Genomic DNA, 230,686 nt, shown 5'->3' with positions numbered 1-230,686 from the left:
TTAACATGGGGTTTCCCTATGGATGAGCTGAACCGTCTCGAGTTTGGTTTTGGTTATACGCATAACAAGATCGGTAACGTTCCTACCTATATTCAAGTTGAACAGTTTGCGAGAAGTATTGACCAATACGGTGACGAACACATCTTAACCGATGACTTCGATATCAATATCTCTTGGACGCGCAACAACCTTAACCGTGGCTTCTTCCCTACTGAAGGTAACCACCAACGTGCTTTCGCGAAAATGACAGTACCCGGTTCGGATGCTAAATACTTCAAAGCGCAATACGATGTAAAACATTACATTCCGTTGACTAAAAAGCATGAGTTCACACTATTGATGCGTGGTCGATTAGGCTATGGTAACGGTTATGGCCAAACGGATGGTAATGATAACTTGTTCCCATTCTACGAAAACTACTACGCGGGTGGTTTTACAACACTACGTGGTTTTGGTTCTAACTCAGCGGGTCCAAAAGCTGTTTACGGAAATAGCACGGGCAACAACCCTACGTACAATTCTGCAACCGATGATTCGGTTGGTGGTAATGCGGTTGCTTTGGCTAGCGTAGAGTTAATCGTACCAACACCGTTTGCTTCTGATGAAGCTCGCAGTCAGATTCGAACTAGTGTGTTCTTCGATATGGCAAGTGTATGGGATACCGAATTCGTAGACCGTGGCGCACCGAATAGCGGTCAACAGTACTACTACGATTACTCTGACCCAACAAATTACCGTTCATCTTATGGTGCCGCTCTTCAGTGGATGTCACCGATGGGACCATTGGTTTTCTCTCTAGCGAAACCAATTAAAATCTACGAAGGCGATGACGAAGAATTCTTCACATTCACCATTGGTAGAACTTTCTAATCTTTAAAGGACAATATTTTGAAAAATATGATTAAAGCAGCAGGTTTAGGCCTTGTAGTTCTTAGCTCTTCTTTCTTTGCAACAGCGGCTGAAGCTGCGCAAAAAGTGGGCTATGTAAATACTGCACAAGTATTCCAGGCTCTACCTCAGCGTGAAGTTGTTCTTCAAAAAATGCAGGAAGAGTTCAAAGATAAAGCTGCTGAGCTTCAAAGTATCCAAGCGGAAGCTAAGACTAAGATTGAAAAGCTTAAGCGTGATGGTGAGCTATTAGGGCCTGATGAAGTAGAGAAACTTCGTATTGAAGTCGGCCAACTAGACAGCAAATACAAAATCAAAGCTCAAGCACTAGAAAAAGCAAGCCAACGTCGTGAAGCACAAGAGAAGCAGAAGCTATTCAAAGTAATTCAAGATGCTGTAACTAAAGTTGCAGAGAAAGAAGGCTACGACATGATCGTTGATATTCAAGCTCTGCAGTACGGCAAGCCAGAATACAACATCTCTGAAAAAGTAATTAAATCACTGAAATAAGTTTTATGAAGAATCTGACCTTAGCCGAATTGGCAACGATTACCGGTGGAGAGCTACACGGAGACGGTACAGTTACCGTTTCAGCAGTCGCTCCTATGGATAAAGCGCAAGAAGGAAATATTACGTTCCTTTCTAACGTGAAGTACAGCAAGCACCTTGGTGACTGTAAAGCATCCGCTATTATGGTTAAAGAGAGCGAGCGAGAACTGTGTAAGACCAACGTTATTGTGGTCAGCGACCCTTATGTTGCTTTTGCTAAGGTTGCTCAAGCGCTTGATATTACGCCAGCACCAGCTGCGGCTATTGCTGATTCTGCTTCAATCTCTGGTGATGCAACCATTGGACAAAATGTGTCTATTGGTGCCAATGCTGTGATTGAAACTGGCGTAGTACTTGGTGATGATGTTGTTATCGGTGCTGGTTGTTTTATTGGTAAAAATGCAAAAATTGGCGCAGGTACTAAGCTTTGGGCTAACGTAAGTGTTTACCATGAAGTGGTGATTGGCGAAGCATGTTTGATTCAATCTAGTACAGTGATTGGATCCGATGGTTTTGGTTATGCGAATGAGAAAGGCGAGTGGGTTAAGATCCCGCAAGTCGGTTCAGTTCGTGTTGGTAACCGCGTAGAAATCGGCGCGTGTACTACCGTTGACCGTGGCGCATTAGATGACACTATTATTGAAGATAACGTTATCTTAGATAACCAACTTCAGATAGCTCATAATGTTCACATCGGATATGGTTCTGCTATTGCAGGTGGTACTATCATCGCCGGCAGCACAACGATAGGTAAGTACTGTATTATTGGTGGCGGTTGTGTGATTAATGGTCATATAGAAATCGTTGACGGCGTTACAATCACCGGTATGGGGATGGTAATGCGTAGTATCACCGAAAAAGGCATGTACTCTTCAGGTATTCCTTTGCAGCCAAATAAAGATTGGCGTAAAACAGCAACGCGAGTTCATCGTATTGATGAAATGAACAAGCGTTTGAAAACCGTTGAAAAACTTATCGAGAACAGCGCGGAATCATAATTCCAGCATTTCTAATAAAAGGCTCGCGTACAGCGAGTCTTTTTCGTTTATAATCCTTCTCATTAAATAAAGAATATACATAGGAATACGACTTTGACTACTGAACAGACAACGATGAACATTACTGAAATTCAGGAACTATTACCTCATCGCTACCCATTCTTAATGGTTGATCGTGTGACTAGCTTTGAAAAAGAAAAAACACTGACTGCGATTAAGAATGTTTCTGTTAACGAACCTCAGTTCACAGGCCACTTCCCACAACTTCCTGTATTCCCAGGCGTGTTGATCTTAGAAGCAATGGCGCAAGCAACAGGTCTTCTAGCATTTAAATCTTTTGGTGCTCCTTCTGGTAATGAGCTTTACTACTTTGCTAGCGTAGATAAAGCGAAGTTCCGTAAGCCAGTAGTGCCAGGTGACCAATTGGTTATCGAAGTTGAGTTCTTAAAAGAACGTCGTGGCATTGCATCGTTCAACGGTGTAGCGAAAGTTGACGGCGTAGTTGTATGTTCAGCTGAACTTAAATGTGCTCGTAGAGAGTTTTAATATGATTCATGAAACAGCGAAAATTCACCCGGCAGCAGTAATCGAAGGTGATGTAACTATCGGTGCTAACGTGACGGTTGGTCCTTTCACTTACATTGCTGGTAACGTGACAATTGGTGACGACACTGAAGTGATGTCGCATGTTGTGATCAAAGGTCACACAACCATTGGTAAAGAAAACCGAATCTTCCCACACGCAGTGATTGGAGAAGAAAACCAAGATAAGAAATACGGTGGTGAAGACACGACTGTTGTGATCGGTGACCGTAATGTGATTCGTGAAGCAGTTCAGATCCACCGTGGTACAACTCAAGACAAAGCAACCACAGTGATTGGTGACGACAACTTACTTTGTGTAAATGCTCACGTAGCGCATGATGTAATCGTTGGAAACCACACTCACATTGGTAACAACGCTATCCTTGGCGGTCACGTGACGGTTGGCGATTATGCTGGTGTTATGGCGCTTTCTGCTATTCACCCATTTTGTTCAATTGGTGCTTACGCTTACATTGGCGGCTGTTCTGCGGTTGTTCAAGATGTACTGCCGTACGTGCTTGCACAGGGTAATCATGCCGCTCCATTCGGCCTCAACCTAGTGGGCTTGAAGCGTAACGGATTTGAGAAACCAGAAATTCGAGCATTACAGAAAGCGTACAAAGAGTTATACCGTTCAGGCAAAACACTTGAAGAAGCGAAAGCCGCTTTAGTTGAAATGGCGAAAGAGTTTGCTTCGGTAACTCCTATGTTAGAAATGCTAGAGAGCTCTGAGCGCGGTATTATTCGTTAATACTTGATGTGGTTATGTACCAATCAACACGAGTATGACAATAATTACTTTATTAGATTGGTATAACAAAAAGATCGCTACTCGTTAGGCGATCTTTTTTGTTTTAGGCAAGAAGGGAATTGGAAAACTATGGCACAGCAAGAAGCAGCAACCAATAGCTCGGACTTTGTTTCGAATGAACCTCTACGCGTAGGTATCGTTGTCGGAGAACTCTCTGGTGACACGCTTGGCGAAGGCTTTATCAAGGCCATTAAACGACAGTACCCGAATGCTGAATTCGTGGGTATTGGCGGACCAAAAATGAAGGCGTTGGGTTGTGAGTCTCTTTTTGAGATGGAAGAGCTTGCCGTAATGGGACTTGTAGAAGTGCTTGGCCGTTTACCTCGCTTGCTAAAAGTGAAAGCGGGACTGGTTAAATATTTCACTCAAAACCCGCCAGATGTTTTTGTGGGTATTGATGCGCCTGACTTCAACCTAAGACTTGAATTGGATCTTAAGAACGCGGGCATTAAGACTGTTCATTATGTCAGCCCTTCAGTATGGGCATGGCGTCCGAAGCGTATCTTTAAAATCGATAAAGCAACCGACTTGGTACTGGCTTTCTTACCATTCGAAAAGGCGTTCTACGACAAATACAATGTTGCCTGTGAATTTGTTGGTCATACCTTGGCCGACGCTATCCCTCTAGACCCAAATAAGCAGGAAGCTCGCGATCTTTTAGGTTTAGAACAAGATAAACAGTGGCTAGCGGTATTGCCGGGTAGCCGTGGTGGTGAGATGAGTTTGATTGCTCAACCATTTATCGAAACGTGCCAGCGCATTAAGCAGAAATACCCTGATATCAATTTTGTCGTTGCGCTGGTTAATGAACAGCGTAAGAAACAGTTTACCGAGATCTGGCAATCGACTGCGCCTGAACTTGAATTTACTTTGGTGGAAGATACAGCTACTAACGTGATTACCGCTGCTGATTCAGTTTTGTTAGCTTCTGGTACTGTTGCTCTCGAATGTATGTTGCTTAAGCGCCCGATGGTTGTAGGCTACAAGGTCAACAAGCTCACCGGTTATATCGTGAAGAAATTGTCGATTACCGAATTCGTTTCGTTACCGAATATCCTAGCGGGTGAAGAAATCGTAAAAGAACACATTCTTGAAGAGTGTCACCCAGATTACCTTTTCCCATCAGTCGATAAAATGCTCTCAGCGGACAATACAGCGTTGATCGAACGCTTTACTGAAATGCATCACTGGATCCGTAAAGGCGCAGATAAACAAGCAGCTAACGCGGTATTGAAACTGATTAATCGACCATTTGTTGAGTCATAAAGCGTTTTTACTAGGTAATGGTTTACTACTTAATGGCTTGCTAAGTAATTGTTTATTAGTTACTTGTTTTAAAGGTTACAAAGAGAATTGTCATGGCTGTAAAAGAGAAAAAAGAACTTCCTCCTTTTGAGTATCCTCAAGGCTACCAGTTATTTGCCGGTGTTGATGAAGTGGGGCGTGGGCCGTTGGTTGGTGATGTTGTTACCGCTGCGGTTATCCTCGATCCTAATAACCCAATCGAAGGCTTGAACGATTCAAAAAAACTGTCTGAGAAAAAGCGCCTTGCTCTGCTTCCTGAAATAAAAGAGAAAGCCTTGGCATGGTCTGTGGGTCGTTGTTCCCCACAAGAAATTGATGAGTTGAATATCTTACAAGCGACTATGGTCGCGATGCAGCGTGCAATTGCCGGGCTGAGTGTTCAACCTGATATGGCGCTAATAGATGGAAACCGTGTTCCTGAACTACCGATGGCCGGTCTGGCGATTGTGAAAGGGGATTTGCGAGTGGCTGAAATCAGTGCAGCGTCTATCATCGCTAAAGTGGTTCGTGACCAAGAGATGGAAGAACTTGATAAGATCCATCCCGAATTTGGTTTCGCTAAACATAAAGGTTACCCGACCAAAGCGCATTTTGAAGCGATTGAAAAACATGGCGTAACCGAGCATTACCGTAAAAGCTTTAAGCCAGTAAAACGTATTCTTGGCATAGATTAGAGCGAATTGAATAAGCTCTATATAGATTAGAGCTTTACGTAAACTAGAGCTTAGCATCGAATAAAGTTGCTTAGTGACGCTAGAAAAAAATAGAATACACACAGTTGTAATCCTAGGCTTAAACCTAGAACTCAGGAAAAATAATGTCAGATCCAAAATTTGTTCACCTACGCGTACACAGTGACTTTTCGATGGTGGATGGTCTATCCAAGGTGCCACCATTAGTTAAAAAAGTCGCTGAAATGGGTATGCCTGCTCTAGCATTGACCGACTTTACCAACCTGTGCGGTTTGGTGAAATTCTACGGTACTGCCCATGGGTGTGGGGTTAAACCAATTATTGGTGCTGACTTCTTGGTGCAGTCTCCTGATTTTGGCGATGAATTGACCAAACTCACGGTTATTGCAACAAGTAATAAAGGCTACAACAACCTAACGTTATTAATTTCAAAAGCTTATCTTCGTGGCCATGTGCAGCATCAGCCTGTTATTGATAAAGAGTGGCTGATTGAACATGCGGAAGGCCTGATTCTTTTATCGGGTGCAAAAGAGGGTGAGATTGGTAAAGCGTTGCTGAAAGGCAATCGAGAGTTGGTTGCAAGTTGCGTTGAGTTTTACAAAACACATTTCGCAGACCGTTTTTATCTGGAGCTCATTCGAACTGGACGTACGGACGAAGAGTCTTATCTGCACTTTGCGCTGGAATTAGCCGAGCAAGAAGACCTGCCAGTTGTTGCGACCAACGAAGTGGTGTTCATTTCTGAAGACTTGTTTGACGCTCATGAAATCCGTGTGGCGATTCATGATGGCTTCACTATGGTCGATCCACGTCGACCGAAAAACTACAGCCCACAACAATATCTGCGTAGTGAAGAAGAGATGTGTGAGTTGTTCTCAGATATCCCTGAAGCATTAGAGAACAGTGTTGAGATCGCCAAGCGTTGTAACGTGACTGTACGTTTAGGGGAGTACTTCTTACCTAACTTCCCAACGGAAGGTTTAGCGATTGAAGACTTCCTGATCAAAAAATCAGAAGAAGGTCTTGAGCGACGTTTAGCATTTCTGTTTCCAGATGAAAAAGTCAGAGCTGAACGCAGGCCTGAATACGATGAGCGACTTAAAATCGAGCTAGAAGTAGTTAATAACATGGGTTTCCCAGGTTACTTCTTGATCGTAATGGAGTTCATCCAGTGGTCAAAAGATAACGATGTACCAGTAGGCCCAGGTCGTGGTTCTGGTGCTGGTTCTTTGGTGGCTTACGCGCTTGATATCACCGATCTTGATCCACTTGAATATGACTTGCTGTTCGAACGTTTCTTGAACCCAGAACGTGTATCGATGCCCGATTTCGATATCGATTTCTGTATGGATAAACGTGACCAAGTTATTGACCACGTAGCTGAAATGTACGGCCGTGATGCCGTTTCTCAGATCATCACCTTCGGTACTATGGCGGCAAAAGCGGTAATCCGTGACGTTGGCCGTGTATTAGGCCACCCATTTGGCTTTGTTGACCGAATTTCTAAGCTGGTTCCGCCTGATCCGGGCATGACGCTAGAGAAAGCATTCCTAGCTGAGCCCGCCTTGCCAGAGCTCTACGACGGCGATGAAGAAGTACGCGAGCTGATAGATAAGTGTCGCATCTTAGAAGGCTGTACGCGAAACGCAGGTAAGCACGCGGGTGGTGTTGTAATCTCACCGACCACGATCACTGATTTTGCGCCTATCTATGCCGATGCGGAAGGTAACTTCCCAGTAACGCAGTTCGATAAGAATGACGTTGAAACCGCCGGTTTGGTTAAGTTTGACTTCTTGGGTCTACGTACCCTGACCATCATCGATTGGGCGCTAGGCCTCGTAAACCCACGCTTGAAGAAAGAGGGTAAAGAGCCGGTTCGTATTGAATCGATTCCTCTGGATGACCAAGCGTCATTTAACCTATTACAAAATTCTGAAACGACGGCGGTATTCCAACTGGAATCACGCGGTATGAAAGATCTGATCAAGCGTCTGCAACCCGACTCTTTTGAAGATATCATCGCATTGGTAGCTTTGTTCCGTCCGGGCCCTCTGCAATCAGGCATGGTAGATAACTTTATCGACCGTAAACACGGCCGAGAAGCGGTATCTTACCCTGATGAAACGTGGCAACACGAATCGCTTAAAGAGACGCTTGAACCTACGTACGGCATCATCCTGTATCAAGAACAGGTAATGCAAATCGCACAGATCCTTGCGGGCTATACGCTCGGCGGAGCAGATATGTTGCGTCGTGCAATGGGTAAGAAAAAGCCAGAAGAGATGGCAAAACAGCGTGGTACCTTCAAAGAAGGTGCCGAAGCCAATGGTGTTGATGGCGAACTGTCCATGAAGATCTTTGACTTGGTAGAGAAGTTTGCGGGCTACGGCTTCAACAAATCTCACTCTGCAGCATACGCACTGGTTTCTTATCAAACGCTGTGGCTTAAAACCCACTACCCAGCGGAATTTATGGCGGCAGTAATGACCGCAGATATGGATAACACCGAAAAGGTTATTGGCCTTGTTGATGAGTGTTTCCGTATGAAGCTCAAGCTCCTTCCACCCGATATTAATTCCGGCTTATACCGCTTTAATGTCGATGAAGATGGCGCAATAGTTTATGGCATTGGTGCGATTAAAGGGGTGGGTGAAGGCCCTATTGAAGCCATCATTGAAGCGCGAAATAAAGGCGGTTACTTTAAAGATTTATTCGACTTCTGTGCTCGTCTTGATCTGAAGAAGGTCAACAAACGTGTTATCGAAAAGTTGATTCTATCCGGAGCCTTAGATAGATTAGGTCCTCACCGAGCGGCAATGATGGCATCTTTGAAAGATGCGGTTAAGGCAGCAAGCCAACATCACCATGCTGAGTCGTTTGGTCAATCTGATATGTTTGGTGTGTTGACCGACGCTCCGGAAGAGGTTGAACACAAGTATACTCAAGTGCCTAAATGGCCGGAAAAGGTTTGGCTTGAAGGTGAACGCGAAACGCTTGGTTTGTATTTAACGGGTCACCCGGTGAATGCTTACATTAAAGAACTTGCGAAATACACCAGCTGTCGTTTGAAAGATGCCACGCCAACGCGTCGTGACCAGTCATTAACGATTGCAGGCTTGGTGATTGCGGCTAGGGTGATGACCACGAAGCGCGGTACACGAATCGGTTTGATGACACTTGACGACCGATCGGGCCGAATGGAAGTGATGTTGTTCTCAGATGCGCTCGATCGCTACGCAGAATTGCTCGAAAAAGACAAAATTGTGGTTGTTTCTGGACAGGTCAGCTTTGATGATTTCAATGGTGGGCTTAAAATGTCCGCGCGCGAGGTCATGGACTTAGGAAGCGCTCGTGAGAAATATGCTCGTGGGGTGTCGATATCTATCGAGCAATCCCAAATTAACGGTCAATTTTTTGAACGCTTTGGTCAAATCTTAGAACCTTATAGAGCCGGAACGGTCCCAGTCAATGTATACTACCAACGTGCCGACGCTAGAGCGCGGTTAACATTGGGCACAGAATGGCGTGTGACGCCAAGTGATACATTACTAGACGAATTAAAACAGCTGCTTGGAAATAGCCAAGTAGAACTCGAATTTAACTAAAATTTAGCTCCGTAACTGCGGTGCTGAATCAACAAGGATTCATAGATGAGCCTGAACTTTCTAGAATTTGAAAAGCCTATCGCTGAACTTGAAGCAAAAATCGAAGCGCTACGTGACGTTTCGCGTCACGGTGGTGACACAGCGGTAGATCTAGACAAAGAAATTGAACAACTAGAGAAAAAAAGCTTAGAGCTTAAACAGAAAATCTTTAGTGACTTAGGTGCATGGCAGGTAGCTCAACTTGCTCGTCACCCTCAACGTCCGTACACCAAAGATTACCTGGAGCATGCCTTCACAGAATTTGAAGAGATGGCGGGCGATCGCGCTTTCGCTGACGACAAAGCAATTGTGGGTGGTATGGCTCGTCTAAATGGTCGTCCTGTTATGGTTATTGGTCACCAGAAAGGTCGTGAGACTAAAGAAAAAGTGATTCGTAACTTTGGTATGCCAAAGCCAGAAGGTTACCGTAAGGCACTTCGCCTAATGGAAACGGCTGAGCGTTTCAACATGCCAATCATTACTTTCATCGACACAGCGGGTGCATACCCAGGTGTTGGTGCTGAAGAACGTGGTCAATCTGAAGCGATCGCTAAAAACCTAAAAGTGATGGCTGGCCTTTCAGTTCCAGTTATTTGTAACGTTGTCGGTGAAGGCGGTTCAGGTGGTGCACTAGCGATTGGTGTTGGCGACTACGTGAACATGCTTCAGTACTCTACGTACTCAGTAATCTCTCCAGAAGGTTGTGCTTCAATCTTGTGGCGTGATTCAGATAAAGCACCACAAGCTGCTGAAGCTATGGGCCTAGTTGCTCCTCGTCTGAAAGATCTTGAGCTTATCGACGAAATCATTCCTGAGCCTCTAGGTGGTGCGCATCGCGATCCAGTACAAACGGCTCAGAACATGAAAGACATACTAGTTAAACAGCTAGAAGAGCTAGAGCAGTTTGATAACGAAGCACTACTTGAGCGTCGTTATCAACGCCTAATGAGCTACGGTTACTGCTGATAAGCGTGCCTTGAAATGAGGCAGCTTCAAGTAACAAGATGATGAAAGGGTTGGACTCAGTGCCAACCCTTTTTTATTATTAGAACATTCCCTCTTCAAACCTACTCTCATGGTTCTCCGCTCATGACTCACTTAATCGAAACCTTCACATCGGTACTTCATAAAAGCGCACTCAAGCCTAGTCGATTGATCGTGGCTTTCAGTGGCGGTGTTGATTCACGAGTGTTGTTGGAATTGGCTGCGCAATACGCTAAATCCCATCACATTGAGTGCTGTGCGGTACACGTTCATCACGGTCTCAGTAAGAATGCTGATCTTTGGGCTGAGCAATGCCAAACATGGTGTGATGCGTCGTCGGTTCCTTTAGCCATCGAGCGAGTATCTCTAGATATTACCAGCGGAGAAAGCGTTGAAAAGCTGGCTCGAGATGCTCGTTATGATTCACTTCAGAAGCACCTTAGTTTTGGTGATATTCTAATTACAGGCCAACATATTGATGACCAACTTGAAACTTTTTTGTTGGCGTTAAAACGTGGCAGTGGTCCGAAAGGACTTTCTTCAATGGCGAAAGTGATGCTGTTTGGTGAAGCGTTTATTGTGAGACCTCTGCTGTCAGTGACTCGATCAGACATCGAAGCGTCAGCTCACGACATGGGCTTAGCTTGGGTTGAAGATGAGAGTAATCAGGATCTGCGTTTTGACCGAAACTTTATTCGTCATCAAGTCGCGCCAACATTAACAGCTCGCTGGCCTAGCTTTCGGGAATCGGTCAGTCGCAGTGCTCAGCTTTGCGCAGAGCAAGAGTTACTGCTCGATGAGTTGCTTGAATCACATTTCCAGCAAGCTTTGGGGGACAGTAAGAGCCAGAGCTTAAGCATAGAAGTCTTATCTCAGCATTCTGATTTACTGCGCGCACGCTTGCTAAGAATGTGGTTGAGCCATTGCAATCAACCGATGCCGAGCCAAAAGCAGCTAAAACTTATATGGGTTGAGGTAGCCTGCGCTCAGGCAGATGCCAATCCTAAGTTTGTGTTGAATGAGGTTGAGATTAGGCGCTTTAATCATCAGCTCTATTTGGTACAAGACACCAAAGACTTGTCGAACTGGCAAAGTGATATCTCAATGGAAGATAGCTTAGTTCTGCCTGATAGTTTAGGGGAACTACACTTAACTTCAGCGGTGAGTGATGGTGTATCTAACCACCGTGAGGCGCAACGTTTTAGTCTCAACAAAACGAGCGGAACACTGCGAGTGACCTTTAACCCTGAGGGATTGTCGGCTCACCCGGTTGGTCGTGGTCATAGTCGAAAACTCAAAAAGCTTTTTCAGGAATACCAAGTACCCAGTTGGTTAAGACGTAGAACGCCGATATTAATGGATGGCGATCGAGTGATCGCTGTTCTAGGCTTATTCGTAGATAAAAACTACGAAGGTCAAGATTGTGAAGCGCTTTGGAGCAAGTAGAAAAAGTTTGTGTCACAATTCTACGTCACTTAAATAAAAATAATTAATGGAATATGCAATGAAGAAAATCACACTAGGGTTAGTTCTTGGACTTGGGTTATTGAGTGGTAACGCTCTGGCGGGTGATGTTGCTGCAGGTCAAGCAAAAGCGGCAATCTGTGCGGCTTGTCATGGCGCAGACGGTATCGCAATGATCCCAGGATATCCAAACCTTAAAGGCCAAAACGAGCAATACATCGCTTCATCAATTAAGGCCTATAAGAGCGGCCAGCGCACCGGCGGTTTGGCCGCTGTAATGCAGGCTCAAGCTTCTATGCTGAGTGATGAAGACATCGCAAATCTAGCCGCTTACTACGCAAGCCTTAAGTAATACCTTCTCAAAGCGCTGATTAAACAAGATGATAAATTTCGAGCCAGAGCTTTAATGCTCTGGCTTTTTTCATTGAATGTTTACTATAGCTAGCCGATAATGAGCCATTCGCACAGTTTAAGGGATGAACATGAAAAAGATTGAAGCCATTATCAAGCCATTCAAACTTGATGATGTACGTGAAGCACTTGCAGAAGTGGGTATTACGGGTATGACAGTATCTGAAGTTAAAGGCTTTGGACGTCAGAAAGGTCATACTGAGCTATACCGCGGCGCAGAGTACATGGTCGATTTTTTACCTAAAGTGAAATTGGAAATTGTTGTGACCGACGAAGTGGCTGACCAATGTGTTGATACCATTATCGAAACGGCTCAAACCGGTAAAATTGGTGACGGTAAGATCTTCATTACTGAAGTTGAACGTGTGGTACGTATTCGTACCGGCGAAGAAGACGAAGACGCCGTATAAAAAAACTATTACCCTAAAAGGAGCGTTTATCGCTCCTTTTTCATTTCTGGGAGGGTGCTGTATGTTTAAGAAAACCATCATTGTTATCTCGCTATTGATAACGCTTGCTGTCGTTAGTTTTCATTTTATCTTCGTGATCCCGAATAAACCCAACTTGATCACTTCTTCTGGAAATACGAGCAACGATATTTACAGCTGCTACCAAAACTCTGCCCCGAAAGCGATTGATGTGTCTGATGGCCTAGATATTACGGTGTGGAATATCTATAAGCAAAACCGAAATAATTGGCAAAGTGAGTTAAATAAGCTGTCAGCCGATAGCGATTTAGTTTTGCTGCAAGAAGCGAGTATGACAGAAGGGCTTCGCCAATGGGTAACGAGTGGTCAATGGGGAAGTACTCGTGTGAATGCATTTGAAGCCTTTGAGCAAAGTGCGGGTGTACTCAACTTAGCCACCCATTTACCGATTGAAGCTTGTGCTTTTACTCATGAAGAACCTTGGTTTCAATTGCCTAAATCCGCACTTTGGTCACGCTACCTGCTAAGTAATGGCGAAGAACTGGCTGTGATTAATATCCATGCGGTGAACTTCACCTTTGGTACGGAAGATTACGAGGCTCAGCTAAAGAGCTTAACCGACAATCTCCAAAAGTATCGTGGACCTGTTATTTTTGCTGGGGATTTTAATAGCTGGAGTGAAGCTCGCTTTGCTGTATTGAAAGATGCGTTGGAACAGGTAGGTTTGACGGAAGTTACTTTTGAGCCTGATAACCGAACTCAGTTCATTACAGGGCTGGTGCTCGACCATGTGTTCTATCGAGGGTTAGATGTAGAAAAAGCAAAAGCGCCCATTACGGACGCTTCTGATCATAACCCTATGCGAGTGACCTTTAAGGCTAGATAGTAACAAGCCAATGGCAATTAACTATTCGCACAGTGGTTACTTTTAATAATTAGCTAATGAAAAAAATAGGCTAGTGAGTATTCCCTAGCCTTTATTTTATCGACTCAAGCTTAGAATATTAAAATATAGAGCGCCCAGATTAGGTAGTAACCAACCCATGGCAAGCCAGAGATGACCAGTGCTTGCCCACGTTCAAACTCAGTCCACGTTAATACCGCGGCATAACCTAGTACGATGTACCAAGGTAACAACAGTGGTAATGAGCTCGCAAACTGCGACCACTCATTGGTAAGTGGTAACTTGATTAAGCCATTTATGCTGTTCAAATCAGCAGCGTAGTTCATCACATGTCCATGCTTGAGAATTAGGCTTGCGTAGCTTGCAACATCACCTAAAACAGCAGGGAATATCACAACCGATGCGGCTGCAAACCATCGCCAAAAGCTATGTTGGTGTTGGCTTGGTTTTGTTGCTAAGTTAAACCAAAATGCCAACAGAATGATGGTTAACGTACGGCCGAATATATCACTGATGATTTCACTCGCGAGTAGGGTATTGCTGTCAAGTAACGCCAATTGATCTGGGTTTGTTTGAGCCAGTTGTTGTGACAACTCTGCGCTTAACCATGCAAAATCTACATTCGAAAAATAGGCTCCCCAAAATAAGAATGGGCTGAGCATTAATACGACGTAGGGTTGCCATCCCCAAGTACTTCTTTGATAAAGCGCTAAGAAACAAGCTGTTGGTGAACGGAATATATCCAACAGCATGACGAGTGGGTTACTTGACGGGTTCATACACTTACCTTAGTTACATCAACATACAGCTTCAGTTTTTGTCCTGGCTGTAGGTATTTCTTGTTCTGCAAAGCGTTCCATTTTACAACATCTGTGCTTTTTACTTTGAACTTTGATGCAATACCGCTGACTGTGTCACCTGATCTTACGTTATAAAAGACAGTTCGGATGATGGCACCATCTGAACTATTCTTCCAAATGACCAGTTCTTGACCAATTCTAAGCGTGTCGCGTGGTCCCATGCCATTCCACTTAGCCAGTGATTGGTGAGACACCTTATTTGCACGCGCAATCGTCCATAGGCTGTCACCACTTTTTACGGTATGGCTAAGCTTATATTGACCTCGACTCTTTGACTGTGTGCTTGCTAGGCGATTTGAAGCGCTTAGTGCGTATGTCTTGTCGTCTTTTGTTGATGTTGGAATAAATAGGTGCTGACCAACACGAATATTATTGTTGCTCAAACCGTTTGCTGAGCGGATCACTTTACTGGTGGTGTTATATTTGCTTGCGAGTACGCTAATGCTGTCACCAGACTGAACCTTGTAACGCACCAACTTCATGCCTTTGCCTTTATTGGCTGCCACTTCTTTGTTGAACTTCTCAACAGAGCCTAAAGGAAGCAATAATTGTTGGTGTTTCTCTGGTGCCGTTGCCCACTGGTTATAAGCCGGGTTGTGGCCTTGCAGTTCTTTGACAGGAATGCCGGCGTAGCTTGCGGCAATGGCTAAATCAAGTTGTTCACTTGGGTTAACCAGAGTCAGTACTGGCTTGTTCGGGATCGCAGGGATATCGATGCCATACTTCTCTTGGTTAGCAATCACGTCAGCCAGTGCAAGTAGCTTAGGTACATAGCTGCTGGTCTCTTTTGGTAAGTCGAGAGAGAAGAAGTCGATTGGCTTACCCAGCTTCTTGTTCTTACGGATTGCGCTGTTCACACGACCACCGCCACTGTTGTAGGCAGCGATTGCGTGTTGCCAGTTCCCATCAAAACGTTTGTTTAGGTCGGTTAAGAAATCCAATGCGGCGTCGGTTGAAGCGGCTACGTCACGGCGGCCATCGTACCAGAAGTTTTGTTCTAGTCCGTAAGCTTTGCCGGTACCTGAAATGAACTGCCATAGTCCAGCAGCACTACCATGAGAATAAGCAAATGCATCAAACGAGCTTTCAACAACGGGCAATAGGGCCAGCTCTAAAGGCAAGTCTCTTTCTTCAATCTTAGTTGTGATCAAATAAAGGAAAGGTTCCGCGCGTTTTGATACGGTTTTTAGATGACCAGGGTGCTTGAGGTACCAAGTGCGGTAGTAGTCGACTTTCTTTTGGTCTGGCACTTCCATTTCAAGTTGCATCGCAATACGTTTCCAAACATCTTGTTGTGTCTGTGGAGTAACGACGGGTGTTTCAACTTTTGGTTCTTCTAGGGTCGTTCCCGATGAAACGTTCGCTTGAGAAACTTCTTTAGTAGGGGAGGTGTTGGTTTGCTCGGAAGCTTGGTCTGGATTCTCTGACTGAGTTAATTGGCAACCAGAAAGTAGTAGTACCAAAGCCCAGCTGTACTTAACTCGCATGTTACAGCCTTTTTAATAAACGGCCGATGATAATACTTGCCACTCCCTATGAGTGACAAGCCTGTATTTGTTAAAATTCGTTCTTCCACGCACGTAAAGCGGTAAAAACCGATAAAGGATCGGTCTGCTCGGTACGATTAGATACTGATTTCACTACACTTGGTTCTGTATAGCGTAAGAAAGGGTTAACAAACTTCTCTTGTCTCAAATTTGTGGGGATGGTCGACTTATTTTGAGCGCGCAGTCGATTCACTTGGTCACGATATTGCTTTAGGTGTTGGTTATTCGGCTCAACTGCAAGTGCGAAAGCGATATTGGCTGCCGTGTATTCATGAGCACAGTAAACCTCGGTTTCTTGTGGGAGTGCCGTTATCTTATTCAATGCATCAAACATCTGCAGTGGGGTGCCTTCCATGATTCGCCCACAACCAGCTGAAAACAGCACATCGCCACAAAACAGTTTGGCATCACCCACATAACCAATGTGTCCTGCGGTGTGACCACTGAGCCCAAGCACAAGGAATACTTCGCCAAACAGCTCCAATTGGTCACCGTCATCAACGGGATGAGTTAAAGTCGGGATAGGTTCATTTTTGGGACCGACGACATCCACGCCAGGAAATTGTCTTACCAGCTCTGGCACGCCACCAATGTGATCGTGGTGGTGGTGTGTAATCAAGATTGCATCTAAAGTTAGCTCATGATGTGCCAAGTACTCTAATACTGGAGCCGCATCACCAGGGTCGACGACAGCACAACGGCGATCGCTATTTTCAATCAGCCAGATGTAATTATCGTTAAATGCAGGTATGCTTTTGATATGTAACATTATTGGATCTCCAGTCACTTTTAGTGAGACAGAATAAGTGAGATAGATTATTGATGAAGCCAGCGCGTAGCAGAAAGAAGTTTGAGCGTCCTTACACTTGGGCACAGTTGCACAATGGGGACTGGTTGAGAGAATCAATTCAAACTCGACTCGATGAGTGGTGTCCAAAGCTTTTTGGTTACCACATGCTCAAGCTCGGCGGCCTCAGTAGTGAGATTTCTAGCTGCACATGCAACATTCAACATCAAGTAAACCTAGATATCCAGAACCCATTACATAATGTGATAGCAGATGGCTATAATTTGCCCTTTTTAGAGAAAAGCTTTGATGTTGTGGTGCTGAGTCATCAGTTAGATTATAGCAACGACCCACACCGACTATTGAGAGAAGTCGATCGAGTGATGATGGATGATGGCTATATCATTATCACCGGTTTTAACCCAATCAGTGTCACTGGGCTTGCCAGTTTGATGCCTTGGCGAAAGAACAGCTTGCCATGGAGTGGGCGTATGTATACGCCAAACCGAATTAAAGATTGGCTAGGCGTACTGAATTATGAAGTCATTCATTGTGACACCTACGCACTGTTCCCGATGAGTAAATACCAAGCGATGTGGACGTGGCTGGAGAACAGCTTAGGCAGCTGCGCATCTTTCGCTGGTAGCCAATACTTTATTGTTGCTCGTAAACGTACTTATCCACTTAAGCCTATCAAGCCACATTGGCACCTTAAGCGACGTTTTTCTCCTGTAGGAGCCAGTTTTAGAACCAATACGCGTCGCACCTTGGACTCCGCTAAAACTTCGTATCCGTTAAAAACAGAAAAAGCCGACTCGTAGTCGGCTTTTCATCTATTTATTTATCTATCCATCTATCTGTTTGTCTGTCTGTCTGTTTAAGAAACTATAAATCTGTTTCTGAAATCTACATCTCATTTCAAAAGGTGATTAGCTTGGTTGATAGCCTGTATCTTCTTGAGTTGGGTTTTCAGCCGCGGTGCGCGCTAAATCATCACACATTTCATTTTCTCGGTGCCCAGCGTGTCCTTTAACCCAGCGCCAATCAACGCTATGACGTGCCGTCTCTTTGTCGAGCCTTTGCCACAAGTCTGCGTTTTTAACCGGTTTCTTATCGGCTGTTTTCCAGTCGCGCTTTTTCCAGTTATGAATCCACTGGGTGATACCTTGACGCACGTATTGGCTATCTGTGGTCAGAATGACAGAGCAAGGCTCTTTGAGGGCTTGGAGAGCCACAACAGCGGCGAGCATTTCCATACGGTTATTGGTGGTCAGGGTGAAACCTTCGGCTAACGTCTTCTCGACTTTTTTGTAGCGAAGTACGATGCCGTAGCCACCAGGACCTGGGTTGCCTAAACAAGAACCATCAGTGAAAATTTCAACTTGTTTCGTCATGATTTGATACTATTACCTCAAGCACATTATCGGCATAGTCTGACACAGTTATCCTTATGAATACCAGTAGCACTCCAGAACAAAGCACGAACGAAAAAAACAGTTCGAATGAAAATAAACGCATCGTTGTACTCGATACCGAAACCACCGGTATGAATACAGAGGGTGGCCCTCACTATATGGGGCATCGCATCGTTGAGATTGGTGCAGTAGAGATCATCAACCGTAGGCTGACGGGGCGTCACTTTCACGTCTATATCAAGCCCGATCGTGCCATTCAAGAAGAGGCAATTGGCGTTCACGGTATTACCGATGAATTCTTGATTGATAAACCAGAATACCAAGACATACATAAAGAGTTTCTCGACTTTATTAAAGGTGCGGAGCTGGTGGCTCATAACGCGCCCTTCGATACGGGCTTTATGGATTATGAGTTTGAGAAGCTTAATCCCGCGATAGGTAAAACGGATGACTACTGTAAAGTTACCGATACCTTGGCTATGGCGAAGAAGATATTCCCAGGGAAAAGAAACAACCTAGATATCTTATGTGATCGTTATGGTATTGATAACTCGCATCGTACTCTTCACGGCGCATTGCTCGATGCGGAGATTCTAGCTGACGTCTATTTATTGATGACGGGTGGGCAAACTTCGCTGCAATTTAACGCTGGCCAACAAGAAGGCGAAGGCGAAAGCATACGAAGAGCAGAAAGTGGTCGAAAATCCCTAAAGGTTTTGCGAGCTACGGCCGATGAAGTAGAAGCGCATCAAAGTCGTTTAGACCTCGTCGAGAAAAGCGGAAGCTGTCTCTGGCGTCAGTAGGGAGAAAGTATGTTAAGGGTATTGGCTACCGGTTGTTTATTGCTGTTGAGCTTTGGCTTACACGCAGCAACAGAATCCGTAATGAGTTTATTGGATAATCGCTTTCGAGTTGATCCCACTATCGAACAAGTTACTTTTGTGATCTATCGAGCCGATAATTCTAAACCCGTCGTCTTGGTTCGTCCTGATGGCAAGAAGTATCACGCTTTGCGTCATGCTGATAATGTCCGTTGGTACCAAGAATCGTCAATGGATATTATCTCTATCGACAATCCGATGCCGGGTCCTTGGCAAGCGGTAGGTAAGGTCTCACCTAAAAATAATATCAAACTCTTATCTCATCTGGTTTTAGACGCCAATGAATTTCCAGATAAGTTGTATCAAACCGAACGTATCAAATTTACTGCCCGTTTGACTTCAGACGGTAAGCCGCTTGTGCTGCGTGACTTTCTTGACCGAGTGAAACTTAAAGTAACATTCACTAAATTCGTCGAAAACGAAGAGTCCTTAGTGAGAGAAGCGCGGCCAATTCCAGTTGTCATGGGTGAGTTTGCCGATGATGGCGTTGATCTTGACGAAAAATCTGGAGATGGTGTGTTCACTGTGTCGTTACCAATGGATATTGAGCCTGGTAAATATCGAGCTCGAATTACTTCTGGTAATGGTGTATTCCTGCGAGCGCAAGAGCAAGAGGTCTTGGTCTACCCAACGCCAATCACGACCACCTTCATTCAGTCTCGTAAAGAAGGCTTATCTCATACCGTCGTGGCGTCTGGCGAGCCAGGTATGATTGCACCGAGCTCGTTAGCAGCTCACGTTGAGTACAAAGCCCCTGATGGGTATGTGGTGTATGAGCAAGGCCAAGCTGAAGCTGATGCGATGAAAGTGTCTTTAGCGTTGCCTTACAATGATGATTTAGGAATTTATACTTGGTCGGGGATGATATACGCCACCGATGCTTCAAGCCAGCGTCCACTTATCTTCCCGATTACCGAGCAATCGTACAGCGTTGTTCAAGAGATAGATCTAGCAGAATCTCGACGTCTTCAAGAAGAGGCACTTGCTGAGCAGAAGCGTATTGCTGAGAAATTAATGATTCTTCAAAAAAGAGAAGATGATAGGCAGCGCAGCATAATGATTATAGCGGTAGGTAATGTGGCTGCGATTTTATTAGGCTTACTGATTTGGTTTGTAATACGTAAAATCAAAGCGAAGAAGAGAGCGCTGCCTGAGATGCAACTCAAGGCGCCTAAGTAACTCGTCTGGATCCCTAGAGTTGTCTTGAGATTGTTGTCTTGAGTGAGTAAACGTCGGGACAACAAACCTCGAGAGACTAAACTTAGGTTCATCGCGGCTTTCCGGGGAAAGCCGCTTTTATCTTTAAGAAGAAGTAGTCTGTATCTCGATATCCATACCCCATTCGCTTGATTAACTTTATCTTGTTGTTTATCCCTTCAAGTGTGCAGGTGTTTAATGGATAACTTGCCGATGCGATAATACCGTGAAGATAGGAGCTCAGTTTTCGTGCGAACTCTTTCAATGGCTTAATTCCACTCTCTTGTACCTGTTCATACCACGCATCCCAGAGCCCCTTAGCGTGCCTTTCTGACTCACAATACCAAAGCTCTTTGAGTTGGGCTCCGAGTATATAAGTGGTCATCAAGTCCTTATTGATATTCAATATTTCAGTCAGATAGCTATCTTGTCGTGCATTTAAGTTACCTCTGTTTTTCAACAGTACCCAGCGTGAGCGCTTGACCCATTGCCTCGCTTTTTTATCTTGCTTGAGTTTGTTGGCTTGGTCGACTCTGACTCTATCCATCACCTCTCGACCGAACTTAGCGACAACATGGAACAAATCGTAAACGATTTTTGCATTCGGACAGTGCGCTTGAACTTCAAGGTCAAAAGCCGTATTCATGTCCATCGCGACCGCCTCGATATTGTTGCCATGCTTGCCTAACTGCTCGAAGAACGGTCGTATGTCCTTGCGGCTACGGCCTAACCCTACCCAAATGACTTGGTGAGTCTTAGCGTCAGCGATGACTGTGGCATATCGATGTCCTTTAAAGATGGCGAACTCGTCCATGACGAGTTGCCTTAGTCCCTCCCATTTCACTGGCGGTACCACTTCTCTAAGTCGGCGTTTATCTATCTCTTTAATGGTATGCCAATGAACGTTCGTTAACTGGGAGATATGCTTAATGGGAAGAAGAGGTAGTAGCTGCTCTATATAGCTTTTTAGGCGCTTCGTTATACGAGCATAAGGCTCCAACCAAGGTAGAGACTCTGTTTTTATGCCGCAGTCACGACACTTAATTCTTCGTGTTTGAACAGAAAGTTCAACAGGAACCCCGAGCAACATGGCCTCTTTCACATGACGCCATTGATACTCGTGGATAGCTTCGGCTTCAAGACCACAAAGGCACTTAGCCTCAGAGTTAGGTTTAAGAGTAAGGGTAATAAGTGTTGCTGTCTGGTGAGACTTTACTATTTGAAAGCCTTCCCAGAATGAAGATAGGAAAGTATGATTCTGCATGGAAACGGTAGTTTGTGTATGATTTTTGTTTGGCGACTAAACCATATCACTTACTACCGTTTTTGTTTTCAATTCCCGCTAATCCGCGATGAACCTAAACTTAGATAGAACAAGCCTCGAGAGAGTAAGCAATAAATTTTGTGACAACGAAGTGATGAATAAAAAAACGGGACTCATAGGAGTCCCGTTTTTGTTTCTTTCTCTGACCTTAAGCGACGTTATCAATCGATTGGTCTGGGTACTGAGTCTTTGCTTCAAGTTCCTCTGGTGAGAAGTCATCAACGTTAATTGTGTACAGTCTATGTTCCTCTGCACTTTCCAATAACGCGGCTTCTTTCTCCGTTAAGATACCTTTCTCGAGCCCCAACTGAGCAACAAGATCGAGTCGTAAGAAAGCTCGTTTTTGATGCGTTTCTTTGCAGACTTTATCGAACAGAGGTTCAGCTTGAAGAATCACTTCTAACGCTTTTTCAATCTTGCCTACTGGATTGTATTCCGTCGCTTCCAAGTATTGGCCACGGCCGATACGAGAGCGTGTTTCACTTGGTGTTTGTAGAATATGCGCGACTTGGCTATCCAGCTTGTCGTTTGGTGCACGACGGATACGGCCAAATGGCATTAACACAACACGAAGTAGACGACCAATCACAGGGTTAGGGAAGTTCGCTAAGAACTCATCAATCGCGACTTCAGTTTGACGTAAGCTATCTTGCATACCCCAATGGACTAATGGGAGATCTTCAGCATGGCTACCTTCGCTTTCAAAGCGCTTAAGTGTTGCTGACCCTAAGTAGAGTTGGCTCAGGATATCACCCAGCCTTGCAGATAGGCGCTCTCTGCGTTTCAGTGAACCGCCTAATACAGCCATTGAAATATCAGACAGCAGCGCTAAGTTAGCACTGTAGCGGTTCAGCTGTTGGTAGTAACGCTGTGTCTGCTTATCCGTTTTATTGGATGGTGTTGGTGCATCTGAACCACGACCGTCGGTTAAACCAAACCACAAGCTGCGGACTAGATTACTCATAGTAAAGCTAACGTGCCCAGCTAATGCTGAATCAAATTTATCAAGTGCATCGCTACTTTCAGAATAAGCCGCTTCCATTTCGCTTAGAACATAAGGATGGCAGCGAATAGCACCTTGACCATAGATGATCATTGAACGAGTCAGGATGTTTGCGCCTTCAACTGTAATCGCAATTGGTGACCCTTGGTAAGCACGAGCGAGGAAGTTTGATGGACCTAAGCAGATGCCCTTACCGCCGACGATATCCATCGCATCGATGATGCTGCGTTGGCCACGGTGGGTACAGTGGTACTTTACGATGGCTGAGATAACCGAAGGCTTTTCACCGAGATCGATACCCGCAACGGTTAGGTTACTTGCTGCATCCATTACATAGGCATTACCTGCTAGACGTGCAAGTGGCTCTTCAACTCCTTCCATACGACCAATTGGTTGTTTGAATTGACGACGAATACGAGCGTAAGCACCGGTTGCTAATGCTGCAGATTTAATGCCGCCGGTTGAGTTTGAAGGCAGTGTGATACCACGACCAACCGATAGACACTCAACCAGCATACGCCAGCCTTGTCCTGCCATCTTTTGGCCTCCAATGATGAAATCGATAGGCACGAAGATGTCATCACCTTGAGTCGGACCATTTTGGAAAGGCACGTTAAGTGGGAAGTGACGGTTGCCAATCTCTACGCCTTTTAAATCGGTAGGGATAAGGGCACAGGTGATGCCAAGATCTTGTTTGTCACCAAGCAGACCTTCTGGGTCTCTCAGTTTAAAGGCCAAGCCTAAAACGGTCGCGACAGGCGCTAGAGTGATGTAACGTTTGTTCCAAGTTAGGCGCATGCCCAATACTTCTTCGCCTTGCCATTGTCCTTTACACACCACACCGTAATCTGGAATTGAGCCAGCATCTGAGCCTGCTTCTGGGCTCGTTAGGGCAAAACAAGGGATCTCTTTACCTTCGGCTAGGCGTGGCAGGTAATGGTTTCTTTGATCTTCTGTGCCGTAGTGCTGCAATAGCTCACCAGGACCTAGTGAGTTAGGTACGCCAACCGTCGATGATAATACGCTCGAAACACCCGTTAGCTTCTGTAGAACTAAAGACTGAGCGTAGGCGGAGAATTCTAAACCGCCGTATTTTTTCTTGATGATCATGGCGAAGAATTTATGGTCTTTCAGGTACTGCCAAACTTCTGGTGGCAAATCGGCAAGTTCATGTGTCACTTGATAATCGTTGACCATCTCACACACTGTATTTACTGGGCCATCTAAAAACGCTTGTTCCGCCTCAGAAAGTTTCGGATCCGCAATGTTTTGAAGCTTCTTCCACTCAGGCTTGCCTTTGAACAGCTCTGCCTCCCACCATACTGTGCCTGCTTCTAATGCCTCTTTTTCCGTCTGAGACATGGCAGGTAAAACCTTCTTAAACAAAGAAAGTGCTTTTTGGCTAATGAGGGTTTGACGAATTGTTGGTATAGCAAAGATCGCAATGGCCAATAGATAACAAAGCCAGCCAGTGACTGCCACGCTGCCAAACAGGGTTAATGCTACCATTGCGCCAGTTAACACGATTAACGCACGGACCAGACTAACTCTATGGTAAAGACAGACGCCTAAGATGGCTGTCATGCCGAGTAGGGAGAGCAATATGTTCATGATCGATTTCCTTTTCAGAGATCACTTATTGTTATTAAGTTTAGGTAAGAGGTCTAACCAGTCAAGTGTAAACAAAATATTAAATATTTGTAAAACTGCAAAGTGAATAAAAAGTGATCTCAATAGAGTTAAAGTTCTAATTGTGAGAGGTTGGTGGTGAATATTTGGACGGATCTGCAATGAGAGGTTAGGGTCTGTTGATCTTTCGTGGTTCAATTTTGTTGGAGATAAAATCGTTTTAGGCGCGGCGAAGAGTATGTAGCCTAGTCATTCTAAGCAAATATTCTTCAACAAAGTATAAAACGATTTTAGCCAAACCCTTCGGGCAGCCTTTGTGGTTCATTTCTACTGCGTTATTGGCTTTTCATGTAGGCTAGCTACACGTCAAAGCCTCTGCCTTGTATAAATTTCCCACAAAGAGCTGCAAAAATTAGCTCGAAAGGTCAACAGACCCTAATAAAGGTGGCAATCTTTGGGCTTAAGTGTCGACACTATTTCATGTTTGTGGGTAAACTCAGTATAAAGAGGGGAAAACCCTCAATTCTCATTTCACGCACTTTAAGTTGCGTTAAAAAACATAAGAGATAAGCCAAATGTACCAAGACCTAATCAAAAGTGAATTGAACGAAGCTGCTGACGTTCTGAACAAGTTCTTGAGTGATGACCATAACATTGCTCAAATTGAAGCTGCTGCAAAAATGATTGCAGATTCATTCAAGCAAGAGGGCAAAGTGCTTTCTTGTGGTAACGGTGGTTCACACTGTGATGCAATGCATTTCGCGGAAGAGCTAACAGGCCGATACCGTGAAAATCGTCCAGGCTTTGCTGGTATTGCGATTTCAGATCCGAGTCATCTGTCTTGCGTGAGTAACGACTTTGGCTACGACCACGTATTTTCTCGTTATGTAGAAGCCGTAGGTCGTAAAGGCGATGTGTTGTTTGGTTTGTCGACTTCAGGTAACTCTGCCAACATTCTAAAAGCGATTGAAGCTGCTCAAGCGAAAGGCATGAAAACCATTGCCCTAACAGGTAAAGATGGCGGCAAAATGGCAGGTTGTGCTGATATCGAAATCCGAGTACCACACTTTGGCTACGCTGACCGCATCCAAGAGATTCACATTAAGATCATCCACATTGTGATTCAGCTTGTTGAAAAAGAAATGGAATAATAGTTTTACAGACATTTGGAGCCTAGGTTTGTGGCTCCATTGGTTTTAATAGGGAGTAGATTAAACCATGTGTGAATTGCTCGGTATGAGCGCGAATGTGCCAACTGATATTTGTTTTAGCTTTACTGGCCTTATGCAACGTGGAGGCAACACAGGTCCACATCGTGATGGTTGGGGTATTACTTTCTATGAGGGAAAGGGCTTTCGTACATTTAAAGATCCTAATCCTAGCTGTGAATCTAAGATCGCTGAGCTGGTTCAAAACTACCCAATTAAGAGCCAAGCTGTTGTCAGTCATATCCGTCAAGCCAACCGTGGTGGCGTTAATCTAGAAAATACTCACCCTTTCACTCGTGAGCTTTGGGGACGATACTGGACCTTTGCTCACAATGGTCAACTAACGGATTATGATGATCTGATTAGTGGTCGATTCAGACCGGTCGGTGAGACGGACAGCGAACTCTCTTTCTGTTGGTTGTTGAAACAACTTGAAGACCGTTTTCCTGAACCTCCTCAAGATATGGAAGGTATGTTTCGCTTTGTCGCTGAGTGCTGTGACCAGTTACGAGAGAAAGGTGTTTTCAATATGTTGCTCAGTGACGGTGAGTACGTGATGAACTATTGTACGAACCATTTATACTGGATAACAAGACGCGCTCCTTTTGGTAACGCGAGCCTGATTGATGAAGATGTTGAGATTAACTTCCAAGAAGAAACTACGCCCAACGATGTGGTAACCGTCGTCGCAACTCAGCCCCTAACAGACAATGAAGAGTGGTTTAGAATGAAGCCGGGTGAATACGCGCTGTTTCATTTTGGAGAGTTAATTGGCAACAACCACCAAGCGTTGGAAGATGTCGCTTATGCTCCGAAGAAGGTGGCAAGCCAAGCGCCTACTGAACCATTGAGCTAATCTAGTCGATACTATTATTTGTCCTGATTAAAAAAGGCCGCTTACTGTACTAATAAGTCAGTGAGCGGCCTTTTTGTTTTCTGTTTTTTAAGGCTTATTCTTCCGTGATTTACTCTGGGAGAACAACCTTATTAATTACTCTTCTGCGTAACCGTGTGTACCTAATGTTTCACCGTCTAAGACAGCCTTCCCGTTTACCATCGATAAACGATCTTCAGCAAACCATTTACAAACCATCGGGTAAATACAGTGCTCTTGAGTCAGTACTCGGCTTGCTAACATGTCAGCATCATCATCTTCAAATACCGGCACCTTAGCTTGCAAGATTACAGGGCCACCATCAAGTTCTTCGGTAACAAAGTGGACGCTTGTACCGTGCTCTTTGTCTTGTGCATCAATGGCACGCTGGTGGGTGTGTAGGCCTGGGTATTTAGGTAACAGGGAAGGGTGGATGTTGACCATTTTACCGGCATAGTGACGAACAAATTCTGAACTCAAGATACGCATGTATCCCGCAAGTACGATTAAATCGGGCTGGTAAGCATCGATCTGAATCATCAATTCATGATCGAACTCTTCACGTGAACCATAGTTTTTTGGGTTCACAGAATGTGCGTCAACACCTGCGGTTTTCGCTCGCTCTAAACCAAAAGCTTCTGCTTTATTTGAGAAGACAGCTTTAACTGAAGCATCAATCATATTGCTCTCGCAGGCGTCCAAAATTGCTTGCAAGTTACTTCCGCTTCCTGAGACTAAAACGACGATGTTTTTCTTAGAGTGACTGTTATTCATAGAATGGCTGTTTTTCATAGAGTGGGTCATGCGATTGATTAACTGAACTGTTTACAATGTACCTACATAAACCAAGGTTTTCTGTGGGCTTAATAGCAAAATGAGGACCATTAGGTCCTCATCTATTAACTAAATAAGCGAATGCATCACTTATTTGATTTCTACTTGCTCTTCACCAGCTTCAGCGTTTGCGATCTCACCGATAACCCAAGCGTTTTCGCCTTCGGCTTTCAGCAGTTCAACAGCAGCGTCTGCTTGATCTTTAGGTAGAGCAACAACTAGGCCTACACCACAGTTGAAAGTGCGGTACATTTCAAATGTCTCCACGTTACCTTTCTCTTGTAGCCAGTTGAAGATAGCAGGCCATTCCCAGCTCTTTCCGTCAATCACTGCTTTAGTGCCTTCCGGAAGTACGCGAGGGATGTTTTCCCAGAAACCACCACCTGTGATGTGCGAGATAGCATGAATGTCATGCTCAGCAATCATCTTAAGCGCTGATTTAATGTAAATCTTAGTTGGTTCTAGTAGGTGCTCACCGATAGTGCGACCTTCTAGTTCTTCACTCTTATCAGCACCAGAAACTTCTAGAACTTTACGAATTAAAGAGTAACCGTTTGAGTGTGGACCACTTGAGCCAACAGCGATAAGTGCGTCGCCTGCTGCTACTTTAGTGCCGTCAATGATGTCAGCTTTTTCTACAACACCAACACAGAAGCCAGCTACATCGTAGTCATCACCTTCGTACATACCTGGCATTTCAGCCGTTTCACCGCCGATCAGTGCACAACCAGCTTGAACACAGCCTTCAGCAATACCAGAAACAACATCTGCTGCTGTATCTACATCTAGCTTACCTGTTGCGTAGTAGTCTAGGAAGAATAGCGGCTCACCACCTTGAACGATTAAGTCGTTCACACACATTGCCACTAGGTCGATACCAATGGTGTCGTGTTTTTTCAGATCCAAAGCAAGGCGAAGTTTAGTACCAACACCATCAGTACCTGAAACAAGTACTGGCTCTTTGTATTTCGTTGGAAGTTCACATAGGGCGCCAAAGCCACCAATACCGCCCATTACTTCAGGGCGACGAGTGCGTTTAACAGCACCTTTAATACGGTCTACTAGTGCATTACCTGCGTCGATATCAACACCAGCGTCTTTGTAGCTTAGAGAAGAAGTATTACCACTCACGGGATAGTCCTCGAACTTAAGTTGGATGTGAAAACGGCGCTATTCTAACAGGGCTTGATTACCAAGAGCAAACGTTTGCGCGGTTTTTTTTATTAGAATAAAGATTCTGAAATAACCCCACAGTTCGTGTATAATCTACAGGTTTGTTTAAATATTGCCGGAGTTGGAAATGAAAGTTGTTGAAGTGAAACACCCGCTAGTAAAACATAAAATTGGCCTGATGCGTGAAGGTGACATTAGTACTAAACGTTTTCGTGAGCTAGCGACAGAAGTGGGTAGCCTTCTAACATACGAAGCGACATCAGACTTTGAAACTGAACGTGTAACTATTGATGGTTGGAACGGCCCAGTAGAAGTTGACCAAATTAAAGGTAAAAAGGTAACAGTAGTGCCAATCCTACGTGCAGGTCTAGGCATGATGGATGGTGTTTTAGAGCATATGCCAAGTGCTCGAATCAGTGTCGTGGGTATCTACCGTGACGAAGAAACATTAGAGCCTGTACCATACTTCAACAAGCTGGCATCTAACATTGATGAGCGTATTGCTCTAGTGGTTGATCCAATGTTAGCAACTGGCGGTTCTATGATTGCAACTCTTGACCTTCTAAAAGAGCAAGGCTGTAAAGTATTTAAAGTACTGGTACTTGTTGCTGCCCCTGAAGGCATCGCTGCACTAGAAAAAGCGCACCCAGATGTTGAGCTTTACACTGCTGCAATCGATGAGAAGCTAAACGACAAGGGCTACATTGTTCCTGGTCTTGGCGATGCTGGTGATAAGATCTTCGGTACTAAGTAATTCGGCTTCAGCTTAAGTGACTTTAAACAGTCCTTTAACTCGCTGAATTAACCGTATTAATAAAAAAGGAGAGCATTCGATGCTCTCCTTTTTTGATCTTGTTAGGTTGTGATTCTTTTGAATCTCCCCTTACCGATTTATTAATCGATTTGAGCTTTATCTACTACAGTGTTATCGCCTAACTCTTCTGGAAGAACTAGGTTAAGCAGAATTGCCACGATGCCGCATAAGCTTACACCTTGTAGACTAAAGTCACCGATGCCAAATGCCATGCCGCCAATACCGAAGACTAAAGTAATGCCGACAATCACAAGGTTGCGTGATTTGTGTAGGTCAACTTTGTTCTGAATTAGAGTGTTTAGGCCAACTGTTGCGATTGAACCAAACAGTAGAATCATGATGCCGCCCATCACAGGAACTGGGATCGTTTGTAATAGAGCGCCTAGCTTACCTACTAATGCTAGAACAATCGCTGTTACTGCAGCCCAAGTCATGATCACTGGATTGAATGCTTTGGTCAGCATTACAGCTCCCGTTACTTCACTGTAGGTTGTATTTGGTGGAGCACCTAACATAGAAGCAGCAATCGTTGCCACGCCGTCACCAGTAATTGTGCGGTGTAAGCCTGGCTTCTTAAGGTAGTCTTTACCGGTTACGTTCGAGATAGCAAGCATGTCGCCCACGTGCTCAACGGCTGGCGCAATTGCCACAAACACCATAAAGAAGATAGCGTTGATGTTGAACTCTGGCGCTGTGAAGTTTGGTAGTGCTAACCAAGCTGCTTGAGCGACAGGGGTAAAATCAACGACGCCGTATACCAAGCTCGTTACGTAACCTGCAACAATACCACCGAAGATCGGCAGTAGCTTAAGAAAGCCTTTCGAGAACACACTGATGACAATCGTTACCAGTAATGAAATAGAAGAAATCCATAACGCGGCGTCTGCATCAATAAGTTGAACAGCGCCATCACCCGTTTTACCTAGCGCCATATTTACCGCAACAGGTGCAAGACCTAAGCCGATCACCATGATTACAGGGCCAACTACGACTGGGGGAAGCAGTTTGTGGATAAAGGCTACACCACGTACCTTAATTAAGGCACCCATTAATACATACACAACACCTGCCGCCATAAGGCCGCCCATGGTTGCACCTACACCCCAAGTTTGAATGCCAAACATGATAGGTGCGATGAATGCAAAAGAAGACGCAAGGAAAATAGGTACTGAACGGCGTGTAATAAGTTGGAATAAAAGGGTACCGATACCTGCACCAAAGAGCGCTACGTTGGGATCAAGGCCTGTCAGCAGGGGCACCAGTACAAGTGCACCAAAAGCGACAAATAGCATTTGCGCACCTTGCAGAGCATTTTTCATGTTATGTCCTTAAAAATGGTCGTTATATGAAAAGCGAAAAATAAAATTCGCGGGATTCTATCACTTGGCAATCGGTTGCTATGTCAGATAGATCAAATTTATTTATATTAGTTATGTTTATCTCTATCAAAATAAGAAAAATTCAGTTTACAAGTGAACGATTTATCATGGTCAGGTGATATTTTGTGGTTATTAAACACAGTGGGTGCTAACGACCTTGCCCCTCAATCCATAGTTGCTTATCATCAAGGCACAAGCTTTGAATATTAGGATCAATATGCGCTACATAGCATTGTTGTTGATGGGACTATTAGCCTCTCCGAGTTATGCCCTAACTCAAGTAGATATCTTTAGTGCTGAAGTTGCGATTAACGCTGAAGACAAACAACCAGAACAAGTGGCAAGAAATACTGGCATGGAGCAGGTATTGATACGTGCGACGGGCCAAACGGATGTAGCTTCGAATGAGACGATTCAAAAGGCGATGCGTAAGAGTGCGCAGTACATGTCTCAAATGAGTTTTGGCGAAAGCAATGACCAATCAACATTGCGCATGCGTTTTAACGGTGCCCAAATCCGTTCACTACTGACTCAAGCACAATTACCGTATTGGCCTGATACTCGCTCAAATATCCTTGTTTGGCTGGTGGAAGAGCAGAACTACGACAAGAATATTGTGTGGGAACACTCCAACTCACAATTAGCGGCAGGTTTACAAACCAATGCGAAAGAGCGCGGTTTGCCTTTGATGTTTCCTGTTGGTGATTTTGACGATGTTACGGGAGTGGCTACCTCGGATTTGTGGGGCAGCTTTGTCACACCGATTAGCAACGCGAGTCAACGTTACCCTGTTGATGCTGTTTTGGTGATTAAGGCACAGTCTTCTGGATTACGCTGGACTTTGTATGATCAAAAACCAAACCAACTGACGAGCGCACCAACATCACCGGTAAGTGGTTCGGTATCGGGTAACAGTGCGACGACTTCTAAGAAATTGGTTGATCAAATCAGTAACTACTACGCAGGCAAAAGTGCTGTTGTTGTAGCAAGTGAATCATCAGAGTCGATTTTAACTCAGTTTATCAGTTTGAATAATGCTCAAGACTTCTTCCAATTGGAGAATGCACTGAAGCGTCTAAACTCGGTGGCAAGCTTAGATATTCTACAAATTCAAAACAATGAAGTGACGTTCCGAATTCATTTGTTATCGACCCAACAAGAGTTTGAACAAGAAGTTGAAAGCATTCGCCAAGTCGCGAAGGTTGAAGAGTCTTATATCGAACCTGAAGTGAGCCCAGAATTTGAAGCGCAAGATAACATTATGTCTGTAGGCGATGATTCTGCTGTTGTTACTGATGCGATGGGCAATGAAACTACGCCAAGCGTTCAAGTGATTAAAGGCAGTGAGTTATCTACAGATGCTGAGCTAACAAATACAGCAGAGGTGACGCTAGGTGAATCTGATGAGGAAGCGCTACCAGTCACAGCACCAGTACACGCTAAGCCAAGCTTAGTATACGAATGGGTTCGCTCGTAATCGTCTACCGACATGACAGACAGATCGATATGAAATCATGAAAAAACCCCTGCAAGATAAGTCTCGCAGGGTTTTTTGTTTATAAGCGGTCAGTTTAAAAGCCTTTCAGTTTAAAAACATCGAATCAATATTATTGCTCGAATTTAGCTTTCTCTTTCTTTTCTACTTCGGAAAGGCGCTTCAACTTGATGCCTAACTCTTTGGCTCTAAAACGGGTAAATAATATATTGCCTGCGAAGCCTAGAGTCGTCAAAAGCAGTTCTACAGCGGCTAACAAGCGCTCTCCACCGTCTACATACATAATAGTTAACGCGTGTAGGAAGTAGAGCATTAAAACAAAGTTCGCCCAAGCATGCGTATAAGGCTTACCTGCCAAAATTCCCGGTAATGGTAGTAACAGCGGTATAGCCCAAGCAATCGCCAGTGTTACATTGCTTAGATGCGGGTGTGGTGAAAGTGTCATTTGCCAAGCAACGACCCAGAATAAAAGCGACAAGTTGCCCGCTAAAGCAAGGTAGCGAAATAGCTTGGTTTTGGGAGACATAGCCTTATCTGGCATATACATCATTGAGAAATTCCCTTCTGGTTTAACGCGATGCGCGCTAGGCGTTTACCTAGATTTTGCGCTAACTCCATCTCTTCTTTGCTAAGCGAAGCGCTTTCTCCGGTACTGCTTGCACCGTAAGGTGTGCCACCGGTTTGAGTTGTGTGCAGTGCAGGCTCTGAGTAGGGGATGCCCACGACTAACATGCCGTGATGAAGCAGGGGTAACATCATGCTTTGCTGTGTGGTCTCTTGTCCGCCATGCAATGATGAAGAAGAGGTAAAGACACAAGCTGGCTTATCGATCAGATCGCCATTAATCCACAGTGATGTCGTGCTGTCCCAAAAGTGCTTCATAGGCCCAGCCATGTTACCAAACCATACTGGGCTACCTAGTGTTAAACCATCGCAAGAACGGAGCTCTTGTAAGGTCGCAATAGGGTCAGCTGGTTGATAGCGCGAATCAGGCTGCTCTTCTATCGTGTACACGTCGTTCACTGTTCTTAGCATGGCTTCGCAGTTCGGGATGGACTCCACCCCTCGCGCAATCTGCCTTGCTAATGCTTGGGTGTTGCCGTGTCGACTATAGTAGAGAACAAGAATGTTGATGCTCATATTGAATTACAGAATCTCTAGTACTTGTTCTGGTGGACGACCAATTTTTGCTTTGTTGTTCGCAACTACCACTGGGCGTTCAAACAGTTTTGGATTCGTTGCCATCGCAGTGAAAAGATCTTCATCAGTCACTGATGCATCGCCAAGATTTGCTTCTTTGTAATCCGCTTCTTTGGTACGCATCATCTCGCGAACACTCTCAAAACCAAGCTGAGTGAAAAGCACTTTCAGCTGTTCAACAGTCAAAGGCGTATCTAGGTATTTGATCACCTCTGGTTGTACGCCGTTTGCTTCAAGCAGTTCGAGAGTTTGACGGCTCTTTGAGCAGCGTGGGTTATGATAAATCACGACAGACATGGTTCTTCCTCATTATTATTTTTGATTTAATCGTTCAGTCGAAGCCAACTGAGTGGCTTCTTATTGTGTAACGTTGAGCTTTCTTTGTATTTTGGCAATGAACTTCGCTGCCAGTCAATATACTTATTGCAACGATAAGAAGCGTTCGCGCTGTATCATTAGTTGGTCGATTCGAGCGTCATAACGTGCTTGTTTTAGGCTGCCTAGTTCCGCGATTTGGCTTGCCTGCGTGTAGTACTGAATCGCTTTGTTCCAGTTGGCTTGCAGTGCCAAAATTTCTGCCCTAGCAGCCAGTTCTTCGTCGCTGTTACCAAGGTTTGTATTTGCCTTTGAAAGCAGGTACCACCCATTGGTGTCGTTCGGGTTATCGTGCGTGTAACGTTGCAATACGCGGACTGCTTCCTGTAGGTCTTCATTTTCAATCAGTGCATTGGCGTAGTTAATGGTTAGAACTGAGTTGTTTGGTTGACGCTCAAGTGCTGACTTCAATTCTTTAATCGCAATCTCAGGCTTTTTCTGTTCAATGTGCAGATCTGAAATAGCATCCAGATAAAACAAGTTGGTTGGATCGCTATTCATCAGTTTGGTCAGAATCGGTTCTGCTTTATCCAGTTTTTTTGAATCTAGGTAAACCAGTGCTTGCCCATATTCTAATGATGGAACCAAGGCTTTGGGGGCTTTCTTCAGCTTGCGCTCAAACCAATCAAGAGCTGCATCGTTATTAATACCCGCATAGCGTGCAACAATCCGGGCTCTAGCTAAATGGTAATCCAGTGATGGAGCCAGCTTTAGTGGTGTATAGCTACGAGCACGAGCGCGTGAGTCTGTGATTCGATCTTCAGGCAACGGGTGAGTTAATAGCATTGGTGGCGGTGTGCTCGCATAGCGGTATTCATCAGCTAAGCGGCCAAAGAAACGTGGCATAGCGTTTACATCGAACCCTGCTTTTGCAAGCGTGTTGATGCCAAAGCGGTCGGCTTCTTTTTCATTACTACGGGTGTAGTTTATTTGGCTTTGCATGTTACCAGCAGTTGTTGCAGTGATGGCTGCGATACCGGCTTCTGGTGCTGCAATCGCTAATAATACAGAAGCGGCTAGTGCTGCGATGGTTGCAGGAGAGCGGCGAGCTTGATCTTCCATGCTACGGGCTAAGTGACGTTGGGTAACGTGCGCGATTTCGTGCGCTAATACAGAAGCCAATTCACTTTCAGATTGTGCATGCAGGAACAAGCCTGAGTGCAAAGCAACATAGCCACCAAAGAAAGCGAAGGCGTTGATGTTGCGGTCGCGGATCATAAAAAACTGGAAAGGTGTCTTTACATCATTTGCGTTAGCGACAAGGCGATGACCAAGCGTATCAATATACTGGTTTAGAACAGGGTCGTTTACGATAGGCTGGCTGCTTCTGATGATGCGCATGTAGGCATCACCATAGATAAGTTCTTGATCGATAGTGAGTGTGCCGCCAGCAGCGGTGCCGATATCGGGTAGCTCCAAACCATTGGTATTTGCCAACGTTGGGGTGCTTAATGTAGCTGCGATGCATAAGCAAGCAATTGAGCGAGCGCGTTTAAACATATTAGTCAGTAATACTCCGTTTCTTCTGACAGTAAGACAAGTGCAATGCAAATTGGTTCTTTATCTGATGTAACCTTTGCCGAGTACGTGCGCTATCATGAAGGAAGGTGAATGAATGATGGCGCGTTTTTAAAAACAGATTACAATACGACCCTTATAATAAGCATCGAGCTCAAGAATGACACCTAATATTCTAGATTTAAGCCAAGAGCGCTGTCCAATGGCACTATTATTAGCCAAGCGTCACAGTGTAAAGTTAGAAGTAGGGCAATCATTGTCAATTTATGTCTCTGATAATAGCTCGATGAAAGATATTGTTACTTTTTTGTCTCTGCAAGCCTATGACGTCATCACTGAGGTTTGCTCTAATTACTATCATCTCCTCGTCACTAAAAAGGAATTGCAGTCAGATGCTTGAAATGGTCAATCGTTGGTATAAACGACGTTTCTCTGATCCCCATGCTGTCAGCTTGGTTGCCATCATTCTCTTTGGCTTTATTACGATCTACTTCTTTGGTCACCTTATTGCTCCACTTTTGGTGGCTATTGTGTTGGCTTACCTGCTTGAGTGGCCGGTTACTCAACTTCAAAGACTCGGTGTTCCAAGAACGCCCTCGGTGATGTTGGTGATCATGATGTTCTTCAGCGTGATGCTATTGGCGTTGTTTGGTCTAGTACCAACGATTTGGGAGCAAGTGGGGAATCTCATTAATGATATCCCGAGCATGTACGGAAGCTTGCAAAAGTTTATTGCGACCATTCCCGACCGTTACCCAGAATTAGCTAACTTACAGATTGTTGAATCCGTCATGTCGAATGCGAAGAATAAAGCATTAGGCTTTGGCGAAAGCGTTGTGAAAGGCTCTTTAGCGTCTCTTGTTAGTTTGGCGACGCTTGCGGTTTACCTGATTCTTGTACCGCTGCTGATCTTCTTCCTTTTGAAAGACAAAGAAGAGATGATCAGAATGGCAAGTGGTGTTCTGCCTAAGAACCGTCGTCTAGCGACCAAGGTTTGGGTTGAAATGAACCAACAAATCTCAAACTACATTCGCGGTAAGGTGCTCGAAATCCTGATTGTTGGTGGTGTGAGCTACGTAACTTTTGCGATTCTGGATTTACGTTATTCAGCACTGCTGGCTGTCGCGGTTGGTTTCTCGGTATTGATTCCTTACATCGGTGCGGCGGCTGTGACCGTTCCAGTCGCGATTGTTGGCCTGTTCCAGTGGGGCTTAGAACCTCAGTTTTATTGGTTGCTTCTTGCTTACGGTATTATCCAAGCGTTAGATGGTAACGTGCTGGTACCGGTTCTTTTCTCGGAAGCGGTAAACCTACACCCAGTAGCGATTATTGTAGCGGTCTTGGTGTTTGGCGGACTGTGGGGGTTCTGGGGCGTGTTCTTTGCTATCCCGCTTGCTACGTTGGTGAAAGCGGTTTGGAATGCCTTACCGAGTCATGCTCTCGACGATGATCCTGAACATCAATCGTAATTGAAGAGCAATACAGTTGAGTAAGTACTAGAAAGGCCGAATATCCATGATATTCGGCCTTTTTGCATTTGGCTTAGTAGTGTATTTAGATTCGCTAGGTGTGAATTTAGAGAATCAACTCACTAAAATCGACATTAAGCTTCTGGGTTGAAGTAATCTAAAACCACTTCGTGGTGAGTCTTGGTTTTGAATTTGTTGAAGACGTGTTCAATCTGACCTTCTTCATCAATTAGGAAGCTAATACGGTGCAGACCGTCGTACACTTTACCCATAAATTTCTTCTCGCCCCAAACACCAAACTGTTCAGCAACGCTGTGGTCTTCATCTGATAACAGTGTGAAGTTAAGAGATTTCTTCGCAACGAAATTTGGTAGGCGTTTTACTGGGTCAACACTCACACCTAGAACAACCACATTCAGGTCATCAAGCTGTGCTTTGATATCACGCAGGCCTTCAGCTTGCACAATACAACCTGGAGTCATTGCTTTTGGGTAAAAATAGAAAAGGACTTTTTTACCTTTGAAGTCACCAAGAGATACGATATTGCCATCTTGATCTGGAAGAGAAAAAGCAGGTGCTGGAACACCAGCCGTTAGCGTATTCATGATATTTCCTTTTTAAAAACTGTTTTTGATAAAGTTGAGCGAGCCTTGTACGGATAGGCTCTGACACAGCGCGTCGAATTCTTCTTGTAGCTGCATCAAATTACATTCTGATTGCACAGAAGCGGTAATAGAGATATGGAATTGGTCGTTGTCGAGCTGAACTTTAGATTTATTGATGGTTCGTGCACTTAACGAATCGAGGCCGATGTTTCGGTCTGCGAAGAACTGGGTAAACTGCTCGGTAAGGCCGATTTTATCGTCTGACTCAACGAACACCTCTACTGTGTAAGAGTTCTCAATAACATCATGAGTTGAGGTTCGCTTCATAATCGTAATCAAGTCGTGCTCTTGTCCAAGCAAGGGCAGGGTGGTTTCAACGCGGGTGATGTTGTTTGCCTTTCCAGACAGTAGCATGATAAGCGTAAATTCTTCGCCAAATTGAGCGATACGGCTATCAATAATGTTACAGCCTGATTGGGTGACTAAATGAACCACTTGGTTGCATACACCTGGGCGATCTGTGCCCACAGCTGTGATTACTAGATGTTGAGTCATAAAATCACGTCTCTTATATTCCATTGATTCATGCATGTTAGCACAGTTAGCTAGAGGAATAAGTGTGTGCTTGGGGCTTTTAGAGGCACTTTGCTTCTAATATGTAACAAGTAATAGGAATATTTAGAGTGTTCAAAATTCAAAGAGTGGTGTGAGAGCATTGCTTACTTGTTACTGACATCGTGTGCCGAGCTATTCGCTAGATTGAGTGTAGGTTACCCAAATTCTAGGTCGAACGCCGTTATAAGCTGTTTTACCTCAAACATACGACAATATTTACTGCAGATGTTGCTGGTAAGCCACTTTAATGTCTTGTGTTTATTGATTGGCTTACAGTAACATGCAAAAAGAATAAATTAAGGGAGATAGACATGTTTTCAGGAAGTATCGTTGCGCTAGTTACACCATTTAATACAGATGGTGAAGTGGATTTCGACAGCCTTAAAAAGTTAGTTGATCACCATGTTGCAGCAGGTAGTGATGGTCTGGTTGCGGTTGGCACAACAGGTGAGTCTTCAACACTCACTATTGAAGAGCATGTCAAAGTCGTCAATAAGGTCGTTGAATTTGCTGATGGCCGTATTCCTGTTATCGCTGGTACGGGTGCAAACGCAACTCACGAGTCTGTACTATTCAGCCGTTTGCTCAATGGTTCTGGTATTGCGGGTTGCCTGAGTGTAACGCCTTACTACAACAAACCGACTCAAGAAGGTTTGTACCAACATTACAAAGCAATTGCTGAAGTCAGTGACGTTCCACAGATCCTTTACAATGTACCTGGTCGCACTGCGGTAGACTTATTACCAGAAACGGTTGCTCGCCTTGCCGAGATCGAAAACATCGTTGCACTGAAAGATGCGACGGGTGATCTCGAAAGAATTGCAATTCACCGTGAACTTTGTGGCGAAGACTTTATCTTACTAAGTGGTGATGACTTAACCGGTCTTGAATTTGTTAAGCGTGGTGGCGATGGCGTGATCTCTGTAACGAACAATGTTGCAGCCGCTGATATGGCGACTATGTTCAAGCTAGCAAAAGAAGGCAAGTTTGAAGAAGCAGAAGCGATCAATGAGCGTTTGATGCCTCTACATAAGAATTTGTTCGTTGAGTCTAACCCTATTCCCGTAAAATGGGCGGTTCACAAAATGGGTCTGATTGCTGAAGGTGGCTTACGTCTACCACTGACTGAACTGTCAAAACCAGCTCAACCTGTTGTTGCTCAAGCAATGACTGAAGCGTGCATTTACTAAAAACGTATAAAGCAATGCCGAAGCGAACCTTCGGCATTTAGGAGTATAAATGAAGTATTCTCACCAGCTAGTGATCGGTTCACTGGCTGTTTTCGTTCTTACAGCATGTTCTGGCAGCCCGACTCAACGTCGCCAAGCCAAAGATGATTTTGAATACTTAGAAACACCTGAGTTTTCACAATGGCAATTGCCTGAAGATGCTCAGCCTCAGTTTTACCCAAACTTTGATATCCCAAGCGGTGAATTCAGTGGTGGTACCGGTCGTCAAGTGGATATTCGTCCTCCTCAACAGGTTCTTGAACTGATCCCAGGTGCTCGTACTGAGCGTCAAAATGGTGAAGTGACGTTATGGCTCCTTCGTGCTGAAGAGGCTGATCGAGTGTGGCAAACGGCTTTAGATATGCTGACCCAACGTAATATCAGCATTCGTGAACAGTCAGAAAATGACATTGAGACTGATTGGGTTACTTGGGTTTCTGAAGATGAAGAAGTCGAGATTGGCAGTCGTTATTCTATCTCTCGTTTCCAAGCGAACAACCGCTATGGTTTCAAGATTAATTTGATAGATTGGCGTGAAGGCTCAGAAGAGAAGCCAGTATCGGCAACCAATAAAGAGCGTTACAACGCGTTCTTAACGAACCTAGTGATGGCGAGATACGATGCAGATCTTCGTGCTGAAGCTGCAGTGAAAGCGCAAGAGTTGGTGAAACGTATTCCTATCTCAATGGGAACTGACCGTAGTGGTTTCCCTGTGATTATCGCGCGTACGCCTTACAACGTATTGTGGCAACGACTACCTACCTTACTACCGACGATGGGTTTCGAACTTGAAGAGCGTAATCAGTCTCAAGGTACAGTGAAAGCTAAGTATGCAGCGCCAGATGATGAATTCTGGGAAGAGATTGGCCTACAGCCTATTGACTTAGCGCCAGGTACTTACACCTTCTTGTTTGGTGATCTTGGTAACCGTACGTCGATTAACGTAACGGATGCATCAGGTAAGCCAGTAGAAGAAGAGCTACTGAAGTCAATGGTTCCGGTATTGGCACACGTTGCTGATCAAACCAAAGATAAGAAAGAAGCAAAAGCTGAATAAGCCCTGAGCTGATTTTGACAAATAACAAGAGGACACACTGTGTCCTCTTTTTTATGTCTGTTTGTCAGCGTTTTATCTATCTGTTGTCTATTTGTGTTGTTTATTTGCTAACAAGGGATAACAACACAACTGACTTGTTGGAGCGAGCGCATCAAAGGCATTAGGTTAAGTGTCTTTGCTCTCTGTGGACTTATCTTCTTGAGCTTTCTCTTGGTTCTGTTTATCCAATTGATTGAGCTTGTCTAAGTCTTTCTCTGTTTTGTTACGACCTGTCAGATCCATATTGGCGGTCTGTTTAAGCGCAGCAATATTACCCACCACAACGCTAACCACGATGATGATGATAACCCAAGGGTTTGTAAGCCACTCCAACATAAGCGCTCCTAATGACTGATATTCGCCACGAAGCGCGCATAGATCTCGTCTAGCTGCTCCATAATTATCTCATACCCTAATATTGGCTTAGATTGGAGTTGCTTGCCAAGTAAAGTGGGAGATAACTGTGATAAACACAACTGTGAAACTTTACGGTGGCTAATATGCCAAGGTTCTATCGCCACACCGCCGAGGTCTTGGCTGTAAGGAAAGAAGAACCCATATTGAGATGCATTGGCAACAAGCCATTGGTAAAACGCTTGCTGGTGGCCAGTAAGGTATTCCCATGGTTCCAGTTGTAGCTGCGCGCCTTCAGGTAAGTGATTACGAGCAAAGACATCAAAGTCACAACCCCAATGGTGACGACTCGCTCCGGGAAGCGCAGACCATCTTAGGATCGCCGACAACTTTTGATGTTCACTGAGTGTTGAAGCATCCAGTGGTTGGCTTTCGGAATCTAATATAGGTGCTTGACCAGAAAACTTGCGGTTCCAAATCAGAGATTGCCTTTCATAGTCGCGAAAGCCACTGGCAATCTCCATTTTAAAACCAGCGAGTTGAGCAGCTTCAATCAAGTTGTTCAGATCATCTTTGACGTCACTGTGGACCAAGAAGGTCTTGGTGCCAATCAGGCTAGGTTCCAGATGAGAATCTGATTGTCCGGTAAGCTGCTCTGGTGTCATAAGGCGTCTCTCAATAATTAGATACTATCAATCGCTGATGAAAGAGCTATTTAGCGAACAGGTTCACTAGTGTTCTTTCGTACATGTCAGTTAGTTTCTCTAAATCAGCCACTTTCACGCACTCGTTAACCTTGTGAATGGTTGCATTAACAGGGCCTAGTTCGACCACTTGTCCTTTCATGCGCGCAATAAAGCGTCCGTCAGAAGTACCACCTGTGGTAAGCAGTGCCGGCTTAACATCATTCACGTGACCTACTGCATCGACAATAGCATCAAGCAACGAGCCTGCGTCGGTTAAGAACGGGTCGCCATTGAATGTCCATTTCAAATCGTATTCGAAATCGTATTTGTTGAGTGTATTCGTGATTCGTTCAACGATGATGTCGTTGTTTAACTCTGTGCTAAAGCGAAGATTAAACTGAACATTAAATTCACCAGGAATGACGTTTGATGCGCCCGTGCCCGCACTCACATTTGGGATCTGGAAGCTGGTTGGTGGGAAGTAGTCATTACCTTTATCCCACTCGGTCGTAGCCAATTCATTGATCGCAAGTAGAGAGCTGTGTACCGGGTTGTTCGCAAGGTGAGGGTAGGCTACATGACCTTGTGTACCTTTAATCGTTAGGTCGCCAGTGATAGAACCACGACGGCCGTTCTTCACGACATCACCAACGTACTCAGTACTTGATGGTTCGCCAACAATACACATGTCGATGTTCTCGCCACGAGCCATTAGCGCTTCAACAACACGTACCGTACCGTTGATGAAAGGACCTTCTTCATCTGATGTGATAAGGAAACCGATTGAGCCTGTGTGATCAGGGTGCTTAGCGATGAATTGTTCTACCGCAACGATCATTGAAGCCAGAGAACCTTTCATATCTGCCGCGCCGCGACCGTGTAGGAAACCATCTACGATAGTCGGTTCGAATGGCTTAGTGTTCCACTGCTCAATTGGGCCTGCAGGTACAACATCAGTGTGACCTGCAAAAGCAAATAGGGGGGCTCCGGTACCGCGGCGAGCCCAGAAGTTAGTCGTATCTTCAAATACCATCACTTCGATTTCAAAACCTAGCGCTTTTAAGCGTTCAATCATCAGGTCTTGGCAGCCTGCATCTTCTGGTGTTACCGATTGACGGCTGATTAGGTCTTTTGCCAGAGCCAAAGTTGGGCTGTCTGTCATCCTTGAATTCCTTGTTTAAATAAAACGTCTAGTCATTAATTGTTGAGCGCTGAATAGGGGAGGTTCAACGCTTTGTTATTTATTCTAATACTGCTAATTACGCAAAAATAGCGGCATATTGATCAGCTTTAAAGCCGATATGAAGCTTGCCATCAACGTTCAAAATTGGGCGCTTGATCATTGCCGGTTGTTCAACAAGCAGAGCCACGGCTTTTTCTTCCGTTAGCGTGTCTTTTTGCTCTTGAGAAAGTTGGCGGTAAGTCGTACCACGTTTGTTCAATACAAGTTCCCAGCCAAGCTCTGAACAGAAGGTTGTAACCAACTCTTCAGTGATGCCTTGTTTGCGATAATCGTGAAATTCGAACTCGATACCTTCAGCTTCAAGCCATTTCTTTGCTTTTTTGATGGTGTCGCAGTTCGGAATGCCAAACATAGTGATAGTCATTATTCTTCCTTTGGGTGATTTTATTTCGTTGTTATGAGTTGAATCCTATCAGGAAGCTGCAATTCAGACAAAATAGAGTGAGGAATATTTCATAGAGTGAAAAAAAACAGTAAGAAAATGTCACTATTGGAGACTTATTGATCAGCCTCAACATGTTGTCAGCAAAAAAAGAAATAATTGAGTTGCACATATATAGGAGGTGTCAATGGAGTTGAGTCCTGTTTTTGCAAGGCGGCTATATTTAGCATTGTTAGTGGAAAGCCTTGATAGGCCAAATGTGCCTAAACTCATCGAAAAAACGGGGTGGCCTCGTCGTACTATTCAAGATGTACTCAAGGCGTTACCGGGGATCGGTATTGAACTTATGTTTGTTCAAGATGGGCGACGTCATAATGATGGCTATTACCAATTATCCGACTGGGGGCCATTTGACAGTCAATGGGTTATCCAGCGTAAAGGCGATATAGCAACAAGCCTTGGATTTAGTGCATAAGCCAGCGAAAGCTGGCTTTCTTCTTTCTAACGATCAGTGATAAGTCGAATTAGCGACACCGATAAGCGGTGCCTAACATGGTTACGGAAGTCGCAAAATCTTGGGGCAGTGTAAATATCACGGTGTCGGCACCTAGCTCAATCGCATTGGATTTAAGCTCATTCATTGCGCCTTGAATTAAGATGTCATTCGGGTAAAACAGGTAACTATACCAGTGGCCTTCGCTACCGGTGATTTCCCCTTTATATTCGCACTTGTTGATATCAATCAGGCCGTGGTAATCCATTTGTACTTGGTCAGATTCGCTATGCGGTACTGATGTCGGTGTCGTGCACCCGACTAACATTCCAGTCATAGCCAAAGCGACTAATTCCTTTTTCATACACTTACCCTGCTATTTCATCAAATAAATCGCGAAACCAACCCAGCTTGCGATCAATAGTAACCACGGTAATTTACTGGCGTGATTTGATGTTGTTTCAATACTTGCGTCTACATTGTTCTCTTCGTCTAGATTCGCTTGTTGAGTCTGCTTCTCTTTCTGTACGCGTTTTCTTGCTTTATCGGCTTGGCGGCTGCGTTCTTTTTGCTGCTTTTTATAGAGTGCGATGCCTTTCTCGATACCTTGAGCAATTAATTTTGTTTGTTCTTTGGTTTGAGCTGGCTTTTGCGTCGCTTTGGCTATCTTCAGTGCTTCTTGTTGAGATTCAACAGATGGTGTATTAGTTTTCTTTTTCATACTGAGTTCGACAATTAAAACGGATTAACCAATAAGATAACGCAAACCTAGTTAAGTATGAATGATTTGCGTTAAAGTGTTGGTTTGAAAACAAGTGAAAGTGAGAGTTGTGCGGTACTCCATAGAACAATACGATAAACACGGCTTTTTGAAAGCCCCAATCTTATTATGGTTAGGTTGGCTATTTCTTGCGAAAGCTTTGGTCGTTTTCATTGTTGCGGGCGCAAGCCGAGAGTCGGGAACGGATATTCTTGAAACCATCTATCCAGACCACCAGATGTTTTATGTCGGAATTGCGTTGAGCATTCCTAGTTTGTTATTGATGTGGTTGTTTGGACTCAGAACGCCAGAGAGAAAGCGCCTTAACAAAGTCGTGTCATGGGGACGTTGGGTTACCATAATGGCTATCTTGGCACAGGGCTCCCACACAATTTATTTAATCTATTTGGATAACGGATGGTTCCGTTGGTCAAATGCTATCACTCTATTATTGCTCCTCTGGTTAGCGCTTTATTTAACCAATAGTCATGCCGCTAGGGATTGCTTTAAAGTGGTTGAGCTCGAAGACTGATTCTCATCAAAACATTTGTACCATTCACAATTATACTTAGAAGCTAAAACTGGAAGGAATAATCTATGCTTAATGTTTCAAATGAGCAGCCTAACGTTCAAAGTGCTATTTTGCCTGAAGCTGGGCCTTTCGCTCTTTACGTTCAACTTAAAGTGAACGCTAACGCTGCTAGCGTATTAGCGGAAATTCAAAAGCTTCCGACTCTAATCGACGAGCTTAATCAAACTCAACCAGATGCGAACTTAACGGCGTCGGTTGCATTCTCAAAGGCTTTTTGGGATAAGTTAGAGCAAGCTGCTCCCTCTGATCTAATTGATTTTCCTGCGCTTGGTGAAGGTGATATCACAGCACCGAGCACACTGTCTGATGTTCTGATTCACTGTCATTCAAACCGACATGACCTGCACTTCTTCATCCTACGCAAATTGCTAGCTGAAGTCGCAGCAGACGTTGAAGTGGTTGATGAAACTTACGGTTACCGCTTCTTAGATTCTCGTGACATGACCGATTTCGTGGATGGCACTGAAAACCCGAAAGACTCACAGCGCGCTGAAGTCGCGATTGTTCCTGAAGGTGAATTTGCTGGTGGTAGTTATGTGATGGTACAGCGTTTTGTGCACAACCTACCAGCTTGGAATCGATTGAACGTGTCAGCACAAGAGAAAGTGGTTGGTCGTACTAAACCTGATTCTATCGAGCTAGATGATGTGCCAGCGGCGTCTCACGTTGGCCGTGTGGATATCAAAGAAGAAGGCAAGGGCCTTAAAATTGTTCGTCACAGCTTACCTTACGGCACAGCAACAGGCGATCACGGCTTACTGTTCATTGCTTACTGTAATGTTCGCCATAACTTCGATGCGATGTTAGAGAGCATGTACGGCGCAACTGATGGTAAAACAGACCAACTGCTTCGCTTTACTAGAGCAGTGACAGGCGCTTACTACTTTGCGCCTTCGACTGATATGTTGAGTGCATTAACGATTAAGTAAATCGCCTCATCAGCAATAAAGAAAGGGAGCCTCGAGGCTCCCTTTCTTTATTAAAGCTCTATATGAATTGGTCGATACAAGAGTAATCGTGAGTTTTATTCATTTTTTGCAAGTGAAGGTCTATGGCTATAACAGTTAATACGAATGTCTCGGCGTTAGTGGCACAGAGGAATATCTCTAATGCTAATAACATGCTGAACCAATCTTTGGAGCGCTTAGCTTCAGGGAGTCGTATTAATAGTGCTAAAGATGACGCGGCTGGTTTACAAATTTCGAATCGATTAGAAACTCAGATGAGTGGTATTGATGTTGCCGTTCGAAATGCTAACGACGGTATTTCCATTATGCAGACTGCAGAAGGGGCGATGAACGAAACCACCAATATCATGCAACGCATGCGAGATCTGTCACTGCAAGCGACTAATGGTTCGAATAGCCAATCGGAAAGGGCAGCTATTCAAGAAGAAGTCACCGCCTTAAATGATGAGTTGAATCGAATTGCTGAAACTACTTCATTTGGCGGTAAAAAACTCCTTAACGGTAGTTTTGGTAGTTCGTCATTTCAAATTGGTGGCAGTTCAGGTGAGGCTGTGCAGATCGGCTTAAAAAGCATGCGTACTGACGACATCAACATGGGTGGTTTTAGCTATGTTGCCAACGGCATGGCAAATGACACGTGGGAAGTGAAGCCCGATCAGAATGATATGACAATGTCGTTTACTGACCGTTTTGGTCAGCCACAAGAGATCACGATTAACGCGAAAACGGGCGATGATATCGAAGAGTTGGCGACTTACATTAATGGTCAAACGGATCTCGTGTCCGCTTCTGTGAATGATGAGGGGCAGCTTCAGATCTACATGTCTGGCGAAGATACTGCAGGCACGATTTCTTTCTCAGGCTCTTTAGCTGATGAGTTGTCGATGTCAGCGGGCTCTTACGAGTCAGTCGATGATATTAATGTCACTGATGTTGGTGGAGCACAGCGCGCCGTGTCTATTTTGGATACAGCGATGAAGTATGTTGATAGTCACCGTTCTGAACTCGGGGCGATGCAAAACCGCTTTGATCATGCGATTAATAACCTTGAAAATGTTCATGAGAACTTGGGGGCATCAAACAGTCGAATCAAAGATACAGACTACGCCAAAGAAACCACTCAAATGCTCAAACAACAAATACTGCAGCAAGTCAGTACCACTATTTTAGCTCAAGCTAAGCAAGCGCCGAACTTAGCTTTAACGCTGCTAGGCTAATAAATTAGGTTAATTCTTATAAAGGTATTCTCGGTTAACTAAAGTCCTTTGGTTAATTAAAATACAATATTTCCCCCGGCTGACTTTTCGACAACTTTAGCCTTTTTCTCATCTTTTTTTGATAATTTCACTGCCAGTCACGCTTTCTTATCCTTTCTCGCTATTTCTTTAATTTTGTTGCTTTTTTTCTAAAGGTTTCAGCATTCACGCCGTTATTAAAAGTAACTTAGAGATAACTACTTGGTTTTCCGAGACGTCGGAAGCCGCTATACCGGAAAATCAATTGGAGAAATCACCATGGCAGTGAATGTAAATACCAACGTATCAGCAATGACAGCACAACGTTACCTAAACAGTGCAAACAGCGCTCAACAAACATCAATGGAACGCCTATCTTCAGGTTCTAAAATCAACAGCGCAAAAGATGACGCTGCTGGCCTACAAATCTCGAACCGTTTGAATGTTCAGAGCCGCGGTCTTGATGTTGCTGTACGTAACGCGAACGATGGTATCTCTATCGCTCAAACGGCAGAAGGTGCGATGAATGAAACATCAAACATTCTACAACGTATGCGTGACTTGTCTCTGCAATCAACAAACGGTTCAAATACCAAATCTGATCGTGTAGCAATTCAAGAAGAAGTAACGGCGCTTAACGATGAACTAAATCGTATCGCTGAAACTACATCTTTTGGTGGTAACAAACTGCTTAACGGTACTCATGGTACTAAATCATTCCAAATTGGTGCGGATAATGGTGAGGCAGTAATGCTTCAACTGAAAGATATGCGTTCTGATAACGACCAAATGGGCGGCAACAGCTACCAATTTACAGAAGCTAAAGGTAAAGATTGGGGTGTAGCAGCTGGTGCTAATGACTTAACCATGTCATTAAAAGACAGCTTCGGTGACCAACGAGAAATCAACATCTCTGCTAAAGCAGGCGACGATATCGAAGAGCTAGCGACTTACATTAACGGTCAACAAGACTTAGTAAAAGCGTCAATCGATGAAGAAGGTAAACTTCAAATCTTCGCTGGTAACAACAAAGTTGAAGGGGAAATTGCATTTTCTGGTGCTTTATCAGATGAACTAGGCATGACAGCAGGTGCGAAACCTGAGGACCCAAAAACGCTAGAGGCTAAGCAAGTAACGGTTGATACTATCGACGTAACGTCTGTTGGTGGTGCTCAAGAATCTGTAGCTGTTATCGATGCGGCACTGAAATATGTAGATAGCCACCGTTCTGAGCTTGGTGCTTTCCAAAACCGTTTCGACCACGCAATTAACAACTTAGATAACATCAACGAAAACGTTAATGCATCTAAGAGCCGTATCAAAGATACCGATTTCGCGAAAGAAACGACGAATATGACTAAGTCTCAAATTCTTTCTCAAGCTTCAAGCTCGATTCTTGCTCAAGCGAAGCAAGCTCCGAACTCGGCACTTAGCCTACTAGGTTAATCGGTTGAAAGGCCACGTTGACCAAAGCGTCAATGTTAGGCTTCCACAAATTAGCTCGTGGTGAGAGATGAGCGCTAAATAAACCCAGCTTCGGCTGGGTTTTTTATTGCCTAGTATCTATCGAAAGGTGTGTTGGGATAAATAGTAGTGTTGGTGGTTCGGGTAAAACCAGATTCCCTATCACGCTCGTGCCTCGCTGTAGGGAATGACGGGATCGGGAAATGATACTTCCATCATCTATTGCATTGAAGCAGCCTTTCGTCATTCCAGAATCGAGCAGAGCGAGGTATCAGAAATCTGCTTTTGGTCGAGGCTTGATTCGGATTAGACGTCAGGCTCTTGTTGTGGTCGAAAGATAATAAACGAGATAGCGCTAACTGCCTTTCATATAGGTGAATAATCAGGAATAAGTAATGCGGTCAACATTCGTCATCTCAAAATCGAGCTGAGCGAGATATCAGAGATCTGTTGTCTACCTGAAGTCATACCGCATGATCTAACATGCAGGTTCAGCGCCTAGGAAGGCGTTTAACTTGGCTTAATAACAAAGTAGGGCGGTTATTGGTAATTAAGGATTGGTATTGCTGTGGCTTATTGAGGGGCTGTTTACAATGAGGTGAAGAGCGGCAGTCAGAACCGTCGGTTAAGGAACTCGAACAAATATAGCAGGCACAAAAAACGCCACCCTTAGGTATAATGCCGATCGTTTAAGAAGACTTGAACGATCTTGCAGTTAGCAGATAATCCCCATCAACAACGTTGATGGGGATTTTTTATGCTTGAACAAGAATTAGCAATGGCACACGAGACCATTGAAGATGCCGACAATTATGAATCTGTCGTCGACGCCATTCAGATTGAGTGGATAGAACAAGCTCTTCTTGAAACCAATAAAGCGAGCATAAGACGACGCCGACTTCCCGCTCAGCAAGCTGTCTGGTTAGTTATTTGGATGGGGCTGCAACGCAACATGTCTATCAAAGAGGTATGCAGTTCATTAGACATTGCACTTCAGCCTAAACCTGAAGATAGCTGGTCTCGTGTTGCACCCAGTGTCCTAACTGATTCACGCCGACGTCTAGATGAGAGTCCGTTAGCGGCTCTGTTTCACACAACGGTAAAGGCTTGGAACGGAGATATCCTTCAACAAGACAAAGACTTAGAGCTTAATGTTCTTGCTGTCGATGGAACAACATTTCGGTGTCAGGATTCCCCAGAGAACGCTGAACAATTTGGGTTCATCTCCAAAAAATTGAAACCTTACCCTCAACTTCGTTTAGTCGCTTTGATGTCAACAGAAACTCGAATGATTATGGGGGCGGCTTTTGATGGTTGTCATGTCGGTGAAACGACCTTAGCTAAGCGCCTATTCAATGACATCCCCGCACACTCATTGACCTTATTTGATCGTTGTTATTTCTCGGCAGACCTTTTGCTGTCCTGGCAAGAGAGTGCGGAAAATGCGCACTGGTTAATGCCTGCAAAACGTAAACTACGCTATGAAGTGTTGGAGAAATATGCGGAGAACGACATGCTTATCTCAATGCCTATCTCTCCTCAAGCTCAACGGCAGAATCCGAATTTACCCGCACGTTGGGAAGCCAGATTAGTCCTATATCAAGAGCCAAAAGGTGAGATAAAAGGTTTTATTACTTCACTTACAGACCCTAGTAAATACTCGCTAGAAAGCCTGCTGCGTATTTATTGGCAACGCTGGGAGATAGAAGAAGGTTATGGTGAAATTAAACAGACTCAACTGCAAAGTCACGTCACTTTACGAAGTCGTTTTTCTGCCGGTGTGAAGCAAGAGCTTTGGGGCGTATTACTTGCCTATAACTTAGTGCGATTAGAGATGGTTAAGATAGCTTCAGAAGCCGGGGTTCGAGCGACTAGGGTCAGTTTTACCGCCGCAATTAACCTTATTGATGCGCAATTACGTTGGTTAGCTTTAAGTCCAGACGGAACTCTACCTGTAAAACTGAAAAGGATGAGAGAAAGTTTGAGTCACTTCATTCTTCCAGATAAAAGAAAGGACCGAACGTTTCCACGTTCAGTCCTCTTTGTCCCAGCCAAATATCCGTTCAGATTCAAGCAGTAATGCTTATCCGAACGGCATTAACCCTTAGGTAGCGTTTTAATTAAAGTAGATAAGTAATCGGGATTACTTAGTTACTTTAAGAACTGGAGTTTCGCCAACAGTTACAGAACCAGAAAGCTTGTTCAGCTCCTTGATTTCGTCCATGTTAGAGATAACAACTGGAGTAAGCGTAGATTTCGCTTTCTCTTCTAGAAGCGCTAGGTCGAAAGTGATGATAGTGTCACCAGCTTTAACAGATTGACCTTCTTCAGCTACACGAGTGAAGCCTTCGCCTTTAAGTTCAACAGTATCGATACCGAAGTGAACGAAAAGCTCAATACCGTCGTCAGACTCGATAGAGAATGCGTGGTTAGTTTCGAAGATCTTACCGATAGTACCGTTAACTGGAGCTACCATTTTATCGCCAGCTGGTTTGATAGCGATGCCATCACCAACGATTTTTTCAGCGAAAACTACATCTGGCACGTCTTCGATATTTACGATTTCACCAGAAAGAGGTGCGATGATTTCGATTGCACCAGCATCAGCGCTGTCATCAGATACAAGCTTTTTCAGTTTGTCAAACAGACCCATTGTGTCATGCTCCTAACGTTTAGTTTTATTCTGTAGAATATACTATACCAATCTAACAAATTAGACGACTATTTTTAGCCGTCTAACTTCATTAAGCTCTTGGTGATTACTGAGTTTTCTCAGCGATGAACTTTTCTACACAAGCTTCAATTTCTGCAGCTGTAGGTAGAGATAGTGCTTCGTCAGCCATAGCTTTAACTTCAGCGAAGTTAGAGTTACGGATTACTTTCTTAACTTTAGGGATAGAGATACCGCTCATAGAGAACTCATCTAGACCCATACCAAGAAGAAGTAGAGTTGCACGCTCATCACCTGCTAGTTCGCCACACATACCTGTCCATTTACCTTCTTTGTGAGAAGCATCGATTACTTGCTTGATAACAAGAAGAACCGCTGGAGATAGTGGGTTGTATAGGTGAGAAATCATTTCGTTACCACGGTCTACCGCAAGAGTATATTGCGTTAGGTCGTTAGTACCGATAGAGAAGAAAGATACTTCTTTCGCTAGGTGGTGTGCGATTGCAGCAGCTGCTGGAGTCTCAACCATTACGCCGATTTCGATTTCTTCATCGAAAGCTAGGCCTTCAGCGCGAAGTTCAACTTTGTACTCTTCGATTGCTTTTTTCAGTTCACGGATCTCTTCAATAGAAATGATCATTGGGAACATGATACGTAGCTTACCGTGTGCAGATGCACGAAGAATGCCGCGTAGTTGGTCACGTAGAATTTCACGACGATCCAAGCTGATACGTACTGCACGCCAGCCTAGGAATGGGTTCATTTCTTCTGGAAGATCCATGTATGGAAGATCTTTATCGCCACCGATATCCATAGTACGGATAATCACTGACTCGCCTTCCATTGCTTCCGCTACTTCTTTGTAAGCAACGTATTGCTCTTCTTCAGTAGGAAGTGCTGTACGGTCCATGAATAGGAATTCAGTACGGTACAGACCAACACCTTCACCGCCGTTACGCAGGATACCGTCACAGTCTTTTACTGTACCGATGTTGCCACAAACTTCTACACGGTGACCGTCTAGAGTTTCAGCATGTAAATCTTTTAGTTTTGCTAGTTCAACTGCTTCTGCTTCGAAATCAGATTTGATTTTCTTAGCTTCTGCTAATTCAGCGTCAGAAGGGTTGATGATGATCTTGTTGTTCATCGCGTCTAGCACAAGCATGTCGCCGTTCTTAACTTGCTTAGTAATATCGTTAGTACCAACGATAGCTGGAAGCTCAAGTGAACGTGCCATGATTGAAGTATGAGATGTACGACCGCCGATGTCACAAGCAAAACCAAGAACGTAGTCTAGGTTGATTTGTGCCGTTTCAGATGGCGTTAAATCGTAAGCAACTAGGATAACTTCTTCATTGATATCTGCTAGAGATACAATGTTGATGCCTAGTGCATTTTTAACGAAGCGAGTACCGATATCACGGATATCAGTCGCACGTTCTTTTAGGTACTCATCATCAAGCGACTCAAGTGCAACAGCTTGCTCTTCGATCACTGTGTAGATCGCGTTGTCTGCGTGCATTTTGTCTTTCTTGATGAGTGCTAAAATCTCTTCTTCTAGCTCTTCATCTTCAAGCAGCATGATGTGGCCTTCAAAGATTGCTTCTTTTTCTTCGCCAAAAGTTTCAAGTGCTTTTTGCTTTACAACTTCAAGTTGTTGAGAAGATTTGCTACGAGCGTCAAAAAAACGCTGAACTTCTGCTTCAACTTGATCGTCTGAGATAGATTGAGTGTTTAGGACAATTTCATCTTCTTGAAGTAGTAGTGCTTTACCGAAAGCAATACCAGGAGATGCTAGGATGCCTGAAATCATAGCCTTACCTTAGTTGTTCAACTGTAAACGGGAGAATGTGTGACTTTAAGTCGTCGACTAATGTCGCGCTTATTGCTATCTATTTCGAGTTGCTATCTATTTCGAACAAAGCCACTTTGCTGTGCAAAATGGCTTTGAAAGAAGGAGACCGTATTAGTGTAGTTGATCCATAAGAGCAACTAGGTGGTCTACAGCTTGCTGAGCTTGAGGGCCTTCAGCTGAAATAGTAACGTTAGTACCTTTTACTAGGCCTAAAGTTTGTAGTTTGAACAGGCTTTTCGCGCTAGCGCTTTTGCCGTTAGAAGTCACTGTGATGTCAGCGTCGAAAGATTTTGCTTCTTTAACAAACTGTGCAGCTGGACGAGTGTGAAGACCGTTTTCTGCTGTGATTTCTACTTGCTTCTCGTACATTTTATATACCCCAATTAATTTATTTTTTGTAAGTTTGTAACCAGATTTAGCTTAACTGCTTTAGCTCAAATGCGCTAGAGGCTAGTACGCCATGTTCGTGTTAGAACTTAGACTGGTTATAAATTTTTATCCAGCCATGGTCGTCTTTTGTTGAGTACTCATGACTTTCAGAATTTGTTTATTGCTTCTTTTATTTTGAAGCGAAAAATAAAACAGACCCGATATTACCAAAGGTGAGGCAGGGATCAACAAAAAAGCCCCTAAATGGGGCTTTTTTGGACGAAAAATTGATTTGACCACATATTATTGTTGGTTCTCTTTTTCCGTAAAGATACCAGCAAATAGGGCCGTACTAAGGTAACGCTCGCCCGAGCTTGGTAGTACAGTAACGATGGTTTTCCCTGCAAATTCAGGCAGTTCCGAAATTCTGTTTGCTGCTACTACTGCTGCACCAGATGAGATGCCCGCTAGGATACCTTCTTCTTTCATTAGGCGTTGAGCCATCTCAATAGCTTCTTCAGAAGTTACTGACTCTACACGGTCAATAATGTCTAAATCTAGGTTGCCAGGAATGAAACCTGCGCCAATACCTTGGATTTTGTGTGGTGCTGGTTTGATTTCTTCACCTGCAAGTGCCTGTGCAATCACTGGAGATTCTGCTGGTTCAACAGCTACAGAAGTGATGGCTTTGCCTTTTTCACCTTTAATGTAACGACTTGTTCCAGTGATAGTGCCACCTGTACCTACACCGGCTACAAACACATCGATCTCACCATCCGTTGCTTCCCAAATTTCAGGGCCAGTTGTCTGTTCGTGAATTTGTGGGTTCGCTGGGTTATTGAATTGCTGTAGTAGTAGGTATTTGTCTGGGTCTGAAGCAACAATCTCTTCAGCTTTAGCAATCGCGCCGTTCATACCTTTTGGTGCTTCAGTTAGCACTAGGTTTGCGCCAAGAGCTTTAAGCAGCTTACGACGTTCTAGGCTCATTGATTCAGGCATTGTTAGTGTTAGCTTGTAACCGCGCGCTGCTGCTACGAATGCAAGAGCAACACCTGTATTACCACTGGTAGGCTCAACAAGCTCAATACCTGGCTTAAGCGTACCTGCTTTTTCTGCTTCCCAGATCATGTTTGAACCGATACGACACTTAACGCTGAAGCTTGGGTTACGAGCTTCGATCTTAGCTAGGACGTTACCTTTGCTTACTTTGTTTAGGCGGACTAGAGGTGTGTTACCAATCGTTAGGGTGTTGTCTTCGTAGATCTTGCTCATGCGATATTCCTTCATTTAATGACAGAACTAAACGTAGTATATCTACCAATTTACCGTCTAGTGTCTTTCGATGTTTGTTTAGCTTGAATTTAGATTAAACAAGTTGAAAAAAAGGTAAAAGGATTAAAAAGTTATATCATATAGAGATGTCGCAGGATTCACGCCTATTTTTATTGAAATCAGAACTTCAAAAAGATAGGCGTTGTTAGAGCTGGCTGTAGAACTATAGGCGATAGCTATAGACGAGAGCGTAGGGCTTGGTCTTTAAACTCTGCAACCCACATTGCAGTGGCGCCGCAGACGGCAACTGGCATCACAATCAGGTTTAAAACTGGAATGGTAGTAAACACGGAAACAAGTGCGCCGAAGCTGTAGCTCTTACCTTGCTTTTGTTTCAAATTATTTCTCATGTCATCGAACTTGATTTTATGGTTGTCGAATGGGTAGTCAGCGTACTGAATAGCTAACATCCATGCAGTGAAAATGAACCATAAAAACGGTGCAACAGTTTGTCCTAGCGCTGGAATTAACAAAAGTAGGAACAAACCGATCGCTTTTGGCAGGATATAGACAAGCTTGCGCCATTCTCTTGCTAAAATACGAGGAGTGTCTTTAAGCACATCCAGTAAACCATCATCATTGACTTTTTTACCACTCAGCAGTTCTTCGACTTTTTCCGCGAGTAATCCGTTGAAAGGTGCGGCAATAAAGTTAGCGAGTGTACTGAAGAAATACGAAAACGTGGCCAAAACGGTTAACACAAGTAGTGGCCATAGGATATATGACAACCACGACAAGAAACTTGGCAATGCACCAATCCAGCCTTCAATCCAAGTGTTTAAGTTGGAGAAAATATAAAATAAAGCACCGCCCACAAGTAACACGTTAGCGATAAGAGGAAGCAGTACAAACTTACGGATACTCGGCGATAAGGCAATTTTTATTCCGAAAATAAAATAGCCAAAGCCAGAGCGAGGAACAGATTCAATAGTCATATTTAAATTGGGTCACATGTGAATTTGGTTAAATAGCAAACATCTCTAGTGTACTCGACCGAAATTAAGAAAAAAAGCGTGGTGAAAATCACACCAAGTAATGAACTAATTGTATTAAGTGGTTCTAAAACAGTGGCTACTTTTGATAGAGTAGTGAGATTAGCCAAATTAACCTAACTTAGTGACAGCGTGTTTATAGCTAGTTGACTAAGAAAGCTGAGAGCGAAAAATGCAGGAATTGCGATTTGTACTCATTATTGTTGGCGCATTAGCTATCGCCGCATTATTGTTCCATGGTCTATGGACGAGTAAGAAAGAAGGGAAAGCAAAGTTTGGAGATAAGCCGCTTGGTAAGCTTGATAACGACAGCTTAGATGAAGCTGAAACGATCCCAAACCGTTCATTCGCTCCTGAGGATGATTTTGAGATAATCCGAAAAGAGCGTAAAGAACCGGATTTTGCTGTCTCACCGTCTGCAACTGATCCGCTGATTGACTCAGATCCATTGTCAGCGCCACAGCAAAAAGAAGCTCACGAAGACGAAATAGAATTGAATGATCTTCCTTCTTTCAGTGTTGAAGACCCGATCGAAGTTAAAGGTGAGCTTGAACAGGTTGAGGAAGAGAAGGTTGTTGAACCTGAAGTTCCGAACTTTGAATTGACTGACGAGCAAAAACAAAATCACGCAGGCTTTAAAGAGCAGTACGGTTCGTTTGAAGAAGCCTCTGATGCGGTTGCTGACCCACTACTTTCTAGCGAAGACTTAACGCCAAGCGAACCATTTATTGGGAAAGAAGTGGTTGCTGCACAAAGTGTTACTTCGGTTGAAGAAACTAAGTTAGATAAAGATGTTAACTTAGCTGGGGAAGCTCAGTTGGGTGACGAAGTTAATTTAGCTGACGAAAGTAAGTTAGATGAAAAAGCTCATTCAAATGAAGATCTTGGCCTTGAAGTCATTGTTCTAAATGTTCACTGTGCCGGGGAGATCCCATTTGTGGGTACTGAACTTTTCCGTAGCATGGAGAACAACGGCTTAGCTTATGGTGAAATGTCTATTTACCACTGCTTTGCACAAGCGAGCGATGAGCCAAAAGTTATTTTCAGCGTAGCAAATATGATGCAGCCAGGAACACTAGAACATGACGATCCTGCTGACTTTACCACCAAAGGTATTTCGTTCTTTATGACGCTGCCTTGTTATGGTCAAGCTGATCAAAACTTCAATGTGATGCTGAGTGCTGCACAGAAAATTGCCGACGATATGGGCGGAAACGTATTGGATGAGTCACGTAACTTAATGACGCCAAACCGTTTGTCTGACTACCGCAAGCAAATCCGAGACTTTATGACGGCAGCTAACGCCTAGCCTTGTAAATAATCTATATTTATAGAAAAGGGCTCCTAAGGGAGCCCTTTTTGATATTTCAATCACGACAGAGAATGATATGAAAGAATCGATTCAAGTTACCTTAGAGCAGTTAAGAGAAACTCTGCACTATCATGCCGTTCGTTATTACGTAGAAGATAGCCCTGAGATCCCTGATGTCGAGTACGATCGATTAATGCAACAGCTGCTAAAGATCGAGGAAGAGAATCCAGAACTTGTGACGGTGGACTCTCCGAGCCAACGTGTCGGTGGTCAGCCTCTAGATGGCTTCACTCAAGTGACCCATGAGATCCCGATGCTTTCTTTAGATAATGCTTTCTCTGATGAAGATTTGGATGCGTTTAATAAGCGTATGTCTGATAGAGCGCCAATGGCCAATCTTAAGACATTCTGTTGTGAGCCGAAACTTGACGGCTTAGCCGTGAGTTTACTTTATGTGAATGGCACTTTAGTTCAGGCGGCAACTCGTGGTGATGGTGCTACTGGCGAAAACATTACAGAAAATGTACGTACGATTAGCTCGATTCCACTTAAGCTACAAGGCGAAGGTTGGCCAGAACGCATTGAGGTTCGTGGCGAAGTGTTTATGCCAAAAGCTGGATTCGACAAACTGAATGAGATGGCATTGAAGAAGGGCGACAAAGTCTTTGTTAACCCACGTAATGCCGCAGCAGGTAGCTTACGTCAGCTTGATTCACGCATTACAGCAAAACGTCCGCTGGCTTTCTATGCCTACAGTGTTGGTGTTGTGCAAGGGGCTGAGCTTTCAACTAGTCACTACCAACGTTTTATACAGCTTAAAGGCTGGGGCTTGCCTATGTGCCCTGAGACTAAACAGCTGAGCTCGCTTGAAGATGTAAAAGCGTATTACCAAGATATCATGACTCGTCGTGACGCCTTGGCTTATGAGATCGATGGTGTGGTGATTAAAATCGACGATATCGCGGCACAAGAAGTTCTGGGCTTTGTCGCAAGAGCACCTCGTTGGGCTATTGCTTATAAGTTCCCAGCTCAAGAAGAGATTACCCTACTTAACGATGTAGAGTTCCAGGTGGGTCGTACTGGCGCTATTACGCCGGTGGCTAAGTTAGAACCTGTCTTTGTTGGCGGTGTGACGGTAAGTAATGCCACGCTGCACAATGCCGACGAGATTGCTCGTTTAGGTGTGAAGGTTGGTGATAGCGTTATCATCCGCCGAGCTGGTGACGTCATTCCACAAATTGTGGCTGTCGTGCAAGATCGCCGTCCTGAGACGGCACAAGAGATTGTATTCCCTAGTGCTTGCCCTGTATGTAATTCTTCCGTTGAGCGTGTAGAGGGTGAAGCGGTAGCGCGTTGTACTGGCGGTTTAGTGTGCCAAGCACAGCGTAAAGAAGCGCTTAAGCACTTTGTGTCTAGAAAGGCGCTGGATGTCGATGGCCTTGGTGTAAAGGTGATAGAACAGCTTGTCGATCGCGAAATGGTAGAAACTCCAGCCGATCTATTTAAGTTAAGTCCAGGTGTGATTACGGTTCTTGATCGAATGGGACCTAAATCGGCACAAAATGTAGTGAGTGCGCTTAACAAAGCGAAAGACACGACATTGGCGCGTTTCCTTTATTCTTTAGGTATTCGAGAAGTAGGTGAAGCGACGGCGATGAACTTAGCTCAGCACTTTAAAACGCTAGAGTTGGTTCAAGCTGCAACTCATGAACAGCTAGTTGAAGTGTCAGATATTGGTGACATCGTAGCAAGTCACCTCACAAGTTTCTTCTCACAAGAGAAAAACAGAGCAGTAGTCGACCAACTCATCGATCTTGGCGTTAACTGGCCTACAATTGAAGCTGTTGCGGATGATCAAGAACTACCGTTAGAAGGAAAGGTGGTTGTGCTGACGGGCTCACTCTCTAAATTAGGCCGCAGTGAAGCGAAAGCTGCTTTGCAGGCTTTAGGTGCAAAAGTAACCGGTAGCGTGTCTAAGAAAACGGATATCTTATTCGCTGGTGAAGCGGCAGGTTCTAAACTGACCAAAGCACAAGATTTAGGTATCGAAATAAGAACAGAAGAAGATCTCATAGCTCTGATCTCGTAAGTAAATCAAGGTAAAAAAAGCTCAAAGGCACTCCTTTAAAAGGAGTGCCTTTTTTGTTTCTGATATAAAAATGATGACTTTTTAATTGTTGATAAATTTGTTCCTATACGAACTATGAAATCAGGACAGTGATGGTGCTCAACATTAATGAAATGTTGTTCTGGTTGTTTATTAAATGCGAGTGATATCAATTTATAAGAGGTTGTGCTGAGGTTAACTTGTTGTTTTTTAATGGTTTGGTCGTTTGTTATCTCAAGTTTTTCAATTAGTAGATCTGGATCACTAAGTACATGATAAATTTGCACCAACTCATATTTTTTTAGATGGAAATTAAGTTCTCATTGATCTTTTTGAGGGCGAAGTTAGTCTTAATGCCATGGATGCACACGATGTGTATAACCAGAAAGGAAATCGAGAATTCGGTGTTTCAGGGTTCTCAAACAAGAAAAGGTATTTCTCTCTACGGCGGCCAACTTTAGGCGGGAAATATTCAAACAGCTATATCCATTTTTAGGAGTTTTATTCCATGGAAAACAAAATTTTCAAACGTACTTTACTTGGTGCTGCAGTTGCGATGATTTCAACAGGAGCATTCGCATCTGAATCTTCTCAAGTTGGTGTTATCTCAGATTTCAATGTTCAGGCTTATGGTGTAGCAGCAATTTCTGTTGTTAACTATGATTCAGAAAAAACCAAAAACGGCGTAAAAACTGACACAGGTACGGGTTACGATTACGAGAATGAATCTCGAATTGGTTTCCGTGCAAGTAAAGACATGTTCGAGAACGTGAACGTATTCATGCAGATCGAATCTGGCTACGTTGGTGAAAACGGTGACGGTGCGACACTAGGTAACCGTGATACGTTCTTAGGCCTGCAAGGTGACTGGGGTAAAGTACGTTTTGGTCGTATGTTGACGCCAATGTATGAAGTAATTGATTGGCCTTATGCTAACCCAGGTTTGGGCGCAGTATGGGACTGGGGCGGCGATGTTAAATATAACCGTGACCGTCATGGTGATATGGCTCGATACGATTCTGCTGACTTGAATGGTTTCACATTCAACCTAGCAACAGGTCGTGGTGACTCAAGCGTTAAAGATAACTACTTCTACGGCGCGGCTGCTCACTACCGTTTAGCTGATACAGTTACATTCCACGCTGCTGTTGAATCTGAATCAGATCGTCAACTTAAAGCTGGTACGGATGCAAAAGCTGCTGGTACATGTTTAGTAAGTTCTGGGTGTGGTACAGGTATTGACTTTGGTGATGCGACTGCAGCGGTTGCTGCAACTTCAGCTGAAATGGCTGATACATTCGGTTACCTAATCGGTTTTGAAGCATCACTTCCTGCAGGCTTCGGTATTTCTGCAGCTTACAAAGCGGGTGAGTCAGATGTTCAAGGCGGCGCTAAGTCTGAACAGGCTTCATACTCTGTAATTGGTCAGTACTGGAACGGCCCTTGGGGCTTCAAACTAGGTTACGCGGCTAACCTAGAGTCTGAAACTGCTGGTGTTAAAAACAATGATGAAGATAGCGTGATCTCAGGTCAGCTAATGTACGTTCATAACGGCTTTGTTCCTTACATCCGTATTGCACAGCGTGATATTAAAGCTGACGATAAAGGTTCTATCGCTAACACAGATACGTTCGTTACACGTATTGGTCTAGAGTACGGCTTCTAATTGAAACCATGCTTTAAGTAAAGAGATGCGCTGACTTGTTAGTCGGCGCATATTCATTTCTGGTCCAGCCTAAGAAAGAAAAGGCATCGAATAATATTATGGGGAAACCCTCGAGGTAGTTAATATGAAAAAAATAGTTTTAGCATCGATTCCTTTATTCTTAATTGGATGTACAACATTAGATTCTAATAGTGATTTTACAGATTCCGTTAAAAGAATAGAGAGTAAGCAAAATTACCAAATCGTCGTTGGTGAGTCGTTGTCTCCTGATGTGCTTGAAGTTAGACAAGGTCAGCTAGTTAACTCGTCTTTAGAGCTAAATTACGTTACCCCAAACAGTACTGTAACGGTACCTGATTCATACATAACGATGGAGCTTCAGTACTTTAAAAATTACAACGAGTATCGCTCTGTCTTAGTTCAAGGTTCTGAAGGTAAAGTGCCATTAAAACCTTATGCGGCTTCAGCTGAAACATGCAGCGATATATGTACTCAAACGCAGTATGTGAAATTTCCTGTATCTAATGAAATCTTCAACGAAGCACCTTTTAAAGATCTAATTTTTGATGTCCAAGTTTCAAATGCGAACAGCATTTCGTTTTCTATTCCTGCTGGCTACATCGAAGCAATCGTAAATACGGGTGATAAAAACGCAACAGCTAAATCTGTTATGGCAGCACCTGTAGCCGCAGCCGCACCTGTAGTTGCAGTTCCCGCGCTTCAGCAAGAGTCGGTAAGCCAAGCTCAAGAGATGTCAAAATATTGGTTTGAACAAATTCCAACGGAACAAAGAGACTCTGTTATTAACTGGTCTGTAGCAAATCGAAATGGTGTTGTTGATTCTTTAGGTGATAATGTCAAAGAGATTGAAATGTTCGAATATTGGTTTAACAAAGCTTCCAAAGAAGAACGTAAAACGATAATCAAACAATTAATCGAGTTTTAAAGGAAAGGAGCCTAGGCTCCTTTTTTGTTAGTGTAGAACCTTACCATTACTATGCTTGCATATAACGATAGGCATATATTCTACAACACTACTTCCTAAGTCACATTTTATGATCGGTCCAGATGCAGTGCTTCCTACATTTTGGGCGGATACTGAGAAGCTTAAAACTAAGCTAAAAATTAACGCTAGATAACATTTCATAATGACACCTCACTAAAAATCTCTTCAAACAAGAGATATTCATTAGTATGTGAGGTATTTCTCAAAAATCAAAAAAATCAAAAAATTTACTATGAAAAATAACGAATGCCTATTTTGCTATTTCAATCAGTAACTTGTTGATAGTTGGTGTTTGGGTTTGTTGGAAAATCTAAGCTACTCTCATCATTTGATGTAAAATAGCCATAAACAGCAGACTTTATTTTCGAACATTATATTGCTTCAATGTTTTTGTTTCGGTAGTTAGCATTCCTAGATGTTTGAATAATAGTCTTAGGTTTCTAAATAGTTTTTAAGCGATATTTACTTGAGTAATATTATGAACATAAGCGAAGTTGCAAGCCTCACGCAGTTATCACCTAAGTCTATTCGTTTGTATGAAGACAAAGGGGTGATATCTGCACCGTTACGTTCTGAAAATGGTTATCGGTCTTATGGTGAGAAGCAGATCAAGGAGCTCGGAATCGTAGCGAAAGCGAGAAGCGCTGGTTTTTCGCTTGATGAGTGTCGTGCACTTGTTGAATTAGCCGACAACCCATGTCGCGAAAGTGCCGATGTTAAAGCAAAAGCGCTAAGTAAATTGGAAGAAGTGAATAAAAAAATTGAAGACTTATTAGTTATTCAGAAGACATTGAAGAAGTGGGTTGAACAATGCCCGGGTGACTCAAATAGCCATTGCCCAATTATCGATTCACTTGTAGACAAAAAGCCATAAGTTGGTTACTTATGGCTTTGAGGGAAGGTTTGCTTGATTATTGTTTAGTCGGGCTTATCGTTAGGATAATGCCATCGACAGCCGTTATCTCAACTTCCTCTCCCGCATCAATATCATGTGTACTGATCGCAGACCATGAGCTATCCCCTAGCTTTATCCTGCAGTTACCTTTTTGTACCGGCTCTAAGAGACGAGTCTTTCGTCCAATCAGTTGTTTTTCTCGCTGATTAAGATCTCGAGTAGAGTCAGACTGCTTGTCACTAGATAGCTGCCTTCTCCACCATAACCAAGTGGTGATAAGAGAGAAGCTAGCAAAGGACAACCATTGCATCTGCCAACCGATCGGTAGTACGCCTAATAGCGCACCGACGAGCATGGCAGATATGCCTATCCATAAAAAGTAACCAGCGGTTCCAATCAGCTCAAGTGCTAGCAGCGCTAGACCAAACGCTAACCAATGCCAGTGGTTTACTTGTTCTAGTAATTCGACCATAAGTTAGTCCTTACTACCCTTATCATTCTTATGTGCAAACATCTCTGCGATACCTGCAACAGAACCCATTAGGCCAGTTGCTTCGAGTGGTAGCATGATGATCTTGCCGTTTTCAGCTTGGCCAATCGACTTCAGTGCGTCGGTGTAACCTTGTGCAATAAAGTAATTCACCGCTTGCATGTCACCTTGTGCGATGGCTGTTGATACCATCTCAGTTGCTTTCGCTTCTGCTTCTGCTGCTCGCTCACGGGCTTCGGCTTGCAGAATTGCAGCTTGCTTTTGGCCTTCTGCTTTTAAGATTTCTGATTGCTTATGACCTTCAGCTTTCAGGATCTCAGCTTGTCTTACCCCTTCAGCTTCTAGAATATCTGCACGCTTGTTACGTTCGGCTTTCATCTGAGCATTCATTGCTGCGGTTAGATCCGCTGGAGGCTGTACGTCTTTAATCTCGATACGAGTAACTTTTACACCCCAAGGATTTGTGGCCTCATCAACGATATTCAATAATTTGGTGTTAATCATGTCACGCTGACTAAGCATTTCATCCAACTCCATAGACCCAAGTACGGTACGAATATTGGTGAGGGTTAAATTACGAATTGCATGTTCAAGGTCATTTACCTCATAAGCCGCTTTAGGCGCGTCGATAACTTGAACAAAACACACCGCATCAATAACCACATTTGCATTATCTTTGGAGATAACTTCTTGGGCGGGGATGTCTAGTACACGCTCCATCATACTGATGCGTTGTCCGATTTTATCGATAAATGGAATGATTAGATTCAAACCTGGTTGGAGGGTTTGTGTATAACGGCCGAAGCGTTCTACGGTCCAGTTATTGCCTTGTGGAACCGTTTTTACTCCGGCGAAAATAAACAGTAGTGCGACGACAGTAAAGACGCCGATAGTAATCAATGTATCAATAGCCATACAAAATCCTTTGTAAGTTTAAGTTTTTGATAGTTCAGTATTGATACTGGCTCATATTTAAATTCTGAGCAAATTTATAAACGAGAAATGGGCCATAAAATATTGATTTTATGGCCCATTTTATATTCTTTGATTCGATAAACTCATTGATTGAATTATCAATTTTTGGTGTTTTATCTAACGATTTTTAAGTTTTTACTAATAAAGTAGAGAGTACAACTGTCGACGGTACTTACTGGCAACAGGGTTACCTTGTCCAAGCGCACTTAAGATGTCCATGAACTCTTTTTTCATGTCGCCATCAAGTGTATTGAGATCTTTGGCTAAGAAAGACCACAACAGATCCATTGCTTCTTCACTGCGGTTCACTTGGTGATATTGCAATGCTAATTCAGATGCTGTCTTCGCGTCACTTGGGTCTTGCTGAAGAGCGGTTTCTAATGCTTGTATTTCAGGGCTATCCGCTGCTTGTTTGTGAAGTTCAAGTTTCGCGACTAAGCCTTTGTAGTAGTTGTCTTGGTATTCAAGAGGGATCGTTTTTAACTGTTCTTCTGCAAGATCAAATTGTTGCGTTTCTAATAAACACTCTGCGATCGCCAGTTTTACTTCACCTTTGCTCGTGAGCTCTACTGGAAGTTGCTGCATTGCAGCTAAGGCTTGGGTGTGATCGCCGGCCTGCATTTGTTCAAGCGCTTGACGCAATGCGAGCTCATCTTGACTTGGAAGGTGTTTGCTTAGCATCTCTACAATCGCTTCTAAGCTTTGAGGGCCGCCTAGGCCGTCGACAGGTTGACCGTTAACAAACAATGCAATAGTCGGCAATGCTTGAACTCCAAACTGGCTAGCAATAGCTTGTTCTTGCTCGCAATTTAACAGAGCTAACGTGAAGGCGCCGTTGTATTGCTGAGTTAATGTTTGGAGTTCTGGAATGACTTGGGCGCTCTCTTGGCTCATTGGTGCCCAAAAATGGATGAGTACAGGGGTCTGCATCGAACCTTCTAATACTTGACGAAAGTTCTGCTCATTAAGTTCAACAATATGCGGAGATTGCATTTACGTTCCTTGAGGTTTGTTTTGTGGATACGTTGCAAATATGGGGTGATAAGTCGGTAACTTCAAGATCTAACTCGGTTATCTCAGATAAAAAGCGCCAAAAATAGAAAAACGCCATGCTTCGATGTTGATAGAGTTGTTATCTCAACACGGAAGACACAGCGTTCTCATTGAGGTGGTCTGTGAGGTATTACTTAAGATATTCAAAACAGAATAAACAACGTAATAGCCAAACTCACACCTACCCAATTAAGGCGGTTTAAAGTCATGAAATATCCAGATTAAATTCATCAATTGGAAATAATTGATGAGATAGGATAATCATGACATCTTATTGTTACGGAAAAATTACATCGTTACATTAAAGTTTGCGACTCTGCATTCAAAGTTAGTAATTTATGCCGCTTTTCTCAAAATAGGGTCTAGCCAGCGACTCGGTAGAATCCTTTTCAATACCGCGAACACTTTAGTTGGGGTAGTCACACGGTATCTTAGCTTGGGTTTGTCGGCTGTGAGAGCATGGAATACAGGCTCAATACAACTTTCTGGAGGCAGAACAAAAGCGTTATTAGATGATTCTTTTTCGAGTCGATCTTTTTGTTGTTGATAAGCATCTTGGTGAGCGCTGCCAGTAATGGTGATCCATTTATTGAAGGCTTTCAGGGCATTATTTCTAAATTGGGTTTCTATTGGGCCTGGCTGCAATAACGAGATATGTATACCACTGCCATGCAACTCTAAACGTAAGGTATCCGTCCACCCTTCGAGCGCGAACTTTGAGGCGTTATAAGCGCCACGATATTTCATGGCCGCAAATCCTAAGACAGAGCTGTTTTGTACGATTCGGCCTTCACCGCGTTCGCGCATGTGCGGAAGGATCTGACAAACAAGGTGGTGCCAACCAAAGAAGTTGGTTTCGAATTGCTCTCTGAGCCCTTGAGTCGGTAAGTCTTCCAACGCACCCGCCTGACCGTAAGCACCGTTGTTAAACAGTCCATATAACCCGTTAGGTGAGAGTTCAATCGCAAGCTTGGCACCATTCTCGATGCTTTCTTGGTTGGAAAGATCTAATTGAATACTGGTGAGCCCTTCATTTTGAAGGCGTTGAACATCTTGTGGATCACGGCAAGATGCAATGACATGAAAGCCGCGCTTTTGAAGTGCATGAGCACATGTATAGCCAATACCCGTTGAGCAACCAGTAATTAGAATCGACTTGTTCACGCTTAATCCTTTAATAGAGTTTCTATCGCTCTAGGGTAAAGAATTAGTCTTGATGTTGTAACAAATTTTTTAGTGCCGGCTCGATTCTTGAGTAACTAAAGTTGAAGCCCATCTCTGTGAGTTTCTTCGGCTTGCAGCGAATGCTGTCAAATAGCAAACAAGATGATTCACCCATCAGAAGAGACATTGCCCATTTCGGCGTGAATAAGAAATGCGGTCGGCCTAATTGTTTAGCTAACGTGCTGCTGAATAGTTTGTTGGTGACAGGATGCGGAGCACACATGTTGAATTCCCCTTGAGCGTGAGGAATAGACAACAAGTGGTTGATGGCTCTCACCATATCTAGCATGTGAATCCAAGGCATGTATTGCTTGCCTGAACCTAGCGGTCCACCAACTCCTAGTTTGTACGGCATCAGCATCTTTTTGAGCGCACCCCCATTTTCGCCGAGTACAATCCCTGTTCGTAGTAGTATCACTCGTGTATTGCTGGATTGTGCTCTCTTGGCTATCTCTTCCCAATGAGCGCAAACTTTGTGAGGAAAGCTTTCATCTTCTACTTGTAGTGATTCGTCAAACGGGTGTTGCTGTTGATCGCCATAATAACCGACGGCTGAACCGCTAATAAAAGCTTTTGGCGGGTTGCTACTAGCATGAACTAACTCGACCAGTTTTTCGGTGATGTGCCAACGGCTATTACATATCCTTTCCTTTTGCTCTGCGCTCCAGCGCTTGTCGGCAATCGGCTCGCCTGCAAGGTTAACCACAACATCGAAATCATTGAGGTCGCTGAGTTCATCAAGAGATAAAATGTAATGAAGGTTGTTTTGGTTGAGGTGATTTAGGTTTTGCTTTGCTTTTTCGGGGCTCCGCGTCAGCAATGTTACGTCGTCAGTGTTCCAACTCTTGACCAATTCAGAGCCAATAAATCCCGTACCACCTGTTAACAATATCTTCATACCAATCTCCCTGTTAAACATAATTATAGACATGGCTTGTTTTTAATCGCCAATCAATACGAAATAATCACTATAACGATCAGTTGGTTTCAATCGTGTGATACCTAACTAACGGCGTATCAATTTACGAAAGAATGAAATTAAATTCACCGGGCTCGTATGTATACCTCTATCACACTTATGCATTTTACTCCGATATGTTACCAACTGCGTAATATTTGTCACATAAGGAAAGATAAGGATTTGCCATGATTATTAGTAATTCATAATCAGACACAATTTCGACGACTAGGAGTTGCGATGACGGCAGTGCTTGCTTTGTTTCGAGCCATGTTAGGCAGCCTAAGAGATTTATTGCCGATCGTGGCGGTGATCGCTTTCTTCCAGCTTGCTGTTCTGCAAGAGCCACTCCCTCATCTTTTGTCTATTCTCACTGGCTTAGTGCTGGTGGTTTTTGGACTGACTTTTTTTATCTTTGGCCTTGAAATGGGTCTGTTCCCAATTGGCGAATCGATGGCTCAAGCATTCGCCCGCAAGGGGAGTGTGTTCTGGTTACTAACCTTTGCCTTTTGTTTGGGGTTTGGCACCACTATCGCGGAACCTGCTTTGACAGCCGTCGCTGCTGAAGCGGCAGAAGTAGCGGCTGAGGGCGGTGTTATTCCTAACTCGTTAGAGGAGATGGAGCACTACGCGAATGGCCTGCGTTTCACGGTGGCACTGTCGGTCGGCATCGCTATTTTACTTGGTGTGCTTCGGATCTTAAAAGGTTGGCCAATTCAGTACATGATCATCGGTGGTTATATTGGAGTTGTGGTGCTCACTGCATTTGCCCCTGAAAACATCATTGGGATTGCGTACGACTCTGGCGGCGTCACAACATCGACCATTACCGTTCCGTTAGTGACCGCATTGGGCGTAGGTTTAGCCTCTGCGATTAAAGGACGAAATCCTATGATTGATGGCTTTGGATTGATCGCCTTTGCTTCACTGCTGCCGATGATGTTTGTCATGGTCTACGGAATGGTGGTGACATGATCAGTGCTCAGCAATTTCTCAATACTTTTTTAGGCACTGTGATGGATGTGATTCCGATTGCGGTGATCATCTTTGGTTTTCAATTAGCAGTGCTGCGTAAGCCAGTGAATAACCTAGCCAAAGTGTTAGTAGGTTTCTTTTACGTCATTCTTGGCTTATCGCTCTTTTTGATGGGGTTGGAGCTCGCGTTGTTTCCTTTGGGGGAGACAATGGCAATGCAATTGACCGAGCCAAGCTTTCTGACTGAATTTAAGATCAGTTCAGGCCTTACCTTAGTTTGGTTTGATTATTACTGGGTTTACCTTTTCGCGTTTTGTATTGGTTTCAGTACCACGATAGCCGAGCCCTCTTTGATTGCGGTAGCGATCAAGGCCAATCAAGTCTCTGGTGGCAGTATCAGCGTTAATGGACTGAGGATCTCCGTGGCATTAGGCGTAGCGATTGGTATATCACTAGGGAGTTATCGCATCGTGGCTGGCGACCCTATTCATTACTACATCATTTTTGGCTATGTCATTGTGGTGATTCAAACCTTCTATGCACCCAAATTGATTATTCCATTAGCTTACGATTCCGGCGGTGTGACGACCTCAACGGTAACGGTTCCTTTAGTGACGGCACTTGGGTTGGGGCTTGCGTCAACGGTGCCTGGAAGAAACCCGGTGATCGATGGCTTTGGGTTGATTGCTTTCGCGAGCTTATTTCCAATTATATCCGTGATGGGGTATGCCCAAATAACGCAGTGGCTAAACCGATCACAATCCTCTAAGGAGAGCAAAGATGCGCTTTAAATTGATCTTAGCGTTTGTAGAAGAGAGCAAGACCGATATCGTGCTCGATGCCGCGCGTGACGCCGGCGCAACAGGGGCAACCGTGATTAACAACGCCAGAGGGCAGGGTTTAAACCAAAAACGCACCTTCTTTGGTTTAACGTTAGAGGTGCAAAAAGACGTGCTGCTGTTTGTCGTCGAGGAGCATCTAGCAAGGCATATTCTCGAAAGAATTAGTGAAGTGGGGGAGTTCGACCAAGAGTCAGGGCAAGGGATAGCAGTGCAAATCGATGTCGAAGATGCTGTAGGCGTTGCGCATCAAGTCGAGACGTTAACAAAGGTTGTGGAGGACGAGCTATGAGTACCAGTGAAAAGATCCGAGTGGCCGATGTAATGGCCAATACGTATGTGATTATCGATGGGCTAACCACGGTGTTGGAAGCGATAGAGATGGCGAAAAAGCACAAAGTAAAAGCCATCATTGTTGATAAACGCCACGAGGATGATGAGTATGGCATCGTGCTGATGAATGACATAGCCAAAAAAGTATTAGCTAAAAATCGTTCTCCCAAGCGAACCAACGTTTATGAGATTATGACTAAACCGGCTTTGAGTGTATCTGCTGATATGAACGTAAAGTATTGTGCTCGCTTGTTTGAACGTTTTGGTATCAGCCGGGCTCCTGTGGTCAGTGACCACAAAATAGTCGGTATGGTTAGTTACAATAATATCGTGATCAACGGTATGGCGAGAGATGACGTGTAGCCGTTAGATACGTACAATAGGCTCATAAATTTTATGGAGAAGTACGTGTGAAATTATTTTTTGCTTCAGACCTACACGGTTCGCTGCCAGCAACAGAAAAAGTATTAGAGCTATACCAAGCGTCTGGTGCGCAATATTTAGTGCTATTGGGTGACATTCTGAATCACGGGCCAAGAAACCCGATTCCAGAAGGATACAACCCGCCAGCGGTTGCAGAGAAGTTGAATGCGTTTTCTCAAGAGATCATTGCCGTTCGCGGCAACTGCGATAGTGAAGTGGATCAGATGCTGTTGTCTTTTCCAATGATGATGGATTACTCGTGGGTACTATTAGAATCAGGTCAGCGTATCTTCCTAACGCATGGTCATTTGTACAATACCAATAAGCGCCCTGCGCTGAAGGCGGGTGATATTATTGCACATGGTCATACCCATATTCCTGTCGCTGAATACCAAGATGACATATTCATCTTTAATCCTAGCTCGGTGACATTCCCACGAGAGGGACACGCGGCGAGCTATGGCATCTATGAACACAATACCTTCAAAGTCCTTAGTCTTGAAGGTGATGTTCTCGTGAGTGGCCAGCTTTAAATCATTGGTTCGGCCGTGAGAAGGCTTATTTTGAGTCTACGTGGCCGAGGTCTCTGTCTGGAGCAATGATGTTTCGTACTCTTTGCTTCAGAACTTTAGCCTCAGGAAAGCCGCCGTCCGCTTTTCTTTCCCAAATCTGTATTCCATTACAAAAAACCTCAAATCGGCCTCCGGTATCTGGGTGTAAACTCACTTGCTCTATCTCTTCACTGAAAGTATGCAGTAACTCTTGGCATAACCAACTAGAACGAAGCATCCAATTGCATTGACGACAGTAGTGTATAGCGATGGTTGCTTTCACGGCTGTTTCTTTCGCTTGCTCTGGATTGAGCTGATTTGATTCCATATCCTTAGATCTCCCTGGTAATGATAAACAGTAGTTGAATGCTAACGGCTAACAAAAAAGGGGCATCATGCCCCTTTTTGTTGGTATATCGTTTAACGGTATTAAGTTTTTGATATTAAATAACTAACTGTCGAGATTTAGTTTGAGACAATTTTAGCTTGAGACAGCATTAGTTTGAGAACAACACCGTTGAGCCATGATTTAAACTAGTGAGCAGCAGTGCCTTCTGATTAATAATATCAATGCGTCGGCTTTGCTCTGCATCCATTTTAATCACTTGAGTGATCAGTTCGAGTTGCTCTTCCGAAAAGTCTTGGCGCTCAGCAGACGTTACATCTTTAAACTCCGTTGGCGAAATCAATAAATAGTTATCGTTGATGTCCCACTGACCTGTTTCGGAGATATTGATGACGTTTGCGGGTGCAGTCTGAGTGCCATACAGTCTAACTACAGCCATTCTCAGATACGTACCATTTGGCAGGTATTTCGCATTCGATGACAACTCAACTTTACGCAGTGGTCCGATTGAATCCTCTTGCTTGATATCGCTAATCAGCGTCACCATTTTCGATTGCCATTCGTGTTGTGTCAGCAAGCGCTCTACTTTTGCATCGCTGCCCCAGTACAACCAACCGCTAAAGAAAGCAGAGATAACCAGTAAAATAATAGATACTTTTAATTTCATGTTACTGACCACCGTTACAAATGTCGTTTACATCCGACTGGTTTGCGTAAATTCTTAAAGTTACATTCTCGCTCGAGTGCTCTTGAGGATGAATATAGTTGAGAGCCAGGTTGTTACCTTGCCCACCAGTTGCAATCACTTCAGTCGGTTTTAACATACCTGTATGGCGGGTGTTATAACGCAATACGCACTTCTCTATCGCTGGCAGCCAACTTGTGAGAGTTGGGTGGTTAATTGGTGTTTGAACTTTGACACCATCAACGTCAGCCAATGTTCGGAACTCGGACTCAGCTGGGCTCTTTAACGTTAAAATGAGAATTGGCATGAGGAAAGCGACAAGCAACATTCCAAACGTTAACCATTTACTCGAGCTTTCAGTTTTAGGCTTAGCCTGATTGGTTATTGGCTCTACTTCGATATGAGTTTCAGGAGCCTTTGCAATTGGCTTTGGCTCGATAGTTTCAGTGATGGTTTCTTCAGCTAAAGTGGTATTCGCAAACGTTAAGATCGGCTCTACGTCACTTTCTGAAATTTCACCTGTTACTGGCTGATCATTTGATGACAGTGGTGCTGAACGTTCAACCGTCGCTATAAATTGGTAACCGCGCTTTGGTACAGTTTTTACGAATTCTGGAGATTTGGTCGAGTCCTTGAGCATCTTTCTCAGAGTCGATACTGCTTGCGTTAAGCTGGAGTCATCCACCTCAAAGCCTTGGTCTCGCCAAACATATTCGTGCAATTCGTTACGAGTGATAACTTCATTGGGTCTTTCTGACAGCATCAGGAGAATGCGGCTTTCGTTGCTGCCTAAGCGCACGACTTCACCGTCGCTCATCTGATCAACAAGTGAGTTGCTATTTGGGTCGAATACGAACCGCTGTGCGAGAATAAACTTTGTGCCGATATTGCTCATTGAACTCTTCTATTTTAGATGACTTGGGGTGCGAAATAGACAAATCTCAGGTGAAGTTCTGCTAATTCTTCACCAAATCATGACTTCTTTTATGTTCTTTTATATTTATAACACTCAAGGATAATAAAAACAGATCAAAAAAACAGTGTTTTTATGCTTTTTGACCTTGAATTTACATTTGTCATCCTCATGTTAATGAACATAAGAGTGGCATAATGTGTAACGCCCCTGTGGTTATTCAACATAAAGTATAGATGTTTTGGAGTAAAAATGAGCGAAACGGCAACGCAAAATAAAGAGACTCGTGGCTTTCAATCTGAAGTAAAACAACTACTTCATCTAATGATTCACTCACTGTATTCAAATAAAGAAATCTTTCTACGTGAGCTGATCTCTAACGCATCTGATGCGGCTGATAAGCTTCGTTTTCAAGCGCTATCAAATGGTGACCTTTACCAAGGTGATGCAGACCTAGGCGTAAAATTATCTTTTAGCGCTGAAACCAATACTTTGACGATTTCTGATAACGGCATCGGCATGAGCCGTGACAACGTTATTGAGCATTTAGGTACGATTGCTAAATCGGGTACTGCAGACTTTTTCTCAAAGCTGTCTGAAGACCAAAGCAAAGACTCTCAATTGATTGGTCAATTTGGTGTGGGTTTCTATTCTGCATTTATCGTTGCAGACGCAGTGACTGTTCGTACACGAGCGGCTGGACTTGCTAATGATCAAGCTGTGCAATGGCATTCTGCTGGCGAAGGCGATTACACCATTGAAGATATCACGAAAGAATCTCGTGGTACTGACATCATTCTCCACATGCGCGAAGATGGTAAAGAATTCCTAAATGAGTGGCGTCTGCGTGAAGTGATTGGTAAATACTCTGATCACATCGGTATCCCTGTCTCTATCTTAACTGCGGTTAAAGATGACGAAGGTAAAGACACCGAAGAGAAGCATTGGGAACAGATTAACAAAGCTCAAGCGCTTTGGACTCGTAATAAATCTGATATCGAGAAAGAAGAGTACCAAGAGTTTTATAAGCACGTATCTCACGACTTTGCTGATCCACTAACCTGGAGCCACAACAAAGTTGAAGGTAAGAACGATTACACAAGCCTGCTTTACATTCCTGCAAAAGCACCTTGGGACATGATGAACCGTGACCACAAGAGCGGACTAAAACTTTACGTGCAACGCGTGTTCATTATGGATGACGCAGAGCAGTTTATGCCATCTTACATGCGTTTCGTTCGCGGCTTGATTGATTCAAACGATCTGCCACTGAACGTGTCTCGTGAAATTCTGCAAGATAACAAGGTAACCCAGTCTCTTCGTGGCGCGTGTACTAAGCGTGTATTGACTATGCTTGAGCGCATGGCGAAGAATGACAATGATAAATACCTAGAGTTTTGGAAAGAGTTCGGCCTAGTCTTGAAAGAAGGCCCAGCTGAAGACATGGCGAACAAAGAGAAGATCGCTGGTCTACTTCGTTTCTCGTCAACGGAAGTTGACTCTGCTGACCAAGCTATCAGCCTAGCTTCTTACGTTGAACGTATGAAGGAAGGCCAAGACAAGATTTACTATCTAACTGCTGATAGCTACGCAGCCGCTAAGAACAGCCCACACTTGGAGCAGTTCAAAGCGAAAGGTATTGAAGTCGTTCTAATGTACGATCGTATTGATGAGTACGTAATGAACTACCTGACTGATTTTGATGGTAAGCAGTTCCAATCGATCACTAAAGCGGGCTTAGACCTAAGCAAGTTTGAAGGTGAAGAAGAGAAAGAGAAGCAAAAAGAGACAGAAGAAGAGTTTAAATCTGTTGTTGAGCGTACTCAATCTTACCTAGGTGGCCGTGTTAAAGAAGTTCGTACAACCTTCAAGCTAGCCACAACGCCTGCGGTTGTTGTGACTGACGACTTCGAAATGGGTACGCAAATGGCTAAGCTTCTTGAAGCTGCGGGTCAAGCCGCACCGGAAGTTAAGTACATCTTTGAGATTAACCCTGAGCACGCACTTGTGAAACAGATGGCTGATGAAGCGGATGAGCAAGCGTTCGGCCGTTGGGTTGAGTTACTCCTTGGCCAAGCTATGCTGGCTGAGAAAGGCTCAATGGAAGATCCATCACAATTCTTAGGTGCAATCAACGAACTACTGACAAAACGTTAGTCTTTCGACTTTGGGCTAAGCTCATAATCATAATTAAAAGCTCGCTAATGCGGGCTTTTTTTAGGTTCATCGCGGCTTTCCGGGGAAAGCCGCTTTTATCTTTAAGAAGAAGTAGTCTGTATCTCGATATCCATACCCCATTCGCTTGATTAACTTTATCTTGTTGTTTATCCCTTCAAGTGTGCAGGTGTTTAATGGATAACTTGCCGATGCGATAATACCGTGAAGATAGGAGCTCAGTTTTCGTGCGAACTCTTTCAATGGCTTAATTCCACTCTCTTGTACCTGTTCATACCACGCATCCCAGAGCCCCTTAGCGTGCCTTTCTGACTCACAATACCAAAGCTCTTTGAGTTGGGCTCCGAGTATATAAGTGGTCATCAAGTCCTTATTGATATTCAATATTTCAGTCAGATAGCTATCTTGTCGTGCATTTAAGTTACCTCTGTTTTTCAACAGTACCCAGCGTGAGCGCTTGACCCATTGCCTCGCTTTTTTATCTTGCTTGAGTTTGTTGGCTTGGTCGACTCTGACTCTATCCATCACCTCTCGACCGAACTTAGCGACAACATGGAACAAATCGTAAACGATTTTTGCATTCGGACAGTGCGCTTGAACTTCAAGGTCAAAAGCCGTATTCATGTCCATCGCGACCGCCTCGATATTGTTGCCATGCTTGCCTAACTGCTCGAAGAACGGTCGTATGTCCTTGCGGCTACGGCCTAACCCTACCCAAATGACTTGGTGAGTCTTAGCGTCAGCGATGACTGTGGCATATCGATGTCCTTTAAAGATGGCGAACTCGTCCATGACGAGTTGCCTTAGTCCCTCCCATTTCACTGGCGGTACCACTTCTCTAAGTCGGCGTTTATCTATCTCTTTAATGGTATGCCAATGAACGTTCGTTAACTGGGAGATATGCTTAATGGGAAGAAGAGGTAGTAGCTGCTCTATATAGCTTTTTAGGCGCTTCGTTATACGAGCATAAGGCTCCAACCAAGGTAGAGACTCTGTTTTTATGCCGCAGTCACGACACTTAATTCTTCGTGTTTGAACAGAAAGTTCAACAGGAACCCCGAGCAACATGGCCTCTTTCACATGACGCCATTGATACTCGTGGATAGCTTCGGCTTCAAGACCACAAAGGCACTTAGCCTCAGAGTTAGGTTTAAGAGTAAGGGTAATAAGTGTTGCTGTCTGGTGAGACTTTACTATTTGAAAGCCTTCCCAGAATGAAGATAGGAAAGTATGATTCTGCATGGAAACGGTAGTTTGTGTATGATTTTTGTTTGGCGACTAAACCATATCACTTACTACCGTTTTTGTTTTCAATTCCCGCTAATCCGCGATGAACCTTTTTTTATGAACGTCGCTTAACTTCATCGAAATGCAGCTAAAGTCGCTAACAAGACAAACGCAAACGCTGTCGATACATTCTTTAGTCTTAATTTAAGCAAAATTGAATATTAATGTGATAGAATGCTCGACCTAATCAGCTGGTACTATGAACCTATCGCCTCCAGTTGTATGATTTTTAAACGTTATACCGAAACTTACCGTTTTGCTTCTGTTTACAGTTGTGCTTAGCCTCAGTTGTTACCTAACCTCTCTTGTTTGACCTAAATTAAACCAGAAAGGCGGGATAGTGAGCTTCGGTATAAATCATAATTTTTATAAGAGGATTAAACATGCGCATCATTCTTCTAGGTGCTCCTGGCGCGGGTAAAGGTACTCAAGCTAACTTCATCATGAACAAATTTGGTATCCCTCAAATTTCAACTGGTGACATGCTACGTGCTGCTATTAAAGCGGGTACTGAGCTTGGTAAGCAAGCAAAATCAGTAATCGACGCGGGTCAGCTAGTTTCTGATGAAATTATCCTTGGTCTAATCAAAGAGCGTATCGCTCAAGATGACTGTGAGAAAGGTTTCCTGCTAGACGGTTTCCCACGCACAATCCCTCAAGCTGATGGCCTAAAAGAAATGGGCATCGCAGTAGACTACGTTGTTGAATTCGACGTAGCTGACGATGTGATTGTTGAGCGTATGGCTGGTCGTCGTGCTCACCTTCCTTCTGGTCGTACATACCACAATGTGTACAACCCACCGAAAGAAGAAGGTAAAGATGACATCACTGGTGAAGAGCTAGTGGTTCGTGATGACGACAAAGAAGAAACAGTTCGTGCACGTCTAGGTGTATACCACGATCAAACAGCTCCGCTTATCTCTTACTACGGTAAAGAAGCTGAAGCAGGTAACACTAAGTACCTTAAGTTCGACGGTACTAAGCAAGTTGCTGAAGTTAGTGCAGAACTTGAGAAAGCACTAGCATAATTGGCTAACAGCCAGTTTTAGAATTTGATATATTGGAAGCGACCTTTAAGGTCGCTTTTTTTTGTTTTAATTTTTAGTACGATACCAATCTAGATAAATTCGGTTGCGCGTAATTCAAGGTTGTTCCGCTTTGAAGAGGACGAAATGCAGTCGAGAGTTAATATTGTGATACCTCATGCGAAGAATGATTATTCAAACATTTGGTAGCGGCAATGATCTTAAACTTATGCAGATTAGTATATTACTTTCCAGAAAATCACACATTGGTCTCAGGTAGCTATGGAAAATAATAAAAAGCAGGGCGTTTTACTGGTGAACTTAGGAACACCAGATTCGGCGACTCCTGCTGGCGTTCGTCGATTTTTGAGTGAATTCTTACACGACAAGCGAGTCGTAAACCTAACGCGTTGGCTTTGGTGTCCTATTTTACATGGGGTGATCTTACCGATTAGAGCGCCTAAAGTCGCTAAGCTGTATCAGTCAGTTTGGATGGATGAGGGCTCACCACTGCTTGTTTACTCACAACGACAAGTTGAAAAGTTACAACAAAAGCTCGACATGCCTGTTGCTCTTGGTATGACCTATGGCAACCCAAGTCTTAAGGCAGGTGTTGAGCAGTTGATGGAACAGGGCGTTGAAGACATCATCGTACTGCCTTTATATCCTCAGTACTCGGGCACAACCACAGCGGCTGTTTCTGATGGTTTAACCAAAGCCTTTAAGCAAATGCCGGTGATACCGAGTTATCGCTTTATTCGCGACTACTACGCGCACCCAGGTTACGCAAAAGCATTGGCTGAAAGCGTACGTAGCCACTGGGACAAAAATGGTAGAGCCGATCATCTAGTCTGTTCTTTCCACGGTATTCCGAAGCGACTCGCTGATGAAGGTGACATCTATCCTCAGCATTGTGAAGCGACGACAAAACTGCTTGCTGCAGAGTTGGGCTTAGCAGAAGACGATATTACGATGACATACCAGTCTCGGTTTGGTCGGGAAGAGTGGTTGAAGCCTTATACAGATGAAACTCTTGAATTACTGCCGAGCAAAGGTATTAAGAAGATCGATATCATGGCGCCTGCATTCTCGGTGGATTGTTTAGAAACGTTAGAAGAGATTTCTGACCAGTGTAAAGAGACGTTCATTGACGCTGGTGGTTCGAACTTTAGCTACATCATGTGTCTTAACGATAGAGACTCACACATCGATATGATGGCAGAGTTAGTTGAGCTTCATCGCTAACTGGTATGTAAACGCGATTTAGCACAAAACACACATAATAAAAGGGGCTGCTCATTGAGCTGCCCCTTTTGGTATTGATGTTTTTCGTCTAACTAGATTTAGATCTTAAGCAACAGAAGTTTCTGCTTTTGGCTCTGCTTCAAGCATCATGTTGGTTTCTACACCATGCATCCATGATACGAGTTTACCTGCGCAAAGAAGCAGTAATATGCCACTCACCGTTGCGGTAATCGCAATACCACTGAAAATAGACATTGCCCCAAGCTCACCAACGTGTGAACCAACAAGGCCTGCGACATAGTTTGCAACCGCATTGAAGCCAAACCATGCACCCATCATTAACGATGCTAGACGAAGCGGAGCTAACTTAGTGACCAACGACAGGCCAATAGGAGATAGACAAAGCTCACCTAGGGTATGGAAGAAGAACGCACCGACTAACCAAAGCATTGATGTTTTGACTTCTAAGTCGCCGCCTTGCTCCATTACTGCACCCATCATGCACACAAAGCCTAAGGCTAAGAAGAATAATGCCATAGCAAATTTTACTGGCGAGTTTGGCTCACGTTTACCAAGCTTAACCCAAAATGCAGCAATGATTGGTGCAAGTGTAATGATGAAGAACGGGTTTAAAGATTGGAACCATGCCGCTGGAACTTCAAAGTCACCAATCATGCGGTCAGTATATTGCTGAGTGTAGATATTCATCAGACCGCCAGCTTGTTCAAAGCCCGCCCAGAAAACAATCACGAATAGCCCCATAACCAGAATAACTTTCAGTCGGTCGAACTCTTCTTTTGTTAGTGGCGTTTTCTCTTGAGATTTGTTCAGCGCTTTTGCACGTGCAGCTGCAGGTACTGAGCCTATGTTGCCTAACCAAGACTGAGCCATTGTCATTTGCATGATTAAGCTAATAACCATACCAATACCTGCGGCTAAGAAACCTGCTTTCCAACCGAAAGAGTCGACTGCAGCGCCTGAAATTAAGCCACCTAGTAATGCACCTAAGTTGATGCCCATGTAGAAAATGGTGAAAGCACCATCACGACGGTTATCGCCTTCTTGGTACAGATCGCCAACCATGGTTGAGATGTTTGGCTTAAACATACCGTTACCACTGATTAGCAGCGCTAAACCAAGGTAAAGAGCGTTTACTTGGTCTAAACCGATGAAACCGTTAGGTAGAGCCAGTGTAAATTGGCCGAGTGCCATTAATACACCGCCAACTAGGATCGATTTACGTTGCCCTAAGTAGTTATCGGCAATCCAGCCGCCGATTAATGGTGTGATGTAGACTAAGCCAGTATAAATGCCGTAGAGATCAAGTGCGTCTTTCGTTGACCAACCAAGTCCACCGTTGAGGGTAGTGTCAGTCAAAAATAAAACAAGGATGGCACGCATCGCGTAGTAGGAGAAACGTTCCCATAGCTCTGTGCTAAAAAGTAGAAATAGGCCTCTAGGGTGGCCAAAGATGTTGTGATTGCTTGGCATAAGTTTTACTAATTTTAGGTATTAAAAGATTTTATAGTTATTCATGTATACACAGTGGAGTAAAAGTCTGCAATAGACGCATTTTGTGGTCACGATAACTTATTTTTACTAAAGTGTTGATATTAAATGTATTTACTTTCAATGTGGCCCATTTCACTTGTGCTGCAAACTAATTTTCCATATTTGACCTGGTTGGTTAGTAACCTTTTTTAAGACCCTATCCCATAAAAATGTTTAGATCTATTGGTCTAGCCTATCGTTATGATCTTTAAGGGAATGTCATTCTTATTATTTGATATATACATATGCTTACATCAACGATGTCTTTTGATCTCTTAATGTTCCCTGTACAATGTCTGACCAAATTTTCTACCTACTACTTTTGGTTGGTAAGTTTGTCTGTTACGCGTAATCTCGCGCTTATTAGGACTCATTTATTAACGGCGATTCAATCGTTTTAGGCATGTGGTAAAATATCTAAAAATATAAGATGGCTAGTTAAATGAAACGTTGGTATTTACTTTACTGTAAGCGTGGTGATCAAAAACGCGCTCAACAGCACTTAGAGAATCAAGGGGTAGAGTGTTTTTACCCTCAAATAGAAGTCAAAAAGGTGGTGAGAGGGAAAGAGAAGCAGGTTCAAGAGCCGCTGTTCCCATCTTATATCTTTGTTCGTTTTGATTATGAGCAAGGCCCTAGTTTTACGACGGTTCGTTCAACCCGTGGTGTTGTCGACTTTATTAAGTTCGGTGCAAGGCCGTATGAAGTTCAAGGTGATTTGATTTTTGAGCTCAAAGAGTTCGAGAAGTGCTACAGTCACGAAGTTGAAGATTGCTGTACTGAGTTTAAGACAGGGCAAGTTGTCAAAATCAACAGTGGCCAGTTTGCAGGGGTTGAGGCTATTTTCGATCAGAAAGATGGCGAAGCTCGATCCATTATGCTCGTAAAAATGATCAGCCAAGTGGTTCCTATCAGTATTGAGAACGAAGCACTACAAGCTCACGTATAAGTGAAGTACTAAAAAGTAAAACAGGCTTAAAACAAAAAGGCGCATAATGCGCCTTTTTTAGTATTTGAGCTTTTAAAACGCTTTAAGCGTTATAGGCGTCGTTGTGAACCGCTTGTACCGCACGGCCTGATGGGTCTACACAGTTTTTGAATGACTCATCCCACTCAATCGCTTTCGCTGATGAACAGGCAACTGAAGGGCCACCAGGTACACACTCTGCCGCTGATTCTAGAGGGAATAGCTCCTCAAAGATTTCACGGTAAGCATAACCTTCTTTGGTTGTCGGTGTGTTGTAAGGGAAACGGAACTGAGCAGCTTCCATTTGTTGATCCGTTACTTTTTCTTCAGCTGTTGCTTTCAATGTGTCAATCCAGTCGTAACCCACACCATCAGAGAATTGCTCTTTTTGGCGCCATGCGATCGAATCTGGCAGGTAGTCTTCAAAACACTCTCGTAGGATGTGTTTCTCCATTTTACCGTTACCACACATCTTATCTTCAGGGTTCAAACGCATAGCGACATCAATGAACTCTTTATCCAAGAATGGTACGCGACCTTCAACGCCCCATGCTGCAAGTGATTTGTTTGCACGAGCGCAGTCGAACATACTTAGAGCAAGCAGTTTACGTACCGTCTCTTCGTGGAACTCTTTTGCGTTTGGTGCTTTGTGGAAGTACAGGTAGCCACCAAAGATTTCATCAGCACCCTCGCCAGAAAGTACCATCTTGATACCCATTGCTTTGATCTTACGAGCAAGTAAGTACATTGGCGTTGAAGCACGGATGGTTGTTACATCATAAGTTTCAATGTGGTAGATAACATCACGGATGGCATCTAAGCCTTCCTGAATGGTGTAAGTCATCTCGTGGTGCACAGTACCGATCTTGTCAGCAACTTCACGTGCAGCGATCAGATCAGGTGCGTTTTCTAGACCAACAGCAAATGAGTGCAGTTGTGGCCACCAAGCTTCAGATTGCTCGTCATCTTCAATACGCATTGCTGCAAAGCGTTTAGCCACTGCAGAAGTGATTGATGAATCAAGACCACCAGAAAGAAGTACACCGTAAGGCACGTCAGTCATTAGTTGACGCTTAACCGCAGCTTCTAGTGCTTCAGTCAGCTCTTCTTTACTTGTGCTGTTGCCTTGAACGGCTGCGTATTCGTTCCAATCACGGATGTAGTAGCGTTGAGGCTCTGCATCTTTTGAAGAGTAGAAGCTACCAGGAGGGAACTCGCTGATCGTTTTACATACAGGAACTAATGCTTTCATTTCTGAAGCAACGTAATAGTTACCGTGCTCATCGTAGCCTTGGTAAAGCGGGATGATACCGATGTGGTCACGACCCACTAGATATTCATCTTTTTCTTCGTCGTATAAAACGAAAGCGAAAATACCGTTAAGTTCTTCTAAAAGGTCTGCGCCCATTTCTTGGTATAACGCTAGGATAACTTCACAGTCAGAATCAGTCTGGAACTGGTATTTATCTTCATAGCGAGCGCGAAGTTCTTTGTGGTTATAAATTTCGCCGTTCACTGCAAGAATGTGCTTTTTGTCTTGGCTGTATAGTGGTTGTGCACCGCTGTTCAGACCAACGATAGCCAAGCGCTCGTGAGCAAGAATTGCTTTTTCACCAGCATAGATACCAGACCAGTCTGGACCACGGTGACGAAGCTTTTTAGACATTTCTAAAGCAATAGGGCGAAGTGCTGCGGCATCACTTTTAATGTCGAGAATGCCAAATACTGAACACATAGAACTTCCTTTTAAATAATTTCTAAATCAACTGCATTCAATTTGCCATTCTGGCTAAAAAAAGCAACCGAATGCGAGCAAAAAAATAATATAAAGGGGTTTCTGTTAGAAAATATCTAATTTTAAGGTTGTTTTGGTGATTGATGTCTAGTTTCGGTTGGTTTTTTAAACAAAAACCTCTCAAAAGTGCAAAAGAACAGCAATCTTGAGAGGTTAACTAGATAATGTTTAGGACTAGATCTTATTGATATTTGGGTTTAATTGCTCACATACGTGTCGAGCAAAACCACTACCAGCTTCACTGTAAATGTTGAATGCCGCATCGACACCATTCTCTTTCAATGTCTCTAGCTGGTCGGAGTATTCAGCAATAGCTGCGATTTGACCTTTAAAATCACGTGATTTTAACTGTTCTAAGGCTGTTTGATTACCTTGGTGATGAGGCATCGCCAAGATAACCAGTTTTACGTTTGCTGTGTCTAAGATTCGTTCCCAGAAATCCGGGTCAGTTGCATCGCCAGAAATAACGTTTCTTCCAAGACTTCTGTGGTTGTGTGCTGCTTCTTCACGAACTTCGACACCTAAACTCACTTTGCCGTAGCGTGAGCGTAATTCGTCGTAGGCACCAGTGCCAATGCGTCCCATACCAAGAATAAGCACTTGTGCGCGACCTGGGTCAATTCGTTTGTCACGTTGGTGAAGCTTCTCAGCAGCGTGCTCTTTTAACCAGCGACCTGATTGTTGATAAAGTTTGTGACCCGCTTTGTTGAGAGGTGCAGCGATTAAGAACGACAATGAAACGGCAATCGCCACTGCCACCAAGATGTCGCCAGACATCCAGCCCATCTTAAAAGCAAGGCCACCGACGATGAGGCCAAACTCACTGTAGTTAAACAGTGACAAAGAAGTGAGTAGGGAGGTTCGAACACGGAACTTGAATCGGTTGAGTACTAAGAAGTACAGAACGCCTTTTACTGGGAGTAGCAATAAGAACAATACTGCAAGCATAAAACCCTGAATAGTTGGCTGTTCTGACAAGCCAATATTCAAGAAGAAGCAGACGAGGAAAAGCTCTTTGAGGTTAAACAGCGATTTCGACAGCTCTGAAGCTTTTGGGTGACCGGCTAACAACATACCTAGGATTAGTGCACCTAAGTCTGGTTTAACGCCTACAAACTGGAACAAGCCAGCACCAACAACTAACGCGAAGAAGATGCCGAACAGCACCAACATTTCACCGTGCCCAACCCAATCGAGGATTTTGTAGAACAACGGACGAAAGAATGGCAAAGCGAACAGTGCAATGGCGTACCACTCTGGAATTTTGCCTGTCGATGCCGTTAAGAATACGACAGCAAAGATATCTTGCATGACCAGAATGCCAATCGCTAGTGTGCCATAAGTCGCATTCATCTCCCCTTTTTCTTGCAGAGATTTAACCGCGAATACGGTACTCGAGAATGAAAGAGCGAAACCGAGAAGCACGATCTGTTCTATCGACATGGCTGCCAGAGATGAAATACCTAGGAACTTAAAACCAAATAGAGCGGTTGCAAAAAACAGAGTGGATAAAAGATTGTGGATGGTAGCACCGGCCCAGATCTCTTTAGAGAGTAGGGTTTTGATGTCTAGCTTTAAGCCAATAGTAAATAGGAGCAGGGTGACACCAAGGTCAGCCAAGGTAATGATGGTGTCATTGGTTTCAAAACCCAGAGCAAATAGCCCAAAACCAGCGACCAAAAAGCCGACCAATGGGGGAAGGTGACACTTTAAAGCAATAAATCCTGCAATAAACGCAGTGGATATTAATATAAGTTCCATAACTTGTAGTAGTAGTTCCCTAGCTTAAAAAAACGGGCCGTGTTTATACAAACACGGCCCGCGGAAAATCAGAATTGTTTTCTTTAGTCTTCAAGAAGCTTTTGAAGTAACACACCGTTGAGCATGGCGCGCTTAATCATGGCAAAGGCTCCCATCGTAGGATGTTTATCGATCTGTGATGCTACAATAGGCAGGCCGCTATGGAAAGCCGTTAACGACTGATTCTCTACATTGCGCTTAATTGCAGGGAAAACAATCTCTTGTGCCTTGGTAATATCACCAGCAATGATAACTTTCTGAGGGTTAAATAGGTTGATCGTCATCGCGATAGCCTTACCTAACTGGTTCCCTACTCGAACTAAGCTTTGCTTCGCGAGTTCATCGCCATTGATTGCGTGGTCACAAACATCTTGAATCGTAATATGTTCAAGTTCCGTCAAAGAGGATTCATAGCCTTGCTTAATTAGCTTCTGTACTCGATCAACAATGGCAGGGTTTGCCGCTACAGTTTCAAGACAACCGAAGTTACCACATTGGCATTGTTCACCTAGCGGATCAATTTGGATATGACCAATTTCTCCCACGTTACGGTTATGGCCTAAGAAAACCTGACCATTAACGATAATACCAGCACCGGTACCACGGTGAACACTGACCAAAATAGAATCTTGGCTGTCTTTACTTGCACCGAAGTAGTGCTCAGCAAGCGCCATTCCTCTAACGTCATTGCCGACGAAACAAGCTACATGGAAAGTGTCGCGAATAATGTCGCTCAATGCGAGGTTATCGATGTCCGTGTTTGGCATGTATTCAACGACACCGGTCGTTGGGTTAACCAAGCCAGGAAGAGTAACGCCAATAGCAATCAGTTGATCGATCTTTGGTTGGTGCTCAGCAATGAAGGCCTTCAAGTTATTGACCAAACCTTGGGTCAGGTCTGATTGGTCTGAATAATTCAGGTCTTGCTGTTGGAAAGCTAATTCACGACCACTAAGGTCATGAAGGCTTATTTGAATATAGTCTCTACCTAAACGTACAGCGACAGAATGAAAAGGGTCGACTTCTGTGGTTAGAGATATCGCGCGTCTACCGCCAGTAGACGCTTGTTGCGCAACCTCTTTAATGAGGCCGCGCTCCAAAAGTTGGCGGGTAATTTTTGTAACACTTGCCGGTGCGAGTTGGCTTACATCAGCCACTTGTATACGACTGATAGGCCCTTGCTGATCTATTAGTCTGTATACCGCCGCACTGTTTAGTTGTTTAACTAAGTCTACGTTACCTATTTGTCCGCCATTCATACTTAATTGTGCTCGTATTGTCCATTAACAACAGTCGCTTTAACGTTAAAGTCTCGGTCAAATACAGCTAGGTTTGCAACCATGCCTTTTTTGATTCGACCTAGCTTGCTTTCTACACCGATAGCCGCAGCTGGGTATAGTGTAGCCATGCGAAGAGCTTCGTCTAAAGCGATACCAGCGTGCTCAACTGTATTCTGAACTGCTTCAATCATAGTCAGAGCCGAGCCGCCCAGTGTGCCGTTTTCATCAACACACTTACCATCTCGGTAATATACTTTCTTACCGACAAAAATAAAGTATTCCATGTCAGCACCTGCAGGAGCTGTGGCATCCGTCACTAATACTAACTTTTCTCCCTTGATTTTGTGCGCAATTCGGATGTTTGCGTAGTCAACGTGGAAGCCGTCGGCGATGATACCCGCATAAACTTCTGGCGTGTCGTAAATCGCGCCAACAACGCCAGGTTCACGACCGACCATAGGGGTCATTGCATTGAATAGGTGAGTGGCGAAAGTGATGCCTGATTCAAAGCCTTGACGCGCTTCAGCGTAAGTGGCGTTGGTGTGGCCGATAGAAACCACTACGCCAGCTTTGTGTAGACGCTCAATATGTTCTGGGTCGTTGAGCTCAGGAGCCAGTGTTACTTTGGTCACAAGGTCACTGTTTTCACAGATAAGCTCAATCATTTCATTGTCAGATTTACGAATGTGATCGACACTGTGGATGCCTTTTTTCGCAACGTTTAGATATGGGCCTTCAAGGTGCAAACCTAAAGACTGGTTTTGGTATTGGTTGTGGTATTCACGAGCTGCCGTAATAACCGCGCGCATATCTTCGTCCGAAGAGGTGATTAGCGTAGGTAAAAAGCTAGTACAGCCTGATTTAAGGTTTGCTTCGTGCATGATCTGCATTGTTTCTGCCGTGATCTCATCGTTAAGCATTACACCGCCACAACCATTCAGTTGTAGGTCAATGAAACCCGGGCTTAGGTTTGCTCCGTTTAGATCGCGAACCTCGATTCCTTCTGGCAATTCAGAGGTAGGACAGACTTTTTTGATCAGTTCATTTTCAATTACGACAGCATGATCGGTTAGAACATCACTACCAGTGTAAATTTTACAGTTACTTAGCGCGTACATAGTCAGCTAATCCTTATTTCGTGAGATCTTTTAAATTTGTTCGTTACCTAAATGTGGACTTAGTTTGCGAGCATCATTTACGTAACGATTTATCTTTTATGGGCAAACGGCTTCAAAAAGGGAAGCGATTTAAGTTGTTGAAAAACATATGAACAGTTGTTGTTTATTATACACTCAGGTTCATTGTTAATGATTATTTATAGGGTAACCTAAAATTAGGAATATCATGTTTTTGTCTAATGATTAGATTTGAATTTTATCTATAAATGCTCATTTTTTTGAATGATAAAATAAGTTTTATGATCTCGCTAGCAAAAACCTCTGGATTTGGTAAAAACTGGTGATTAGGATCACAAATGGTAAGGTTTTAATTTGCGGGGCAAAATTAATTGAATACACTGAATAGGACTAAATTGAGCGACTAAAATAAGTCTTTCAAACGAATTCAAAAAAATCCTATAGGGGGAATTACAACGTGAATATTCTTGGATATGCACAGAAGTTAGGTAAAGCATTGATGCTGCCTATCGCAACGCTTCCGATTGCGGCGCTTCTACTACGTTTAGGTCAAGGCGATCTACTTGATATTCCATTCATGGCAGAGGCTGGTGGCGCTATTTTTGGCAACCTTCCACTGTTATTTGGTTTGGGTATCGCAATTGGTCTTTCTAAAGACGGTAACGGCGCAGCAGGTCTTGCTGGTGCAGTTGCTTACTTTGTTCTAACTGCTACAGCAACAACGATTAATGCAGACGTTAACATGTCTTTCTTCGGCGGTATCTTCGCAGGTATCATCGCAGGTCACTCTTACAACGCTTTCCATGCAACACGTCTTCCTGAGTGGTTGGCATTCTTCGCGGGTAAACGTCTAGTTCCTATCATGGCCGGTCTATTTGCTCTTGTAGCAGGTGCTGTATCTGGTGTGGTATGGCCTGGTGTTCAATCTGGTCTAGATGCACTAGCTCACGCTGTATCTACTTCAGGTGCTGTTGGCCAATTCGTTTACGGTACTCTTAACCGTGCACTTATCCCTGTAGGTCTACACCACGTATTGAACTCATACTTCTGGTTCGGTATGGGTACATGTCAAGAAATCATCGTTGCTGGTCAAGGCGCATTCGCTAACATCACTCAACTTTGTGTTGACCCATCACTAGCTAAAACTCTAGTTGTTGGCCAAGAGCACACATTCACATTCGCTAACTCTGTAACTCCAGAAATCACTACTGTAGTTAAAGAAGTGACTGAAACTGTTAAATCTGGCGACCTACACCGTTTCTTCGGTGGCGATAAAGGCGCTGGCGTATTCATGAACGGTTTCTTCCCTGTAATGATGTTCGGTCTACCAGGTGCTGCACTTGCAATGTACCTAGCTGCACCTGCTGAAAAACGTAGCCAAGTTGGTGGCGCACTGTTCTCAGTTGCATTCTGTTCATTCCTAACAGGTATCACAGAGCCGCTAGAATTCATGTTCGTATTCCTAGCTCCTGCTCTATACGCAATGCACGCTGTGTTTACAGGTCTGTCTCTAGTAGTTGCAAACATGTTTGGTACTCTGCACGGTTTCGGTTTCTCTGCTGGTCTTATCGACTTCGTATTGAACTGGGGTCTAGCAACTAAACCATTCTTACTACTACTAATCGGTCTTGGTTTCGGTGCTCTATACTTCTTCACTTTCTCTTTCGCAATCCGCGCTTTCAACTTGAAATCGCCAGGTCGTGAAGATGATGACGAAGCTGTAGCAGCTCCTGCTGGCGACGCACCAAAAGGTGAAGTTGCACGTCAATACCTGAAAGCTCTAGGTGGTCACGACAACCTAACTTCAATCGACGCTTGTATCACTCGTCTACGTCTAACTCTTAAAGACCGCTCTATCGCTGATGAAGTTGTTCTGAAGAAGCTTGGCGCTAAAGGTGTGGTTAAACTAGGTGAGAACAACCTACAGGTTATCCTAGGCCCACTAGCTGAAATCGTAGCTGGCGAAATGAAAGCTATCGGCGCAGGTGAAGACCTATCTGATGTAAAACTTCCTTAGTAACGGAAGTGCTTAAATAAGATGTATAATTACTCTTAAATAAGTTACAAATTGAAAGCCTCCCACACGGGAGGCTTTTTTGTGCCTACTGTTTAGGGGCAACGAACACGGTTCGTTCTATTCTTCATCGAATAGCAGAAATAATCGCAATTAACGGACGGTTCTTATTGTGCAAAGGCTAAGAATTGTGGATGATTAGCAACAATGATCTTTCTATCTTAGACTGGCGCTATAAGTGACCGTTTTCTTGGAGACGAAAGATAACTTTCTCTGACAATACTAAATACATAGAGGTGCTATAGATGAGTGAAGCTGAGGCTCGTCCATCGAATTTCATTCGCCAAATTATTGATAAAGATTTAGCGGATGGTACACACAGTAGCGTGCATACTCGTTTCCCGCCGGAGCCAAATGGCTACCTGCACATTGGTCACGCTAAATCTATTTGCTTGAACTTTGGTATTGCTCAGGACTACCAGGGACAATGTAATCTTCGTTTCGATGATACAAACCCTGAAAAAGAAGACGTTGAATACGTTGAGTCAATTAAGAATGATGTAAGCTGGTTAGGCTTCGAATGGTCTGGTGATATTTGTTACTCATCAAACTACTTCGATACGCTTTACGCTTATGCTGTGGAATTAATTAATAAAGGCTTAGCGTATGTTGACGAGCTAAGTCCTGATCAAATCCGTGAGTACCGTGGCACGCTAAAAGAGCCAGGTAAAGCGAGCCCATACCGTGACCGTAGCCCTGAAGATAACCTAGCGTTGTTTGAAAAAATGCGTGACGGTGGCTTTGAAGAAGGTAAAGCATGTCTACGTGCTAAGATCGACATGAGCTCTTCATTTATGGTGATGCGCGATCCTGTTATCTACCGTGTTCGTTTTGCTCACCACCATCAAACGGCTGATAAGTGGTGCATTTACCCAATGTACGACTTTACTCACTGTATTTCTGATGCACTGGAAGGTATTACACACTCTATCTGTACGCTTGAATTCCAAGATAACCGTCGTTTGTACGATTGGGTTCTAGATAACATCACGATTGATTGCCAACCTCGTCAGTACGAGTTTAGCCGCCTGAATCTCGAATACACAGTGATGTCTAAGCGTAAGCTGAACCAACTTGTAGTTGAAAACCTAGTTCAAGGTTGGGATGACCCACGTATGCCTACTATTTCTGGCCTACGTCGTCGTGGTTTTACTTCAAGTTCGATTCGTGAATTCTGTAAGCGTATTGGTGTGACCAAGCAAGAGAACATGATTGAGTTCGGTTCACTTGAATCTTGCATTCGTGATGATCTGAACGAAAATGCACCTCGTGCAATGGCTGTTCTGGATCCAGTTAAGATCGTTATCGAAAACTACGAAGCAGATACAGTAGAAACGCTAACCGTTGCAAACCACCCAAACAAGCCAGAAATGGGGACTCGTGAAGTACCATTTACCCGTGAAGTTTGGATTGAGCGTGATGACTTCCGTGAAGAAGCAAACAAAAAGTACAAGCGTTTGGTTCTAGGTAAAGAAGTTCGTCTACGTGGCGCTTACGTGATCAAAGCTGAACGTATCGAAAAAGATACAGAAGGCAATATTACGACTATCTTCTGTTCTTACGACAACGAAACACTCGGTAAGAACCCTGCAGATGGCCGTAAAGTGAAAGGTGTTATTCACTGGGTATCTGCTGATAAAGCGTTGCCTGCTGAGATTCGTTTGTATGATCGTCTATTCACAGTGCCAAACCCAGCTGCTGCTGATGACTTCGCTGCAACGCTAAACCCTGAATCACTTGTTACGCTAAATGGTTTTGTTGAACCTAGCCTAGTAGAAGGTGTTGCAGAACAAGCGTACCAGTTTGAACGTACAGGCTACTTCTGTGTGGATTCGAAAGACTCTAATGCAGACGCGCTAGTATTCAACCGCACGGTTGGCCTACGTGACACTTGGGGTAAAACTGAAGCTTAATGGCTTTGTTTTTCTCAGTTTTGTTTTTCCAAGCTCTGTATCTCAAAGCTTAGTTTATCAAGATGCGCTTAATAAAAAACCGGCTTACTAGCCGGTTTTTTTGTGTCTGGGAAATAATCAAATTGTGGACCAAGCTACTGTGATTCTTAATACAGTATCAGCCCTAATAAAAAACGCCGGCCTAGGCCAGCGTTCTGTGTTACTTCTTCGCTTTATGTGCGTCTGGGTTGCCTTTGCAATCCCCTGTGATGCTTTTACCATACAGATACAAACTGTGGTTAGTTAGCTGTACGTTGTAGCGTTGAGCGATTTCTTTTTGTCTTTCTTCGATAAGATCATCAGAGAATTCGATAACTTCACCGCAGTCTAGACATACTAGGTGATCGTGGTGATGTTGTGTTGAAAGTTCAAATACAGACTTACCACCTTCAAAGTGGTGACGAGTTACAATGCCTGCATCATCGAATTGGTTCAGTACGCGATAAACGGTCGCAAGACCAATCTCTTCACCTAAGTCGATCAGCTTTTTATATAAATCTTCAGCACTAATATGTTGGCAGTCTGGTTGTTGTAATACTTCTAAAATTTTGAGCCGTGGGAGGGTCACTTTAAGACCAGCATCTTTTAGCGCTTGATTATTGTCTGACATATACTTTCCTGTTGATGATCTGCAGCAATTAACAGAATTCAATATTAATACCATTATAGTTTAGTCAGGCATAACAATAAACCACGAACTTCAAAGGGTTACTCACTGACATCACAATCTGTTTTGTAAATTAGAAGTATCTCACTTATAGTGGAGGTACGACCAGTAAAGGTGGCGGTATTTTTTGATATGAACATGGATTGTTGTTATGAATAAGCAACTCGTAAAAATATATAAACCTAACATTGTAAAATTTGCTCTCAATATTTGGCCACCTTTCTGGGGGGCCGGGATTAAGATAGCCCACATTAGCGCTGATTTTAGGGTTGTTAAGACGGTACTTAAGTTACGTTGGTGGAATAAGAACGCCAATCGTACTCAATATGGCGGGAGTATCTTTTCTCTTACCGACCCCGTTTATTCGTTGATGTTAATGGGAATTTTAGGTGAGCGGTATTATGTTTGGGATAAAGAGGCGAGTATTAACTTTATCAAGCCAGGTCAATCCGACTTGTATGCTGATTTTGAGATCAGCCAAGGGCAACTTGAGGATATCTACCGTCAGACACAGCTTGGTGAGAAGTGTTTCCCCGAATTTATCATCCACGTTAAAGATAAGCAGGGGAATGTGGTTTCGGAAATTCAGCGAACTCTCTATGTGAGAAAGAAGCCACAATTTAGAGATGATGACGAAGCATTAGAAGCTGAGTGTTGACTGATAAACATTGAATAGCAAAAAACCTCCCATAAGGAGGTTTTTTCATATCTAAATAACCGTCATTAATTGTAACAATTAACAACCGCTAATGAATTAGTCTTCTAGCTCTGTTAGGCACATCTCTTCGTGGATTTGTTTAACCCAGTTAGATACACGCTCATCAGTCAGCTCAGGTTGACGGTCTTCATCGATACATAGACCAACGAATTGGCTGTCGTCACCTTCAACTAAACCTTTCGATGCTTCGAACTCGTAGCCTTCAGTCGACGTGTGACCTAGGATAGTACCGCCTTTCGCTTCAACGATATCACGGATAGTACCCATAGCATCGCAGAAGTATTCTGCGTAATCTTCTTGGTCGCCACAACCAAAAATAGCAACAAGCTTAGTTGAGAAATCAATAGCTTCTAGCTCAGGGAAAAAGTCATCCCAATCACATTGTGCTTCGCCGTAGTACCACGTAGGGATACCAAGCAGCAGCAGATCGAAGTTATCGATATCTTCTTTGCTGCTTTTTGCAATGTCTTGAACTTGAACGAGCTGCTTGCCCAATTGCTTTTGAATCATCTTAGCAACAGCTTCAGTGTTACCTGTATCGCTACCAAAGAAGAGACCTACACTTGCCATAGAATCATTACCTTTCATTTTGTCTGTTGTCGGTGTAATAAAGTTCGGAGGAAATCGTTAGATTCCAGTTCCTTCCCAGCTTAGTTGGATTATCCCTTTTGCGATAAAACCTGCGCAGCCAAGGAAAAGTACTAACCATACGATACGACGACCAAATGCAGGAACATTTCCCTGCTTTAGAACGTCTTTAATTGCCATTCCGATTAGAAAGAAAATCGCGGCAAACAGAAGATCTAAACCAACAGATTCAATGATGTTCATGTAGTCGTAAAGCATGGGAACCTTATATACCAAATTTGCTTGGGCGCACTATATCACTGTTGTGGGATAAAGTTAATCTGCTGTGATTACACAGCTCTCATTTATATCGACAAATTAACCTATCTAAGCGATGAATTTTCTTATTGCACGGAGCACTTCAGCGGGCTTTTCCGCGTGTAGCCAATGTCCAGTATTGGCGATAACATGTGCCTTTACGTCGGAAAATTGCTGTTGAACGGCGGTTTGATGCTCAGCTGTCAGATAATCTGAGTCACCACCCTTGATTAGCAAGGTTTTGACCGAGGTTTTCTCGATTGGTTCCCAACCAATAATTTGTGGATAGTTGCTTAATAGCGAGGCAACGTTGAAACGCCATTCCATGATGCCTTGCTCTGATTTGAACAAAGATTTAGTCAAGAACTGGCGAACCCCATCAATCTCGATATGTTTTGCGAGGATTTTGAGCGCCTCTGAGCGTGAGGTCGGTTTTTCTTCTACCACAGCTTGTAGGCCTGCGAATACGTTGTCGTGTCGACTTTGAGTGTACGCGACCGGCGCCATATCCAAGACAATCAATTTGTGCAGCGCAAGCTGTTGCGTCAGTGCCATCGCCACTTTGCCACCCATCGAGTGACCAATCACAGTAACACCGTCTAACTCAAGATCATTCAGCAGTTGAGCCACATCTTTTGCCATAGCTTGATAATTATGAGTGTCACTATGGAAAGATTGCCCGTGGTTGCGTAGATCGATGCTAAGTACTTGATGATCGGCTTTTAGATCCCTAGCCAACAAGCCAAGGTTGTCCAAATTACCGAATAATCCATGGATCAAAACAATGGTGTGACCCTCACCTTCAATTTTATAGTTGAGCTGTACTGACATTTTTATCTTATTCATGGTGGGTTTGACGTAGAGTATCCGCGCGGATCTCGCTATAATCCCCCAGAGTTTAAACATTGAGATTGTGAAAAGCGAATGAAAACAATTGAGGTTGATGAGGACCTATACCGTTTTATTGCGGGTCAGACAGAACGTATTGGCGAAAGCGCTTCAGATATTCTGCGCCGCTTGTTACTGGTTGATAACCAAGGCACGGCTCCGATCGAAGAGATCGTTGAGCCAAAAGGTATCGTTGTTAGCAAAGAGGTAGGCTTTACTCCAGAGAAGTTCGATGGCGTTAAAGAAATGCGCTCACTACTAATATCAGATGAGTTTGCATCACTAAAGAAAGCCATTGATCGTTTCATGCTTGTGTTATCAACACTGCATAAAATCGACCCTTTAAGCTTTTCAGAAGCAACTCAAGTAAAAGGCCGTAAGCGTGTTTACTTTGCAGACAACGAAGCGACGTTGTTAGCAAACGGCAACACAACTAAGCCTAAAGCTATTCCACAAAGTCCTTTTTGGGTTATTACGAATAACAACACAAGCCGTAAAAGACAGATGGTTGAGCAGCTTATGAGTCGCATGAGTTTCCAGGCAGAATTGATAGAAAAAGTAACAGGTTCAATTTAACGAAATCTGATTTAAACCTCATAATATCCATGGCTAAGAAGATATTATGAGGTTTTTTTGTTTTTAAATTTTATATAAGGATGTCGATAATGGCTATGCACCCTCGTGCCGGGCAGAAAGCTCAGCAGGAAGATCTTCATAATATCCCGGCTTTAGTTGCAAACTATTTCTTACAGCAACCGGATGCTACTAACCCAGATCACAAAGTACTGTTTGGTACTTCAGGTCATCGCGGTACAGCAGACAAATCAACATTTAATGAAAACCACATTCTAGCGATCGCACAAGCGGTGGCTGAAGTTCGTGCCGATCAAGGTACTACTGGTCCCCTTTTTCTAGGTAAAGATACTCACGCCCTCTCTGAGCCTGCGTTTTCTACGGTTATCGAAGTGCTTGTAGCCAACGGCGTTGAAGTTATTATTCAAGAAAACAATGGCTTTACTCCAACTCCAGGTATCTCGCACGCGATTCTTACGCATAACCTAGTGAATGACAAAAAAGCCGACGGCATTGTTATCACGCCTTCGCATAACCCACCACAAGACGGTGGTATTAAATACAACCCAACACACGGTGGCCCTGCTGAAGCTGAGCTAACTCAAGCGATTGAAGATCGTGCGAATGTTATCATTGCTGAGCAAATGCAAGGCGTTAAGCGCACTCCTATCGCACAGGCTAAACAGTCAGAGCTAGTGAAAGAAGTTGATCTCGTTGCTCCTTACGTTGCTGACTTGGTTAATGTGGTTGATATGGAAGCGATCCAGAAAGCAAACATCAAAATTGGTGTTGATCCACTGGGTGGTAGTGGTATCGATTACTGGCGTCAAATTGGTAAAGCGTACAACCTAGATCTTACTTTGGTAAGTGAAGCGGTTGATCCTTCGTTCCAATTTATGTCTCTAGACAAAGATGGTGTTGTTCGTATGGATTGTTCTTCTCCGTACGCAATGGCAGGCTTACTGGCGCTTAAAGATGACTATCAACTAGCGTTTGGTAACGACCCTGATTACGATCGCCACGGCATTGTTACGCCAAAAGGCTTGATGAATCCAAACCACTTCCTAGCGGTGTGTATTGATTATCTATATCGCAACCGTGAAGGTTGGGGTAAAGACGTTGCAGTGGGTAAAACATTGGTATCAAGTGCATTGATTGACCGTGTTGTTGCTGACTTAGGTCGCGAACTTTGTGAAGTGCCAGTTGGTTTCAAATGGTTCGTTGATGGCTTATACAACGGTCAGTTTGGTTTCGGTGGCGAAGAGAGTGCGGGTGCATCTTTCTTACGTAAAGACGGAACGCCTTGGTCAACAGATAAAGATGGCCTCATTCTTTGCCTACTTGCGGCTGAGATCACAGCAGTAACGGGTAAGAACCCACAAGAATACTACGAAGAGCTCGCTGCTAAACATGGCGAATCTAAGTACAACCGTATTCAAGCGGTAGCGAATGGTGCACAAAAAGACGTGCTGAAGAAGCTATCTCCAGAGATGGTTTCGGCTGAAACACTTGCTGGCGATGCGATTACTGCTCGCTTAACGCATGCTCCAGGTAATGGTGCTGCAATTGGCGGCCTAAAAGTGACGACTGAAAACGGTTGGTTTGCTGCTCGTCCATCAGGAACTGAAGATATCTATAAGATATACTGTGAAAGCTTTAAAGGTGAAGAGCACCTAAAAGCAATCGAAGCAGAAGCTCAAGAGATTGTTAATCAAGTATTTGCAGCTGCTGGCCTATAATCGAATACAGATTAGTAGAGTCATAAAATAAACAGTGAAAGGGTTGATGTGAAAGCATCAGCCCTTTTTATTTGTCTGTGAGTAAGTGGCTTAAGACTAAATCAACTCAATGGCTGAATGGATTAGCCGCGTGGCCAGCTTAGTGGCATCACAAACCAAAATTGCCCTGATTTGGTTTGCCCATGAACAAAGCGATCACCAAACTCGGTGATAGGTTCACCGCTAAAATCATCAGTGCCAGCCGCCCATTGTTCTTTGGTGAGAGGGTAGAGTGCTTCAGTAATTAAGTGAGCCTGATTTTGGTAGCACCAAAAGCCGTTTACTTGGCTTGGGTTAATATCGTAGCCCAAGCATTCAGTCGGTACTTTTTGATCTAAGAATGGGTTTGTATATAGACGACCTTGCATGAGGAGGTGTTTTGAGTCGACATCGATCTCTGGATATTGTTCAACAAAGGCAGTTGAAGACGACATACCCAGCTGGTGGGTGAGCATCCTGTCTAACTTCTTATCTAATTGGTCATGCGAGTTAGGACCAAACCATGTCTGTTCATGGAGAAGATAAAACTTAATCGCCACTTCCCAATGTTGTAGCTTTTGGTTGCTCTCTTTTTCGAGAATAAAGTCGATAGCACCTAGCGTTCTGCCTTCAACATTAATCTGAATCTCATCGTGCTTGACCGAATAATCAGGTGAGGCTTCAATGACTTGTTCACATAGATGCTGGTAGAGGAAACCTAACCTTGGGTTTCCGTTATAAGTGTGTGATGAGTCGATGGCATAGGTGCTTAAGAATGCACCAAGATCGGAAACGGGTGGTTTGATTTCTAGTAATGGCGGTGAGTCGATGACCCATTGATAAAAACGTTGCAGTGCTGTCATCTGTTCCTCATAAACTCATCGTGGGGCTTTCGACATTCTACCCGTAAATTGATATAACGACGTTATTATAAAGTTAAGCTGGAAAGAAAAATGAATAACTTACAATTAGAAAAGCTACTTAACGAAAAACTGCAGCCACAGCAGATTAAAGATTACTGCCCGAATGGTTTGCAGGTTGAAGGTGCGCCAGAAGTGAAGCGCATTGTTACTGGTGTGACAGCTTCTCAAGCCTTGATTGACAGAGCTGTAGAGCTGAATGCAGACGCTTTGTTAGTCCATCATGGTTTCTTCTGGAAAGGTGAACCAGAAGCGATTCGCGGCATGAAGGGCAAGCGCATTCGTACTCTGATTAAAAATGATATTAACCTTTTAGGTTATCACTTGCCGCTTGATATCCATCCTGAGCTGGGCAACAACGCGAAACTGGCGGAGTTACTTGATATCGAAGTCGAAGGCGGTCTGGAAGGGCATCCACAATCGGTTGCGATGTTTGGCAAGTTGAGTGCGCCAATGACAGGTGCAGAATTCGCAGAAAAAATCGACCAAGTTCTGAATCGTAAGCCACTGCATATTGCTCCAGAAAACCAAAACAAAATGATTACGACTGTCGGTTGGTGTACTGGTGGTGGTCAAGACTACATTGAGTTAGCGGCTTCTCAAGGTATTGATGCGTTTATCTCTGGTGAGATCTCAGAGCGAACTACGTACTCAGCACGTGAGCAAGATATCCATTACTTTGCTGCAGGGCACCATGCAACAGAACGTTATGGCGTGAAGGCATTAGGTGAGTGGCTAGCGAAAGAACATGGCTTGAATGTTGAGTTTATTGATATCGATAATCCAGTGTAACCACGTTTAGAGATTATGACTTTCTGGATATTTGTACCTTCATTGAAGTGATACGAAATACTGGAAGACAAAAAAGGGTTGATGTTAATACATCAACCCTTTTTGATTTTAATCGATTAGAAAAGTCGAAACTTTACTATTCGCGCTCGTGTAGAGCTTGGAAATCACGCTGTTCTTCACCCGTGTACAACTGACGAGGACGACCGATGCGGTTCGTCGGATCGCTGTGCATTTCGTTCCAGTGTGCAATCCAACCGATAGTACGAGACATCGCAAAGATTACTGTGAACATTGATACAGGAATGCCAATCGCTTTCAGAATGATACCTGAGTAGAAATCTACGTTCGGGTATAGTTTCTTCGATACAAAGTACTCATCAGAAAGAGCGATGCGCTCAAGTTCCATTGCTACGTCAAGTAGTGGATCTTGAATGTTCAGTTCTTTAAGTACTTCGTGGCACGCTTCGCGCATTACCGTTGCACGTGGATCGTAGTTCTTGTAAACACGGTGACCGAAGCCCATTAGGCGGAATGGGTCATCTTTGTCTTTTGCTTTTGCAACGTATTCTTCAATGTTGTCTACGCTACCGATCTCTTCAAGCATCATTAGACAAGCTTCGTTAGCACCGCCGTGAGCCGGGCCCCACAAAGAAGCGATACCAGCAGCAATACAAGCAAATGGGTTTGCACCCGAAGAACCTGCTAAACGAACCGTTGACGTTGAAGCATTTTGTTCGTGATCTGCGTGTAACGTAAAGATTTTGTCCATTGCGCGAGCAACAACAGGGTTTACTTCATATTCTTCACATGGATTTGCATACATCATGTGCAGGAAGTTTTCTGCGTAGCCTAGGTCATTGCGTGGGTAGATAAACGGTTGACCGATAGAATATTTGTAACACATTGCAGCCAGTGTTGGCATTTTTGAAATTAGGCGGTATGCCGCAATTTCACGGTGTGTGTCGTTATTAACATCTAATGAATCATGATAGAACGCAGCAAGCGCACCTACCACACCACACATAACAGCCATTGGGTGAGCATCACGGCGGAAGCCGTGGAAGAAACTAGCAATTTGCTCATGAACCATGGTGTGACGCGTGACAGTCGTCTTGAACTCTTCGTATTGAGCTCGAGAAGGAGCTTCGCCGTATAAAAGAATGTAACAAACTTCTAAGTAATCAGCGTTATTGGCCAGTTGATCAATTGGATAACCACGGTGTAGAAGGATACCTTTTCCACCGTCAATATAAGTGATTTGCGATTCACAAGATGCAGTGGCAAGAAAACCAGGATCAAAAGTGAAAAAACCATTAGAACCCAGTGTACGAACGTCGATGACTGGAGTACCAAGTACACCTTCTGTAATCGGCAATTCGATCGGCGCTTGACCTTCAATATGAAGGGTAGCTTTCTTATCCGCCATAACAATCTCCTTTGTTATTATTAATCCGTCCAGGATGTTTATGTGCCATTTTTTTACTGGTCTTACGTCAGAAAGTCAATTTTTCTGCAGCTTTGTGTGCACTTGTTAGTGTTTTTTACATTAAATTCGTTAAAAGTCTGTGCTGTGTAGCATTATTTGTTGCATCAATTGTATTAGAATGTTGCCAGCCGTATAGTGGCGCTGAAAAGTTTGGTTAAAACCTTATAAATGCAAGGCTAAGAAGAAATGTGAGGTGTCTTCGGAAACCTGGTTATTAACAATTATTTTACAATTATCTAAGGCTCAACTTACGTTATTTGTTAAGTTAATGTTAAATTTTGAGGGTTTGCAATCAAATTTTGTCCATAACAATACATAAGGTTATTTAATGACCATCATGCTCAATGGAGCTGAGTGAGCGAGCCCGTGAAAGAAAGAAAGACAAGACCTGTTAATTTAGATTTACAGACCATCCACTTTCCTATCACAGCAATAGCTTCCATCCTACACCGTGTGTCTGGGGTGATTACTTTTGTTGCGATCGGAATTCTGCTTTGGTTACTATCCATTTCCCTCTCTTCCCCTGTAGGCTTTATGGAAGCTAGCGACATTGTCGACGGTTTCTTCGTGAAGTTTATTCTGTGGGGCATTTTAACCGCTTTGGCTTACCACATTGCTGGTGGTATTCGTCACCTTCTTATGGACCTTGGTCACTTTGAAGAGCTGGAATCTGGCGCTAAGAGCGCGAAGGTTGCATTCGCAGCAACAGCGGTATTGTCTCTACTAGCGGGGATCTTAGTATGGTAAACAACGTTTCTACTTTTGGTCGTAATGGTGTGCATGATTATCTATTGATTCGTGCAACAGCCATCATTATGACGCTTTACACTATCTACCTAGTGAGCTTCTGTGCTTTCTCTGGTGATATTTCTTACGCATCTTGGACGCAATTTTTTGGTGGTACCTTCACTAAAGTCTTCACCATGTTAGCACTTACTTCAATTTTGGTTCACGCGTGGATCGGCTTGTGGCAAGTACTAACTGACTACATCAAATGTGCAAAATTGCGCGTTGGTCTTCAAGTCGGTGTTGTTGCGGTTCTTCTAGGATATTTCTTCTCTGGTCTGTTTATTTTGTGGGGTGCGTAAGTGACTATTCCTGTTCGTGAGTTTGATGCTGTAGTAATTGGCGCTGGTGGTGCTGGTATGCGCGCCGCGCTACAAATTTCTGAGCAAGGCCTATCTTGTGCGTTGCTTTCTAAAGTTTTCCCAACTCGTTCTCATACTGTATCTGCGCAAGGTGGTATCACCGTTGCTCTTGGTAATGCGCATGAAGATCACTGGGAACAACACATGTACGATACGGTTAAAGGTTCCGATTACATCGGCGACCAAGATGCTATCGAATACATGTGTAAAAATGGCCCTGAGTCGGTTATCGAATTAGAAAAAATGGGTCTTCCATTTTCTCGTTTTGATAACGGCAGTATTTACCAACGTCCGTTTGGTGGCCAATCTAAGAATTTTGGTGGTGAGCAAGCGGCTCGTACCGCAGCGGCAGCTGACCGTACTGGTCACGCACTGCTACACACGCTTTACCAACAAAACATTAAACATAAAACGACGGTTTTCTCTGAGTGGTATGCACTGGATCTTGTTAAAAACGAAGATGGTGCAATCTTAGGTACTACCGCGCTTTGTATGGAGACGGGTGAGGTTTGCTACTTCAAAGCGAAGGCAACAATCCTTGCTACTGGTGGTGCTGGTCGTATTTACGCTTCTACAACCAACGCACACATCAATACTGGTGACGGTGTTGGCATGGCGATTCGTGCTGGCGTTCCAATGCAAGACATCGAAATGTGGCAGTTCCACCCAACGGGTATCGCTGGCGCAGGTGTTTTGGTAACAGAAGGTTGTCGTGGTGAAGGTGGTTACCTTCTCAATAAAGACGGCGAGCGCTTCATGGAACGTTATGCTCCGAATGCTAAAGATTTAGCGGGTCGTGATGTTGTAGCTCGTTCGATGATGGTTGAGATTCGTGAAGGTCGTGGTTGTGATGGTCCATGGGGTCCACACATCAAGCTGAAACTTGATCACCTAGGTAAAGAGACGCTTGAGTCTCGTCTGCCGGGTGTATGTGAGCTTTCTCGTACGTTCGCTCACGTTGATCCTGTTAAAGAACCTATTCCTGTAATCCCAACGTGTCACTACATGATGGGTGGTGTTCCAACACAGGTTTCTGGTCAAGCAATTAAACAAACTGAAGACGGTACAGACGTTGAAATTCAAGGTCTATTCGCTTGTGGCGAAATCGCTTCAGTATCAGTACACGGTGCAAACCGTCTAGGTGGCAACTCGCTACTTGATTTGGTTGTATTCGGTCGTGCGACAGGTCTTCACCTTGGTGAGACTTTGAACAAGCAAGCTGAAGCAAAACCTGCAACTGAAGCCGACATTGAACGTTCACTAGAGCGCTACAATCGTTGGGAAAACAGTACTGACGGTGAAGACCCTGCGGTAATTCGTAAAGATCTTCAGCAATGTATGCAGAACAACTTCTCTGTATTCCGTGAAGGTAAAGCGATGGCTGACGGCTTAGAAGAGCTTAAAGTGATTCGTGAGCGTCTTAAAAATGCACACCTTTCAGACAAGTCGACTGAGTTCAACACGCAACGTATTGAGTGTTTAGAGCTTGAAAACTTGATGGAAACGGCATTTGCAACCGCGGTTGCAGCAAACTTCCGTACAGAGAGTCGTGGAGCGCATGCTCGTTTCGACTTCCCAGATCGTGATGATGAGCAATGGCTATGCCATTCACTGTACAACCCTGAATCAGAAAGTATGACTAAGCGTGGCGTGAACATGGAACCTATCCATCGTGAAGCATTCCCGCCGAAAGCACGTACGTACTAAGGAGATATGACCATGAAACTGAATTTCTCTTTATACCGTTACAACCCAGATGTGGACCAGAAGCCTTACATGAAAGAGTACACCCTAGAGGTGGAAGAAGGTTCTGACATGATGCTTTTGGACGCGCTTATTCTTTTGAAAGAGCAAGATCCAACGATTTCATTCCGTCGCTCATGCCGTGAAGGTGTATGTGGTTCTGATGGTTTGAACATGAATGGTAAAAACGGATTGGCGTGTATCACGCCACTGTCTGCACTTTCTGGCCAAGATAAGATCGTAATCCGCCCACTTCCAGGTTTGCCTGTTGTGCGTGATTTAATCGTAGACATGACTCAGTTCTACGATAACTACGAAAAAGTTAAGCCGTTCTTAGTGTCTGATGGCAATGTGCCACCGGCTCGTGAAAACCTACAAAGCCCTGATGAGCGAGCTCATTTAGATGGTTTGTATGAATGTATTATGTGTGCATGTTGTACGACTTCATGCCCATCATTCTGGTGGAATCCAGATAAGTTCATCGGACCAGCTGGCCTACTTGCAGCATACCGTTGGCTAATAGATAGCCGAGATACGGCGACAGACGAACGTCTGTCCGATCTTGATGATGCATTTAGCGTTTTTCGTTGCCATGGCATAATGAATTGTGTAAGTGTTTGTCCTAAGGGATTAAATCCGACGAAAGCGATTGGTCACATTAAGACCATGCTAGTGAATCGTTCGGTTTAAGTGATATAAAAATTGCCGCCCTAGAAGTTTTGGGGCGGCCTTTTAATAGCTCGGCATAGACCGCAGCAAACGTGAAAACTACTGGTTAAGGGAAAATATGCACAACGGCGTGATGAAGGCATGGCTCGAGTCTTCACACTTGGCTGGCGCCAATGCAACGTACGTAGAAGAACTCTATGAACTGTATCTTAGTGACCCCGATTCGGTAAGTGACGAATGGAGAAGCGTTTTTGAAGAACTGCCTGTGCAAGCTTCAGAAGCGGTGGAACAACCACACTCTCGTGTTCGTGAATACTTCCGTCGACTCGCTCAAGAAACAAAGCATTACAGTGTCCAAGTTAGTGATCCAGATGTCGATGCGAAACAAGTAAAGGTTCTGCAACTTATTAATGCTTATCGATTCCGAGGGCATCAATCAGCAAATCTAGACCCCCTAGGTTTATGGGAAAGAGATACAGTCGCTGAACTGGACCCTTCTTTCCACACTCTTACCGAAGAAGACCTCAACGAGACGTTTAACGTCGGCTCTTACGCCATTGGCCAAGAGACGATGGTGCTTAAAGATCTCTACAAATCTCTAAAGCAAACTTATTGTGGTTCGATTGGTGCTGAATACATGCACATGACTAATACAGAACAAAAGCGTTGGATCCAACAACGTTTAGAGTCTGTATCAGGTCAACCGTCTTTCAACAAAGAAGAAAAGCAAGCTTTCCTAGAAGAGCTAACGGCTGCAGAAGGTCTTGAGCGCTATCTTGGTGCTAAATTCCCTGGTGCAAAACGCTTCTCTTTGGAAGGTGGTGATGCTCTTATCCCAATGACGAAAGAAATCATTCGTCATGCAGGTGGACAAGGCATGCGTGAAGTTGTTGTTGGTATGGCTCACCGTGGTCGTCTAAACATGCTGGTCAATGTGCTTGGTAAAAAGCCACAAGACCTGTTTGACGAATTTGCGGGCAAGCACAGCGATGATTCATGGGGTACTGGTGATGTGAAATACCACCAAGGTTTCTCTGCGGATTTCGCAACACCAGGCGGCAACGTTCACTTAGCACTTGCATTTAACCCATCTCACTTAGAAATCGTAAACCCGGTAGTTATCGGCTCAGTACGTGCTCGCCAAGATCGTTTAGACGATAAAGACGGCAGCCGTGTACTTCCAATTACTATCCACGGTGATTCAGCTATCGCTGGTCAGGGCGTAGTGCAAGAGACGTTTAACATGTCTCAAGCCCGTGGTTTCTGTGTTGGTGGTACGGTTCGTATCGTTGTAAACAACCAAGTTGGTTTTACAACGTCTAACCCTCGCGATACACGTTCTACGATGTACTGTACAGATATCGCGAAGATGGTTCAGGCTCCGATTTTCCACGTTAACTCTGATGATCCAGAAGCGGTTGCGTTCGTAGCGCGTCTTGCATTGGATTACCGTAATACGTTTAAGCGTGATGTTGTTATTGATTTGGTTTGTTACCGTCGCCACGGTCACAACGAAGCCGATGAGCCGAATGCAACACAGCCTTTGATGTACCAAAAAATCAAAAAGCACCCAACGCCACGTAAGCTTTACGCTGACGTGCTAATGGAGCGCGGTGAGTTTGGTATTGATACAGCAACTCAACTCGTTAACGAATATCGTGATGCACTTGATCACGGTGAAGTTGTGGTTAAAGAGTGGCGTCCAATGGCACTTCACTCTGTGGACTGGTCTCCTTACCTAGGTCACGATTGGAACATCGAGTGGGATAACAAAATTGATATCGAGCGCCTGAAAGAGCTTGGTACTAAACTTTGCCAATACCCAGACAGCCACAAGCTGCAAAGCCGAGTAAATAAACTGTACAACGATCGCACTGCCATGGTGAATGGTGAGAAACAAGTCGATTGGGGTATGGCTGAGACTCTGGCTTACGCAACACTTGTTGATGACGGTAAGCGTATTCGTATCTCTGGCCAAGATTCAGGTCGTGGTACGTTCTTCCACCGTCACTCAGTACTGCACAATCAATCAGATGCAAGCACGTATGTTCCTCTTGCGAACATTCATGATAAACAAGGGCCATTCCAAGTGTTTGACTCTGTGTTATCTGAAGAAGCGGTACTCGCATTTGAGTATGGTTATGCGACAGCAGAGCCAAGTGGTCTAACCCTTTGGGAAGCACAATTTGGTGACTTCGCAAACGGTGCTCAAGTTGTTATTGACCAATTTATCTCGTCAGGTGAGCAAAAGTGGGCGCGTTTATGTGGCCTAACAATGCTGCTTCCTCACGGTTATGAAGGTCAAGGCCCTGAGCACTCTTCTGCTCGTCTTGAACGTTACCTTCAGTTATGTGCTGAACAAAACATGCAGGTTGTTGTTCCTTCAACGCCAGCACAGGTTTACCACATGATTCGTCGTCAGGTCGTTAGACCAATGCGTCGTCCACTGATTGTAATGTCACCTAAGTCATTGCTCCGTCACCCTCTGTGTACGTCTTCTCTTGAAGATTTGGCAGAAGGTACGTTCCAACCAGCTATCGCAGAAATTGATGATCTGGCTCCTGAGAACGTAAAACGCGTCGTGTTCTGTTCAGGTAAGGTTTACTTTGACCTCCTTGACCAAAGACGCAAGAACGAGCAAGACGATGTCGCTATTGTACGTATTGAGCAACTTTACCCGTTCCCTTACGAGGACGTGAGAGCTGCAATCGCTCAATACACAAATGTAGTCGATTACGTTTGGTGTCAAGAAGAGCCACAAAACCAAGGTGCTTGGTACAGTAGCCAACATAATTTCCGAGCTGCTATCCCAGTAGGTGCTGATATTCAATACGCAGGTCGTCCTGCATCAGCATCACCAGCTGTTGGCTATATGTCGGTACACTTGAAACAACAAAAAGCGTTAGTTGACGACGCTTTGACCCTACTTAAGAACTAGAAGTAAAAGGAAAATACGCACATGACAATTGAAATTCTGGTTCCAGATTTACCTGAATCTGTGGCTGATGCAACAGTTGCGACTTGGCACAAAAAACCGGGCGAAGCGGTTGCACGTGATGAAGTCATTGTAGATATCGAAACAGATAAAGTTGTTCTAGAAGTACCGGCTCCTGAAGCGGGTGTTCTAGAAGCTATCATTGAAGAAGAGGGTGCTACGGTACTTTCTAAGCAGCTTCTAGCGAAAATCAAACCTGGTGCTGTCGCTGGTGAACCAACGAAAGACACGACTGAAGATACAGAAGCTTCTCCTGATAAGCGCCACAAAGCGGCACTTACAGAAGAAAGCAACGACGCACTAAGCCCTGCTGTTCGTCGTCTTCTTGCAGAGCACAACCTACAACCAGCTGACGTTAAAGGCACTGGTGTTGGTGGTCGTATTACTCGTGAAGACATTGACGCACACCTTGCAGCAGCGAAAGCGGCTCCGGCAGCAGCCTCTGCACCAGCAGTTGAAGCGCCAGCAGCGGCTCGTAGCCAAAAACGCGTGCCTATGACTCGCCTACGTAAGACAGTTGCAAACCGTCTTCTAGAAGCGAAGAACAGCACAGCTATGCTGACTACTTTCAACGAAGTGAACATGAAGCCAATCATGGACCTTCGTAAGCAGTACAAAGACCAATTCGAGAAGCGTCATGATACGCGTCTTGGTTTCATGTCTTTCTACGTGAAGGCAGTAACAGAAGCGCTAAAACGTTTCCCAGAAGTTAACGCTTCTATTGATGGTACAGATATCGTTTACCACAACTACTTCGACATCAGCATGGCAGTATCAACGCCACGTGGTCTAGTCACTCCAGTACTGAAAGACTGTGACACACTAGGTTTCGCTGACATCGAAAAAGGCATCAAAGAGCTAGCAATCAAAGGCCGTGACGGCAAGCTAACTGTTGATGAGCTGATGGGCGGTAACTTCACTATCACGAACGGTGGTGTATTTGGTTCTCTAATGTCTACGCCAATCATCAACCCGCCTCAAGCGGCAATTTTGGGTATGCACAAAATCCAAGATCGTCCAATGGCTGTTGATGGCAAGGTTGAGATCTTACCAATGATGTACCTAGCGCTTTCTTACGATCACCGTCTAATCGATGGCCGTGAATCAGTTGGCTTCCTAGTGACAATCAAAGAGCTTCTAGAAGATCCTGCACGTCTGCTATTAGACGTTTAGTATCTCTAAAACGTCTAGTTAACCCAGTTAGCTAGACGTAAAAAGTTTCAAAGGCTAGGCTGCTCAACGTCTGGCCTTCAATTGAACTGTAAAGCCATTAGAAAATGGACAGCAGTTGATTTGAGAAGACCCTACAGACGTACCACAGGAAACTGTGTCGTTATGGAAATAATAATCCCTTAAGGGAAAATAAACGGAATATCAAAATGAATTTGCATGAATACCAAGCCAAACAGCTGTTTGCAGAATTCGGTTTGCCTGTACCAGAAGGTTTCGCATGTGATACAGCACAAGAAGCTTTCGAAGCTGCAGGCCGTATCAGTACAGCCAAGAAAGTCGTTAAGTGTCAAGTGCACGCTGGTGGTCGCGGTAAAGCGGGCGGCGTAGAGCTACATGACACTAAAGAAGGCGTTAAAGAGTTTGCACAAAAGTGGCTAGGTAAAAACCTAGTGACTTACCAAACAGACGCTAATGGTCAACCTGTAACAAAGATCCTAGTTGAAGAAGCATCGAACATTGCTAACGAACTTTACCTAGGTGCTGTTGTTGACCGTGCAACGCGCAAAATTGTATTCATGGCGTCAACTGAAGGCGGTGTGGACATTGAGAAAATCGCTGAAGAAACTCCAGAGTTGATTCACCAATCAGCGATCGATCCTCTAGTGGGCCCTCAAGCTTACCAAGGCCGTGAACTTGCGTTCAAACTTGGTCTAGTTGGCGATCAAATTAAACAGTTCGTTAAGATCTTCATGGGTCTTGGCCAAATGTTCTCTCAGTACGACCTAGCTCTACTAGAAATCAACCCGCTTGTAATTACCGGCGAAGGCAACCTGCTTTGTCTAGACGGCAAGATCAACATTGACTCAAACGCAATGTACCGTCAGCCAAAGCTTCGTGAAATGCACGATCCTTCACAAGAAGACGAGCGTGAAGCGCACGCAGCTCAGTGGGAACTGAACTACGTAGCACTTGATGGCAACGTTGGCTGTATGGTTAACGGTGCAGGCCTTGCGATGGGTACGATGGATATCGTAAACCTACACGGCGGCAAGCCAGCAAACTTCCTTGATGTAGGCGGCGGCGCGACAAAAGAGCGTGTAGCTGAAGCATTCAAGATAATCCTTTCTGATGACAATGTTAAAGCAGTACTCGTAAACATTTTCGGTGGCATCGTTCGTTGTGACATGATCGCTGAAGGTATTATCGGTGCAGTTAAAGAAGTAGGCGTAACAGTTCCAGTAGTTGTTCGTCTAGAAGGTACAAACGCAGACCTAGGTCGCGAAGTACTTGCTAATTCTGATGTTGATATCATTGCTGCTGTATCTCTAACAGATGCTGCTCAGAAAGTTGTTGCTGCTGCGGAGGCTAAATAATGTCTGTATTAATTAACAAAGACACTAAAGTAATCTGTCAGGGTTTCACTGGCGGTCAAGGTACATTCCACTCAGACCAAGCTATCGCATACGGTACGCAAATGGTTGGTGGTGTTTCACCTGGTAAAGGTGGTCAAACTCACCTAGGCCTTCCAGTATTCAACACAGTACGTGAAGCAGTAGAAGCGACTGGCGCAACAGCAACAGTTATCTACGTACCAGCACCTTTCTGTAAAGATGCAATCCTAGAAGCGATTGATGCAGGTATCGAACTGATCGTAACGATCACTGAAGGTATCCCTACTACAGATATGATCGACGTTAAAGTGAAGCTAGAAGAAACTGGCGTTCGCATGATCGGTCCTAACTGTCCAGGTCTTATCACTCCAGACGAATGTAAGATTGGTATCATGCCTGGCCATATCCACAAGAAGGGTAAAGTAGGTATCGTATCTCGTTCAGGTACTCTGACGTACGAAGCAGTTAAGCAAACAACAGATGAAGGCTTTGGTCAGTCTACATGTGTTGGTATCGGTGGTGACCCTATTCCAGGTTCAAACTTCATTGATATCCTAAAACTTTTCCAAGAAGACCCAGAAACTGAAGCAATCGTAATGATTGGTGAAATCGGTGGTACTGCGGAAGAAGAAGCAGCTGAGTTCATTAAAGCAAACGTAACTAAGCCAGTTGTATCTTACATCGCTGGTGTGACTGCTCCTCCGGGCAAACGTATGGGCCACGCTGGCGCAATCATCTCTGGCGGTAAAGGTACTGCTGAAGATAAATTCGCAGCACTGGAAGCAGCAGGCGTTAAGACTGTTAAGTCTCTTGCGGACATCGGTAAAGGCCTACGTGAAATCACGGGTTGGTAATCAGCTGGCTTTTATCGATTGAGATAGAAGTTAACTGAATGATATTAAAAAGGCTTGGTCACTGACCAAGCCTTTTTTGTATGTTTTCAATGATACGAGATCATACTGATAAGCGCTAAGCTCGGCTTCTAACCATTTGAGATAACATAAACATTGCTGCAGCACTGATAACAACAGAAGGGCCGGCCGGTGTGTCATAGAACCAAGACAAGCTCAATCCTCCGAACACAGCGATAGAACCAATTACCGATGCAAGGAATGCCATTTGTTCGGGTGTATTGGCGAATTTTCTTGCCGTTGCTGCCGGAATGATAAGTAGTGAGGTCATGATTAACGCACCAACAAACTTCATACCTACCGCAATCACGATCCCAACCAATAGCATCAAAATAAGACGCATTAAATCAATGTTGATGCCATCAACCGCTGCGAGATCTTCGTTAACGGTCGTCGACAATAGTGGTCGCCAAAAGATAGCAAGTACCACTCCAATCACGGCAGCACCCGCATAGATGAATACCAAATCTGTCGGAGACACTGCAAGCAAGTCACCAAATAGGTAGCTCATTAGGTCAACACGCACGTTATCTAAGAAACTCACGGCGACAAGACCCAAAGACAGAGCGCTGTGCGCCAAAATACCGAGTAGGGTATCGGTCGCGACCAGTTTTTGTTTTTGTAAAGTCACTAGCAACACAGCCAGCATTAAACAACAAATCAGCAGCGCGAAATATAAGTTAATGTTGAACAGAAAGCCAAGTGCTAAGCCCATCAAAGAAGCGTGAGCAAGCGTGTCTCCAAAGTAAGCCATCTTGCGCCACACTACGAATGAACCTAGTGGCCCCGCGATTAGAGCAATGCCCAAGCCAGCTAAAATAGAGGGAAGAAGAAACTCAAGCATTAGTGGTGTCCGTGTTTATGGTTTGAACATTCATGCGCGCCGCCAGTTACAGGCTCACCTGCGAGATCATGATGGTGGTGTTCGTGTTGGTGGTGGTAAAACGCCAGTGTTTCTTGGGTCGCAGTACCAAAGAGCGCTATATACGATGGGTGGTGCTTAATATCAGCAGGTGCGCCAGAACAACAAATGTGATGTTGTAAACAAATCACGTCATCTGTTTTTGCCATCACTAGATGTAAATCGTGTGAAACCATAAAGACGGCACAACCAAAGCGGTGGCGAATCGTATCAATCAGGTCGTACAGGTCTATTTGGCCTTGTACATCAACACCTTGTGCGGGTTCATCTAGAACCAGTAGATCGGGTCTTCTTAGCAAGGATCTCGCAATCAGCACACGTTGGTTTTCACCGCCAGACAATTGATGCATGTTGCTTTTTTGAAGGTGTTCAGCACCCACAAGTTTTAATGCTTCAAGGATCTCTTGCTGACTAAACTTACCAGTGAGTTTCAAAAAACGTTCTACATTAAGAGGCAGTGAATCATTGAGCTTTAATTTTTGTGGTACATAGCCAATTCTCAATTTGTTGGATTTTTTTATTGTGCCTGAAAATTTGGTTTGTAACCCCAGTACCACTTTTACTAATGTCGACTTTCCAGCACCGTTTGGCCCAATGAGGGTGGTGATTCTGCCGCGCTCTATATTAAGAGAGATGTTGTCTAGAACTTTTCGACCGTCAAATTCGACGCTCACAGAATCTAGTTGGATTAAATTATCCATGAATAGAACTCATTTGCAATTCGCTAATGTTATAATGTAACATTTACCTCAAGCCTAAGCTACTTTTCTATTATCGAGGAATTATGTCACGTTCATTTTTTATACTTGCTACTTTGCTTTTAGCGCCAAGTGTTGCAAGTGCCAATACTATTCTAACAAGCTTTAAACCGATTCAAATGATTGTGACAGAGTTAACGCAAGGCGTTAGTGAGCCGGATGTGTTGATGAACAGCAATGCTTCGCCGCATGATTATGCGCTTAAGCCATCGGATGTCAAAAAAGTTCATAGTGCTGATCTGGTGATTTGGTTTGGCCCTGATCTAGAAGCTTTCTTAACTAAGGTGATTGGTTCAAAAGAGAACGTTATCCAGATCAGTGAGATCCCTGACATTAATTTGCGAGAGTTCGGACACGAAGAGCATGACCACGATGCACATGAAGGACACAACCATGGTAGCCATGATCCGCATTTTTGGTTAGGTATCGATCAAGTTGAGGTAGCGGCAAAATATATCTCAGCTAAGCTAATTGAATCAGACCCTGATAACGCCATGGCGTATCAAGAGAACCTAGATTCATTCTTGATTGCTCTAAAAGAGAAACAGCAGTCGATTCATGACCAACTTACGCCAGTGAAAGACAAAGGTTACTACGTATTCCATGATGCATATGGCTATTTCGAACAAGAGTTTGAGTTGAATAATCTAGGTCACTTTACGGTAAGCCCTGAGCGTAAACCTGGCGCAAAAAGTCTAATCGCTATCAAGAAGACCTTGGTACGTGAAAATGTTCAATGCGTATTTTCAGAGCCTCAATTTACACCAGCGGTGATTGAATCGGTGACTCGTGGAAGTAACGCTAAACAAGGCCAACTTGACCCTGTTGGTTCGCAGGTTGAAGTGAAGAGTGGAAGCTATTTTGATTTTCTTCAGCAACTTACAGACAGCTACACAAGTTGCTTGAGCGGAAAGTAATCAATAACGAATATTCTTTACGACACTTTGCTCTCGTTAATTGATGAATCATGCCGCTTTTTGCGGCATTTTCGTGACCGCTAAGATAAAACCTTCCAACAAATATCAAACCTCCTTTCTCCTTTGTCAATTTCAGCTAAAATAGAAAGATAATAATAATCACAAAAAAACTCACTTTATGGTTAATCAGCAACAAGCGTTGCGAGAACCAATATTTCATGTGTTGTTGCTGTTCAGGATTAATAAAAGTTGTATCGAATTATTTTCAAAATGTTCATCTTAATGAGCATTTCATTTAGCGTTTTTGCGGTAAATACATCACCCTCCGTTTTCTACCCTTTGCCCGTTCAAGCACAAGGGAACTTCCTTGCGGCAAAAAATTTGTACTTAGGCGAAGGTGGCGGACTCTGGGTTCATGATGTGCATGGAAAAATACTTTTTTATGATGGCCGAACCCTATTCCCTCGAAAAGGTAGCCTTTTGCAATTTTCTTCAGAAAAAGTCGCGTTTCTTAACGATGAGTTTTGGACTTTCTTTGATAATGAGGTGTACCGACATAGCCCTGGAATCGGCAATGAACTTGCATTTAGTCTAAGCCCCGGTGCTGAGATCGCGAATATTGGTGCATCTGGTGATTATATTTGGGTTACAGATGGCAGTAATTTCTATACATACAATACTCAATCTTCAGAATTTAGCACTTACTCGCTTCTAAAATTGTATCGGCACAACAATAGCAGTGATATTACGATTAACGATGCTGAGCGGGTGCTGTCAAAATGGGTGCTTGCGACCAGTTCCGGAGTGTACCTTTCCGATAGCCAAGAGTTTACTCATATCGGTGCATCAAAAAAAAATCATATAGAGACACTGTATTTTTCGGTGGCAAGACGTGAGTTAGTCATTGGCACATTGAATGGTGCGGTAATTATAGATCTCGCGAACCCAAAGAGAGAGAAGTGGGTGCATGGTTCGCATGTTCTTTCTCTCGCTGAAACGACCGATCAATACTGGATTGGGACGGAGCATGGTCTTATAAGCTACAACTTTATTACGGAACAAGTTACACGATTTGAACAGGCTGATAATCAAGATTTTTCGTTACCGGGTGAGAAAATATACTCGCTAATTAACGACCATGCTGGTGGAATGTGGGTCGCGACCAACAACGGTATTCGATACTTTTCACTGTTCAGCCGGACATTCTCAAGAACGCCAATAACGGGAATGGGTATGCACTCGAGTAGCGTGGTGATAAACAAAGTACAGCTTGTTGGCGATCAACTGTCTTGGGTTGCTTCTTCCAGAGGTCTCTATTTGGTTGATTCTCAAAGTGAAGATAACCCCGTTCGTGTTTACTCTAACCCGGTACAGGACTTTGAGATCTTTGATTCTTCAATTTGGTTAGCGACTGCGGAAGGTATTATTAGTTTCAATACTGATACGTTAGAGGCTGAAAAGGTCGATCTACCAAGAGCGATTGAAGGTGTACCCGTTGAAAACTTTGCACTTGAAGCGGATAGCATGCTTTGGATGACCTCGGGACAAAACCTTTATTCTTTATCTATCGAAACCAATAAGTTGACCAGTTATGGTACCGACTGGTTAGTTGATAAATTTTTGCCAGCAAAGATCACCGCTCTCAATATAGGTTTACAAGGTCGTATTTATGTTGGTACTGATCACGGATTCTACTCTTTTCTTGATGAGAGAATTAGTTTTAGTCGTTCAAGCGAGCGACTTGGCAAAGTGGTCGATATTGAAAAAGCGAAAGATGGATCCCAGTGGTTTGCGAGTAGCTATGGTGTGTATCGAATCCCTAATAACAGTTCTATTATTCAAGAGGTCACTCTTGTTGAGGAAAATATCAGTCCTAAATGTTTAATTAGCGATGATAATGGGATGTGGTTAGGCTCTTCGAAAGGTATTAGCTATTACGGATTGGATGGGCAACTGCATAAACATATCGGCTCACCATTCGGCTTGATCACCAATGAATTGGCTGCAGGTGCATGTGCTCTGTTTTACAGCGAAGGTAGCCAGTCTACTAGGCTTCTCTTCGGCTCAAGATATGGCGTGGTGAGTGCATTAGCTAATGAGCTATTGGTATCAACAACACCTCATAGCCGTGCATTGCTGAGCAAGATAAGTGTCGACCAGCAGATAGTATCACTCGGTGGCAAGACAGCTGATTTAGATGAAATTCCTTACGGCTCATCAATCGGTTTTAAGATTGGAATTTTACCAGCGACATACACGCCTGCAATGGAGTATCGACTAAGCGACGATGAACCTTGGAGTGAATTTGAAGGGGGCTTACTAACACTCGACCACCTTCTTCCTGGGGACTATACGCTGGAAGTGAAACCCGTTAAGGATTCTCATTATCGCTTTACGTCAACGAACCAAAGCTTCTCTATTGCGGAACCTTGGTACCTGAGTAATTGGGCAGCAGCAAGCTCTCTGCTACTGCTTATCGGTGTAGTGACTGCTTTGGTTTTTTGGCGATCGCGTTACGTCACTTTCGTCAATAGGCACTTAAAAGCGCAAGTTGCATTAAAGACAGATCAACTGAGGCATCAAAGCCGAATACTACTCACGACCAATCAACAGTTAAAAAAACAGTTGTCAGTTAAGAGTACTCTTGTGTCACACACTGCTAATGAACTCTCTTCTGAAGTTAATCATATTGCTGCGATGATTCCTAATTGGAATGATGAGCAAGGTAAGTCGCCTATATTGATATTGAAAAATGGCTTGGCTCAGTTGAGTAACACGCCACAAGGGAAGGGAAAGGTTTGCTACGATATAATTTTAATCCTAGAAGCGGTACTCAAAGCTTGGCAGGATGATTTAGCCAAAGCCGGTATTGAACTGGATATTAAAGTTGAAACTAAACAACGACATGTATCCTTGCTGTATTTTAATCTTGATATTATTTTCAACAGTCTAGTCGCTAGTATCATTAAGAGAAATTTTAAGTCACAGAGTATGGTGGTATTGGTTGAAGAGGTTAAAGAGCACCTTGTTGTGACGATTCGAGACCATGGAATGCCTTTCCCTAAATTGACTTCAAGCATTAATGACAATACTGGAAAGTCGACCGACCTAAACCTCGAAAAGTTACCATTATTGATGAACCAGAGCGGTGGTGAACTGAATGCCTTTGTCTCGGACTCTCAAAATAAGGTGCAGCTTTCGTGGCCGATTGAATATCAAGTGTTAGATAATTTGGAAGCTAGCACAATTGAACAGATTGAGACCATTAAACTTACCGTTTCAGCGACGGAGCAACAAAGGTTAAGTGCTGAGCAAGAGTGGAAAAACAGAGTGTCACAGCTTGTAAGTGAAAACTATGCCGATGCAGAGTTCAGTACTGCAAATGCTGCTAAGTACTTGTTCATGTCAGAGAGAAGCTTACAGAGACGTTTTAAATCGGCTTATAACAAGACCTTTAAAGAACATTTGAATGAAGTGCGTTTAGAGCATGCGTGCGAGCGGTTACTTGCGGGAGAGAGGATTTCAGACGTCGCGTTTGATTCTGGTTTCAATGACCCTTCCTATTTCAGTCAAAGGTTTAAACATCACTTTGGCATGTCGCCATCTAAGTTTGCTGAAAACAACGAAGAGCAGTGAGCTAGGGACGTCCAGTTACAACATAGATAAATACTTTGAGCCTCGACATTCGTGTTGGGGCTTTTTTATGCTTCTACGAGATACGAGATACGAGATACGAGATACGAGATACGAGATACGAGATACGAGATACGAGATACGAGATACGAGATATAACGATAGTTGGGGAATTTAAAAAGGTTTGTGGGTTAAAACAAAAGGAAGAAAAAAATATCGTGGTATAGCCGGGGGGACTATACCACGGGTGCCAATGACACCTTCGCTTGCTGCCGGAGTGATATGGCAAGCCACATCACCTCTGGAATAAAATTTAAGAGAAAGAGTTTCTCTTCGATGGAGTAACTATACGGGTAGCGACTTGTTTTGCTTATAAAATTAACGACAGATGACTGTGAGAAAACCGACATCATTATAAGTTATTGATTATTGGTGTTTTATTTTTTTCTGGTTGACGTGTACTAGTGAGGTGGTTCTCATTGGTTATTGAAAGTGACGTTTTTGACGTAAACGTTTTTAACGAAATTTACGAGAGTGTATTTTCGAAAACATTGATTTCACACAATAGAATTGTGGGTATGTACGTGTATCATGTCGGTAATAACAATCTTTCTCATTATCAATCTCGAACTGGGTACTTATGAAACTCTCACAACTAGAGCAAGGAAAAGCGGCTTCTATTGTTGCACTTACAGGTTTAACACCAGACGTTAGAAAAAAACTAATGGTTATGGGCATGTTGCCAAAAACCGAGGTGACACTTATCCGTCGTGCACCTATGGGTGATCCGCTTCAAGTTGAAGTGAGAGGTGTTTCTATAGCCATTCGTGAAAGCATTGCAGAACAAATCGAGGTTATCTAAATGGATTATCAAGTTCTTACTGTTGGTAACCCTAATAGTGGTAAAACAACATTATTTAACGCATTAACTGGCGCAAAACAGCACGTTGGTAACTGGGTTGGTGTGACCGTAGAAAAGAAAACCGGTTTATATTCGCACGCTGGTGATCAATTTCAGTTAACGGATTTACCAGGCATTTATGCACTAGACAGTGGTAATGATGCAAACAGTATCGATGAGTCTATTGCATCACGCGCCGTGCTTACTCACCCAGCGGACGTGATCATCAATGTTGTTGATGCTAGCTGTTTGGAAAGAAGCTTATACATGACATTACAATTGCGAGAGTTGGGTCGCCCAATGATCGTTGTATTGAACAAAATGGATGTATTAAAGCGTGAGCGTCAGGTGATTAATCTTAAGGCTCTAGAAAAAGAGCTAGGTTGCCCGGTTCTAAGCTTGTCAGCAAACGATAAAGGACAAGTGGTTCGTTTTAAAGAGCGTTTGCATAAGCTTCTGGTTCAAGGTGTGAGTCTTGATCCTATCTCGATTGATTACGATGTCGCGTTAGAAGCTCTTGTTCCTTCTGTTGAGTCACAATTTGACGATGCTGACGTATCTCACCGAGCGCTAGCGATTCGTGCTTTAGAAAATGATTACTTGGTATTGAATGGACTGGCTCCTCAAACTCGCACTCAAATTGATAGTGTGCGTCTTGGTGCCGATTTCGATATTGACCTTGCTGTTGCCGACGCTAAATACACTTTCTTACATGATCTTTGTAAACGAGTTCGTCGCAGCGAAGGCAAACTGAGCCGTAATTTCACAGAGAAAGCCGATCAATTCATTTTGAATAAATGGGTCGGGATTCCTTTCTTCTTCGTCATCATGTACCTAATGTTCATGTTCTCTATCAATATCGGTAGCGCGTTTATCGACTTCTTCGATATTGGTGTTGGAGCAATATTAGTTGATGGCGGACATCACTTATTAGATGGTCACTTACCGGTTTGGCTAGTCACCGTTCTTGCTGATGGTATTGGTGGTGGTATCCAAACGGTTGCGACCTTTATTCCGGTTATTGCCGCGCTTTACTTATTCTTAGCGGTACTAGAAAGTTCAGGTTACATGGCCCGCGCTGCATTTGTACTGGATAAAGTGATGCAGAAGATTGGCTTACCGGGCAAAGCATTTGTACCACTTGTTCTGGGTTTTGGCTGTAACGTACCTTCTATCATGGCAACTCGTACTCTTGACCAAGAGCGCGAACGTAAACTCGCCGCATCAATGGCCCCCTTTATGTCATGTGGTGCTCGTCTACCTGTATACGCACTGTTTGCTGCTGCATTCTTTCCTGGTGCTGGACAAAACATTGTGTTCGCTCTGTACATCATGGGTATTCTGGCTTCTGTATTTACGGGCTTGTTCCTTAAAAATACTATCTATCCTGGTAGCAGCGATAGCTTGGTTATGGAAATGCCGGATTACGAATTGCCGACCGTGCAAAACGTGATGCTGAAAACTTGGCAGAAGCTGAAACGTTTCGTGCTTGGCGCAGGTAAAACCATCGTAATGGTAGTGGCAATTCTGAGTTTCTTGAATTCATTAGGTATGGACGGCAGTTTTGGCAACGAAGACAGCGAAAGCTCTGTGCTATCTAAAGCGGCTCAAGTTGTAACTCCAGTGTTCCAACCGATTGGTATTACTGAAGAGAACTGGCCTGCAACGGTTGGTATCATCACAGGTATCTTTGCGAAAGAAGCGGTTGTCGGTACATTAAATAGCTTGTACACGACGTCATCAGACGAAGAAGCGGCTGAATTCGATTTAGCGGCAAGCCTGCAAGAAGCGGTAATGACTATCCCTGAAAATCTATCTGGTTTGAGCTATTCAGATCCGTTAGGTATTGAAGTGGGTGACTTGTCTGACTCTAGTTCTGTGGCTGCTGATCAAGAGGTTGATACTTCGATCTTTGGTAACTTGAAAGATAAGTTTGTATCAGGCCACGCTGCGTTTGCTTACTTAATCCTAATCTTGCTTTACACACCTTGTGTGGCTGCGATGGGGGCTTATGTTCGTGAATTTGGTCAGATGTTTGCGCGTTTTATCGCGGTTTGGACAATGGCACTTGGTTACTTCGGTGCGACCTTCTATTACCAAGCGGCAAACTTCGCTGCTCACCCAGTTAGCAGTGCTGTGTGGATGGTGGCGATTGCTGGTGGTTTTGTGGTGACGTATCGCGTCTTCAAGAAAATCGGCAGTAAGCAAAAGGCACTTGAGGTGCAAGTAGTATGATTTTAACTGAACTTCATCAATACATTGATAACGAAGGTGTTGCTGCTCGCAGTGAGCTTGCATCTAAGTTTGGGATAAGTGAAGACGGCATCGATGCTATGCTGGGTGTGTGGGTCAAGAAAGGCAAGATATCTCGCTTGGTCGACACCAATAAGCATGGCCATACAACACGTATTCGCTACACCATCAGCAAACAAGATGGTTTGTCACTGAATGTGATGATGTAGTTCAGGTCTTCATACTCTCGTTGAAAACGGCGAGATTAGACAATAAAAGGCCGCTCACCTATTTTAGATGAGCGGCCTTTTGTCATGTGTCTATTCTGAACTGTCTTGCTTTAAAGCTCAGCGAGAACAACTCAAATTATGCTTTCTTGAAGATAGAACTCAGCGACAAAACGTTTTGGATACGAGTATGGATTGCTGTCTGCTCTTCTTCACTGCGTTGCTCGCCTTTAGTGTTGCCCCATACTGGACCTGGCCATGCGATGTCATTTTTGAAACGCGCAATATGGTGAATGTGTAGCTGTGGCACCATGTTACCCAGCGCGCCTAGGTTTAATTTGTCTGGTTGGAATGTCGCTTCTAATGCTTGGCTTACCGCTTGAGACTCAAGCAAGAACTGCTGTTGTTCTTTCATTGGTAGATGGTGCAACTCTTTTAGGTTGGCGCGTTTGGGTACCAAGATAACCCAAGGCACTGCACTGTCTTTGCTTAGCAGCGCCAAGCTTAGTGGAAATTCGCCAATAAGCGTGGTGTCTTTTGCTAACTGTGGGTGAAGTTCAAAGCTCATTATTATTATCCATTTCGATTTCTTGAGGTCATACCGATCACAGTAAGTAAATGATCAGAAATAGCGCAGGAAAAAGGTTTGAGAACAAGGCAGATTTTTTTGATAAGTAGTTATTCTACAATCAAAAATTCTAACGCAGTTATCGAGCGTTTTAACCAGCTAGGATGATTAGTTATTTACTACGATTGGTATCAGTATACGTTAGATAAAACAAAAGGTTGATGCTCTCACATCAACCTTTGTATTTATTCATTGTAACCCGAAGGGAATTACATGCGCTCTAGAGTTTCGATACCTAGAAGAGACAGACCTTGCTTGATCGTCTTAGCTGTCAGTGCAGCAAGCTTCAGGCGGCTCTGTTTAACTGTTTCATCTTCAGCCACAAGGATAGGGCACGCTTCGTAGAAGCTAGAGAATTGACCAGCAAGTTCGAACAGGTAGCTACACATGATGTGTGGTTGACCTTCACGAGCAACAGACTGTACCGCTTCTTCAAATTGTAGAAGTTTCGCGATAAGTGCTTTCTCTTTCTCTTCAGTGATTTTGATTTCACCTTCAAGAGAGTCCATAGAAATGCCTGCTTTAGCAAAAATTGAAGCGACACGAGTGTATGCGTACTGCATGTACGGTGCAGTGTTGCCTTCAAATGCCAGCATGTTTTCCCAGTCGAACACGTAATCAGTGGTACGGTGCTTAGAAAGGTCTGCGTATTTAACCGCCGCCATTGCAACTGTGTTCGCGATGGTTTTCTTCTCGTCTTCTGCTAGCTCAGGATTTTTAGATTCAATCAACTGAGTTGCACGTACTTCTGCTTCGTCCAGAAGATCAGCCAGACGTACTGTACCGCCTGCGCGAGTTTTAAATGGCTTACCATCTTTACCTAGCATCATGCCGAATGCGTGGTGCTCAAGAGATACAGACTCAGGAACATAACCCGCTTTACGAACGATAGTCCAAGCTTGCATTAGGTGTTGGTGCTGACGAGAGTCGATGAAGTAAAGTACGCGGTCTGCGCCCAGTTCTTCAAAACGGTATTTAGCACATGCAATATCGGTGGTGGTGTATAGGAAGCCACCGTCACGTTTTTGCACGATAACGCCCATAGGGTCGCCATCTTTGTTTTTGTATTCGTCTAGGAATACAACTTGTGCGCCGTCAGACTCTTTTGCTAGGCCTTGTGTCTGCAGGTCAGAAACGATGTTTGAAAGCATGTGGTTGTACATACTTTCACCCATCACATCATCACGTGTTAGTGATACGTTTAGGCGATCGTAGTTACGTTGGTTTTGAACCATGGTTACGTCAACCAGCTTTTTCCACATTTCAGCGCAGTATTCGTCGCCGCCTTGCAGTTTCACTACGTAGCCACGTGCTTTAACAGCGAATTCTTCGTCTTCGTCGTAAAGCTTTTTAGATTCACGGTAGAACTGCTCAAGATCTGACAGTTCCATTGAAACTTCACCAGTTTCAGCTTGGATGCGCTCAAGGTTTGCGATAAGCATACCGAATTGAGTACCCCAGTCACCAATGTGGTTAGCACGGATAACTTTGTGACCTAAGAACTCAAGTGTACGAACAACAGCATCACCGATGATCGTTGAACGTAAGTGGCCTACGTGCATTTCTTTTGCAACGTTTGGAGCTGAGTAGTCAGCAACAATAGTTTGTGCTTCTGCGGCTGAAACACCAAGGCGAGAGTCAGCAAGCGCTGCGTCTGCTTGTTGTGCCAGGAACGTTTCATCTAGGAAGATGTTTAGGAAACCTGGACCTGCGATTTCAACTTTAGAAGCGATACCGTCTAGGTTTAGAACGTCCAATACTTTTTGAGCAAATTCTCGAGGGTTAGTGCCTAGTCGTTTAGCAACACCCATAATGCCGTTTGCTTGGTAGTCACCAAATTGTGGTTTTGCAGATTGACGGACAGCCGCAGGAGAGCCTGCAGGTGCGCCAGCGGCTTCTAGAGCCTGAGATACTTTGTCATTAATCAGTGCTTGGATATTCACACGCGTTTCCTTCAATTCAAGGATGAATAAGAGTGGCCATTATTTCGTGGGCATCAAATTTGGTTAATTATGCTTCTAGTTAACGATTTAATGCTGAAATGAACAATAGACTCTGTTTAAGTTCACAAAAATGGCGTTAATCATACCAATTTTGTAGGGTTTCTTATAGGTCGAATTGATAGAAAATTCACATTTCCTGAGCGGTTTTTGACAATCGACTTTTACCAAGCCAAGTTTGTCTATTTAGGAAAGTCAGACACTGTACTTTTTGAGCGTTTTTTGTAAAAGCAGCGCTTGTTGCTGGAAGTAAAACTGATACCATGCAGCCATTATTGGGAGAATAAAGACAATGACGATGAGCTTGAAGCAAGCCGAACTAGAACCACAACAAATGATTGCACGCCTTGATACGTTTATGGCGAAAATTGAGAACCTAGGAAATGTGCTGGGTTTGGATTTAAGCTTTGCTCAAGCGGATCATATTGCATTAAGAATCAATGAAACTGAGCTCGCGAAATCAGCACACCAAGCATGGTCTAAATACGGCTCTACGATTTCAGAAGCGATGATTAACGGTCGCCCAATTGTGGTGTTGGCTTTCGATGAGCCATTGCAAAGCCTTGGTTGGAAGATTGAGTGCTTAGAGTTGCCATATCCAGCAGAAGGCAAGATTTACCCGAGCCAAGATTGGGAACATGTCGAGTTTGTGATTCCATCTCACGCGCAAACGGCCGATGAGTATCTAGCGGATCTTAAAGAGACTTACCCGCAGTTCGCTGCTAAGTTTGAAACTTTGGCAGATCAAGGCATTAAGATAAAACTCTCTAGCCCGAAAGGTGAGGGTGAACGTTTGAATAACCCAACGGTTGCATTCAAACATCAAGGGGTTTGCATTAAGCTGCATCCGCACTCTTTGAAGAAGATTGTTGAATCAGAGCAGGCGTAATTTGAGTAGAAAGTTGCTGGGAAGAGATTCCTGATCTCGCTTAGGCTCGTCGGAATGACGGGGTATTTGATAGTGTTGGCCAGAGTCAATCTCTAGATACTGACAGGCTGAGTGTTCTAGGGCGTATGTTAGAGCCTATAGGTAGAAGATTCATCACCGAGTTCGTCATTCCCGATAGTGACGAAGGAGTGTAGTTGGGAATCTCATAAAGCTAGTCAGATCATCAGATACAAAAAACGCGCAATGGATTAACCCTATTGCGCGTTTTTTATTGGGTTCTAACTGGAAGTTTTACCGAAAATCGAATCCCCGACTTACAGAATCACGGTTTTGTTGCCGTAAACAAATACATGGTCATTGATCACTTTGTTTAAAGCCTTACTCAACACGTTCTTCTCTACGTCACGCCCCGCTTGTGCCATGTCTTTTGCGCTGAAGTTGTGATCCACTGGGATAACATCTTGCTTGATGATTGGACCTTCATCGAGATCGTTTGTCACAAAGTGCGCCGTTGCACCAATGATCTTCACACCGCGCTCGTAAGCTTGCTGGTATGGCTTAGCACCAATGAATGCTGGCAAGAAACTGTGGTGAATGTTGATGATTTTGTGGTTGTACTTCTCAACAAACCCCGGAGTCAGCACTCGCATGTATTTAGCAAGAACCAAGTAGTCAGCCTCATACTGGTCAATCACTTCCAACATCTTCTTCTCATGCTCTTCACGGTTTAAACCTTCGTGAGAAACATGATGGTAAGGAATATCAAAACGCTCGGTTAGGCTTTGCAGTGTATCGTAGTTACCAACTACTGCCGCAATATCAACATCTAAACTGCCATCGAAGTTCTTCATCAGAATATCGCCAAGGCAGTGTGCTTCTTTAGTTACCAGAATCACAACACGCTTACGAGATGAATCAACCAGCTTACGTTTTGTGTTTTCTGGCAGGGCTTGGTCTAAATCGGCGAGTAAGGTTTCGTCATTGAAGTAGCCCTCTAGCTCGGTGCGCATAAAGAAGTGGCCACTTGTGTTATCAACGAACTCATTATTGTGAATAATATTGAGTTGGTGCTTATAACAAATGTTGGTGATCTTTGAGATGAGGCCTGGGGCGTCAGTACAATGTGTTAATAAAGTTTTTCTTTCCATTTGCGTATTACTTCCATGAAATGTTGTACTTATTATAAGAAATCGGGATTCTTCAAATTTAATGCAGGCCGTCGAACGGTGAACTGAGCCGCAGTATTACCGTTATAATTAATCTATTATCAAGTTGGTTTCAACAAATTCTGCTGCTCATTTATCGCATCGATAAATTGTTTTATATAGAAATATCAGTTTTTCGATAGAAAAAAAGGCAGAAGCTTCATTTTTCAAGTTTTGACCGTAGTACGCATTTGAACTTCAACCGAGGCATTGACGCTTTGGCCAAAAATAGAGGTGATACTTATGGATAAAGAGTTACTAGCAAAAAAACTGTACTGCAAACGAGTGAATTCATTAGCGGGAAGTGCAGAGTTAGATGGTAATGTTCTAGATGAAATGTGGGAAAGTAAAACCTCACCAACCGATGCAGTGAAAGCCATGCAGCCTTGCGATAATCATTTTGAAGGCGCCCCTTGGTTGTCGCGTTATCTCAGCCGAAAATAATAACGATTCTTTGATTTTTATTTGTTCAATTCTTACCTTCTAGGTAGCTTAACCCGAACCAAACACCTCCGGTGTGAAGTCATTCTTGATTCGCGCCGGCTCACTAAACCTGCCATAATTCGCCTTCTATTTTTCTAAACTTCGTACTCTATGATATCTAAAACGTTTTCTGCTGATGGTGCTTTGGGTAAAGCGATCCCTGGGTTCCAACCTCGACAAGCTCAGCTAGACATGGCTGAAGCGGTTTCACAGGCTATTGAACAACAGAGCCAATTGGTCGTTGAAGCGGGAACGGGGACAGGTAAGACGTTTGCTTATCTAGTGCCAGCGCTGCTGAGTGGTAAGAAAACGATTATCAGTACGGGGTCTAAAAACCTTCAAGAACAGCTGTTTCACCGAGATTTACCATTAATGGTCGATGCGCTTGGCTTTTATGGTCAGGTTGCGTTACTCAAAGGCCGTTCAAACTATTTGTGCTTGGACAGGCTAAGTCGTCAAATGATCGAGAGCCATGGCACTCACACCGATCCAACGCTGTTAGCTCAGTTGGTGAAAGTGCGCAGCTGGTCGTCAGCGACTCAAACTGGCGATTTAGGTGACTGTGATGATATTGCTGAAGATAGCCCGGTCATTCCAACCATTACCTCGACTAACGACAACTGCTTAGGCAAAGAGTGCCCAAGCTACACCGATTGCTTTGTGCTGAAGGCGCGTAAAAAAGCGATGGATTCTGATGTTGTTGTCGTCAACCACCACTTGTTCCTTGCAGATTTAGCGATCAAAGAAACTGGATTTGGTGAGCTGATACCTGAAGCCGATGTGTTTATCTTTGATGAAGCGCACCAACTTCCCGATATCGCCAGCCAATACTTTGGACAATCGGTTTCCAGCCGACAGATCCAAGAGCTAGCCAAAGATATTGAAATCGCTTACCGAACTGAAGCCAAAGACATGCGTCAGCTGCAGAAAGTAGGGGATAGGCTCGTTCAATCGTCAGCCGATCTACGTATCGTGCTTGGCGATACCGGTTTTCGTGGTAACTGGCGTGAAGCCTTGAAATCCGAATCGATTGCACGCGAGTTGGTTCGTTTGCAAGATGCTCTACAACTTGCGGTTGATGTATTGAAATTAGCATTGGGTCGAAGCCAGTTGTTAGACACGGCTTTTGAGCGTGCCACTATGATTAAGTCGCGCATTGAACGTGTATGTGATGTATCGATTACCGGTTATTCCTATTGGTATGACACCACGCCACGACACTTTGCTTTGCACATCACGCCACTCTCAGTCGCCGACAAATTCCATGAGCAGATTGAGCTAAAGCCGGGTGCTTGGGTGTTTACCTCTGCAACTTTGGCGGTGTCGGACGATTTCGACCATTTCACCTCACGGCTTGGGTTAAAACCGTCAGCACAGTTTTCACTGCCAAGTCCGTTTGATTACCCAAATCAGGCGCGTTTGTGTGTGCCTCGCTATCTACCAGAACCGAATAGCCCGGGCTTAGCGGATAAGCTAGTAAGAATGCTGACCCCTGTGATTGAGCAAAACCAAGGTCGCTGTTTCTTCTTATGTACCTCACACAGCATGATGAAAGAATTGGGTGAACGGTTCCGCGAAACGCTCTCGGTTCCTGTTCTGCTGCAAGGTGAGACAAGTAAGCAAAAAACCTTAGCCGAATTCATGGAATTAGGTAACGCATTGCTGGTGGCCACTGGTGCTTTCTGGGAAGGGATAGATGTTAGGGGCGACGCATTAAGCTGTGTTATCATCGACAAATTGCCCTTTACCGCCCCAGACGACCCGTTACTTAAGGCTCGAATCGAGGACTGTAAGCTAAAAGGGGGTGATCCTTTTGCACAAGTACAGTTACCAGACGCAGTGATTACCTTGAAACAAGGTGTTGGCCGATTAATACGCGATAAGCGTGATAATGGTGCTTTGATTATTTGCGATAACCGCTTGGTGACCCGCGATTACGGTGGTGTGTTTTTGGCGAGTTTACCGCCTATCCCACGTACTCGTGACTTAGGGATCATTAAAGAATTCTTAGCTAAAGACCATTCAACCGCTGCTGAGTAATTGGCATTGTTGAGCTTAGCCATTATTTTTAGATTAGATAACGAATATTTGAGACACAAATGAGCGCGAAAATTCTTGCAGTAGATACCGCGACTGAAAACTGTTCAGTTGCATTAGTAATAGGTGACCAGGTGTTCGCACGTAGCGAAGAGGCACCTCGAGACCATACGAAAAAAATTCTACCTATGGTTGATGAAGTACTGAAAGAAGCGAATGTTGCTTTAACCGATATCGACGCGATCGCGTTTGGCCAAGGCCCAGGTAGTTTCACGGGTGTACGTATTGGCATTGGTATTGCTCAAGGCTTAGCTTTTGGTGCTGATTTACCGATGATCGGTGTGTCTACACTGGCAGCGATGGCGCAAGGTAGCTACCGTAAATTTGGCGAGACTCATGTTGCGACAGCGATTGATGCTCGCATGAGTGAAGTTTACTGGGCTCGTTACAGCCGTGAAGACGATGGTCGTTGGGCAGCGGTCGATGCGGAATGTGTCACGCCACCAAGCGAATTGGCTGAACAGCTTGAAGCGGACTCTAATACATGGGCTAAAGTAGGCACAGGTTGGGAAGCATATGCAGAGCACATGGACACACTAGCGATCCACACTAAAGCGTGTGAAGTGCTATTCCCAGAAGCTCAAGACATGGCGTTCCTTGCTCAATTTGCTTATGCTGAAGGCAAAGCGGTTGCAGCTGAAGAGTCTGAGCCGGTTTACCTACGTGATAAAGTGACTTGGAAAAAACTGCCTGGTCGCGAGTAAATTCGTATTACTTGGCTCTGCATTCACTTTGCAGAGCCAAAATTAAAACAGATACACAAATCATTAAAATCAGGTAATAAACTCTTTAAGCATGGTTTCAATCAACGGCTTACCTCCTTCTTCGATAGGCAATACATCTAAAACCAATCGAACCAACAAAAAGAATGAGGTAAAAAAAGGCGATGCAAAGACTTCTGTTGGTCAGCCAACTAAGGTTGCGAATGCTGTCTCGCATTCTATTCGCCAGGTCAAAGAATCTGAGATTCACAAAGCTCAGGTTCAATATGATCTTCCAGAAGGGCGCGGACGACGTGCGATGGAAGAGTATATGGATGTGATGAATCAAGCTAAAAAAGAGGAACTTGCAAAGCTAATTGGGGTCGATATTTATATCTAGCTTTGTGTTTTCATTTATCCTGCTCTAAGGAGCTGCATTATGTATTCTCTCATATCTAAATCTCGCTTATTTTTCCTTGTCGCTTTCTCTACGATGGTGATGGGGTGCTCCTCTTTACCTAAAGAACTTAATGCAAACTCAGAACAGGTGGTAACTGACTACCAAGAGTGGGTAAACACACTACCGGATGCCGGTGATGTTCGTTTGGGTGGCGTGATTGCTAAAGTCACTAATCTGAAAGATAAAACACGTGTGGAAGTGGTGAACTTACCTATCTCAAGTAGTGGCAAGCCTGATATTGATGCAGAACCCAAAGGACGTTTTGTTGGTTACATTGATGGCTATGTTGAACCATTGAGCTTTGCAGAGGGTCGTTTAGTTACTTTAGTTGGCACATCAAATAGCACTGAAGACGGTATGGTTGGTGAATACCCTTACACTTTCCCAGTCATGAATGTCTACAATCAACGTTTATGGCAGATCACTGAAAGAGTGGTCATTAATGACTTTGCGCCAACTTACTATTCTTGCCGCAGTTTACATTGCCGCAGCTTTCAAACAATGCCTAAGTCAGGGCGTGTGATTCAAGATGTGCAATAGTCGAACCTTAACTCGACATACCCAATGACAGGGACACCATATAATCAATGATTGAAAAGTCATATTCTCTTGCGAGCGGGATGCTTGCAACACAGCAAACTGGCAACCCAAAAACGACCGCAACGACGGTCGTTTTTATTCATGGCTGGCTAGATAATTCCGCAAGTTTTACTCAGGTTATGCAGCAAGTCGCCAAGCTAGATCCTAATGCTCACCTTATTGCTATCGATCTCTTCGGGCACGGTTTCTCGTCGCATAAAGCGGGGAGTTACTACCCATTTCACGATTATATTGATGATTTGCACCAGCTAGTGACCAAATTATCGCCAAACAGACTGGTACTGGTAGGACATTCTCTTGGTGCATTGATAGCAAGTTGCTATAGTGCCGCCTTTCCTGAAAAGGTGTCAGGATTAATTCAAATTGAAGGTCACGGACCTCTTTCAGAAGCTCCCCACGAAACAGTCTCTCGTTTGAGGGATGGGGTACTCAGTCGTCTTCGACAGCGAAGAAAGCCTTCACGTCCTCTAGCAAGTCTTGAGGATGCTATTAAGCTGAGAGCTTACGCCAACCAAATCAATGCAGAACTTATTGCTCCTATTGTTGAGCGAGGTATTGCCGAGTTCGAGAACTCTTGGCAATGGCGATGCGACCCTAATCTAAAATGTGACTCGTTATATCGAATGTCACAGGCGCACGCTGAAGCGATTATGGCGGCGATTGAATGCCCTCAATTAATAATCCTAGGGAATGATGGATACCGACATTTGCAGCATAATCGCTACAAATCAGCGCATAGTCCTCTGAATATAGAGACGATTCCTGGCGGACATCATTGTCATTTAGAGAGCCCAGAGCTAGTTTCAGAGCTAATTCTTGGTGTAGTTAACAAAATTTAAACAAGTGTTTGAGCCTTTTAGTGCTCATGCACTAAAGCTGTGCTGTAATACCGCAATGATAAAAAGCGGCGAAGCAGTCGTCAGCTGATAAACGAGGAGTAACATCGTGGATAAACCTTGGCTTTCACGTTATCCAAGTGACGTACCAGAAACGATCAACCCAGATCAGTACCAATCTCTTATTGAAATGTTTGAACAGTCGGTACAGAAGTTCGCCGACCAACCTGCATTCGAGAACATGGGATCGATTATGACATTCCGTAAGCTTGAAGAGCGCAGTCGTGCTTTTGCTGCTTACTTGCAGAATGATCTAAAACTGAAGAAAGGCGATCGTGTCGCGCTTATGATGCCAAACTTGCTGCAATACCCGATTGCACTGTTTGGTGTACTGCGTGCAGGTATGATTGCAGTGAACGTCAACCCACTGTACACACCTCGTGAACTGGAACACCAACTGAATGACTCTGGCGCAAAGGCGATTGTTATCGTTTCTAACTTTGCGAGCACACTAGAGAAAGTTGTTGATAAAACGCCGGTTAAACACGTTGTACTCACTAGCCTTGGGCAAATGCTGCCACGAGCAAAAGGTACGATTGTCGACTTCGTAGTGAAATACGTAAAAGGTATGGTGCCTAAGTACGATCTACCGGGTGCTATTTCATTCAGAAAAGCACTTTACAAAGGCCGTCGTCTTCAATATGTGAAGCCATTTATGGCGGGTGATGACATCGCATTCCTGCAGTACACAGGCGGTACAACAGGTGTAGCGAAGGGCGCAATTCTAACCCACCGCAATATGATTGCGAACGTACTTCAAGCGAAAGGGGCATACAGCCCTGTGCTACAAGAAGGCCGTGAATTGGTGGTAACAGCATTGCCGCTTTACCACGTGTTCGCACTGACAGTGAACTGCTTACTGTTTGTTGAGATGGGTGGCCGTAACCTTCTGATTACTAACCCTCGTGACATTCCTGGCTTTATTAAAGAACTACAAAAAGTTCCGTTTACCGCGATTACTGGCGTAAACACCTTGTTCAATGCGCTAGTGAATAACGAAGATTTCCACGAGTTGGATTTCAGTAACATGCGTCTGTCTGTTGGCGGTGGTATGGCGGTTCAACGCGCTGTTGCTGAGCAATGGAAGAAAGCGACAGGTGTTCACTTACTGGAAGGCTACGGTTTAACCGAGTGTGCACCTCTGGTCACAGGTAACCCATACGATCTTAAAGACTACACAGGCGCAATCGGCCTACCAGTACCATCAACAGAAGTTCGTATTGTTGATGATGAAGGGAAAGTCGTGGGCAATGACCAAGTGGGTGAATTGCAGGTTCGTGGTCCTCAAGTGATGCAAGGCTACTGGCAGCGTCCAGAAGCGACCAAAGAAGTGATCGATCAAGACGGTTGGTTATCGACAGGGGACATCGTTAAGTTTGATGACGAAGGCTTGTTGTACATCGTTGACCGTAAGAAAGACATGATTCTAGTGTCGGGCTTCAACGTTTACCCGAACGAGATTGAAGATGTAGTGGCTCTACACGGCAAAGTGTTAGAAGTTGCGGCTATCGGTCAACCTCATGAAGTGTCAGGTGAGTTGGTTAAGATTTACGTTGTGAAACGTGACCCGAGCCTAACCAAAGAAGACATTATCGCGCACTGTCGTGAACACCTAACAGGTTACAAGATCCCTAAATTGATTGAGTTCCGTGAAGAACTACCAAAAACCAATGTAGGTAAAATCTTGCGCCGAGTGCTTCGTGAAGAAAACGACGCAGAGCTTGCCAAACGCGCAAGCGAGTAGTGCTCGGGTTTGCGAGAAATTAGCCCTCGAAACCATTCAGGCGCTTAATCTAAGCGAGCGCTGAAAAATGGTGTTAGAATGCCGACAGTTAATGTCGGCATTTTTGTATCCGGCGATCAAAGTAAAATCAGTGAGAGTTTTTGTGGATTATCAAATCATTACCCAAGTGAAAGACCTTGAGCGAGTTTGCCAACAAGCACGTGAAGCCGATGTTGTTATGCTTGATACAGAGTTCGTTCGTACAAGAACCTATTACCCTCAATTAGGCTTAATTCAGTTATTTGATGGTGAAACGCTGTCACTGATTGATCCTATTGCTCTTGATGAAATGACCCCGTTTGTTGGGTTATTGAAAGACACTTCAGTACTGAAAGTTTTGCACGCGTGTGGCGAAGATCTAGAAGTGTTCCAGAACGCATTTGGCTGTACGCCAACGCCAATGGTTGATACGCAGATCATGGCAGCCTTCTTAGGTCATGGTCTTTCAACTGGCTTTGCAGCTCTCGTTTCAGAGTTTGTAGGCGTTGACCTAGATAAGAGTGAATCTCGCACCGACTGGCTAGCGCGTCCGCTTTCTCAAAAGCAACTCGACTACGCAGCAGCAGACGTTCACTACTTGATGCCAATGTACAACAAGCTTCTAGAAAAAGTGATGGAAGCGGGCTGGTGGGAAGCGGCACAGCAAGAGTCTGATTTACAAGTGGCTAAGCGCATCCGTAAAGCAAACCCAGATAACGCTTACCTTGATATTAAAGGCGCGTGGCAGCTAAAGCCTCAGCAGCTAGCTATTTTAAGACCGCTAGCAACTTGGCGTTTAAAAGAAGCGATTAAGCGTGACTTAGCGCTGAACTTTGTCTTCAAAGAACAAGACCTATGGGCTGTGGCGCGTTTTGCGATGAAAGACCCTAAGCACATGGAGCAAGAAGGTTTTGATTACCGCTCTGTACGTCGCCATGGCGCTAAAATCAGTTCAATCGTTAAGTTAGCTGAGCATACGCCAGAAGAAGAGTACCCTGCGCCAGTAGAACGTCTAATGGACTACCCAGGTTACAAGCAACTCTTCAAAGTGTTGAAAGATGAAGTGAAAACAGCATCGCAACACAGTGGTTTAGCGACTGAGTTTTTGGCGTCGAAGAAGCAACTTAATCAAGTGTTAAGCTGGATTTGGAAGTACGATCGTAATCCTGAAAAGCTGCCAGATGTTATGCAAGGTTGGCGTTTAGATGTGGTTGGCGAGAAGCTAAATAAAGCGATCAAATAACCAACGACTGCAATGACATTTCGATGATTCAAAGAAAAGCGACCTAATTAAGGTCGCTTTTTTATTTGGTAAAATTTAGCTAGCTACTCGGCACTTAAGCCATTCTTTGCGTCGGCTTCCAGCGTGCTAGTTCCGGATCAAGCTTGATACCTTGTGAGGTCAGCAGGTTAACACGAGCTAAGTACGCAGCACCGTGCATCAGATGCTTAGCAAGATCAACGGCATTACGCTGCTGGTAATCATCTAGATAGCTGTCTTTTGCCCATGCGTTGAATGCGCCAAGTGCAGGACCTGCCCATACTTGGTAATCCATCTCACGGCCTTGTTCACCTGTGTTTGACCAACGACTTGAAAGACCCAAGTACCAACGGAAAATCAACGCCATTTTACGTTTCGGGTTACCTTCAGCACGCTCGATCTGTTTAGGATCGCGCTCGTTAAAGTGAGCCACAGTGCCAGCCCAAATATCATCTAGTGTTGAACGGAATACCTGCTTCTCAAGCTTTAAGCGTTCTTCACCTGGAATCGCTTCAATCGAGTCGTAACGTGTGTATAGCTCATACAGTTTGTTGGCACGCATTGGGAATAAAGTGCCGCGTTTAACCACTTGCAGTTTCACACCCATTTCGAACATGTCTGCTGCCGGAGCCATAGTCACGTCAGCCATTTCAGTTGTTGAAAGCAGCTTACGTGTGTGTTCGCTCGCACCAGCCTCAACACACGCTTGGTTAATAGAGCCAGTAACAATGTATGCCGCGCCCATGTTAAACGTCGCTAGCGCAGCGTCAGGCGTGCCTACACCACCACCACAGCCAACACGCAGTGGTGTTTTGAACTGGTACTGTGCTTGGATTTGCTCTTTCAGCGCTAGAATCGTTGGTAGCAGTGTTACTAGCGGACGGTTATCCGTGTGACCACCAGAGTCAGCTTCTGCAGTAATGTCATCAGCCATAGGAACTAGCTGTGCTAGTTCCATCTGTTCTGCTGTGATTCGACCTTCATCAACTAGAGCTTGCAGCATTTTAGCTGGAGCTGGTTGCATGAACTTACTCGCGACTTCAGTACGGCTTACCTTAGCAATAACCTTGTTGCCAATCTGAATCTCACCTTGTGCATCGCGGCTAAGGCCAGCGGCACGGTAGTGAACGATTTGCGGTGTTAAACCTAAGAATGCTGAAGCCTCAACGGTTTTCACTTTGTGCTTCAAAAATAGTTCAACACTGCCGCGCTCTAGTGCGGGTTCGCTTGGACTGTGAATCAGGTTAAACGCATAAGGGCCGTTTGGCAGTGCTGCTTGAATACGGTTGATCGCTTGTTCAACGCGAGACGGGATTAAGCCCGCTGCGCCAAATGAACAAAGAATGCCTGCTTGACCAAGCGCAATCACCAACTCTTCAGATGAAATGCCGTTTGCCATTGCGCCTGCATAGTAAGCGTATTTCACGCCGTGGCAGCGACGAAAATCTTCGTCGCCTAGGCTTTGTGTACCAAGAGCAGGAGCAAAGGCGCTAACAGGTTGGCTGTTCGCTGAACTTGCTGAATCGCCCGATGTAATCTCTGCTTGTTGGCTAACGCCTAAGCCTTTTTCTGGGTGGTTCACTACGTAACAAGCAAGGCTTAAATCTTTCAAAATTGTCGACATTGCTGCGTTATCAAAGTGAGTTGTGCTCTCTTTAATCTGCCAAGGCCACGGAGATAGCTTTTCGTTATTGATAGTGGTTTGAGTTGTCATAATTATTTCTTTCCTAGTCCCGTATCAGGCTTATGCTTCTTCGATACAAATTGCGATGTCTTTCACTTCGTAAATACGCAGACCATCTTTGCTCAGGTTTGCGTCGCCAACGATGATACGTTTACCGTCTTCGTCTTTAATCGCAGTGATATGTACATCCAGAGACATCTGTTTGTTTAGAGGGTTAATCTGACCACGGTATTTCCACTTCACTTCAGATTGGATTTGACCAAACTTCGGATTGCGGAAGCCAGCACCAAGATCTTTGTTTAGCGCGTAGGTTTGCATCAGCTCGATGATCGCTTCGACACCCAGAGAACCTGGCATTACCGGATCTTGATGGAAGTGGAACTGGAAGAACCAATCGCTTGGGTCAATCGTACGCTCAGCGTATAGGTAACCCAGACCGTCTTTACCACCATCGCTGGTGATCTGCACCGTATCGATAAAGTTCAAGCGACCGCCAGCCAGTTGGTAGTGCTCTTGCACTTCACCAGTAGCAGAAACTGGTGCATTGAAGTAACGAGTCGTTTTGTCTAGTAGGTTGATGTTTACATCCGGCGTGCGGTTGTTATCAACGTGCCAAGGGTGAGTCACTTTACCGTTGTCCAAACCAAGTTGGTCTTTCAGTGCTGCGCCTTTGAAGTAACCAAATACCGCTGTACCTTGGTAGAACGGCACGCCATCGGTGCTCAGTTCAAAGCTGAAGCTCTGTACGATGTTGGTGCCCATCATTACGGTTGAAAGCAGACGAGAATCGTTGGTAATCGTTTTGCCGCGCAAGTCGACGTTACGCAACATTTTACCGCTGCCATCTAGGTTGCGGAAAAACAGTTCTTCACCTGGGAAGCCCAGTGTGGTGCCCATGTAGCCAGAGATAAAGCCGTTTGGCTGCAGTGAAATCTCCATCAGTACCGAGTAAGGCATTAGGGTCTGGTGGCTGTTTTCATCAAAGTACCATGCATTTTCTGGCACTTCGTACTCTGCGATACATGATGAAGGCTTCTTGAAGTCACCACGCTTACCGTCGATCTCAACAACGCGAGTAGTTAGCTGTAGGTCGCCACACGGAGTTCGTGGTGGAATCATTCCACGGTAGATAGAGAAATCAGGGCCGAAACATTTCTCGATATCGCCAGTCGCGAACTCGAACATGTGATAAGGCGTGAATGGTACCGTATCGGGTGTGCGGTTCGGGTAATCAGGAGTCACCGGAGCTTCAACGTGTTGAAGAGGAACCACACCTTTGTTTGGTGCAGTTTCTAGGTCTTCAATTTGAGCCATCAATGGCGCATTCGCTGAAGCTTGTTGGTTCACTGCTGGCGTATGGCCCAAGCTTTTATGGTCCAAGCTTTCGATAACAGGGGGCGCGACAGCTGTTTCTAAAGAAGGCAGGTAACGAGTACATTCGTCGTCTTCTTTGATCATCACACCCAAGTTTTGGAAATCAACAATCACTTTGCCGTTGAGCAAGATATCGATGTTAGCTTTCGCGTATGGGCGAGGGCTTAGACCAATCTCCGTCACTTCCATGCGGTAAGTCAGTTCTGCCGATTGTGGTAGAACTTGACCACGACAGCGTACTTGTTGAGGGGTATTTTCAAGTGGTTGGAAACGACCATTTTGGACAAGCGTGTGCATGCCAAGGTGCATCATGAAGAACTGAAGCAGTTGACCACAACCTTCTGCCATCAAAGAGCCAGCCATTACTGAATCATCTTTGAAGTGACAAGGGAAGTACCAGTGCTCAGGCTCTAGTTGCTTGTGACCTTCAATCAGACCAAGTCCCCATGTGCCACCTTGTGGTTCAACACGGCTAACCTTTTCGATCATCATGAACTTCTCTGAGCTGAAGCATAGAGAAGGCTGGTGGCTATTGGATTGGTGAGTTGGGCCAAAACACTCTGCAATGTTAGCAGTCAGTAGATGACGTAATTCTTGGTGGTTAAACTTCGTTTTAGGGCAATGCAACATAGGGTCGAAGCGTTGCTTAGTTGCAAGCTTACGCGCCTTAATTTCATCTTCAGTGTGAATCACACCTTTGCCATCTGCTAGCTCTTCATCAGTGAAGAAGCCCGCACAGCCGTTATCCATTTTCAGGATCATCTTGTCGCCAACGAAACATTCGTACGAGAAGAAGAACAGCAACGTGTCGCCATTGCGAGCAAAGTTGTTGATTGAGATATCGTAACGCAGCGTATCGCCACCACGAGGCAAGTCACCAAGGAAAGTCAGCGTACAATCAAGCAGGCGATAAACTCGCTCGCCTTTGTTTTCAAAATCGATACCTAAGTAGCTGATCAGCATTAGATCACACTGACCAGATTCAACTGCAACAGCCCAAGGGATCTGACCATCAACAAGATACGGCGCATCAACTGGGATGTCGTATTCGGTGGTCATTGTGCTTGGCTTATACTCGTTAACGGTCGCGTTTAGCTTGGTTACACGAGATACCAGTAGGTAGTCGGTGGTTGGCAAGCGAACGCGGCGCGAGTAGCTATCGATGATTGCGTAATCAGGGCCAAATACATTGGCGATATCGCCTTCGGCGTATTCAACCAGATCATCGTAATCCCAGATACATGGTTTACGGATAGGTTTTACTGGTGCTGGTGTCGCAAGTACGTTGACTGGTGTTGACTGAACCTGAGCCAGCTGAGCTTGAACAGGCTGAGCTAATGTTTGCTGACCAATCGTTTGTTGACCATTCGTTTGTTGAGAAAGGGCATTGCTATCTAAACCAGATGTCACTGCGTTTAGCTGTGCTTTTAATAGCGCATTAGCCATTTGCATGCCTTGGGCGCGAGTGTGCAGGAATGCTTTGTGTACTTGCTGCGCTGCTTGTTGGTTTTGAGCAAAAGCTTGGTTTTGGCTTAGATTTTGCGGCTGCTGTGAAGCTGCGTCGATTTGAGACGCGCCATTTTTAGCGGATAGGACATGAGTCATATTGCTGTGGTTACCTGTTAGCTGACTGTGGCGAGTTGGCGCCAGAGTAGGGGATACTGATGTAGGAGTTTCGATGACTGGCTCTATCGCGTTTTGCGCTAATGCATTCTTCTCTAACTCTTTTTGTGCAAGGGCTGCTTGAATGCTTGCTGTTGTTGGAACCGACGCCACTCTTGCTGCTTGTTTACCAGAAGCTTTCTGTTGAATCGTTGCCAAGTTGGTCACTGGGGTTTGGGCAATATGTTGATAGATATCACGACCACCAAGAGTCACTTGCTTAACTAATTGACGTTTAGCATCGCTCGCCAGTTCATTGCTTAAACGAACGGAAAGTGATTGAGATTCAACACTCGATTGGCTTAGTAGCAGCTGTGAACATTGTCCTTCGCTGATGTTGGCAACAATCGCGCTCTTAGAACTGACATTCGGATTCAGAGGTGCAAGGTTCAGGTTGAGCAGGCCGTGTAGCAGGCTTGCCATGCCAGAAGCTGCAGAGCAATGACCAACACGTTGACTCGCTTGAGTCGTCCTTGTGCTCGCTAAATTTAGAGACGAAGATTGATATGATGAAGACTGATGTAATGAAGATTCAGGTGCATGGTTAAGCTCAAGCAGAGAAACATCGTTCGAGCTCATACCGACTTGAGTCAGTAACTCATCAACAACGGCGTTGTTATTCTCGCTTGAACCAAAAGCTAAGGCGTTGATGCTGCCGTAAGCCGCATCTTGGTTGCTCGCTACTTGGTTTTCTTCAACAAGAACAATCGCACCTGCACCTTCACCGACATTCCAACTGCCATCTTGCAGCTGTCCGAATTTTGGAGCTAGCGTCACTGGGCTTACGCTGTTCTTCAGAATCACATGTTCTGCACTGCCGCTTAGGTCGACGGCTGCAATCACAACGGCATCCATCGATTCTTGTGACATCAAGTTTTGTGCAACATCAATACAACGAGCAACTGACTGTTCAGCGGCTGAAATCGTAAAGGCAGGGCCGTTAAAGTCCCACAATGAAGAGATACGCGAAGCCATGATATTGCCGATGAAACTGGTGTATTGGTTCAGCTTGGCTGCGTCCATCACACTGTCCATCGCGATGGTTTCTAGCGCTTGGTATTCGTCTTGAGTCAGTTCGATACCCATGTTGGCAAAGCTGTCAGCTAATTGGCTATGCAGGTTTACGCGTCCACGGAATTGGTGCATCTCAAGCTCTGTTTCCATCGCAACTAAAACCGCAACCTTTTGGCCTGCAACAAGCTTGGCATCTTTGATGGCTTCGTCTGCGACTTTCATCAGTAGCAACTGCTGAGAGATCAAACGGTCATCTTCATTTGGCGGCACTTTGAAGCGAAGGAAGTCTAGATCGAATTGATCGATGTACGCGCCATTTGGAATGCCGTGTAAACCAAACTGATTCAGTAGTTCTGGATGTTGGTCTAAGCCTTTCCAGCGTTTCTTAGGCAAAGCAATGAAAGCATCGTTGTTGGTTTCAATCGCAGTGCTTAGCGCATTGATGCTTTGCAGAGAACCGAAATGAGATGCGAGACCAGTAATGCTTAAATTCGACGGTTGTAGGCTTGGAGAAGCCGATTCTAGAGTCTGGTTTACATGACTCGTGTCTGAATACGCTTCAAGCAGTAAGTGAGCGTTACAACCACCGAAACCAAAGACAGAAACACCCGCGCAGCGCTCTGGGTTGCCCGCTTTACTTGGCCAAGGTTGAACCTGCGTTGGCAGAGTCTGTGAGCCAAATAAACCTTCTGGCGACGATAGTGGCTTGTCTAAGTTAATACTTGGCGGCAGCACGCCTTCTTTCATCGCGAAGATCATCTTCATGATCCCTGGCATACCTGCTGCAGTCAGCAAGTGTCCGAGGTTTGACTTCGCAGAGCCAATTAATGGCGGGTTAGAACCATTCAATTTGTCAGCAAAGAAACGCTCCATTGAGGTTAACTCAACCTTGTCACCTAATGGTGTGCCGGTTGCGTGACACTCAATTACTTCGATGCTGTTTGGTGATAAGTTCGAAGCCTCGTAAGCGCGTTCAAAGGCTTGTACTTGTCCTTTGCTATTTGGGCTTAATACGAACTGGCCTCTGCCATCGTTTGACAAGCCAATACCGCTGACGACTGCGTAAATATTGTCGCCATCACGCTCTGCATCAGCTAAGCGTTTTAGGACTAAAACACCCGCACCTTCGCCAGCAAACAGACCTTTACTATTGCTATCAAACGGAACCGACACACCGTGATCAGGGTAAGCGTGGAAGATGGAAAAACCCATGTTGATAAAGAATGGGTCAGCACCGGATACCGCACCTGCCAACATCATGTCGGCTTTACCTGTGTTCAAGTAATCACACGCTAACTTCAATGAATACACAGAGCTTGCACATGCGGCATCTAGACTCAGTTGTACGTTACCTAAACCCAATGCATCAGCCACTAACTTAGAGGCATTGTGTGCCGCTGCACCATTGATAGGATTGAGGTCTTGCGCGGTTTCATTGGTTGGTAGCAGTGAAAACTGGTCATTAGCCAATTTATCTTTAAGTGCCTTTTCGACCACCGAGTGATACATCGGCAAAAACAAGTCGTTTGAACGGGTGGTTGGGAACGAAAGGGCACCCATGATCACGCCTGTGCGCTCTAAAACATCGGCATTTAAATCAATGCCAGCGTCGACTAACGCCTTACGGCTGGTGTCCAAAGCCCATAGAAAACTTTGGTCAACACCGTTGAACGACTCTGCTGTTAAGCGGTAGCCATTGCTATCGAAATTGAAATTTTCGATGTAGCCGCCTTTGTCACAGTAAAAGCGGTCTGATTCGCCTTGCACGCCCTGATAGCTTTCAGGTTTAGCACCTAACTTTTCAGCGCTTAATGTGGTTCGAGAATCTTTTTTATCTAGCAAGTTTTGCCAAAAGTCTTTTGGCGTATCCGCTTCTGGATATTGGTTTGCAATACCGACAATCGCGATCTTATTGCACTTCACTGGCTGTTTGTTCTGAGCCTGATATTTATATTGAGATGGTTTCGATTGAGAACTCATACTAGCTCTCCTTGATGATTCACTGTGTTGTCTTGAGACACACCACTTAATTGCTTAGCGGTGGTGAACTGTTGTTCTAGCCCTTGAATAAGGGGCTCGACAGACAGTGGAATTTGATGAGTAATGAGCTGACCAATGCATTTGATGAACGTGACAATATCGTCACCGCCTTTGGCATTGGAAGCGATTGTGCAGTATTGGTCGGCTACGTTGTCGCTACGATTGATCTTGTCGATCAATGTGCTGGTTTGACGATCGGCACCTACTTCTATAAACAGACGAGCACCTTGTTGACGCGCACTCTGGATCAACGCGGTGAAATCCAGCGTTGAACAGAAAGTGTCGGCAATCGAAAGGGCGATACTATCGCTGTCGATATTGATTGGTGCGCCAGTCGGTAGACCTGCTGCGCTGATAAAGCGGATATGCTTTGGCAACTCGTCGAACAGTGGTTGAGTGTAAAACTCCTGCACTTGGCTATGCTGGCTCAACGCTGGCGTGGTGTGCATTGCAGTAACACGGTTAGCGGCAATGCCACGTTTACCCAGTTTCTTGAGCAGAGCACGACAGGTGCTTTCACAGCCTGCCAGTACGCAAGTATCACCTTGGATGATAGCGAGATAAGCGCGCGGAAACTCTGGTAACAGAGCCTCAATCGCTTGCGCATCACTGCGAACCACAAAGCTATTCCATTGGATGCCTTCGTCGCCGTTCAGCCGCCAATCTTGACGCACGGCTGTGAGTTCACCAGAAATAGCCGTGGTGAAAATAGGGCTAGTTTGAGTCATCTCGATTAGCGCATGTGGGTTTTTCCAAACATTTAAGCTCGCCCACATGGAAGCTTCACCCTTGGAGTAGCCCAAGGCGAAATCTGGCTGCACTTTGAATTCATCACACAGCAGTTGTGTTAACAGATAACTACTGCCCACACCTGCAATTGCCAGCTCACTGAGTGACATTTCTTGCGAGTCTTCAGCGTAGGTTTTTTCAGCCTGCAGCATCTCTTTCAAGTTACCTTCGCGTTCTAAGCGAGCGAATAACTGTGGGAAATGGTGGTGAAACTCGCGCAACATACCGGGATAAACCGTGCCAACACCAGGGTAAACAAATGCAACGCCACCTTTGCTTTGAGGCATAGGTGAGAAACAACTGCCCGCTGGCGTTTTGTATTGGCTATTGTCAGCCATTACTTTTGGCAACGCATTTTCTATCGCTGTGATCTCTTGTATTGCAGCCTCAATTGAAGCGGCTTGAATCACGATATTCGCGCCAAGGTCAACATTGTGTTGAATGCTTTGGAAGTGACTTAGGTTTGAATGCATCAGGGTGGCGATAGCAAGTTCGCTGTCCGCCGAATCGTTAACGCATTTGAGCTCAGCTCTTAGTGAGGTCAACTGAGAAACCAATTCAGCTTTGTCATTGCCAGAAACCACAAACATCAAACGTTCGCTCGATAGCAAGGGCTTTGGTTCTTGCAAACCGGTTGCTTGAGTCAGTATCAGGCTGGTGGTGTTTCGGCTATCGTCATTGAAGGTCAATGAAGCAACACGTGCTTTGTTCGGCTCAGTGAACCAGTAATGGTTAGGTAATGAATGGCTCGGCAATGAACGGCTCGATATCGCATTAACCATATTCAACAACTCATTAAACTGCTGCGAAGCAGATAGGGTTGAGTATTGTTGTTGATGGCTTAAATCTGAAGCGGGGCGGCGTGACATTTCTAGAGCAAGCTGAACGCTATCTCCATTATCTAGATCGAGAGTTTCGGCAAGGCCCGCTAAATTCGCGTGTGGGTGAATCTTATTCTGAGCAGCATTCAGCGCACTTAGCATCAACAATGATGGTGAGTGAGAATCCAAACAGAGTTTAACAGCAGTACCTTGATTTACAGTCTCAATCGCACGGCAAAGTGCTTGATTAAAATTGCCATCAACCACAACAGTTATCATGTCTGGGAACGAGAGGAATAAGTCGGCAGAAAGCTCAGCCGCGTTTGCTGGCTGAGCTAAAAGAGCGATGCGCAATGGCATCGCTTTATTCGTAGGAACAGTCACTATGACAATTGCTCCTTTTCTGGGTTCTTAGTCGCCTCTTTCTTCGATACTGCTGAGCTAGACTTCGGCAAAAATGCGTCATTTAAGCTCTTGCTGATGGTGACTTTGGCACCTTTCATTACTGCGCTTAAACGACCATCTTGGTGGTAAAGCGAGATATCAGCTTGCAGCGAACGAGCCGTGCTTTTTATCACGCTCAGCTCTAGCCAACCTTGGTCACCATCGTGCATCGGTGCGTAACAAATAAACTCACCGATTGCAGACGGTAGGCTTGCCGCGCCGTATTTCAATCGAGCCCATACCAACATGGCTTGCAACAGATAATCTTCAGCAAATGGCTGGCTATCGCCAAAGCCTTGCTTAGGAATAAATGCTCCGCAGTCGCTGTTTTCAATCTGAGGCAACTGGCATTGAGCCAATAAACCTAAGTCGTCAAAGCGTTCGACTGAGGTAATACCTTGCAATCTTGGTCCATGAAACAGAGTGCCGTCACTGTATAGAGCTTGTGCCGTTGTTACAGGTGCTGAAGTGTTGGCCTCAAAGCGTTTTACTGACGCTTGTTGAACATCTTCAGACACTTGCACAGAGGCAACTTGCAACTGAGCTTGATACTGTGGTCGCCCTTGGCAACTGATCACCGCTTTTAGCTGATCTTTTGATTTAGCATCAGAAGAAAGAACTAGTTTCAGCTCTTGCACTTCATCGGTATCAAAAATCACACCTTTCAGCAGTTTGTAGTTGTGAACGCTAACGTTCACACCTAACAGTTGCTCTGCGACTTCACGCATCCATTGGATGGCACACACTGTCGGTAACACTGGGTTACCGGCAATGCAGTGATCTTGAATGAAAGGCAAAGCCTTAGGATCAAGATGACGTGTCACAGTGATGCTTGTATTCAGCGGACTCTTTGCAAGATGCACAGACTCCGCATTAAGCTTTTTTACAGCAGCTTCCTTGTTGTCAGAACCTTGCATGCTCGTACCAACCAGCAGTTGAATGCCAGTTTCGTTCAGTAGTTGAGAACTAAACAGCTCTGCACCTGCCTGAAGAGGAATTACGTACACGCCGCGCTCTGTGAACATACGTTTCAGTGCTGCGTTGACCATGCCACCGTCCCACGGTCCCCAGTTGAAGCTCATCACTTTCGCTTGAGGGTTGCGAGCAGATAATTGTAGAGCCGCTTTGTTTAGGATCTCGTTAGACATCGAGTAATCGCTTTGGCCTGTGTTTCCGTAGAAACCCGCCGCCGAAGAGAACATCGCAATCAGTTTTAGCTTGCTGCTATCAAGACCACCAAGAACCGCTTCTAGTCCGCCCACTTTCGTGCCGTAAACCATGTTCAGTTCATCAAGTGTTTTGTCTTGAATGTGTTTGTCAGCCAGTACACCAGCGCCGTGGATAAGACCTGTGATGCCTTCGAAATTCGCCAGCGTTTTCGCTACTGACTCATGGTTCGATACATCTAGACTTAGGTATTCAGCGCTCGCGCCAATCTCGTTGAAAGCGGCAAGTGCTGCGTTGATTTCAAGGCTGCTCAATACCGGTTTTAGCAAGGTATCAACTTTCTTAGGCGTTGGTTTGTCACCTGTTGCTTGTAGGTGAGCGATAGCCGCTGGTTTTAGTTCTTTCTCTTGCTTACCTTGTGCCCACTGAGGTAGCTCAGCTGAAGTAATATGCTTACTACGACCTGCAAGAATGAAATGAGATTTACATTGCTTAGCAAGCGTCAGTGCACATTCAAACGTCACGCCTTTAGCGCCACCAGTTACGAGAACTTTGTCGCTCTTGGTGAGTTGAGCGCCTGTGTTTTTAGTTTGTGCAGCGCCTGGTGTTGTCGCAATCAGTGTTGCACGACCAGATTCACCGTTTTTTGCATGGCTAAGGCCGATTTCAACCGTGTTGGTATCGATATCGAACAGTTCACCAGTGATAGCTTCAGCTAGGTGACGAGCATCAATCGAAGCGTCAGCATCCAATGCACGGCAGAACACGTTTGACCATTCATGGCTCAGTGTCTTAGTTAGACCAGACAACGCGGCTTGGTTAAGTTCTGCATTCGCTAGTTGCTTAGTATCTAGGTAACCAAAGCCACCATCGATACGGCTTAGCGTGAAGAACACGCTGCGACCAGAAACTGCATTCAGTTGGCCATTTAGGTGCTTGGCGAATAAGAACGCTGTGGTTAGCGAAGCTCTTGAATCTGCATTCAAGTTAACCGCTTGCTCGTTGCTTTGTTTAGCATCAACGATAGCTTGTAAATGAATGAAGCCAGCAATCACTTTGTTCGACGTTTTAAGGTCTGCTTCGATGTCGTTAATAACTGCAGTCACACCAGCATCATCGACGCTGTTGAGTGTGTAGCTTGCGATTTCACTGTTTAAAGGTGACGCGGCAGAAAGGGCACTACGCACTACGGCAACTTGAATGCCGTTAGCGGTCAACTTTTCTGCTAGAACACCAGCGTTGTGACCATCATCTGTGATCACGACACAAGCGTCTTTTGAGAAACAATCGACGAGTTTATCTGCCGCTGGTAGCTTTTTTAGCGCTACCTCATTGTGTGGAGGAAGTTCCGCTGTCGCTGTTTCTGCGATAGGCGTTACTGATTCAGCTTTTGGAGTCGCTACGGGTGCAGCAGCAGATAGCTTGCTTTGCATGTAGGTAACGATTTCACCAAGCGTACGACACTCAGCTAAGTCTTCAGGGTTTAGTTCTGGCAGCGTTGGTAGCTGGTCTTGAACCGTACCCAAGATTTCAACGCGTTTAATCGAATCAATACCAAGGTCTGCTTCCATGTCCATCGCTAGGTCGAGCATTTCTGCTGGGTAACCTGTTTTGTCGGCAACCACTTCCATCATTGTTGATTGAACATGAGCAGGGTTTAGGTCGTTGCTCGTGCTTTCTACAGCAGGAGCTACTGTCGTTGCTTCCGAACTAGGAGCTAACTTGCTATTCATGTAGTCAACGATTTCGCCAAGAGTACGACACTCAGCCAAGTCTTCAGGGTTCAGCTCTGGCAATGTTGGTAGCTGGTCTTGAACCGTACCAAGGATCTCAACACGTTTGATTGAGTCGATGCCAAGGTCAGCTTCCATGTCCATTGCTAGGTCTAGCATTTCTGTTGGGTAGCCCGTTTTATCAGCCACTACGCTCAGCATTGTGCTTTGAACTTGTTCTGCGTTTAAACCGTTTGATACTACTTGCACTGGTGCTGATACTTGAGCCGCTACTGGAGCAGAAGCAGGAAGCTTACTGTTCATGTAGTCAACAATTTCACCTAGAGTACGACACTCTGCGAGATCTTCAGGGTTTAGTTCTGGAAGAGTCGGTAGTTCATCTTGAACCGTACCAAGAATCTCAACACGCTTGATTGAATCGATACCAAGGTCAGCTTCCATATCCATTGCTAGGTCTAGCATTTCAGTCGGGTAGCCCGTTTTCTCTGCGACTACTTCTAACATGGTTTTTTGAACGACAGCCGCATCTAGACCATTGCTAGCTGTTGCCGGAGCAACTACTGGTGCTTGTGAAGACACGGGAGCAGAAGCTGGAAGCTTGCTGTTCATGTAGTTAACGATTTCGCCAAGAGTGCGACACTCAGCTAAATCTTCAGGGTTTAGCTCTGGAAGAGTAGGCAGTTCATCTTGAACCGTACCAAGAATCTCAACACGCTTGATTGAATCGATACCAAGGTCTGCTTCCATATCCATTTCTAGATCAAGCATTTCCGTTGGGTAACCTGTCTTCTCAGCAACCACTTCTAGCATGGTTTGTTGAACGACTTTCGCATCAAGACCATTAGATGCTTGAACAGGAGCGGTTGCGCTTGGCTGTGCTGCAACAGGCGCTGATGCTGGCATCTTGCTGTTCATGCTTTTACTGTTCATGTAGCCGACGATTTCGCCAAGAGTACGACACTCAGCTAAATCTTCAGGGTTCAGCTCAGGTAGGTTTGGCATTTCGTCTTGAACGGTACCAAGAATCTCTACGCGTTTGATTGAGTCGATACCAAGGTCTGCTTCCATGTCCATTTCTAGATCAAGCATTTCCGTTGGGTAACCCGTTTTCTCAGCGACCACTTCTAGCATAACTTTTTCAGCATCTGCTGATTGTACTGCTACTGGTGCAGCTACAGGAGCTGGTTGTGCTTTAACTGGTACAGGTTGGGCTGCAACAGGCGCTGCTGCTTGAGCGGCTACTTGTGGTGCAGGAACGGCTTTCTGTACTGGAGCTTTCTGAGCTACCACATTTTGAACAGGTGTTGCTTGTACTTGAGCTACAGGCTGTTGGACGATAGCTGTTGGAGTAGCTGGAGCTTGAATCGCTGGCTGAGCATTTACAGAAGCAACGAAGGTTGGTTGTACTGTTTCGACTGAACCTTGCGTCAGCATGTTAAGTGCTGAGTTGTTGCTGTGCGCTTGCATTTCTAGGTAATGAGCGTGAGCTTTTAGCGTTTCAGCTTGGTGCTGGTGGAACATTTCCATAGAACGCTGTAGGTTCTCAGGAATTGCTACGCCTGCCGTTGCCATTTTCGCTTGCTCAGACATTAGGGTGTTGAACGTGTCACCGTATTGCTGAGGAATCGCAAGGAACTGCTGATGTACTTCTGCTGCTTGTTGTTGAGCACTGAAGAATGATTGCAGTGAAGACTCATCAACCGTTACTGAAGCTGCTGGCTGAATAGTCGCTGGTGCAGGTTGTGCTACTTGAGGCTGCTGAGTTGCTGTTGCTACTTGTACACTTGGTGCTGCAACTGATTGTTGTACATTTGAAGCTTGAGGAGCAGCGACAGGTACTTCAACGATTTCTGTTTTAATCACTTCTTTTTCCACGATTTTCTCGACTTCAACTTTCACTTCAACAATCTCAGTCTTTTCGGTGACGTTGCCCGAAGCCAATGATTGATCCATTTTCTTACGAGTAGCAGGGCTGATGTAGTTGGTTGCATTCAGCTTGATGTTCATTGGTGATGCCTTTGCAGGTTCAGCAATGTCAGCTTGGTAAGGGTCAATGTTGTCTAATGAAACACCTGCCACGCACAGTTGAACCGCAGCTAAGCGAAGCTGTTGGTCACTGTCGCCTTTAGGGCTTGGGTTGATGCTGATTGCGTAAAGCTCTTCGTTCTTATCAGCCAATGTTTTCTCAACCAGCTTTTGAAGAATGTTCTTAGGACCGAACTCAACGAATACGCGCGCGCCTGCTTCATACATCGCTTCAATTTGCTCACTGAAACGAACCGATTGCAGCATGTGTTGCTTGAATGCTTTCTTGATCGCTTTCGCGTCTTTGCTGTGCAGTTTGCCCGTTGCGTTTGAGTAAAGCGGCAGCGTTGGAGCGCTGAATGAAGCTTTATCAATTGCAGAAGCAAATGGTTTTTGAGCGTGAGCAACAAGCGGTGTGTGGAAAGCACCAGATACTGGCAGAGCAATTGCTTTGAAGCCTTGTTCAGTTAGCGCTTGTGCTGCTTGTTGAACCGTCGCAGTTGGACCCGCAATAACCAGTTGAGCCGGAGCGTTGTAGTTGGCAATACTCACGCCTTCAAATTGGCTGATGCAGCTTTCAACGGCTGGAAGTTTGTCTGCGTCTAGGATGACCGCAAACATAGTACCGCTGTCACCTTGTTCAGGTGTCGCTGCCATCGCATTGCCACGAGCGAAAGCTAGTTGGTAGTAATCGTCTTGCGAGATAACACCCGATGCACATAGTGCACTTAGCTCACCAAAGCTGTGGCCTCCGACCATGTCGGCTTTGAAGCCAGCTTGAGTCATGATGTCGAACTGACCCATAGACACAGTACCAATCGCACTTTGCGCATTGGCCGTGTTGGTTAACACAGCTTCTTGCGCTTTGGTTGCTTCTGGTGTGAAGGTTGGAATTGGGAACAGAATTTGCGACAGAGCTGTTTTCTTGTGCTGACCAAATACTTGATCCGCTTGAGCAAGCTGTTGACGCATTTCAGGGTAATGACATGCAAGCTCGCGACCCATGTTTAGGTATTGCGAACCTTGACCTGCAAATAGCGCTGCCACTTTGCCTGCGCCGTTTTCAGCAATCAGTGCCGACTCACGGTAGCTAGTACCGTTTGGCATCTGCCAATGTGTTTTGGTTTGGCTCTCAAGCATAGAAACCGCTTGAGTCAGTTGCGCTTGAAGGTCTGCTTGGTCAGTCACGACTAAACCAATACGAGCATGCTTAGCGTCAATTTCGCGTAGAGCGTGTTGCTCAGCAAGCGCTTCCAGTTTGAACGCAGCATCGGCAGCTTGAGTTGAAACCTGCTTGAGTTCATTGATCAGTGCTTGACGAGATTCTGCGCTGAATAACAGAGTTTGCGGCACTTGGCGCTGACGGTATTTGTCACCGCGAGCGTGCTCTGGCGTGTACTCTTCCAATACAACGTGGAAGTTAGTGCCACCAAAACCGAATGAGCTGATACCTGCACGGCGCGGTGTGCCGTCGACACGTTTCATCCAAGGACGCGTTTGCGTGTTTAGGTAGAACGGTGAGTTCTCGATATCCAACTTAGGATTCGGAGCCGATACGTTAATCGTTGGCGGCAGTACTTTGTGGTGTAGTGCTAAAGCAGCTTTGATTAAACCTGCAGTACCCGCGGTTGATTTTGTGTGACCAATTTGAGATTTCACAGAGCCTAACGCAATGTGTTGCTTCTCTTCGTTGTTCTCACTGAATACCGAGTTTAAGCCACCAAATTCAGCCACATCACCCGCTGCAGTACCTGTACCGTGCGCTTCTAAAAGGCCAAGTGTGTGCGGTGCGAAACCAGCATCATCGTAAGCACGTTTCAGAGCTTTAGCTTGTCCTTCAGGGCGAGGCGCGTAAATACTCTTGAACTTACCATCCGAAGAAGAACCGACACCTTTAATCACTGAATAGATTCTGTCGCCATCGCGCTCAGCATCTTCAAGACGCTTAAGAGCAACCATGCCGATGCCTTCACCAATCATCATCCCTTTTGAATCGATATCGAAAGGTTGAATGGTTTCATTAGTAGTGAATGCTGGAGTTTTAGAGAAGCTCATGTACATGGTTGGTGAGTTATCAGTACACACACCACCTGTGATCATCATTTCACTGCGGCCTTCAACCAGCTCACTTAGAGCCATACGCATTGCGGCTAGAGAGCCTGCACACGCTGCATCTACTACACAGTTGATGCCACCAAGGTCAAAGCGGTTAGCAATACGACCTGAAATTACGTTACCTAATGAACCAGGGAATGAGTTCTCTTCCCAATGGATGTATTGGTCTTGGAATTTTTTGATCAGCATTTCGCTGTCGTCGTCGCTGATACCACTGCTCTTGAAGACTTTTTTCAAAACAGGGTATTGAAGACGAGCATTTAGGCTTTGAGCGATCTTCTGACCACCACCCACACCGAGTGTGATACCGATCTTATCGCGATCGTAGCCTTCAGGAAGTTTCGCATCTTCAAGTACTTCTTTTGCCACGATCAAAGAAAGCAGCTGTGAAGTGTCTGTCAGTTCTAGGATATTTGGCGGAAGACCGAACTCCATTGGGTTGAAGTCTACTTCTGGGATGAAACCACCGCGCTTACAGTAAGACTTGTCTGGCGTAGTACGATCTGAATCGTAGTAATCTTCTGGACGCCAGTGCGTATCTGGTACTTCGGTAATTGCATCGATCTTTTCGCTGATAAGATCCCAAAATTTATTCAGGTAACGAGAGTTCGCAAACATGCTTGCCATACCAACGATAGCAATAGGCATGTCTTTAAGACGTTTATTAAGTCGAGTGTCGTCGACTGATTCCGGTGTATTTTTTTCGGGTTGGCTCATTGTGAGTCTCCACTTGAAATCACTGAGGGCGATGTCGTGTTTTGAGGCTGCGCTTTTAATTGAATCGAAAATAAATCTGAAACAGATTTGGGCAAACGCAGCTGAAGGGTAAGGTTGCCGAAAGTTGGCCACCTGACTGAAATAGGGAGTGCGAAGTTCATTGACTTGCAGACGTTGAGAACGTGTTTCATGCGTGAAGGGAGTATTCGAATGTGAGGGTAATGTCCATTTAAATCCTGTCCAAAGTACTGCTTAACGGAAAGCAGTTATCCGCAATAAAAACGTGTGAATTTGTTTAATGGTTGAGCAGGCTACCCGAGGTGAGTTGCCGATACAATGCTCCCAGAGGCCACTATGATCTGTTCAGACCAGATGATTTTTCTGAACTTTTATTTTTTGTGTTTTTAGTGCTGTTAACTTATTGATAATTAATGGGTATAAGTGGTTATTTAGTGTTTATACTCTATTTTTGCGCTTCGTGAGATCTATGTCATATTTTTGTAAGTAACATTTAATAGGTGCCTGCTCTATAAGGCTAAGTGTGATCTGTGTTTTAATTTGTTATCATTTGGAAAGTTAGTTTTGATTCCCTATGTGAAGGGTGTTTCCTGCACGAATTCTCTATGTTTATCTCAAATCATAGATGAGTTGAATTTGTTCGGTTTGGTGTTTTTTTGATGAGTGGTTTGAAGAAGTAAGCATGAGTAAAATGGAAAATCCAGTCGTTGATTTATGGTTATGTTCTTTGAGTGATTTGCGTGATGATATCGATAGCGTTTCGTGTCTTAAGCAAACACTCACGGCCGATGAAATAGCGAAAGTCGAGCGTTATCGAATGCCTTCATCTAAAATTCAGGCCCTGTATGTTCGAAATTACTTAAGAAAGGTGCTGTCTCGTTATTCTGATTTGATACCTGAAGCGTGGCGTTTTGAATATGGCGAGAAAGGAAAGCCAAGTTTAGTCGCCGAACAGCAACTCAAGACGGGGTTAAATTTCAATATCAGTCATAGCAAAGAACATTTGTTAATCGCGGTTTACCTGAGAGAAGGGAAGCAAGTTCAATTAGGTGTTGATATTGAACACGCAAGAAGTTCGACCAATATCGATTCGATCATGAAGCACTACTTTTCAGATAAAGAGTTGGCGGATTTACTTGAGCTTTGCAAGGAAGAACAAAGAGAGCGTTTTTTCGATCTGTGGGCATTAAAAGAGTCGTACATCAAAGCGACGGGCAAGGGGCTAGCGACATCGTTGCGAAGCTTTTCGTTCGATTTCTCCAATCTGGCGGAGCAAACATTGCCAATTCACTGTTCGGATTTTCAACCAAACTTGCAGGATGAAATTAGAGTACATGGTGAAATCAGCATATACAGTGGAGTTGGGTTGGATGTTACCGAGCAAAGCGATATTTCTACAGATTGGCAATGTTGCTTAGGGCGGCTGGATGACCAGTATCGTTTTGCTGTTTCGCTTGGCGGAAATTTGCTACCCATGCAGATAGAGATGAGAACCTTTTCGTTGTCTCATCTCTTTTAAGCTAATTTAGTGAAAGTTAACTCGTTTCCCCGAGCATCGCTTTTAGCACTTCAGCAGGCACTGGCTGCAGTTGCTTGTCTTTGTCTAAACAGACCATTTCGATATCACCAATCACCGCGGGTTTGGTTGCATCTTTACGCCACACTTCTTGTCGCCATAGCGTTTTGTATTTGCCATCAAGTTCAAAAGAGGTTCGGATGTCGCAGATCTCAGCGAACTCAACCCCATCTTGAAAAGTCATGTTGGCTTTATAGACCGCAAAACCTAATCCGTGCTCATTCCACAATTCCGCCAGTTTATCGCTGCCCAAGACATGTTCGCGCGCACGCTCAAAATATTTAAGAAAGTTAGGGTGATAAACCACACCTGAGTGATCGGTATCTTCATAGTAAATTTGTACTGGGTGATGGTAGATCTGACTCATTGGTATCAACTCTTATTAAGTGTAAATCTGACTAAGTTGTGCTGCACTCTACAGGATAGGTCGAAATTACTTCAAGGCATCATAGCCAAACTCGCTTTTGGTCAGACCTCATTTAACATTATTCATTAGCGATACGTTGGTCAACTCTCACCCATTTGCAAATATTCTATGTGTCATTTCCCACCCATTAATTTTGCAGCGAGTTAGCGATTGCAGCAGGTAGATCTCACGAAGCCTTTTGGTTAAAGGCTTGTTAATGAGTTGTGTTAATGTGGCGCGCTAATTGCCTTAGTGAAAGCACGCAGTTCCCATTGAAGGGCTGTTTTGTTTACTAAGGAGAATAATAATGTTTAAGCCTCTTACTCTGCTGTCTGTATCTGCTCTTGCGCTCACAAGTTTTAATGCTGCTGCAAACTGTGACCCAGGTGAAATCGTGATTAAATTCAGTCACGTAACTAATACTGATAAGCACCCGAAAGGCATCGCCGCTTCTTTACTGGAAGAGCGAGTAAACACGGAAATGAATGGCAAAGCTTGTATGCAAGTTTTCCCTAACTCAACACTTTACGATGATAATAAAGTACTGGAAGCCCTGTTAAATGGTGATGTTCAAATGGCGGCACCATCGCTGTCTAAATTTGAGAAGTTCACTAAGAAATACCGCATTTTTGACCTTCCTTTCCTATTTGAAGACGTAGAAGCCGTTGACCGTTTCCAAAACTCAGAGTCTGGCGAAAAACTGAAGAACGCGATGAAGCGCCGTGGTCTGCAAGGTCTAGCGTTTTGGCACAATGGCATGAAACAGATGTCGGCGAACAAACCTCTTATCAGCCCTGAAGATGCAAAAGGTTTGAAATTCCGTGTTCAAGCATCAGACGTATTGGTGGCTCAGTTTGAACAACTAGGCGCTAACCCACAGAAGATGTCTTTCAAAGAAGTGTACGGTGGCCTGCAAACTAAGGTTATCGATGGCCAAGAGAACACATGGTCAAACATCTACGGTAAGAAGTTCTTTGAAGTACAAGACGGCGTAACTGAAACCAATCACGGTATCTTGGATTACCTAGTTGTAACGTCAAACGACTTCTGGAAAGACCTACCTGAAGATGTACGTGCACAGCTTGGCACTATCGTTCAAGAAGTATCTGAAACACGTAATGCAGAATCTTCAAAAGTTAACTTAGCGAACAAAAACAACATCATCGAAGCGGGTGGTGAGGTTCGTACACTTACGCCTGAACAGCGTGAAGCATGGGTAGCTGCACTTCAACCAGTATGGAAGAAGTTTGAAAAAGACATCGGTTCAGACCTTATCGATGCAGCGTTAGCTTCAAACCAATAACACCGCTAAGGGAGTGGCGAGTGTTCGTCACTCCTTATTAAAATAATTATAAGCGGAGTCAATTATGGAAAAGCCTCAAATGGAACAACCAAATTCTAGCGAATCAGCACTGGAAACCTCTCTTTTTTCCAAAGTCGGAAGAGTTACGGATGTGATTGAAGAGTCATTAATCGCATTTTTCCTTGGCGCAATGACGCTACTTACTTTTGCCAACGTGGTATTTCGATACGCATTCAATGGCAATATTTTGTGGGCACTAGAACTGACGGTGTTCATGTTCGCTTGGATGGTGTTAGTGGGCGCATCTTATGGCGTTAAAAAACACTTCCACATTGGCGTTGACGTCATCATTAACCTTGCCCCAGAAAAGCTACGTAAAGTGTATGCGTTGATCGCCGTTACAAGCTGTCTAGCCTTTTCAATCCTACTTCTTATCGGTTCTTGGAATTACTGGTACCCGTTCGCGACCGAGCGCGCTTGGTATGAAACCGATGATATTCCAATGCCCGAGATGCTTCAGTTTCTTTCTGACTGGATGAATGAAGGCGAACGATACGAGAAACTGCCACGTTTTATTCCTTACATGGCACTACCGATTGGTATGGCAATGCTGACGTTCCGATTCATCCAAATCGCTTATCAAGTGGCGACAGGCAAGCTTGACCGCATGATTGCAGGTCATGAAGCCGAAGAAGAGCTGGATGCATTGAAAGCTGATGTGTTAGCGGGTTCTGATGAAGACGCGACAGCGGTATTGGATTCGACTAAGCAAAACAAGGCGAACGAGTCGGGTACAAAATCTAACGGTAAGGAAGACTAATCATGGCAATGTTATTTCTATTTTTAATGGTAATTGCTTTCATGTTGGTCGGTGTGCCAATTGCGATTTCCCTTGGTTTATCGAGCGTTATATTCTTGTTGATGCACTCTGATGCGTCATTAGCTTCAGTTGCACAAACGCTGTTCAACGCATTTGCAGGCCACTACACACTCTTAGCGATTCCTTTCTTTATCTTGGCCTCTAGCTTCATGTCTACAGGTGGTGTGGCGAAACGTATTATCCGTTTTGCTATCGCAATGGTCGGCTGGTTCCGCGGCGGTTTAGCGATGGCGTCGGTTGTGGCATGTATGATGTTCGCAGCACTATCTGGATCGTCTCCAGCAACGGTAGTGGCAATCGGTAGTATTGTTATCGCAGGTATGATCAAAAACGGCTACACAAAAGAATTCGCGGCAGGGGTTATCTGTAATGCGGGTACTTTGGGTATCTTGATTCCACCATCCATCGTGATGGTTGTTTATGCTGCGGCGACGGATGTATCTGTAGGTCGTATGTTCCTTGGTGGTGTTATTCCTGGCCTGTTGGCTGGTGTGATGTTGATGATTGCTATCTACATTGCAGCACGTATTAAGAAGATTCCTGCGCAGCCGTTTGTGGGCTGGGGCGAGATGTGTGCAGCTGCCAAGGATGCGAGTTGGGGTTTGTTACTGATTGTTATCATTTTAGGTGGTATCTACGGCGGTATCTTTACACCGACAGAAGCGGCGGCAGTCGCAGCGGTTTACGCTTTCTTCATTGCCAATTTTATCTACAAAGATATGGGGCCATTTGCTGACAAGAACAACACAAAGCCTGCGCTAGTTAAAGTGTTCCAAACCTTCTTCCATAAAGACACTAAAGATACGCTTTACGATGCGGGTAAGCTGACCATCATGTTGCTGTTTATCATTGCCAATGCTCTGATTCTTAAGCATGTACTGACAGAAGAACGCATTCCTCAGATGATCACGGAATCGATGTTGTCTGCAGGTTTAGGTCCAATCACCTTTTTGATTGTGGTGAACGTTCTACTCTTGATTGGTGGACAGTTCATGGAACCTTCAGGCTTGCTGATCATCGTGGCACCGTTGGTATTCCCAATTGCAATTGCACTTGGCATCGATCCAATTCACCTAGGTATCATGATGGTGGTGAACATGGAGATAGGGATGATAACGCCGCCAGTGGGGCTCAATCTGTTTGTGACCGCCGGGGTCGCCAAGATGTCGATGATGAACGTGGTGAAAGCGGCATTGCCTTGGGTAGGCGTGATGTTCTTATTCCTGATTATCGTAACGTACGTGCCTTGGGTATCAACATGGTTACCGACCACCTTGATGGGGCCGGAGATCATCACGAAATAGAGGGTGAAATCATAGCGAAGTGATGGGGAGGGCTAAACCTCCTCATCAATGATTTTTCCATATCGAGAGCCAGAATCAATCGGTTCATACAGCGCTCTTTTTGCCTCTAACTCTGGTGTGTCTAAGTTGACATGATTATCAGTGTAAAAAATACCGTCAATTTCGAACGTATCGGTGATCGAGGGAACTTTTGTTTTCTCACCCATAATGACCTCATTACTATCTTGGTTGCATAACATCCTGTTGAGAGATAAGTATAGGTGATCTTGATCGCAAATCTAATTTAGTTTGGTTCTACCTTATAAGACTCTTTCGTTAGCTGGTGTTTTTGCATCTTATCGTAGAGGGTTTTCCTCGGTAATTGCAGCCTCTCCATGGTCTCTTTAATGCTGCCATTACACTCAATAAGCGCTTGCTTTAACGTGTTTTTCTCAAAGTCAGACACCAGTTCTGCCAAAGACAGTTCTTGACTGATTTGATTGGTGTTGTCTGATAAGTGAGAAAGCTTACCTAAAAGTACAAACCGCTCTGCAGTATTACGTAATTCTCGTACATTTCCCGGCCAATCATGGGCTAAAAGTGCGTGCAGTTCCTTTTGGGGGAGTGCTGGTGCTGTCTTGCCATAACGTGCTGCTGCGACCAGTAAAAAGTGATGAAAAAGTGCAGGGATATCTTCTTGGCGGCTTCTTAACGGTGGTAAATCCAAGGTCACGACATTGAGTCGGTAGTAGAGGTCTTGGCGGAAAATGCCTTCTTCAGCCGCCTTCTTTAGGTCGACCTTGGTTGCGGCGATTACTCGAATATCGAGAGGCACTAAACCGTTTGAGCCAACCCTTTCAATGACGCGCTCTTGCAAGACGCGCAACAGGCGAATTTGTGCCTGCATCGGCATGGATTCGATCTCATCTAAGAATAGGGTTCCGCCTTGAGCAAACTCGAACTTGCCAATGCGTTTACTCTCTGCACCTGTGAATGCGCCTTTTTCATGGCCATACAACTCACTTTCAATCAGATTTTCTGGAACCGCCCCGCAATTGACGGCAACAAAGTTCTGTTCTCGTCGACTGCTTTGCTCGTGTAGGGATCGTGCGACTAATTCTTTGCCCGTGCCTGTCTCACCAAACAACAAAATATCGGCGTTAGTGTCGGCAACGTGGGTGATGATAGAACGCAGCTCGGTCATTGATTGCGTGTCACCAATGATTCTTGGTCCAAGCGCTTTACTGGCCTTGAGAGAGCGCTTTAATTCAAGATTCTCAAGGGTAAGTTGGCGTTTTTCTATCGCTCGCTTAGTAGTTTCGATTAGACGTTCATTGGCGAACGGCTTTTCAATGAAGTCATACGCGCCGTCTTGGATTGCTTGTACGGCCATGGAGATATCGCCGTGGCCAGTGATCATAATCACGGGGATTTCTTTGTCTTTGTGCATCATGGTGTTGAGCAGGTCATGCCCTGAAATACCCGGCAAACAGATATCAGTGATGATTACGTGGGGTAAGCCGTTCTCTTGAATTGCGAGCAGAGCAGACTCCGCATCGGGAAAGAATTCGGCATCAATGTCGGCGAGCTCAAAGCTCTGTTCAATCGCCATTCTTAGGTCGGGTTCATCATCAATGAAATAGACGTGACACATAATTATTCCTTTAATCTTTTATTTTTATTATTGGTGAAGGCGTACTGGTTTGCTTAGCGACTAATCTGATTCTTTTGTTGGAACTATGGGTAATTCGATACTAAATCGAGCACCACCTTGAGGGCTGCTACCGGTAACGAGTTTGCCGTTTATTCCGCTGATTATTTGCTGAGAAATTGACAACCCGAGTCCGAGCCCATTTTTCTTAGTGGTATGGAAGGGTTCAAAAAAAACTCCGCTCGAAGGGGAACTGAAACCGGGGCCATTATCATCGACATGAATCAGCAAGGTGCTGGTTTGTTGGTGGTCGGATTCCCTAACCTCTAAAAGAATAGCTAATTGTTTGTCGTCTTGTTGCTCCATCGCCTGAATCGCGTTGGTTAGCAGGTTAATGATCACTTGCTCCAGTTGAATGGAGTTGGCGAGCACGCAAGCATCAAAGATTTCAGGGAGTTCGTTGACCTTAACTCGTTCACTCTTGAGTTGTGGTTTCATCAGTTCTTTTGACGAGTGCAATACCGGCAGTATCTGTAACGTGTGCAGCTCTTCCGCAGTTGATTTCTTTGCAAAGGAACGAAGCTGGTGGCTGATTTTCGCCATACGATCAGTGAGTGCCGAGATTCGTGATAGGTTGTCATCGACACGCTCGGTCTTTTCTTTGGCAAGAAACAGTCGGCCATTGTCGGCATAGCTGCGAATCGCAGCAAGCGGGTTATTCAGTTCATGGCTGATGCTTGCTGACATTTGCCCCAACACTGCCAGTTTGGCGGCTTGGATGAGTTCGTCTTGTGTCTGCCTCAGTACATGTTCGGTTTCGATTCGGTGCTTAATCTCGACATGTAACTCTGAAGTACGTTCAAGCACTTGAAATTCTAGCTTTTGCTTGGCTTCTGATTGCAGCCTGTCAATTTGTGCACGCCTTTGTTGCCGATGGTGATTAAGCTGCATCGTCAGGTAAATAATGGCGAAAATAAGGCTCAAAACCACGAGATAAGCCACCAAGTCCCACCAAACTAAATGGGTTGGAGAAAATACTCGTATGGTGAGTTTTGGCTCGGCTAGGAAGCGTGAGGAGCTATAGAACTGCTCTTGGACGAGTTTGTGTGGTGACTCAATATTGCTAGTCGCACTCTCGAAATCGCCGGAGAAATGCAGGCTTTCTATTTTGGTATCGAGATATTGCCTGCTTTCTTGAATTCGAGTGTGTTGTTGTTCGCTTAGTGGTTGAAGGCTTTTGAACAGCCACTCAGGATTACTCGACATAAATACGATCTGGTCTTTATCGTCAGCAACAAAAAAACTCTGCTTTCCTTTCCAACTTGCTTCAATTAGCGATAAATCCATCTTTACGACAATGACGCCAATAATCTCGGCGGCATAGGAGACGGGGTAAGAATAATAATAGCCTCGTTTCCCAGAGGTTGAACCTAGCGCAAAATATTGATTTTCATTGCCAAGAATCGCTTCTTGAAAATAGGGACGGAAAGCGAAATTTCGACGAATAAAAGAACGCGGTAGATCCCAGTTACTGGCTGCTATGGTGGTGCCAATGCTGTCCAACAGATAGGTGTCGGATGCTTGAATCACCGAATTTACGTGTTCTAGATAGCGATTGGTGAGTTCGATTTGCGCAGAGTTACTTGGAGAGTGAAGAGCATCGACCAACTCTTTGTCTTTTGAAAGCAGCTCGGGAATGTGCGCGAACTTGTCGAGTTGGCTTGAAATATGAACCGAAAATCGGTCTAGCTTAGATTGATGATCATTTAACAAACTTTCATGGCTTGTGTTCCACACCCAATGACCGCCGAACACCATTAGTAAACTGTATGTGGCCATTAATAGGATTGGGATTCTCAAAGCTTGAAACATGAAGGCTCTCCGCTCATTTCTTTGGTAAATAATCAAGCCTGTCTTCTCTCGTTTATGGTAGCAAATAGCGGTAGTGTTTGCTGAAAGTAGACAGTCGCCAGATGGATGTAGGTTAAGGGTTTGTAACGGGGATTGTTGAAAAAGTTATCGACTCTGAGGGGTAAAACAAGAGCAAGATCTCTTTTTAAAGTTTTTAGCAAAAAAAGCCCTCGATTCCCTTGAAAAAGTCGCTATTGTCCCCATTTCTGTTGTGCTAAGTGATGATTTGATCGTTTTTGTATCATTTAGTTGGACGAATTTAGAGCATTCATCATCATGCAGAGGTGAACGGCTCGACAGAGATTAAACAGATCGCTAGAATGTCGCGTCTAAAATTTCTGTCCTGAGGCTAATCGGAGATACCTTTCTTGTTTTCGAAAACAAGCTTTATTGCGTTTTAATCGACGCGTGAAGAACGAAGATATCGCTGATTAGTCTGGTGTTTGGTTGAATAATCAATTCAGACATCAATGCTCGATTTTAAATTAGGTGTTCGGATAGAGCACTACACAAGGATGCAGCCAACAACGTCGGCTTTTGAATTAAAGCTAAGTTACGGCTCATATGCTCAGATTACTGAGCCAGTTTTGAGGTTTATATAATGCAAGTTACTGTTGAAACGCTAGAAGGCCTAGAGCGCCGTCTTAATATTACTGTTCCTGCTGCTAACATCGAAGATGCAGTTACAGCTGAACTACGCAACATCGCGAAAAACCGTCGTTTCGATGGCTTCCGTAAAGGCAAAGTGCCAATGAAGATGGTTGCTAAAATGTACGGCAAAGCAGTACGTCAAGACGTGATGGGCGAAGTAATGCAACGTCACTTCATCGAAGCGATCGTTAAAGAGAAAATCAACCCAGCTGGCGCACCTACTTTCGCACCAGTTGAAAACAACGAAGGCGCTGACCTAGTATTCAACGCAACTTTTGAAGTTTACCCAGAAGTTGAGCTGAAAGGTCTAGAAAACATCACTGTTGAGAAACCAGCAGTAGAAGTTAAAGAAGCTGACGTTGAAGAGATGATCGAAACTCTACGTAAGCAACAAGCAACTTGGACTGAAGTTGAAGCTGCTGCTGACGCTGGTTCTCGTGCAACTATCGACTTCGTTGGTTCTATCGACGGTGAAGAGTTCGAAGGCGGTAAAGCTGAGAACTTCCCACTAGAGATGGGTGCTGGTCGCATGATCCCTGGTTTTGAAGACGGTATCGTTGGCAAAACTGCAGGTATGGAATTCGAAATCGAAGTAAACTTCCCAGAAGATTACCACGCTGAAAACCTAAAAGGTAAAGCTGCTAAGTTCTCTATCAAGCTGAACAAAGTTGAAGCTCGTGAACTTCCAGAATTAAACGAAGAATTCGTTTCTAAGTTCGGCGCAGCTGAAGGCGTTGAAGGCCTTAAAGCTGAAGTTCGTAAGAACATGGAGCGTGAGCTTAAGCAAGCTGTTAAGAACCGCATCAAAGAGCAAGCTATCGACGGTCTAGTTAACGAAAATAACATCGACGTACCTTCTGCTCTAATCGATCAAGAGATCGGTGTTCTACGTCAACAAGCTGCTCAACGTTTCGGTGGCAACACTGAAGCTGCTGACCAACTTCCACGTGAGCTGTTCGAAGAGCAAGCTAAACGTCGCGTAGTTGTAGGTCTTCTTCTTGGTGAAGTAATCAAGACTGAAGAGCTAAAAGCTGATGACGAGAAAGTTAAAGCTATCATCGAAGAGATGGCTACAGCATACGAAGATCCAACAGAAGTTATTGCTTACTACGAGCAAAACGAGCAAATGATGAACAACATGCGCAATGTTGCTCTAGAAGAGCAAGCTATTGATGCAATCATCGCTAAAGCTCAAGTTTCTGATAAAGAAGTTAGCTTCAACGAGCTAATGAATCAGCAACCTGCTTAATATAGTAATATCTGACGTAGAAGGTTGACGTACGGTCAACAATTCTGCTAACAATGGTCCGTATGATTTAATCATTCGGGCCATTTATTTTAGGGACATAAGAATATGAGCTACCAAGAAAAAAATACAATGCCATCGATTATGGACGCACTAGTTCCTATGGTGGTTGAACAGACTTCCCGTGGTGAACGTTCTTACGATATTTATTCTCGTCTATTAAAAGAACGTATCATTTTCTTAACAGGTCAAGTGGAAGACCACATGGCAAATCTTGTCGTGGCTCAACTGCTTTTCTTGGAATCAGAAAACCCAGACAAAGATATCTATCTTTACATCAACTCACCTGGCGGTAGCGTAACAGCGGGCATGTCTATCTATGACACAATGCAGTTCATCAAGCCAAACGTGAGCACAGTATGTATGGGTCAAGCTTGCTCTATGGGTGCATTCTTACTAGCGGGTGGTACTCCTGGTAAGCGTCACGTGCTTCCAAACTCACGTGTAATGATTCACCAGCCACTTGGCGGCTTCCAAGGCCAAGCGTCTGATATTCAAATTCACGCGCAAGAGATCCTAACGATCAAGCAAAAGCTAAACAAACTATTGGCAGAGCACACAGGTCAGCCTCTAGAGGTTGTTGAGCGTGATACAGATCGTGACAATTTCATGTCTGCTGATCAGGCTGTAGAATACGGTTTGGTGGATTCAGTTCTTAATCACCGCGGTCAATAATTGCACGGCAATTGTTTAACGCAAAGTGATTCAAATTGATATACACTCAAACATAGAGAGTAAAGGCTAAGAGGTTAGCGAATGACAGATAAAAGCAAAGAGGGTGGTAGCGGTAAATTGCTTTACTGCTCTTTCTGTGGCAAAAGCCAGCACGAAGTTCGCAAGTTAATCGCAGGTCCTTCTGTTTACATTTGTGATGAATGTGTCGATCTTTGTAACGACATTATTCGTGAAGAAATTAAAGATGTTCTTCCAAAGAAAGAATCGGAATCGCTGCCAACGCCGCGTGAGATTCGTGAACATCTTGACGACTATGTAATCGGTCAAGAATACGCGAAAAAAGTGCTAGCAGTTGCAGTATATAACCACTACAAGCGTTTACGTAATGGTGATACGACGGCTGAAGGCGTAGAGCTAGGTAAGAGTAACATTCTTCTTATCGGTCCTACTGGTAGTGGTAAAACCCTACTGGCTGAAACACTGGCTCGTTTCCTAGACGTTCCTTTCACAATGGCAGATGCAACAACACTAACCGAAGCGGGTTATGTGGGCGAAGATGTTGAAAACATCATCCAGAAGTTGCTTCAGAAATGTGATTACGACGTAGCGAAAGCGGAACGCGGCATTGTTTACATCGATGAAATCGATAAGATTTCTCGTAAAGCTGAAAACCCATCGATCACGCGTGACGTGTCTGGTGAAGGTGTACAGCAAGCTCTATTAAAACTTGTTGAAGGTACAGTGGCTTCAGTTCCACCTCAAGGTGGTCGTAAGCATCCACAGCAAGAGTTCTTGCAAGTGGACACGTCTAAGATCCTATTTATCTGTGGTGGTGCGTTTGCCGGCCTAGATAAAGTGATTGAGCAACGTGTAGAAACAGGTTCAGGTATCGGCTTTGGCGCAGAAGTGCGTTCAAAAGACGAAACCAAAACTATCGGTGAACTGTTCACTCAAGTAGAACCTGAAGATCTAGTGAAGTATGGTTTGATTCCAGAATTCATTGGTCGTCTACCTGTTACAACAACACTGACAGAGCTTGATGAAGAAGCGCTAATCCAAATCCTTTGTGAGCCAAAGAATGCACTGACAAAACAGTACGCTGCATTATTTGAACTTGAGGATACAGAGTTAGAATTCCGTGAAGACGCCCTACGCGCAATTGCGAAGAAAGCAATGAACCGTAAAACGGGTGCTCGTGGTCTACGCTCTATCTTGGAAGGTGTTCTACTAGAAACTATGTACGAACTGCCATCTTCAACTGATGTAAGCAAGGTTGTGATTGATGAGTCGGTAATTAATGGTGAGTCAGAACCACTATTGATTTACAGCAACTCAGAGAATCAAGCAGCTGTTGCAGAGTAGGTCTTTTTAAGACAACACACTCAAATTGAAAAAGGAGGTAAGCAATTACCTCCTTTTTTTTATTCTTCCATTGAATCCAGTCGTTTAAGCCCCATATACTGCTTTATAAGTTAAAGCGGAAGAGAGAAATATATGAACTTGGAACGTTCCGAGCGTATCGAAATCCCCGTGCTACCTCTACGTGATGTAGTGGTTTACCCACACATGGTTATTCCATTGTTTGTTGGTCGTGAAAAATCGATTACTTGCCTTGAATCGGCAATGGAAGCTAACAAACAAGTACTACTTGTAGCGCAGAAAGAAGCGGACACTGATGAGCCTTCAATCGACGACCTATTTAACGTAGGTACAGTCGCTACTATTCTTCAGTTGCTAAAGCTGCCAGATGGTACCGTAAAAGTACTTGTCGAAGGTCAGCAGCGTGCAAAAATTCACCAGTTCAAAGAGAGTGAGTTTTTCTTAGCGGATGCCGAATACGTTGTAACCTCAGAACTTGACGAAAAAGAACAAGAAGTGGTTGTTCGCAGTGCGATCAATCAATTCGAAGGCTTTATTAAGCTGAACAAAAAAATTCCACCAGAGGTTCTAACATCGCTGAACGGTATTGATGAGGCTGCACGCCTTGCTGATACTATTGCTGCGCACATGCCACTTAAACTGGCAGATAAGCAGCACGTTCTAGAAATTTCTGATGTGACGGAACGTCTGGAATTCTTGATGGGCCAAATGGAGTCAGAAATTGACATCCTACAAGTTGAAAAACGCATCCGTGGCCGCGTTAAGAAACAGATGGAAAAGTCTCAGCGTGAGTACTACCTGAATGAGCAAATGAAAGCGATTCAGAAAGAACTTGGCGAGATGGACGACGCACCTGATGAATTCGAGACTCTGAAGAAGAAGATCGAAGATTCAAAGATGCCTCAAGAAGCTCGTGAGAAAACTGAGCAAGAACTGCAAAAACTGAAAATGATGTCGCCAATGTCTGCTGAAGCAACAGTAGTACGTAGCTACATTGATTGGATGGTTGGTGTTCCTTGGGCTAAGCGTTCAAAAGTTAAAAAGAATTTAGCCAAAGCGGAAGAGATCTTAAACGAAGATCACTACGGCTTAGAGCGTGTTAAAGAACGTATTCTTGAATACTTGGCAGTACAAAACCGTATCAACAAGCTGAAAGGTCCAATCCTTTGTCTTGTTGGTCCTCCTGGTGTTGGTAAAACTTCACTAGGCCGTTCGATTGCAGCAGCAACGGGTCGTAAGTACACACGTATGGCGCTAGGCGGCGTTCGTGATGAAGCTGAGATTCGTGGTCACCGTCGTACGTACATCGGTTCACTTCCGGGTAAGTTAATCCAGAAGATGTCTAAAGTTGGCGTTAAGAACCCACTGTTCCTATTAGATGAAATCGACAAGATGTCTTCTGATATGCGTGGCGACCCATCTTCAGCTCTTCTAGAAGTTCTAGACCCTGAGCAAAACAACGCATTCAACGATCACTACCTAGAAGTCGATTACGATCTGTCTGATGTGATGTTTGTGGCAACATCTAACTCTATGGATATTCCTGGCCCACTATTGGACCGTATGGAAGTGATTCGCCTGTCGGGTTACACAGAAGATGAAAAGCTGAACATTGCTAAGAGCCACCTATTGGACAAGCAAGTTCAACGCAACGGTCTTAAGCCTCATGAGATTGAGATTGAAGACTCTGCAATCATCGGCATCATTCGTTACTACACGCGTGAAGCGGGTGTGCGTAGCCTAGAGCGTGAAATCTCTAAGATCTGTCGTAAAGCAGTGAAGAATATCTTGTTAGACAGCGACCTTAACTCTGTAACGGTTAACATTGATAACCTGAAAGAGTACTTAGGCGTGCAACGTCATGACTTCGGTAAAGCGGATGAAAGCAACCGTATCGGCCAAGTAACTGGCTTAGCGTGGACTCAAGTCGGTGGCGATCTACTGACTATCGAAACTGAATCCATGCCAGGTAAAGGTAAGCTAACGCAAACCGGTTCACTGGGCGATGTGATGAAAGAGTCGATTCAAGCGGCAATGACCGTGGTTCGCTCTCGTGCTGAAAATTTGGGTATTAACACCGATTTCTACGAGAAACGTGACATTCATGTTCACGTACCGGAAGGTGCAACGCCAAAAGATGGCCCGAGTGCGGGTATCGCAATGTGTACTGCATTGGTCTCTAGCTTAACGGGTAACCCTGTGAAAGCAGAGGTGGGTATGACAGGTGAAATTACCCTTCGTGGTGAAGTTTTACCTATCGGTGGCTTGAAAGAAAAGCTGCTTGCAGCGCACCGCGGTGGCATCAAAACAGTCTTGATTCCTAAAGACAATGAACGTGATTTGGAAGAGATTCCAGACAACGTAATCGCTGACTTGAAGGTGATTCCGGTTCAATGGATTGATGAAGTACTGAAAGTCGCACTAGAACGAGATCCGTCAGGGGTCGAGTTCGACGTGAAAAAATAGTGATGCATAGCAAAAATAAGTAAAGAATTACGCTGATAGGCCCGAAAAGGCTTGTCAGCGTTTTTTTTGGACGCTAAGTTATTCGACTAAAGCGGCAGCCCTTTTGTAATAAGGCTTGCGGCTAAATTAAAACCAAAATGGAACGTACAGTCATCGAGAAGTAGTCACAGATGACACATAGGGGAAAAACAGTGAATAAAACACAACTAGTAGAATCAATCGCAGAAAACGCAGACATCTCTAAAGCTTCAGCTGGTCGCGCTCTAGACGCTTTCATCGAAGCAGTTGGCACAACGCTACAATCAGGCGACCAAGTTGCACTTGTTGGCTTTGGTACTTTCAGTGTTCGTACTCGTGCTGCTCGTACAGGTCGTAACCCAAAAACTGGTGAAGAGATCCAAATCGCAGAAGCTAAAGTACCTGGCTTCAAAGCGGGTAAAGCACTTAAAGACGCATGTAACTAATTTTTGTTGCTGAAACCTCGAGTTTTGTGAGGGGAAGGCAGTAATATGCGTTTACTGTTTGAACAATGATGTTTCATTTTTTTAAACAGTATATGTGCAAAGCACATTGAACTTATTTAAATTATGCGCATCCTACTGATGCGCATTTCTTTTTCTGATAATATCGCGTGAATAGATTTTTATTTTGAAGCCAATGCTTCATATCCGGAGAGCACTTAAATTATGATGGATCGATTACGCGAAGGCGTGAATAGCATCGCGGTAAAAATTATCCTTGGGTTGATTATCCTGTCATTCGTATTCGCAGGTGTAGGCAGCTACATCACCGGTGGCGGTAACAACGCAGCAGCTAAAGTTGGCAACACAGAAATTGCTCGTGGTGAGTTCGAACAAGCTTACCAAAACGAACGTAATCGCATGCAATCTCAACTTGGCGATTACTTCGCTCAAATGCTTGCAGACCCTGCATACGTAGAGTCTTTCCGTAAGTCAGTACTTGATCGCATGATCAACGATGTTCTACTTGAGCAGCAAGCTGAATCTTTAGGCCTACGAATCAGTGATTCTCAAATCCGTACCATGATTCTAGAAATGCCTCAGTTCCAAACGGCTGGTCAATTCGACCAAGAAGTTTACCAATCAGCACTGCGTCGTGCAGGTTTCAGCGCAGAAAGCTTCGCTGAATACATGCGTCGTGACCTAATGCGTAATCAACTGGTTACTGCACTTCAAGGCAGTGAATTTGTTCTTCAAGGCGAAATCGATATTCAGAGCAAGCTTATTGCTCAAACTCGTGATATTCGCACAGTGACACTGTCTGTTGCTGACCTAGCGAAAAACATCGAGTTAACTGACGAGCAAATCGAACAGTACTACCAAGAGAACCCTGCGGCTTACACTCGTCCAGAGCAGGCTAAAGTGTCTTACATCGAGCTTTCTGCTGAAGCGCTTAAATCGCAGCTTGAAGTTAGCGATGAGGAAGCTCAGAAATACTACCAAGAGCACCTAGACAAGTACTCTACTGAAGAGCAACGTAAAGTTAGCCACATCCTAGTTCAAGGTGATGACGAAGCGAAAGCACAGTCAATCCTAGACGAGCTAAATGCAGGCGCTGATTTTGCTACGCTAGCAGAAGAGAAGTCTGACGACTTCGGTAGTGCAGACGTTGGCGGTGACTTAGGTTGGATTGAACGTGACGTTATGGACCCAGCATTCGAAGACGCGGCTTTCGCTCTTGAGAATATTGGCGATACTACTGGCCTAGTTAAATCTGATTTCGGCTACCACATCATCAAGCTAGATGAAGTAAAAGCGTCTCAAGCTCAGGCTTACACAGAAGTTGCTACTGATATTAAGCAAGAATTACTAGACCAGCACGCTGTAGATCAGTTCTACGAACAGCAAACTGAGCTAGAAAAAGTAGCGTTTGAATTTCCAGATTCTCTAGATGACTCTGCAGAAGCTATCAACGCAAAGATCACGACAACAGATTTCATCTCGCAAATTGACGCTCCAGAAGTTCTGATGACGCCTGCCGTTATGCAAGCTATCTTGAGCCCTGAAGTGAAAGAAGACGGTTTGAACTCTGAAGTTATCGAATTGGCTCCTGAGCACGTGATTGTTGTACGTGTAGAAGAGACTCGCGACGAAACAGTTCTTCCTCTAGCTGAAGTGAAAGATCAAGTTGTCGCTGCACTATCTGCTGTAAAAGCAGAGCAACAAGCGGTAGAGCTAGGTGTTTCTCTAGTGAACGAGCTTAAGCAAGGCAACGAAGCTGTACTGGCAGATAACAGCCTTGAGTTCACTGAACTTGAAACGATTGACCGTAACTCGCCACTAGCGGCGTCTGTATTCGCTCTAGCGAAACCAGAAGCAGGCCAAGCTGTGTTCGGTCAGTCTAAAGACCAAGACGGTAACATCGTTGTTGTTGAGCTTTCTAAAGTAACGGCTGAAATCAACCCAGCTTACAGTACACAACTTGGTGCGCAGTTAGAGCGTGTTGGTAACCAACAAGATCTTACTAATGTACTAAACGTACTGCGCAAAAACGCAGACGTTGAATACTACGTAGTGGGTCAAGGTCAGTAAGCGTTTGATTATCTCAGTAGCAAGATCAACTTGATGATTGACTACTGAGAATCAACATATGATGTTAGGCTCCAATTCAGATTTGTGAGCCAACAAACAAGCTGATGAAAATAAGATGTATAACGAAGCGGGTCACTTAGGTGACCCGCTTTATTTTTATCTGGTGATTGTGTTATCTAGCGCGGCAAATGCATAAGTTACGTTTTTTGAACAAAGGAACAGTTTATGCGCACGATATATTCAACACTACTTCTTTCATTTCTGATGACCCTGAGCTCCCCAGCGCTTTCTGATAGCCCAACTAAAGCTGAGCTTTACGATGGCATTGAGATTACGGTCAACATCAATACCGCGACAGCAGAAGAGCTGTCAGCACTATTGGTTGGTGTGGGGGATAAGAAAGCCCAAGAGATCGTCGATTACAGAGATAAAAACGGTGTGTTTATGACTGCTGATGATTTGGTGAGTGTCAAAGGGATAGGTGAAGCCACGGTTAAAAAGAACCGCGAAAGAATTCAGCTTTGATCCGTTTTTTTATTCATTAGAAATGAAACCACAGCCATGAAGCCCCCGGCCAGTGCACCTGCTAGGTGGGCTTCAATGGCGACACGCGCATTAATCAGTTCGCCTGTCGTGCTAGAAGGGCCAACAAGCTGCTCCCAAGCAATCTTAGCGACTAATCCGAAAACTAACAGCCAACTAGATTTCCTACCGCTTAAAGCTTCTCTGAGCGCAAATAAGCCAAACAACCCATGCAAAGTGCCAGATAGGCCGACATAGATCTGAATAGTCGAAAGCAGCAGAGCGATTCCATTCACTAAGCTAATCACAAGCAAAGCAACCGCAAGCTGTTTTTTGCTCGGTTGAAACAGATAGCTGATGATCCACAAGCCTGCTAGATTCATCAGAAGGTGCGAGGTGTTGGTATGTGAAAAGTTTCCTGTTAGGATCCGCCACCATTGCCCTTCGGCAATCGCATTGCTATCCCAAACGACCCAAGCTTGTATTGGCTCAAATTGGAATAAGACGCATAAAAGTGAAGTGAAAATTAAAACAGGGTACACATTAAATCCATGTCTCGTTATTGCCCCCAATGCAGCAAGGCTTTGAAAGCTTGTATTTGTCAGTGGGTTACACCACTCGAATCGAATGTTGAGCTTATCATTCTTCAGCATCCATCAGAAGAGCATCGCCCGATGGGAACTGCGCGTATCCTCTCGTTATCTCTAAATAACAGCGTGACGCTTGTCGGTGAAGATTTTTCAGACAACGATCAATTGAACGCATTGCTGGCCGATGAACAGTATCAACATGTGATTTTATACCCAAGTGAAAACTCTGTTTCCGTTGAGTCGGCAACATGTCCAAGTAAGAAGTTGCGTGTGATTTTATTGGATGGGACGTGGAAGAAAGCATTCAAGATGTGGCAAGTATCGAGTAACTTGCATGCGTTGAACACGGTTCACTTGCCGAAAGACCTAAAGGGTAATTACCGAATTCGCAAAGCACCTAGTGAAAACAGTCTTTCTACCGTTGAAGCTGGTTATCATTTGCTTAGCTTGTTAGAGAGTGATGGCGACTTTAGCCCTTTGCTAACGGCATTTGACCAAATGATTCAGTTTCAAATCAATCAAATGCCGCCAGGTGTATTTGAAAAAAATTACTTAGATTAAGCCGTTTTAGTCAAGTGAGTCAGCAATTAAAACTCGGTATGAGCTGAGAACAGTTGCTGATGCATTTTCTGCGCAAGATCATCAGTCATTGATGAAATATAATCTGCTATCACGCGCATTTTTCTTGATTCATCTTGATGCTGTTGCCATTGCTTCTTGATGGGCAGAGGCAACAAGCGTTCAGGATCGGCGCTGAATGCTTCAAACATATCCATGATGATCTGTTGGCCCTTGTATTCGATGACCTGAACTTGAGGGACTTGAATCACGAACTCGCTGACAAAGTGCTTCAGCTTATCGAGTGTGGCGTCCATACTCGGTTCAAGTACGGCATTGTAAGCCAACAGCACATTCTCAAAGTTAGCATCTACCCGCTTAATCGAGATACTGGTCAACAGAGCGTTGACTATCCCACCAATCGCATCTTTTCGACGATACTGCTCACCAGAGAACAACATCTCTGTAATTGAATCTAAGTGCTCACAAATCCAAGGGTCAGCCATTTCTCTGAGCTGAGGGTATGCAGAATCGACCCATTGAGCTTTAGTCACTGAACCTAGCACAATCGCATCTTCCAAATCGTGCACGCCATATGCGATGTCATCGGCAAGCTCCATGATCGAACAATCAAGTGACTTATATTTGGTTTTGTTGTGCTCAAGTGGCTCGGTGTGCGACTTTCTTTTCTGTTTTAGAAGCTGTTGGTCGTTACTCGAAAGTGGCTCAAGTACCCAGTTGAATAACTCTTCATCGTGGTCATAAATGCCTTTTGCTGGCATCCAATCTCGCGCTCGAAGCTGTCGTTGGTGTTTAACAGGTTGAGATTGAGTCTTGGCTTGAACTTCGCTCAGTAGTGAAGGGTATTTAATCAGCCCCAACAAAGTGCGTCGAGATAGATTCATCCCGTGATGTTCAGTGTAAGGTTCTAACTGAGTGACAATGCGAAACGTTTGAGCATTACCCTCAAAGCCACCGTGGTCGCGCATCATGTAGTTGAGTGCGACTTCACCACCATGGCCATAAGGCGGGTGGCCGATGTCGTGAGCCAAACACAATGAATCAATTAAGCTGTCTGAGGGCAATAGGTCTCGAAACTCAGGCTGTTTTTTCTTCAGCTGAGCGACGATACCAGTGCCAAGTTGCGCGGCCTCAAGAGAGTGAGTTAGACGAGTACGATGGAAATCATTGACCGTAGTGCCGTGCACTTGGGTTTTTGCTTGTAGGCGGCGAAAAGCCGCAGAGTGAAGCACCCGCGCACGGTCACGCTGATACGGACTACGGTGGTCATCACGCCTGATTTTATGTTCATCGTCATTTCGATGTTGCCATTCTTGTTCGAGTTCAAATGGTGGTTCGAGTAGAGAAGTCAAAATAGCACCTATCAATCTGATTTATTTAGCTAATTAAAAACAACTTATACCCAGCTAGCTTATCTCGTCTAGTGATAATTCAAAGCTTGGCGCAAATGTGGTGAGAAAGTAGTCCATTTCAGGGCTTTTACGCTGTTCGAGAGTCTCTTCCAACCTGCGCTTAGCTTGTTCGTATTCATGATTGCCCGCGCTGAGTTCTTCCAAGCATTTTAGGTAAGCACAGATGGTGTCGGCTTGCTTAACGATGTTCTGCTCTTCTTTATTTGCTGTTCCTGAAATTAGAAAGGGTGCGAAGTCGTCTTGGAACTCTTCTGGCAGCATTGAAAGCAGTCTTTGTTCTGCAGCCGCTTCTATCTTCTTATACTCTTGGGCAATGTCTGGATTGTAGTATTTAACTGGCGTCGGCAAATCTCCTGTTAGCACTTCACTGGTATCGTGGTACATGCCAAGCAGAGCAATGTGTTCTGGGTTGAGTTTGCCATCAAACTTCTTGTTTTTGATAAGCGCCAAGGCGTGGGCGACGAAAGCGACCTGTAGGCTATGTTCTGAAATGTTCTCACTTGAGACTGAGCGCATCAAAGGCCAGCGTTGGATAAGCTTCATGCGTGCGAGATGGGCGAAGAAATGGCTTTGTTTCATAAGAGTCCTTTCTAAAAAATACTCCACTCGTATCTTGTGTTAACTCAAACAGTACGAGACAGCGGATACAAAAAAGGCTCCCAAGCAGGAGCCCTTTAAGCATAGAAGTGATTGATTACAAGTTAAAGTCTTTTAAAACAGCAAATTGTAGTCATCTTTCTTTGTGCTAATTAACCTTCGACGATGTCGTCTTGGCTGTAGGTCTGTAAGAAGCGCTCTAGACGACCAATCGCGATTTCTAGATCTTCGATGTGCGGTAGAGTCACGATGCGGAAGTGATCCGGCTTCGGCCAGTTGAAGCCAGTACCTTGAACTAATAGCACCTTCTCTTGTTTAAGGAAATCGAGCACAAACTTCTGATCGTCTTTGATGTTGTACATGTTGGTGTCGATCTTAGGGAACAGGTACATCGCGCCTTTTGGTTTCACACAAGAAACGCCAGGGATCTTGTTGATCAGTTCCCATGCACGATCACGTTGTTCGAGTAGTCGACCACCAGGAAGAATCAATTCATTGATACTCTGATAACCACCCAGTGCCGTTTGGATGGCATGCTGCATCGGTACGTTCGCACATAAACGCATCGAGGCCAGCATTTCTAGCCCTTCAACGTAGCCTTTCGCTATGTGTTTCGGACCTGTTAAGAACATCCAACCACCACGGAAGCCGCATACACGGTAAGCTTTAGACAGGCCATTGAATGTGACCATTAATACATCTTCGGCAAGCGTTGCAACTGAAGTGTGTACCGCACCGTCGTAAAGTACTTTGTCGTAGATTTCATCAGCGAAGATGATCAAACCGTGTTCACGAGCAATCTCAACAACTTGTAATAGGAAATCACGGCTGTATACCGCACCCGTTGGGTTGTTTGGGTTGATAAGAACGATGCCGCGCGTCTTTGGTGAAATCTTCGCTCGCATGTCGTCTAAATCTGGATACCAATCGGCATCCTCATCACACATGTAGTGAACCGGTGTGCCACCAGAAAGTGCAACAGACGCTGTCCATAGTGGGTAGTCCGGAGCGGGAACTAATATTTCATCACCATTATCCAGTAGCGCCTGCATAGACATAACGATAAGCTCTGATGCACCGTTACCAATGTAAACGTCTTCTACATCAAGGTTACGTAGGCCTTTTTTCTGGTAGTGCTGAACAACCGCTTTGCGGGCTGAATAGATGCCTTTTGAGTCGCAGTAACCCTGAGATGTCGGCAGGTTACGGATTACGTCAACAAGGATTTCATCAGGGGCGTCAAAACCAAATGGGGCGGGGTTACCAATATTAAGCTTCAGTATTTTATGCCCTTCTTCTTCCATGCGCTTAGCATGTTTGAGTACAGGCCCCCTGATTTCGTAGCATACGCTGTTGAGTTTTGACGACATCCCGATATTTTGCATTGCCGATTTCCTGAAATTAATTTAAATACTTTATTAAAGTACCGCAAAATGACGTTTGATAGAATAAAAATCTGATGAATGTCGAATTTCAGTGTCACGTTTGGTCTTTTTGTTGTCACTCATTTCTAAATTTTAATCAATCGCTTTTGTGGTTACACGTTAAGATGAATAAAGGGATGGGATCGCTTAAAATCACAGGAATGTTCAAAAGATATAGTACATTCTTGATCTAAATGGGGACTGCCCATAAAGTATCAAACTAATATAATAATAATTTAGATGTGAACGAGGTCGATTTGTCACATTTCCAGCAAACTATCTCCGCTTTGATTGAGCGAGTACAAAATGCCCAAGCAAGTGAAGTTCGTTGTGTTGAAGTTCTAACGCAAAAACCATCGTTTGCATTTATTGAATGGCTTCATGCTCAACCGCTCTTTCCTAAGTTCTACTGGCAGTCGCGCGATACTCGTGAAGAGGTCGTTGCACTCGGTCAACTGCATACTTTTTCCGATCCCGCTCCGGCGTACGCTATTCTTGGCGAAGAACAACGAATTTGGGGCGGACGTTCGTTTGATGGACATACCGCAAAGAACCGTCGTTGTATGGAATCGTTTTTCTTCCTTCCTCAGGTTGAATTGATCCGTTTTGACAATACATGGTCACTAGCCGTTAATTTGTCTCCTGATCGTGTTGCTTCTATTAATGCTTTGAATAAGCTTGCTGTTGAAGCGGCGATATTGGCGCCTTTGTCTGCGCATATCGAACAGATTCAACATGTTCCAGAAAGAGAACAGTGGGACAACTTGGTCGATAAAGTCCTGAAGGGCATCAGCGATGAAGAGTACAAGAAAGTCGTTTTGGCTCGTAAAACCACGTTGCAGCTTGATGCGCCTATCTGTGCGGCTCAATTACTTAAAGCCAGTTATCTGCAAAATCATCACAGTTTTCACTTTATGTTGGTGCTGGATTCGAAACACAGCTTTATTGGTTCGACGCCAGAGCGCTTATATAGCCGACATGGTACTGAGCTTGATACCGAAGCCCTTGCTGGAACGATCGGTCGCGGGGAGAACGCAACCGAGGATATGGAGTTAGCCAACTGGCTTTCTCAAGACAGCAAGAACCTCAATGAAAACCAATATGTAGTCGACGATATCATTGAGCGCCTGACACCTCATTCCCAAACGGTGCATGTTGAAAAAGATGCCCGTCTTGTGCGTCTGCGTAAGGTGCAGCATTTGAAGCGCAATATTCACGCTCAGCTTAAAAATGGTATCAACGGTGTTCAGTTGCTTGCAGCATTGCAGCCAACCGCCGCTGTAGCTGGTCTACCGCGTAAAGAGGCGATGGACTTTATTCTTGAACATGAACCGTTTGCACGAGGTTGGTATGCCGGTTCAGTCGGTTACATTAGCCATCAACGTGCGGAGTTCTGTGTGGCAATTCGGAGTGCATTGGTTGTAAACGATCAAGTACAACTGTTTGCGGGCGCGGGGATCGTGCCTGGATCGGTTGCTGAGCATGAGTGGCAAGAATTAAACAAAAAAATGTCGACCTTACTGAGCTTAATTTCAGATCACCCACCGCTGGGTGTGGCATCATGAATCACGACCAAGCCGTATTGAATAGAGTTTGGTGTAACACGTTACTTGAAGAGTTAACACGCAGTGGTGTTGAGCATGTTTGTGTTGCGCCGGGCTCGCGCTCAACACCATTAACACTTGAAGCTGAAGCCAATCCAAAACTGACGCTGCACACGCATTTTGATGAGCGTGGGCTTGGTTTTCTTGCGTTAGGTTTAGCGAAAGCCAGTGGTAAGCCAGTTGCTGTGATTGTTACCTCTGGTACTGCTGTTGCAAACCTTCTTCCTGCGACGGCTGAATCTGGGCTGACACGAGAAAAGCTGATTTTGCTGACCTCTGATCGACCTATCGATTTAGTCGACTGTGGCGCTAATCAAGCGATTCAACAGCAAGGCATCTTTTCTTCCCATGTTGAAAGTGCTTTAAACTTACCAAGCCCTAGTACACAAGTATCTCTGAATTGGTTGCTGACATCGGTTGATCACGCGCTGGTGAAACAACGCAATGTTGGTGGTGCGATTCATATCAACTGTCCGTTCCCAGAACCTCTATATTCTGCGAATAGCGCGGAAATGTATGCGCAATACACATCCAGTGTCGCTGGGTGGAAATCGGGAACAGGTTGTTACAGCCAAACGTTTTTACCTAATCAAGTGAACACACAACCTATTGCTCCAGGTGAGTACCTTGGGCGCAAGGGTGTGGTTATTCTCGGTTCGCTAGATATTGAACAGGCGAAAAAAGCTCAACAGTTTGCTACTGCATTAGGTTGGCCAATTTTTTGCGACCCTCAATCAGGTGTCACAAGTGATTGGAAGCATTATGATCTGTGGATGCAGAGTGACGTAGCGAAAGAACAACTCAACCAGTGTGATTTCATTCTTCAGTTTGGTGAGCGCATTGTTTCTAAGCGATTAAACCAATGGATTAAGTCACAAGCGGTTTCGTTCGATTGCACGCAATATGTTGTGGTTTCACCTGATGCGCACCGTATAAACCAAGATCATCTACCGCAAACTCATATTGTTGCCAATATCGAGTCATGGATCACCGAGCAATACCTGCCAATTTTGTTAGGCAAACATTCTGGTTGGGCGACGCCTTTAATCGAGGTCGCAAATACTGTTCAGCAGCTCGCCCTCGCGCAAATATCCAATAATGACCAACTGACGGAACTAAGTGTTGCCGTTGATTTGTCGACTAGACTTAAAGACAGAGAGTTGTTTGTGGGAAACAGCTTGATGGTAAGGCTGGTGGATATGTTGTCATCAATATCTGTGAATCAAGTTTACAGTAATCGTGGTGCATCGGGCATTGATGGCTTGGTGGCGACGGCTGCGGGCGTGATGAAAGCCAATCAGAATCCTTTGATGATGTTAATCGGTGATACCTCTTTGTTGTATGACCTCAACTCGCTGGCTCTGCTGACTCATAATTTAACGCCAATGGTTATTGTTGTGACTAACAACGACGGTGGGGCGATCTTTGATTTGTTGCCGGTTCCTGAGCAACAAAAACAGTCACTTTATCAAATGCCTCATGGTTTCAGCTTTGAATATGCGGCAGCGCAATTCCAGCTGGGATACGCTGCGCCAGAAACCTTGAACGGCTACCAAACCATTGTCGAACAACATTTCGAACAGGGTCAGGGTACCTTGCTCGTGGAAGTTAAGACGCCTCCCGAACAAGCGTCGACTCTGCTAAAACAATTCAGTTCAATGCTCACCGAGGCATTAGCCTAAGGACTTTACATGCTTTACTCCAATTATTACCCAGCGGTACAAAAATCTTCTGACAAACCTTTGCTTGTTTTTTTACATGGTTTACTCGGAAGCGGGGATGATTGGAGTGCATGTCATCCATTCCTCGAGGACTTTCCTCGTCTTTGCATAGATTTGCCCGGACACGGACAAAGCCGCTTTACTGATCCGGTAGGCTTTGACCATTGCTGTAATAAAATTGTCCAGTGCATCACATCTCAACTGGCGCTCAACAACCTTCCTGCTGATTATCCTATCGTGGTTATCGGCTACTCTATGGGGGGGAGGCTTGCTATGTATGGGGTAACAAGCCCTTGCTTCGAGACGCTTAACCTAGAGAAAGTCATCATTGAAGGTGGCAACTTTGGTTTGGAGTGCGATGAAGAGAGAGCACAAAGGTTAGTACATGATACGCAGTGGGCAGTTCGCTTTGCACAGCAGTCGATTGAAGATGTTTTAGACGATTGGTATCAACAAAGCATCTTTTCTTCACTAAATCATGAGCAAAGACAAACTTTGGTCATAAAGCGTAGTGGTAACCTTGGAGTATCCGTAGCAAATATGTTGTTATCTACTTCGTTAGCTAAGCAACCAGATTTACGTGCCACATTGAAATCTCATGAGCATTTATTGCATTATGTATGTGGAGAAAAAGATCGTAAATTCATGGAGCTAGCTGAGAATAGTGGTTTTGAATATAGTCAGGTCGATCACGCTGGTCATAATGTTCATTTCGAGCAACCAGAGCTGTTTTCCAACCTGATAATTCAATGTATCGCCAGTCGTCGTTAATCTGACTGAGCGATTCTTTCGTATCAAGCACTATCAAAAGCAGAGCAACACCGTCACGACTATTCGTTAGTCGTGGTCTCTAATAGAACAATGGGAATCACCATGGCTAAAACAGTAGGCATCACAGAAGAAGAACTTTACGCAGCCGTTAACTGGCGCGATGAAAGCAGTCAATTTGAAGATATTCAATACCATAAGTCTGACGATGGTATTGCGAAAATCACGATTGCGCGTCCTCAAGTGCACAATGCGTTCCGTCCACAAACTGTAAAAGAGATGATCAATGCACTGGCTGACGCTCGTTACGACGAGAAAGTAGGCGTGATCATTTTGACGGGTCTTGGTGAGAAGGCGTTCTGTTCTGGTGGTGACCAAAGTATCCGTGGTGACTACGGCGGCTATCAAGATGATTCAGGTACTCACCACTTGAACGTACTTGATTTCCAACGTCAAATTCGTACTTGTCCAAAACCGGTTATTGCAGCGGTATCTGGCTGGGCAGTGGGTGGCGGTCATGTACTTCACATGATGGCAGACCTGACTATTGCCGCTGAAAACGCGCAGTTCGGTCAGACGGGTCCTAAAGTGGGTTCATTCGATGGCGGTTGGGGTGCTTCTTACATGGCTCGTATCGTTGGTCAAAAGAAAGCACGTGAAATTTGGTTCCTGTGTCGTTTCTACGATGCTCAAGAAGCATTGGACATGGGTCTAGTAAACACAGTCGTGCCTGTTGCTGACCTAGAAAAAGAAACGGTTCGTTGGTGTCGTGAAGTTCTTCAACATAGCCCAATGGCGCTGCGTTGCTTGAAAGCGGCATTAAACGCAGACTGTGACGGCCAAGCTGGTCTTCAAGAGTTGGCGGGTAATGCAACCATGATGTTCTACATGACAGAGGAAGGCCAAGAAGGCCGCAACGCATTCAACGAGAAACGTCGACCGGACTTCGACAAGTTCCCGCGTAACCCATAGTCTTTTTCTTCTTTAAAATGAGTCGCTAATAGCGGCTCGTTTTGTTTTGATGTTCCCCGTTTTTTAGGAAACTTTATGAACTCAGTGAATTCTCAGCGTCACGCTAAACTCTACCGTTATCAATTGCCTATGGATAGTGGTGTGATTCTTCGTGACAATAAGTTGAACGAACGCGTTGGCTATATCATCCAACTTGAGTGTGATGGTAAAACTGGCTTTGGCGAAGTTGCGCCTTTGGCAGGTTTTAGCCAAGAAGATGCTGAACAAGCTGGCATTCAGCTGCAACACGAATTAGAGCTTTGGAGTCACAATAACCCTCAAACGCCTTTTGATGAGTTATATCCTTCTGTTGCCTTCGGTTTTTCGTTGGCGATGATGGAATTACGAGGCGAACTCAATGCTGAAGGTAATTACCAAGCAGCGCCGTTGTGTACAGGAGATCCAGATGAATTGATCCCTGTGTTAAATGAGATGAAAGGCGAGAAGGTTGCCAAAGTAAAAGTCGGTCTCTACGAAGCGATTCGTGATGGTATGCTGGTTAGCTTATTCCTTGAGTCGATCCCTGATTTGACCCTAAGACTTGACGCTAACCGCGCGTGGAAACCAGAGAAAGCGAAGCAGTTCATTAAATACATTTCGCCGTCACTGCGTCAGCGTATTAGCTTTATTGAAGAGCCCTGCCAAAAGCCAGAAGACAGCTTGGCCTTTGCCATCGACCATGGTGTTGCGATTGCATGGGATGAGACACTACAAGAAGCGGTGCGAAGCCCAGAATTTGATCTTAGCGACCTTACGGGTGTTAAAGCGGTAGTGATTAAACCAACCTTGATTGGCTCAGTAGAGCGTTGTGTTGCTATCATTGAACGCGCACAGCAACTTGGTATTAAGCCTGTACTAAGCTCAAGCATAGAGTCTAGTCTTGGATTAACTCAGATTGCACGATTAGCACAACAGTACTTGCCTAACGAAGTTCCAGGACTTGATACGATTGGCTTGTATCAGCAACAACTAGAAGTCTCTTGGCCGGGTTGCCAGCTTCCTGTTTCTACTCTTGAACAGCAACAACTGATTTGGTCTTCTTAGGCTGATCGTTCGATTAGCTTAGACCGTTTTCAATCTATAACTTGGTTATCTTATGATGCGCCCACAATCTATTCATCACCCACTTTGGGTACAGTGGGCGCAGCAAAACCCACATCAAACAGCGTTAGTCACTCCTAATCGCGCTTACACTTGGCTGCAAGTTTCAACGTTAGTGAGTGAGTACCAACAACGGCTATCTCAGCAAGGCCTATCTGAAGGTGATGTACTGACAATTGTTGGTAAGAATCAAGCTGAAGTGATCCCCGTTTACCTTGCCGCACTCAATTTGGGTGTGGTTTGTGCGTTTACCATGCCTCAGCCAGCAGCTCGTTTAACGCAGAAACTTGAATCCCTCTATGGTCAGCTAGACAGACGTTACCTTTGGCTATTAGATAGCTGTGGGTTAGATCATTCTGATGCTGTTGACCTCAAGACTGTATTGGTGACGTTACCTTGCTTGAACGAAGTTAAGGTCGATGGTGGTGACAAACCAACAACACTGCAAAATCCTAACTTTGATCCTCAAAATCTAGCGAGCATCGTATTCACTTCTGGCTCTACCGGAAACCCGAAAGCTGTGGCGCACACGTTGCAGCAACACTTACATTCGGCGGTCGGGTTACTTAAGGTGTTTCGTTATCAACAAGACGATACTTGGCTACTGAGTTTGCCTATGTACCATGTGTCGGGATTGGCGATTGTTCATCGTTGGCTAGCTGCTGGTGGCAGTATCAAAATAGGCCAAGGTAAGCTCGAAACCGATATCGAAGGTTGCAGTCATGCCTCGTTGGTTGCTACTCAGTTGCAGCGGTTATTAAAGAGTAAGCAAGCACTTACTTTAACTCATGTGCTGCTTGGTGGTAGTCATATTCCGGAAGCGCTTGGACTTGAAGCTCAACACATGGGTATCGAAACCTGGCTTGGGTATGGAATGACAGAAGCAGCTTCAACAGTGACCGCGAAGCTGGTCGATTCTAGTAATACTGCAGGTTTTGTTCTCGACCAACGCCAACTAAAAATTGAAGAACAACGTATCTTGATTGGCGGCAATACGCTTGCTTCTGGTTATTACTATCAGGGCGAGTTAACACCGCTGGTGGATGAGGACGGTTGGTTCGATAGCAAAGATCTTGGGGAGTGGGTTGGCGAACAAGTGTCGATTATTGGGCGCGCTGATAATCAGTTTATTTCTGGTGGTGAGAATATTCACTGTGAGGAAATTGAACAAGCACTCAACCAATTACCTGAAGTTAAACAAGCCTTTGTGGTTCCTGTTGAAGACAGTGAATTTGGCTTTAGACCGATTGCGATCGTCGACTGTGATGAACTACCTACCATAGAGTGGTTTGCAGAACAGTTACAAGGGAGCCTAGAGCGATTTAAGTTTCCTATCGAGTATTATCAGATGCCAGAGCAAGAACAGCAGGGGATCAAAGTATCGAGAGCAGGTTTAGCATCTTGGGTGTTGCAGCATAGGAACTAAAAGGTCGAAAGTATCAGGAAGGTGTGTGTTGTTTGCTAGATTGGAAGACGGTTAGTTAATTTAGCAATTAGATAGTTCAAAACAGAATTTATTATCTTTATAACTAGCCATCATAATAAGCCCAATAAACAATGGATTGTCGAATAAGGTCTTATTATGAAAATTGCCCTCATCATTGCGGTTTTGCTGCAGATAGGCCAAGCGCTCACTTCGTCTGGGTTGACTCGTTCGTTGGCTGAACTCACCGCATTTGTGTTGGTTTTAGTACTTGTTTTGATGAAAAGAGAGAGCAAGAAGAGTGATAAACCCCTGTTTGATTAGTGATTGTTGCAACAAAGAATATCTTTACCACAAACGATATTTTTACTACAAACGATAAAGGCAAAGCCCATTTGAGCTTTGCCTTTTTATTTTGTTGTTTGTTAATCTGAGTGTCTAGGTAACCAAACACCACTTAAAGCGTCTCTTTTCGGACTAAGCGAGAGTTAGCCACGCCAAAGAGCCCGTCGAGATCATGACCCACATCGTAATACCAAACATCAATGGCTTAGGCCCTGCCGCTTTTAACTTCTCAACTGAAATGCCACAACCAATTAAGAACAGACACACAACCAACGCGCGCTTAGAGACATCAAAGATACCTTGGTAGACCATCTCAAATTGTGGCAGCAAGTCACTAACCGCGATAGCGGCACAATAGAAGAAAATGAAGTAGGGAACTGTAATCTTCTTTTGATCGTTCTTGAAGATCATCGCGCTCACCAAAGCGATTGGGATGATCCAGAGTGCACGAGCGAGCTTCAATGTTGTCGCTGTCGTCAGTGCTTCTTCGCCATACGCTGAAGCCGCGCCTACTACAGAAGAGGTATCGTGAATCGCAATGGCTGCCCAAGTACCAAATGTTTGTTGGCTTAACTCAAGTGCGTGGCCAATCATCGGGAACAAGAATAGGGCGATTGAGTTCAATACGAATACTGTGGCTAATGCTAAGCCAATCTGCTCATCGTCGGCTTTAATCGCGGGGGCTACGGCTGCGATAGCGCTACCACCACAAATCGCGGTGCCTGAAGAAATAAGGTACCCCGTGGTGCGATCCAGTCCCATTCGTTTCGCTAAGAACCAACCAATCACCAGCGTACCAATGATGGTTGTGACAATTAAACCAATCCCATCGCCTGTCACTGCTAATGCTTTTTCAAACTGAATGCCAAAGCCCAAACCGACAATAGAATAGGCCAGTAGCTTTTTGGTGAGTTTTCCGACTTCCAAGTGTTCAGGCACTAAACCTAAACTAGCAAGCAGAAAACCGATGACGAGGGCGGTTGGTGAGCTTACCCATGGCGTTAAGCAAAACAGTGCAGCAAGATAAAATGGAACAGACTTTTTTATATTCATTGTTTTTAGAGTCTTGTTTGACGTTATTGTAATGGGGCCACTATACGTTTAACTAAGTGGTAAGTAAGTCTAAATGAATTGAACAAACGTTAAGTAAAACTAAACGTTTGTTCAGTTGATATGAATAAAGGGTTGCCTAGCGTAGCGATCCGCGAAGATCAGAGACTGACTGTCGAAGAGTGTTGCATGAAGCTTCTTTCGCAAGTATTGGTTCGCCAGCTTCTATCTCTAACTTGGCCCGGAAGCGGGTCGGTAACCCCTTGAAAGCTTGACCTTTATAACGACTGAAGTAGCTGCCCCATAACCCTTTAAGTGCCATTGGAATCACAGGCACAGGAGAACGTTTGATAATCAGCTCCATGCCACGCATGAATTCGGCCACTTCGCCATCAGCGGTTAGCTTGCCTTCAGGGAAAATACACACGATGTGCCCTTCATCTAGGGCTCGTTCAACTTCTTTGAAAGCGTTTCTAATCGAGTTTCGGTTGGTTGCGGAGACTGGAATAACTCCTGCTCTTTTTAAGAATCGACGTAGTGGAGGCAGCTTGGCGTAATCCTCTTCCATCACAAACCGAATCAAGCGAGGGCAAACCGCACTCAGAAGCAGTGCATCCATATAACTCACATGGTTGCAAACGATCAGTGCGCCGCCATTCTCAGGAAGGTGGTGTAAGTTCTTGTGCTTAACTCGGTACATGGTGTGAGTGACCACCCATGTAAAGAAACGAAAAGCGTAGATAGGCACCTGATGAAACAGGTACAGCATAACCAAAGTGTTTCCTATTGCGAGCAACACAAATAGCTGTGGAATGGAAAGATCGAGAACACTCAGGCAAACAATACCCAAAACAGCACTTCCTACCATGAACAATGAGTTATAGATATTGAGCCCTGCAATCACTTGAGCTCGCTCATCAGGCTTAGCGCGTAGTTGCATCAAAGAGTACAGCGGAACAATAAAGATACCTCCAGAAATGCCTAATAATAGTAGGTAAGCAAATAGAGGCCACAGATCTGAATAGGTTACAAACTGATGAAAAGTGCTGAAGTCAGGCAAAGACTCTGGGATGGATATCGCCATCAGCAGTCCAAAAATGGACATACCCAGGCTACCCATTGGCACGATGCCGATTTCAATTCTGTGATTTGATAACTTATCGCAAGCCAAAGAACCTATCGCAATACCGACCGAGAAAAGAGCTAACAAAAAGGCAACCGAGCTTTCAGTGCCGTTCAGGTGGAGCTTAGTGAAGTTTGGAAACTGAGTTAGATAAGCAGCGCCGAGGAACCAGAACCAGCTGATAGACATCAGTGCTTGAAACGTTGGGCGATCTTTTTTTGCAATCGCCAGTGTCGCGCGTGTTAGCTTTACTGGCTGCCACTTCACTTTCAGATCTGGTGCGTTACTTGGCGATTGTGGAATAAAGCAGCTTGATACATAGCCAAGTACGGCGAAAGAAACAATACATACCGCAGCAATGAGCTTCGCGCTTTCGTCAGATGCAATAATACCGGCACCTAGAGTACCAATAAGAATGGCTAAGAATGTGCCGGTTTCGACTAAAGCGTTGCCGGATACCAGTTCTTTAGTTTCTAACTGTTGTGGAAGCAGTGCGTATTTCACTGGGCCAAAGAAGGCACTTTGCGTTCCCATTAAAAATAGTAATAGAAGAAGAATCGCATAGCTTTCGTAAATAAAACCGATCGCGCCTAGTGACATTATCACCACTTCAAGGAGCTTAACTTTTCGGATAAACCAAGATTTTTCGTATTTATCAGCCAGCACACCGGCCAAAGCAGAAAATAGAAAGAAGGGAAGAATAAAAAGGCCTGCAGCCAAATTAATGAATAGATTACTGGAAATAGGCAGCGTATCTACGCTTGCGAAAGCAACAAACAGTAACAGCACATTTTTGAATATGTTGTCATTAAAGGCGCCTAAAAATTGAGTAATAAAGTAGGGTAGGAACCTTTTTTGCGTTAACAGCGAAGATTGGCTGCTGTTGTTCATTGTCTTTCCTTGAATGATTACCAGTTGGTTAAGTAGTTTGAGATTAGGTTATTGATCAACTCTTTACCATCGATAGGTTCAGAAGCGAAAAATTTGTCATCAACGCTAAGTAGAGTAATTCCATGTACTCCAGACCATAATACACGACTGGCTTTAATGACTTCGCTTTCTGTGTGTTCAGGAGCAATAGCCACCAATAATTGCTCTAACATACCGGTCATTCTATCGATACGATTCGACTGCCATTCAGGGAGGTTTTCACCATTCATGTTGTGCTCAAAGATAAGCTGCCAACGGTAAGGATGTTTTTGTGCAAAATCGTGATAGCAGTATGCAAGATTGAACAGAGCTTGTTGAGGGTTGCTCGATTGTTCAACCGCAGAAGCTGATTGGGACGACAGTTCATCTAATGTTTGAGCAACAACGTGTAAAAGGAGTAGGTTGTAGTTACCAAATACATTCACCAAGGTGCTAGGGACATAACCAATCATATTGGCAATCTTACGTAAGCTTAACTCGTGATAAGAGTGCACTTCTAAAAAGTCGGTCACCGTCTTTAAGGTTAATTGCACTAATTGTTCGCGAGTATGATCGTTTCGTCTTGCCATGAGTACTTTCTATTAAATGAACATCGTTCAATATTTTAATGCTGCCCCAGAGTGCCGTCAATCCCTTCGCTAGTTTAGTAATCAATTAATAGCCGCAATATTATGATACATGTGTAAACGTCGTGAATATTTCATTGTTCTTTGTTAACGAGTATGATTAAGGTGTCGAAAGATAAAAAACCTATAAAGGATAATAATGAAACGATTTTTCTCACTAGTCGCGATCCTGTTGGTAACAGTCGCGGTGACGCCAATCGCGGAAGCGAAAAAGTTTGGTGGTGGTAAGTCATTTGGCAAAAGCTTTAAAACGGCTCCAGCACCAAAACAACAAAATACAAATTCGAACCGACAAGATCAAACTGGCAAGAAAACAGCAGCAGCTAACTCTAGCAAGAAAGGCCTTATGGGCGGTCTGCTAGGTGGTTTACTTGCTGGTGGTCTTTTAGCTGCATTCTTTGGTGGCGCATTTGAAGGTATCCAGTTTATGGATATTCTGATCATGGGTCTGATTGCTTTCCTAGCGTTTAAATTCCTACGCGGAATGTTGGGCGCGAAGCAGGGCTCAATGAACCAGCAGAATGCTCGTGGCCAACAGCCAGCATTCGGTGGTATGGGTCAGAACAAGTTTGAACAACCTAAGCAACAACCAAATGTTCATAACTTCGAGCAAGCACAACCTCAATCTCAACCACAAGGCGCTGCTGGCGGTTTCGGTTTTGGTGCGCAAAGCGATGTTCCACATAACTACCCACCAGGTTTTGATCAAGCGGCATTCATCAACGGTTCTCGTGAGCACTACCGTACACTGCAAGGTGCATGGAATCACAACGAGCTGAACACGATTGAAGAGTACGTATCTCCAAGCCTATTTGAAGACCTAAAAGCTGAGCGTAATAAGCTAGACGGTGATCAGCACACAGACGTAATGTACGTTGATGCTGAAATCGTTCGTGCAGACCATGATGGCAGCAAAGCACAGCTAAGCCTTCAGTTTAGCGGTCGTTACCGTGATACAGCGGACGGCATAGAAGAAGATATCACTGATATCTGGCACTTAGAGCGTGACCTAACGACTCAAAATGCACCTTGGTTAATTGTTGGTATTCAAGGTTAATTCCAGGATTTAACTAAATATCAATATGATGTAGTTATTTGGAATAACGGCAAATAATTGAAAGCCTCTGCTGAGAAATCAGCAGAGGCTTTTTTGTGTCTAATGATAGGTATCTGTAAGTCGCAGCAGGGAAATTGGCTTTGAGCTTTTTTGGGGGAGGGGGCGAAGGGTTTTATACCAATTAAAGTAAAAATATGATCTAATTGAGGCCGTCGAACTCTTACAGAAAATTGCTATGGATAGCCTTAATAATACAGATTTTAAAAAGCTAGCAAGCCAACAAAAAACCATTCAAATGAAGGTTCGCTTGCTAGCACTTGCCCACTTCAAAGAAGGTCACTCGCGCACTCAAATTGCCAAATACCTTAAAGTCAGTCGAACCAGTGTAAACAAATGGGTCCAAGCATTTCTTGAAGAAGGATTGGAAGGGCTTCAAGAGAAACCTCGCACAGGCAGACCAGCCTATCTCAATGTAGAACAACGAAAACAACTCAGCGCGTTCATTAAGAAAGAAGCTGAGTCCCCTTCAGGCGGGCGCCTTGTCGGGAGCGATATACATGACTACATCGTGAAAAACTTTGATAAATACTACCACCCTAATTCTATCTATTATCTCCTCGACCACATGGGCTTCTCTTGGATAACTTCTCGCTCCAAACATCCTAAACAATCACAGCAAGTCCAAGACGATTTTAAAAAAATTCCAAATAGAAACGATCCTTAAGATCCCCGGCCATATTGGGCTAGAGAGTGTTGATGTCTGGTTTCAAGACGAAGCTAGGTTTGGTCAACAGAACACAACGACACGCCTTTGGGCGACTCGTGGAACGAGGCCTCGCGTCGTAAAACAACAGCAATTTGAATATGCTTATTTGTTTGGTTCGGTATGCCCTGAAAGAGGAATTGGTGAAGCCATAGTGGTTCCTTGGGTTAACAAAGACATAATGACAAATCACCTAGGGCAGATATCGAAAGCGACTGAAAAAGGACGTCATGCCGTAGTGATAATGGATGGTGCAGGGTGGCATACCGATGATGTTGCGAAAGAATTTGATAATGTCAGTGCCATCAAGCTTCCACCCTACTCGCCAGAGCTCAATCCTATAGAACAAGTTTGGAGTTGGTTACGGCAACATTATCTAGCTAATCAAAATTTCACTGATTATAACGACATTGTTTCCAAGGTTTGTCGCGCTTGGAATGGATTTCTTGAGTGCAAAGATCGCGTCACAAAAATGTGTACTAGAGATTGGATAGAGCTGATCAGTTAATTTTCCGGATTGGTATTACTTGGTATGTGAACACCACATGGAAGTCTGGAGAGACTGAGCGCGATGTGATCTTCAAGAGGTGTATAGAAGTTTGAAGTGTTGAACTTAGACAGAAGAGCTTTCAACCTCTGTATTGATAAGATAGGGCTTATCAATAACGTGTTCAGAAACGAAAAAGCCAACTCAATGAGTTGGCTTTTCGATTTTCCAATTAAGGAGAATATGGTGGAGGGAGACGGATTCGAACCATCGAAGGCAGTGCCGGCAGATTTACAGTCTGCTCCCTTTGGCCACTCGGGAACCCCTCCAGGGTATGTCTTACTCTTCACAAAGTAAGCCTAAATTGATGTTTTCCCATAAGCCCATCAACTAGGTTGTTCTCTTAACTCTCGAAAGAGGTAAGAAGAATATGGTGGAGGGAGACGGATTCGAACCATCGAAGGCAGTGCCGGCAGATTTACAGTCTGCTCCCTTTGGCCACTCGGGAACCCCTCCAGGGTGTGTCTTACTTTTCACAAAGTAAGCCTAAATTGATGTTTTCCCATAAGCCCATCAACTAGGTTGTTCTCTTAACTCTCGAAAGAGGTAAGAAGAATATGGTGGAGGGAGACGGATTCGAACCATCGAAGGCAGTGCCGGCAGATTTACAGTCTGCTCCCTTTGGCCACTCGGGAACCCCTCCAGGGTGTGTCTTACTTTTCACAAAGTAAGCCTAAATTGATGTTTTCCCATAAGCCCATCAACTAGGTTGTTCTCTTAACTCTCGAAAGAGGTAAGAAGAATATGGTGGAGGGAGACGGATTCGAACCATCGAAGGCAGTGCCGGCAGATTTACAGTCTGCTCCCTTTGGCCACTCGGGAACCCCTCCAGGGTGTGTCTTACTTTTCACAAAGTAAGCCTAAATTGATGTTTTCCCATAAGCCCATCAACTAGGTTGTTCTCTTAACTCTCGAAAGAGGTAAGAAGAATATGGTGGAGGGAGACGGATTCGAACCATCGAAGGCAGTGCCGGCAGATTTACAGTCTGCTCCCTTTGGCCACTCGGGAACCCCTCCAGGGTGTGTCTTACTTTTCACAAAGTAAGCCTAAATTGATGTTTTCCCATAAGCCCATCAATCAGGTTGTTCTCTTAACTCTCGAAAGAGGTAAGAAGAATATGGTGGAGGGAGACGGATTCGAACCATCGAAGGCAGTGCCGGCAGATTTACAGTCTGCTCCCTTTGGCCACTCGGGAACCCCTCCAGGGTGTGTCTTACTCTTCACAAAGTAAGCCTAAATTGATGTTTTCCCATAAGCCCATCAACTAGGTTGTTCTCTTAACTCTTAAAAGAGGTAAGAAGAATATGGTGGAGGGAGACGGATTCGAACCATCGAAGGCAGTGCCGGCAGATTTACAGTCTGCTCCCTTTGGCCACTCGGGAACCCCTCCAGGGTGTGTCTTACTCTTCACAAAGTAAGCCTAAATTGATGTTTTCCCATAAGCCCATCAATCAGGTTGTTCTCTTAACTCTCGAAAGAGGTAAGAAGAATATGGTGGAGGGAGACGGATTCGAACCATCGAAGGCGGAGCCGGCAGATTTACAGTCTGCTCCCTTTGGCCACTCGGGAACCCCTCCAGGGTGTTTTTTCCTAACTCATAATGGATAGGCTAAAGAGATGTTTTTCCCAACGCATCTCTCAAGTGCGGAGCGCATCATAGCAAACACGTTAAACCTGTAAAGGGTTTTTCTTATGGTTTTGTGTTAAATGCTGCCTTTTTGGGCAAAGATGGCGAAAAGTACGCATATTGCTCGTGAAGTGAACATCTGTACTAAGGTTTGCGTACTGATAGGTAACACCTTGAGGTAATTAGCTTTCTGTATCGTGTTTAGTTTGTGTAATTCGCCATGAAACGTCAATGGAATTTAACTTAGATTTACACTTCTTGACGTTACAGCATTCATCAATTGATAGAATACGGTTAATTTCATTTATAGCCACTAAATCTTACTTGCAGACCATTACTATGAAGCATAAATCTGTTTTAACCCTACTTAGCTTGTCTATTCTTATGGCGTCTCCAGCCGTACTTGCTAAACGTATGGGCCCTAGCACTGTCACTGTTGTTACTGAGCAGGTTGATATTCACCAAGTTAGTCAATCTCTTTCTTTGGTCGGTAAGTTAGAAGCCGAGCAATCTGTAATGATCACTTCTGAAGTGGCTGGCAGAGTGAACTCTATTAACATCAAAGCCAATCAAGATGTCACTAAAGGGCAGATGTTGGTTCAACTCGACGATGACAAAGCAAAAGCGGCGGTTGCAGAGGCTCAAGCGTATCTAAAAGACGAACAACGTAAGTTAGCGGAATTTCAACGCCTAGTGAAACGTAACGCGATTACGCAAACTGAAATTGATGCGCAGAAGACCAATGTTGACATTGCTAATGCTCGCTTGGCTGCCGCAAACGCCAATCTAAAAGATCTTCATATCAGTGCGCCTTTCTCTGGTACGGTCGGTTTTATCGACTTTAGCCGCGGCAAAATGGTGACATCGGGTACTGAGCTCGTGACGTTAGATGACTTGTCTGTGATGCAGTTAGATCTTCAAATTCCTGAGCGCTACCTTTCTAAGCTATCTAAAGGCATGGCAGTAACGGCTCGCACCAGTGCGTGGGGCGATACTCAGTTCACTGGTACTGTGGTGGGGATTGATTCTCGTATTAACGCTGAAACTTTGAACCTTCGAGTTCGAATCCACTTCGATAACAATAATGATTACCTAAAGCCGGGCATGTTAGTGGCGGCTGATATGGATTTTCCACCAGTAGAAGCGCCTATTATTCCAGTTCAAGCACTCGAATACTCGGGTACTAAGCGTTTCGTTTACGTTATTGGCGAAGATAACAAAGCGACTCGTACCGAAGTTTTTCTCGGGGCTCGTCTTGAGAACGAAGTCGTGATCGAAAAAGGCATCGAGATTGGGCAGAAGATCGTGGTGCAAGGTATTGTGAACATGCGCGACGGTGTTTTGGTGCAAGAGCTTGCCGTAAATCGCCCAGCTAAACTTGACGGCGATACAGCTAATTTTGATGGCAACAAAGCTAATCTCGATAAAAATACAGCAACACAAGAAGGCGCTAACTAATGTTGTTATCTGATGTTTCTGTAAAGAGACCAGTAGCGGCTGTCGTATTAAGCCTATTATTGGTTGTGTTTGGTATTGTCTCTTTCAATAAGCTCGCAGTTCGTGAGATGCCAGATATCGAAAGCCCGGTGGTATCGATCAGCACTCGTTATGAGGGTGCGTCTGCCACCATCATTGAAAGCCAAATTACCTCCAATCTTGAAGACCAGTTATCCGGCATCAGTGGTATCGATGAAATCGAATCCACGACACGAAACGGCTCGTCACGAATCACTATTACCTTTGAACTTGGTTACGACCTCAATACTGGTGTCAGTGATGTACGTGATGCGGTAGCTCGTGCTCAGCGTTCATTGCCCGATGAAGCTGATGACCCTATCGTTTATAAGAACAACGGTAGTGGTGAAGCGTCGGTTTACATCAATTTAAGTTCGACAGAGATGGACCGAACGCAGTTAACCGATTACACCGAACGTGTGTTGATTGACCGCTTTAGTTTGATTTCTGGTGTGAGCTCGGTGGATATTTCTGGCGGCTTGTACAAAGTAATGTACGTGAAGCTGAAACCTGCACAGATGGCGGGTCGCGGTGTTACTACCTCGGACATCACGTCTGCGTTAAAAAATGAGAACATTGAAAGCCCAGGTGGCGAAGTGCGTAACGATGCGATCGTGATGTCAGTTCGTACCGCTCGCTCTTACACTGAAGCGAAAGATTTCGAATACCTAGCAGTAAAACGTGCTTCTGATAACACGCCTATCTACTTAAAAGACGTTGCGGATGTTTACATTGGTGCAGAAAACGAGAATTCGACCTTTAAAAGTGACGGCGTGGTTAACGTCAGTATGGGTATTGTGCCTCAGTCAGATGCAAACCCACTTGAAGTAGCCGACTTAGTTCACAAAGAAGTTGAAGCGATTCAAAAGTTCTTGCCTGACGGAACTCGCTTGGCTGTTGATTATGATTCAACGGTCTTTATCGACCGTTCGATCTCAGAGGTTTATAGCACACTCTTTATTACGGGTGGTTTGGTTATCCTCGTGCTTTACGTCTTCATTGGCCAAGCTCGTGCAACGCTAATTCCAGCCGTGACCGTTCCTGTATCGCTAATCTCGTCGTTTATTGCGGCGTACTACTTTGGCTTCTCTATCAATCTCATCACCTTGATGGCACTTATCCTGTCTATCGGTTTGGTGGTCGATGACGCCATCGTAGTGGTTGAGAATATTTTCCACCATATTGAACGTGGTGAATCACCATTGCTTGCGGCTTATAAAGGGACACGTGAAGTAGGCTTTGCAGTAATCGCGACCACGCTAGTATTGGTAATGGTGTTCCTACCCATCTCGTTTATGGACGGTATGGTAGGCCTTCTGTTTACTGAGTTCTCAGTGCTATTGGCGATGTCGGTGATCTTTTCATCTGTCATAGCATTAACCTTGACGCCGGTTTTGGGCAGTAAAATCCTAAAAGCGAACGTGAAACCTAATCGCTTCAATCAATTTGTTGAACGTGTGTTTGGTAAGTTAGAAGGTGGGTACAAATCGGTATTGCGCCGTGCTCTAAACTGGCGTTGGGCAGCTCCAATCATCATTATTTCTTGTATGGGCGGTAGTTATGGTTTGATGCAACAAGTGCCTTCGCAACTGACGCCACAAGAAGACCGTGGTGTTATCTTTGCGTTTGTTCGTGGTGCCGATGCAACCAGTTACAACCGTATGTCTGCCAACATGGACATCGTTGAAGAACGCCTAATGCCGCTGCTTGGTCAAGGGTTCTTAAAGTCATTCAGCATTCAATCACCAGCGTTTGGTGGTAATGCGGGCGACCAAACGGGCTTCGTTATCATGATCCTGGAAGACTGGGACGAACGTGCAGAAACCGCACAACAAGCCTTGGGCGAGGTACGTAAGTCTTTAGCGGGTATTCCTGATGTGCGTGTATTCCCGTTCATGCCAGGCTTCCGTGGTGGTTCAAGTGAGCCTGTGCAATTTGTACTGGGTGGCTCTGATTACTCTGAGCTTCAGAAATGGGGCGAACTCTTAAAGCAAGCTGCTGAAGACTCTCCAATGATGGAAGGTGCGGACATCGATTACTCTGAGAAAACACCAGAGCTATTGGTAACCGTAGATAAGCAACGTGCAGCTGAACTAGGTGTGAGTGTTTCGGATATTTCAGATACCTTAGAAATCATGCTGGGCGGTAAGAGTGAAACGACATTCGTTGAACGTGGTGAAGAGTACGATGTTTACCTGCGTGGTGATGAGAACAGCTTTAACAATGCCAATGACTTAAGCCAAATCTACATGCGAACTCAGTCTGGCGAGCTAGTAACGCTTGATACGCTGACGCACATTGAAGAAGTCGCTTCATCGATTCGTTTGTCGCACTACAATAAGCAGAAATCGGTGACCATTAAAGCGAACTTAATGGAAGGCTACACGTTGGGCGATGCTTTGGATTTCCTTGATGAACAAGCGATTGAACAGCTACCCGGTGATATTTCAGTGAGCTACTCTGGCGAGTCAAAAGACTTCAAAGAGAACCAATCGAGCATCCTCGTGGTGTTCGCGCTAGCGATGTTGGTGGCGTACTTGGTATTGGCTGCGCAATTTGAAAGCTTCATCAACCCGCTGGTGGTGATGTTCACCGTACCTATGGGTATCTTTGGTGGCTTCTTGGGCTTGGTGCTGATGAGTCAAGGGCTCAACGTTTACAGCCAGATCGGTATGATCATGTTGATCGGTATGGTGACCAAAAATGGTATCTTGATCGTCGAATTTGCCAACCAACTTCGAGACCGTGGTATTGAGTTTGAAAAGGCGATCATTGATGCTTCAGCACGACGTCTACGTCCAATCTTGATGACGGCGTTCACCACATTAGCCGGTGCCATCCCATTGATTACCTCAACGGGCGCAGGTTATGAAAGCCGAGTGGCAGTAGGTACGGTTATCTTCTTCGGTATGGGCTTCGCGACACTGGTAACTCTGTTTGTAATCCCTGCGATGTACCGACTGATTTCCGGCTCAACACGCTCTCCGGGTCACGTAGAGGCGGAGCTGAATAAAGAACTCAGCCATGATAACGTGGGAAGAAGCAGTCACGGTTAACCAATGAAATAATAAATGGAGTGTCAGGTTCGCTTAATAATAAACGCTGAACTTGCCACTTCATTTTGCCAACCATATTTCTTGAATAATCTTCTATATATCTCTCCTACTGCTTTATTCTCTGAATTACAATTGCACGATAGTTATCACTTATACCTATATCTGTGTGGTACACCCCCTCATTAAACAGTACAATCCGCCTGTAATGCCATTTAATTCAATGAGCTATGCGGATGAACGTGATGCTCTCTTATTATTTAATGGTCAATGGCTCGCGTATCTATCTTGTTTGAACAGAGGATGTTTTATGTTTCAGAAATTAAATTTTGCTTTTCTGGTTGCTCTAGCTGCAGTGGCAGGTTTATCCGGTTGTAGTGACCAAGATATTCAAAAAGAAGAACAGGGGATTCGTCCTGTTAAGTTAATATCAATTACTGTTGATGAATCCGTTAACGTTGCTAAATTTCCTGCAATTATCAATGACAACCGCCTCGTCGAATTAAGCTTTATATCAGGTGGTAAGATAATGTCATTACCTGTGAAAAATGCTCAATTGGTGAAAGAAGGGGATGTTATTGCAACTTTAGATCAGAGAGATTTAAAAAATATTTTACGTAAAGTACAAGCACAATATAAAAGTGCGGAGATTGAATACCAACGAGCTCTAAAGTTATCAAAGAATAATGCTGTTTCTAAAAGCGTATTACAGGAACGCTTAACGGAACGCGATGTTATGCGCTCACAATTAGATAGTGCAAAACAAGCGATCAGCGATTCGGTACTTAAGGCTCCTTTTAACGGTGTAATTGCGAAAAAAATGGTGGTAAATGGTCAAGCCGTATCTGGTGCTCAAACCATCGTAAAGTTTATTGGTGGTGACACGTTAGAAGCGTCTATTGATATTCCAGCTAACTATCTAGCCAAGGTTTATCAAAATGAAGATCAACAAAAAACAACTGAAACATTTATCACTCTTGATACCGCACCGGGTTTGAGCATTCCAGCGAATTATCAAGAGGCGACATTGCTAGCGGATTCAGCAACTCAAACTTACGCCGTGACATTTGAATTTTCGGCTCCTAAGAATATTTTAGTGTTGCCAGGAATGAATGCGACCATTGAAATGAGAACATCCGCGAATCCATCGGCCAATAATATTGTTGTTCCAACTAGTGCGATTATTCGTGAAGGCGAAGGTGTTTATGTATGGGTAGTCACGCAAGACACTATGACGGTATCTAAACGCAAAATAGAAGTCGCAGATGAAGTGGGAGAAACTTTAACTGTGACCTCTGGCTTACAAAAAGGTGAAGTGGTAGTAAGCGCTGGTGCGGCTTACTTACATGAAGGGATGGAAGTAAGAGAATGGAAATAAACTTATTTTTTCTTTTTATATCAATAATTTCGTCTTATACCAATAAAAAGTAAGCAAGGAGGTACGAATGAATATTGCTGAGTTTACAATAAAAAATACGGTACTAAGTGTTATCGTGATTTTGCTTACGATTGTTGGTGGGTGGCAAGCGTACCAAAACATGGCAAGGTTTGAGGACCCAGAATTTACTATTAGGCAGGCTGTTATTGTTACGGGCTACCCTGGTGCAAATCCTCACGAAGTTGCATTAGAAATCACCGAACCTTTAGAGAAAGCGATTCAACAGTTAGCTGAGGTAAAAACCATCGACTCGGTTTCTACCTATGGAAAATCTGAAATTAACGTAGAAGTTCGATACGACGCTTCCAAAACCCGCGCCGACTTACAGTTAGTGTGGAATAAGTTACGCAACAAAGTAAGAGATGCATCAGCATCATTACCTCCTGGATCTGGCACGCCTTACGTTGCCGATGATTTTGGTGATGTTTTTGGTCTACTCTATTTTATAACGGGTGACGGGTATTCGAATTCAGAGTTGAAAACGTACGCAAAAACATTACAAAGCTCGTTACTTCAAGTGGATGGTGTGGCTCGCGTAACTTTAGATGGACTAAAGAAAGAAGCAATTTATGTGGAGATCTCCACTCAAGACGCAAAGCGTTTAGGCTTGTCGATATCTAATATTGTTGGCTTGCTCTCTCAACAAAATGCAGTCGTTTCATCAGGCAATGTAAAAGTAGGGAATAAACGCGTTGTTATTGATCCAACGAGTGCCATTGACTCGGTTGAATCGATTCAAAATTTGCTTATTACTGTCGATTCTAATGGTAAGTTGATTCACTTAAAAGATATCGCGAAAGTATGGCGCGGTTACCAAGAACCTGTTGAGAAAGCTTTCTTATACAATGGTGAGCCTGCTATCGCAGTAGGTATCTCGGGCATTCTTGGAAGTAATATAGTTAAGATTGGTAGTGACGTTGACGCAAAAATCGCTGAAACGAAAAACTTACGCCCACTTGGCATTGAGCTTCACGAATTTTATCACCAAGGCAATATAGTTGATTCATCCGTTGAAAATTTTGTGGTGAACGTGATTGCAGCTTTGGTTATCGTGATTGTGACTTTGCTGCTATTTATGGGGCTTAAGTCAGCGTTGGTTATTGGTTCTATCTTGCTTCTAACTATCTTTGCTACTTTAGCGACGATGAGCTTTGTGGATATTCCAATGCACCGTATTTCTTTAGGTGCGCTTATTATTGCGTTAGGAATGATGGTAGACAATGCCATTGTAGTAACGGAAGGGATATTAGTTGGCGTAAAAAATGGTGCTAAGAAGCTGGATATAGCCAAGCAAATAGTCAGACGCTCAGTTTGGCCGTTATTAGGCGGTACGTTAGTTGGAATTATTGCTTTTGCACCTATTGGGTTGGCTCCGGGGTCGACGGCTGAATATACCGGACACTTATTTTGGGTTATCTTGATTTCATTGATGTATAGCTGGTTATTTGCAATCACATTAACGCCTTTATTCTGTTTCTGGTTATTTAAAGAAGCTGAAAGCGAGGTTGATAAACAAGTCAAAGAAAGCCGTTTTACCTTGTCATACAAGAAACTGCTTTATGTAACGCTCAAACAGCGCTTTGTCGTTGTTGGTGGTGTGGTTGCTTTGTTCTTCGTTTCTGTTTGGGGTTTCCAGTTTGTTAAACCTGGTTTCTTCCCTGCATCAACAACGCCTATGTTTGTTGTTGATTATTGGTTACCTCAAGGTACTGATATAACGGTGACTAAAAAAGACATTGAAAAGCTTAATGAGCATGTTCAATCTTTAGACGGCGTGGTGGATATACAAGCTTCAGTTGGTGGTGGTGTACCACGCTTTATGCTGGTGTATGCGCCTGTTTCTCAAAATTCGGCATACGGTCAATTGCTGATCAAAACGCAAGATGACAAAGTCATTAACGGGTTAATTACCGAAATCCAAAGTTACATTGATATGTCGTTCCCTGATGCTCAAGGCAAAGTGTGGAAGTTTGTTCTTGGCCCTGGTGGAGGTTCTAGCATTGAAGCTAAGTTTAGTGGTCCTGATACTCAGGTTCTACGAGAACTGGCAGCGAAGGCTAAAGCCATTATGGCCGAAGATGGTAAAGCCTTATCAATCAAAGACGATTGGAGGCAACCAATCAGTGTGATTGAGCCTATCTATTCCGTTCAAGCAGCACAACGCGTAGGGATTTCTAGAGAAGACTTAGCATCGGCATTACAGACTAAATTCTCAGGCACTAATATTGGTTCGTACAGAGAACGAGATGAGCTTATTCCTATTATTGCTCGCTCTCCTCAGTCTGAAAGTAATGGTGTGAGTGATATTAATAATGTTCAAGTAATCAGTTCAGTTACGGGGTCAAGCGTTCCTATTGGTCAAGTGACAGATGGCTACCGAACGGTTTGGCGTGATGGCTTAGTAAAACGTGTTGACCGTCAGTGGGAAATAAAAGCGCAAGCGGATCCCGTCCCTGGAGAATTGACAACGGATCTATTTAGCCGTATTCGCCCTCAAATTGAAGCGATTGAATTACCGGACGGCTACACACTGGAGTGGGGAGGTGAGTATGGAGACTCAAAAGAATCGAATGAAAACCTAGCTTCAACCATTCCATTAGGTTTAGTGGCAATGGTTATCACAGTGTTTGTGTTGTTCGGAAGCGTAAGACAACCGGTTGTGATTTGGTTAGTCGTACCATTAGCCTTGATTGGGGTTTCTGCTGGCTTATTGGTCACGGGTACACCAATGGAGTTCATGGCTATCTTAGGATTACTATCTCTATCTGGTTTGTTGATTAAGAATGCCATTGTTTTGGTTGACCAAACCGACTTAGAAATAAGTGAAGGAAAACCAAGGCATGATGCTGTTATTGATGCAGCGGCAAGTCGTGTAAGGCCAGTAATGATGGGTGCTTTAACGACGGTATTAGGGGTTATTCCTTTATTCTTTGATGCGTTTTTCCAATCGATGTCTGTGGTTTTAGTCTTCGGTTTGACGTTTGCAACACTACTCACTCTAGTCATTGTACCAGTGTTGTACGCAATATTTTTCAATATTAAATCTTCAGAAACTTTAAGCCATAAATAGTAAATGGATTGATGAGTAGACTAGTCATTTCAAGCTAAGGCGATTAACTAGAAGTGATTGAATAGTAGAAAGGCTTAGCCATTGCGCTAAGCCTTTTTCTATTAGTACGAATTTAAACAAAAATTTAAGTGTTAGGTTTTTTTTGCTATAACAGCACTTAACTAATCCTGGCTGTATTAATAATCAATATAAGGGAAACTATAATGGCTGAATTTAAATACAAAAATCTTTCTCAAGAAGAACAAGACAAGCTGGATGCAGCAACCTTTCGTCGCCTGTTAGCACACCTAGACAACAACAAAGATGTCCAAAACATCGACCTGATGATCTTGGCTGGCTTCTGCCGCAACTGTTTCAGTAAGTGGTACAAAGCAGAAGCTGAGCAACAAGGTTTAGACTTGGATATCGATGATGCTCGTGAGCGCGTGTACGGTATGACTTACGATGAGTGGAAACAAAATCACCAACCAAAAGCGACGCCTGAACAACTAGCTGCATTTGAAGCGAAGCAGAAGCCAGAGTAATTTGTCGTATTAGCTGTAACGACGTATAGTCAAACAGCACTTAGAATAAACTGCATATAGCAAAAGAGCCCATCAGGGCTCTTTTTTAATTTTGTACATTGTCTTAGCTTTGAATGCTAACTTCGAACTTAAGCCAACTCACCTGTTTGTGAGAAAGCTTCAAGCTTCGCAGCATAAGGTTGTAGGTCGCCGATGTTTAGATTAACCCACTCGTCATTGAAGTAAGTATCTAGGTAACGCTCACCGCTGTCACATAGCAAAGTCACAATAGAACCTGTCTCACCGCGTGCTTTCATCTCGCTTGCCAGTTGAAGCACACCGTACATGTTAGTACCGGTTGATGCGCCGACCTTGCGACCAAGAATGTCAGATAACCAATGCGTCGTTGCGATACTTGCTGCATCTGGAATTTTACGCATTTCGTCAACCACACCAGAAATGAAGCTTGGTTCTGCTCGTGGGCGACCAATGCCTTCAATTTTGCTGAATGTATTGCCTTTCACGTTCGCATTGCCAGTTTGGAAATATTCGTGGAATACAGAGTTCTCAGGATCCACAACACAAAGCTTAGTTTCATGCTGTTGGTAGCGAATGAAACGGCCAATAGTCGCAGACGTACCGCCAGTACCTGGGCTCATAACTACCCAAGTTGGAATTGAGTGATCTTCCTTCTGCATTTGATTGAAAATCGAGTTCGCGATGTTGTTATTACCACGCCAGTCGGTTGCGCGCTCAGCGTAAGTAAATTGGTCCATGTAGTGACCATTCAGCTCTTCTGCTAAACGACGAGACTCATCGTAAATTTCATCTGAGCGGTCAACAAGATGCGCTTGGCCGCCGTAGAATTCAATCTGCTCAATTTTTTTCTTCGCTGTGCATTTTGGCATGACTGCAATAAACGGCAGGCCAAGTAGGCGAGCAAAGTACGCTTCAGACACGGCAGTGCTGCCTGATGAAGACTCAATGATCGTCGTTTCTGGGCCAACCCAACCGTTACAGATAGCGTATAAGAATAGAGAACGCGCTAAACGGTGTTTCAAAGAGCCGGTAGGGTGTGTGCTTTCATCTTTAAGGTAAACATCAATGCCTTCGATACTTGGCAGTTCGAGCTTGATAAGGTGCGTATCCGCTGAGCGTTGGTAGTCCGCTTCAATTTTACGAATCGCGTTGTTAATCCATTGATGGTCAGTGCACATAAGCGTTCTCCTGATCGAGAGTAGGAATTCTTTGTAATTGGTATGGTTCCAATTTAGCTAGAATCCGAGAGAAAAACTTTGCCATATTTGCTTTGTTTTGCTTAAATTGTAGAAAATTATTCTCTTTAAATGCAACTTGGTGAAAGTGTGATAGATGCCGTAGATAAAAAAATATTAAGGTTGTTACAAGAAGACAGCACGTTGTCACTGAACGATATTTCAGAGGCAGTAAACCTAACAACCACGCCCTGCTGGAAGAGACTGAAGCGTCTTGAAGAGAACGGCATTATTGAAAAAAGAGTGGCGTTATTGAATCCTGAAAAGCTCGAACTTGCTTTTACCGCGTTCGTATTGGTGAAAACCAGTGACCATTCTCATGAGTGGTATGGTCGTTTTGTAAACACCGTATCGGAATTTCCAGAAGTGATGGAGTTCTATCGCATGGCGGGCGAATATGATTATATGATGAAGGTTCAGGTGAAAGACATGAAGTGCTTTGATGACTTCTACAAGCGCTTGGTGAATAGCATTGATGGTATCTCTAATGTGACCTCGACGTTTGCGATGGAGCCATTGAAGTACACAACGGCATTGCCCCTTTAAGCTACACCTGGTTCAACGTTAACTATCGTTTCAGTTTAACTATCTTCTCAGTTTAGAGCTCGCCTCTGCGATAACGAAAAGGATTATTCATGTTTGCAAAAGTATCTACTGCTATCCAATTGGTGCTGGCCGTCGCTATTTTTTACTTAGGCTACACCATCTATTCGTTTACCAATAAAGTCGGTGAAATCGTTGATACGTATCCGCAGGTGATCGAAGATTTATCCGGTCTCACCAAAGGACTTAAAGTAGAAGAGTTGTTAGCGTTTGCTGAACATGTTAATGAGCTTGCTCCTCAGGTGCTAGATACCGTTGAAGACGTCAGAAAGACCGTCGAAAAAGTGAATCAAACCGTTTCGTCAGTGGATGGCAAAATTCCCGCTATTTTGGATGAAGTGAAAAATGTCCGAACGGAAGTCGGGCAGGTAAGAACCGATGTCATCCCGCCCACATTGACTGAATTAAAACGATACCGTGTGGATGTCATGCCGCCAATGCTCGCTGAAAGTAAATCTTACCGCCAGCAAACTATCCTCACTGTTGTTGCCGAATCTGAAATGCTACGAGCGGAAGTTCCGGGTATTTTGGCACAAGCGAATTTGCTGGCAGATAAAAGTAAAGAGTTAGCTCAGGGCGCCGCAGAGGGCGCAGTGAAAGGCGTGGTGATATCGCCATTTAATCTACTGCGAGACGCTGGTGATGGAATTAAAACTCGAGTACAAGGTGAATTCGAACCCTTGCTAGAGGCTGAATAGAGATTACGGACTGTTACGTGACAGCTTGTCGTTAGCATCATTAAAAAGAGAGGCTAGGTATTAAACCTAGCCTCTCTTTTTGTTTTCTCGTAAATATTTGGGGCTTATAAAAAGCGTTTCTTTGCTATTTATTTGATCTCTATTTATTTGATCGCTATTTAGTAAAACGCATCACACCTTCTTGAACGGCTGTCGCTACTAACTCACCTTTCTGATTAAAGATCTCGCCGCGCACTAGGCCACGAGTGTTCGCAGCGGTCGGGCTTTCAATCGCATAAAGCAACCACTCATCCATCTTGAATGGGCGGTGGAACCAGATAGAGTGGTCAATCGTCGCCACTTGGAAGTTTGGCGTCATGATAGAAACCTCATGAGGGTGTAATGCCGTCACCAAGAACCCCCAATCGGATGCGTAAGCAAGTAGGTATTGGTGAATCAATTGGTTGTCTGGCATCGCGCCATTTGCTCTCACCCAAAGGTACTGTTTTGGGTCGGCTTTCTTAGGGTTAAGCGGGTTCACTATTGTTACCGGGCGCATCTCAATCGGCTTTTCGCCACAGAAAGTCTTACGTAGTTTCTCTGGTAAGAACTCAGCAATGTGACTCGCTAGCTCAGTTTCAGATGCAAAGTTTTCTGGCCCGGGAATGTTTGGCATTTCATTCTGATGTTCAAAACCTGGAGCATCACCATGGTAAGAAGCCGTGAGATAGAAAATAGGGCGGCCATTTTGAATCGCTTTCACGCGGCGTGTACTAAAGCTGCGTCCATCTCTTAGGTTCTCAACATCGTAAATAATTGGTTTTTCAGGATCGCCGGGAAATAGAAAATAACTGTGGAACGAGTGAACACTGCGGTCGTCTTGAACAGTGTAACGAGCAGCAGAAAGCGCTTGCCCTAATACTTGACCGCCGTATACCTGTGGCAGACCTAGGTTCTCACTTTGCCCGCGGAACAGGCCTTCCTCTAGTTTCTCTAGCTGAAGTAAATTGAGTAATTCATTTAAAGGTTGACTCATCGCCAGCATGCCTCTTGGTAAAATAGGTGTCAGATTATGGTGTTAATCATTCAGCTTAGTCAGATATCTGTCAATAAATCATAGGGTTTCGAGACAGAATATGAAAGCTCTCTTATAATTGGTGAGTAGATTTGCCGAGTCCGGCAAACATGTTGAGAGAAATTGAATATGAAAAAGGCTCTAATTCTTATTACGTCTTTAGTATCGTTTGGCCTACTTGTAGGTTGCCAAGCAACATCAGAAACCAGTGCTTCTCAGGAAGTGGTTGCAGAGAACACTCAAGTGATTTCAGGAACAGTAAGCTACCGCGAAAGAATTGCATTGCCAGAGAATGCCGTAGTGACTGTTACGCTAGAAGATATTTCACTGGCTGACGCACCATCGACCGTTATCGCGACTCAAGAATTCACTACTGACGGTAAGCAAGTACCGTTCGCATTCGAGCTGAGCTACGACAACAACAAGATTAAAGCTAACCACCGTTACAACATGCGCGCAACGATTCATGTGGACGGCAAACTGCGTTTCACAACTGACACAATTAAGTCGGTGATTACTGACGTAGAAAACACGCAACAAGCAGACCTGCGCTTGGTGGGTGTTAATTAAAGATAGATGCAATCATTAAGGCATCTTGATTAGTTTGACTTAGCTAGTTGATTCGTTGACTCGCTAATTAGACGATTAGTGGCAGCTCTAGGGCTGCCATTTGTATATTCTGAGTTTAACTTTTCCCGCGTCACTCACTTCAATCCCTTCTTCTTGCAAATGCTTTTTCTGGCGATCAAACGAATCACCTTTCAAAGATATTTCGCCCTTACTGTTGATCACCCGAAACCAAGGCAGTTTGCTACCTTCTGGTAGGTTACCCAGCGCTTTACCCACATGGCGCGCATAACCCGGAAATCCTGAAAAACGTGCGATGTCTCCATAAGTTGTTACTTTCCCATATGGAATTTGGTGAATCACAGCAAAGATTTGGGGCAAAAATTGGTCCATACTAAATGTTCCTAGTTCATAAATACCAATCACAGTAAGTAAGTGTTCAAAAATAGCGCAGGGAAAAAGCTTGAGAACAAGACAGATTTTTCGATAAATAGTTGTTCTACAATCAAAAAATCTAACGAGGTTATCGAGTTTTTTAACAAGCTAGGGTGACCAGTTAATTACTACGATTGGTATGGTACCACGGATCGGTAGAAGGAGAGGGCTATGGTATTTTCAACGTTTCAGTTCTTGATAACCACATTATTAGCGGTTGTCTGCGCGAGAGCAATCAGTTTAAGTGAGGGAGATATCCCAGTACTTGCAATGGTCATTCCTGCTTTATGGATTCTACCGCAGGGGGGGATCGCAGGTTTAGCTTTGCTTGCTGCCATGACCACTTACGGTCTTACCCTTCCTTTGCAACCCATCACGCTCTCTGTCAGTGTGTGGGTACTATTCCCCCTATTGATGGTGGTCTTTTCAAAACGCAGCAGTTTGTCGGTCGTGATTATTTCTGGCTTGATCGTCGCAACGCTACAAGTCGGGATCATGGTGACGCAATCCGCAGGAAAGCTTGATGGCGTTCCGTGGGTTACCACGCTGCAAACCTTGTCGATCATCGTCATTTGGTGGGCGGCTAATCATCTTAAACCAGCCAGTCGACACAGCTGGTGGTCATTAGGCTTAATACTTCCATTATGGATGGCCGATTTACCTTATGCCGCTTTGGTTGCTTTGTGTGTTACAGGCATCATGGCATCGATGGAAACCCTCACTCGCTTGAAGACCTTCCGTTGGAATAAGTTACTGTGCTGGACATTGCCGACAGTTGGTTTTGCCGCTTTGGTGATAACCCCAAGTATCGAAGTGCCTAGTCCCGTTTTTGTGGTGTGGTTATGTTTGTTGGGCACCGCTTGGATGACAGACTACATCCTTCGCACCGAAGATAATGAAGACATCGATATTTAGCTCTTCTGTAATCAAACCTTCCAACTGCAGGTAAATGGCGAATTTACCTGCGATTTGCGAATGGGTTGAATAAAGGATAAGCACTTAGAACGCAATTGTTCAAAAATAGGGTGGAAGGGCTTGCAATGGTTGCTGCGATGCTTAATAATCCAATCACTCTTTGAGGCAAGCCTCTTAGAAAAAGAATCTATGGAGGCTCTGGTCCTCCCGCAACACTAACTTGTGAACTCGGTCAGGCCTGGAAGGGAGCAGCCGCAGCAGGCGACGTGTGTGCCGGGATGTGGCTGGGGCTTCCACCCATTAAAAAAGCCGCTCTCAATGAGCGGCTTTTTGCTATCTCAATGTCCCGTCCTGAAATGTGTTTACACATTGAGGACGAATTATGACTACTTCAAATAGTACCTATGTTAAGCGCACTCAGCGTGATTACACACTAGGCTTTAAATTACAGATTGTCGCTGCTGTAGAAAGAGGCGATATGACATATAAACAAGCCCAAACCATTTATGGTATCCAAGGCCGCTCAACCGTTTTAACCTGGCTTCGAAAGCACGGTAAGATGGATTGGGCGCAAAATCCAAGGATGAATGCCATGCACCAATCACCTAAGCCTAAAGAATCACCTGCACAGAAAATAAAACGTCTTGAGAAAGAGTTAGAAGACGAAAAAATCAAGAATCTCTTTTTAAATAGAGTGGTTGATATTCTTGATGCTGAGCACGGAACCAGTCTCAGAAAAAAGTATCTAGCCAAGGAGCAAGAAGCCTTCAAAAACAGGAAGGAATAAGTTTAGTTCGAATATGTAAGCTATGCGGTATAACGAGGCAGAGTGTTTATCAACGAGAGAAGCGAATTCATCATCGTCAGTTAGAGCTTAAACCGATTAAAAAAATGGTGTTGGATATTAGGCGCTATATGCCTCGGGTTGGTACTAGAAAGCTCTATTTTTTGCTTAAACCCAAACTACAAGAACAAGGTATCAAGTTAGGTCGAGATGCGCTTTTCAACTACTTACGCGATGAACGATTATTGATAAGACCTAAACGTAGTTTTACAAAAACGACCAATAGTAGACATTGGATGAAGAAACACCCGAATTTATTAAAGGACTACCAACCATGTAGTCCGGAGAGTGTGTTGGTGAGCGACATAACCTATGTTCAATCTGATGAAGGGGTTCACTACCTATCATTGGTTACGGATGCGTTTAGTCGAAAAATAATGGGCTATGAGCTGAGCAATGAAATGAAAGCGACGGATGTCGTGAAAGCGCTGGATATGGCTATCAAAGGGCGTCGATATCATCGCCCTTGTATCCATCATTCAGATCGTGGTCTGCAGTATTGCTCAGGTGTTTATCAAGATAAGTTGAAAAGTAGCGGCATAATGCCTTCGATGACAGATGGTTATGACTGCTACCAAAATGCCTTGGCAGAGAGGATAAATGGAATCCTGAAACAAGAGTTCTTACTTGATAAGTGTAAAAACCTCGGAGAGCTTAAACAACTAGTAAAAGAGTCTATAAGTACCTATAACAACATGAGGCCGCACCTTAGTCTCAGGATGAAAACTCCAAATGAGGTGCATGAAAAAAGCCAACAGCTGACGCTGTTGGCTTAGTAGAAAAACTGTCAACGTATTTTAGGACGAGACACAAGCTTTTTAATTGTAGTTTTAAATAACGTCTTTAAGTCTATTGATTAGCTACTCTAGCGCTTACTTGTCTTGTACTAATCGCTCTTTATCTAATAACGCGCGTTTACGTTCCAATCCCCAACGGTATCCACCTAGCTCCCCATTACTTCTCAGAACGCGATGGCAAGGTATCAGCACGCCAATTCGGTTTTTACCACAAGCTGATGCTACCGCTCGAACGGCTTTTGGTTTGTCGATCTCACAAGCTACTTCACTGTAGCTAACAATATCGCCTTCTTTGATGCTCAATAAAAATTGCCATACCTTAATCTGAAATGCAGTTCCTCGAATATCGAGTGGCAAATCAGGTCTTGGGGTGCCTTGACTGATGTGCTGATCGAGAGCTTCTATCCAGAAATCCAACTCGGGCGTATCTAGTGACGCAGAAATTGTCAGTTCGGCTTTTGGGAACTCGCTACGCAATTGCTCTAATAGTGTTTGTTCATTGTCACCAAATTGCACGAAACAGACGCCTTTATCGGTCGCGGCCATCATCATGAAACCGAGTGAAGTTTGGCGGCATGCATAATTGATCGTTTCGCCAGCGCCTCCTGCTCGATAGGCTTTTGGTGCCATACCTATGTTGCGAGTTGCTTCTCCATAAACACGACTGATTGAGCCAAAACCAGAGGCGTAGATGGCGTCGGTTACGCCGTCCCCTTGTTTTAGAGAGCTCTTAAAGTGACGCATTCGAACGGCATCTTGATACGCTTTAGGTGACACTCCGAATGCTTCTTTGAACAGCCTTTGTAATCGTGAGGGAGATAATTCCGCAATTTCACCTAAGCTAGAAAGTGTGAGTTTCTCATCAGCGTGTGCTTCAATGTGGCGTGCAACTTCTACCAATTTTTCTACTCGAGAGTTTCCCGGAAAAGGGTGGCAGCGTTTGCATGGCCTGAAGCCTGCCAACATCGCCATTTCAATGCTTTCAAAGAACCTCAAGTTCTCAGGTTTTGCAGGCCTCGCAGAACACGATGGCAAGCAATAAACACCCGTAGTGATAACACCATAGAAAAATTGCCCGTCGAAAGACTTGTCTCTGACGGCTATCGCTTTTCTCATTTCGAGTTCTGGTGGCATTGGCATGGCTTAATCTCTACTTAATTACTGGTCTATCACTATCTAACCGCATGTTCGGTGATGGTTCCATCCGTTTCTTGCTGACTAATTTTATTATAAGCACTTGAGGTTAAATAGATCTTGGATTGAACAAAATAGATATAACGCAAAAATCGGATGTTTTGCATTTCCGTAGGTTGTTAAGATTGATCATATACCAATTATTAGAGAGTGAACTAAGCCATGACATCGACTATCAATATATCAATGAATGCCCGAGTGTGGGCAATGCTGATTCTGCTTTCCATGTTATGGGGGGGATCATTCTTCTTCGTTGGTGTTGTGGTGACTGATCTTCCTCCGTTAACCATAGTCGCGCTCAGAGTTGGAATTGCCGCCATCACTTTGTGGGTTATTGCTTTGATGATAGGGCTTCGCCCGCCTAGAGAGTTGCGTGTTTGGGGGGCTTTTTTAGGAATGGGTTTACTCAATAATGTCGTCCCGTTCGCGCTTATCGTATGGGGGCAAACTCAAATCGCGTCTGGACTAGCATCGATCCTTAACGCAGCGACACCGATCTTCGCGGTTGTGGTGGCAGGAATACTATTACCTGATGAGCGTGTAACACCGCTAAAACTCGTGGGTGTCGGCATTGGTTTTGTTGGTGTGGTTGTGATGATAGGGCTGCCTGCACTGAGCGGAGGTGGCAGTTTAATTGCTCAGTTAGCGATCATCACGGCTGCTTTGTCATACGCTTTTGCAGGTGTGTATGGTCGTCGATTCAAAGCGATGGGTATTAATCCAATTATTACTGCGGCAGGGCAAGTAACAGCATCAACGATGGTTTTAACCCCTGTTGCGTTAATGGTGGATGGTCCACTTGATGTTGTAGCCATGAATGGAGATACATGGGCAGCTATCGTTGGGCTTGCCGTTTTATCGACAGCGGTCGCTTACATTCTGTACTTTAAAATTCTAGAACTGGCAGGGGCGACCAATGTGTTACTCGTTACTTTGTTAGTGCCTGTTTCCGCCATCTTGCTTGGTTCTCTATTCCTCAATGAGTCGTTAGAGGTCATTCATTTTATTGGCATGTTGTTGATCGCTATTGGCTTGTCGGCCATCGATGGAAGATTGTGGCGCCGTATTAAACTGGCGAAGGTTTGAGTGGTATAACTTACAGAGCAAGATCTTGCTCGCAATTAGAAAGTGCTACCGAGCGGTTTGATTCCACGACCAAAAAACGTATTAACGGCTAAATGCGCAATTTTGTACAAAAGCTGAAAGAGCCTATAGAGTAGACTGATAAGTCGCTCGATAATTAACAGGCTTGTGGATGGTTATGGATAACAAAAAGCGTTCTAAAGAGAAAGCCGAATATAAGATCACAGAAGAGCTCGGTGGTCTTGAAATCCTCAATGCAGAATACGAAAAGCAGAATTTCTCACGTCACAGCCATGAGGGTTACACACTCGGTGTGATTGAGCAGGGTGCTCAGCGCTTCTATCGAACGGGAGGGCATCATGTCGCCCCTCAAGATGCAATCATTTTGGTCAACGCTGACGAAGTTCATAGCGGACACTCTGCCACTGAAGGTGGTTGGGCGTATCGAGCCATGTATCCACTTCCAGATCAACTTGCCAAGATCACGCAAGAACTAAACCTACCGAATTACGGCGCGCCTTACTTCCCAAGAGCTGTGGTTGAAGATCCTGAACTCGCCAATCAACTCAGATTAGTTTTCAACACGATTGATGAATCTGAAAATCGCTTGTTAAGAGAAACCTTGATGTATGGGATGTTGGTTAAACTGATTAGCCGACATGGTAAATCTCCGCTTAATCCTCAACTCGACGGGAAGGCTCAGCGACAGCTTGTCTTGGTGAAAGAGTTCTTAGATGATTTTCCACAAGCCGATGTGTCTTTAGATGAGCTGTCTAAACTGGCGGCTTTGAGCCCGTTTCATTTAGTGCGTTCTTTTCAGAAAGAGTTTGGCCTTCCTCCGCATGCGTATCAAATCCAGTCTCGACTCAGGCTTTCGCGTAAGTTACTAAAACAAGGGCACACTATTTCAGATACCGCTCAAGAGTGTGGCTTCCATGATCAAAGCCATTTTCATCGGCACTTCAAAAAGGCCAATGGCTACACGCCGGGGCAATACATCAAGATGCTCTAAACTCGCGAGGCCAAATGCGGACAAATGCGGATAGGTGCAGCTAAATGTGACTAGGTGCGACTAAATGCGATCAGTAGGGCTACAACATTGAGCAAGTTTGTACAATCGAACCAACTCAACTCTTCTTACATTGATTAGCCAATGTGAAGAGAGAACAGAATTATATGGATAGTGAAAGAATGGATAGACGAACACAGTTATGGAAGGGCGTTTTAGCAGCAATGCCTTTGAGTATCGCGGTTATCCCTTGGGGAATACTAGCAGGCTCATACGCGATAGATGCCGGATTGAATCAACTTCAAGCGCAAGCCATGTCGGCTATTTTGTTTGCAGGTTCAGCGCAACTTGTCGCAGCCGGTATGTTCAAGGCGGGCATTGGTTTAGGCACTATGTTGCTGACTACCTTATTCATCACGTCTAGGCACTTTCTGTATAGCGTATCGATGCGTGACAAAATCAGTCATCTTCCAGCTCGTTGGCGTCTGTTGCTTGGCTTTTGGCTTACAGACGAGCTGTTCGCGATTTGCAGTGGGCAATCCCAACAAGAGTTTAATCGTTGGTATGCCGCAGGCGTGGGCGGCGGATTTTACCTCGTTTGGAACATCGCGAGCTTTGTGGGCATTGTCGCAGGTAGTCAAATTCCATCACTTAACGAGATTGGCCTCGATTTCGCGGTAGCCGCGACTTTCATTGCTTTGGTTTTTCCTTTGATTCGAACACTTCCTACCGTGGTGTGTGTCGTGGTGTCATTGGTGACCTCTGTGACAATGGCGGTCAATCAGATTGAAGGAGGGCTGATGATTGCTGCGATTGCTGGCATGTTAGCGGGCTTCATTAGTGAATCATTTGTTGAACGTAATAATGGTCAGAAACAAGCTAGTGAAGGGGAGTCAGTATGATTTGGTTAACGATATTACTCATGACTGCGATTGTTTTCTTTAGTCGGTATCTGTTTTTGGAGCCTGCAATCCCGCTTCGATTAAATCAAACCACGCGTCGCCTATTACGTTACTCAAGCCCCGCGGTGCTCACTGCTATTTGGGGGCCTATTGTATTTGCACCAGAGCAGACATTTTGGCCAAGCCTTGAAAATCCATACTTGATAGGCGCGGTGGTGACTGGTTTGCTGATTTGGAAAACAGGCAATGTGCTACTTACGATTGGCGTCAGTATGGGTGTGTTTTTGTTCTATAACCTAGTCGCAGCTGAGTTTCTTTTCCATTAATTTTCAGTTTAAAAGCCCTGGTATGTCTAGAACACAGTCATCTTTTGAAACGAGCTGCTTTTAGTGAAGTCCTTCGTATATTTTCGTAATGGTGTTGTTTGAAATTAGATGCATTTGATTACATATGCTTTAATCTATTTCAATTATGAATTATAAGTAGGCTAATTCATAATTAAAACAAAAGGTTGATGTGCGATTTATGTTGAGCCTCAAAATCGCTTAGTGATAAATCAAAGGAATCTTCTCTCTAATAAAAATCGCCCAAAGGACTTAATAATGCACAAGCTTCTCGCCATTTTCTTTCTACTCGTTCCGCTACAATTGTCAGCTGCACAAGACACGAAGCAAGCGTTAGTAAAAGAGCTTCTTCAGATCATGGATGTCGATTCCACGTTGGACGCGGTATACCTTCAAATGGATAGCATGATGGCTGATATGTCTAAAGAACTAGAGGTTTCAGACTCAGAACGAGGCATTTTTGATGAATACTATCAAGGCATGAATGACTTGATGAAAAAAGAGATGAGTTGGAAAAAGCTAGAGCCGGCAATTGTAACTATCTACAGTGAGCAGTTCACTGAAGCTGAGGTCGAGGCTATGATCGATTTCTACAAAACAGAACATGGTAAGAGTATTCTGAAAAAGATGCCAACTGTGACGACAGAGTCAATGATTATGACTCAGTCGGTAATGCAGCAAGTCATACCTAAGATTCAAAAGTTAACGTCCAAATTAAAGCAAGATCTTGAGGAACATAGAGGGTCCTAAAATGACTTATGTGTTGCGAACGTAATCAGGCATAATGACGCCCCCACAGCTTAACCATTTTGGTGTGGGTATCGTGTTTTAAGGTTCTGGTAAGGAGTTAGTTTGGCTAAGAAGTATTATGTGGTTTGGAAAGGTCGTACACCGGGTATTTTTACCACTTGGAATGAATGTAAATCGCAAGTTGATGGTTTTGCTGGTGCGAGATATAAATCGTTTCCAACATTAGGCGAGGCTGAATCTGCTTTTGGTGGTAAATCGTCCTCAACACCTAAGCCCGCTTTTGCGAAGTCAGGTTCTACGTCTGCTAAGTCAAACTCTTCAGGTAAGGTGACTAAAGCGAAGGTTCCGCCTCTTACTCAACAGCAAATCATTGATATGCCTTTTGATATCAAGATCTTTACTGATGGCGGTTGTGAGCCAAACCCAGGTGAAGCAGGGACGGGTTTAGCGGTTTACCAAAATAACCAGTTAGCAGAATTGTGGTATGGCTTGTATCAGCCAATGGGTACTAACAATACCGCAGAGCTACAAGGTTTGAAGCAAGCGTTTATGCTCGCGAAAGAGAAACTGAATGCGGGTCAGTCTGTGGCGATTTATAGTGACTCAAAATACTCAATTGATTGTATTACTAAGTGGGCAACGGGTTGGGAGAAAAAGTGTTGGACCAAGTCGGGCGGCGAGATCAAAAACCTCGATATTATTAAGCCTGCGTATGCTCTCTACCAAGAACTGGCTTCAAAAATAACTATCTATCATGTGAATGGTCACGTTGGTATTGAAGGTAATGAATTGGCCGATAGAATGTCGATTGTGGCTATTGCTTCTAAAGAACAAGACTTAAGTCGATATAGTGAAACCAGCGATATTTCAGAAATACTCGCTTTACGTGCCGGCTAATTTAAAATTTGAAAAAGCCTTAGTGATCGAAGACTAAGGCTTTTTGTTGGTGATAGTGATAGTGATAGTGATAGTGATAGTAATGTAAGACGCCCCGTCGTGATTTGTTAAGCAGGGTTCTCTATCCAGCGCGACAATTGCTGAGCCTGTTTAATTGAGTTGAAACTCTGTTCTACTCTTGCCCTTGCTTTATATCCCATACTTGCTTTTGCATTGCTGCTTAGCTGAGCAAAGCTTTCAATCGCGTATCTAAGCTCTTCAACGTTCTTTTCATTGACCAGATAACCCGTGTCTGGAGTGACGATCTCCTTGCAGCCCATGATGTTGGTAGTAATCACCGGCGTTCCCACCGCCATTGCTTCTTTTAAAACCAACGGTCCGGTATCGACACATCCCGTTTGAGAAAAGCAAAAGGGCGCCACTAAACTGTCGTAATGAGAGAGGTGTTGTTTTACCCATTCATGAGGTTTAGCCCCTAAAAAGGTGACGTTTCTAGTCAAATTTTGCTGCTGCACTTGTTCGATTAGCTGATCTTCCAGATCTCCCGTACCGACAATGTCCAAATGAATGTTGAGTGGCTCGGCAATAGGCGCAAGTGCTTCAATCAAATGATGAATGCCTTTTTGCTCGACGAGACGACCAAGAAAAACGAGACGGAGCTGCTTCTCTTCGACTTTAGGTTGCATGGGGAACTGTTCAGTATTCACTCCGCAATGGAGCAGTTTCACGTTGCCTTTTGCGAGGGCGTTGAAGTCTCGCAACATGTCCCCACATACAGCGACAACAAAGTCGCTTGAAGATATCTTGTGTTCAATATCATAAGCGAATTCATAGACATCGTGACCGTGCGCGACGAACGAACAGGTAATGTTTAAAAGCTTTGCAGCAACGATAGCGTGAGCCGCTGTGTGTTGGCAAAAATGAGCATGAACATGATTCACGTCTTTTTCGGCGAGTTGCAGAGCCAGTTTGAATCCATAGGCAAACAGTGATTTCTTCGGCATGCTGCTTTGCTTGGAAACAAACGAAAGTGCCTTAACAAAGCCTAGCCAGTTGATACTGGTTATCTTACCCGCCCGAACATCCTTGCCAATTTTAATGATGTCATAGTCAAAGGTTTTATCGCTCTCTTCCACCTCGAAAGCCATGACACATACTTCATGCCCACAAGCTTTAACGGAATCGACCTCTGTCTGGATAAAGGTTTCACTGAGTACCGGATAGGTGGGTGCCACAAATGCTACTTTTTTCATTTTCTTCTCCTCTCGCCAACCAATTACATCCATCACTGCAAAATATGAACCAAAGCAAAAAACCTATATAGAATGGGCGCTCACGCTCAATAGCATCGATATTGTTTTTTGGGTTTCTCTCGCTTTCTCAAAATGGCAGTCAAATTGGAATATCAATTTTCTTTGTGAGTGATGAGTCTCTGTCATTTTGAGAATATGAATGTAGATGCCTGTATTTTATAGGGCTTGGCTGTTGGCACAGAAACTGCCTAAGTACCTCTATGATTTTTAATTTGCGAGATAAATGTTATGGCTAAAGTCAGCGTCATTATTCCTACTTACAACTGTTTGGATTACTTACCTAAGGCGATTGGCAGTGTACTTAAGCAGACCCATCAAGATATTGAATTAATCATTATTGACGATAACAGTAATGATGGGACGTCGATTTATCTCGCATCGATACATGATGAGCGCATCATTAAATTATCAACTCTGGGTGTGGGTGCGCCTCAAGCGAGAAACCTTGGAATAGAGAAAGCAACAGGTGAATATATTGCTTTTTTAGATGCGGATGACTTCTGGTTCCCCGAAAAAATCGAACGCCAGCTCGAATTTCACCAAAGATACCCAGATCTCGCAATGAGCTTTACCAACTACGAGCATCTTACTGAAGATTACCAAGTGATAGTCGATTGCTTTAGTTATTGGTCGCAGTTTCAAGACCAAGATGAAGCGTTTATCAATATAGAAAACCCATTAGAGTTCATCATTGAAAATAATGTTATTGGAACATCAACGGTGATGGTGAAAGCGGATGTATTTTCCAAAATAGACAGTTTTAATCCTGATATCAAATATGCAGAAGATTGGGAACTGTGGCTTCGAATGAGTGAAAACCATCAGATTGGTGTGTTGAATTCTGTGCAGGTTGGCTACTTGATGAGAGCGAGTTCTGTTACCCAAACTGAAAGTCTTAAACTGACAAATTTGCAATCCATAGAATCCATTCTTCAACGTTACCAAAATGACAGTCAACGATGGAACCTGCCAGCGTCGAGTTTTAAAATAGCAAAAGCGAGAATACTAGAAGGCTACGCAGACTATTATCGAGGGTTACAGCAAAATAGACAGGCCGTTGCTTACAGTTTTCGATCTTTGGTTATGGCTCCGCATAAGCGAACGTTACGACACCTAATAGGAGACTGTAAGAGTTTCCTAACGCCGGCATGGTAAAGGATTGGTGACTTTATGGACTCATTGAAACAGTCGGCTTATTACGCCATTGGCATTGTTATGATGAAAGGGATCTCTTTGGTGATGATTCCCTATATCACGCACAAAATGACGTTGGCAGAATACGGTTCTTTAGAAGCCATCGTCTTGTTGGCTGACATCGGGACAATTCTATTTAGTTTCGGTATTGTTGAGGCAATGTACCGTTATGTGGGTGTCGCTGAGGGTGAAGAAAAGAGAAAGCTTGTCTCGAACTGTTTCACGTTGAGTGTCTTGGTCTGTGTGTTAGGCGGTGCTTTAATTGCTCTTAGTATGCCGTTGTTGTTATTGATGCTGCCCGTCGAGTTTCAGCCCTATCAAATATTACTTCTTCTGATACCTACCATGTTAGATGGTGCGATTTCTATCCCGTTAACATTGATGCGAATGAATGCGTTAGCTAAACGCTTTTGCATGCTCAATGTATTGAAGGCAACGGTGCAAGCTGCAATGACCTTTGTGTTGCTTGACGCGGGTTATGGCATTGATGGTGTTCTGATCTCTTCCGCTGTTTCTAGTGTGTTGCTGATGCTGTGTTTGCTTCGTTATCAATGGCAAGAGATGGGTACATTTGGCAGTCTAAAATACTCCGCTAAGATCCTAAAGTTTGGATTGCCCACGTTAGTCGGTGGTGCTTCGATGTATATGATTACAGGGTTAGACCGCTGGGTAATGGCGAGCTTTGTTGGCGTTGAAGAACTGGCGATTTACGCGGTCAGTGGTAAGTTTGCGCTCATTCTTGGCCTGTTACTTCAGCCATACGCGTTGTGGTGGTTTCCAAATCGAATCGCTATCTTGCAGCAGCCGGACGGAAAGAAAACGTGTGCCAATAGAGCTTTGTTGGGGGTGAACTTAGCAATTATTCTGGGAACGTTAATGATCCTGACGGTGCCCGGTTTCATCTCGTTAATTTTGCCCGCTAGTTACCAATATGCAGGTACAATAGTCGTCGCGTTGCTCGCCATCGGAGTTATTAAGAACGCAGGAGATTATTTGAATCTTGGTTGTTTTAGTGGCGATTCCAGTCAAGCACAAATGTGGGTACAAAGTGGTTGCGCTCTATTGGCGGTGATTGGGTATGTTATTGCTACTCCAATCTACGGATTGTGGGGAGTGGTTATGGTGTTGGGTGCGACCTATATCTTGCGCTTGGGTCTGTTGTATTTTGTTAGTCAAACAATGGTACATCTTCCTTACGCACACTCTCAATGGATAACCGCTGTTGTCATTGGCGTTATTGCGATTGTGAGCGATAGGTTAATGGGGGCACTATTGGTTAATGTTCATGACTTCATTTTAGGAAGTGTTATCGGAATTGTGACTCTATTAGCCTTTGTTAAGTACGCCGTAATCCCTGTACCTCCAACAATACTTGCGAAGTTCCAAAGTAGTAAGCAATCACATGTTAGTTGAAATAGGCATACTCAAAAGTGTAAACGCTATAAAAGTGTAAAACGCTATAAAAGTGACAGTTTCACTTCGCCCTTGGTGAGCTATATCAACAGCACTTCTGAAAATACTTCGATAAATAGCTTTAAAGTTGATTAAAAACACTGTTCATAATCTTTTTGATTAGTTAGTATTTATAGATTCAGTGAATGCTAATTATGGAAAAATATATGAATAAGTGGATGCTGCTTCTCTCTTTGTTTTCTGCTGCCTCATACAGCGATTCTCATTTTTCAACCGAGGGTGTTGATACTCCCGACTTCAATTCACCGGATTTCAAGCCGCCTGAGGTTTCTCGGCCGGAACAAGACAACATCGTTTGTGAAAGTGTTGTTTGTAATTCAGTTTCCCAATCGAAGCCCGTTCCTAAAGTGGGCGAAGTACCAGATCGAGAGCCGAATAAAACAATAGAAACGCTGGCGAGTGCGATATATATCGTGGGTGAAATTGGCGCTGCTGATAACTTGTCTGAACCAGACGATGAGCATCATGTTGTAGAGTAATGACTAATTTCAATTACGGCATGTAAGGCGGTTAAATATAGAGTTTTCTGCATTCGTTTATTGATTAAGTATTTACGAAGTTTTTAACAAGGACGAAAATGGAAATCTGGAAGTTAATGCTATTCATCCCGGCTTGTTTCGCGCTCAACATGACACCGGGCCCAAACAATTTGTTATCAATGAATAACGCCCGTTGTTACGGATTTCAGGTCGCCTTTGTCGCTGGGTTAGGAAGAATCCTCGCTTTTTCTGGCATGATTGCTTTGGCTGCATCCGGCTTGGCTGTCGTGCTTTATACCTCTGAGACTTTGTTTTTCCTTATCAAGCTATTTGGCGCGATGTATTTGTTGTGGATTGCGTTCAACCTATGGCGTTCCCAAGCTAACCCCGTCGAGGATATCGAGCTAAATAGGAATTGGTTTGGTCTTGTTAAACAAGAATTTGTACTCGCTGCAGGCAATCCAAAAGCGATACTTATTTTCACTGCATTCCTTCCTCAATTTGTCGATGTTTCAGCGAACGTAAATACTCAATTCTTTGTTTTGGGAAGTACGTTTCTTGTATTAGAAATGCTCGCAATCTCTATCTATGCGGCCTTTGGTTTGTATCTACGACATTGGTTTTCAAAACCCCAAATGGCCAAACGCTTCAATAAAGCATGTTCTGTGTTTCTTGCCTTGTCTGGTGCGAATTTATTGGTGAGCCGTCAGTAGAAATTGAGTGGTTTGTGAGTTGTATTTGTCGCTGGGTTTGGTGCCATTAAAGAAGAGAGTGAATATCTAGCTCCCACTTCTTGAAGCCGGTTTAAATATGGGCGTACGCACGCCTAAGTCAGCATCACGATACCGTGCATTAACACCACGCTAGAAGTGAGTCGAGTTCTCATGTCAAAGTAGCCATCTGGGCCTTCGCTTTGGTTTTCTTCTCTCATCGACCTTTCCGCTCGCCAAACCGCAATATAGCCGATGATAAGAATTAAGGTAGTGATTAACTCTTTTTGTTCCCCAAGTAACACTGCTAGCCATGCGGCTAACACAATCGCGTTGCTTAGAATCAGAGCCTTGTTGCTGGATTGGTTTTCGAAGTTCTCTATCCCATTGCCCCACAATATGCCCGACAAAAAACTCAAGATAACCACACTGTAGGTGATGAAGAGTGTCTCGCCACTCAGGCCTAAGAATTGGCTGTCGGTCAGAGACAGCAGTAGGCCAAATAGAAACGGGACTAGCCCCATGTAACCCAGCTTGGCCATGGTATTACGGGTTTGAGTTGTTGCCATGTAATCTGCCCTCATAGCTGCTGCTCAATTGCATTTTTGAGTGTCGCACTCACCGGTGATGTCGAGCTAGGGAAGGTTGCCACCACTTTACCTTCTTTGCTGATCAGGAATTTGTAGAAGTTCCACTTGGGTGTCACGCCAGCTTGCTGTTGTATCTCTGCAAACAAAGGGTTAGCGCTACTGCCAGACAGCGAAGCTCGCGCCATCATAGGGAAGGTAACACCGTAGTCGAGATAACAGACTTTAGCCGATTTCTCTTCGCTCCCTTTGTCTTGGCGAAAATCGTTGCTTGGAAAGCCGACAACCGTGAATCCTTGGTCTTTATAGGTCTGATGCAATTGCTCTAGCTGTTTAAATTGTGGTGTGAAGCCACATTGGCTGGCTGTGTTCACGACCAAAAGGGTTTTACCTTGAAACTCTTCACACAGTTCTATCTCTTCGTTCGAATTCAACAAACGTTGTTTGCCGTTGAGTATCTCAGGGCAACTGGCTGCAAAAGCGATAGAGCTCGTTAGGTTTGTAATCAGGGCGGTGGAGCAAAGCAGTGAAGGTTTCATAGGTTTGGCTCATTTTAATTGGCGTAACTGTTAGTACTCTTGCGCAGCACAAAATGATCACTCTGCTAATCACTAATCGTTACTATTTATGAACTAATCAAGTGTCATCGCTAATGATATATTGAGCGACCAAACGACTTATATTCACCTTGGCACCAAGGCGAGCAGCTAACAGGTACATGCCACCGATTTTACGATGGAGGAACAGGGCATCAGCTGGTGGCGTGTGCCAATACTCTTGTTCCATGCTGAGTATGGTTCCGGCTTCGCGTAACCTTTGAGCGAGTCCGCTGGCTTTAAAATCGTACTCTTCGTCAACCATCATAGGTTCACACGCCATACTCACCAAGTTAAGAATGGCTTGGCGCTGATCGGGGAGGATCGTCTCGCTAAAAAAACCAATCTGCTCTAATGCTTTGTTGAGCCCTTGCTCATTGTTATTAATCACTGAAGAAAAGGCTAAGCGATAACCCTCGCTGAAGCGGTCGCTGTATTCGCGGGTTGCACCAAAATCCAACAGCCCAATCTGGCGCGTGTTTTCAACGTAAAGGTAGTTGGCGAAGTTGGGGTCGGTTTGCACCATTTTAAAATCGAACAATTCCCTAAACATGAGCTCGAGCAAGCTGCGCATCACGAAATCACGAGTATTTTGGTCGTAACCTTCTATTTTCTCGATTGAAACACCTTCAATGAAGTCCATAGCGAGCACTGATTCTGAAGACATTTGAGGGTGAATTTTAGGTACAACGAAGTGAGTGTGTTCTTTAAGCGCATGATAGTAACGCGTCGCGTAGTCAGCCTCGCGAGTATAATTCGCTTCATCATGGAGCTGTTTTTTAGCTTCTTCTAACAAGCCTTTATAATCGACCGACTTGGGTATCAAACCGACGATGTTAAGCAATGTGCCTACGTTGTCCACATCACTGTCGATGCTTTTTTTAATACCTGGATATTGGACTTTGATGGCAAGTTTGTCTCCCGCATCACTGTATGCTTGGTGAACTTGTCCGATGGACGCACTGGCGATCGGTTTAAAGTTGAAGGAAAGGAATTCGGCTTTCCAGTTTATGCCGAGCGAGCTCTCTAGCACTTGGTTAAGCTGCTTTGTTGGTAGTGGGTCGGCGTCTGAGCGCAGGCGAGAAAGAATGTCGGCTAGTTCAGGTTCGAGGACATCGCCAGCGTCCATTGATAGCATTTGGCCAAGTTTCATCGCAGCACCGCGCAGGTGGGCGAGTTGGTCAGTCAGGCGAGCAATGTTCTGTGGCGTTAGTAGTAAATCTTTTGCTTTGGGTCTGTTGCCTTGTGCAATCTGCTTAGTGCCTTCCGTTATCACATTACCCGCGACCCTTGTCGCGAGCGAGGCAAACTTGCTGAATCTCGAAATTCGATGTGTAGGAAGGTTTCTCTCTTTTGTCGACATAAAGGTTCTCTCTTGACTACAAAGTTCTATCAATCATTACACAACCTAATGTTTTGTTGTGATAATTTGTTTTTTTGTAATAAATTGTCTCGTGGAACAGTAAACAAAATTAGTAAGGACAAAGCATGAAGTTTATTTGGTTGAAAGTGGCCGTCACTGTATTGGTATTTGCAGCCCTGTTTGGCATTGTTTATTACAAAGTCGCCAGTGGCATGTCTTAACCGAACGGCCATAAGAGAAAATTATCTCGAGCCGCTATTTAGTGCAGCTGTTTTCGTTGCAGCGTGACTTTCCGGTTAACCAGAACGAGACTTTATATCGGTTCTTGGCAAACCGCAGATAACACCAATCTGCCAAAGGCTTAAATATCGCCCAGCGCAATGGGGCATATAACCAACCTTTGCCTACCAGCTTCCACGCTTGGTAAGTCACGTCCAAACCCAGCAGTAATTTTCCATTTTCATCGAGTGCATGCAAAATCGTATTGGCTGCGTCTGCATCTATCTGCGGGTAGTCTGAAAATGCTTCACTGCAGATATCGATGGTTTGAATTTGATTTTTGGTATCAGACTTAGCCAGTGCTGCCATCTCTTTTGCACAAAGTGGGCAAGTCCCATCATAAAAAATCGTTAGTGCAGTCATTGCTTCCCTTCCCATTTCTGCCAGTTCTAGATTGTACGCCATTACCAACGAGGTGGATCATTTTACTCAGTTATCCGACACTGTAATTGTGACGGTTATTTTACAGTACTATCACAAGGTAAATTTCACAGTACTCACTAACGATAAAGAGCTGATATTGATGATAATTAACGTAGCAAAAAAGTTCATTTTGGCAGCGTCTGCACTGATGTTAGGTGGCTGTGTTAGCTACAGCGTGACTGAGCAAGAAATGACAAACTACCTCCAAGATTCGGTGATGTTAGAGCAGGAAGTCGGTGTGCAAAACGTTATGTATGCGCAAGTCGCTGTCGATGACTTAGCGGTTCAAATTGGCAGAGCAGATACCGAGCGTGTTTCTGTTCTGGCGAATACCAATGCAAAAGTTCAGGTGTTTAATATGCCGAACATGGGGTTAGATCTAGATATTGAATTTAGCGCTGTTCCTGAATACGACAAAGAGAGTGGTGAGATTTATTTGAAGTCACTGCGCCTAGAACGCTTTGATGAAAAGGGGAACCAGCTTTCCCCTGAAATAGAGAAACTACTCAAACCTGCCGTCTCGATGATCGGTTTTGCCCTGTCTCAATCTCCGGTTTACAAGCTCGATAGTAATAAAGTGCAAGAGTCGTTGATTAAGTCTTCGGAACCTAACCTTGTGATTAAAGACAATAAGTTAGTTATTGAATTGTTTGACTAATTACATTTTCGCCAATCACTTTATTAAAATTAGAAGGCTATCATTCAAAATCAGAACGCTACTGTTCAAAATATTACTGCTTAAATAGTTGATGCTCGCATTCAAAGTTTTACTCTCTTTATTGGTGAACGAGAAAAGTGGTGGTTATTATGAAGTTAAAGTGAACTTAATCTATTTGTGATTACCAAGGATAAGGTAGAAATGAGAAACATCGTATATCTCACCATAGGCCAATTGGCAGAGCGCAGTGGCGTGGCACCTTCAGCGCTGCGCTTTTATGAAACCAAAGGGCTGATTGCTTCGATTCGTACTAATGGCAATCAACGTCGTTATCAATCAGCGATGTTGCGACGAATTGCCCTGATTCAAGTCGCGCAGTCGATTGGTTTCACGCTTGAAGAGATCACCGAAGAGTTGTCTACTTTGCCAATGAACCAGACTGCGACTAAGCGCGATTGGGAGCGAGTCGCGAAGAAGTGGCAGGGGCAACTCGACAGCAAAATGGCACAAATCCGCTCGCTACAAGAAAACCTAACCGGCTGTATCGGCTGCGGCTGTTTAAGTATGCAGAAGTGCCATTTATTGAACCCTGAAGATATCCTGCACGACCAAGGGCAGGGCGCTCAACGCATCGTTGAGTAGCTCTGACTTAAGGCTCCCTATCTGAGTTCGACGAATCCAATACACTCTATTTGACTGTCGTTTAGCCACTGCTTGAGTTCCGGGCTGGTGAGAAGCTTATACTCCTCAACACGTTTATCACTGTAGCTCGATAGAGACTTGAGCTGTTCACAAGCCACTAATGAAGGGTGGCACATCAACTCAAGCACACCGTCAGGCATCTTACTTTGGTAGCTCAGCAATAAATCTTGCAGGCCATTCAGTGATACGCCTTCGTCAAAGAAACGCATGTCGAAAGCATCAGGTGTCGATACTTGCAATGAATCTTGGCCACTTAAGATGTTATCGATTCGTCTTACTGGCAGACCAATGCGATTCACTGTACGAGTAAACGCTGCTTTTAGAGGTTTAAATACGCCCCCAAAATGATGGCTGTCGATATGATTAATCTTTAAATCCGCATCGATAGCAGCTTGGTATTGTGCGTTGAGTTCGAGTATTACTTCATCTTCATTCACATCTGATTTATCGAACAGGGTCACGTTGCTAAAGAAGTTGCCGTGTTCGTCTACTAAGCTCGGAACCAGCTCTGGTGACGTCAGTGGTTTCCCAGCGGTGACCGTGAAGTGCAAGCCTACTTCCGGCACCAAGCCTTGATGGTAAAGTTCAATAGCGTGTTGTGTTCCCGGTTGGTTCATCATTATGGTGGTCGATTTCACCATGCCTGCTTTGAAGCAATCGACGATGCCATCGTTCACGCTTTCAGTGAGGCCGAAATCGTCGGCGTTTAATATCAGTTTCATCGTTGGCCTCTTATGAATAGGATCGAATGTAGGTTATTTGTGTTAGCCCATTTTCGAGTGAGCTAACACGACTAGGTTATTGCTTATCCTGAGTTAGTCGATGAGCAAACGCAGGCATGAAGTCTAGGTTCTCTCGTATCGTTTCTTGTAATGCTTCCTCGATATGAGAACCGCTATCGACAATAGGATTCAGAATCAAAGCGCGTTTAGCTAACGCAATATCACCTGTCATCGCCGCTTTAACCGTTAGCGTTTCAAACTCTTTCATTTGTTGAATCAAGCGCAATGTATCGCTATCAAAAGGTTCTACGTTCAGTGGCAGGATTGCGCTACTGGTGATCACCGAACTCACTTCTACCGCACAGTCATCGGGTAGACCTTGAATCGCACCATTGTTGCGGGTGTTGACGTGCATGATAGAACGTTTGTTATTGTGAATACTGCTCATGAGCTCACAGGCCGCTTCAGAGTAGTATGCGCCCCCTCGCTCTTCTAATAATTGAGGTTTAGTATCGAGCGTCGGGTCTTTGTAGATCTTTAGCAACTGTTGCTCAACTTTCGCGACCAAATCCGCGCGATTGGTACTGCTTTCTGAAGCTGCAAACTCTTTGTCTAAGATGTCTCTTGATTGATAGTAGTAGCGTAAGTAAGCACAAGGAACTAGGTTTAAAGAACGAATAAGCTCGCCGTCCCATTCAAAGGGAGGGATGTTCTTCGGCATCATTTGGTCGTTGCCAACAATAAGTTCCTCAATCAGTTCACCCAGTTTGTCTTGGCCCTCATGGAGCACTTTACGAGCCCACACCAAGTGATTTAAGCCGGCTATTTGCATCGTCATATCTTTGCGTTCTGCACCTAGCATTTTGGCAGCACCGCGCTCCATATTCACAGGCACATTACACAAACCAACGGTTTTGATGGTCGAGTGTTTAATCAAGGCTTCAGTTACCATGCCTGATGGGTTGGTGAAGTTGAGTAACCAAGCTTCTGGGCAGAGTACTTCCATCTCTTTTGCGATTTCTAAAGCTATGGGTATGGTTCGACAAGCATTAGAGAAGCCGCCCAAGCCATTCGTCTCTTGGCCAATCATGCGATATTTTAGTGCAATTCTTTCATCTCGTAATCTTGCTTCTAACCGACCGGCTCGAAATTGAGAACAGACAAAGTTTGCGTCAACGAGCGCTGCTTTTCGGTCTGTCGTAAGGTGTACTGTGATATCACAGTTGGCTTTCTTAATCATTCGCTGGGTTAAATCTGCAATCACTTGCGCTTTTTCCATACCTTCTTCGATATCGACCAGCCAAATATCAGAAATAGGTAATTCGTGATAGCGTTTAAGTAAGCCTTCGATCAGCTCAGGGGTGTAACTTGAGCCACCACCAATCACCGTAACTTTTAGTTTTTGCATCATTTTACTCACCATTATTATTTAGATTACATGGTTTAATCTATATGATGAATAAGTACGCCGACAAACCAGTATCGATGGTTTATGCATTAGTGAGGTTAATCTATGGGCTTGTTTGAGAATCGCCAACAAACGCTGTCGTTGTTGCACACATTCAGTGTTTCGGCCAAACATTTGAGTTTTACTCTTGCTGCCGAAGAGCTATTTCTGACTCAAGGTGGAGTCAGTCATCGTATCAAGAAACTAGAACAACAATTGAAGTTCAACTTGTTTGTTCGCAAGACGAGGAAGCTTGAACTCACACCTGAAGGTCAACGCGTTTTGGCTATGTTGAATGTTTCTTTCGAATCTATTTTTTCTGAGCTAGTGGACATTCAAACCGGAGAGTTGAGCGGGGAGTTGTACATTGCAACCTCGCCTTATTTTGCGTCCTCTTGGTTGATGCCTCGTTTACCTGAGTTTAGAAAACTGTACCCCAATTTAAGCATCAAACTGCAAACCAAACAGAACCAATCTGATTTTCAATTTGAACCGTATGATGTGGCAATATTTTACAGTGAAGGCCACTATCCAAATCATCACAGTGAGCGATTGTTTACAGGTATTCGAACGCCTGTGTGTAGCCCTGAATATGCTGAAAAATTCAGCCTAGAAAAGGGAATACAGTATTTGGACCGTATTCAGTTCATCCACAGTGGGGATGTTACGGCATGGCAACGTTGGTTACATGAAGCCCAAAGCGATGTGGATTGTACTTTGCAATGTGATTATTACAGCGATAACCGCTTGGCTATGGATGCTGCAATGCTCTCTATGGGAGTGGCACTCGGACGTCTAGAATTTATGAAGTCGCAGATTGACCAAGGTTTGTTAATTACTCCATTTATGAGTATGGAATCTGGCAAAGGGTATGACTTAGTATGCCCTAAAGGGATGGATCAACGTACTAAGTTTCAAGTGTTTGCTCAATGGGTTAAGCAACAGTTGTGACCGAATGGCGTGCCTAGACAAACACGAATTATAGGTCTAGTTTAGATGGTTCTTTCAATAAAAGAAGAGGTTAGTTATGTTCAGCCATGTTTTTCTCGGTACCGAAGATATTGAACGCGCGAAGGCTTTTTATGACCCAATCATGAAGGTGCTTGGTTATAGCGAAGGCTCTGTTGATCCCAAAGGGCGCTGTGTTTACGTTAGCCAAACGGGTGTGTTGGGCTTAACGAAGCCGATTGATGGTCAGCCTGCGACTCACGGCAACGGCATGACGGTGGGTTTTCTTGCGTCTTCTCCTGAAGCTGTAGATGAGTGGCACCGTGTCGGTGTGGAAAATGGCGGCACAAGCATTGAAAACGGGCCAGGTGCGAGAGGCTCTGACGAACGTCGTCTTTACATGGCCTATTTGCGAGATCCTGATGGAAACAAGATCTGTGCAACTCACTTTATGCCATAGTGGCGTATAATTAGATCGTATTGATTGTTAAGAGCTTGTGAATCACGGCTCTGAACTTGTAAGTTTTCCTGAAGACTCACAAATATTGCAAAGGATCTGTCAGATGTCACCAAACGAACTGTTTTATGAGAGCTTTGAGCGCTGCAGGATCGACCAAGAATTTTTAGAAACCTTCTTGGCTGATTTTTGTGAGCATAATCCTAGGTTTTCAGAACGATTTGAAAGCATTGGATTAGAGCAACAAACCAAGATGCTCAAAGCTTCTATTATCCTCATCCACAACTCTGCTGGTCTGTCGAGTGTTCGAAATTCTGTGAAAAAGCTTGGGAAGCGACACAAAGATTTAGGGATGGATATCTCTGAACAAGAACTCAATGATTGGTTCAATTCATTGTTGAATACGGTTAAAAAGTACGACCCGCATTATGACGAGCAAGTTGAGCAAGCGTGGACAGAAACGCTTGATGTTGGCCTTAAGATCATGAAGCAAGAATGTGTTGTGCCACACCCTGTGAATCAATAAGTAAGTCACCAGCAGCTTTTCTTGAAAGGTAGACTTCATTTGAAAGGTAAGCCATGAATCCGGCTTACCTAAATTTCTAATATCCTGACTCTCTAATCAAAAATGAGCTGCCCAACCCACCAAGAAGCCTTGTGTGGCAGTATCGTATTCAAAAGTGCCTTTATTTTCGTAATCAACCCAAGTGGATTTGTAGGCGAGATTTAAATCTGACCAGTCGTTAATCTGGTAACGAGCTCCAGTTAACAATGAGCCGGTGAAGTTGGTGTCACTGCCAAGCCCCATGTCTAGGCTGGTGTGTACTGTCCAATTTTTGTTGAGTTCTTTGGTCCATCGAACTCCGACAAGATAATCGATCCAATCTTCATTGAGTGATTTACGTAAATCCACATTTCCGTTGGAACCGTAGAGCCTTGTATCAATATCGTTGTCCCACCAACGTATCCCCACCATATAATCAATCATCCCGATATCATATTGATAGCGTTTGAAGCCCTTAGCCTCTAAAACGCCTTGTCTTATATCGACATTGCCTTTCAAAATGTTTTTGTTTATGTCTAGTACAGAATCTGTTTTCCCACTTAATTTCATGTAGCTGTAATCAAGGTAGTAACCCCATTGATTGTCATAAATTCCTTCCAGGCGAAGCATGGCACCCATGTCGATATGATCCATGATGAATGCAGGATCAACGTCTACATCTGTTGAGATTCTACCGATCGTGCTGTTGCCTCGAATATTCAAAGCCTGAGCATAGATTTCAATACTGTGTTGCCATTTTTTTGTACTTGTTTCAGAGCTCGCTTCCTGAGCATTAACGGTTGAGCTGACAACTAACATTGATGCGATTAAGTAACGCCACTTAGCCATATTGATATCCCTATATTCGATTTGAAATAGCACGATTATGAATGTCTGTTCTAACTATCCATTTTTCACATATGCAACTTGTATATCCCTGATTGTAGACTATGTTTTTTGAAAAAAGCCAAATTAAAAGAGTAAGGATATGAAGCCACAAAGCGTTTTTTTGTTCGTCGCTGTTTTGGGTTTAACACCTATTGCGTTGTCGTACGGTTATGCCCCTGTTGTCTCCCTTGATTATCTTTTCGGAATTGATGCTAGCCCTATTAACGTCACTCATATCTTTCGTGCGGTGATGGGGTTGTATTTGGCGTTGGCTCTGTTTTGGATAGCAGGAGCGTTACTAAAGAAATACCGACTGCCAGCTCTCTACAGTTTGGTGGTCTTCATGTTGGGTTTGGCTGCCGGCCGAGTCATTAGCTTGGTGATAGATGGCATGCCTCACTGGCTACTTGTCGTTTATCTACTATTGGAGCTTGGCTTTGGTTTAGTCGGTTTAAAAATGATTCATAACGAGCAATCTGAAACAGTATAAGGACATTTTATGAAAGGGATTCTTCACCTTCTTACTCTGAGTGTGTTAAGTAGCTTTTCGCTATCGGCATGGTCAGCTCAAGAGCAACCGAATATTTTTGTTATCTTCACGGATGATATTGGGATATCAAACCTGAGTGCTTATCACAATGGTGTAATGAGTAGTGAAACACCGAACATTGATAGTATTGCTGAAAAGGGCATGCTACTGACCGATTACTACGCTCAACCTTCTTGTACTGCGGGTCGTTCTGCATTTTTAACGGGTCAACTTCCTGTGCGAACAGGCATGCACTCTGTTGGATTACCGGGTGGCCCAGTTGGTTTAAGTGCTGACACACCAACGCTGCCTGAAATCCTTAAAACCATGGGTTATGTGACGGGTCAATTCGGTAAGAACCACCTTGGTGACCGAGATGAATTCCTACCGACAATGCACGGTTTTGATGAGTATTGGGGCTGGTTGTATCACTTGAATGCCATGGAATATACGGAAGATCCCGATTGGCCAAAAGATGGGTCATTAGATGCCTTTGCGCCTCGTAATGTAATTTATTCAAGAGCCGATGGTAAAGGCGGACAAACCATTGAGGATGATGGTGCCTTGTCGATTGAGCGTATGCGCACACTGGATGATGAAGTAAACAAACACGCGATTAATTTCATCGAACGAGCGGTTAAAGCGGATAAGCCGTTCTTTACTTGGTATTGCCCATCACGTGGTCACGTTTGGACGCATCTTTCACCTGAATATGAAGCGATGCTCGGACAAAACGGTTGGGGGCTTCAAGAAGTGGTCATGAAAGATCTTGATGATCATGTCGGTGAGATGATGGCGAAAATGGAGGAACTTGGTATTGCCGATAACACCATCATCATTTTTACTGCGGATAATGGCCCTGAGATCATGACATGGCCAGATGGCGGTATGACACCATTCCATGGCGAAAAAGGCACAACTTGGGAAGGTGGCGTTCGTGCTCCGGCACTTGTGAGCTGGCCGGGTAAAATCCCTGCAGGTACTGTAGGTAATGGCATCTTTGATGGTATGGATTGGTTACCAACTCTGGTTGCTGCGGCTGGCGGCCCGATGGATCTAAAAGAGAAAATGCTAAAAGGTCACGATGGCTTTAAAGCGCACCTTGATGGTTACAACCAAGTGGATATGCTGACTGAGAAAGGTGAGTCAAACCGTAAAGAGATTTACTACTACGAACGAGATAAGCTACAAGCGGTTCGAGTGGGTGATTGGAAAGCGCACTTTGTGGTACAGAATCATGGTTGGAGTGGTCCGAAAGAAGAACTTAACGCGCCGCTATTGTTTAATTTGCGCCGTGATCCTTACGAGCGAGCCGCTGAAGAATCCGGTATGTATTTGAAGTGGATGGGGCAGAAAATGTGGGCATTTGGTCCAGCTCAAGCCGCTATTCAGCAGCATTTAGCGACCTTCGAAGCGTGGCCGCGAGTAACACCAGAATCTCCGGTTGAGAAAACAGGTGGTGTAGGCAATTAGCATACGGCTCCTATCCTAGGGATTAAACAAGCTCAGTATTCATAAATTTTAGAAATCTATGAATATTGGGCTTTTTTGTTTAATAAAAACGGCTGTCAGGATAATAATCGATTTTTATAGAGGTAGTTGATAGCTGTTTTTCAACTCTTTAACCGAGATATTAGACTGAATCGCACTGACACCTTTCACTCGTCTGATCGAGCTAATTCGCTCAAAGTACTCTTCCAAATCTTTCGCTAGCACTTGAATCATATAGTCGGCACCACCTGCAATACAGTGGCCCATTGGAATCCAATCTGTCACCGCGACAAATTCTTCGAACGGTTCGGTGTTTTCAACTTCGTGGTTACCTAGTGTCACTAGAGTGAAGCCTGAAACGAGAAGCCCGAGCTTCTTACGGTTGAGCTGGGCTGTATACCCATCAATATAACCGGTCTCTTCCATACGCTTCCAACGGCGCCAGCAAGGTGTTTCACTGAGGTTTACTTTTTCTGCTAGCTTGCTGTTGCTCATACGGCCATCTTTTTGAATGTGGCCAAGAATAGCAATATCTGTATCATCTAACACTTCGTTGGTGGATTCTTTCAGTTTCATGCTTTATTTTGAAAACTTTTGCTCAAATTTGAGTTAATAATAGCGCATATAGCAATTTAATTCCTAGTCGAACCTGTAAACTTTGCCCCAAACAACATACTACTAACTAGGAGAGAAAGAATGAGCGCTCAATTGATGCTGGCGTTCTTGCTGTTTTCAATATCAATTGGAATTACACCAGGAGCTGGAAATATTGCATTGCTTGGGATATCGAGCCGATATGGATTTGCGGCGACGTTGCCTTTTGTCTTAGGAAATGCTTTTGGCATTATTATCATATTGGCAGGGTCTAGTGCTGGATTAGTAAGCCTGTTTACTCTTTATCCAGAAATCTACACGATAATGAAGTACCTTGGTGCGGCTTATTTACTGTTCATGGCTTGGTCTATTGCCAATATGGAAATAGAGCAGGATCATTCAGCAAACCGTTCGGGGTTTGTTTCGGGTGTATTAATTCAAGTGTTAAACCCGAAAGGGTGGATTGCTTCTTTGACCGTTTTTTCTCAGTTTATTACCACGCAGGCAGACTATTTGGTTCAAGTCGTCACTATTACCACCATTATGGTCGTGACGGGTGTGTTGTGTATGTTGGTTTGGGCTTACTGTGGAACCATGCTTACCAAGCTACTGCAATCTCCAAAGCAGATGATGTTTGTGAACCGTTGTTTGGGCGGTAGCCTAGCGCTTGTGGTTGCCTTTATGCTTTATCAACCGGCATAGACCACAGTTTTACAAGATTGCTGCACTAGAGTTCGAGTCACCGGCTGGTGGCTCGAGTATTCTTGATGAGTGACGACTCTCTCAGTCTCATTTCGTACTTCTTATAAATCGATTCAACTAATAACCTAATCAACAACACACTTCTTCGGTATCTTTCATCTTCAAATTAATAGATAACAAAAAATTATCATTAATATAATTTATGATAATTTCAGTTAATCTTCGCATCTCCATATACTCTCTCCATCGAAACGAAACACCGAAGCTACTCTTCGGAAAGCACAGAATTAAAAACGAATTTGGAGCAAGTTATGAAAATGAATCACGTAGGCATCATGGTTGGCGACATGGACAAAGCAGTCGAGTTTTACACTAAGGCTCTGGGTCTAAGAATCGTAATGAACAACACTAAGGTTATGGAAGAGCGCGAATCAGCAATCGGCCGTATGTGTATCGCAGTATTTGGTGAAGGCTTCAAAGGCTTCAACATTGCACACCTAGTAACATCAGATGGCATCGGTGTTGAGCTGTTCGAAATGAAAGATCGCCAAGAGCGTCACGAAGTTGATTTCTCTCGCCTAGGTATCTTCCACTTCTGTCTACAGCTTCCAAAAGAGCAGTTTCATTCAGCTATCAAGCGCGTTGAAGAGTATGGCGGTAAGGTTCGTATGGACATCATGCGTTACCACCCAGAAGACGAACTAAAACAAGCGCAAATGGTTTACCTAGAAGACCCGTTTGGCAACCTATTCGAATTCTACTCGCACACATACGAAGACACGTACGCGACTGATTACGAGTAATAGCGTTACTGCCTTCCATAGGTAGAAAAACCGAAACACCCCCTAAAGAGGATTGGTAGAGATACCAGTCCTTTTTTTGTGCTTGGATGTTTTTGGCTGAGTAGCTTATCTATATGCGGGTGATTGAGAAATATACAATTTAAGACGTTGTTAAAGTTGACGTTTTGACGATAAAACCTTTCATGAATATGACGGAAGAAAGTGTCGTTCATGAAAACATTGGCAGTTCATACCGAATGGTAGCCTTGACTGAGCAGTGACTATACTCAGCTCAATATTGCTAACCAACAACAACGAAAATAGAGAAACATGCAGAGATTAGCGTTCCCAAATTACATGAAAAAATTACATATCATCTTTACCGCTCTTATTCTTATGATATTAGCCGGATGCACCTCAACATCGGCTGTCGGCAGTTCTAAAACAAAGGAATATGCCAAGTCACACGCTCTTGCTGGTAAAG

At 44.3% G+C, this 230,686-nt stretch carries 202 protein-coding genes, 8 tRNA genes, 1 other RNA gene and 1 pseudogene (2 of these 212 cut by a window edge); 125 read left to right on the top strand and 87 right to left on the bottom strand.

The window, feature by feature from the left end; all coding sequences use genetic code 11:
• From bamA to OCV44_RS10815, 13 genes are all read left to right on the top strand, one after another.
• On the top strand, positions 1-870 hold the final stretch of the coding sequence (bamA, locus tag OCV44_RS10875) for an outer membrane protein assembly factor BamA (RefSeq protein WP_139684067.1). The gene continues 1,536 nt to the left of window position 1, outside the view; the window shows 870 of its 2,406 coding nt (coding positions 1,537-2,406); the start codon falls outside the window, past its left edge; it ends in the stop codon at positions 868-870.
• 27 nt (positions 871-897) lie between these two features.
• Positions 898-1,398, top strand: coding sequence for an OmpH family outer membrane protein (locus OCV44_RS10870; protein WP_009847410.1), 501 nt, complete (start codon positions 898-900; stop codon positions 1,396-1,398).
• A 5-nt stretch (positions 1,399-1,403) separates the two neighbouring features.
• A complete protein-coding gene (lpxD, locus tag OCV44_RS10865; protein WP_139684066.1) occupies positions 1,404-2,435 on the top strand; it encodes a UDP-3-O-(3-hydroxymyristoyl)glucosamine N-acyltransferase in 1,032 nt (343 codons plus the stop codon).
• A gap of 93 nt (positions 2,436-2,528) precedes the next feature.
• Positions 2,529-2,981, top strand: coding sequence for a 3-hydroxyacyl-ACP dehydratase FabZ (gene fabZ / locus OCV44_RS10860; RefSeq protein ID WP_009847408.1), 453 nt, complete (start codon positions 2,529-2,531; stop codon positions 2,979-2,981).
• Position 2,982: 1 nt separating this feature from the next.
• On the top strand, positions 2,983-3,771 hold the full coding sequence (gene lpxA / locus OCV44_RS10855) for an acyl-ACP--UDP-N-acetylglucosamine O-acyltransferase (protein WP_139684065.1): 789 nt from the start codon (positions 2,983-2,985) through the stop codon (positions 3,769-3,771).
• A 129-nt stretch (positions 3,772-3,900) separates the two neighbouring features.
• Positions 3,901-5,097 (top strand): lipid-A-disaccharide synthase, encoded by a 1,197-nt coding sequence (gene lpxB / locus OCV44_RS10850; RefSeq protein WP_139684064.1) that lies wholly within the window; start codon positions 3,901-3,903, stop codon positions 5,095-5,097.
• A 92-nt stretch (positions 5,098-5,189) separates the two neighbouring features.
• On the top strand, positions 5,190-5,810 hold the full coding sequence (gene rnhB / locus OCV44_RS10845) for a ribonuclease HII (protein ID WP_139684063.1): 621 nt from the start codon (positions 5,190-5,192) through the stop codon (positions 5,808-5,810).
• Positions 5,811-5,953: 143 nt separating this feature from the next.
• Positions 5,954-9,433, top strand: coding sequence for a DNA polymerase III subunit alpha (dnaE, locus tag OCV44_RS10840; RefSeq protein ID WP_139684062.1), 3,480 nt, complete (start codon positions 5,954-5,956; stop codon positions 9,431-9,433).
• A gap of 45 nt (positions 9,434-9,478) precedes the next feature.
• Positions 9,479-10,438, top strand: a complete 960-nt coding sequence (gene accA / locus OCV44_RS10835) for an acetyl-CoA carboxylase carboxyl transferase subunit alpha (protein ID WP_139684061.1) — start codon at positions 9,479-9,481, stop codon at positions 10,436-10,438.
• A gap of 123 nt (positions 10,439-10,561) precedes the next feature.
• Positions 10,562-11,902 carry a tRNA lysidine(34) synthetase TilS gene (gene tilS, locus OCV44_RS10830; RefSeq protein WP_139684060.1) on the top strand — a complete coding sequence of 447 codons (1,341 nt, stop codon included), beginning with the start codon at positions 10,562-10,564 and terminating at the stop codon, positions 11,900-11,902.
• Between the two features lie 58 nt (positions 11,903-11,960).
• Positions 11,961-12,272: a c-type cytochrome gene (locus OCV44_RS10825; protein ID WP_139684059.1), complete on the top strand. Its 312-nt coding sequence runs from the start codon at positions 11,961-11,963 to the stop codon at positions 12,270-12,272.
• Between the two features lie 130 nt (positions 12,273-12,402).
• The gene (glnB, locus tag OCV44_RS10820) at positions 12,403-12,741 is read left to right on the top strand and encodes a nitrogen regulatory protein P-II (protein ID WP_017063373.1); all 339 of its coding nucleotides are present in this window, start codon (positions 12,403-12,405) and stop codon (positions 12,739-12,741) included.
• A gap of 61 nt (positions 12,742-12,802) precedes the next feature.
• Positions 12,803-13,645, top strand: a complete 843-nt coding sequence (locus OCV44_RS10815; protein WP_139684058.1) for an endonuclease/exonuclease/phosphatase family protein — start codon at positions 12,803-12,805, stop codon at positions 13,643-13,645.
• Positions 13,646-13,755: 110 nt separating this feature from the next.
• Here OCV44_RS10815 and OCV44_RS10810 read toward each other — a convergent pair whose 3' ends face one another.
• The 3 genes from OCV44_RS10810 to gloB all read right to left on the bottom strand — a co-directional run bounded on the left by OCV44_RS10810 (position 13,756) and on the right by gloB (position 16,839).
• Positions 13,756-14,442, bottom strand: coding sequence for a YIP1 family protein (locus tag OCV44_RS10810; RefSeq protein WP_139684057.1), 687 nt, complete (start codon positions 14,440-14,442; stop codon positions 13,756-13,758).
• Complete coding sequence (locus OCV44_RS10805; protein ID WP_139684056.1) at positions 14,439-16,010, bottom strand: LysM peptidoglycan-binding domain-containing protein; 1,572 nt, start codon at positions 16,008-16,010, stop codon at positions 14,439-14,441. The genes OCV44_RS10810 and OCV44_RS10805 overlap by 4 nt, the downstream gene beginning before the upstream one ends.
• Positions 16,011-16,080: 70 nt before the next feature.
• Positions 16,081-16,839, bottom strand: a complete 759-nt coding sequence (gene gloB, locus OCV44_RS10800) for a hydroxyacylglutathione hydrolase (RefSeq protein WP_139684055.1) — start codon at positions 16,837-16,839, stop codon at positions 16,081-16,083.
• A 53-nt stretch (positions 16,840-16,892) separates the two neighbouring features.
• Between gloB and OCV44_RS10795 the strand changes: the two genes are divergently transcribed.
• A complete protein-coding gene (locus OCV44_RS10795; RefSeq protein ID WP_139684054.1) occupies positions 16,893-17,678 on the top strand; it encodes a class I SAM-dependent methyltransferase in 786 nt (261 codons plus the stop codon).
• Positions 17,679-17,786: 108 nt separating this feature from the next.
• Here OCV44_RS10795 and rnhA read toward each other — a convergent pair whose 3' ends face one another.
• Positions 17,787-18,251 carry a ribonuclease HI gene (gene rnhA, locus OCV44_RS10790; protein ID WP_019821624.1) on the bottom strand — a complete coding sequence of 155 codons (465 nt, stop codon included), beginning with the start codon at positions 18,249-18,251 and terminating at the stop codon, positions 17,787-17,789.
• 56 nt (positions 18,252-18,307) lie between these two features.
• Between rnhA and dnaQ the strand changes: the two genes are divergently transcribed.
• The gene (gene dnaQ / locus OCV44_RS10785) at positions 18,308-19,075 is read left to right on the top strand and encodes a DNA polymerase III subunit epsilon (protein WP_009847393.1); all 768 of its coding nucleotides are present in this window, start codon (positions 18,308-18,310) and stop codon (positions 19,073-19,075) included.
• Positions 19,076-19,084: 9 nt separating this feature from the next.
• A complete protein-coding gene (locus OCV44_RS10780; RefSeq protein ID WP_139684053.1) occupies positions 19,085-20,332 on the top strand; it encodes a TIGR03503 family protein in 1,248 nt (415 codons plus the stop codon).
• An 88-nt stretch (positions 20,333-20,420) separates the two neighbouring features.
• Here OCV44_RS10780 and OCV44_RS10775 read toward each other — a convergent pair whose 3' ends face one another.
• Positions 20,421-21,614, bottom strand: coding sequence for an ISL3 family transposase (locus tag OCV44_RS10775; RefSeq protein WP_139686334.1), 1,194 nt, complete (start codon positions 21,612-21,614; stop codon positions 20,421-20,423).
• 208 nt (positions 21,615-21,822) lie between these two features.
• The gene (gene fadE, locus OCV44_RS10770; protein ID WP_139685965.1) at positions 21,823-24,288 is read right to left on the bottom strand and encodes an acyl-CoA dehydrogenase FadE; all 2,466 of its coding nucleotides are present in this window, start codon (positions 24,286-24,288) and stop codon (positions 21,823-21,825) included.
• A gap of 593 nt (positions 24,289-24,881) precedes the next feature.
• Between fadE and lpcA the strand changes: the two genes are divergently transcribed.
• Entirely contained in the window at positions 24,882-25,457 is a 576-nt protein-coding gene (lpcA, locus tag OCV44_RS10765; protein ID WP_017084137.1) for a D-sedoheptulose 7-phosphate isomerase, read from the top strand.
• Between the two features lie 67 nt (positions 25,458-25,524).
• Complete coding sequence (locus tag OCV44_RS10760; protein WP_009847389.1) at positions 25,525-26,370, top strand: class II glutamine amidotransferase; 846 nt, start codon at positions 25,525-25,527, stop codon at positions 26,368-26,370.
• Positions 26,371-26,505: 135 nt separating this feature from the next.
• Here the strand turns inward: OCV44_RS10760 and purN are convergent, their stop codons facing one another.
• A complete protein-coding gene (gene purN / locus OCV44_RS10755) occupies positions 26,506-27,192 on the bottom strand; it encodes a phosphoribosylglycinamide formyltransferase (protein WP_139137269.1) in 687 nt (228 codons plus the stop codon).
• Positions 27,193-27,312: 120 nt separating this feature from the next.
• Positions 27,313-28,353 (bottom strand): phosphoribosylformylglycinamidine cyclo-ligase, encoded by a 1,041-nt coding sequence (purM, locus tag OCV44_RS10750; protein WP_008222945.1) that lies wholly within the window; start codon positions 28,351-28,353, stop codon positions 27,313-27,315.
• Between the two features lie 169 nt (positions 28,354-28,522).
• On the opposite strand from purM, the gene upp reads away from it, so the two are divergent.
• On the top strand, positions 28,523-29,149 hold the full coding sequence (gene upp / locus OCV44_RS10745; RefSeq protein WP_009847387.1) for a uracil phosphoribosyltransferase: 627 nt from the start codon (positions 28,523-28,525) through the stop codon (positions 29,147-29,149).
• Positions 29,150-29,289: 140 nt separating this feature from the next.
• Here upp and OCV44_RS10740 read toward each other — a convergent pair whose 3' ends face one another.
• Positions 29,290-30,528, bottom strand: coding sequence for a uracil-xanthine permease family protein (locus tag OCV44_RS10740; RefSeq protein WP_004734317.1), 1,239 nt, complete (start codon positions 30,526-30,528; stop codon positions 29,290-29,292).
• A 277-nt stretch (positions 30,529-30,805) separates the two neighbouring features.
• On the opposite strand from OCV44_RS10740, the gene OCV44_RS10735 reads away from it, so the two are divergent.
• Positions 30,806-32,065 carry a DUF2066 domain-containing protein gene (locus tag OCV44_RS10735; protein WP_139685964.1) on the top strand — a complete coding sequence of 420 codons (1,260 nt, stop codon included), beginning with the start codon at positions 30,806-30,808 and terminating at the stop codon, positions 32,063-32,065.
• Between the two features lie 130 nt (positions 32,066-32,195).
• Here OCV44_RS10735 and OCV44_RS10730 read toward each other — a convergent pair whose 3' ends face one another.
• The 4 genes from OCV44_RS10730 to bepA form a co-directional block, all read right to left on the bottom strand.
• Positions 32,196-32,633, bottom strand: coding sequence for a DUF2069 domain-containing protein (locus tag OCV44_RS10730; protein ID WP_086049894.1), 438 nt, complete (start codon positions 32,631-32,633; stop codon positions 32,196-32,198).
• Positions 32,630-33,223, bottom strand: coding sequence for an NAD(P)H:quinone oxidoreductase (gene wrbA / locus OCV44_RS10725; protein WP_139685963.1), 594 nt, complete (start codon positions 33,221-33,223; stop codon positions 32,630-32,632). Before wrbA ends, OCV44_RS10730 begins: the two co-directional genes overlap by 4 nt.
• A gap of 6 nt (positions 33,224-33,229) precedes the next feature.
• Positions 33,230-33,580 carry an arsenate reductase (glutaredoxin) gene (gene arsC, locus OCV44_RS10720; protein WP_139685962.1) on the bottom strand — a complete coding sequence of 117 codons (351 nt, stop codon included), beginning with the start codon at positions 33,578-33,580 and terminating at the stop codon, positions 33,230-33,232.
• Positions 33,581-33,703: 123 nt separating this feature from the next.
• On the bottom strand, positions 33,704-35,158 hold the full coding sequence (gene bepA, locus OCV44_RS10715; RefSeq protein ID WP_139685961.1) for a beta-barrel assembly-enhancing protease: 1,455 nt from the start codon (positions 35,156-35,158) through the stop codon (positions 33,704-33,706).
• A 178-nt stretch (positions 35,159-35,336) separates the two neighbouring features.
• On the opposite strand from bepA, the gene OCV44_RS10710 reads away from it, so the two are divergent.
• Together OCV44_RS10710 and OCV44_RS10705 are read left to right on the top strand one after the other, a co-directional pair.
• A complete protein-coding gene (locus OCV44_RS10710) occupies positions 35,337-35,576 on the top strand; it encodes a sulfurtransferase TusA family protein (protein ID WP_139685960.1) in 240 nt (79 codons plus the stop codon).
• The gene (locus tag OCV44_RS10705) at positions 35,569-36,645 is read left to right on the top strand and encodes an AI-2E family transporter (RefSeq protein WP_139685959.1); all 1,077 of its coding nucleotides are present in this window, start codon (positions 35,569-35,571) and stop codon (positions 36,643-36,645) included. Before OCV44_RS10710 ends, OCV44_RS10705 begins: the two co-directional genes overlap by 8 nt.
• 134 nt (positions 36,646-36,779) lie before the next feature.
• Here the strand turns inward: OCV44_RS10705 and bcp are convergent, their stop codons facing one another.
• Together bcp and OCV44_RS10695 are read right to left on the bottom strand one after the other, a co-directional pair.
• The gene (bcp, locus tag OCV44_RS10700; protein WP_009847378.1) at positions 36,780-37,250 is read right to left on the bottom strand and encodes a thioredoxin-dependent thiol peroxidase; all 471 of its coding nucleotides are present in this window, start codon (positions 37,248-37,250) and stop codon (positions 36,780-36,782) included.
• Positions 37,251-37,262: 12 nt separating this feature from the next.
• Positions 37,263-37,805 (bottom strand): glycine cleavage system protein R, encoded by a 543-nt coding sequence (locus OCV44_RS10695; protein WP_009847377.1) that lies wholly within the window; start codon positions 37,803-37,805, stop codon positions 37,263-37,265.
• Between the two features lie 371 nt (positions 37,806-38,176).
• Between OCV44_RS10695 and dapA the strand changes: the two genes are divergently transcribed.
• Both dapA and bamC read left to right on the top strand, forming a co-directional pair.
• Entirely contained in the window at positions 38,177-39,055 is an 879-nt protein-coding gene (gene dapA, locus OCV44_RS10690) for a 4-hydroxy-tetrahydrodipicolinate synthase (protein ID WP_009847376.1), read from the top strand.
• A 49-nt stretch (positions 39,056-39,104) separates the two neighbouring features.
• Positions 39,105-40,151: an outer membrane protein assembly factor BamC gene (bamC, locus tag OCV44_RS10685; protein WP_139685958.1), complete on the top strand. Its 1,047-nt coding sequence runs from the start codon at positions 39,105-39,107 to the stop codon at positions 40,149-40,151.
• Between the two features lie 165 nt (positions 40,152-40,316).
• On the opposite strand, the gene OCV44_RS10680 is transcribed toward bamC, so the two are convergent.
• The 4 genes from OCV44_RS10680 to OCV44_RS10665 all read right to left on the bottom strand — a co-directional run bounded on the left by OCV44_RS10680 (position 40,317) and on the right by OCV44_RS10665 (position 42,837).
• Positions 40,317-40,526 carry a DUF2897 family protein gene (locus OCV44_RS10680; RefSeq protein WP_139685957.1) on the bottom strand — a complete coding sequence of 70 codons (210 nt, stop codon included), beginning with the start codon at positions 40,524-40,526 and terminating at the stop codon, positions 40,317-40,319.
• A gap of 8 nt (positions 40,527-40,534) precedes the next feature.
• Positions 40,535-41,209, bottom strand: a complete 675-nt coding sequence (locus tag OCV44_RS10675) for a M15 family metallopeptidase (protein WP_139685956.1) — start codon at positions 41,207-41,209, stop codon at positions 40,535-40,537.
• Between the two features lie 46 nt (positions 41,210-41,255).
• Positions 41,256-42,392, bottom strand: a complete 1,137-nt coding sequence (gene dapE / locus OCV44_RS10670; protein WP_139685955.1) for a succinyl-diaminopimelate desuccinylase — start codon at positions 42,390-42,392, stop codon at positions 41,256-41,258.
• A 97-nt stretch (positions 42,393-42,489) separates the two neighbouring features.
• On the bottom strand, positions 42,490-42,837 hold the full coding sequence (locus OCV44_RS10665) for an ArsC family reductase (RefSeq protein WP_139685954.1): 348 nt from the start codon (positions 42,835-42,837) through the stop codon (positions 42,490-42,492).
• Between the two features lie 205 nt (positions 42,838-43,042).
• Here OCV44_RS10665 and OCV44_RS10660 point away from each other — a divergent pair, with 205 nt between their 5' ends.
• Positions 43,043-43,330, top strand: a complete 288-nt coding sequence (locus OCV44_RS10660) for a winged helix-turn-helix domain-containing protein (RefSeq protein ID WP_004734273.1) — start codon at positions 43,043-43,045, stop codon at positions 43,328-43,330.
• A 49-nt stretch (positions 43,331-43,379) separates the two neighbouring features.
• Here OCV44_RS10660 and OCV44_RS10655 read toward each other — a convergent pair whose 3' ends face one another.
• Together OCV44_RS10655 and OCV44_RS10650 are read right to left on the bottom strand one after the other, a co-directional pair.
• Positions 43,380-43,712: a DUF4156 domain-containing protein gene (locus OCV44_RS10655; RefSeq protein WP_139685953.1), complete on the bottom strand. Its 333-nt coding sequence runs from the start codon at positions 43,710-43,712 to the stop codon at positions 43,380-43,382.
• Positions 43,713-43,724: 12 nt separating this feature from the next.
• A complete protein-coding gene (locus OCV44_RS10650; RefSeq protein WP_139685952.1) occupies positions 43,725-44,069 on the bottom strand; it encodes a DUF2956 domain-containing protein in 345 nt (114 codons plus the stop codon).
• Between the two features lie 109 nt (positions 44,070-44,178).
• Between OCV44_RS10650 and OCV44_RS10645 the strand changes: the two genes are divergently transcribed.
• The 5 genes from OCV44_RS10645 to OCV44_RS10625 all read left to right on the top strand — a co-directional run bounded on the left by OCV44_RS10645 (position 44,179) and on the right by OCV44_RS10625 (position 50,447).
• Complete coding sequence (locus tag OCV44_RS10645) at positions 44,179-44,640, top strand: DUF2919 domain-containing protein (protein ID WP_139685951.1); 462 nt, start codon at positions 44,179-44,181, stop codon at positions 44,638-44,640.
• Positions 44,641-44,705: 65 nt separating this feature from the next.
• Positions 44,706-45,629 (top strand): Dyp-type peroxidase, encoded by a 924-nt coding sequence (locus tag OCV44_RS10640; RefSeq protein WP_139685950.1) that lies wholly within the window; start codon positions 44,706-44,708, stop codon positions 45,627-45,629.
• A gap of 122 nt (positions 45,630-45,751) precedes the next feature.
• A complete protein-coding gene (locus tag OCV44_RS10635) occupies positions 45,752-46,885 on the top strand; it encodes a flagellin (protein ID WP_139685949.1) in 1,134 nt (377 codons plus the stop codon).
• Positions 46,886-47,182: 297 nt separating this feature from the next.
• Positions 47,183-48,349: a flagellin gene (locus OCV44_RS10630; RefSeq protein WP_139685948.1), complete on the top strand. Its 1,167-nt coding sequence runs from the start codon at positions 47,183-47,185 to the stop codon at positions 48,347-48,349.
• Between the two features lie 775 nt (positions 48,350-49,124).
• Positions 49,125-50,447, top strand: coding sequence for an IS4-like element ISVbsp1 family transposase (locus OCV44_RS10625; RefSeq protein ID WP_261900919.1), 1,323 nt, complete (start codon positions 49,125-49,127; stop codon positions 50,445-50,447).
• A 63-nt stretch (positions 50,448-50,510) separates the two neighbouring features.
• Here the strand turns inward: OCV44_RS10625 and crr are convergent, their stop codons facing one another.
• The 5 genes from crr to cysZ all read right to left on the bottom strand — a co-directional run bounded on the left by crr (position 50,511) and on the right by cysZ (position 55,529).
• A complete protein-coding gene (gene crr / locus OCV44_RS10620) occupies positions 50,511-51,020 on the bottom strand; it encodes a PTS glucose transporter subunit IIA (protein ID WP_009847364.1) in 510 nt (169 codons plus the stop codon).
• A gap of 106 nt (positions 51,021-51,126) precedes the next feature.
• Positions 51,127-52,851 carry a phosphoenolpyruvate-protein phosphotransferase PtsI gene (ptsI, locus tag OCV44_RS10615; protein ID WP_139685996.1) on the bottom strand — a complete coding sequence of 575 codons (1,725 nt, stop codon included), beginning with the start codon at positions 52,849-52,851 and terminating at the stop codon, positions 51,127-51,129.
• 153 nt (positions 52,852-53,004) lie between these two features.
• Entirely contained in the window at positions 53,005-53,262 is a 258-nt protein-coding gene (locus OCV44_RS10610) for an HPr family phosphocarrier protein (RefSeq protein WP_004734263.1), read from the bottom strand.
• A gap of 303 nt (positions 53,263-53,565) precedes the next feature.
• Entirely contained in the window at positions 53,566-54,534 is a 969-nt protein-coding gene (gene cysK, locus OCV44_RS10605; protein WP_012604562.1) for a cysteine synthase A, read from the bottom strand.
• 236 nt (positions 54,535-54,770) lie between these two features.
• The gene (gene cysZ / locus OCV44_RS10600) at positions 54,771-55,529 is read right to left on the bottom strand and encodes a sulfate transporter CysZ (protein ID WP_012604561.1); all 759 of its coding nucleotides are present in this window, start codon (positions 55,527-55,529) and stop codon (positions 54,771-54,773) included.
• A 229-nt stretch (positions 55,530-55,758) separates the two neighbouring features.
• Between cysZ and zipA the strand changes: the two genes are divergently transcribed.
• The 5 genes from zipA to cueR all read left to right on the top strand — a co-directional run bounded on the left by zipA (position 55,759) and on the right by cueR (position 62,551).
• Positions 55,759-56,895: a cell division protein ZipA gene (zipA, locus tag OCV44_RS10595; RefSeq protein WP_139685995.1), complete on the top strand. Its 1,137-nt coding sequence runs from the start codon at positions 55,759-55,761 to the stop codon at positions 56,893-56,895.
• 79 nt (positions 56,896-56,974) lie between these two features.
• Entirely contained in the window at positions 56,975-58,987 is a 2,013-nt protein-coding gene (ligA, locus tag OCV44_RS10590; RefSeq protein ID WP_139685994.1) for an NAD-dependent DNA ligase LigA, read from the top strand.
• A gap of 526 nt (positions 58,988-59,513) precedes the next feature.
• A complete protein-coding gene (locus OCV44_RS10585; RefSeq protein ID WP_139685993.1) occupies positions 59,514-60,671 on the top strand; it encodes a porin in 1,158 nt (385 codons plus the stop codon).
• Positions 60,672-60,795: 124 nt separating this feature from the next.
• Positions 60,796-61,617, top strand: coding sequence for a DUF2057 domain-containing protein (locus OCV44_RS10580; RefSeq protein WP_139685992.1), 822 nt, complete (start codon positions 60,796-60,798; stop codon positions 61,615-61,617).
• 538 nt (positions 61,618-62,155) lie between these two features.
• Positions 62,156-62,551 carry a Cu(I)-responsive transcriptional regulator gene (gene cueR / locus OCV44_RS10575; protein ID WP_139685991.1) on the top strand — a complete coding sequence of 132 codons (396 nt, stop codon included), beginning with the start codon at positions 62,156-62,158 and terminating at the stop codon, positions 62,549-62,551.
• A 37-nt stretch (positions 62,552-62,588) separates the two neighbouring features.
• Here cueR and OCV44_RS10570 read toward each other — a convergent pair whose 3' ends face one another.
• From OCV44_RS10570 to OCV44_RS10550, 5 genes are all read right to left on the bottom strand, one after another.
• Positions 62,589-63,044, bottom strand: a complete 456-nt coding sequence (locus OCV44_RS10570; RefSeq protein WP_139685990.1) for an NfeD family protein — start codon at positions 63,042-63,044, stop codon at positions 62,589-62,591.
• A 3-nt stretch (positions 63,045-63,047) separates the two neighbouring features.
• A complete protein-coding gene (locus tag OCV44_RS10565; RefSeq protein ID WP_139685989.1) occupies positions 63,048-63,977 on the bottom strand; it encodes an SPFH domain-containing protein in 930 nt (309 codons plus the stop codon).
• Positions 63,978-64,175: 198 nt separating this feature from the next.
• Positions 64,176-65,030 (bottom strand): co-chaperone YbbN, encoded by an 855-nt coding sequence (locus tag OCV44_RS10560; RefSeq protein ID WP_139685988.1) that lies wholly within the window; start codon positions 65,028-65,030, stop codon positions 64,176-64,178.
• Between the two features lie 396 nt (positions 65,031-65,426).
• Positions 65,427-66,254: an SDR family oxidoreductase gene (locus OCV44_RS10555; protein WP_139685987.1), complete on the bottom strand. Its 828-nt coding sequence runs from the start codon at positions 66,252-66,254 to the stop codon at positions 65,427-65,429.
• A 43-nt stretch (positions 66,255-66,297) separates the two neighbouring features.
• Positions 66,298-67,212 carry a TIGR01777 family oxidoreductase gene (locus OCV44_RS10550; protein ID WP_139685986.1) on the bottom strand — a complete coding sequence of 305 codons (915 nt, stop codon included), beginning with the start codon at positions 67,210-67,212 and terminating at the stop codon, positions 66,298-66,300.
• Between the two features lie 300 nt (positions 67,213-67,512).
• Between OCV44_RS10550 and OCV44_RS10545 the strand changes: the two genes are divergently transcribed.
• The 5 genes from OCV44_RS10545 to yfcE are packed head-to-tail and all read left to right on the top strand — an operon-like array spanning position 67,513 to position 70,375.
• The gene (locus OCV44_RS10545) at positions 67,513-68,247 is read left to right on the top strand and encodes a DUF1538 domain-containing protein (RefSeq protein ID WP_139685985.1); all 735 of its coding nucleotides are present in this window, start codon (positions 67,513-67,515) and stop codon (positions 68,245-68,247) included.
• The gene (locus tag OCV44_RS10540) at positions 68,244-69,038 is read left to right on the top strand and encodes a DUF1538 domain-containing protein (protein WP_139685984.1); all 795 of its coding nucleotides are present in this window, start codon (positions 68,244-68,246) and stop codon (positions 69,036-69,038) included. The genes OCV44_RS10545 and OCV44_RS10540 overlap by 4 nt, the downstream gene beginning before the upstream one ends.
• Positions 69,028-69,378 (top strand): P-II family nitrogen regulator, encoded by a 351-nt coding sequence (locus OCV44_RS10535; protein WP_004734245.1) that lies wholly within the window; start codon positions 69,028-69,030, stop codon positions 69,376-69,378. Before OCV44_RS10540 ends, OCV44_RS10535 begins: the two co-directional genes overlap by 11 nt.
• A complete protein-coding gene (locus OCV44_RS10530; protein WP_086049847.1) occupies positions 69,375-69,782 on the top strand; it encodes a CBS domain-containing protein in 408 nt (135 codons plus the stop codon). The genes OCV44_RS10535 and OCV44_RS10530 overlap by 4 nt, the downstream gene beginning before the upstream one ends.
• A 47-nt stretch (positions 69,783-69,829) precedes the next feature.
• Positions 69,830-70,375 (top strand): phosphodiesterase, encoded by a 546-nt coding sequence (gene yfcE / locus OCV44_RS10525; RefSeq protein ID WP_139685983.1) that lies wholly within the window; start codon positions 69,830-69,832, stop codon positions 70,373-70,375.
• 25 nt (positions 70,376-70,400) lie between these two features.
• Here the strand turns inward: yfcE and OCV44_RS10520 are convergent, their stop codons facing one another.
• The 3 genes from OCV44_RS10520 to OCV44_RS10510 form a co-directional block, all read right to left on the bottom strand.
• Positions 70,401-70,721 carry a SelT/SelW/SelH family protein gene (locus OCV44_RS10520; protein ID WP_139685982.1) on the bottom strand — a complete coding sequence of 107 codons (321 nt, stop codon included), beginning with the start codon at positions 70,719-70,721 and terminating at the stop codon, positions 70,401-70,403.
• A gap of 169 nt (positions 70,722-70,890) precedes the next feature.
• Positions 70,891-71,406: a regulatory protein ToxS gene (locus tag OCV44_RS10515; protein ID WP_139685981.1), complete on the bottom strand. Its 516-nt coding sequence runs from the start codon at positions 71,404-71,406 to the stop codon at positions 70,891-70,893.
• A 1-nt stretch (position 71,407) separates the two neighbouring features.
• A complete protein-coding gene (locus OCV44_RS10510) occupies positions 71,408-72,319 on the bottom strand; it encodes a transcriptional regulator (protein ID WP_139685980.1) in 912 nt (303 codons plus the stop codon).
• Positions 72,320-72,589: 270 nt separating this feature from the next.
• Here OCV44_RS10510 and htpG point away from each other — a divergent pair, with 270 nt between their 5' ends.
• Positions 72,590-74,494 (top strand): molecular chaperone HtpG, encoded by a 1,905-nt coding sequence (htpG, locus tag OCV44_RS10505; protein ID WP_139685979.1) that lies wholly within the window; start codon positions 72,590-72,592, stop codon positions 74,492-74,494.
• Positions 74,495-74,560: 66 nt separating this feature from the next.
• Here htpG and OCV44_RS10500 read toward each other — a convergent pair whose 3' ends face one another.
• Positions 74,561-75,754, bottom strand: coding sequence for an ISL3 family transposase (locus OCV44_RS10500; protein ID WP_139686334.1), 1,194 nt, complete (start codon positions 75,752-75,754; stop codon positions 74,561-74,563).
• A 428-nt stretch (positions 75,755-76,182) separates the two neighbouring features.
• On the opposite strand from OCV44_RS10500, the gene adk reads away from it, so the two are divergent.
• Both adk and hemH read left to right on the top strand, forming a co-directional pair.
• On the top strand, positions 76,183-76,827 hold the full coding sequence (gene adk / locus OCV44_RS10495) for an adenylate kinase (RefSeq protein WP_009847341.1): 645 nt from the start codon (positions 76,183-76,185) through the stop codon (positions 76,825-76,827).
• A gap of 279 nt (positions 76,828-77,106) precedes the next feature.
• Positions 77,107-78,069 (top strand): ferrochelatase, encoded by a 963-nt coding sequence (gene hemH / locus OCV44_RS10490; protein WP_139685828.1) that lies wholly within the window; start codon positions 77,107-77,109, stop codon positions 78,067-78,069.
• A 105-nt stretch (positions 78,070-78,174) separates the two neighbouring features.
• Here hemH and OCV44_RS10485 read toward each other — a convergent pair whose 3' ends face one another.
• Complete coding sequence (locus OCV44_RS10485; protein ID WP_139685827.1) at positions 78,175-79,560, bottom strand: peptide MFS transporter; 1,386 nt, start codon at positions 79,558-79,560, stop codon at positions 78,175-78,177.
• Positions 79,561-80,062: 502 nt separating this feature from the next.
• On the opposite strand from OCV44_RS10485, the gene rfaH reads away from it, so the two are divergent.
• Complete coding sequence (rfaH, locus tag OCV44_RS10480; RefSeq protein WP_086049840.1) at positions 80,063-80,569, top strand: transcription/translation regulatory transformer protein RfaH; 507 nt, start codon at positions 80,063-80,065, stop codon at positions 80,567-80,569.
• Between the two features lie 82 nt (positions 80,570-80,651).
• Here the strand turns inward: rfaH and asnB are convergent, their stop codons facing one another.
• The 4 genes from asnB to nagA all read right to left on the bottom strand — a co-directional run bounded on the left by asnB (position 80,652) and on the right by nagA (position 86,580).
• Positions 80,652-82,322, bottom strand: a complete 1,671-nt coding sequence (asnB, locus tag OCV44_RS10475) for an asparagine synthase B (RefSeq protein WP_012604542.1) — start codon at positions 82,320-82,322, stop codon at positions 80,652-80,654.
• Between the two features lie 234 nt (positions 82,323-82,556).
• Complete coding sequence (locus tag OCV44_RS10470) at positions 82,557-84,143, bottom strand: cation:proton antiporter family protein (protein ID WP_139685826.1); 1,587 nt, start codon at positions 84,141-84,143, stop codon at positions 82,557-82,559.
• A gap of 83 nt (positions 84,144-84,226) precedes the next feature.
• On the bottom strand, positions 84,227-85,441 hold the full coding sequence (gene nagC, locus OCV44_RS10465) for a DNA-binding transcriptional regulator NagC (protein ID WP_139685825.1): 1,215 nt from the start codon (positions 85,439-85,441) through the stop codon (positions 84,227-84,229).
• Positions 85,442-85,443: 2 nt separating this feature from the next.
• Positions 85,444-86,580: an N-acetylglucosamine-6-phosphate deacetylase gene (gene nagA, locus OCV44_RS10460; RefSeq protein WP_139685824.1), complete on the bottom strand. Its 1,137-nt coding sequence runs from the start codon at positions 86,578-86,580 to the stop codon at positions 85,444-85,446.
• Positions 86,581-87,097: 517 nt separating this feature from the next.
• Here nagA and nagE point away from each other — a divergent pair.
• Positions 87,098-88,615 (top strand): N-acetylglucosamine-specific PTS transporter subunit IIBC, encoded by a 1,518-nt coding sequence (gene nagE, locus OCV44_RS10455; RefSeq protein WP_246091812.1) that lies wholly within the window; start codon positions 87,098-87,100, stop codon positions 88,613-88,615.
• Positions 88,616-88,917: 302 nt separating this feature from the next.
• Entirely contained in the window at positions 88,918-90,585 is a 1,668-nt protein-coding gene (gene glnS, locus OCV44_RS10450) for a glutamine--tRNA ligase (protein WP_139685822.1), read from the top strand.
• Positions 90,586-90,784: 199 nt separating this feature from the next.
• On the opposite strand, the gene fcrX is transcribed toward glnS, so the two are convergent.
• On the bottom strand, positions 90,785-91,234 hold the full coding sequence (fcrX, locus tag OCV44_RS10445; RefSeq protein WP_004734226.1) for a ferric iron uptake transcriptional regulator FcrX: 450 nt from the start codon (positions 91,232-91,234) through the stop codon (positions 90,785-90,787).
• Positions 91,235-91,442: 208 nt separating this feature from the next.
• Between fcrX and OCV44_RS10440 the strand changes: the two genes are divergently transcribed.
• A complete protein-coding gene (locus OCV44_RS10440; RefSeq protein ID WP_139685821.1) occupies positions 91,443-91,949 on the top strand; it encodes a DUF4442 domain-containing protein in 507 nt (168 codons plus the stop codon).
• A 96-nt stretch (positions 91,950-92,045) separates the two neighbouring features.
• On the opposite strand, the gene fldA is transcribed toward OCV44_RS10440, so the two are convergent.
• The 3 genes from fldA to OCV44_RS10425 all read right to left on the bottom strand — a co-directional run bounded on the left by fldA (position 92,046) and on the right by OCV44_RS10425 (position 93,725).
• The gene (fldA, locus tag OCV44_RS10435) at positions 92,046-92,579 is read right to left on the bottom strand and encodes a flavodoxin FldA (RefSeq protein WP_139685820.1); all 534 of its coding nucleotides are present in this window, start codon (positions 92,577-92,579) and stop codon (positions 92,046-92,048) included.
• A gap of 57 nt (positions 92,580-92,636) precedes the next feature.
• On the bottom strand, positions 92,637-92,855 hold the full coding sequence (locus OCV44_RS10430) for a DUF2788 domain-containing protein (protein WP_009847328.1): 219 nt from the start codon (positions 92,853-92,855) through the stop codon (positions 92,637-92,639).
• 108 nt (positions 92,856-92,963) lie between these two features.
• Positions 92,964-93,725, bottom strand: a complete 762-nt coding sequence (locus tag OCV44_RS10425) for an alpha/beta fold hydrolase (RefSeq protein ID WP_139685819.1) — start codon at positions 93,723-93,725, stop codon at positions 92,964-92,966.
• Between the two features lie 93 nt (positions 93,726-93,818).
• Here OCV44_RS10425 and seqA point away from each other — a divergent pair, with 93 nt between their 5' ends.
• Together seqA and pgm are read left to right on the top strand one after the other, a co-directional pair.
• Complete coding sequence (gene seqA, locus OCV44_RS10420) at positions 93,819-94,358, top strand: replication initiation negative regulator SeqA (protein WP_086049832.1); 540 nt, start codon at positions 93,819-93,821, stop codon at positions 94,356-94,358.
• A gap of 89 nt (positions 94,359-94,447) precedes the next feature.
• A complete protein-coding gene (gene pgm / locus OCV44_RS10415) occupies positions 94,448-96,094 on the top strand; it encodes a phosphoglucomutase (alpha-D-glucose-1,6-bisphosphate-dependent) (protein WP_139685818.1) in 1,647 nt (548 codons plus the stop codon).
• A gap of 122 nt (positions 96,095-96,216) precedes the next feature.
• Here pgm and OCV44_RS10410 read toward each other — a convergent pair whose 3' ends face one another.
• Entirely contained in the window at positions 96,217-96,975 is a 759-nt protein-coding gene (locus OCV44_RS10410) for a DUF1853 family protein (protein WP_139685817.1), read from the bottom strand.
• Between the two features lie 90 nt (positions 96,976-97,065).
• Here OCV44_RS10410 and OCV44_RS10405 point away from each other — a divergent pair, with 90 nt between their 5' ends.
• Positions 97,066-97,824, top strand: a complete 759-nt coding sequence (locus OCV44_RS10405; RefSeq protein WP_139685816.1) for a Nif3-like dinuclear metal center hexameric protein — start codon at positions 97,066-97,068, stop codon at positions 97,822-97,824.
• Between the two features lie 136 nt (positions 97,825-97,960).
• On the opposite strand, the gene OCV44_RS10400 is transcribed toward OCV44_RS10405, so the two are convergent.
• Positions 97,961-99,250: a citrate synthase gene (locus OCV44_RS10400; RefSeq protein ID WP_004734217.1), complete on the bottom strand. Its 1,290-nt coding sequence runs from the start codon at positions 99,248-99,250 to the stop codon at positions 97,961-97,963.
• Positions 99,251-99,664: 414 nt separating this feature from the next.
• Here OCV44_RS10400 and sdhC point away from each other — a divergent pair, with 414 nt between their 5' ends.
• From sdhC to sucD, 8 genes are all read left to right on the top strand, one after another.
• Positions 99,665-100,057, top strand: a complete 393-nt coding sequence (sdhC, locus tag OCV44_RS10395; protein WP_012604532.1) for a succinate dehydrogenase cytochrome b556 subunit — start codon at positions 99,665-99,667, stop codon at positions 100,055-100,057.
• Positions 100,051-100,398 (top strand): succinate dehydrogenase, hydrophobic membrane anchor protein, encoded by a 348-nt coding sequence (sdhD, locus tag OCV44_RS10390; RefSeq protein ID WP_004734215.1) that lies wholly within the window; start codon positions 100,051-100,053, stop codon positions 100,396-100,398. The genes sdhC and sdhD overlap by 7 nt, the downstream gene beginning before the upstream one ends.
• A complete protein-coding gene (sdhA, locus tag OCV44_RS10385) occupies positions 100,399-102,165 on the top strand; it encodes a succinate dehydrogenase flavoprotein subunit (RefSeq protein ID WP_009847321.1) in 1,767 nt (588 codons plus the stop codon).
• Positions 102,166-102,177: 12 nt separating this feature from the next.
• On the top strand, positions 102,178-102,891 hold the full coding sequence (locus OCV44_RS10380; protein ID WP_009847320.1) for a succinate dehydrogenase iron-sulfur subunit: 714 nt from the start codon (positions 102,178-102,180) through the stop codon (positions 102,889-102,891).
• Between the two features lie 97 nt (positions 102,892-102,988).
• Complete coding sequence (gene sucA / locus OCV44_RS10375; protein ID WP_012604529.1) at positions 102,989-105,808, top strand: 2-oxoglutarate dehydrogenase E1 component; 2,820 nt, start codon at positions 102,989-102,991, stop codon at positions 105,806-105,808.
• Between the two features lie 21 nt (positions 105,809-105,829).
• On the top strand, positions 105,830-107,038 hold the full coding sequence (gene odhB, locus OCV44_RS10370; RefSeq protein ID WP_009847318.1) for a 2-oxoglutarate dehydrogenase complex dihydrolipoyllysine-residue succinyltransferase: 1,209 nt from the start codon (positions 105,830-105,832) through the stop codon (positions 107,036-107,038).
• Between the two features lie 206 nt (positions 107,039-107,244).
• A complete protein-coding gene (gene sucC, locus OCV44_RS10365; protein ID WP_009847317.1) occupies positions 107,245-108,411 on the top strand; it encodes an ADP-forming succinate--CoA ligase subunit beta in 1,167 nt (388 codons plus the stop codon).
• On the top strand, positions 108,411-109,283 hold the full coding sequence (sucD, locus tag OCV44_RS10360; protein ID WP_017096870.1) for a succinate--CoA ligase subunit alpha: 873 nt from the start codon (positions 108,411-108,413) through the stop codon (positions 109,281-109,283). Before sucC ends, sucD begins: the two co-directional genes overlap by 1 nt.
• 115 nt (positions 109,284-109,398) lie before the next feature.
• On the opposite strand, the gene znuB is transcribed toward sucD, so the two are convergent.
• Together znuB and znuC are read right to left on the bottom strand one after the other, a co-directional pair.
• Positions 109,399-110,184, bottom strand: a complete 786-nt coding sequence (gene znuB / locus OCV44_RS10355) for a zinc ABC transporter permease subunit ZnuB (protein WP_009847315.1) — start codon at positions 110,182-110,184, stop codon at positions 109,399-109,401.
• Positions 110,184-110,963 carry a zinc ABC transporter ATP-binding protein ZnuC gene (gene znuC / locus OCV44_RS10350; protein ID WP_086049827.1) on the bottom strand — a complete coding sequence of 260 codons (780 nt, stop codon included), beginning with the start codon at positions 110,961-110,963 and terminating at the stop codon, positions 110,184-110,186. Before znuC ends, znuB begins: the two co-directional genes overlap by 1 nt.
• A gap of 83 nt (positions 110,964-111,046) precedes the next feature.
• Here znuC and znuA point away from each other — a divergent pair, with 83 nt between their 5' ends.
• The 5 genes from znuA to OCV44_RS10325 all read left to right on the top strand — a co-directional run bounded on the left by znuA (position 111,047) and on the right by OCV44_RS10325 (position 118,933).
• On the top strand, positions 111,047-111,937 hold the full coding sequence (znuA, locus tag OCV44_RS10345) for a zinc ABC transporter substrate-binding protein ZnuA (protein WP_139685815.1): 891 nt from the start codon (positions 111,047-111,049) through the stop codon (positions 111,935-111,937).
• A gap of 249 nt (positions 111,938-112,186) precedes the next feature.
• On the top strand, positions 112,187-115,573 hold the full coding sequence (locus OCV44_RS10340; RefSeq protein ID WP_139685814.1) for a helix-turn-helix domain-containing protein: 3,387 nt from the start codon (positions 112,187-112,189) through the stop codon (positions 115,571-115,573).
• Positions 115,574-116,210: 637 nt separating this feature from the next.
• Positions 116,211-116,432 carry a FeoA family protein gene (locus tag OCV44_RS10335; RefSeq protein ID WP_004734203.1) on the top strand — a complete coding sequence of 74 codons (222 nt, stop codon included), beginning with the start codon at positions 116,211-116,213 and terminating at the stop codon, positions 116,430-116,432.
• A complete protein-coding gene (feoB, locus tag OCV44_RS10330) occupies positions 116,433-118,706 on the top strand; it encodes a Fe(2+) transporter permease subunit FeoB (protein ID WP_139685493.1) in 2,274 nt (757 codons plus the stop codon).
• Positions 118,703-118,933 carry a FeoC-like transcriptional regulator gene (locus OCV44_RS10325; protein WP_139685494.1) on the top strand — a complete coding sequence of 77 codons (231 nt, stop codon included), beginning with the start codon at positions 118,703-118,705 and terminating at the stop codon, positions 118,931-118,933. Before feoB ends, OCV44_RS10325 begins: the two co-directional genes overlap by 4 nt.
• Before the next feature lie 136 nt (positions 118,934-119,069).
• Here the strand turns inward: OCV44_RS10325 and OCV44_RS10320 are convergent, their stop codons facing one another.
• On the bottom strand, positions 119,070-119,498 hold the full coding sequence (locus OCV44_RS10320) for an HIT family protein (RefSeq protein ID WP_012604523.1): 429 nt from the start codon (positions 119,496-119,498) through the stop codon (positions 119,070-119,072).
• Positions 119,499-119,767: 269 nt separating this feature from the next.
• Positions 119,768-121,501: an arginine--tRNA ligase gene (gene argS, locus OCV44_RS10315; protein WP_139685495.1), complete on the bottom strand. Its 1,734-nt coding sequence runs from the start codon at positions 121,499-121,501 to the stop codon at positions 119,768-119,770.
• Between the two features lie 349 nt (positions 121,502-121,850).
• Here argS and OCV44_RS10310 point away from each other — a divergent pair, with 349 nt between their 5' ends.
• Entirely contained in the window at positions 121,851-122,447 is a 597-nt protein-coding gene (locus tag OCV44_RS10310) for a VOC family protein (RefSeq protein ID WP_139685496.1), read from the top strand.
• Positions 122,448-122,761: 314 nt separating this feature from the next.
• Here the strand turns inward: OCV44_RS10310 and purU are convergent, their stop codons facing one another.
• Positions 122,762-123,595: a formyltetrahydrofolate deformylase gene (gene purU, locus OCV44_RS10305; protein WP_012604522.1), complete on the bottom strand. Its 834-nt coding sequence runs from the start codon at positions 123,593-123,595 to the stop codon at positions 122,762-122,764.
• Between the two features lie 300 nt (positions 123,596-123,895).
• Here purU and OCV44_RS10300 point away from each other — a divergent pair, with 300 nt between their 5' ends.
• The 8 genes from OCV44_RS10300 (at position 123,896) to rnd (ending at position 131,894) form a co-directional block, all read left to right on the top strand.
• Positions 123,896-124,096: a hypothetical protein gene (locus OCV44_RS10300; protein WP_139685497.1), complete on the top strand. Its 201-nt coding sequence runs from the start codon at positions 123,896-123,898 to the stop codon at positions 124,094-124,096.
• A gap of 150 nt (positions 124,097-124,246) precedes the next feature.
• Positions 124,247-126,175 (top strand): ATP-dependent DNA helicase, encoded by a 1,929-nt coding sequence (locus OCV44_RS10295; RefSeq protein WP_017101291.1) that lies wholly within the window; start codon positions 124,247-124,249, stop codon positions 126,173-126,175.
• Between the two features lie 59 nt (positions 126,176-126,234).
• Positions 126,235-126,936: a tRNA (adenosine(37)-N6)-threonylcarbamoyltransferase complex dimerization subunit type 1 TsaB gene (gene tsaB, locus OCV44_RS10290; protein ID WP_139685498.1), complete on the top strand. Its 702-nt coding sequence runs from the start codon at positions 126,235-126,237 to the stop codon at positions 126,934-126,936.
• A gap of 91 nt (positions 126,937-127,027) precedes the next feature.
• Complete coding sequence (locus tag OCV44_RS10285; protein WP_017074520.1) at positions 127,028-127,333, top strand: hypothetical protein; 306 nt, start codon at positions 127,028-127,030, stop codon at positions 127,331-127,333.
• 39 nt (positions 127,334-127,372) lie between these two features.
• The gene (locus OCV44_RS10280) at positions 127,373-127,933 is read left to right on the top strand and encodes a Slp family lipoprotein (RefSeq protein WP_009847301.1); all 561 of its coding nucleotides are present in this window, start codon (positions 127,373-127,375) and stop codon (positions 127,931-127,933) included.
• A 47-nt stretch (positions 127,934-127,980) separates the two neighbouring features.
• Complete coding sequence (locus tag OCV44_RS10275) at positions 127,981-128,832, top strand: alpha/beta fold hydrolase (protein ID WP_139685499.1); 852 nt, start codon at positions 127,981-127,983, stop codon at positions 128,830-128,832.
• A 106-nt stretch (positions 128,833-128,938) separates the two neighbouring features.
• Positions 128,939-130,633, top strand: a complete 1,695-nt coding sequence (gene fadD / locus OCV44_RS10270; RefSeq protein WP_009847299.1) for a long-chain-fatty-acid--CoA ligase FadD — start codon at positions 128,939-128,941, stop codon at positions 130,631-130,633.
• 142 nt (positions 130,634-130,775) lie between these two features.
• Positions 130,776-131,894 (top strand): ribonuclease D, encoded by a 1,119-nt coding sequence (gene rnd / locus OCV44_RS10265; protein ID WP_032500282.1) that lies wholly within the window; start codon positions 130,776-130,778, stop codon positions 131,892-131,894.
• 94 nt (positions 131,895-131,988) lie between these two features.
• Here the strand turns inward: rnd and pfaD are convergent, their stop codons facing one another.
• Genes pfaD through OCV44_RS10245 form a run of 4 tightly spaced genes read right to left on the bottom strand, consistent with a single transcriptional unit; the run spans position 131,989 to position 149,497 of the window.
• On the bottom strand, positions 131,989-133,626 hold the full coding sequence (gene pfaD / locus OCV44_RS10260) for an eicosapentaenoate synthase subunit PfaD (protein ID WP_139685500.1): 1,638 nt from the start codon (positions 133,624-133,626) through the stop codon (positions 131,989-131,991).
• A 30-nt stretch (positions 133,627-133,656) separates the two neighbouring features.
• On the bottom strand, positions 133,657-139,626 hold the full coding sequence (locus OCV44_RS10255) for a hotdog fold thioesterase (RefSeq protein WP_139685501.1): 5,970 nt from the start codon (positions 139,624-139,626) through the stop codon (positions 133,657-133,659).
• Positions 139,623-141,680, bottom strand: a complete 2,058-nt coding sequence (locus OCV44_RS10250) for a PfaB family protein (protein WP_139685502.1) — start codon at positions 141,678-141,680, stop codon at positions 139,623-139,625. Before OCV44_RS10250 ends, OCV44_RS10255 begins: the two co-directional genes overlap by 4 nt.
• Positions 141,680-149,497, bottom strand: coding sequence for a type I polyketide synthase (locus tag OCV44_RS10245; RefSeq protein ID WP_139685503.1), 7,818 nt, complete (start codon positions 149,495-149,497; stop codon positions 141,680-141,682). The genes OCV44_RS10250 and OCV44_RS10245 overlap by 1 nt, the downstream gene beginning before the upstream one ends.
• 709 nt (positions 149,498-150,206) lie before the next feature.
• Between OCV44_RS10245 and OCV44_RS10240 the strand changes: the two genes are divergently transcribed.
• Entirely contained in the window at positions 150,207-151,034 is an 828-nt protein-coding gene (locus OCV44_RS10240) for a 4'-phosphopantetheinyl transferase family protein (RefSeq protein ID WP_139685525.1), read from the top strand.
• A gap of 16 nt (positions 151,035-151,050) precedes the next feature.
• Here OCV44_RS10240 and OCV44_RS10235 read toward each other — a convergent pair whose 3' ends face one another.
• The gene (locus tag OCV44_RS10235; RefSeq protein WP_004736070.1) at positions 151,051-151,458 is read right to left on the bottom strand and encodes a thioesterase family protein; all 408 of its coding nucleotides are present in this window, start codon (positions 151,456-151,458) and stop codon (positions 151,051-151,053) included.
• Between the two features lie 346 nt (positions 151,459-151,804).
• Between OCV44_RS10235 and OCV44_RS10230 the strand changes: the two genes are divergently transcribed.
• From OCV44_RS10230 to OCV44_RS10220, 3 genes are all read left to right on the top strand, one after another.
• On the top strand, positions 151,805-152,800 hold the full coding sequence (locus tag OCV44_RS10230) for a TRAP transporter substrate-binding protein (RefSeq protein WP_048607894.1): 996 nt from the start codon (positions 151,805-151,807) through the stop codon (positions 152,798-152,800).
• A 64-nt stretch (positions 152,801-152,864) separates the two neighbouring features.
• Positions 152,865-153,620, top strand: a complete 756-nt coding sequence (locus OCV44_RS10225) for a TRAP transporter small permease (RefSeq protein WP_139685504.1) — start codon at positions 152,865-152,867, stop codon at positions 153,618-153,620.
• A gap of 2 nt (positions 153,621-153,622) precedes the next feature.
• On the top strand, positions 153,623-154,984 hold the full coding sequence (locus tag OCV44_RS10220) for a TRAP transporter large permease (RefSeq protein WP_139685505.1): 1,362 nt from the start codon (positions 153,623-153,625) through the stop codon (positions 154,982-154,984).
• A 32-nt stretch (positions 154,985-155,016) separates the two neighbouring features.
• Here the strand turns inward: OCV44_RS10220 and OCV44_RS10215 are convergent, their stop codons facing one another.
• The 3 genes from OCV44_RS10215 to OCV44_RS10205 all read right to left on the bottom strand — a co-directional run bounded on the left by OCV44_RS10215 (position 155,017) and on the right by OCV44_RS10205 (position 158,486).
• Positions 155,017-155,190, bottom strand: coding sequence for a hypothetical protein (locus tag OCV44_RS10215; protein ID WP_017101579.1), 174 nt, complete (start codon positions 155,188-155,190; stop codon positions 155,017-155,019).
• A gap of 77 nt (positions 155,191-155,267) precedes the next feature.
• Positions 155,268-156,617 (bottom strand): sigma-54-dependent transcriptional regulator, encoded by a 1,350-nt coding sequence (locus tag OCV44_RS10210; protein WP_139685506.1) that lies wholly within the window; start codon positions 156,615-156,617, stop codon positions 155,268-155,270.
• A gap of 60 nt (positions 156,618-156,677) precedes the next feature.
• Entirely contained in the window at positions 156,678-158,486 is a 1,809-nt protein-coding gene (locus OCV44_RS10205) for a sensor histidine kinase (RefSeq protein WP_139685507.1), read from the bottom strand.
• A gap of 163 nt (positions 158,487-158,649) precedes the next feature.
• Here OCV44_RS10205 and OCV44_RS22255 point away from each other — a divergent pair.
• The 8 genes and pseudogenes from OCV44_RS22255 to OCV44_RS10170 form a co-directional block, all read left to right on the top strand.
• A pseudogene (locus OCV44_RS22255) lies at positions 158,650-158,832 on the top strand (hypothetical protein); the annotation flags it as partial.
• A 294-nt stretch (positions 158,833-159,126) separates the two neighbouring features.
• Positions 159,127-160,425, top strand: coding sequence for a trigger factor (gene tig, locus OCV44_RS10200; RefSeq protein ID WP_004736079.1), 1,299 nt, complete (start codon positions 159,127-159,129; stop codon positions 160,423-160,425).
• Positions 160,426-160,530: 105 nt separating this feature from the next.
• Positions 160,531-161,157, top strand: coding sequence for an ATP-dependent Clp endopeptidase proteolytic subunit ClpP (gene clpP, locus OCV44_RS10195; RefSeq protein WP_004736080.1), 627 nt, complete (start codon positions 160,531-160,533; stop codon positions 161,155-161,157).
• 81 nt (positions 161,158-161,238) lie between these two features.
• Positions 161,239-162,519 carry an ATP-dependent protease ATP-binding subunit ClpX gene (clpX, locus tag OCV44_RS10190; protein WP_139685508.1) on the top strand — a complete coding sequence of 427 codons (1,281 nt, stop codon included), beginning with the start codon at positions 161,239-161,241 and terminating at the stop codon, positions 162,517-162,519.
• Positions 162,520-162,651: 132 nt separating this feature from the next.
• Positions 162,652-165,003 carry an endopeptidase La gene (lon, locus tag OCV44_RS10185; protein ID WP_139685509.1) on the top strand — a complete coding sequence of 784 codons (2,352 nt, stop codon included), beginning with the start codon at positions 162,652-162,654 and terminating at the stop codon, positions 165,001-165,003.
• A 191-nt stretch (positions 165,004-165,194) separates the two neighbouring features.
• On the top strand, positions 165,195-165,467 hold the full coding sequence (locus OCV44_RS10180; RefSeq protein WP_004736083.1) for an HU family DNA-binding protein: 273 nt from the start codon (positions 165,195-165,197) through the stop codon (positions 165,465-165,467).
• 222 nt (positions 165,468-165,689) lie between these two features.
• Positions 165,690-167,555 carry a peptidylprolyl isomerase gene (gene ppiD / locus OCV44_RS10175; RefSeq protein WP_139685510.1) on the top strand — a complete coding sequence of 622 codons (1,866 nt, stop codon included), beginning with the start codon at positions 165,690-165,692 and terminating at the stop codon, positions 167,553-167,555.
• 225 nt (positions 167,556-167,780) lie between these two features.
• Positions 167,781-168,080 (top strand): ComEA family DNA-binding protein, encoded by a 300-nt coding sequence (locus OCV44_RS10170; RefSeq protein WP_086049805.1) that lies wholly within the window; start codon positions 167,781-167,783, stop codon positions 168,078-168,080.
• Here the strand turns inward: OCV44_RS10170 and rrtA are convergent.
• Complete coding sequence (gene rrtA / locus OCV44_RS10165) at positions 168,071-168,619, bottom strand: rhombosortase (RefSeq protein WP_139685511.1); 549 nt, start codon at positions 168,617-168,619, stop codon at positions 168,071-168,073. The genes OCV44_RS10170 and rrtA overlap by 10 nt on opposite strands.
• A gap of 9 nt (positions 168,620-168,628) precedes the next feature.
• Between rrtA and OCV44_RS10160 the strand changes: the two genes are divergently transcribed.
• Positions 168,629-169,228 (top strand): tRNA-uridine aminocarboxypropyltransferase, encoded by a 600-nt coding sequence (locus OCV44_RS10160; protein ID WP_139685512.1) that lies wholly within the window; start codon positions 168,629-168,631, stop codon positions 169,226-169,228.
• Positions 169,229-169,254: 26 nt separating this feature from the next.
• Here the strand turns inward: OCV44_RS10160 and OCV44_RS10155 are convergent, their stop codons facing one another.
• The 3 genes from OCV44_RS10155 to OCV44_RS10145 all read right to left on the bottom strand — a co-directional run bounded on the left by OCV44_RS10155 (position 169,255) and on the right by OCV44_RS10145 (position 172,640).
• Complete coding sequence (locus OCV44_RS10155; RefSeq protein ID WP_139685513.1) at positions 169,255-170,598, bottom strand: anti-phage deoxyguanosine triphosphatase; 1,344 nt, start codon at positions 170,596-170,598, stop codon at positions 169,255-169,257.
• A 54-nt stretch (positions 170,599-170,652) separates the two neighbouring features.
• Positions 170,653-171,237: a 5'-deoxynucleotidase gene (gene yfbR, locus OCV44_RS10150; RefSeq protein ID WP_139685514.1), complete on the bottom strand. Its 585-nt coding sequence runs from the start codon at positions 171,235-171,237 to the stop codon at positions 170,653-170,655.
• Between the two features lie 170 nt (positions 171,238-171,407).
• On the bottom strand, positions 171,408-172,640 hold the full coding sequence (locus OCV44_RS10145; protein WP_086049800.1) for a pyridoxal phosphate-dependent aminotransferase: 1,233 nt from the start codon (positions 172,638-172,640) through the stop codon (positions 171,408-171,410).
• A 296-nt stretch (positions 172,641-172,936) separates the two neighbouring features.
• Here OCV44_RS10145 and OCV44_RS10140 point away from each other — a divergent pair, with 296 nt between their 5' ends.
• From OCV44_RS10140 to OCV44_RS10110, 7 genes are all read left to right on the top strand, one after another.
• Positions 172,937-174,244 carry an isochorismate synthase gene (locus OCV44_RS10140; RefSeq protein WP_139685515.1) on the top strand — a complete coding sequence of 436 codons (1,308 nt, stop codon included), beginning with the start codon at positions 172,937-172,939 and terminating at the stop codon, positions 174,242-174,244.
• Positions 174,241-175,965 (top strand): 2-succinyl-5-enolpyruvyl-6-hydroxy-3-cyclohexene-1-carboxylic-acid synthase, encoded by a 1,725-nt coding sequence (menD, locus tag OCV44_RS10135; protein WP_139685516.1) that lies wholly within the window; start codon positions 174,241-174,243, stop codon positions 175,963-175,965. Before OCV44_RS10140 ends, menD begins: the two co-directional genes overlap by 4 nt.
• A gap of 9 nt (positions 175,966-175,974) precedes the next feature.
• Complete coding sequence (gene menH, locus OCV44_RS10130; protein WP_139685517.1) at positions 175,975-176,775, top strand: 2-succinyl-6-hydroxy-2,4-cyclohexadiene-1-carboxylate synthase; 801 nt, start codon at positions 175,975-175,977, stop codon at positions 176,773-176,775.
• Between the two features lie 102 nt (positions 176,776-176,877).
• The gene (gene menB, locus OCV44_RS10125; protein WP_010439547.1) at positions 176,878-177,744 is read left to right on the top strand and encodes a 1,4-dihydroxy-2-naphthoyl-CoA synthase; all 867 of its coding nucleotides are present in this window, start codon (positions 176,878-176,880) and stop codon (positions 177,742-177,744) included.
• 75 nt (positions 177,745-177,819) lie between these two features.
• A complete protein-coding gene (gene menC, locus OCV44_RS10120; protein ID WP_139685518.1) occupies positions 177,820-178,827 on the top strand; it encodes an o-succinylbenzoate synthase in 1,008 nt (335 codons plus the stop codon).
• Positions 178,828-178,879: 52 nt separating this feature from the next.
• Positions 178,880-180,310, top strand: coding sequence for an o-succinylbenzoate--CoA ligase (gene menE, locus OCV44_RS10115; RefSeq protein ID WP_139685519.1), 1,431 nt, complete (start codon positions 178,880-178,882; stop codon positions 180,308-180,310).
• 156 nt (positions 180,311-180,466) lie between these two features.
• A complete protein-coding gene (locus OCV44_RS10110; RefSeq protein WP_170213739.1) occupies positions 180,467-180,631 on the top strand; it encodes a hypothetical protein in 165 nt (54 codons plus the stop codon).
• Between the two features lie 153 nt (positions 180,632-180,784).
• Here OCV44_RS10110 and OCV44_RS10105 read toward each other — a convergent pair whose 3' ends face one another.
• The 3 genes from OCV44_RS10105 to OCV44_RS10095 form a co-directional block, all read right to left on the bottom strand.
• Positions 180,785-181,705, bottom strand: coding sequence for a YeiH family protein (locus tag OCV44_RS10105; protein ID WP_139685520.1), 921 nt, complete (start codon positions 181,703-181,705; stop codon positions 180,785-180,787).
• Positions 181,706-181,841: 136 nt separating this feature from the next.
• Positions 181,842-183,716, bottom strand: a complete 1,875-nt coding sequence (locus OCV44_RS10100; protein WP_139685521.1) for an MFS transporter — start codon at positions 183,714-183,716, stop codon at positions 181,842-181,844.
• Positions 183,717-183,733: 17 nt separating this feature from the next.
• Positions 183,734-184,324, bottom strand: a complete 591-nt coding sequence (locus OCV44_RS10095; protein ID WP_139685522.1) for a TetR/AcrR family transcriptional regulator — start codon at positions 184,322-184,324, stop codon at positions 183,734-183,736.
• Between the two features lie 196 nt (positions 184,325-184,520).
• On the opposite strand from OCV44_RS10095, the gene OCV44_RS10090 reads away from it, so the two are divergent.
• On the top strand, positions 184,521-185,438 hold the full coding sequence (locus tag OCV44_RS10090) for a Tim44 domain-containing protein (RefSeq protein WP_139685523.1): 918 nt from the start codon (positions 184,521-184,523) through the stop codon (positions 185,436-185,438).
• 235 nt (positions 185,439-185,673) lie between these two features.
• A protein-coding gene (locus OCV44_RS10085) for an IS630 family transposase (protein ID WP_261900923.1) occupies positions 185,674-186,709 on the top strand; the annotation gives its coding sequence in 2 pieces (ribosomal slippage) (positions 185,674-186,132 and positions 186,134-186,709; 1,035 coding nt in all).
• A gap of 223 nt (positions 186,710-186,932) precedes the next feature.
• Here the strand turns inward: OCV44_RS10085 and OCV44_RS10080 are convergent.
• The 8 genes from OCV44_RS10080 to OCV44_RS10045 all read right to left on the bottom strand — a co-directional run bounded on the left by OCV44_RS10080 (position 186,933) and on the right by OCV44_RS10045 (position 188,326).
• Positions 186,933-187,017, bottom strand: a tRNA-Tyr gene (locus tag OCV44_RS10080).
• A gap of 102 nt (positions 187,018-187,119) precedes the next feature.
• Positions 187,120-187,204: transfer RNA gene (locus OCV44_RS10075), tRNA-Tyr, on the bottom strand.
• Between the two features lie 102 nt (positions 187,205-187,306).
• Positions 187,307-187,391: transfer RNA gene (locus tag OCV44_RS10070), tRNA-Tyr, on the bottom strand.
• Positions 187,392-187,493: 102 nt separating this feature from the next.
• Positions 187,494-187,578 (bottom strand) — tRNA-Tyr (locus OCV44_RS10065).
• A gap of 102 nt (positions 187,579-187,680) precedes the next feature.
• Positions 187,681-187,765: transfer RNA gene (locus OCV44_RS10060), tRNA-Tyr, on the bottom strand.
• A 102-nt stretch (positions 187,766-187,867) separates the two neighbouring features.
• Positions 187,868-187,952: transfer RNA gene (locus OCV44_RS10055), tRNA-Tyr, on the bottom strand.
• Positions 187,953-188,054: 102 nt separating this feature from the next.
• Positions 188,055-188,139: transfer RNA gene (locus OCV44_RS10050), tRNA-Tyr, on the bottom strand.
• Between the two features lie 102 nt (positions 188,140-188,241).
• Positions 188,242-188,326 (bottom strand) — tRNA-Tyr (locus tag OCV44_RS10045).
• Between the two features lie 389 nt (positions 188,327-188,715).
• Here OCV44_RS10045 and OCV44_RS10040 point away from each other — a divergent pair.
• From OCV44_RS10040 to OCV44_RS10020, 5 genes are all read left to right on the top strand, one after another.
• Positions 188,716-189,834, top strand: a complete 1,119-nt coding sequence (locus OCV44_RS10040; protein WP_139686104.1) for an efflux RND transporter periplasmic adaptor subunit — start codon at positions 188,716-188,718, stop codon at positions 189,832-189,834.
• Complete coding sequence (vexH, locus tag OCV44_RS10035; protein WP_139686105.1) at positions 189,834-192,947, top strand: vibriobactin export RND transporter permease subunit VexH; 3,114 nt, start codon at positions 189,834-189,836, stop codon at positions 192,945-192,947. The genes OCV44_RS10040 and vexH overlap by 1 nt, the downstream gene beginning before the upstream one ends.
• Before the next feature lie 307 nt (positions 192,948-193,254).
• Complete coding sequence (locus tag OCV44_RS10030) at positions 193,255-194,322, top strand: efflux RND transporter periplasmic adaptor subunit (RefSeq protein ID WP_170213761.1); 1,068 nt, start codon at positions 193,255-193,257, stop codon at positions 194,320-194,322.
• Positions 194,323-194,389: 67 nt separating this feature from the next.
• On the top strand, positions 194,390-197,452 hold the full coding sequence (locus OCV44_RS10025; RefSeq protein WP_139686107.1) for an efflux RND transporter permease subunit: 3,063 nt from the start codon (positions 194,390-194,392) through the stop codon (positions 197,450-197,452).
• Between the two features lie 203 nt (positions 197,453-197,655).
• Positions 197,656-197,976 carry a DUF1244 domain-containing protein gene (locus tag OCV44_RS10020; protein ID WP_139686108.1) on the top strand — a complete coding sequence of 107 codons (321 nt, stop codon included), beginning with the start codon at positions 197,656-197,658 and terminating at the stop codon, positions 197,974-197,976.
• A 128-nt stretch (positions 197,977-198,104) separates the two neighbouring features.
• Here the strand turns inward: OCV44_RS10020 and OCV44_RS10015 are convergent, their stop codons facing one another.
• Positions 198,105-199,172 (bottom strand): PLP-dependent cysteine synthase family protein, encoded by a 1,068-nt coding sequence (locus OCV44_RS10015; RefSeq protein WP_139686109.1) that lies wholly within the window; start codon positions 199,170-199,172, stop codon positions 198,105-198,107.
• A gap of 129 nt (positions 199,173-199,301) precedes the next feature.
• On the opposite strand from OCV44_RS10015, the gene OCV44_RS10010 reads away from it, so the two are divergent.
• Both OCV44_RS10010 and OCV44_RS10005 read left to right on the top strand, forming a co-directional pair.
• A complete protein-coding gene (locus OCV44_RS10010; protein ID WP_139686110.1) occupies positions 199,302-199,775 on the top strand; it encodes an Lrp/AsnC family transcriptional regulator in 474 nt (157 codons plus the stop codon).
• 89 nt (positions 199,776-199,864) lie between these two features.
• Positions 199,865-200,530: a hypothetical protein gene (locus tag OCV44_RS10005; protein WP_139686111.1), complete on the top strand. Its 666-nt coding sequence runs from the start codon at positions 199,865-199,867 to the stop codon at positions 200,528-200,530.
• Between the two features lie 154 nt (positions 200,531-200,684).
• Here OCV44_RS10005 and tesB read toward each other — a convergent pair whose 3' ends face one another.
• Positions 200,685-201,545, bottom strand: a complete 861-nt coding sequence (tesB, locus tag OCV44_RS10000; protein WP_012604483.1) for an acyl-CoA thioesterase II — start codon at positions 201,543-201,545, stop codon at positions 200,685-200,687.
• Between the two features lie 168 nt (positions 201,546-201,713).
• Here tesB and OCV44_RS09995 point away from each other — a divergent pair, with 168 nt between their 5' ends.
• Positions 201,714-202,154 (top strand): YbaY family lipoprotein, encoded by a 441-nt coding sequence (locus OCV44_RS09995; protein ID WP_139686112.1) that lies wholly within the window; start codon positions 201,714-201,716, stop codon positions 202,152-202,154.
• A gap of 87 nt (positions 202,155-202,241) precedes the next feature.
• Here OCV44_RS09995 and OCV44_RS09990 read toward each other — a convergent pair whose 3' ends face one another.
• On the bottom strand, positions 202,242-202,544 hold the full coding sequence (locus OCV44_RS09990) for an MGMT family protein (RefSeq protein WP_139686113.1): 303 nt from the start codon (positions 202,542-202,544) through the stop codon (positions 202,242-202,244).
• Positions 202,545-202,757: 213 nt separating this feature from the next.
• Here OCV44_RS09990 and OCV44_RS09985 point away from each other — a divergent pair, with 213 nt between their 5' ends.
• From OCV44_RS09985 to OCV44_RS09975, 3 genes are all read left to right on the top strand, one after another.
• On the top strand, positions 202,758-203,501 hold the full coding sequence (locus tag OCV44_RS09985; protein WP_009847251.1) for a VP0952 family biofilm-associated protein: 744 nt from the start codon (positions 202,758-202,760) through the stop codon (positions 203,499-203,501).
• Positions 203,502-203,697: 196 nt separating this feature from the next.
• An RNA gene (gene ffs / locus OCV44_RS09980) (signal recognition particle sRNA small type) lies at positions 203,698-203,794 on the top strand.
• An 89-nt stretch (positions 203,795-203,883) separates the two neighbouring features.
• A protein-coding gene (locus OCV44_RS09975) for an IS3 family transposase (RefSeq protein WP_139686333.1) occupies positions 203,884-205,121 on the top strand; the annotation gives its coding sequence in 2 pieces (ribosomal slippage) (positions 203,884-204,256 and positions 204,256-205,121; 1,239 coding nt in all).
• Between the two features lie 96 nt (positions 205,122-205,217).
• Here the strand turns inward: OCV44_RS09975 and OCV44_RS09970 are convergent.
• The gene (locus OCV44_RS09970) at positions 205,218-206,282 is read right to left on the bottom strand and encodes a bifunctional transcriptional activator/DNA repair enzyme AdaA (protein WP_139684436.1); all 1,065 of its coding nucleotides are present in this window, start codon (positions 206,280-206,282) and stop codon (positions 205,218-205,220) included.
• Positions 206,283-206,498: 216 nt separating this feature from the next.
• On the opposite strand from OCV44_RS09970, the gene OCV44_RS09965 reads away from it, so the two are divergent.
• From OCV44_RS09965 to OCV44_RS09940, 6 genes are all read left to right on the top strand, one after another.
• Positions 206,499-207,422, top strand: a complete 924-nt coding sequence (locus OCV44_RS09965) for a DMT family transporter (protein ID WP_139684437.1) — start codon at positions 206,499-206,501, stop codon at positions 207,420-207,422.
• Between the two features lie 175 nt (positions 207,423-207,597).
• Positions 207,598-208,431: an AraC family transcriptional regulator gene (locus tag OCV44_RS09960; RefSeq protein ID WP_139684438.1), complete on the top strand. Its 834-nt coding sequence runs from the start codon at positions 207,598-207,600 to the stop codon at positions 208,429-208,431.
• 164 nt (positions 208,432-208,595) lie between these two features.
• On the top strand, positions 208,596-209,330 hold the full coding sequence (locus tag OCV44_RS09955; protein ID WP_139684439.1) for an AzlC family ABC transporter permease: 735 nt from the start codon (positions 208,596-208,598) through the stop codon (positions 209,328-209,330).
• Positions 209,327-209,656, top strand: a complete 330-nt coding sequence (locus OCV44_RS09950; RefSeq protein WP_139684440.1) for an AzlD domain-containing protein — start codon at positions 209,327-209,329, stop codon at positions 209,654-209,656. The genes OCV44_RS09955 and OCV44_RS09950 overlap by 4 nt, the downstream gene beginning before the upstream one ends.
• Before the next feature lie 276 nt (positions 209,657-209,932).
• A complete protein-coding gene (locus tag OCV44_RS09945) occupies positions 209,933-210,424 on the top strand; it encodes a DUF2059 domain-containing protein (RefSeq protein ID WP_139684441.1) in 492 nt (163 codons plus the stop codon).
• Positions 210,425-210,526: 102 nt separating this feature from the next.
• On the top strand, positions 210,527-211,321 hold the full coding sequence (locus OCV44_RS09940) for a ribonuclease H1 domain-containing protein (RefSeq protein ID WP_139684442.1): 795 nt from the start codon (positions 210,527-210,529) through the stop codon (positions 211,319-211,321).
• A gap of 107 nt (positions 211,322-211,428) precedes the next feature.
• On the opposite strand, the gene OCV44_RS09935 is transcribed toward OCV44_RS09940, so the two are convergent.
• Positions 211,429-212,574: a glycosyltransferase gene (locus OCV44_RS09935; RefSeq protein ID WP_139684443.1), complete on the bottom strand. Its 1,146-nt coding sequence runs from the start codon at positions 212,572-212,574 to the stop codon at positions 211,429-211,431.
• A gap of 288 nt (positions 212,575-212,862) precedes the next feature.
• Here OCV44_RS09935 and OCV44_RS09930 point away from each other — a divergent pair, with 288 nt between their 5' ends.
• From OCV44_RS09930 to OCV44_RS09915, 4 genes are all read left to right on the top strand, one after another.
• Positions 212,863-213,789 carry a glycosyltransferase family 2 protein gene (locus tag OCV44_RS09930; protein ID WP_139684444.1) on the top strand — a complete coding sequence of 309 codons (927 nt, stop codon included), beginning with the start codon at positions 212,863-212,865 and terminating at the stop codon, positions 213,787-213,789.
• A 15-nt stretch (positions 213,790-213,804) separates the two neighbouring features.
• Positions 213,805-215,241, top strand: a complete 1,437-nt coding sequence (locus OCV44_RS09925; RefSeq protein ID WP_139684445.1) for a lipopolysaccharide biosynthesis protein — start codon at positions 213,805-213,807, stop codon at positions 215,239-215,241.
• 206 nt (positions 215,242-215,447) lie between these two features.
• The gene (locus OCV44_RS09920) at positions 215,448-215,780 is read left to right on the top strand and encodes a hypothetical protein (protein ID WP_170213707.1); all 333 of its coding nucleotides are present in this window, start codon (positions 215,448-215,450) and stop codon (positions 215,778-215,780) included.
• Positions 215,781-215,878: 98 nt separating this feature from the next.
• Positions 215,879-216,493 carry a LysE family translocator gene (locus OCV44_RS09915; protein ID WP_139684447.1) on the top strand — a complete coding sequence of 205 codons (615 nt, stop codon included), beginning with the start codon at positions 215,879-215,881 and terminating at the stop codon, positions 216,491-216,493.
• A gap of 113 nt (positions 216,494-216,606) precedes the next feature.
• Here the strand turns inward: OCV44_RS09915 and OCV44_RS09910 are convergent, their stop codons facing one another.
• The 4 genes from OCV44_RS09910 to OCV44_RS09895 all read right to left on the bottom strand — a co-directional run bounded on the left by OCV44_RS09910 (position 216,607) and on the right by OCV44_RS09895 (position 219,678).
• A complete protein-coding gene (locus OCV44_RS09910; RefSeq protein ID WP_139684448.1) occupies positions 216,607-217,074 on the bottom strand; it encodes a DUF3429 domain-containing protein in 468 nt (155 codons plus the stop codon).
• Positions 217,071-217,616, bottom strand: coding sequence for a glutathione peroxidase (locus tag OCV44_RS09905; RefSeq protein WP_139684449.1), 546 nt, complete (start codon positions 217,614-217,616; stop codon positions 217,071-217,073). Before OCV44_RS09905 ends, OCV44_RS09910 begins: the two co-directional genes overlap by 4 nt.
• Positions 217,617-217,713: 97 nt before the next feature.
• Positions 217,714-219,036, bottom strand: a complete 1,323-nt coding sequence (locus OCV44_RS09900) for an ABC1 kinase family protein (RefSeq protein WP_139684450.1) — start codon at positions 219,034-219,036, stop codon at positions 217,714-217,716.
• A gap of 255 nt (positions 219,037-219,291) precedes the next feature.
• Complete coding sequence (locus OCV44_RS09895) at positions 219,292-219,678, bottom strand: thiol-disulfide oxidoreductase DCC family protein (RefSeq protein ID WP_139684451.1); 387 nt, start codon at positions 219,676-219,678, stop codon at positions 219,292-219,294.
• Positions 219,679-219,838: 160 nt separating this feature from the next.
• Between OCV44_RS09895 and OCV44_RS09890 the strand changes: the two genes are divergently transcribed.
• Together OCV44_RS09890 and soxR are read left to right on the top strand one after the other, a co-directional pair.
• On the top strand, positions 219,839-220,396 hold the full coding sequence (locus OCV44_RS09890; RefSeq protein WP_139684452.1) for a DUF1439 domain-containing protein: 558 nt from the start codon (positions 219,839-219,841) through the stop codon (positions 220,394-220,396).
• Between the two features lie 201 nt (positions 220,397-220,597).
• Complete coding sequence (gene soxR / locus OCV44_RS09885) at positions 220,598-221,038, top strand: redox-sensitive transcriptional activator SoxR (RefSeq protein WP_139684453.1); 441 nt, start codon at positions 220,598-220,600, stop codon at positions 221,036-221,038.
• Between the two features lie 17 nt (positions 221,039-221,055).
• On the opposite strand, the gene OCV44_RS09880 is transcribed toward soxR, so the two are convergent.
• On the bottom strand, positions 221,056-221,820 hold the full coding sequence (locus OCV44_RS09880) for a carbohydrate deacetylase (protein WP_139684454.1): 765 nt from the start codon (positions 221,818-221,820) through the stop codon (positions 221,056-221,058).
• Between the two features lie 76 nt (positions 221,821-221,896).
• On the bottom strand, positions 221,897-223,231 hold the full coding sequence (locus OCV44_RS09875) for a 6-phospho-beta-glucosidase (RefSeq protein ID WP_170213708.1): 1,335 nt from the start codon (positions 223,229-223,231) through the stop codon (positions 221,897-221,899).
• A gap of 102 nt (positions 223,232-223,333) precedes the next feature.
• Between OCV44_RS09875 and OCV44_RS09870 the strand changes: the two genes are divergently transcribed.
• From OCV44_RS09870 to OCV44_RS09860, 3 genes are all read left to right on the top strand, one after another.
• Positions 223,334-224,218: a LysR substrate-binding domain-containing protein gene (locus OCV44_RS09870; protein ID WP_139684456.1), complete on the top strand. Its 885-nt coding sequence runs from the start codon at positions 223,334-223,336 to the stop codon at positions 224,216-224,218.
• Between the two features lie 76 nt (positions 224,219-224,294).
• Positions 224,295-224,675, top strand: coding sequence for a VOC family protein (locus OCV44_RS09865; protein WP_139684457.1), 381 nt, complete (start codon positions 224,295-224,297; stop codon positions 224,673-224,675).
• A 103-nt stretch (positions 224,676-224,778) separates the two neighbouring features.
• Entirely contained in the window at positions 224,779-225,198 is a 420-nt protein-coding gene (locus OCV44_RS09860; RefSeq protein WP_139684458.1) for a globin domain-containing protein, read from the top strand.
• A 96-nt stretch (positions 225,199-225,294) separates the two neighbouring features.
• Here OCV44_RS09860 and OCV44_RS09855 read toward each other — a convergent pair whose 3' ends face one another.
• Positions 225,295-226,065, bottom strand: a complete 771-nt coding sequence (locus OCV44_RS09855) for a hypothetical protein (RefSeq protein ID WP_139684459.1) — start codon at positions 226,063-226,065, stop codon at positions 225,295-225,297.
• 139 nt (positions 226,066-226,204) lie between these two features.
• On the opposite strand from OCV44_RS09855, the gene OCV44_RS09850 reads away from it, so the two are divergent.
• Positions 226,205-226,594, top strand: coding sequence for a DUF4345 domain-containing protein (locus OCV44_RS09850; protein WP_139684460.1), 390 nt, complete (start codon positions 226,205-226,207; stop codon positions 226,592-226,594).
• 9 nt (positions 226,595-226,603) lie between these two features.
• Positions 226,604-228,106 (top strand): arylsulfatase, encoded by a 1,503-nt coding sequence (locus OCV44_RS09845; protein WP_139684461.1) that lies wholly within the window; start codon positions 226,604-226,606, stop codon positions 228,104-228,106.
• Positions 228,107-228,220: 114 nt separating this feature from the next.
• Here the strand turns inward: OCV44_RS09845 and OCV44_RS09840 are convergent, their stop codons facing one another.
• Entirely contained in the window at positions 228,221-228,700 is a 480-nt protein-coding gene (locus OCV44_RS09840; RefSeq protein ID WP_139684462.1) for an Lrp/AsnC family transcriptional regulator, read from the bottom strand.
• A gap of 120 nt (positions 228,701-228,820) precedes the next feature.
• Between OCV44_RS09840 and OCV44_RS09835 the strand changes: the two genes are divergently transcribed.
• The 3 genes from OCV44_RS09835 to OCV44_RS09825 form a co-directional block, all read left to right on the top strand.
• Entirely contained in the window at positions 228,821-229,420 is a 600-nt protein-coding gene (locus tag OCV44_RS09835) for a LysE family translocator (RefSeq protein ID WP_139684463.1), read from the top strand.
• 311 nt (positions 229,421-229,731) lie between these two features.
• Positions 229,732-230,223 carry a VOC family protein gene (locus OCV44_RS09830; protein ID WP_029406249.1) on the top strand — a complete coding sequence of 164 codons (492 nt, stop codon included), beginning with the start codon at positions 229,732-229,734 and terminating at the stop codon, positions 230,221-230,223.
• 309 nt (positions 230,224-230,532) lie between these two features.
• On the top strand, positions 230,533-230,686 hold the beginning of the coding sequence (locus OCV44_RS09825; protein ID WP_139684464.1) for a septal ring lytic transglycosylase RlpA family protein. The gene runs 299 nt beyond the window's last position; the window shows 154 of its 453 coding nt (coding positions 1-154); the start codon lies at positions 230,533-230,535; its stop codon lies off the right edge, out of view.

Source organism: Vibrio tasmaniensis (assembly GCF_024347635.1).
GTDB classification, from domain to species: domain Bacteria; phylum Pseudomonadota; class Gammaproteobacteria; order Enterobacterales; family Vibrionaceae; genus Vibrio; species Vibrio tasmaniensis.
Note: the sequence above shows the minus strand (reverse complement) of the source record. Positions and strands in the feature narration are given on the sequence as shown.

Excerpts from the sequence above, each read along its gene's own strand:
- sucA (WP_012604529.1), top strand. The coding sequence starts at position 102,989 with ATGCACAACGGCGTGATGAAGGCATGGCTCGAGTCTTCACACTTGGCT.
- OCV44_RS10095 (WP_139685522.1), bottom strand. The coding sequence starts at position 184,324 with ATGGCAAGACGAAACGATCATACTCGCGAACAATTAGTGCAATTAACC.
- ligA (WP_139685994.1), top strand. The coding sequence starts at position 56,975 with ATGAAAGAATCGATTCAAGTTACCTTAGAGCAGTTAAGAGAAACTCTG.
- arsC (WP_139685962.1), bottom strand. The coding sequence starts at position 33,580 with ATGTCTGTCGTGATTTATCATAACCCACGCTGCTCAAAGAGCCGTCAA.
- OCV44_RS09995 (WP_139686112.1), top strand. The coding sequence starts at position 201,714 with ATGAAAAAGGCTCTAATTCTTATTACGTCTTTAGTATCGTTTGGCCTA.
- OCV44_RS10160 (WP_139685512.1), top strand. The coding sequence starts at position 168,629 with ATGTCTCGTTATTGCCCCCAATGCAGCAAGGCTTTGAAAGCTTGTATT.
- cysK (WP_012604562.1), bottom strand. The coding sequence starts at position 54,534 with ATGAGCAAGATCTACGAAGACAACACCCTAACGATTGGTAACACACCT.
- OCV44_RS09965 (WP_139684437.1), top strand. The coding sequence starts at position 206,499 with ATGACATCGACTATCAATATATCAATGAATGCCCGAGTGTGGGCAATG.
- OCV44_RS09845 (WP_139684461.1), top strand. The coding sequence starts at position 226,604 with ATGAAAGGGATTCTTCACCTTCTTACTCTGAGTGTGTTAAGTAGCTTT.
- OCV44_RS10550 (WP_139685986.1), bottom strand. The coding sequence starts at position 67,212 with ATGAAGATATTGTTAACAGGTGGTACGGGATTTATTGGCTCTGAATTG.
- OCV44_RS10650 (WP_139685952.1), bottom strand. The coding sequence starts at position 44,069 with ATGAAAAAGAAAACTAATACACCATCTGTTGAATCTCAACAAGAAGCA.
- tig (WP_004736079.1), top strand. The coding sequence starts at position 159,127 with ATGCAAGTTACTGTTGAAACGCTAGAAGGCCTAGAGCGCCGTCTTAAT.
- OCV44_RS10695 (WP_009847377.1), bottom strand. The coding sequence starts at position 37,805 with ATGACTCAACATCTAGTAATCACAGCTGTGGGCACAGATCGCCCAGGT.
- OCV44_RS10510 (WP_139685980.1), bottom strand. The coding sequence starts at position 72,319 with ATGAGCAATATCGGCACAAAGTTTATTCTCGCACAGCGGTTCGTATTC.
- OCV44_RS10795 (WP_139684054.1), top strand. The coding sequence starts at position 16,893 with ATGAAGCCAGCGCGTAGCAGAAAGAAGTTTGAGCGTCCTTACACTTGG.
- OCV44_RS10810 (WP_139684057.1), bottom strand. The coding sequence starts at position 14,442 with ATGAACCCGTCAAGTAACCCACTCGTCATGCTGTTGGATATATTCCGT.
- seqA (WP_086049832.1), top strand. The coding sequence starts at position 93,819 with ATGAAAACAATTGAGGTTGATGAGGACCTATACCGTTTTATTGCGGGT.
- OCV44_RS10660 (WP_004734273.1), top strand. The coding sequence starts at position 43,043 with ATGGAGTTGAGTCCTGTTTTTGCAAGGCGGCTATATTTAGCATTGTTA.
- fldA (WP_139685820.1), bottom strand. The coding sequence starts at position 92,579 with ATGGCAAGTGTAGGTCTCTTCTTTGGTAGCGATACAGGTAACACTGAA.
- rfaH (WP_086049840.1), top strand. The coding sequence starts at position 80,063 with ATGAAACGTTGGTATTTACTTTACTGTAAGCGTGGTGATCAAAAACGC.
- OCV44_RS10530 (WP_086049847.1), top strand. The coding sequence starts at position 69,375 with ATGAGTACCAGTGAAAAGATCCGAGTGGCCGATGTAATGGCCAATACG.
- fadE (WP_139685965.1), bottom strand. The coding sequence starts at position 24,288 with ATGAACATATTGCTCTCCCTACTCGGCATGACAGCCATCTTAGGCGTC.
- znuB (WP_009847315.1), bottom strand. The coding sequence starts at position 110,184 with ATGCTTGAGTTTCTTCTTCCCTCTATTTTAGCTGGCTTGGGCATTGCT.
- lon (WP_139685509.1), top strand. The coding sequence starts at position 162,652 with ATGAACTTGGAACGTTCCGAGCGTATCGAAATCCCCGTGCTACCTCTA.
- OCV44_RS10145 (WP_086049800.1), bottom strand. The coding sequence starts at position 172,640 with ATGCAAAATATCGGGATGTCGTCAAAACTCAACAGCGTATGCTACGAA.
- OCV44_RS10105 (WP_139685520.1), bottom strand. The coding sequence starts at position 181,705 with ATGAATATAAAAAAGTCTGTTCCATTTTATCTTGCTGCACTGTTTTGC.
- OCV44_RS09890 (WP_139684452.1), top strand. The coding sequence starts at position 219,839 with ATGATAATTAACGTAGCAAAAAAGTTCATTTTGGCAGCGTCTGCACTG.
- OCV44_RS10610 (WP_004734263.1), bottom strand. The coding sequence starts at position 53,262 with ATGTACGAGAAGCAAGTAGAAATCACAGCAGAAAACGGTCTTCACACT.
- OCV44_RS10825 (WP_139684059.1), top strand. The coding sequence starts at position 11,961 with ATGAAGAAAATCACACTAGGGTTAGTTCTTGGACTTGGGTTATTGAGT.
- OCV44_RS10565 (WP_139685989.1), bottom strand. The coding sequence starts at position 63,977 with ATGGCTATTGATACATTGATTACTATCGGCGTCTTTACTGTCGTCGCA.
- upp (WP_009847387.1), top strand. The coding sequence starts at position 28,523 with ATGAAAGTTGTTGAAGTGAAACACCCGCTAGTAAAACATAAAATTGGC.
- OCV44_RS10815 (WP_139684058.1), top strand. The coding sequence starts at position 12,803 with ATGTTTAAGAAAACCATCATTGTTATCTCGCTATTGATAACGCTTGCT.
- OCV44_RS09990 (WP_139686113.1), bottom strand. The coding sequence starts at position 202,544 with ATGGACCAATTTTTGCCCCAAATCTTTGCTGTGATTCACCAAATTCCA.
- fcrX (WP_004734226.1), bottom strand. The coding sequence starts at position 91,234 with ATGTCAGACAATAATCAAGCGCTAAAAGATGCTGGTCTTAAAGTGACC.
- OCV44_RS09880 (WP_139684454.1), bottom strand. The coding sequence starts at position 221,820 with ATGAAACTGATATTAAACGCCGACGATTTCGGCCTCACTGAAAGCGTG.
- bamC (WP_139685958.1), top strand. The coding sequence starts at position 39,105 with ATGAAGTATTCTCACCAGCTAGTGATCGGTTCACTGGCTGTTTTCGTT.
- OCV44_RS09955 (WP_139684439.1), top strand. The coding sequence starts at position 208,596 with ATGGATAGTGAAAGAATGGATAGACGAACACAGTTATGGAAGGGCGTT.
- OCV44_RS10300 (WP_139685497.1), top strand. The coding sequence starts at position 123,896 with ATGGATAAAGAGTTACTAGCAAAAAAACTGTACTGCAAACGAGTGAAT.
- dapA (WP_009847376.1), top strand. The coding sequence starts at position 38,177 with ATGTTTTCAGGAAGTATCGTTGCGCTAGTTACACCATTTAATACAGAT.
- nagC (WP_139685825.1), bottom strand. The coding sequence starts at position 85,441 with ATGAATGGCGGACAAATAGGTAACGTAGACTTAGTTAAACAACTAAAC.
- rnhA (WP_019821624.1), bottom strand. The coding sequence starts at position 18,251 with ATGACGAAACAAGTTGAAATTTTCACTGATGGTTCTTGTTTAGGCAAC.
- OCV44_RS10500 (WP_139686334.1), bottom strand. The coding sequence starts at position 75,754 with ATGCAGAATCATACTTTCCTATCTTCATTCTGGGAAGGCTTTCAAATA.
- OCV44_RS10585 (WP_139685993.1), top strand. The coding sequence starts at position 59,514 with ATGGAAAACAAAATTTTCAAACGTACTTTACTTGGTGCTGCAGTTGCG.
- OCV44_RS10580 (WP_139685992.1), top strand. The coding sequence starts at position 60,796 with ATGAAAAAAATAGTTTTAGCATCGATTCCTTTATTCTTAATTGGATGT.
- OCV44_RS10030 (WP_170213761.1), top strand. The coding sequence starts at position 193,255 with ATGTTTCAGAAATTAAATTTTGCTTTTCTGGTTGCTCTAGCTGCAGTG.
- OCV44_RS10470 (WP_139685826.1), bottom strand. The coding sequence starts at position 84,143 with ATGGAACTTATATTAATATCCACTGCGTTTATTGCAGGATTTATTGCT.
- gloB (WP_139684055.1), bottom strand. The coding sequence starts at position 16,839 with ATGTTACATATCAAAAGCATACCTGCATTTAACGATAATTACATCTGG.
- OCV44_RS10320 (WP_012604523.1), bottom strand. The coding sequence starts at position 119,498 with ATGAGCTTTGAACTTCACCCACAGTTAGCAAAAGACACCACGCTTATT.
- OCV44_RS09910 (WP_139684448.1), bottom strand. The coding sequence starts at position 217,074 with ATGAGGGCAGATTACATGGCAACAACTCAAACCCGTAATACCATGGCC.
- OCV44_RS10740 (WP_004734317.1), bottom strand. The coding sequence starts at position 30,528 with ATGAAAAATGCTCTGCAAGGTGCGCAAATGCTATTTGTCGCTTTTGGT.
- OCV44_RS10635 (WP_139685949.1), top strand. The coding sequence starts at position 45,752 with ATGGCTATAACAGTTAATACGAATGTCTCGGCGTTAGTGGCACAGAGG.
- OCV44_RS09830 (WP_029406249.1), top strand. The coding sequence starts at position 229,732 with ATGAAAATGAATCACGTAGGCATCATGGTTGGCGACATGGACAAAGCA.
- yfbR (WP_139685514.1), bottom strand. The coding sequence starts at position 171,237 with ATGAAACAAAGCCATTTCTTCGCCCATCTCGCACGCATGAAGCTTATC.
- menC (WP_139685518.1), top strand. The coding sequence starts at position 177,820 with ATGAACTCAGTGAATTCTCAGCGTCACGCTAAACTCTACCGTTATCAA.
- OCV44_RS09840 (WP_139684462.1), bottom strand. The coding sequence starts at position 228,700 with ATGAAACTGAAAGAATCCACCAACGAAGTGTTAGATGATACAGATATT.
- nagA (WP_139685824.1), bottom strand. The coding sequence starts at position 86,580 with ATGTACGCGCTAAGTAACTGTAAAATTTACACTGGTAGTGATGTTCTA.
- OCV44_RS10570 (WP_139685990.1), bottom strand. The coding sequence starts at position 63,044 with ATGGTCGAATTACTAGAACAAGTAAACCACTGGCATTGGTTAGCGTTT.
- sucD (WP_017096870.1), top strand. The coding sequence starts at position 108,411 with ATGTCTGTATTAATTAACAAAGACACTAAAGTAATCTGTCAGGGTTTC.
- znuA (WP_139685815.1), top strand. The coding sequence starts at position 111,047 with ATGTCACGTTCATTTTTTATACTTGCTACTTTGCTTTTAGCGCCAAGT.
- OCV44_RS10735 (WP_139685964.1), top strand. The coding sequence starts at position 30,806 with ATGCGCTACATAGCATTGTTGTTGATGGGACTATTAGCCTCTCCGAGT.
- dapE (WP_139685955.1), bottom strand. The coding sequence starts at position 42,392 with ATGACAGACAGCCCAACTTTGGCTCTGGCAAAAGACCTAATCAGCCGT.
- OCV44_RS10545 (WP_139685985.1), top strand. The coding sequence starts at position 67,513 with ATGACGGCAGTGCTTGCTTTGTTTCGAGCCATGTTAGGCAGCCTAAGA.
- asnB (WP_012604542.1), bottom strand. The coding sequence starts at position 82,322 with ATGTGTTCAGTATTTGGCATTCTCGACATTAAAAGTGATGCCGCAGCA.
- lpxD (WP_139684066.1), top strand. The coding sequence starts at position 1,404 with ATGAAGAATCTGACCTTAGCCGAATTGGCAACGATTACCGGTGGAGAG.
- ppiD (WP_139685510.1), top strand. The coding sequence starts at position 165,690 with ATGATGGATCGATTACGCGAAGGCGTGAATAGCATCGCGGTAAAAATT.
- wrbA (WP_139685963.1), bottom strand. The coding sequence starts at position 33,223 with ATGAGCATCAACATTCTTGTTCTCTACTATAGTCGACACGGCAACACC.
- sucC (WP_009847317.1), top strand. The coding sequence starts at position 107,245 with ATGAATTTGCATGAATACCAAGCCAAACAGCTGTTTGCAGAATTCGGT.
- clpX (WP_139685508.1), top strand. The coding sequence starts at position 161,239 with ATGACAGATAAAAGCAAAGAGGGTGGTAGCGGTAAATTGCTTTACTGC.
- OCV44_RS09855 (WP_139684459.1), bottom strand. The coding sequence starts at position 226,065 with ATGGCTAAGTGGCGTTACTTAATCGCATCAATGTTAGTTGTCAGCTCA.
- OCV44_RS10210 (WP_139685506.1), bottom strand. The coding sequence starts at position 156,617 with ATGTGTCACGTCTATTTCATTGATGATGAACCCGACCTAAGAATGGCG.
- sdhD (WP_004734215.1), top strand. The coding sequence starts at position 100,051 with ATGGTAAACAACGTTTCTACTTTTGGTCGTAATGGTGTGCATGATTAT.
- OCV44_RS10310 (WP_139685496.1), top strand. The coding sequence starts at position 121,851 with ATGACGATGAGCTTGAAGCAAGCCGAACTAGAACCACAACAAATGATT.
- OCV44_RS10485 (WP_139685827.1), bottom strand. The coding sequence starts at position 79,560 with ATGCCAAGCAATCACAACATCTTTGGCCACCCTAGAGGCCTATTTCTA.
- lpcA (WP_017084137.1), top strand. The coding sequence starts at position 24,882 with ATGTACCAAGACCTAATCAAAAGTGAATTGAACGAAGCTGCTGACGTT.
- OCV44_RS10540 (WP_139685984.1), top strand. The coding sequence starts at position 68,244 with ATGATCAGTGCTCAGCAATTTCTCAATACTTTTTTAGGCACTGTGATG.
- menH (WP_139685517.1), top strand. The coding sequence starts at position 175,975 with ATGCTTTACTCCAATTATTACCCAGCGGTACAAAAATCTTCTGACAAA.
- OCV44_RS10560 (WP_139685988.1), bottom strand. The coding sequence starts at position 65,030 with ATGCAATCTCCGCATATTGTTGAACTTAATGAGCAGAACTTTCGTCAA.
- OCV44_RS09920 (WP_170213707.1), top strand. The coding sequence starts at position 215,448 with ATGAATAAGTGGATGCTGCTTCTCTCTTTGTTTTCTGCTGCCTCATAC.
- zipA (WP_139685995.1), top strand. The coding sequence starts at position 55,759 with ATGCAGGAATTGCGATTTGTACTCATTATTGTTGGCGCATTAGCTATC.
- OCV44_RS10515 (WP_139685981.1), bottom strand. The coding sequence starts at position 71,406 with ATGAAATTAAAAGTATCTATTATTTTACTGGTTATCTCTGCTTTCTTT.
- cueR (WP_139685991.1), top strand. The coding sequence starts at position 62,156 with ATGAACATAAGCGAAGTTGCAAGCCTCACGCAGTTATCACCTAAGTCT.
- OCV44_RS09945 (WP_139684441.1), top strand. The coding sequence starts at position 209,933 with ATGCACAAGCTTCTCGCCATTTTCTTTCTACTCGTTCCGCTACAATTG.
- OCV44_RS10665 (WP_139685954.1), bottom strand. The coding sequence starts at position 42,837 with ATGACTATCACTATGTTTGGCATTCCGAACTGCGACACCATCAAAAAA.
- accA (WP_139684061.1), top strand. The coding sequence starts at position 9,479 with ATGAGCCTGAACTTTCTAGAATTTGAAAAGCCTATCGCTGAACTTGAA.
- ptsI (WP_139685996.1), bottom strand. The coding sequence starts at position 52,851 with ATGATTTCAGGCATCCTAGCATCTCCTGGTATTGCTTTCGGTAAAGCA.
- OCV44_RS09970 (WP_139684436.1), bottom strand. The coding sequence starts at position 206,282 with ATGCCAATGCCACCAGAACTCGAAATGAGAAAAGCGATAGCCGTCAGA.
- OCV44_RS10335 (WP_004734203.1), top strand. The coding sequence starts at position 116,211 with ATGAAACTCTCACAACTAGAGCAAGGAAAAGCGGCTTCTATTGTTGCA.
- OCV44_RS10520 (WP_139685982.1), bottom strand. The coding sequence starts at position 70,721 with ATGGAATCAAATCAGCTCAATCCAGAGCAAGCGAAAGAAACAGCCGTG.
- glnS (WP_139685822.1), top strand. The coding sequence starts at position 88,918 with ATGAGTGAAGCTGAGGCTCGTCCATCGAATTTCATTCGCCAAATTATT.
- OCV44_RS10285 (WP_017074520.1), top strand. The coding sequence starts at position 127,028 with ATGGTTTCAATCAACGGCTTACCTCCTTCTTCGATAGGCAATACATCT.
- dnaQ (WP_009847393.1), top strand. The coding sequence starts at position 18,308 with ATGAATACCAGTAGCACTCCAGAACAAAGCACGAACGAAAAAAACAGT.
- OCV44_RS10205 (WP_139685507.1), bottom strand. The coding sequence starts at position 158,486 with ATGTTTCAAGCTTTGAGAATCCCAATCCTATTAATGGCCACATACAGT.
- OCV44_RS09870 (WP_139684456.1), top strand. The coding sequence starts at position 223,334 with ATGGGCTTGTTTGAGAATCGCCAACAAACGCTGTCGTTGTTGCACACA.
- htpG (WP_139685979.1), top strand. The coding sequence starts at position 72,590 with ATGAGCGAAACGGCAACGCAAAATAAAGAGACTCGTGGCTTTCAATCT.
- OCV44_RS10400 (WP_004734217.1), bottom strand. The coding sequence starts at position 99,250 with ATGGCGGATAAGAAAGCTACCCTTCATATTGAAGGTCAAGCGCCGATC.
- OCV44_RS10425 (WP_139685819.1), bottom strand. The coding sequence starts at position 93,725 with ATGTCAGTACAGCTCAACTATAAAATTGAAGGTGAGGGTCACACCATT.
- OCV44_RS09950 (WP_139684440.1), top strand. The coding sequence starts at position 209,327 with ATGATTTGGTTAACGATATTACTCATGACTGCGATTGTTTTCTTTAGT.
- OCV44_RS09960 (WP_139684438.1), top strand. The coding sequence starts at position 207,598 with ATGGATAACAAAAAGCGTTCTAAAGAGAAAGCCGAATATAAGATCACA.
- bepA (WP_139685961.1), bottom strand. The coding sequence starts at position 35,158 with ATGTTTAAACGCGCTCGCTCAATTGCTTGCTTATGCATCGCAGCTACA.
- OCV44_RS10870 (WP_009847410.1), top strand. The coding sequence starts at position 898 with ATGATTAAAGCAGCAGGTTTAGGCCTTGTAGTTCTTAGCTCTTCTTTC.
- OCV44_RS09915 (WP_139684447.1), top strand. The coding sequence starts at position 215,879 with ATGGAAATCTGGAAGTTAATGCTATTCATCCCGGCTTGTTTCGCGCTC.
- OCV44_RS10430 (WP_009847328.1), bottom strand. The coding sequence starts at position 92,855 with ATGCTTTACGACTACATGAACATCATTGAATCTGTTGGTTTAGATCTT.
- tilS (WP_139684060.1), top strand. The coding sequence starts at position 10,562 with ATGACTCACTTAATCGAAACCTTCACATCGGTACTTCATAAAAGCGCA.
- OCV44_RS10240 (WP_139685525.1), top strand. The coding sequence starts at position 150,207 with ATGGAAAATCCAGTCGTTGATTTATGGTTATGTTCTTTGAGTGATTTG.
- bcp (WP_009847378.1), bottom strand. The coding sequence starts at position 37,250 with ATGAATACGCTAACGGCTGGTGTTCCAGCACCTGCTTTTTCTCTTCCA.
- OCV44_RS10380 (WP_009847320.1), top strand. The coding sequence starts at position 102,178 with ATGAAACTGAATTTCTCTTTATACCGTTACAACCCAGATGTGGACCAG.
- hemH (WP_139685828.1), top strand. The coding sequence starts at position 77,107 with ATGGAAAATAATAAAAAGCAGGGCGTTTTACTGGTGAACTTAGGAACA.
- OCV44_RS10025 (WP_139686107.1), top strand. The coding sequence starts at position 194,390 with ATGAATATTGCTGAGTTTACAATAAAAAATACGGTACTAAGTGTTATC.
- OCV44_RS10100 (WP_139685521.1), bottom strand. The coding sequence starts at position 183,716 with ATGAACAACAGCAGCCAATCTTCGCTGTTAACGCAAAAAAGGTTCCTA.
- OCV44_RS10630 (WP_139685948.1), top strand. The coding sequence starts at position 47,183 with ATGGCAGTGAATGTAAATACCAACGTATCAGCAATGACAGCACAACGT.
- clpP (WP_004736080.1), top strand. The coding sequence starts at position 160,531 with ATGAGCTACCAAGAAAAAAATACAATGCCATCGATTATGGACGCACTA.
- purU (WP_012604522.1), bottom strand. The coding sequence starts at position 123,595 with ATGGAAAGAAAAACTTTATTAACACATTGTACTGACGCCCCAGGCCTC.
- OCV44_RS10760 (WP_009847389.1), top strand. The coding sequence starts at position 25,525 with ATGTGTGAATTGCTCGGTATGAGCGCGAATGTGCCAACTGATATTTGT.
- OCV44_RS10230 (WP_048607894.1), top strand. The coding sequence starts at position 151,805 with ATGTTTAAGCCTCTTACTCTGCTGTCTGTATCTGCTCTTGCGCTCACA.
- OCV44_RS10215 (WP_017101579.1), bottom strand. The coding sequence starts at position 155,190 with ATGGGTGAGAAAACAAAAGTTCCCTCGATCACCGATACGTTCGAAATT.
- OCV44_RS10535 (WP_004734245.1), top strand. The coding sequence starts at position 69,028 with ATGCGCTTTAAATTGATCTTAGCGTTTGTAGAAGAGAGCAAGACCGAT.
- glnB (WP_017063373.1), top strand. The coding sequence starts at position 12,403 with ATGAAAAAGATTGAAGCCATTATCAAGCCATTCAAACTTGATGATGTA.
- OCV44_RS09895 (WP_139684451.1), bottom strand. The coding sequence starts at position 219,678 with ATGACTGCACTAACGATTTTTTATGATGGGACTTGCCCACTTTGTGCA.
- crr (WP_009847364.1), bottom strand. The coding sequence starts at position 51,020 with ATGGGTCTGTTTGACAAACTGAAAAAGCTTGTATCTGATGACAGCGCT.
- OCV44_RS10780 (WP_139684053.1), top strand. The coding sequence starts at position 19,085 with ATGTTAAGGGTATTGGCTACCGGTTGTTTATTGCTGTTGAGCTTTGGC.
- OCV44_RS09930 (WP_139684444.1), top strand. The coding sequence starts at position 212,863 with ATGGCTAAAGTCAGCGTCATTATTCCTACTTACAACTGTTTGGATTAC.
- OCV44_RS10805 (WP_139684056.1), bottom strand. The coding sequence starts at position 16,010 with ATGCGAGTTAAGTACAGCTGGGCTTTGGTACTACTACTTTCTGGTTGC.
- OCV44_RS10680 (WP_139685957.1), bottom strand. The coding sequence starts at position 40,526 with ATGTTGGAGTGGCTTACAAACCCTTGGGTTATCATCATCATCGTGGTT.
- OCV44_RS09905 (WP_139684449.1), bottom strand. The coding sequence starts at position 217,616 with ATGAAACCTTCACTGCTTTGCTCCACCGCCCTGATTACAAACCTAACG.
- menB (WP_010439547.1), top strand. The coding sequence starts at position 176,878 with ATGGCTAAAACAGTAGGCATCACAGAAGAAGAACTTTACGCAGCCGTT.
- OCV44_RS09850 (WP_139684460.1), top strand. The coding sequence starts at position 226,205 with ATGAAGCCACAAAGCGTTTTTTTGTTCGTCGCTGTTTTGGGTTTAACA.
- OCV44_RS10040 (WP_139686104.1), top strand. The coding sequence starts at position 188,716 with ATGAAGCATAAATCTGTTTTAACCCTACTTAGCTTGTCTATTCTTATG.
- OCV44_RS09985 (WP_009847251.1), top strand. The coding sequence starts at position 202,758 with ATGGTATTTTCAACGTTTCAGTTCTTGATAACCACATTATTAGCGGTT.
- lpxB (WP_139684064.1), top strand. The coding sequence starts at position 3,901 with ATGGCACAGCAAGAAGCAGCAACCAATAGCTCGGACTTTGTTTCGAAT.
- OCV44_RS10325 (WP_139685494.1), top strand. The coding sequence starts at position 118,703 with ATGATTTTAACTGAACTTCATCAATACATTGATAACGAAGGTGTTGCT.
- OCV44_RS10675 (WP_139685956.1), bottom strand. The coding sequence starts at position 41,209 with ATGACACCAGAGCAGCTTACCGGACAATCAGATTCTCATCTGGAACCT.
- pfaD (WP_139685500.1), bottom strand. The coding sequence starts at position 133,626 with ATGACAACTCAAACCACTATCAATAACGAAAAGCTATCTCCGTGGCCT.
- OCV44_RS09835 (WP_139684463.1), top strand. The coding sequence starts at position 228,821 with ATGAGCGCTCAATTGATGCTGGCGTTCTTGCTGTTTTCAATATCAATT.
- OCV44_RS10020 (WP_139686108.1), top strand. The coding sequence starts at position 197,656 with ATGGCTGAATTTAAATACAAAAATCTTTCTCAAGAAGAACAAGACAAG.
- OCV44_RS09925 (WP_139684445.1), top strand. The coding sequence starts at position 213,805 with ATGGACTCATTGAAACAGTCGGCTTATTACGCCATTGGCATTGTTATG.
- nagE (WP_246091812.1), top strand. The coding sequence starts at position 87,098 with ATGCTGCCTATCGCAACGCTTCCGATTGCGGCGCTTCTACTACGTTTA.
- OCV44_RS10225 (WP_139685504.1), top strand. The coding sequence starts at position 152,865 with ATGGAAAAGCCTCAAATGGAACAACCAAATTCTAGCGAATCAGCACTG.
- soxR (WP_139684453.1), top strand. The coding sequence starts at position 220,598 with ATGAGAAACATCGTATATCTCACCATAGGCCAATTGGCAGAGCGCAGT.
- pgm (WP_139685818.1), top strand. The coding sequence starts at position 94,448 with ATGGCTATGCACCCTCGTGCCGGGCAGAAAGCTCAGCAGGAAGATCTT.
- OCV44_RS10110 (WP_170213739.1), top strand. The coding sequence starts at position 180,467 with ATGAAAATTGCCCTCATCATTGCGGTTTTGCTGCAGATAGGCCAAGCG.
- OCV44_RS10775 (WP_139686334.1), bottom strand. The coding sequence starts at position 21,614 with ATGCAGAATCATACTTTCCTATCTTCATTCTGGGAAGGCTTTCAAATA.
- OCV44_RS09900 (WP_139684450.1), bottom strand. The coding sequence starts at position 219,036 with ATGTCGACAAAAGAGAGAAACCTTCCTACACATCGAATTTCGAGATTC.
- OCV44_RS10710 (WP_139685960.1), top strand. The coding sequence starts at position 35,337 with ATGACACCTAATATTCTAGATTTAAGCCAAGAGCGCTGTCCAATGGCA.
- OCV44_RS10705 (WP_139685959.1), top strand. The coding sequence starts at position 35,569 with ATGCTTGAAATGGTCAATCGTTGGTATAAACGACGTTTCTCTGATCCC.
- OCV44_RS10275 (WP_139685499.1), top strand. The coding sequence starts at position 127,981 with ATGATTGAAAAGTCATATTCTCTTGCGAGCGGGATGCTTGCAACACAG.
- vexH (WP_139686105.1), top strand. The coding sequence starts at position 189,834 with ATGTTGTTATCTGATGTTTCTGTAAAGAGACCAGTAGCGGCTGTCGTA.
- OCV44_RS10410 (WP_139685817.1), bottom strand. The coding sequence starts at position 96,975 with ATGACAGCACTGCAACGTTTTTATCAATGGGTCATCGACTCACCGCCA.
- OCV44_RS10255 (WP_139685501.1), bottom strand. The coding sequence starts at position 139,626 with ATGAGTTCTCAATCGAAACCATCTCAATATAAATATCAGGCTCAGAAC.
- OCV44_RS10005 (WP_139686111.1), top strand. The coding sequence starts at position 199,865 with ATGTTTGCAAAAGTATCTACTGCTATCCAATTGGTGCTGGCCGTCGCT.
- znuC (WP_086049827.1), bottom strand. The coding sequence starts at position 110,963 with ATGGATAATTTAATCCAACTAGATTCTGTGAGCGTCGAATTTGACGGT.
- OCV44_RS09860 (WP_139684458.1), top strand. The coding sequence starts at position 224,779 with ATGTCACCAAACGAACTGTTTTATGAGAGCTTTGAGCGCTGCAGGATC.
- purN (WP_139137269.1), bottom strand. The coding sequence starts at position 27,192 with ATGACCCACTCTATGAAAAACAGCCATTCTATGAATAACAGTCACTCT.
- dnaE (WP_139684062.1), top strand. The coding sequence starts at position 5,954 with ATGTCAGATCCAAAATTTGTTCACCTACGCGTACACAGTGACTTTTCG.
- menD (WP_139685516.1), top strand. The coding sequence starts at position 174,241 with ATGAATCACGACCAAGCCGTATTGAATAGAGTTTGGTGTAACACGTTA.
- OCV44_RS10220 (WP_139685505.1), top strand. The coding sequence starts at position 153,623 with ATGGCAATGTTATTTCTATTTTTAATGGTAATTGCTTTCATGTTGGTC.
- OCV44_RS10170 (WP_086049805.1), top strand. The coding sequence starts at position 167,781 with ATGCGCACGATATATTCAACACTACTTCTTTCATTTCTGATGACCCTG.
- OCV44_RS10640 (WP_139685950.1), top strand. The coding sequence starts at position 44,706 with ATGCTTAATGTTTCAAATGAGCAGCCTAACGTTCAAAGTGCTATTTTG.
- OCV44_RS09865 (WP_139684457.1), top strand. The coding sequence starts at position 224,295 with ATGTTCAGCCATGTTTTTCTCGGTACCGAAGATATTGAACGCGCGAAG.
- rnhB (WP_139684063.1), top strand. The coding sequence starts at position 5,190 with ATGGCTGTAAAAGAGAAAAAAGAACTTCCTCCTTTTGAGTATCCTCAA.
- feoB (WP_139685493.1), top strand. The coding sequence starts at position 116,433 with ATGGATTATCAAGTTCTTACTGTTGGTAACCCTAATAGTGGTAAAACA.
- OCV44_RS10655 (WP_139685953.1), bottom strand. The coding sequence starts at position 43,712 with ATGAAAAAGGAATTAGTCGCTTTGGCTATGACTGGAATGTTAGTCGGG.
- OCV44_RS10295 (WP_017101291.1), top strand. The coding sequence starts at position 124,247 with ATGATATCTAAAACGTTTTCTGCTGATGGTGCTTTGGGTAAAGCGATC.
- tsaB (WP_139685498.1), top strand. The coding sequence starts at position 126,235 with ATGAGCGCGAAAATTCTTGCAGTAGATACCGCGACTGAAAACTGTTCA.
- OCV44_RS10440 (WP_139685821.1), top strand. The coding sequence starts at position 91,443 with ATGAATAAGCAACTCGTAAAAATATATAAACCTAACATTGTAAAATTT.
- OCV44_RS10405 (WP_139685816.1), top strand. The coding sequence starts at position 97,066 with ATGAATAACTTACAATTAGAAAAGCTACTTAACGAAAAACTGCAGCCA.
- lpxA (WP_139684065.1), top strand. The coding sequence starts at position 2,983 with ATGATTCATGAAACAGCGAAAATTCACCCGGCAGCAGTAATCGAAGGT.
- OCV44_RS10730 (WP_086049894.1), bottom strand. The coding sequence starts at position 32,633 with ATGATGTATATGCCAGATAAGGCTATGTCTCCCAAAACCAAGCTATTT.
- OCV44_RS10010 (WP_139686110.1), top strand. The coding sequence starts at position 199,302 with ATGCAACTTGGTGAAAGTGTGATAGATGCCGTAGATAAAAAAATATTA.
- OCV44_RS10015 (WP_139686109.1), bottom strand. The coding sequence starts at position 199,172 with ATGTGCACTGACCATCAATGGATTAACAACGCGATTCGTAAAATTGAA.
- OCV44_RS10280 (WP_009847301.1), top strand. The coding sequence starts at position 127,373 with ATGTATTCTCTCATATCTAAATCTCGCTTATTTTTCCTTGTCGCTTTC.
- odhB (WP_009847318.1), top strand. The coding sequence starts at position 105,830 with ATGACAATTGAAATTCTGGTTCCAGATTTACCTGAATCTGTGGCTGAT.
- OCV44_RS10625 (WP_261900919.1), top strand. The coding sequence starts at position 49,125 with ATGCTTGAACAAGAATTAGCAATGGCACACGAGACCATTGAAGATGCC.
- OCV44_RS10235 (WP_004736070.1), bottom strand. The coding sequence starts at position 151,458 with ATGAGTCAGATCTACCATCACCCAGTACAAATTTACTATGAAGATACC.
- OCV44_RS10245 (WP_139685503.1), bottom strand. The coding sequence starts at position 149,497 with ATGAGCCAACCCGAAAAAAATACACCGGAATCAGTCGACGACACTCGA.
- menE (WP_139685519.1), top strand. The coding sequence starts at position 178,880 with ATGATGCGCCCACAATCTATTCATCACCCACTTTGGGTACAGTGGGCG.
- adk (WP_009847341.1), top strand. The coding sequence starts at position 76,183 with ATGCGCATCATTCTTCTAGGTGCTCCTGGCGCGGGTAAAGGTACTCAA.
- cysZ (WP_012604561.1), bottom strand. The coding sequence starts at position 55,529 with ATGACTATTGAATCTGTTCCTCGCTCTGGCTTTGGCTATTTTATTTTC.
- OCV44_RS09935 (WP_139684443.1), bottom strand. The coding sequence starts at position 212,574 with ATGAAAAAAGTAGCATTTGTGGCACCCACCTATCCGGTACTCAGTGAA.
- OCV44_RS10090 (WP_139685523.1), top strand. The coding sequence starts at position 184,521 with ATGAAACGATTTTTCTCACTAGTCGCGATCCTGTTGGTAACAGTCGCG.
- tesB (WP_012604483.1), bottom strand. The coding sequence starts at position 201,545 with ATGAGTCAACCTTTAAATGAATTACTCAATTTACTTCAGCTAGAGAAA.
- OCV44_RS09875 (WP_170213708.1), bottom strand. The coding sequence starts at position 223,231 with ATGATGCAAAAACTAAAAGTTACGGTGATTGGTGGTGGCTCAAGTTAC.